This is a genomic window from Leptospira bandrabouensis (assembly GCF_004770905.1).
GTDB classification, from domain to species: Bacteria; Spirochaetota; Leptospiria; order Leptospirales; family Leptospiraceae; genus Leptospira_A; species Leptospira_A bandrabouensis.
Genome location: NZ_RQHT01000014.1, coordinates 115,344 through 346,029, shown reverse-complemented (window position 1 = coordinate 346,029; position 230,686 = coordinate 115,344). Strand labels below are relative to the sequence as shown.

Annotated in this window: 213 protein-coding genes and 2 tRNA genes (2 of these 215 only partly in view); 112 read left to right on the top strand and 103 right to left on the bottom strand. The window is 37.9% G+C overall.

Annotated features, from left to right (window positions below):
* The 3 genes from EHR07_RS08770 to ppk1 all read right to left on the bottom strand — a co-directional run.
* On the bottom strand, positions 1-61 hold the start of the coding sequence (locus EHR07_RS08770) for a hypothetical protein (RefSeq protein ID WP_135744743.1). The gene continues 269 nt to the left of window position 1, outside the view; 61 of the gene's 330 nt are visible here — the first part of the coding sequence; its start codon is at positions 59-61; its stop codon lies off the left edge, out of view.
* A gap of 120 nt (positions 62-181) precedes the next feature.
* Positions 182-1,594, bottom strand: a complete 1,413-nt coding sequence (locus EHR07_RS08765; protein WP_135744742.1) for an FAD-binding oxidoreductase — start codon at positions 1,592-1,594, stop codon at positions 182-184.
* 10 nt (positions 1,595-1,604) lie between these two features.
* The gene (ppk1, locus tag EHR07_RS08760; protein WP_135744741.1) at positions 1,605-3,749 is read right to left on the bottom strand and encodes a polyphosphate kinase 1; all 2,145 of its coding nucleotides are present in this window, start codon (positions 3,747-3,749) and stop codon (positions 1,605-1,607) included.
* Between the two features lie 25 nt (positions 3,750-3,774).
* On the opposite strand from ppk1, the gene fliD reads away from it, so the two are divergent.
* Positions 3,775-5,697, top strand: a complete 1,923-nt coding sequence (gene fliD, locus EHR07_RS08755; RefSeq protein ID WP_135744740.1) for a flagellar filament capping protein FliD — start codon at positions 3,775-3,777, stop codon at positions 5,695-5,697.
* Entirely contained in the window at positions 5,694-6,656 is a 963-nt protein-coding gene (locus tag EHR07_RS08750; protein ID WP_135744739.1) for a hypothetical protein, read from the top strand. The genes fliD and EHR07_RS08750 overlap by 4 nt, the downstream gene beginning before the upstream one ends.
* On the opposite strand, the gene EHR07_RS08745 is transcribed toward EHR07_RS08750, so the two are convergent.
* Positions 6,653-6,868 carry a hypothetical protein gene (locus EHR07_RS08745; RefSeq protein WP_135744738.1) on the bottom strand — a complete coding sequence of 72 codons (216 nt, stop codon included), beginning with the start codon at positions 6,866-6,868 and terminating at the stop codon, positions 6,653-6,655. The genes EHR07_RS08750 and EHR07_RS08745 overlap by 4 nt on opposite strands.
* Positions 6,869-6,943: 75 nt before the next feature.
* Here EHR07_RS08745 and EHR07_RS08740 point away from each other — a divergent pair, with 75 nt between their 5' ends.
* Positions 6,944-7,765: an HAD family hydrolase gene (locus EHR07_RS08740; RefSeq protein ID WP_135746233.1), complete on the top strand. Its 822-nt coding sequence runs from the start codon at positions 6,944-6,946 to the stop codon at positions 7,763-7,765.
* Here EHR07_RS08740 and EHR07_RS08735 read toward each other — a convergent pair.
* The gene (locus EHR07_RS08735; RefSeq protein WP_135744737.1) at positions 7,739-8,590 is read right to left on the bottom strand and encodes a class I SAM-dependent methyltransferase; all 852 of its coding nucleotides are present in this window, start codon (positions 8,588-8,590) and stop codon (positions 7,739-7,741) included. The genes EHR07_RS08740 and EHR07_RS08735 overlap by 27 nt on opposite strands.
* 112 nt (positions 8,591-8,702) lie before the next feature.
* On the opposite strand from EHR07_RS08735, the gene dapF reads away from it, so the two are divergent.
* Complete coding sequence (dapF, locus tag EHR07_RS08730) at positions 8,703-9,545, top strand: diaminopimelate epimerase (RefSeq protein ID WP_135744736.1); 843 nt, start codon at positions 8,703-8,705, stop codon at positions 9,543-9,545.
* Between the two features lie 134 nt (positions 9,546-9,679).
* Here the strand turns inward: dapF and EHR07_RS08725 are convergent, their stop codons facing one another.
* On the bottom strand, positions 9,680-10,402 hold the full coding sequence (locus tag EHR07_RS08725) for a lysophospholipid acyltransferase family protein (protein ID WP_135744735.1): 723 nt from the start codon (positions 10,400-10,402) through the stop codon (positions 9,680-9,682).
* 1 nt (position 10,403) lies between these two features.
* Positions 10,404-10,697 carry a hypothetical protein gene (locus EHR07_RS08720; protein WP_135744734.1) on the bottom strand — a complete coding sequence of 98 codons (294 nt, stop codon included), beginning with the start codon at positions 10,695-10,697 and terminating at the stop codon, positions 10,404-10,406.
* 261 nt (positions 10,698-10,958) lie between these two features.
* Here EHR07_RS08720 and EHR07_RS08715 point away from each other — a divergent pair, with 261 nt between their 5' ends.
* Positions 10,959-11,444, top strand: a complete 486-nt coding sequence (locus tag EHR07_RS08715; protein WP_135744733.1) for a DUF4468 domain-containing protein — start codon at positions 10,959-10,961, stop codon at positions 11,442-11,444.
* Positions 11,445-11,468: 24 nt separating this feature from the next.
* Here the strand turns inward: EHR07_RS08715 and EHR07_RS08710 are convergent, their stop codons facing one another.
* From EHR07_RS08710 to EHR07_RS08695, 4 genes are all read right to left on the bottom strand, one after another.
* On the bottom strand, positions 11,469-11,786 hold the full coding sequence (locus tag EHR07_RS08710) for a hypothetical protein (protein WP_135744732.1): 318 nt from the start codon (positions 11,784-11,786) through the stop codon (positions 11,469-11,471).
* Between the two features lies 1 nt (position 11,787).
* A complete protein-coding gene (locus EHR07_RS08705) occupies positions 11,788-13,356 on the bottom strand; it encodes an adenylate/guanylate cyclase domain-containing protein (RefSeq protein ID WP_135744731.1) in 1,569 nt (522 codons plus the stop codon).
* A gap of 14 nt (positions 13,357-13,370) precedes the next feature.
* Positions 13,371-14,756 carry an MFS transporter gene (locus EHR07_RS08700; RefSeq protein ID WP_135744730.1) on the bottom strand — a complete coding sequence of 462 codons (1,386 nt, stop codon included), beginning with the start codon at positions 14,754-14,756 and terminating at the stop codon, positions 13,371-13,373.
* Positions 14,757-14,833: 77 nt separating this feature from the next.
* On the bottom strand, positions 14,834-16,636 hold the full coding sequence (locus EHR07_RS08695; RefSeq protein WP_135746232.1) for a SpoIIE family protein phosphatase: 1,803 nt from the start codon (positions 16,634-16,636) through the stop codon (positions 14,834-14,836).
* Positions 16,637-17,083: 447 nt separating this feature from the next.
* Between EHR07_RS08695 and EHR07_RS08690 the strand changes: the two genes are divergently transcribed.
* Both EHR07_RS08690 and EHR07_RS08685 read left to right on the top strand, forming a co-directional pair.
* Positions 17,084-18,775 carry a methyl-accepting chemotaxis protein gene (locus tag EHR07_RS08690; protein WP_135744729.1) on the top strand — a complete coding sequence of 564 codons (1,692 nt, stop codon included), beginning with the start codon at positions 17,084-17,086 and terminating at the stop codon, positions 18,773-18,775.
* 33 nt (positions 18,776-18,808) lie between these two features.
* Positions 18,809-19,240 carry an OsmC family protein gene (locus tag EHR07_RS08685; protein WP_135744728.1) on the top strand — a complete coding sequence of 144 codons (432 nt, stop codon included), beginning with the start codon at positions 18,809-18,811 and terminating at the stop codon, positions 19,238-19,240.
* 24 nt (positions 19,241-19,264) lie between these two features.
* On the opposite strand, the gene EHR07_RS08680 is transcribed toward EHR07_RS08685, so the two are convergent.
* The 4 genes from EHR07_RS08680 to EHR07_RS08665 all read right to left on the bottom strand — a co-directional run bounded on the left by EHR07_RS08680 (position 19,265) and on the right by EHR07_RS08665 (position 23,366).
* The gene (locus tag EHR07_RS08680) at positions 19,265-19,702 is read right to left on the bottom strand and encodes a hypothetical protein (RefSeq protein WP_135744727.1); all 438 of its coding nucleotides are present in this window, start codon (positions 19,700-19,702) and stop codon (positions 19,265-19,267) included.
* A gap of 4 nt (positions 19,703-19,706) precedes the next feature.
* Complete coding sequence (locus tag EHR07_RS08675) at positions 19,707-20,972, bottom strand: acetyl-CoA acetyltransferase (RefSeq protein ID WP_135744726.1); 1,266 nt, start codon at positions 20,970-20,972, stop codon at positions 19,707-19,709.
* 13 nt (positions 20,973-20,985) lie between these two features.
* The gene (locus EHR07_RS08670) at positions 20,986-22,296 is read right to left on the bottom strand and encodes a 3-hydroxyacyl-CoA dehydrogenase NAD-binding domain-containing protein (protein WP_135744725.1); all 1,311 of its coding nucleotides are present in this window, start codon (positions 22,294-22,296) and stop codon (positions 20,986-20,988) included.
* 581 nt (positions 22,297-22,877) lie between these two features.
* A complete protein-coding gene (locus tag EHR07_RS08665; RefSeq protein WP_135744724.1) occupies positions 22,878-23,366 on the bottom strand; it encodes a DUF2721 domain-containing protein in 489 nt (162 codons plus the stop codon).
* 125 nt (positions 23,367-23,491) lie between these two features.
* Between EHR07_RS08665 and EHR07_RS08660 the strand changes: the two genes are divergently transcribed.
* A complete protein-coding gene (locus EHR07_RS08660; protein ID WP_135744723.1) occupies positions 23,492-25,840 on the top strand; it encodes a sensor histidine kinase in 2,349 nt (782 codons plus the stop codon).
* 35 nt (positions 25,841-25,875) lie between these two features.
* Here EHR07_RS08660 and EHR07_RS08655 read toward each other — a convergent pair whose 3' ends face one another.
* The 5 genes from EHR07_RS08655 to EHR07_RS08635 all read right to left on the bottom strand — a co-directional run bounded on the left by EHR07_RS08655 (position 25,876) and on the right by EHR07_RS08635 (position 31,747).
* Positions 25,876-26,511: a hypothetical protein gene (locus EHR07_RS08655; RefSeq protein ID WP_135744722.1), complete on the bottom strand. Its 636-nt coding sequence runs from the start codon at positions 26,509-26,511 to the stop codon at positions 25,876-25,878.
* Between the two features lie 130 nt (positions 26,512-26,641).
* A complete protein-coding gene (locus EHR07_RS08650; RefSeq protein ID WP_135744721.1) occupies positions 26,642-27,295 on the bottom strand; it encodes a response regulator in 654 nt (217 codons plus the stop codon).
* A 69-nt stretch (positions 27,296-27,364) separates the two neighbouring features.
* The gene (locus EHR07_RS08645) at positions 27,365-28,297 is read right to left on the bottom strand and encodes a tRNA dihydrouridine synthase (protein ID WP_135744720.1); all 933 of its coding nucleotides are present in this window, start codon (positions 28,295-28,297) and stop codon (positions 27,365-27,367) included.
* A 14-nt stretch (positions 28,298-28,311) separates the two neighbouring features.
* Positions 28,312-30,075: a thiamine pyrophosphate-binding protein gene (locus EHR07_RS08640; protein ID WP_135744719.1), complete on the bottom strand. Its 1,764-nt coding sequence runs from the start codon at positions 30,073-30,075 to the stop codon at positions 28,312-28,314.
* 28 nt (positions 30,076-30,103) lie between these two features.
* A complete protein-coding gene (locus EHR07_RS08635; RefSeq protein WP_208739737.1) occupies positions 30,104-31,747 on the bottom strand; it encodes an FAD-binding dehydrogenase in 1,644 nt (547 codons plus the stop codon).
* Positions 31,748-32,297: 550 nt separating this feature from the next.
* Here EHR07_RS08635 and EHR07_RS08630 point away from each other — a divergent pair.
* From EHR07_RS08630 to EHR07_RS08580, 11 genes are all read left to right on the top strand, one after another.
* Positions 32,298-33,176: a hypothetical protein gene (locus tag EHR07_RS08630; protein ID WP_135744717.1), complete on the top strand. Its 879-nt coding sequence runs from the start codon at positions 32,298-32,300 to the stop codon at positions 33,174-33,176.
* Positions 33,177-33,237: 61 nt separating this feature from the next.
* Complete coding sequence (locus EHR07_RS08625; protein ID WP_135744716.1) at positions 33,238-35,658, top strand: LA_1737 family protein; 2,421 nt, start codon at positions 33,238-33,240, stop codon at positions 35,656-35,658.
* A 6-nt stretch (positions 35,659-35,664) separates the two neighbouring features.
* Entirely contained in the window at positions 35,665-36,216 is a 552-nt protein-coding gene (locus EHR07_RS08620) for an NADPH-dependent FMN reductase (protein WP_135744715.1), read from the top strand.
* Positions 36,217-36,222: 6 nt separating this feature from the next.
* Positions 36,223-36,999 carry a helix-turn-helix domain-containing protein gene (locus EHR07_RS08615; protein ID WP_135744714.1) on the top strand — a complete coding sequence of 259 codons (777 nt, stop codon included), beginning with the start codon at positions 36,223-36,225 and terminating at the stop codon, positions 36,997-36,999.
* 112 nt (positions 37,000-37,111) lie between these two features.
* A complete protein-coding gene (locus EHR07_RS08610) occupies positions 37,112-37,507 on the top strand; it encodes a DUF3703 domain-containing protein (protein ID WP_135744713.1) in 396 nt (131 codons plus the stop codon).
* Positions 37,508-37,683: 176 nt separating this feature from the next.
* The gene (locus EHR07_RS08605) at positions 37,684-38,676 is read left to right on the top strand and encodes a DUF1554 domain-containing protein (protein WP_135744712.1); all 993 of its coding nucleotides are present in this window, start codon (positions 37,684-37,686) and stop codon (positions 38,674-38,676) included.
* A 199-nt stretch (positions 38,677-38,875) separates the two neighbouring features.
* Entirely contained in the window at positions 38,876-39,874 is a 999-nt protein-coding gene (locus tag EHR07_RS08600) for a DUF1554 domain-containing protein (protein ID WP_135744711.1), read from the top strand.
* Between the two features lie 77 nt (positions 39,875-39,951).
* The gene (locus EHR07_RS08595; protein WP_135744710.1) at positions 39,952-40,548 is read left to right on the top strand and encodes an NAD(P)H-dependent oxidoreductase; all 597 of its coding nucleotides are present in this window, start codon (positions 39,952-39,954) and stop codon (positions 40,546-40,548) included.
* Position 40,549: 1 nt separating this feature from the next.
* Complete coding sequence (locus EHR07_RS08590) at positions 40,550-41,455, top strand: alpha/beta fold hydrolase (RefSeq protein WP_135744709.1); 906 nt, start codon at positions 40,550-40,552, stop codon at positions 41,453-41,455.
* The gene (locus EHR07_RS08585) at positions 41,439-41,981 is read left to right on the top strand and encodes a PadR family transcriptional regulator (RefSeq protein ID WP_135744708.1); all 543 of its coding nucleotides are present in this window, start codon (positions 41,439-41,441) and stop codon (positions 41,979-41,981) included. Before EHR07_RS08590 ends, EHR07_RS08585 begins: the two co-directional genes overlap by 17 nt.
* Positions 41,982-42,107: 126 nt before the next feature.
* Positions 42,108-44,243 (top strand): ABC transporter substrate-binding protein, encoded by a 2,136-nt coding sequence (locus tag EHR07_RS08580; protein ID WP_135744707.1) that lies wholly within the window; start codon positions 42,108-42,110, stop codon positions 44,241-44,243.
* A 74-nt stretch (positions 44,244-44,317) separates the two neighbouring features.
* Here the strand turns inward: EHR07_RS08580 and EHR07_RS08575 are convergent, their stop codons facing one another.
* A complete protein-coding gene (locus EHR07_RS08575; RefSeq protein WP_238734245.1) occupies positions 44,318-44,803 on the bottom strand; it encodes a MarR family winged helix-turn-helix transcriptional regulator in 486 nt (161 codons plus the stop codon).
* Positions 44,804-44,895: 92 nt separating this feature from the next.
* On the opposite strand from EHR07_RS08575, the gene EHR07_RS08570 reads away from it, so the two are divergent.
* The 6 genes from EHR07_RS08570 to EHR07_RS08545 all read left to right on the top strand — a co-directional run bounded on the left by EHR07_RS08570 (position 44,896) and on the right by EHR07_RS08545 (position 49,949).
* Positions 44,896-45,840 carry an N-acyl homoserine lactonase family protein gene (locus EHR07_RS08570; RefSeq protein WP_135744705.1) on the top strand — a complete coding sequence of 315 codons (945 nt, stop codon included), beginning with the start codon at positions 44,896-44,898 and terminating at the stop codon, positions 45,838-45,840.
* A gap of 238 nt (positions 45,841-46,078) precedes the next feature.
* Complete coding sequence (locus tag EHR07_RS08565; protein WP_135744704.1) at positions 46,079-47,185, top strand: DNA alkylation repair protein; 1,107 nt, start codon at positions 46,079-46,081, stop codon at positions 47,183-47,185.
* 5 nt (positions 47,186-47,190) lie between these two features.
* Entirely contained in the window at positions 47,191-47,808 is a 618-nt protein-coding gene (locus tag EHR07_RS08560) for a hypothetical protein (protein ID WP_135744703.1), read from the top strand.
* Positions 47,798-48,331: a hypothetical protein gene (locus EHR07_RS08555; protein WP_135744702.1), complete on the top strand. Its 534-nt coding sequence runs from the start codon at positions 47,798-47,800 to the stop codon at positions 48,329-48,331. Before EHR07_RS08560 ends, EHR07_RS08555 begins: the two co-directional genes overlap by 11 nt.
* On the top strand, positions 48,328-49,242 hold the full coding sequence (locus EHR07_RS08550; protein WP_135744701.1) for a CE1 family esterase: 915 nt from the start codon (positions 48,328-48,330) through the stop codon (positions 49,240-49,242). The genes EHR07_RS08555 and EHR07_RS08550 overlap by 4 nt, the downstream gene beginning before the upstream one ends.
* Entirely contained in the window at positions 49,239-49,949 is a 711-nt protein-coding gene (locus EHR07_RS08545) for an SDR family oxidoreductase (protein WP_135744700.1), read from the top strand. The genes EHR07_RS08550 and EHR07_RS08545 overlap by 4 nt, the downstream gene beginning before the upstream one ends.
* Before the next feature lie 4 nt (positions 49,950-49,953).
* On the opposite strand, the gene EHR07_RS08540 is transcribed toward EHR07_RS08545, so the two are convergent.
* The 9 genes from EHR07_RS08540 to EHR07_RS08495 all read right to left on the bottom strand — a co-directional run bounded on the left by EHR07_RS08540 (position 49,954) and on the right by EHR07_RS08495 (position 63,159).
* Positions 49,954-50,463 carry a Crp/Fnr family transcriptional regulator gene (locus tag EHR07_RS08540; protein ID WP_135744699.1) on the bottom strand — a complete coding sequence of 170 codons (510 nt, stop codon included), beginning with the start codon at positions 50,461-50,463 and terminating at the stop codon, positions 49,954-49,956.
* Positions 50,453-50,887 carry a Crp/Fnr family transcriptional regulator gene (locus tag EHR07_RS08535; RefSeq protein WP_135744698.1) on the bottom strand — a complete coding sequence of 145 codons (435 nt, stop codon included), beginning with the start codon at positions 50,885-50,887 and terminating at the stop codon, positions 50,453-50,455. Before EHR07_RS08535 ends, EHR07_RS08540 begins: the two co-directional genes overlap by 11 nt.
* On the bottom strand, positions 50,887-52,824 hold the full coding sequence (locus EHR07_RS08530; protein ID WP_135744697.1) for an ankyrin repeat domain-containing protein: 1,938 nt from the start codon (positions 52,822-52,824) through the stop codon (positions 50,887-50,889). Before EHR07_RS08530 ends, EHR07_RS08535 begins: the two co-directional genes overlap by 1 nt.
* Positions 52,821-54,383 (bottom strand): peptidoglycan DD-metalloendopeptidase family protein, encoded by a 1,563-nt coding sequence (locus EHR07_RS08525; RefSeq protein ID WP_135744696.1) that lies wholly within the window; start codon positions 54,381-54,383, stop codon positions 52,821-52,823. The genes EHR07_RS08530 and EHR07_RS08525 overlap by 4 nt, the downstream gene beginning before the upstream one ends.
* 50 nt (positions 54,384-54,433) lie before the next feature.
* Positions 54,434-54,952, bottom strand: coding sequence for a helix-turn-helix transcriptional regulator (locus EHR07_RS08520; RefSeq protein WP_135744695.1), 519 nt, complete (start codon positions 54,950-54,952; stop codon positions 54,434-54,436).
* A gap of 478 nt (positions 54,953-55,430) precedes the next feature.
* Positions 55,431-57,518 carry an adenylate/guanylate cyclase domain-containing protein gene (locus tag EHR07_RS08510; protein WP_135744693.1) on the bottom strand — a complete coding sequence of 696 codons (2,088 nt, stop codon included), beginning with the start codon at positions 57,516-57,518 and terminating at the stop codon, positions 55,431-55,433.
* Positions 57,515-61,237 (bottom strand): adenylate/guanylate cyclase domain-containing protein, encoded by a 3,723-nt coding sequence (locus tag EHR07_RS08505; RefSeq protein ID WP_238777286.1) that lies wholly within the window; start codon positions 61,235-61,237, stop codon positions 57,515-57,517. The genes EHR07_RS08510 and EHR07_RS08505 overlap by 4 nt, the downstream gene beginning before the upstream one ends.
* Before the next feature lie 64 nt (positions 61,238-61,301).
* On the bottom strand, positions 61,302-62,300 hold the full coding sequence (locus tag EHR07_RS08500; protein WP_135744691.1) for an SPL family radical SAM protein: 999 nt from the start codon (positions 62,298-62,300) through the stop codon (positions 61,302-61,304).
* Positions 62,293-63,159 carry a nucleoside phosphorylase-I family protein gene (locus tag EHR07_RS08495; RefSeq protein WP_135744690.1) on the bottom strand — a complete coding sequence of 289 codons (867 nt, stop codon included), beginning with the start codon at positions 63,157-63,159 and terminating at the stop codon, positions 62,293-62,295. The genes EHR07_RS08500 and EHR07_RS08495 overlap by 8 nt, the downstream gene beginning before the upstream one ends.
* A 9-nt stretch (positions 63,160-63,168) precedes the next feature.
* Here EHR07_RS08495 and EHR07_RS08490 point away from each other — a divergent pair, with 9 nt between their 5' ends.
* The 11 genes from EHR07_RS08490 (at position 63,169) to EHR07_RS08440 (ending at position 71,300) form a co-directional block, all read left to right on the top strand.
* Positions 63,169-63,729, top strand: coding sequence for a glutathione peroxidase (locus tag EHR07_RS08490; RefSeq protein WP_420871222.1), 561 nt, complete (start codon positions 63,169-63,171; stop codon positions 63,727-63,729).
* Between the two features lies 1 nt (position 63,730).
* Entirely contained in the window at positions 63,731-64,579 is an 849-nt protein-coding gene (locus EHR07_RS08485; RefSeq protein WP_238777288.1) for a ChaN family lipoprotein, read from the top strand.
* A gap of 15 nt (positions 64,580-64,594) precedes the next feature.
* Positions 64,595-67,183, top strand: a complete 2,589-nt coding sequence (locus EHR07_RS08480; protein ID WP_135744687.1) for a transglycosylase domain-containing protein — start codon at positions 64,595-64,597, stop codon at positions 67,181-67,183.
* Positions 67,184-68,152, top strand: coding sequence for a hypothetical protein (locus EHR07_RS08475; RefSeq protein ID WP_135744686.1), 969 nt, complete (start codon positions 67,184-67,186; stop codon positions 68,150-68,152).
* Entirely contained in the window at positions 68,152-68,610 is a 459-nt protein-coding gene (locus EHR07_RS08470) for a hypothetical protein (RefSeq protein WP_135744685.1), read from the top strand. Before EHR07_RS08475 ends, EHR07_RS08470 begins: the two co-directional genes overlap by 1 nt.
* 364 nt (positions 68,611-68,974) lie before the next feature.
* Positions 68,975-69,199: a hypothetical protein gene (locus tag EHR07_RS08465; RefSeq protein WP_135744684.1), complete on the top strand. Its 225-nt coding sequence runs from the start codon at positions 68,975-68,977 to the stop codon at positions 69,197-69,199.
* 40 nt (positions 69,200-69,239) lie between these two features.
* Complete coding sequence (locus EHR07_RS08460; protein WP_238777290.1) at positions 69,240-69,539, top strand: hypothetical protein; 300 nt, start codon at positions 69,240-69,242, stop codon at positions 69,537-69,539.
* A gap of 172 nt (positions 69,540-69,711) precedes the next feature.
* A complete protein-coding gene (locus EHR07_RS08455) occupies positions 69,712-70,023 on the top strand; it encodes a hypothetical protein (RefSeq protein ID WP_135744682.1) in 312 nt (103 codons plus the stop codon).
* 65 nt (positions 70,024-70,088) lie between these two features.
* The gene (locus EHR07_RS08450) at positions 70,089-70,373 is read left to right on the top strand and encodes a hypothetical protein (protein WP_135744681.1); all 285 of its coding nucleotides are present in this window, start codon (positions 70,089-70,091) and stop codon (positions 70,371-70,373) included.
* Positions 70,374-70,612: 239 nt separating this feature from the next.
* Entirely contained in the window at positions 70,613-70,921 is a 309-nt protein-coding gene (locus EHR07_RS08445) for a nucleotidyltransferase domain-containing protein (protein ID WP_208739735.1), read from the top strand.
* A complete protein-coding gene (locus tag EHR07_RS08440) occupies positions 70,911-71,300 on the top strand; it encodes a HEPN domain-containing protein (protein ID WP_135744679.1) in 390 nt (129 codons plus the stop codon). Before EHR07_RS08445 ends, EHR07_RS08440 begins: the two co-directional genes overlap by 11 nt.
* A gap of 308 nt (positions 71,301-71,608) precedes the next feature.
* Here the strand turns inward: EHR07_RS08440 and EHR07_RS08435 are convergent.
* Together EHR07_RS08435 and EHR07_RS08430 are read right to left on the bottom strand one after the other, a co-directional pair.
* A tRNA-Tyr gene (locus EHR07_RS08435) sits at positions 71,609-71,690 on the bottom strand.
* Between the two features lie 12 nt (positions 71,691-71,702).
* Positions 71,703-71,777 (bottom strand) — tRNA-Thr (locus EHR07_RS08430).
* A gap of 84 nt (positions 71,778-71,861) precedes the next feature.
* Between EHR07_RS08430 and EHR07_RS08425 the strand changes: the two genes are divergently transcribed.
* The 4 genes from EHR07_RS08425 to EHR07_RS08410 are packed head-to-tail and all read left to right on the top strand — an operon-like array spanning position 71,862 to position 74,972.
* The gene (locus EHR07_RS08425; protein WP_135744678.1) at positions 71,862-72,251 is read left to right on the top strand and encodes a hypothetical protein; all 390 of its coding nucleotides are present in this window, start codon (positions 71,862-71,864) and stop codon (positions 72,249-72,251) included.
* A 9-nt stretch (positions 72,252-72,260) separates the two neighbouring features.
* A complete protein-coding gene (locus EHR07_RS08420) occupies positions 72,261-73,073 on the top strand; it encodes a transketolase (protein ID WP_135571635.1) in 813 nt (270 codons plus the stop codon).
* 48 nt (positions 73,074-73,121) lie between these two features.
* Entirely contained in the window at positions 73,122-74,015 is an 894-nt protein-coding gene (locus tag EHR07_RS08415) for a transglutaminase-like domain-containing protein (RefSeq protein ID WP_135744677.1), read from the top strand.
* Between the two features lie 3 nt (positions 74,016-74,018).
* Complete coding sequence (locus EHR07_RS08410; RefSeq protein WP_135744676.1) at positions 74,019-74,972, top strand: polyprenyl synthetase family protein; 954 nt, start codon at positions 74,019-74,021, stop codon at positions 74,970-74,972.
* Positions 74,973-74,979: 7 nt separating this feature from the next.
* On the opposite strand, the gene EHR07_RS08405 is transcribed toward EHR07_RS08410, so the two are convergent.
* A complete protein-coding gene (locus EHR07_RS08405; protein WP_420871228.1) occupies positions 74,980-77,139 on the bottom strand; it encodes an ATP-binding protein in 2,160 nt (719 codons plus the stop codon).
* Positions 77,140-77,208: 69 nt separating this feature from the next.
* Positions 77,209-77,919, bottom strand: a complete 711-nt coding sequence (locus EHR07_RS08400) for an LIC10920 family plasminogen-binding lipoprotein (RefSeq protein WP_135744674.1) — start codon at positions 77,917-77,919, stop codon at positions 77,209-77,211.
* Positions 77,920-78,007: 88 nt separating this feature from the next.
* Between EHR07_RS08400 and EHR07_RS08395 the strand changes: the two genes are divergently transcribed.
* From EHR07_RS08395 to EHR07_RS08380, 4 genes are read left to right on the top strand one after another with little or no spacing between them, the layout of a single operon-like run.
* Positions 78,008-79,816, top strand: a complete 1,809-nt coding sequence (locus EHR07_RS08395; protein ID WP_238777292.1) for a chloride channel protein — start codon at positions 78,008-78,010, stop codon at positions 79,814-79,816.
* A gap of 38 nt (positions 79,817-79,854) precedes the next feature.
* On the top strand, positions 79,855-80,403 hold the full coding sequence (locus tag EHR07_RS08390) for an ATP-dependent zinc protease family protein (RefSeq protein ID WP_135746230.1): 549 nt from the start codon (positions 79,855-79,857) through the stop codon (positions 80,401-80,403).
* 1 nt (position 80,404) lies between these two features.
* A complete protein-coding gene (locus tag EHR07_RS08385; protein ID WP_135744673.1) occupies positions 80,405-81,991 on the top strand; it encodes a 7TM domain-containing protein in 1,587 nt (528 codons plus the stop codon).
* The gene (locus EHR07_RS08380) at positions 81,988-82,938 is read left to right on the top strand and encodes an alpha-L-glutamate ligase-like protein (protein ID WP_135744672.1); all 951 of its coding nucleotides are present in this window, start codon (positions 81,988-81,990) and stop codon (positions 82,936-82,938) included. Before EHR07_RS08385 ends, EHR07_RS08380 begins: the two co-directional genes overlap by 4 nt.
* A 6-nt stretch (positions 82,939-82,944) precedes the next feature.
* Here EHR07_RS08380 and EHR07_RS08375 read toward each other — a convergent pair whose 3' ends face one another.
* Positions 82,945-83,457, bottom strand: coding sequence for a DUF6580 family putative transport protein (locus tag EHR07_RS08375; RefSeq protein ID WP_135744671.1), 513 nt, complete (start codon positions 83,455-83,457; stop codon positions 82,945-82,947).
* Positions 83,458-83,540: 83 nt separating this feature from the next.
* Here EHR07_RS08375 and mazG point away from each other — a divergent pair, with 83 nt between their 5' ends.
* Both mazG and EHR07_RS08365 read left to right on the top strand, forming a co-directional pair.
* On the top strand, positions 83,541-84,401 hold the full coding sequence (mazG, locus tag EHR07_RS08370) for a nucleoside triphosphate pyrophosphohydrolase (RefSeq protein ID WP_135744670.1): 861 nt from the start codon (positions 83,541-83,543) through the stop codon (positions 84,399-84,401).
* Between the two features lie 56 nt (positions 84,402-84,457).
* Positions 84,458-84,913 carry an LIC_13241 domain-containing protein gene (locus EHR07_RS08365; RefSeq protein ID WP_135744669.1) on the top strand — a complete coding sequence of 152 codons (456 nt, stop codon included), beginning with the start codon at positions 84,458-84,460 and terminating at the stop codon, positions 84,911-84,913.
* Positions 84,914-84,983: 70 nt separating this feature from the next.
* On the opposite strand, the gene lpxD is transcribed toward EHR07_RS08365, so the two are convergent.
* The 4 genes from lpxD to EHR07_RS08345 form a co-directional block, all read right to left on the bottom strand.
* A complete protein-coding gene (lpxD, locus tag EHR07_RS08360; RefSeq protein ID WP_135744668.1) occupies positions 84,984-86,042 on the bottom strand; it encodes a UDP-3-O-(3-hydroxymyristoyl)glucosamine N-acyltransferase in 1,059 nt (352 codons plus the stop codon).
* A gap of 91 nt (positions 86,043-86,133) precedes the next feature.
* On the bottom strand, positions 86,134-86,571 hold the full coding sequence (locus EHR07_RS08355; protein ID WP_135744667.1) for a DoxX family protein: 438 nt from the start codon (positions 86,569-86,571) through the stop codon (positions 86,134-86,136).
* 82 nt (positions 86,572-86,653) lie between these two features.
* Positions 86,654-87,295, bottom strand: a complete 642-nt coding sequence (locus EHR07_RS08350) for a RibD family protein (RefSeq protein ID WP_135744666.1) — start codon at positions 87,293-87,295, stop codon at positions 86,654-86,656.
* On the bottom strand, positions 87,292-87,489 hold the full coding sequence (locus EHR07_RS08345) for a (2Fe-2S)-binding protein (RefSeq protein WP_275067091.1): 198 nt from the start codon (positions 87,487-87,489) through the stop codon (positions 87,292-87,294). Before EHR07_RS08345 ends, EHR07_RS08350 begins: the two co-directional genes overlap by 4 nt.
* A 111-nt stretch (positions 87,490-87,600) precedes the next feature.
* Here EHR07_RS08345 and EHR07_RS08340 point away from each other — a divergent pair, with 111 nt between their 5' ends.
* Both EHR07_RS08340 and EHR07_RS08335 read left to right on the top strand, forming a co-directional pair.
* The gene (locus EHR07_RS08340; RefSeq protein WP_167483366.1) at positions 87,601-88,956 is read left to right on the top strand and encodes an MFS transporter; all 1,356 of its coding nucleotides are present in this window, start codon (positions 87,601-87,603) and stop codon (positions 88,954-88,956) included.
* Entirely contained in the window at positions 88,953-89,180 is a 228-nt protein-coding gene (locus EHR07_RS08335) for a hypothetical protein (RefSeq protein ID WP_004787397.1), read from the top strand. The genes EHR07_RS08340 and EHR07_RS08335 overlap by 4 nt, the downstream gene beginning before the upstream one ends.
* A 24-nt stretch (positions 89,181-89,204) precedes the next feature.
* Here the strand turns inward: EHR07_RS08335 and EHR07_RS08330 are convergent, their stop codons facing one another.
* From EHR07_RS08330 to EHR07_RS08315, 4 genes are all read right to left on the bottom strand, one after another.
* Entirely contained in the window at positions 89,205-90,014 is an 810-nt protein-coding gene (locus EHR07_RS08330; RefSeq protein ID WP_135744663.1) for an LIC13212 family protein, read from the bottom strand.
* 69 nt (positions 90,015-90,083) lie between these two features.
* The gene (locus tag EHR07_RS08325; protein ID WP_135744662.1) at positions 90,084-91,130 is read right to left on the bottom strand and encodes an alpha/beta hydrolase; all 1,047 of its coding nucleotides are present in this window, start codon (positions 91,128-91,130) and stop codon (positions 90,084-90,086) included.
* Entirely contained in the window at positions 91,130-92,635 is a 1,506-nt protein-coding gene (locus EHR07_RS08320) for a DUF2779 domain-containing protein (protein WP_135744661.1), read from the bottom strand. Before EHR07_RS08320 ends, EHR07_RS08325 begins: the two co-directional genes overlap by 1 nt.
* Complete coding sequence (locus tag EHR07_RS08315) at positions 92,628-93,620, bottom strand: helix-turn-helix transcriptional regulator (RefSeq protein WP_135744660.1); 993 nt, start codon at positions 93,618-93,620, stop codon at positions 92,628-92,630. The genes EHR07_RS08320 and EHR07_RS08315 overlap by 8 nt, the downstream gene beginning before the upstream one ends.
* Positions 93,621-93,683: 63 nt before the next feature.
* Here EHR07_RS08315 and EHR07_RS08310 point away from each other — a divergent pair, with 63 nt between their 5' ends.
* On the top strand, positions 93,684-94,448 hold the full coding sequence (locus EHR07_RS08310) for an LIC13411 family adhesin (RefSeq protein WP_135744659.1): 765 nt from the start codon (positions 93,684-93,686) through the stop codon (positions 94,446-94,448).
* A 2-nt stretch (positions 94,449-94,450) separates the two neighbouring features.
* Here the strand turns inward: EHR07_RS08310 and EHR07_RS08305 are convergent, their stop codons facing one another.
* The 11 genes from EHR07_RS08305 to EHR07_RS19085 form a co-directional block, all read right to left on the bottom strand.
* Complete coding sequence (locus EHR07_RS08305) at positions 94,451-94,813, bottom strand: LIC13410 family lipoprotein (protein WP_135744658.1); 363 nt, start codon at positions 94,811-94,813, stop codon at positions 94,451-94,453.
* Between the two features lie 33 nt (positions 94,814-94,846).
* Positions 94,847-96,100 carry an MFS transporter gene (locus EHR07_RS08300; RefSeq protein ID WP_135744657.1) on the bottom strand — a complete coding sequence of 418 codons (1,254 nt, stop codon included), beginning with the start codon at positions 96,098-96,100 and terminating at the stop codon, positions 94,847-94,849.
* A 3-nt stretch (positions 96,101-96,103) separates the two neighbouring features.
* A complete protein-coding gene (locus tag EHR07_RS08295; protein ID WP_135744656.1) occupies positions 96,104-96,784 on the bottom strand; it encodes a biliverdin-producing heme oxygenase in 681 nt (226 codons plus the stop codon).
* Between the two features lie 80 nt (positions 96,785-96,864).
* Positions 96,865-97,995, bottom strand: coding sequence for a hypothetical protein (locus EHR07_RS08290; RefSeq protein ID WP_135744655.1), 1,131 nt, complete (start codon positions 97,993-97,995; stop codon positions 96,865-96,867).
* On the bottom strand, positions 97,992-98,768 hold the full coding sequence (locus EHR07_RS08285) for a GNAT family N-acetyltransferase (protein WP_135744654.1): 777 nt from the start codon (positions 98,766-98,768) through the stop codon (positions 97,992-97,994). The genes EHR07_RS08290 and EHR07_RS08285 overlap by 4 nt, the downstream gene beginning before the upstream one ends.
* A 156-nt stretch (positions 98,769-98,924) precedes the next feature.
* Positions 98,925-99,554 carry an SOS response-associated peptidase family protein gene (locus EHR07_RS08280; RefSeq protein WP_238734179.1) on the bottom strand — a complete coding sequence of 210 codons (630 nt, stop codon included), beginning with the start codon at positions 99,552-99,554 and terminating at the stop codon, positions 98,925-98,927.
* 56 nt (positions 99,555-99,610) lie between these two features.
* Positions 99,611-102,424, bottom strand: a complete 2,814-nt coding sequence (gene polA / locus EHR07_RS08275; RefSeq protein ID WP_135744652.1) for a DNA polymerase I — start codon at positions 102,422-102,424, stop codon at positions 99,611-99,613.
* Positions 102,421-103,527, bottom strand: coding sequence for a glycosyltransferase (locus tag EHR07_RS08270; protein ID WP_135744651.1), 1,107 nt, complete (start codon positions 103,525-103,527; stop codon positions 102,421-102,423). The genes polA and EHR07_RS08270 overlap by 4 nt, the downstream gene beginning before the upstream one ends.
* 1 nt (position 103,528) lies before the next feature.
* Positions 103,529-104,071, bottom strand: a complete 543-nt coding sequence (locus EHR07_RS08265) for an ATP-binding protein (RefSeq protein WP_135746229.1) — start codon at positions 104,069-104,071, stop codon at positions 103,529-103,531.
* Between the two features lie 156 nt (positions 104,072-104,227).
* A complete protein-coding gene (gltX, locus tag EHR07_RS08260) occupies positions 104,228-105,778 on the bottom strand; it encodes a glutamate--tRNA ligase (RefSeq protein WP_135744650.1) in 1,551 nt (516 codons plus the stop codon).
* Entirely contained in the window at positions 105,775-106,488 is a 714-nt protein-coding gene (locus EHR07_RS19085) for a hypothetical protein (RefSeq protein ID WP_167483362.1), read from the bottom strand. Before EHR07_RS19085 ends, gltX begins: the two co-directional genes overlap by 4 nt.
* Positions 106,489-106,727: 239 nt before the next feature.
* Here EHR07_RS19085 and EHR07_RS08255 point away from each other — a divergent pair, with 239 nt between their 5' ends.
* The 7 genes from EHR07_RS08255 to EHR07_RS08225 all read left to right on the top strand — a co-directional run bounded on the left by EHR07_RS08255 (position 106,728) and on the right by EHR07_RS08225 (position 116,363).
* Positions 106,728-108,098: a DNA gyrase subunit A gene (locus EHR07_RS08255; protein WP_135744649.1), complete on the top strand. Its 1,371-nt coding sequence runs from the start codon at positions 106,728-106,730 to the stop codon at positions 108,096-108,098.
* A 6-nt stretch (positions 108,099-108,104) separates the two neighbouring features.
* Entirely contained in the window at positions 108,105-110,231 is a 2,127-nt protein-coding gene (locus tag EHR07_RS08250) for a toprim domain-containing protein (protein WP_135744648.1), read from the top strand.
* Positions 110,232-110,399: 168 nt separating this feature from the next.
* Complete coding sequence (locus EHR07_RS08245) at positions 110,400-112,301, top strand: serine hydrolase domain-containing protein (protein ID WP_135744647.1); 1,902 nt, start codon at positions 110,400-110,402, stop codon at positions 112,299-112,301.
* 223 nt (positions 112,302-112,524) lie between these two features.
* Positions 112,525-113,028, top strand: coding sequence for a DUF3015 domain-containing protein (locus EHR07_RS08240; RefSeq protein ID WP_135744646.1), 504 nt, complete (start codon positions 112,525-112,527; stop codon positions 113,026-113,028).
* A gap of 16 nt (positions 113,029-113,044) precedes the next feature.
* The gene (locus EHR07_RS08235) at positions 113,045-113,530 is read left to right on the top strand and encodes a DUF3015 family protein (protein ID WP_135744645.1); all 486 of its coding nucleotides are present in this window, start codon (positions 113,045-113,047) and stop codon (positions 113,528-113,530) included.
* 42 nt (positions 113,531-113,572) lie between these two features.
* Entirely contained in the window at positions 113,573-115,558 is a 1,986-nt protein-coding gene (locus EHR07_RS08230; RefSeq protein WP_135744644.1) for an Lnb N-terminal periplasmic domain-containing protein, read from the top strand.
* A complete protein-coding gene (locus EHR07_RS08225) occupies positions 115,521-116,363 on the top strand; it encodes an alpha/beta hydrolase (RefSeq protein WP_238734160.1) in 843 nt (280 codons plus the stop codon). The genes EHR07_RS08230 and EHR07_RS08225 overlap by 38 nt, the downstream gene beginning before the upstream one ends.
* On the opposite strand, the gene EHR07_RS08220 is transcribed toward EHR07_RS08225, so the two are convergent.
* Genes EHR07_RS08220 through EHR07_RS08205 form a run of 4 tightly spaced genes read right to left on the bottom strand, consistent with a single transcriptional unit; the run spans position 116,340 to position 119,404 of the window.
* Positions 116,340-116,864, bottom strand: a complete 525-nt coding sequence (locus EHR07_RS08220; RefSeq protein ID WP_135744643.1) for a hypothetical protein — start codon at positions 116,862-116,864, stop codon at positions 116,340-116,342. The two genes, EHR07_RS08225 and EHR07_RS08220, sit on opposite strands and share 24 nt — an antisense overlap.
* Entirely contained in the window at positions 116,861-118,204 is a 1,344-nt protein-coding gene (locus EHR07_RS08215) for a DUF445 family protein (protein WP_135744642.1), read from the bottom strand. The genes EHR07_RS08220 and EHR07_RS08215 overlap by 4 nt, the downstream gene beginning before the upstream one ends.
* A 1-nt stretch (position 118,205) precedes the next feature.
* Positions 118,206-118,979: an SDR family NAD(P)-dependent oxidoreductase gene (locus EHR07_RS08210; RefSeq protein ID WP_135744641.1), complete on the bottom strand. Its 774-nt coding sequence runs from the start codon at positions 118,977-118,979 to the stop codon at positions 118,206-118,208.
* Positions 118,976-119,404: a GNAT family N-acetyltransferase gene (locus tag EHR07_RS08205; protein ID WP_135744640.1), complete on the bottom strand. Its 429-nt coding sequence runs from the start codon at positions 119,402-119,404 to the stop codon at positions 118,976-118,978. The genes EHR07_RS08210 and EHR07_RS08205 overlap by 4 nt, the downstream gene beginning before the upstream one ends.
* Positions 119,405-119,454: 50 nt before the next feature.
* On the opposite strand from EHR07_RS08205, the gene EHR07_RS08200 reads away from it, so the two are divergent.
* Together EHR07_RS08200 and dprA are read left to right on the top strand one after the other, a co-directional pair.
* A complete protein-coding gene (locus tag EHR07_RS08200) occupies positions 119,455-120,372 on the top strand; it encodes a tetratricopeptide repeat protein (protein WP_135744639.1) in 918 nt (305 codons plus the stop codon).
* An 11-nt stretch (positions 120,373-120,383) separates the two neighbouring features.
* Positions 120,384-121,310, top strand: a complete 927-nt coding sequence (dprA, locus tag EHR07_RS08195) for a DNA-processing protein DprA (protein WP_135744638.1) — start codon at positions 120,384-120,386, stop codon at positions 121,308-121,310.
* On the opposite strand, the gene EHR07_RS08190 is transcribed toward dprA, so the two are convergent.
* Positions 121,300-122,334, bottom strand: a complete 1,035-nt coding sequence (locus tag EHR07_RS08190) for a sodium:calcium antiporter (RefSeq protein ID WP_135744637.1) — start codon at positions 122,332-122,334, stop codon at positions 121,300-121,302. The two genes, dprA and EHR07_RS08190, sit on opposite strands and share 11 nt — an antisense overlap.
* Here EHR07_RS08190 and EHR07_RS08185 point away from each other — a divergent pair.
* Positions 122,333-122,974: a hypothetical protein gene (locus EHR07_RS08185; protein WP_135744636.1), complete on the top strand. Its 642-nt coding sequence runs from the start codon at positions 122,333-122,335 to the stop codon at positions 122,972-122,974. The two genes, EHR07_RS08190 and EHR07_RS08185, sit on opposite strands and share 2 nt — an antisense overlap.
* 128 nt (positions 122,975-123,102) lie before the next feature.
* Here the strand turns inward: EHR07_RS08185 and EHR07_RS08180 are convergent, their stop codons facing one another.
* From EHR07_RS08180 to EHR07_RS08170, 3 genes are read right to left on the bottom strand one after another with little or no spacing between them, the layout of a single operon-like run.
* Positions 123,103-125,367, bottom strand: a complete 2,265-nt coding sequence (locus tag EHR07_RS08180) for an arginine/lysine/ornithine decarboxylase (protein WP_135744635.1) — start codon at positions 125,365-125,367, stop codon at positions 123,103-123,105.
* Positions 125,368-125,416: 49 nt separating this feature from the next.
* A complete protein-coding gene (locus EHR07_RS08175) occupies positions 125,417-127,735 on the bottom strand; it encodes a hypothetical protein (protein WP_135744634.1) in 2,319 nt (772 codons plus the stop codon).
* Positions 127,732-129,006, bottom strand: a complete 1,275-nt coding sequence (locus tag EHR07_RS08170) for a valine--pyruvate transaminase (RefSeq protein WP_135746227.1) — start codon at positions 129,004-129,006, stop codon at positions 127,732-127,734. Before EHR07_RS08170 ends, EHR07_RS08175 begins: the two co-directional genes overlap by 4 nt.
* Positions 129,007-129,139: 133 nt before the next feature.
* Between EHR07_RS08170 and EHR07_RS08165 the strand changes: the two genes are divergently transcribed.
* Together EHR07_RS08165 and EHR07_RS08160 are read left to right on the top strand one after the other, a co-directional pair.
* Positions 129,140-130,234 (top strand): DegT/DnrJ/EryC1/StrS family aminotransferase, encoded by a 1,095-nt coding sequence (locus EHR07_RS08165; RefSeq protein ID WP_135744633.1) that lies wholly within the window; start codon positions 129,140-129,142, stop codon positions 130,232-130,234.
* A 108-nt stretch (positions 130,235-130,342) separates the two neighbouring features.
* The gene (locus EHR07_RS08160) at positions 130,343-131,386 is read left to right on the top strand and encodes a hypothetical protein (protein ID WP_135744632.1); all 1,044 of its coding nucleotides are present in this window, start codon (positions 130,343-130,345) and stop codon (positions 131,384-131,386) included.
* Positions 131,387-131,407: 21 nt separating this feature from the next.
* Here EHR07_RS08160 and EHR07_RS08155 read toward each other — a convergent pair whose 3' ends face one another.
* Entirely contained in the window at positions 131,408-132,196 is a 789-nt protein-coding gene (locus EHR07_RS08155) for an NADase-type glycan-binding domain-containing protein (protein ID WP_135744631.1), read from the bottom strand.
* 50 nt (positions 132,197-132,246) lie between these two features.
* On the opposite strand from EHR07_RS08155, the gene cutA reads away from it, so the two are divergent.
* On the top strand, positions 132,247-132,570 hold the full coding sequence (gene cutA, locus EHR07_RS08150; RefSeq protein ID WP_135744630.1) for a divalent-cation tolerance protein CutA: 324 nt from the start codon (positions 132,247-132,249) through the stop codon (positions 132,568-132,570).
* Here the strand turns inward: cutA and EHR07_RS08145 are convergent.
* The gene (locus EHR07_RS08145) at positions 132,540-133,277 is read right to left on the bottom strand and encodes a glutathione S-transferase N-terminal domain-containing protein (protein WP_135744629.1); all 738 of its coding nucleotides are present in this window, start codon (positions 133,275-133,277) and stop codon (positions 132,540-132,542) included. The genes cutA and EHR07_RS08145 overlap by 31 nt on opposite strands.
* Before the next feature lie 102 nt (positions 133,278-133,379).
* On the opposite strand from EHR07_RS08145, the gene EHR07_RS08140 reads away from it, so the two are divergent.
* The 3 genes from EHR07_RS08140 to EHR07_RS08130 all read left to right on the top strand — a co-directional run bounded on the left by EHR07_RS08140 (position 133,380) and on the right by EHR07_RS08130 (position 136,319).
* Complete coding sequence (locus EHR07_RS08140; RefSeq protein WP_135744628.1) at positions 133,380-134,585, top strand: M23 family metallopeptidase; 1,206 nt, start codon at positions 133,380-133,382, stop codon at positions 134,583-134,585.
* Positions 134,582-135,784 carry a M23 family metallopeptidase gene (locus EHR07_RS08135; protein ID WP_135744627.1) on the top strand — a complete coding sequence of 401 codons (1,203 nt, stop codon included), beginning with the start codon at positions 134,582-134,584 and terminating at the stop codon, positions 135,782-135,784. Before EHR07_RS08140 ends, EHR07_RS08135 begins: the two co-directional genes overlap by 4 nt.
* 154 nt (positions 135,785-135,938) lie before the next feature.
* Entirely contained in the window at positions 135,939-136,319 is a 381-nt protein-coding gene (locus tag EHR07_RS08130; RefSeq protein WP_135744626.1) for a DUF2237 family protein, read from the top strand.
* Here EHR07_RS08130 and EHR07_RS08125 read toward each other — a convergent pair.
* Together EHR07_RS08125 and EHR07_RS08120 are read right to left on the bottom strand one after the other, a co-directional pair.
* Positions 136,316-137,569 (bottom strand): phospholipase C/P1 nuclease family protein, encoded by a 1,254-nt coding sequence (locus EHR07_RS08125; protein ID WP_135744625.1) that lies wholly within the window; start codon positions 137,567-137,569, stop codon positions 136,316-136,318. The two genes, EHR07_RS08130 and EHR07_RS08125, sit on opposite strands and share 4 nt — an antisense overlap.
* A gap of 8 nt (positions 137,570-137,577) precedes the next feature.
* Entirely contained in the window at positions 137,578-138,384 is an 807-nt protein-coding gene (locus EHR07_RS08120; RefSeq protein WP_244288925.1) for an SH3 domain-containing protein, read from the bottom strand.
* Positions 138,385-138,537: 153 nt separating this feature from the next.
* On the opposite strand from EHR07_RS08120, the gene EHR07_RS08115 reads away from it, so the two are divergent.
* On the top strand, positions 138,538-139,410 hold the full coding sequence (locus EHR07_RS08115) for a hypothetical protein (RefSeq protein WP_135744623.1): 873 nt from the start codon (positions 138,538-138,540) through the stop codon (positions 139,408-139,410).
* 244 nt (positions 139,411-139,654) lie between these two features.
* Here the strand turns inward: EHR07_RS08115 and EHR07_RS08110 are convergent, their stop codons facing one another.
* Both EHR07_RS08110 and ilvC read right to left on the bottom strand, forming a co-directional pair.
* Entirely contained in the window at positions 139,655-140,974 is a 1,320-nt protein-coding gene (locus EHR07_RS08110) for a thiolase family protein (RefSeq protein WP_135744622.1), read from the bottom strand.
* 52 nt (positions 140,975-141,026) lie between these two features.
* Positions 141,027-142,028: a ketol-acid reductoisomerase gene (gene ilvC, locus EHR07_RS08105; protein WP_135744621.1), complete on the bottom strand. Its 1,002-nt coding sequence runs from the start codon at positions 142,026-142,028 to the stop codon at positions 141,027-141,029.
* A 240-nt stretch (positions 142,029-142,268) separates the two neighbouring features.
* On the opposite strand from ilvC, the gene EHR07_RS08100 reads away from it, so the two are divergent.
* On the top strand, positions 142,269-142,676 hold the full coding sequence (locus tag EHR07_RS08100) for a hypothetical protein (protein ID WP_135744620.1): 408 nt from the start codon (positions 142,269-142,271) through the stop codon (positions 142,674-142,676).
* 241 nt (positions 142,677-142,917) lie between these two features.
* On the opposite strand, the gene EHR07_RS08095 is transcribed toward EHR07_RS08100, so the two are convergent.
* Positions 142,918-144,678: a PP2C family protein-serine/threonine phosphatase gene (locus tag EHR07_RS08095; protein WP_135744619.1), complete on the bottom strand. Its 1,761-nt coding sequence runs from the start codon at positions 144,676-144,678 to the stop codon at positions 142,918-142,920.
* The gene (locus EHR07_RS08090) at positions 144,675-146,552 is read right to left on the bottom strand and encodes an ABC-F family ATP-binding cassette domain-containing protein (RefSeq protein WP_135744618.1); all 1,878 of its coding nucleotides are present in this window, start codon (positions 146,550-146,552) and stop codon (positions 144,675-144,677) included. Before EHR07_RS08090 ends, EHR07_RS08095 begins: the two co-directional genes overlap by 4 nt.
* 143 nt (positions 146,553-146,695) lie before the next feature.
* Between EHR07_RS08090 and epsC the strand changes: the two genes are divergently transcribed.
* On the top strand, positions 146,696-147,562 hold the full coding sequence (gene epsC / locus EHR07_RS08085) for a serine O-acetyltransferase EpsC (RefSeq protein ID WP_135744617.1): 867 nt from the start codon (positions 146,696-146,698) through the stop codon (positions 147,560-147,562).
* 1 nt (position 147,563) lies between these two features.
* Here the strand turns inward: epsC and EHR07_RS08080 are convergent, their stop codons facing one another.
* From EHR07_RS08080 to EHR07_RS08070, 3 genes are all read right to left on the bottom strand, one after another.
* Positions 147,564-149,087, bottom strand: coding sequence for a cysteine desulfurase (locus EHR07_RS08080; RefSeq protein WP_135744616.1), 1,524 nt, complete (start codon positions 149,085-149,087; stop codon positions 147,564-147,566).
* Entirely contained in the window at positions 149,074-150,009 is a 936-nt protein-coding gene (locus tag EHR07_RS08075; protein WP_135744615.1) for a family 2A encapsulin nanocompartment shell protein, read from the bottom strand. The genes EHR07_RS08080 and EHR07_RS08075 overlap by 14 nt, the downstream gene beginning before the upstream one ends.
* Before the next feature lie 139 nt (positions 150,010-150,148).
* Positions 150,149-153,643: a PAS domain-containing protein gene (locus tag EHR07_RS08070; RefSeq protein ID WP_135744614.1), complete on the bottom strand. Its 3,495-nt coding sequence runs from the start codon at positions 153,641-153,643 to the stop codon at positions 150,149-150,151.
* 56 nt (positions 153,644-153,699) lie between these two features.
* Here EHR07_RS08070 and EHR07_RS08065 point away from each other — a divergent pair, with 56 nt between their 5' ends.
* The 4 genes from EHR07_RS08065 to EHR07_RS08050 all read left to right on the top strand — a co-directional run bounded on the left by EHR07_RS08065 (position 153,700) and on the right by EHR07_RS08050 (position 159,057).
* The gene (locus EHR07_RS08065) at positions 153,700-156,309 is read left to right on the top strand and encodes a hypothetical protein (RefSeq protein WP_135746226.1); all 2,610 of its coding nucleotides are present in this window, start codon (positions 153,700-153,702) and stop codon (positions 156,307-156,309) included.
* Between the two features lie 172 nt (positions 156,310-156,481).
* Entirely contained in the window at positions 156,482-157,852 is a 1,371-nt protein-coding gene (locus tag EHR07_RS08060; RefSeq protein ID WP_100728484.1) for a hemolysin family protein, read from the top strand.
* Entirely contained in the window at positions 157,853-158,383 is a 531-nt protein-coding gene (locus EHR07_RS08055) for a phosphopantothenoylcysteine decarboxylase (protein ID WP_135744613.1), read from the top strand.
* Complete coding sequence (locus EHR07_RS08050) at positions 158,380-159,057, top strand: phosphopantothenoylcysteine decarboxylase domain-containing protein (RefSeq protein WP_135744612.1); 678 nt, start codon at positions 158,380-158,382, stop codon at positions 159,055-159,057. Before EHR07_RS08055 ends, EHR07_RS08050 begins: the two co-directional genes overlap by 4 nt.
* Here the strand turns inward: EHR07_RS08050 and EHR07_RS08045 are convergent.
* Together EHR07_RS08045 and EHR07_RS08040 are read right to left on the bottom strand one after the other, a co-directional pair.
* Positions 159,043-159,399, bottom strand: coding sequence for a DMT family protein (locus tag EHR07_RS08045; protein ID WP_100728481.1), 357 nt, complete (start codon positions 159,397-159,399; stop codon positions 159,043-159,045). The two genes, EHR07_RS08050 and EHR07_RS08045, sit on opposite strands and share 15 nt — an antisense overlap.
* 89 nt (positions 159,400-159,488) lie before the next feature.
* Positions 159,489-160,244: an SIR2 family NAD-dependent protein deacylase gene (locus EHR07_RS08040; protein ID WP_135744611.1), complete on the bottom strand. Its 756-nt coding sequence runs from the start codon at positions 160,242-160,244 to the stop codon at positions 159,489-159,491.
* 74 nt (positions 160,245-160,318) lie between these two features.
* On the opposite strand from EHR07_RS08040, the gene EHR07_RS08035 reads away from it, so the two are divergent.
* Complete coding sequence (locus EHR07_RS08035) at positions 160,319-161,476, top strand: aminotransferase class I/II-fold pyridoxal phosphate-dependent enzyme (protein ID WP_135744610.1); 1,158 nt, start codon at positions 160,319-160,321, stop codon at positions 161,474-161,476.
* A 30-nt stretch (positions 161,477-161,506) separates the two neighbouring features.
* Here EHR07_RS08035 and EHR07_RS08030 read toward each other — a convergent pair whose 3' ends face one another.
* From EHR07_RS08030 to EHR07_RS08010, 5 genes are all read right to left on the bottom strand, one after another.
* A complete protein-coding gene (locus tag EHR07_RS08030; RefSeq protein ID WP_135744609.1) occupies positions 161,507-162,160 on the bottom strand; it encodes a cytochrome c-type biogenesis protein CcmH in 654 nt (217 codons plus the stop codon).
* A gap of 1 nt (position 162,161) precedes the next feature.
* Complete coding sequence (locus EHR07_RS08025) at positions 162,162-164,360, bottom strand: heme lyase CcmF/NrfE family subunit (RefSeq protein WP_135744608.1); 2,199 nt, start codon at positions 164,358-164,360, stop codon at positions 162,162-162,164.
* Positions 164,357-164,749 (bottom strand): cytochrome c maturation protein CcmE domain-containing protein, encoded by a 393-nt coding sequence (locus EHR07_RS08020; RefSeq protein WP_100728477.1) that lies wholly within the window; start codon positions 164,747-164,749, stop codon positions 164,357-164,359. The genes EHR07_RS08025 and EHR07_RS08020 overlap by 4 nt, the downstream gene beginning before the upstream one ends.
* 101 nt (positions 164,750-164,850) lie before the next feature.
* The gene (locus EHR07_RS08015) at positions 164,851-165,627 is read right to left on the bottom strand and encodes a YdcF family protein (protein WP_135744607.1); all 777 of its coding nucleotides are present in this window, start codon (positions 165,625-165,627) and stop codon (positions 164,851-164,853) included.
* A 30-nt stretch (positions 165,628-165,657) separates the two neighbouring features.
* On the bottom strand, positions 165,658-166,059 hold the full coding sequence (locus tag EHR07_RS08010; RefSeq protein ID WP_100728475.1) for a hypothetical protein: 402 nt from the start codon (positions 166,057-166,059) through the stop codon (positions 165,658-165,660).
* 82 nt (positions 166,060-166,141) lie between these two features.
* Here EHR07_RS08010 and EHR07_RS08005 point away from each other — a divergent pair, with 82 nt between their 5' ends.
* The 3 genes from EHR07_RS08005 to EHR07_RS07995 are packed head-to-tail and all read left to right on the top strand — an operon-like array spanning position 166,142 to position 170,246.
* Complete coding sequence (locus EHR07_RS08005; RefSeq protein WP_100728486.1) at positions 166,142-167,173, top strand: MBL fold metallo-hydrolase; 1,032 nt, start codon at positions 166,142-166,144, stop codon at positions 167,171-167,173.
* Between the two features lie 54 nt (positions 167,174-167,227).
* Positions 167,228-168,697, top strand: coding sequence for a sodium:proton antiporter (locus EHR07_RS08000; protein ID WP_135744606.1), 1,470 nt, complete (start codon positions 167,228-167,230; stop codon positions 168,695-168,697).
* Positions 168,698-168,740: 43 nt separating this feature from the next.
* Entirely contained in the window at positions 168,741-170,246 is a 1,506-nt protein-coding gene (locus EHR07_RS07995) for an aromatic amino acid ammonia-lyase (RefSeq protein WP_135744605.1), read from the top strand.
* Here the strand turns inward: EHR07_RS07995 and EHR07_RS07990 are convergent.
* Positions 170,212-171,195: a DUF368 domain-containing protein gene (locus tag EHR07_RS07990; RefSeq protein WP_100728472.1), complete on the bottom strand. Its 984-nt coding sequence runs from the start codon at positions 171,193-171,195 to the stop codon at positions 170,212-170,214. The genes EHR07_RS07995 and EHR07_RS07990 overlap by 35 nt on opposite strands.
* A 27-nt stretch (positions 171,196-171,222) precedes the next feature.
* Positions 171,223-172,290: an MraY family glycosyltransferase gene (locus tag EHR07_RS07985; RefSeq protein WP_135744604.1), complete on the bottom strand. Its 1,068-nt coding sequence runs from the start codon at positions 172,288-172,290 to the stop codon at positions 171,223-171,225.
* Between the two features lie 77 nt (positions 172,291-172,367).
* Between EHR07_RS07985 and dapA the strand changes: the two genes are divergently transcribed.
* From dapA to EHR07_RS07965, 4 genes are read left to right on the top strand one after another with little or no spacing between them, the layout of a single operon-like run.
* The gene (gene dapA / locus EHR07_RS07980; protein ID WP_100728470.1) at positions 172,368-173,252 is read left to right on the top strand and encodes a 4-hydroxy-tetrahydrodipicolinate synthase; all 885 of its coding nucleotides are present in this window, start codon (positions 172,368-172,370) and stop codon (positions 173,250-173,252) included.
* Entirely contained in the window at positions 173,245-174,048 is an 804-nt protein-coding gene (gene dapB / locus EHR07_RS07975) for a 4-hydroxy-tetrahydrodipicolinate reductase (RefSeq protein ID WP_135744603.1), read from the top strand. Before dapA ends, dapB begins: the two co-directional genes overlap by 8 nt.
* Position 174,049: 1 nt before the next feature.
* A complete protein-coding gene (cdaA, locus tag EHR07_RS07970; RefSeq protein ID WP_100728468.1) occupies positions 174,050-174,880 on the top strand; it encodes a diadenylate cyclase CdaA in 831 nt (276 codons plus the stop codon).
* Positions 174,877-175,926 (top strand): CdaR family protein, encoded by a 1,050-nt coding sequence (locus tag EHR07_RS07965; protein ID WP_135744602.1) that lies wholly within the window; start codon positions 174,877-174,879, stop codon positions 175,924-175,926. The genes cdaA and EHR07_RS07965 overlap by 4 nt, the downstream gene beginning before the upstream one ends.
* A gap of 100 nt (positions 175,927-176,026) precedes the next feature.
* Here EHR07_RS07965 and EHR07_RS07960 read toward each other — a convergent pair whose 3' ends face one another.
* The gene (locus tag EHR07_RS07960; protein WP_135744601.1) at positions 176,027-176,923 is read right to left on the bottom strand and encodes an alpha/beta fold hydrolase; all 897 of its coding nucleotides are present in this window, start codon (positions 176,921-176,923) and stop codon (positions 176,027-176,029) included.
* 77 nt (positions 176,924-177,000) lie between these two features.
* On the opposite strand from EHR07_RS07960, the gene EHR07_RS07955 reads away from it, so the two are divergent.
* Positions 177,001-179,571, top strand: coding sequence for an adenylate/guanylate cyclase domain-containing protein (locus EHR07_RS07955; RefSeq protein WP_135744600.1), 2,571 nt, complete (start codon positions 177,001-177,003; stop codon positions 179,569-179,571).
* Here EHR07_RS07955 and fliF read toward each other — a convergent pair.
* Positions 179,568-181,268 carry a flagellar basal-body MS-ring/collar protein FliF gene (gene fliF / locus EHR07_RS07950; RefSeq protein ID WP_135744599.1) on the bottom strand — a complete coding sequence of 567 codons (1,701 nt, stop codon included), beginning with the start codon at positions 181,266-181,268 and terminating at the stop codon, positions 179,568-179,570. The two genes, EHR07_RS07955 and fliF, sit on opposite strands and share 4 nt — an antisense overlap.
* 145 nt (positions 181,269-181,413) lie before the next feature.
* Between fliF and EHR07_RS07945 the strand changes: the two genes are divergently transcribed.
* Together EHR07_RS07945 and EHR07_RS07940 are read left to right on the top strand one after the other, a co-directional pair.
* Positions 181,414-181,662, top strand: a complete 249-nt coding sequence (locus EHR07_RS07945) for an AbrB/MazE/SpoVT family DNA-binding domain-containing protein (RefSeq protein WP_135746225.1) — start codon at positions 181,414-181,416, stop codon at positions 181,660-181,662.
* Entirely contained in the window at positions 181,656-181,979 is a 324-nt protein-coding gene (locus tag EHR07_RS07940; protein WP_135744598.1) for a type II toxin-antitoxin system PemK/MazF family toxin, read from the top strand. The genes EHR07_RS07945 and EHR07_RS07940 overlap by 7 nt, the downstream gene beginning before the upstream one ends.
* A 37-nt stretch (positions 181,980-182,016) precedes the next feature.
* Here the strand turns inward: EHR07_RS07940 and EHR07_RS07935 are convergent, their stop codons facing one another.
* A complete protein-coding gene (locus tag EHR07_RS07935) occupies positions 182,017-183,486 on the bottom strand; it encodes an aspartate aminotransferase family protein (protein WP_135744597.1) in 1,470 nt (489 codons plus the stop codon).
* A gap of 165 nt (positions 183,487-183,651) precedes the next feature.
* Between EHR07_RS07935 and EHR07_RS07930 the strand changes: the two genes are divergently transcribed.
* The 5 genes from EHR07_RS07930 (at position 183,652) to mazF (ending at position 186,719) form a co-directional block, all read left to right on the top strand.
* Positions 183,652-184,305: a TetR/AcrR family transcriptional regulator gene (locus EHR07_RS07930; RefSeq protein WP_135744596.1), complete on the top strand. Its 654-nt coding sequence runs from the start codon at positions 183,652-183,654 to the stop codon at positions 184,303-184,305.
* A 720-nt stretch (positions 184,306-185,025) separates the two neighbouring features.
* Positions 185,026-185,499, top strand: coding sequence for a hypothetical protein (locus tag EHR07_RS07925; RefSeq protein ID WP_135744595.1), 474 nt, complete (start codon positions 185,026-185,028; stop codon positions 185,497-185,499).
* A gap of 67 nt (positions 185,500-185,566) precedes the next feature.
* Positions 185,567-186,082, top strand: coding sequence for a hypothetical protein (locus tag EHR07_RS07920; protein WP_135744594.1), 516 nt, complete (start codon positions 185,567-185,569; stop codon positions 186,080-186,082).
* Between the two features lie 62 nt (positions 186,083-186,144).
* Positions 186,145-186,381: an AbrB/MazE/SpoVT family DNA-binding domain-containing protein gene (locus tag EHR07_RS07915; protein ID WP_135744593.1), complete on the top strand. Its 237-nt coding sequence runs from the start codon at positions 186,145-186,147 to the stop codon at positions 186,379-186,381.
* Positions 186,375-186,719, top strand: a complete 345-nt coding sequence (gene mazF, locus EHR07_RS07910) for an endoribonuclease MazF (RefSeq protein WP_135744592.1) — start codon at positions 186,375-186,377, stop codon at positions 186,717-186,719. Before EHR07_RS07915 ends, mazF begins: the two co-directional genes overlap by 7 nt.
* A gap of 43 nt (positions 186,720-186,762) precedes the next feature.
* Here the strand turns inward: mazF and EHR07_RS07905 are convergent, their stop codons facing one another.
* Complete coding sequence (locus tag EHR07_RS07905) at positions 186,763-187,968, bottom strand: MFS transporter (protein ID WP_135744591.1); 1,206 nt, start codon at positions 187,966-187,968, stop codon at positions 186,763-186,765.
* Between the two features lie 241 nt (positions 187,969-188,209).
* On the opposite strand from EHR07_RS07905, the gene EHR07_RS07895 reads away from it, so the two are divergent.
* The 5 genes from EHR07_RS07895 (at position 188,210) to EHR07_RS19165 (ending at position 193,773) form a co-directional block, all read left to right on the top strand.
* Positions 188,210-189,808, top strand: coding sequence for a xylulokinase (locus EHR07_RS07895; RefSeq protein ID WP_135744589.1), 1,599 nt, complete (start codon positions 188,210-188,212; stop codon positions 189,806-189,808).
* Between the two features lie 15 nt (positions 189,809-189,823).
* Positions 189,824-190,675: an aminoglycoside phosphotransferase family protein gene (locus EHR07_RS07890; protein WP_135744588.1), complete on the top strand. Its 852-nt coding sequence runs from the start codon at positions 189,824-189,826 to the stop codon at positions 190,673-190,675.
* Entirely contained in the window at positions 190,672-192,276 is a 1,605-nt protein-coding gene (locus tag EHR07_RS07885; RefSeq protein WP_135744587.1) for a glycerol-3-phosphate dehydrogenase/oxidase, read from the top strand. Before EHR07_RS07890 ends, EHR07_RS07885 begins: the two co-directional genes overlap by 4 nt.
* Before the next feature lie 61 nt (positions 192,277-192,337).
* Positions 192,338-193,270: an MBL fold metallo-hydrolase gene (locus tag EHR07_RS07880; RefSeq protein WP_135744586.1), complete on the top strand. Its 933-nt coding sequence runs from the start codon at positions 192,338-192,340 to the stop codon at positions 193,268-193,270.
* A gap of 29 nt (positions 193,271-193,299) precedes the next feature.
* Positions 193,300-193,773: a hypothetical protein gene (locus EHR07_RS19165; protein WP_135744585.1), complete on the top strand. Its 474-nt coding sequence runs from the start codon at positions 193,300-193,302 to the stop codon at positions 193,771-193,773.
* Between the two features lie 71 nt (positions 193,774-193,844).
* Here the strand turns inward: EHR07_RS19165 and fliE are convergent, their stop codons facing one another.
* The 8 genes from fliE to EHR07_RS07835 form a co-directional block, all read right to left on the bottom strand.
* Positions 193,845-194,228 (bottom strand): flagellar hook-basal body complex protein FliE, encoded by a 384-nt coding sequence (gene fliE, locus EHR07_RS07870; RefSeq protein ID WP_409035741.1) that lies wholly within the window; start codon positions 194,226-194,228, stop codon positions 193,845-193,847.
* Between the two features lie 84 nt (positions 194,229-194,312).
* On the bottom strand, positions 194,313-194,774 hold the full coding sequence (gene flgC, locus EHR07_RS07865) for a flagellar basal body rod protein FlgC (protein ID WP_002975027.1): 462 nt from the start codon (positions 194,772-194,774) through the stop codon (positions 194,313-194,315).
* Between the two features lie 10 nt (positions 194,775-194,784).
* Positions 194,785-195,216 (bottom strand): flagellar basal body rod protein FlgB, encoded by a 432-nt coding sequence (flgB, locus tag EHR07_RS07860; RefSeq protein ID WP_135744583.1) that lies wholly within the window; start codon positions 195,214-195,216, stop codon positions 194,785-194,787.
* A 292-nt stretch (positions 195,217-195,508) separates the two neighbouring features.
* Positions 195,509-196,366: an SDR family NAD(P)-dependent oxidoreductase gene (locus EHR07_RS07855; RefSeq protein WP_135744582.1), complete on the bottom strand. Its 858-nt coding sequence runs from the start codon at positions 196,364-196,366 to the stop codon at positions 195,509-195,511.
* A 160-nt stretch (positions 196,367-196,526) separates the two neighbouring features.
* Positions 196,527-197,777: an RNA polymerase sigma factor gene (locus tag EHR07_RS07850; RefSeq protein WP_135744581.1), complete on the bottom strand. Its 1,251-nt coding sequence runs from the start codon at positions 197,775-197,777 to the stop codon at positions 196,527-196,529.
* Entirely contained in the window at positions 197,764-198,120 is a 357-nt protein-coding gene (locus EHR07_RS07845; RefSeq protein WP_135744580.1) for a YciI family protein, read from the bottom strand. The genes EHR07_RS07850 and EHR07_RS07845 overlap by 14 nt, the downstream gene beginning before the upstream one ends.
* A 161-nt stretch (positions 198,121-198,281) precedes the next feature.
* Positions 198,282-199,145: a sterol desaturase family protein gene (locus EHR07_RS07840; protein ID WP_135744579.1), complete on the bottom strand. Its 864-nt coding sequence runs from the start codon at positions 199,143-199,145 to the stop codon at positions 198,282-198,284.
* Between the two features lie 113 nt (positions 199,146-199,258).
* Entirely contained in the window at positions 199,259-200,347 is a 1,089-nt protein-coding gene (locus tag EHR07_RS07835) for a helix-turn-helix domain-containing protein (RefSeq protein ID WP_135744578.1), read from the bottom strand.
* Positions 200,348-200,434: 87 nt separating this feature from the next.
* Between EHR07_RS07835 and EHR07_RS07830 the strand changes: the two genes are divergently transcribed.
* From EHR07_RS07830 to EHR07_RS07800, 7 genes are all read left to right on the top strand, one after another.
* Positions 200,435-201,559 (top strand): MlaE family ABC transporter permease, encoded by a 1,125-nt coding sequence (locus tag EHR07_RS07830; RefSeq protein ID WP_135744577.1) that lies wholly within the window; start codon positions 200,435-200,437, stop codon positions 201,557-201,559.
* Positions 201,556-202,323: an ABC transporter ATP-binding protein gene (locus tag EHR07_RS07825; RefSeq protein WP_135744576.1), complete on the top strand. Its 768-nt coding sequence runs from the start codon at positions 201,556-201,558 to the stop codon at positions 202,321-202,323. Before EHR07_RS07830 ends, EHR07_RS07825 begins: the two co-directional genes overlap by 4 nt.
* Positions 202,320-203,267, top strand: a complete 948-nt coding sequence (locus EHR07_RS07820) for an MlaD family protein (RefSeq protein ID WP_135744575.1) — start codon at positions 202,320-202,322, stop codon at positions 203,265-203,267. The genes EHR07_RS07825 and EHR07_RS07820 overlap by 4 nt, the downstream gene beginning before the upstream one ends.
* Positions 203,268-203,272: 5 nt before the next feature.
* A complete protein-coding gene (locus EHR07_RS07815; RefSeq protein ID WP_135744574.1) occupies positions 203,273-203,884 on the top strand; it encodes an ABC-type transport auxiliary lipoprotein, LBF_0736 family in 612 nt (203 codons plus the stop codon).
* A 139-nt stretch (positions 203,885-204,023) separates the two neighbouring features.
* Entirely contained in the window at positions 204,024-205,208 is a 1,185-nt protein-coding gene (locus EHR07_RS07810) for a sterol desaturase family protein (RefSeq protein WP_135744573.1), read from the top strand.
* Between the two features lie 9 nt (positions 205,209-205,217).
* Positions 205,218-205,640: a VOC family protein gene (locus EHR07_RS07805; RefSeq protein ID WP_135744572.1), complete on the top strand. Its 423-nt coding sequence runs from the start codon at positions 205,218-205,220 to the stop codon at positions 205,638-205,640.
* A 3-nt stretch (positions 205,641-205,643) separates the two neighbouring features.
* Complete coding sequence (locus tag EHR07_RS07800; RefSeq protein WP_135744571.1) at positions 205,644-206,906, top strand: aminoacetone oxidase family FAD-binding enzyme; 1,263 nt, start codon at positions 205,644-205,646, stop codon at positions 206,904-206,906.
* Here the strand turns inward: EHR07_RS07800 and pyk are convergent.
* Entirely contained in the window at positions 206,899-208,335 is a 1,437-nt protein-coding gene (gene pyk, locus EHR07_RS07795; protein ID WP_135744570.1) for a pyruvate kinase, read from the bottom strand. The two genes, EHR07_RS07800 and pyk, sit on opposite strands and share 8 nt — an antisense overlap.
* A gap of 91 nt (positions 208,336-208,426) precedes the next feature.
* Here pyk and EHR07_RS07790 point away from each other — a divergent pair, with 91 nt between their 5' ends.
* Genes EHR07_RS07790 through EHR07_RS07780 form a run of 3 tightly spaced genes read left to right on the top strand, consistent with a single transcriptional unit; the run spans position 208,427 to position 211,281 of the window.
* Positions 208,427-209,326 (top strand): histone deacetylase family protein, encoded by a 900-nt coding sequence (locus tag EHR07_RS07790; protein WP_135746224.1) that lies wholly within the window; start codon positions 208,427-208,429, stop codon positions 209,324-209,326.
* A complete protein-coding gene (locus tag EHR07_RS07785; protein WP_135744569.1) occupies positions 209,326-210,141 on the top strand; it encodes a hypothetical protein in 816 nt (271 codons plus the stop codon). The genes EHR07_RS07790 and EHR07_RS07785 overlap by 1 nt, the downstream gene beginning before the upstream one ends.
* A gap of 27 nt (positions 210,142-210,168) precedes the next feature.
* On the top strand, positions 210,169-211,281 hold the full coding sequence (locus EHR07_RS07780) for a SpoIIE family protein phosphatase (RefSeq protein ID WP_135744568.1): 1,113 nt from the start codon (positions 210,169-210,171) through the stop codon (positions 211,279-211,281).
* Here EHR07_RS07780 and EHR07_RS07775 read toward each other — a convergent pair.
* The 4 genes from EHR07_RS07775 to EHR07_RS07760 form a co-directional block, all read right to left on the bottom strand.
* Positions 211,238-212,860, bottom strand: a complete 1,623-nt coding sequence (locus tag EHR07_RS07775; RefSeq protein WP_135744567.1) for a glycosyltransferase family 39 protein — start codon at positions 212,858-212,860, stop codon at positions 211,238-211,240. The genes EHR07_RS07780 and EHR07_RS07775 overlap by 44 nt on opposite strands.
* The gene (locus tag EHR07_RS07770) at positions 212,857-214,518 is read right to left on the bottom strand and encodes a hypothetical protein (protein WP_238777361.1); all 1,662 of its coding nucleotides are present in this window, start codon (positions 214,516-214,518) and stop codon (positions 212,857-212,859) included. The genes EHR07_RS07775 and EHR07_RS07770 overlap by 4 nt, the downstream gene beginning before the upstream one ends.
* Before the next feature lie 176 nt (positions 214,519-214,694).
* Positions 214,695-215,159: a putative lipoprotein gene (locus EHR07_RS07765; RefSeq protein ID WP_238777362.1), complete on the bottom strand. Its 465-nt coding sequence runs from the start codon at positions 215,157-215,159 to the stop codon at positions 214,695-214,697.
* A gap of 69 nt (positions 215,160-215,228) precedes the next feature.
* Positions 215,229-217,115, bottom strand: a complete 1,887-nt coding sequence (locus EHR07_RS07760; protein ID WP_135744565.1) for a glycoside hydrolase family 36 protein — start codon at positions 217,113-217,115, stop codon at positions 215,229-215,231.
* Between the two features lie 54 nt (positions 217,116-217,169).
* On the opposite strand from EHR07_RS07760, the gene EHR07_RS07755 reads away from it, so the two are divergent.
* The 4 genes from EHR07_RS07755 to EHR07_RS07740 all read left to right on the top strand — a co-directional run bounded on the left by EHR07_RS07755 (position 217,170) and on the right by EHR07_RS07740 (position 221,397).
* Positions 217,170-217,808 carry a ribonuclease D gene (locus tag EHR07_RS07755; protein ID WP_135744564.1) on the top strand — a complete coding sequence of 213 codons (639 nt, stop codon included), beginning with the start codon at positions 217,170-217,172 and terminating at the stop codon, positions 217,806-217,808.
* A complete protein-coding gene (gene radA, locus EHR07_RS07750; protein ID WP_135744563.1) occupies positions 217,808-219,175 on the top strand; it encodes a DNA repair protein RadA in 1,368 nt (455 codons plus the stop codon). The genes EHR07_RS07755 and radA overlap by 1 nt, the downstream gene beginning before the upstream one ends.
* Positions 219,176-219,374: 199 nt before the next feature.
* Positions 219,375-220,286 (top strand): esterase/lipase family protein, encoded by a 912-nt coding sequence (locus EHR07_RS07745; RefSeq protein WP_135744562.1) that lies wholly within the window; start codon positions 219,375-219,377, stop codon positions 220,284-220,286.
* Positions 220,287-220,374: 88 nt separating this feature from the next.
* Positions 220,375-221,397 carry a lipase secretion chaperone gene (locus EHR07_RS07740; protein WP_135744561.1) on the top strand — a complete coding sequence of 341 codons (1,023 nt, stop codon included), beginning with the start codon at positions 220,375-220,377 and terminating at the stop codon, positions 221,395-221,397.
* Positions 221,398-221,436: 39 nt separating this feature from the next.
* Here the strand turns inward: EHR07_RS07740 and EHR07_RS07735 are convergent, their stop codons facing one another.
* Positions 221,437-222,393, bottom strand: coding sequence for a putative glycoside hydrolase (locus EHR07_RS07735; protein WP_135744560.1), 957 nt, complete (start codon positions 222,391-222,393; stop codon positions 221,437-221,439).
* An 86-nt stretch (positions 222,394-222,479) separates the two neighbouring features.
* Here EHR07_RS07735 and EHR07_RS07730 point away from each other — a divergent pair, with 86 nt between their 5' ends.
* Positions 222,480-223,043 carry a hypothetical protein gene (locus EHR07_RS07730; protein WP_135744559.1) on the top strand — a complete coding sequence of 188 codons (564 nt, stop codon included), beginning with the start codon at positions 222,480-222,482 and terminating at the stop codon, positions 223,041-223,043.
* Between the two features lie 96 nt (positions 223,044-223,139).
* Positions 223,140-224,081, top strand: a complete 942-nt coding sequence (locus tag EHR07_RS07725) for a histone deacetylase family protein (RefSeq protein WP_135744558.1) — start codon at positions 223,140-223,142, stop codon at positions 224,079-224,081.
* 10 nt (positions 224,082-224,091) lie between these two features.
* On the opposite strand, the gene EHR07_RS07720 is transcribed toward EHR07_RS07725, so the two are convergent.
* The 3 genes from EHR07_RS07720 to EHR07_RS07710 all read right to left on the bottom strand — a co-directional run bounded on the left by EHR07_RS07720 (position 224,092) and on the right by EHR07_RS07710 (position 228,455).
* On the bottom strand, positions 224,092-225,369 hold the full coding sequence (locus tag EHR07_RS07720; protein WP_135746222.1) for an esterase/lipase family protein: 1,278 nt from the start codon (positions 225,367-225,369) through the stop codon (positions 224,092-224,094).
* 124 nt (positions 225,370-225,493) lie between these two features.
* Positions 225,494-226,699, bottom strand: coding sequence for a DUF1554 domain-containing protein (locus tag EHR07_RS07715; RefSeq protein WP_338092087.1), 1,206 nt, complete (start codon positions 226,697-226,699; stop codon positions 225,494-225,496).
* Between the two features lie 151 nt (positions 226,700-226,850).
* Positions 226,851-228,455 carry an NADP-dependent glyceraldehyde-3-phosphate dehydrogenase gene (locus EHR07_RS07710; RefSeq protein ID WP_135744556.1) on the bottom strand — a complete coding sequence of 535 codons (1,605 nt, stop codon included), beginning with the start codon at positions 228,453-228,455 and terminating at the stop codon, positions 226,851-226,853.
* Between the two features lie 84 nt (positions 228,456-228,539).
* Here EHR07_RS07710 and EHR07_RS07705 point away from each other — a divergent pair, with 84 nt between their 5' ends.
* From EHR07_RS07705 to EHR07_RS07695, 3 genes are all read left to right on the top strand, one after another.
* Positions 228,540-228,722, top strand: coding sequence for a hypothetical protein (locus EHR07_RS07705; RefSeq protein ID WP_100720202.1), 183 nt, complete (start codon positions 228,540-228,542; stop codon positions 228,720-228,722).
* 71 nt (positions 228,723-228,793) lie between these two features.
* Positions 228,794-229,972: a MaoC family dehydratase gene (locus EHR07_RS07700; RefSeq protein ID WP_135744555.1), complete on the top strand. Its 1,179-nt coding sequence runs from the start codon at positions 228,794-228,796 to the stop codon at positions 229,970-229,972.
* 9 nt (positions 229,973-229,981) lie between these two features.
* Positions 229,982-230,686: the 5' portion of an MBL fold metallo-hydrolase gene (locus EHR07_RS07695; protein ID WP_135744554.1), read on the top strand. It continues 318 nt past the right edge of the window; the window shows 705 of its 1,023 coding nt (coding positions 1-705); its start codon is at positions 229,982-229,984; its stop codon lies beyond the right edge, outside the window.

Below are 230,686 nucleotides of genomic sequence, written 5' to 3'. Positions count from 1 at the left end.
CCGAAAGAAAGGCGCTGCCCAGGGAGACGGTGAGTAGGGAAATCCCAAATATTTTAATCACGTTCCTGAACATAGTTACAGTATAGACCGAGTCTGATTAAAATCTAGCTTTTTTTTGGAGTCTGCCTACAAAATAAGCAGATCGACCAGATTTTTCTGGAAGATCTGCCTTTGTTCGCAATTACAGCACTTTTCCCGGGTTTAAGATTCCTTTGGGGTCAAATGCCAATTTGATGGCCCTCATGGTCTCAATTTCCGACTCAGACCTGGAAAAATTCAAATAATCCCTTTTTAGTAACCCAATTCCGTGTTCGGCAGAAATGGAACCTTTGAATTTTTGGATGAGAGTGAACATTTCTGGATCTACTTGTTTGCATTGGGCAAAAAATTCAGCATCAGAAAGATCTTTCGGTTTAACAATATTTAGGTGGAGATTCCCATCGCCAATATGTCCAAATAAAGCAATATGAAATCCCTGGTATTTTTTTGAAAGGAGTGCGGACATCTCGTCTAGGAAGGCTTCCATATTACGAAGCGGTAGAGAGATATCATTTTTATGAACCGTATAAGCTAGGGACAAAGATTCCGAAATCCCTTCCCTATATTTCCAAAATGTTTCGTTTTGGCGTGAGTTCTGCGCAATCGAACCATCGGTGATAAATTCTTTTTCAGTGATGGACTCTAAGATGGAATAAAGTTTTTCTTCGTCCGTTTCTCCATCCACTTCGAATTCCATAAGTACATAATACTTGCTAGGTGTTTGGAATGGATCGGGAACTCCTAAATGTTCTTTTACTTTGTCCAAACAATAATCAGTTAAAAACTCAAAAGCAAGAAGTGGTAAATCGAAGTTATGTGTTTCCCGAAAGATTTCTAAAATGTTTTTGTATTCTGGAACTGCAAGAAAAATCACTCGAATGTCTTTAGGTGGTTTGGTGAGTTTGACTACCGCCTCAGTGATGATTCCAAGTGTCCCTTCCGAACCAATAAACAAGTGTTTGAGGTCATATCCTGTATTGTTTTTTAAAATCTCTCCATTGAATCTGTAGATTTCGCCTTTTCCATTGACAACTGTTAGTCCAAGAATCCAATCTCGAATCAAACCGTAGTGTACGACACGCACTCCTCCGGCATTGGTAGCAATGTTTCCTCCAATATGACTGGATCCAGTGGCTGCAAAATCGACAGGAAAATAAAATCCACGTTCTTCCGCTTCTTTGTGTAGATTTTTTGTGATCATACCAGCTTGTACGTGTAAGGTGCCAAGGAAAGGATCAAAATCAACCATTTGGTTCATTTTGGATAAAGAGATGACAATTTCTCCATTTTTGGCAACAGCACCACCAGCATAACCGGTTCGTCCTCCAGAAGGAACGACGGCAATTGCGTTTTTGTATGCATAAGTTACTATGGCTGCGACATCTTCAGTAGTTTCAGGAAAAACGAGAACTTGGTAGTTTGGTGGATAAACTTTGGTTCTATCGGTTCCATAGGAATTGAATAAAGCTTCGTCCATTGTTCCGTCATTTTTTTGAATCACTTTTTTATCGCCAATCAGTTGGCTCAAATCAGTTTTTGTTTTCGTAAAATCCATTTTTTATCCTTTAGATATCAACCATATCAATTTGAGAGTTAACCGCTGGATCATCATCGCCAGGTGCCAAACGTGTGTATGTACCGTCGGATTCTAAAACTCTAGCTTGTGTATTATCTCGAAGTAGAAGTTCTAGAATTTTTGCGATTCGTTTTTTATGTTTATCCTGTAAAATAGGAAACATAACTTCGATTCGGCGAAGGAAGTTTCTTGGCATACAATCGGCAGATGCCAAATAAACATCCGGTTTCCCACCGTTTTCGAAACTATAAATCCTCGAATGTTCAAGATATCTTCCTACAATCGAACGAACGTTAATGCGGTCGGAAACACCAGGTATTCCGGGCCTTAAACAGCAGATCCCGCGAATGATTAAATCAATTTTAACTCCAGCTTGAGAGGCTTCATAGAGTTTTAAAATTACATCGGGATCCACAAGAGAGTTCATTTTGAAAATCACACGAGCTTGTTTCCCGTTTTTTGCATTGTCCGTTTCTCTTTGGATGAGGTGAAGGAATTCCTCTTTGAGAAAGGTGGGAGCTGCATAGATTTTAGAAAGTCTAGGCATTTTGCCTGAACTTGTGATGGTATTAAAAAGAATGGCTACATCTTCTGTGATTTCAGGATTTGCTGTGAATAAACTTAAGTCTGTATAAAATCTCGCAGTGGTAGAGTTATAGTTTCCTGTACCTAAATGCACATATCGATTGAGTTTGTCCTCTTCTCTGCGTACAATCAGTAACATCTTACAGTGGATTTTAAGTCCAACCACACCATAAACAACATGAACACCACTATCTTCTAATTTTTTGGCCCAACGAATGTTTCTTTCTTCATCAAACCTAGCTTTGAGTTCCACAAGAACGGTTACCTGTTTCCCGTTTTCAGCAGCCTCTCCCAAATACTGGATGATGGGAGAATCTCCGGAAGTTCTGTATAAAGTCATCTTGATGGCAAGGACCTTCGGGTCTTGGCTTGCAATTTTTAACATGTCTTCGATCGATTTAAAACTCTCGTAAGGGTGATGTAGCAGGTGATCGTTTTTACGAATTTCAGAAAAGATGGATTCACTTTTTTTTGCTGCAAATCCAGATTTGGGAACGGGATACGAATATTTTAAGTGACTAGTTTTTTCTAAACTTTGAAAAAACATCATGTCATTTAAGCTAAGTAAGGTGGGGATTTCCATCACTTGGTATTCTTCCAATTCCAAAAGCCCACGTAACAATTCTTTGATATGGCCTGCTCCTGAATGAACATCTAAACGAACGGCATCTCCCCACATCCGGTTTTTTAATTCGTTTTTCATTGTTGTCAGAAGATCACCAATGTTTTGTTCTTCGTTAATGGAGATATCAGCATCACGAACAATTTTAAAGGTATGAATTTGTTTTACATTCATTCCGTAGAAAAGGTCACCTAAGTGAAGTTTTATGATCTCTTCTAGAGGAAAATATCTTCTTACGTCAGTTTCTTTATTCGGAGGTAATTGTAAAAATCGTGGAAGTACGCTTGGTACTTGAACAATGGCAAAAAGTTCTTTGGCTTTGTTTTTATCATCATCTGAATACAAAGTGATTCCTAAATTCAATGTCCTGTTGAGGATATGAGGGAAAGGATGCGAAGGATCGATGGCAAGTGGAGTGAGGATGGAGGACACTTCTCGTTTGTAATAGTTTTTTACAAATTGAATGTCATCCCCAGCAAGCTCACTTGGGTCCTGCACAACTACGATTTTGTTTGTTTTTAGTTCAATCAGGATTTCATCTAAGGACTCGTATTGTTTTTTTACAAATTGTCCTACTTTGGAATAAAGTTCAGCGACGGTTTCAGAAGTTCTTTTACCGTTGAGGCTTCGTTCTTCGATTCCTGCATTTTTTAAGTTGAGAAGACCCGCAACACGAACCATAAAAAACTCATCCAAATTGGATTCTGTGATACATAGAAATTTAAGGCGTTCGAGAAGAGGGTTTTCTTTGTCAAAGGACTCTTCCAATACACGGTGGTTGAAGTCGACCCAAGAAAGTTCGCGGTCGAAGAAGATATTTGGGTTCCCCAGTTCTATTTTTTCTGTAGGGCTAGCGGTCATAATTCTAGGATTTGGGAAGGAAAAAATTCTGTAAATTCCTAATCCTTTTGTAGAATTCGACGACATTAGATTCAGAGGAATTGGGGACGATATGCCAGCATACACCATGCCGGGTCTGATGACTGGGCAAAATACAAACGATATCGTTAAAAAACTGGTCGAACTCGAACGCCGGCCCATCAAACGATGGGAAACTGAGAACGAATACGCCAAAGCACAGATGCAAATCTGGGGGGAAGTGAAAAATCTTTCCACAAACCTGCAAACCAAAACCCGAGCCCTTGTCTCTTTTACGGCTCCTTTTGCTACTAAATCGGTTTCTTCATCGGAAGAAGGTGTGATCACTGGTGAGGCATCTCGTGCCGCAAAATCTGGCGATAGAGCCTTAGAAATTATCGAAATGGCAAGCAAACATCAGTTATCTGGTGTTGCCATTGATACCGACATTCGTTTGCCAGAAGGTAGTTTTACAATCTACTCTGGAAAATCCAAAGAAACTGTTACTTTTCCTGGTGGGTCACTGAGTGAACTCACAAGCGCAATTAAGAATATGGCCGGAGGACTTGCAGAAACTTCCATTATCAAAATTGATAAGGATTCCTCCATCCTCACTGTCACCTCTGTGAAAACCGGAAAAAAAAATGAACTCCAATTTTCCGATCCCAATGGAATTTTAAAACTAGCGGGGCTTGTTGGTGAAAACAAAGCGAGTTTAGAAAACACAAATCAATTATTGTCTTTAGATGTAATCAATTCCAAAGCCTGGGACCAAACCAAATTTAAAAAATCGGAAGTAGAAACAGAGAAACTGATTCAGACCGAAGAAGGAATCAGTATCAAACCTGATACTGCCTTTTCGATTCCTCTGGCTGTGACAGAAATCAAAGAAAGAGCTTTTGTCGAAGTAGAGGTTGTTGGTGAAGCTCCTGCTGTCATGGAGATGGGAATTGGATTTGAAAAGGAGGGAAGTGTTCGTAATAAATTCCTTCCCATCACCAAAACCGAATCCAAATATATTTTTCCTGCCGGAGATTATGCTTCGGATAAAAATCTAACCGCTATCATTCTTTCCAATGCGGCAACCACTCCGGTTCTGATTAAATCAGTAACTCTTGTCACTCCTCCGGCACCGGGTACGGCTGAACCATTAAAAGTATTACAAGAAGGGAAAGATCTTAAAATCAAAATTGATGGTGTGGAAATCACTCGTGAAACCAACGATTCCATCGCAGATGTTTTGGAAGGGATTTCTTTTAATGTTCACAAGGTAACAGAGAAACCGGTAACTCTAAAAATCCATGTGGATCATGCCAAAGGTTCTGCCCTCATCAAAGAATGGGTGGATGCTTACAATGAACTCATGAAGTTTTCCAAGGAAGTCACTTCTGTTGAAAAAAATGGAAAGATCTCTGATAAAAAAGAAAGTGATGATTCAAAATCGGCAGATATCTCTCGTGACTTTTGGGACAACAAGTCCAAATCAGGAATCCTTGCCGGTGAAAACGCCATCTTAAGACTCATTGCCTCTTTAAAAACAACAGCTAACTCCTATTACCCGGCAACCAAAGAGAATGGATTTAGAGTTCTAACTGACATTGGAATATCCACAGGTGCCGTTGGATCTAACTGGGAAAAAATCCAAGACGGACTTTTGCAAATTGATCAGGAAAAACTCATTGCTGTTCTTTCTGAAAATCCAGATGGGGTGCGGGACTTATTTGCCTCCGATCCAAATAACGATGCAAAGATGGAAGAAGGAGTGGGAATTCGACTGCTCGAAATTCTCAAACCCTATAACCAATATGCTTCTGGAATTGTCACAAGCAAAGTGAAACTTTTAGAAGAAAGTGTAGCAGGGAATAATAAAAAAATCAAAGAACATGAGTCTCATCTCATTAGTTTTGAAGCCAAACTGAAACAACGATTTCTCTACATGGAACAAGGTGTGGGGAAAAACAAATCGGTTGGGAATTATTTACAGAATAATATGTTTAGAGGGAACGGTGGGGAATGATGAATATTTATATCAACGAACAACAATTAGATACTAAATTAGATGGCGAAACAAACCTCGGCCAAGTGTTGGATGAAATTCAAAAATGGATTGAATCCAATGGTAAGTATCTTCGCCATTTCACAGTGAATGGGAAAGAATTAAATCGTTCCGATCTAAATGCCGTGGGTGTGGATGAAACAGAACGTCTGGATTTATTTGTAGGTGAAGAACTGGATGTGATTGAAGACAGCCTTTGGGAAGTCGATAACTACGTTGATAAAGTAGGATCAACTCTTGTGGGTCGTGATTCTCTGACGGAAAAAGAAACAGAGGATTTAAAAGAAGGAATTCCTTGGATCATTTCCATGATTCGCACCACTACGAAACTTTTGAACTTAAACTTAAACCTCATCCAACCAATGGGGAAAGGCAAAAACGTAGAAGAGATTTTGGAATCTTTGCAAAACGGATCTGAAGTATTAGATTCTACAAAAGCCATTGAAACTTTTTTAGAAGACCTTCGGGATGTAAAACTTTTCCTTATGGATCTTAGCACTCGTCTTGCAGTGATGCGTATGGATGAAAGTGAACTCATTGAAATTATTTCCCGTTTTGTCGAAGACAAAGATAAAGTCATCAAAGACTTTATGTTGGTAAATGAAAACTTCCAATCAGGGAAAGATCATTTGGCTTCTGAGATTTTGAATGACGCTGTGGGTCGTTTAACGGGTCTTATGTCGGCACTTGTGTCAATCCAAACTCGTCATGCGGAACTTGATTGGCAATCCCTTGCCATTGAAGATAAAAAACTTTCGGAAGTGATCACAAATTTGAATGAAACTCTTTCGAACATTGCTTCCGCTATGGAAAAAAATGATATCGTTTATGCTGGAGATATTTTGGAATACGAACTTCCTGAATTACTCAGTGACTTCATTCCTTTCCTTTCTCTTGTTTTAGAAAGAGTCGCAGCTTAAGGATTTGGTTCTTTGGGGAATCGGGCAAAAATCCGGTTCCCAATTCCAAACAAAACTCCCACAGAAAACACAACCCCTCCCCAAATCAAATTTAGATTCCAACCCAGAGATTTTTCATATATTGGATCGGACCAAGTCCAAACTCCATAAAGAGATAAAATAAGTCCGAGGATCAGAAATAGAACCGCCAGAATGGAAGATAAAGAAATCATGGCGAAATTCTAGCGGAAGTTCGAGTGGGATACAAGTAATTATTAAAAACCAAACCGTTGACAGAATGTTTGTCTGTGGTTTTCTTTTCGGATATGGCTTTGTTTTTGGACTTGGACAATACACTTCTTCCTTCGAAACCGGCATACGAATTTGCCATTGGAGAATGTGTTAAGGATTGGAAGGAGCGCGGGTTAGGTGGCGATTTTCTTTCTTTATACGAATCGGCTAGAAAAAAAGTAAAAAACCAACTAGAGGGTCATAGTTCCAATCGTTTGCGGTTACTTTGTTTTAAATTGATGTTGGATGTTGTTAAAAATAAATCCAACTCAAAATTAGAACCGGATGTAACCAATCTTAAGGCCCAAAGTGGATTCCAAACCAAAGACATAGTGGATGTTTTGTGGATGGAAGAAAGATACCATTTTCATTTTTTGTCTTATTTGAAAACGGAAGCCAAAAAAGAAATCTATCAAACCAAACTATTTCCAAAACTTGTGGCCTTATCTGAAAGGTTCCCAATTTTTTTAACCACCAACGAAACTTTAAGAACTCAATTATTAAAAGTATCTTCTTTTTTACCGGATTCTTTTCGGTTTACTTTAATCACTTCGGAAGAAGTGGGATTTGAAAAACCATCCACAAAATTTTTCTCTTATGTATTAGAAGCGACCAAAGAAAATCCAGCGGATTGTATTTTGCTTGGAGATAATTGGGAAGATGATGTTCTGGGAGCCAACCGACATGGGATCGCAAGCATTCACATTCCTACAATGTGGGGAGAGGGTGCGGGTGTGGTGGAGTATCCTTTTGAATCTTCGGCACCGATTTGGACAGCACCGAATACAGTTCTTGCTTTAGATTATGCAGAGTTATGGCTTCACAAGCGTCAAAAATAAAGTATTGTTCCAGTTGATGGTTTTAAAACTCAGAACAAAAATTAGTTTTGTAAAATAATAATAAGCTAACTTTAGATAAACGGCAAGTTTACTTTTGCTTCCTGATACAGAAAGGATGGGCATAAGCACTTTATATTTTGGTTCGTTGAATCCGCATTGTTTTCCTAGTTCTGCCAAGGTATGCATCTTATAATTGTTCACATGGTCTTTGGCTTCTAAGTAGTGAACACCTTCTTGCATCCCTTTTAGTTTTACCTTTAGATTTGCTTTTGCTAGTTGGATCGGAAAATTCGGCGTTTGTAAAAAAAGAATCCCACCGGGTTTCAGTAGTCCGTGTAGGTAAGTGAGTAGAGAATGTGGTTTGGGAATGTGTTCGATCACGTCCCATAAAGTGATGATATCAAAACTTTCTTTTGGTAGTTTAGAGTCCTGTACAAGACCTGCATAAACCGTTTTCATTCCATTTTGTTCGTTGGCAAATTTGACAGCTTGTTTAGAAATTTCATAACCAACGGCAGACCAACCTGGTTTTTTGGTAAGTACTGCCTTAACAAAAAATCCAAGCCCACAACCCACATCGAGTAGGTTTCCTTTCTCCTGTTTTAAGTAAGTCGAAATGAAATCGGAATACACAGCTCGGTGTGCATCATCCCACCATTTTAAATCATAGGTTTGTTCCGCTCCGTCCCAATAACCTTCGTAATGTTCTTCTTGTTCATAAGAGGAATACACATGACCACAGTTTTTACATTCTAAAATGGGGGTTCCATTTTCATTGAATACGGTTTTGGACTCGGAGGATTGGCAAAGGATACAAGATTTCATGGTCTATAGAGTCAGTCTAACTACTGAGAACAAGGGTCAAACTAAAAAACCTTGATCTGGCTTGCCAACATTCATAGTGAAAAAAACATGGGGTGAGATAAGAGAGGATCAAATGAAAATCAACTTCACCAAAATGGAAGGAATTGGAAATGACTATGTGTATATCGATGCCACGAAAAACGATATTCGTTTGAGTCCCGAACAAATCCAAAAGCTATCCGACCGCAATTTTGGAATTGGTGGAGACGGGGTGATTTTTATCCGTAACTCAAAAACTGGCGAGTTCCAAATGGATATGTACAACTCGGATGGAAGTTCTTCCGAGATGTGTGGGAATGGAGTTCGTTGTGTCGGAAAATTTGTTTTTGACCACGGCCTGACTAAAAACCAAAAACCAACCATTGAAACGGGAAAGGGAGTCCTCACCCTCGACCTAAAAACAGGAAACAATGGCAAAGTAGAAATGGTGACTGTGGATATGGGTGAACCCATCCTCAAACCATCCCTTGTTCCGATTCTTTGGACAGGTGACGAACCAGTCATCAACCAAGTATTGGAAGTCCAAGGTAAACAATATCATTTTACAGCTGTTAGTATGGGGAACCCTCATTGTGTGATTTATGTAGATGATGCCGATGCCTTCCCCGTGCGGGAGATTGGACCCCTCATTGAAAACCACCCACTTTTTCCAAGAAGGGTAAATGTGGAATTTGTATCGGTTCGGGGAAAGGACCATCTTTACCAAAGGACTTGGGAAAGAGGAGCAGGGGAAACCTTAGCTTGTGGGACCGGAGCCTGTGCTGTGACCGTTGCTTCTATCTTAAATGGTAAAACAGGACGATCTGTAAAAATTGATCTTCGTGGTGGAACTCTCAATATCGAATGGAAAGAAAATGGATCTGTGATGATGACAGGACCTGCTAAGGAAGTGTTTTCTGGAGAAGTAGAAGTTTAAAAAGATAGTTGGTGGGGAATCGGCGATTGTGCTGATTCTACTGCCGACTGGACATTTACAATTGAACTAAAGTTATGTGGTATCGAAGTAAATACTCAATGGGTTTTGAGTTAGTGTTCGATAATTATTTAAATTTACTTTTTTAAATAATCTACTTTTTGTAATTCACCCATTCTGCGTTTGGTTTCGTTCGATACTTCCACCATACCCTTGTCAAGCGGTAGGTGAGCATAATTATCGTATTTAATCACTTCGCCAAAGACAACATTGATTTTTTTATAAACCACGCGGCGTTTGATATCGCAAACTTCTTTGGGCATTCCCATGAAGGCACGTACTAGCGGAGGGATTGGATAATCGGTAACGGTTTCTTCATCGGGAATGATGACCGTGGGAAGGATGTCCACTTTGTTCCGAAGGCTAAAGGCAGCAAATCCCGAATGGAAATTGGCAAGGGGGGCAGAAAAATCATTTTGCACCATATAGTCATGGCCTTCAGGAAAGATTCCTAACACGTCCCCATTTTTAAAGACCTGTTGTACCTTTTTGATACTGGCCATAGAGATATTCCCATCGATGGCCATGGGAATGGTTCCTGTTTTTTCTACGAGATCTTTGAAGAGAGGAATGCGAGTGGTATACTCAGCTGCAATCCAAGAAATGAATCTGGGAAACACAGAACCAATGACAAACGGATCCATATCACTTCTATGATTGCAAGTGAGGATGAGTTTACCATTGGGTACAATGTTATGGTAACCGTAGACTGTTGTGTTAACTGCCAAATTGAAGAATGGAGTTACAAACTTTTTTATGTTCTCAACATTCTTTTTGACTTGGTCTACGGTGTTTTCCATTTCATTCTCCTAAAATCTTTTGCCACCAAGATTTGGTAGAGGCATTGGAGCCAGGGATTCTCGGTTCTTGGCCCACTCCATCACCACCATTGGACTCTCTTGGGTCTGTGGTAGGTAAGTTCTCTCTACGTTTTTTTCCCAGATGCGGGCTTGGAACGGTTCTTTTAATTTCTTCCAACTCTTTTTGAGCGGCAGTATTGGATTTTAAAAATGCACGGATTTCATCCCATTGGGGATCAAAATCATTTCCGTACATGGCATAATTCATAAGATCAATACGATCAAAATCGGGCATGTTCAAGATTGAAAGTGATGCCCTGACAAATTCAATCCAATTTTTATTTGGGCACTCTAGAATGGGGGAGGGCAGTTCCGAAAATAATAAGGTGAGAGATAGAATCGAGTCCAAGAGACATAAGATCAAAAAAACAAACCAGAACACATCCCTTTTGCCTCCCAATGTAGTTCCCTTCCCCGTACTTCCCAATAAGGAGAAAATTTTTCATCTTTGTGAAGATTTGTTTTGCGAACCGGGTGACGAAAAGAAAGCATAGAAATGATGTCAAAACGACTTGCCCTATTTGTTTTCTTTTTCCTGGTCTTCCAGAATTCTATGTGTTTGAAACTTTGGATTGTATCTTCCAAATACCGAACCACTGAAGATGGTAGAGACCATAAAACCTACCAGAAAACCCGTAGTTTCCTAAAGGCAAAACAATGGTTGGAATACAAATTGGATCCGGAACTTTCTAAAATTGAATCGGAAAACCCAGAGACAGGTGAACTAAGGGGGATAGGCCTCATTAAATGTTACGTTCCCTATGGAATTGGGGAAGTGGATGCTAATGAACATGAATTTGAGTATGTAATCAAAGTGCAAGATGGACACGCAGATTTTCAGGTGAATAAAATCTTTTCCTTCATCCGAGATCCGAATGATATCGTTTTAAATTATGGACCTAAAAATGAAAAGGTGGCCAAAATCACAATCCGGTCTTGTTTTCGGCCACTGATGGATGATTTTTTTGAATTTATTAAATAAAGAATAAAAAGAACAAGCAATTGTTTAATAACCTAGCGGGTTTCCTACAGTGGAACCCGTAGATCCATAAGAGTTGGTTCCTGTGGGTGAATCTGTAAGTCCGTAATGGTCTAAGCCATTCGCATTGCCATTGTTAGTGGATGATTTAGTAGAAGCATTGGACGATCCAGAGGATGAATATCCATTTTGTGTTCCGTCCCCTTCGAGAAGATCTAAAATATCTTGCCTGTTCACCAACTTAATTTCGTTACACGAAACAAATAAAAGACTGAACAAAATTATTCCCAGAACCACTTTCATTTCTTCTCCATTTTGAGAGTTTTTAGAAGGGAGTTCAATCATTTTATTCTTTGTCAGAATAAGAATAAATCCTTTCTTTGGATTCCCTACCTTTGAGCTCGTATTCCCCTTCTGGTTGGAGTTTTGAGCGAATACTATCCGGTAAAAGAGAGGTTGTGTTCTCTGTGAGGAGGAGGTTTTTCTTTAAACCCTTACAAAGACCTTCTACACGAGAAGCAGTATTGACAGTATCGCCGATGACTGTAAATTCCATTCGATTGGCAGAACCAATATTTCCGACAAGAAGACTACCCGTATGGATTCCAATTCCCATCTTTAATTCTGCGAGTCCTTCTTTTAAAAACTGTGAATTGAGTGCGTCTAAGTTTTTTTGCATTTGGAGGGCAGTTGCAAACGCACGTTCGGCGTGGTCCGACATTGGCATAGGGGTTCCAAAAACAGCAAGAATTGCATCGCCAATGAACTTATTGATAAATCCACCGTGGATTTCGATGGCGTTACTCATTTCTTGAAAGTAACGATTGAGGATGTACAATACTTCTTCCGGTTTTCGTTTTTCTGAAAGTTTGGTGAAGTCTCTCAGGTCAGAAAAAAGAATTGAGGCTTCTACGACTTTTCCACCTAAACTATGTTCATTGGAAAGTAAATAATCCCTGACTCTAGGGTCTACTATTCGACCAAAGGTATCTTTGATCCTTTCTCTTTCGGCAAGACCTTCTGCCATTTCGTTGACGGCATCACCAAGAAGACCCAATTCATCCGAACTAAAGATTTTAACTCGAGTATCAAATTTTTGTTCTTTGATAAGTGTTGTTGCTTTTTCGATTTGGTTGAGAGGATGTTGCAAACTGGATGCAAAAGACATCGCAAAGGCAAAAGAAAAAACAAGCATAATGGCAATGACTTCAAAGAGAACATCATTATGAACAAGTTCGTGAAGATTGAGAATGTTTTGGTTGGTTCTAAGCAATAATCCAAAGATAAGAAGAACGATCGGAAATAGTGTAGAAGCTGCCCAAAAAATAAATTGTTTGGTTACTATGGAAAATTGTTTTCCATGAGCATATTTTCCAAGCCCTCCTTCTGGGAATACACAAGGAATGATGAGGAGTTTGTTTAAATAAGTAGTTGTGGCATAAGAAAAAGCGAAAGCAAATAGGCCCCAAAATCCAAATAATATCGAAACCGTAATGATACTTTGTTGGGGTGCATCAGGAAAGAGTGTGTCGATCCTACAAATACTAAGAATGTTAGAAAGTTCCCAACCAATAAAACCTAAGATACTAATTGTTAATGGTGAGTGAACAATGCGGTGGCGAGCCCTTTCTTCTGAGATAAAGTTACATCCTTTTGTTGAAAAAAGAAATTTGGCAATGGGCAAACTATAAAAGAATAAAATAAGGGTGATGATCGGAAAGGGTGACCAAGTGAATAAGGATAACGTTAAATCGTTTTTGATTTGTGTGGCTTCGAACAATGCTAAGAACTTGTCAGGTAAAAAAGCGGAAGCTGTATAATTGGCAAATAACAAAGTAAACAAACAGGCACAAAAGGGGACGATAAAGTAAATTAACAAAAAGGCAATAAATTGTAAGGTGCGTCCAGGTTTCATATAGATATCTTTGTTTATACCTTGGTCCTTTTTTGATTACGTTTCAATAAGATTCTTTGTACTTGGATGTGTTTATCATCACTGAGTGGAAAAAATAAAAAAAGTAGGGAACCTAAAATAAAAAAGAACCCAACCCCAGGTCCAAAAATCATCGCAAGGCGAAATCCCACTTCTTGCGATTGGGTGCTAACGCCATTTTGAAAGCCAATGATATCGAGTAAAAATCCAGTGATGGCAATGCCAAAGGCTTGTGAAAATTTCACCCCCATCTTCCAAATCCCAAAATACAAACCTTCCCTTTTTTCTCCGGTTTTGAATTCATCATAATCCACAACATCAGTTAGGATAGAATCCATAATAAGAATGGATCCTGCACAAATTCCGCCAACAAAAGCAGCAATCAATGGAGGTCGTAGTTCTCCATAAGGAAACAATGGATATACGATGACGGTAAGTACACCAAGTCCAAAAACACCAAGGAAGGCTGGAATTTTTTTGCCGATTTTTTTTGCGATCCAAACCCAAAACCCAATGGAGAGGAGAAGGACTAAAAAAAATGGCAAAAGGATATTGATGACCACAAGAGATTCTTTGAGCCCTAATCTATATTCATAATAATAGAGTGCGATGGCTGAGTTGAATGTCCTTCCTATCGTTGCAATGATAAAGGCAAAAAGCAAAATTAAAAACATTTTGTTTTTTAAAACAGAAAGAAATGCCTTAAAAAATGGAATCGTTCGTTCCGGTTTTTCCTTTGTTCTGTCTTTTCCTTTTGTAACAAGAAAAGTAATGATGGAAGAAACCAAAATGACCAGAGATACAATTTCTCCTGCCGTCGTACGGGAAAGGATAATATTTTCTTTGGAGGATTCATCACCTAAAGATTGTAAAATGGCAGCAGGAACAATCATCCCAACAAGCATTCCTATATTACTAAAAAATAACCTCCAGCCAAAAACAGATGTTCTTTCATTTCTTTCAAAACTAAGTTCCCCTCCTAAGGCAATATGGGGAACTGAAATAATGGTCATGGCAGTGTTTACAAAAAGGTAAACAGATAAAAGGTAGGAAAACTTTCCAATTTGTGTAGTTAGGTGGGGTGGTGAAAAGAGCAGAAGCACTGCTAAAGAAAGTAAAATTCCACCTAAAAGAATATAAGGTCTTCTACGCCCCCATTTGGAATGAGTGTGGTCAGAAATCCTCCCCATTAATGGGTCACTCACCGCATCCCAAAGTACGGAAATGGAAAGGGCAATTCCGGCTAAACTGGAGTTTAAACCTACAATTTCTGTATAATATTTTAAGAGATAAATTTGCGTAAATAGTTGAACGGCTGTTATACCAGTTTCCGCGAGACCATATCCCATTTTTACGGGGAGTTTTAATTTTGTTTGGTTCATTTTAGAATCATGTATTGGACTATGGGAATTCGGAGCCTGGAGTCAGAAATTCTTTTCTTTTGTGAAATCGGATTTGGTTAGGGAGAGGTTTTGGGAAGGAGGGTGATTCGGATTAAGGAAATATCGTCAATTATTTGACCTAAGGATTCGATCTGTTTTATAATTGCTTGTAGATTCCCTTGAGTCGCCTCAACAATTCTTAGGTAAACCTGTTCGTCAGAATTGACTTCCCATTTTCCAGATGAATCTATACACAAAATATCGTCTTTTCCGTCAGAGCCGACGATCAGTACGTCTCCTGATTGCAGTTGCACTTCTTTTGTATTATGAATGGGCATTGCACCTAATGTTCCGAGTTTTCTGTATGATACATCGGCTTGTAAATACTCTGCTTTGCCATTTCTGTATAAAACGATAGAGGGATGTTCTGCATTTAAAAAATATAGTTTTCCCGTTTCCTCTTCCAATAAGCCCATTGTCAGTGAAACGAGCATGGTTCCATCAAAGGCTTCAAAGATCATGTGCATTTCTTGGAGATTGTATTTGAGCCAATCTTCCGGGCCAAATGCTTGGTAACCAGGATCTGTTTTAGTTCTTTGGACGATGGATTGAAAAACAGCACCAAATACCAAGGCTCCACCTGCACCTTGCATGGACTTGCCCATGGCATCTGCATTGGTAAATAACAAAAATTTACGATTTTGTAAGGTAATGGAATGAGAAATATTAATATCTCCTCCTATATCATACCTTTGGTTTTTGTATTCGAATACTTTTTTCTGCCGGACTAAATGATCCACTTCGAGGCGGTTACTGTCTACATCTTTGATGGCAAGAGGGTTTAATAGTTGATAGGTAAGAAAATAATCTCCATCTTGTTGGATTTTTAAATTGCTGATATCTTGTAAGGATTGTTTGAGTTCATTCGTTCTTAGTGTTACTTTTTCTTCCAAACCTTCATTCAAATTGATAATCTCTGCATACATATCTTTTAGTTTGCTGATGACCGAATTTAGATAAAATGCTTGTTTGGCGAAATCGTCACTAGATTTAGGGGTGACAACCACATCAAAATTTCCTTTCGCAAGTTCACCTAATGATCCACTCGTTTCATTTAGTCCTTCGTTGACAGATTTCGCTACCACGTAAGAACAAACAAGCAACGGAATCACAAATATAAAGGAAACAGTAACAATGGGAATCATAGGATCTTGGACTGCAATCTCTCCCATTGTTAGTGAGTAAAGAATATAAGAAAAAATGACAAAGGGAAGAGTTGCCAAACTAAAAAATGCAACAAGGATTCTTGTGAAATAATTAAACTTTGGAATGTCTTTTTCTTGAAGCTCAATATTTTTGATTTGTGGAAGGTCAAAGAGAACGCGAATTGAGCTTTCTGAGATAAAATAATAAGTTACAAAAGATATGGGTGCAATCATTACAAAGGTAAAAATAGCTGAGCGAAGTACAGAGGGCATATATGCCACTAAATAGAAAAATAAAAAACTAATGGGTATAACACCAGATAACCAACGTATTACGATGATGATTGCTTCGAGTAAAGGATATCGAAATAATAAGATTTTTACGGATTTCGCATATTCCATTTCTTCTTTGGTTAACGAAGAAATTCCTGCAGTTTGGATAGGAATCTTTTCTATTCTTGCGAATACATATTTGAGGAGGAGGTGGCGAACAAAAGTACCAAGGAGACCAATTCCTGTGGCAAAAACTACACAAAGTGCGATGAAGATTTTCCAGTGTTCTGGCTCCATTTTTTGTGTGATGATGGCATAATACACCGCAAATGGCACAGGGACCGTATGAGTAAACGCTTCTAGTTTTAGGGTAAGATCCCAAAATAAAGTTTCTCGTTTCACGTTGCCACCTGATTCGTTCGATACCGACAAAAAATAATCCTATTGCCCTTTGCTAGTTTGTAAAATTAGAAAATTTTAATTCTACAACATGATTCTATTTTTTTTATACATTCGTCTTCCGTAAAATAGAGGATCATTCCCTAAAAGTCAAGCCGAAGGGATGGGTTTCTCCATAAACTTTGAGTGTCTTCCTTTGCTTTTAGGAATATATCCAAGAGTTTAGAAGTATTTTAGTTAAAAATTAATTTCCACCTTTTGTGAATTTAAATTTGGGAATTCTTTCTGAACGTAAGATGAAGTTGTTTTCGGTATTGAATTGATTACAATAATTATGTTCTGCTTTCATGACCATTCTCTTATAAATCGATTGGAGCTAATTTGCTTGATTCTTATAGGGTTACCTAAATACTTTCAATTGAACTATAAGAAGTTGGTATTTACTAGTAAATGCGTCAAAATTTTCCCGTTACAAAGAATGAAGTAGAGTTTCAAGAAGGAACTAAGATTACTTCTAAAACAGATTTAAAAGGAATCATCACCTATGTGAATGAGGATTTTTTACGCATTAGTGGATATACCGAAAAAGAGGTAATGGGGCAACCTCATAACCTGATTCGTCACCCGGATATGCCTAAGGCGGCCTTTCAAGATTTATGGGATACCATCAAAACCCAACATTCTTGGATAGGGATTATCAAGAACCGCTGTAAAAACGGAGATTATTATTGGGTTGATGCAAACGTTTCCCCGATCTACCAAGATGGGCAACATATAGGTTATATGTCTGTCCGAACCAAGGCAACCAAAGAACAAATTCGTAAGGCAGAATTGCTTTATGCAAAGTTAAATCTTGAAAATGGAAAACTTGAAACAAGCAGTCGCAAAAATTTTAGTTTAACTTTGGCTTCCATGTTTTTCATGCAAACTATTGTTAGTGGACTTTTATTGGTTCTGTTTTTATTGAAAACGTATGTTGGCTTTGAATTTCTTTCTAACCCAGCAGTATCTATATTTGGATTTGTTTTCTTTTTTTTGGTTACCAGTTTTGGTTTTTTATCCATCCGTAATAATAAAATATCTTTCTCAAAAGTGAAAGAATATCTCGAGAATTTATACAACGGAAAGTTGAAATTTGATGTAGTTTTTGAAATTAAGGGAGATTATGCACCCCTATTTCCGATGATCAAAAAAACTCAGTTTGAGTTTAGAGGTATGATTTCTCAATTAATTGGAAATGCGGAAATTGTAAAAACGCAAATAAAAGCACTTACCTATGCTGTGGAACATATTCATGTTGCCTTTCAAGAGTTGTCAAAGGCTATGTTTTCCTTGGCTGATTCAAGTATTGTGACTCGTGAAAGTTCCGATAGTATCTTCCAAGAATTGGATTCCTTAAATCGCCTAATTTGCAATATACGAAATGAGTCAAATGTGGTTCAGTCGGAATCCAATGAATCATATCGTTTTTCCTTAGTGGGAAAAGATCGTTCTGATAAAGCAATGACCCAATTCCAAAAAGCAAGGAAACAAATTTTCAAAACATCAGAAGTCATCAAAGAACTTGGTGAAAAAACAAAGGCAATTCGAAAGATTACAGAGACGATCACAGCCATTTCCGAAAAAACAAACTTACTTTCTTTAAATGCTTCCATTGAATCTGCAAGAGCTGGGGACGCAGGAAGAGGATTTGCCGTTGTCGCAGGGGAAGTGGGAAAATTGGCGGAACAATCCAATCAATCAGCCAAAGAAATATCAACCTTCGTCAATGAATTAACTGCAAAAATTTTACAAACGGTCTCCGATATCCAAGAAGGACTTGGTGAAGTAGAGATGGGATCTTTAGAGTTTGAAACGGTTCAAATGGAAATGGACAAAATTTTAAAGAATGCTGAAGAAACAAAGCTCAGTGCAGAAAAGATCAATGGATCAACAGAAGGCACTGAATCGATGTCAGGAAATGTTTTAGGGAATATGGAAAAAATTCAAACTCAACTGATCAATACATCTGCCATTGTAGAAGAGTTGTCCGCAGCTGCTAACGAACAAAAACATACCATTGCCGCTATTGAAGAGTCTATAGCCAACTTAGGTTTAGTGGCAGACAGATTGGATTCCGTTGCATTCCGATTTCATTTTTAATGACTCGTAGTATAAACATGATCAGGTAAGGCAATGACAAATCCAGACCCAAATACAAAACCAAAAATGAACTTCCATGTGGAAACGGTCAGAGTGGATTCCCATTCGAGTTTATCTCGGTGTAAATCGGCAGAAATCGCATTAGATACAGATATGGCAGGAAACTCAAATGCGTTTAATCCTGCTGAATTATTACTATCTGCACTTTCGGCTTGCATCATTAAAGGAGTAGAAAGAGTGGCTCCCATCCTTCATTTTCAAATGAAAGGGATTCAAGTGATTGTAGATGGAATCAGGCAAGATGTTCCACCCAAAATGGAATCCATTCGTTATCAAGTCATTGTGGATACAGATGAATCAGAGGACCGCCTGCACCTGTTACACGAAAATATCAAAAAATATGGAACCGTCTTTAATACCGTGGCACCTGGCACTGATTTGGCGGGAGAAATTCTTAGAAAATAAAAAACCCAAAGTTTCCTTTGGGTTTTAGTCTTCTGCGTTCCAACCCACTGAATAAATGACAGCAGTAGATATAGTAAAGATTGAGTAGTAAGCCACCCAAACCCAAACAAGAACAGTTGGCGCAAAGTTTGTGAGGGACAATGTCCAAAGCATTGGCGATACAAATCCAATGATGGATACTAAGATTCCTACTAAAAATCCACCCACAAGTCCTTGTGGCAGAGATTCTTTCATTAAAGAATAAAGGAATCCAAAGGAAAGTGTGAATAACAAATCGCTGAATACAGGTCCAATCCAAAAAACATCCGTTATAGGAACAAACATTGTTTTGAAAGTTGGATCAAAGTAAAACTTTGAAAAAAACACCATCCGAACGGGGATCGACACTGCTTCCCAAAACGAAAAGGCAAGGAGGAACCGGACCAAAATCCGATTCCATTTTTCTGTATTCAGCGAATTCACAAGTTTACTTCCCTAAGATGAACACGAAGTTCGTCGTAGCCGATCCACCGATGTTAAGCATAAGGCCATTTTTAGCACCTTTTACTTGGTAATCACCAGCTGTGTTTGTGACTTGTTTGTAGAGGTCGAGCATCATACGAACACCGGACGCACCCACAGGATGACCCACACCGATGAGACCACCGGATGGATTGATTGGTTTTTTACCACCAAAGTCAATCGTTCCTTCTTCGATCGCAATGTGTTCTTTTCCTGGCTCTGAGATTCCAAAAGCAGAAATCGCAGCATACTCAGAAGAAGTAAAACAGTCATGTGTTTCAAACACATCTATGTGTTTCACATCAAGGTCAGCACGTTTGTAAGCATCTTTTACAGTTTGGCGAGTCCATGGAAGGATGTATTTGTCCCCAACGGATTCTTGTTTTTTTGCTTCAAATGTAATCGGTGCTACACGGTGACCCCAACCCTTCACACGAGGGATGTCATCTACTTTGCGGCCAGTTTTTTTAGCGTATTCTTTCGTGTAATCTTTGGAAGCAAGGATGGTTACAGCAGCACCGTCTGTTACTTGAGAACAGTCAGTGATACAAAGTCTTCCACCCACAGCCATATTATTATCACCACCACGAGCCATCGCATGTTCCTTGTTCATGAACCAAGTGCGAGTTTGTGCTTTTGGGTTCCGTTTTGCGTTTGCGTAGTTGATACGAGAAATTTCAGCAAGAGCATCCATAAAACGTTCTTCTTTGAGTTCATAACGTTCGAGGATAACATCTGCTAGTTTTCCGAAAAGTTTTGGGAAAGGAAATTGAACTCCCTTCGCTTCTTTTTCATAGTAAGCAGCTGTTCCAAGGAAGTCACCACCCACAGAAGAAGAAACAGTTTTCATCACTTCCACACCAAGAACAATTGCTAGATCGTAGTCTTCAGCACGGATATGTGTGATCGCTGCATCAAGAGCCACAGAACCAGAAGCACAAGCTGCTTCGTAACGAGCACCAGGAACACCATAAAGAGCAGGGTTTACTTCTGTAAGGAAAGCACCCAAATGTCCTTGGTTTGCATACTGTTCTGCATCAAAGTTTCCAACAAAAACAGCCACACGGTTTTCTTTGTTCAATCGTTTGATTTCATCATAACTAATGCCAACTTTTTCAAGAGCATCATCTAATACTTCACGCATCATGGACATGAAGGTTTTTCCTTCTTTGGTCCAGTTTCTTTGGAAGTCGGTTTGTTCTCCGCCTAGTACAAATACTTTTTCACTCATATGATACTCCTAATTAACCTTTGAAAAGAGACCTTGCGTCCAGTTTGTCGCCGAGTTCGTAGAACTTTTTGCCTTCTTTTGCATCTTTTAAAAGTTTTGGAACTGGAATTTTGGAAGCTTCCATCATCTTGATTGTTTCTTTTGGTCCACCAAGGAAATCAACAAATGCCGAGGCAGGAACCCAGTTAAAACCAAATCCCATTGCTCCATCAGTGTTTTCTTTTGTATCAACCACTTCTCCTACGAGAGAGAGCGAATAACTGATGTAACGTGAAATGAAGTAACGTGCGATTTCTGCTTCGAAACCAGAAGCATTTTTCACGATGTCCATAGCACCTTTGTAATCGGAGTCTTTGATTTTTTGGCGAGCTTCTTTGATAAAAGGAATATCAAATTTTGGGTACGGATCGTACTCACCAGTTTTGATATTGTAAACGAACTTCTCACGTTTTCCGTCAGCGTGTTTCACAACTTTAGTGAGGCCACCACCAGATTTCATACCAAGTTTACCAGCATCGATTAACTTTTGGAAGTAACCAGGAAGTTTGAATGTTTCGTGAGCTTCGTCTTTTGTGTTGTCGTAGATGTTGTCAACGATGGCTTTGTGAACATCAAGTCCAACGAAGTCAGCAGTTGCCAGTGGGCCCATCGCACGTCCAGTGTAACCAGACATGATTTCGTCCATAAGTGCGATTCCACCTTTGTCAGCATACTTTTCTGCAAAGTGTGCCACTTCGTTCATCAACTGAAATCCAATGCGGTTTCCAGCGAAAGCAGGAGTGTCGTTTGTATAAACCACAGCGCGACCTAAAACTTTGTCCAGGTATTCACCTAACGCTTGTGTGACTTTTTTATCATTTCCTGAGTGAGTGACGAGTTCACAAAGGATCATTTTATAAGGAGGGTTAAAAAAATGTGTTCCGTAGTAGTGTTTTTGACCATCTTCATCGTAAGCTTTTGCCAAACGACCGATGGAAAGTCCAGAAGACACAGTGGAAACAATGGTTCCCGGACGGCGCGCTTTTGCAATGCGAGCATTGATCGGTTCTTTGACTTCGTAACTTTCCGCCACGAGTTCGAATACCCAATCTGACTCTGCGACAGCTTTTTCCAGATCCGCATCGTAGGAACCAGGGATCATTCGTGCGCGAATTGTATCCGTTTTTACGGATGCGACAGCGGCTTCGATACCCTGTTTTGCTTTTTCAACATCTCTAGCGAGCATATGGACTTTAGCACCACCGAAGGCAGCAATGACGCCTGCACTTCCAGAACCCATGGCTCCGTTGGCACCTAAAATCGTGACAGTTTTGATTTCTCTCATGAAGGAATTTCCGAATCTAATTTTTACTTACCGTTCTAGAAAGCCAAGGTGACAGGAAAATCGTTTTTTTTTGTCAGATTTGTTACAAAATAGGGGCGGTGGGGGTTGGGGGTGGATTTAGTCTCCCCGCCCTGATCTGAGGGTGGGGAACTAGACCCGCCACCCAATGCGTTTCCTCTACCACGACCCGCCATTTTCCGCACGCCCATTCTGAAAATCGCAGATTTTCCTTTCAGAAAGTTCATAGTTCGGACACTGGGCACCCGGGCGGGCTCACTCCGGGGTGCGCGTTCGCTTCCGTCCTCGAAGGCTATCGCCTTCTAGGACCAAGCCCTACGGATCCCTGGTGCTTGGATTCAGAGTGAACCAAAATGCAATGGTAAACTTTCCTCGTTAACCATATTTGATGATTTAAAAATAAAATCCAAGCGCCAGCGGTAGTAGCGGAAATCCTTTCGCGAAGCGAAAGATTGGAGCGGATAACGCGGTCGGGTTAGGGATGGATATCTGTCGACTAACGGATTCGAGGCGCCCAAAAGGAAAATCAATAAATCCTTTTTGGGCAATGATTATTTGTGCCTTTATTTCTCTCTGACTTCCCTTTCCAAAAACTCAGTAAATTCAATTTGCCTGTTAATGAATGTTAAATTGTATCTACTTTCGTAAAAAAGCAGGGCACTGGCAAGAAACAAACAAATTCCTCCTGATAAGGCAACCACAGTAGGAATCCAATTTAGATTTTTTGCAAAGGCAAGAGTGAAGGCCAAAGTTAAACTGGAAATGATAAATAAAGATGTCGCCAAATATAAAAAAGCCATGGAACGTTGGATGAGAACTGCCCGTTTTTTCTGAATAGAAAGTTGGTGTCTCATATATACCATTCGTTCTTTATGAAAACCTCTTTTCCCTTCTAATAGAATTTCCACTTCCGATTTTAAAAGATTCACTCGGTCAAAGATTCTTCCAAGTCGATTGGCAGTGGAAAATATCAAACTGGCGCAGGCAGATACAAGAACAGCAGGGGTGATCATCCCAGAAAGGATTTCAGCGTTGGAAAATGATTCAAACATAAGGAATAACTTAGTGAAGTTTGTTCCTTTTGAAAGGAAAAAAGAGTTTTCGGTGATATAATACGAAAGTTTTTTCTATGAAAAAATATTGACTAGAGTGTTTTGGGAGTTACACCTAACATTGATTGAATAAGTATCATTACATTCGCCTATTGAAACTTGTTTTTTTGCTTTTTGTTTTTGTTCACTGCGAAAACGCAGGGCCGAATCATACAAAATTAAAGGCAATTGGTGGAATCCTAGATCTATCACAAGTTTCGATTGAGAAAGATACTGTGATTCCGCTTGTCGGAGAATGGAAATTCTATTGGAAAAATTTAGTCGAACCTAAGAACCACTATGAGAAAGAAAATTTTCCCTATATATTAAAATCTTCTCCTGCAGTTTGGAACGATACTTTATTTGATAACGAAAAAATAGAAGGATTTGGATTTGCAACTTATTCGTTAGAGATACCACTTAAAAATCCTAGATCAGACCTTGCCATATTTATACCTGACATTGGGACATCTTATCGACTCTATGTAAATGGTGATTTACTCACCTCTGTTGGACGAGTTGGGGTTAGCGAAAAAGATGTAACACCAAAATACAAACCTCAAATCATACTTTTACCAAAAAGTGAATCTTACGAACTTTTGTTTCATGTATCTAATTTTAGTAATCGATGGGGTGGTTATTGGTTCCCAATTCTTTTGGGAAAAGCAGAAACCATATATCAAAAAAAACAAGTTCAATCTGGATTTACAGTCGCTGTATGTATTGCTGCAGCCCTCATGGCGTGTTACAATATCATCTTTTTTTTATTTCGCAAAACAGACATTACACCTCTTTTGTTTTCCTTCCACTGTGTTTTGATTTTGCTGAGAGCTTTAACAACAGGGGAAAGGCTTGGTCACTTAATTTTTGATTCTCTTTCTTGGGAATTATTAAATAGAATTGAATACTTTTCCGCATTTTGTATGGCACCCGTTTTATATGCTTTTTTATACCGGTTTGTACCTAATCCTTTTTGGCGACGATTTGGTTATTTGCTCAATACACCACTATACATGATGTGTTTGCTGATCATTTTCACTCCAAATTCTATATACGCTTATTTTTTGAATTATCTCATTGTTTATATTTATTTCTCAGTTGTTCCTGGTTGGTTTATCATCTTACTAGTAGCGGTGGTTCAAAAACAAAAAGATGCCTTAGGACTTTTTGTGAGTTACTTAGCGATTATGTATGCAAACATCAATGATACATTGGTTACCTATGGTATTCTTGAAGGGGCATATTTAATTCCTTATAGTCAAATATTTTTGATTTTTTCTCACTCTATCATCATTTCAAAAAGATATTCAAATTCACTTTCGGAATCGGAACAACTTTCTGCTCAAATGAAACAATTGGTGGTTTCTTCCCAAAGGATTATGTCATCGACGAATTATGAAACGGCTGCAAAATCAGCTTTAGAAATTCTTTCTTCTAAAATTGGCGAAAACGAAAAATTACATATTTATGTTTCTAGTCAATCTACACAAAGTTGGATAGTTTATTCGATAGATGCTGATTTGAGTTTTAATTATGAAAACATTTCGCAAGAGATGGTTGAATCATTGATAGAAAATGATGTATCAAAATTTTTCGATCCAATTACCATCAATAAAAGGTATTTTATTCCAATAATACAAAATGAAACGATACAGTTGATATTAGATATTCCTGAGAATCGATTCTTGAAAGATGAATCGGACTTAGATTGGGCCAAGGCAATTTCTTATGCGTTAGTCCTTTCCATTCAGAATTTAGCGAGACATGATATTGAAAAATATGCAATCATTGGAGAATTTTCTTCAGAAATTGCTCACGATATTGGAAACCATGTAATACTAATACGTAAAAGTTTGGAATTATTGGAATTGGATCCGCTGAATAAAGTGGAGATATTCAGGCAAACGAAACAAGAAATAGATACATTATCAAACTTATCTATAGATATTTTAGAATTTTCTAAAAATAACATTATATTGGATTTAAAAATCACCAACGTAAATGTATTTTTTTCCAGTGTGAAAGAAGACCTTACAATTTTATTTCAAAAGAGTAATATAACATTTAAATATAAGAATTGGATAACTACTGAAACTTTTAAAATAGATCCCTTGCGAATTAGACGGTTATGTTTAAACATTGCAAAAAATTCATTAGATCTAAATTCTGAAGTCACAGAATTTTTATTATCGATACATTCTGAGAGTTCTACTCTCTACATTATTATGGAAGATGATGGACCAGGAATGAGCGAAGATATTAAACGAAATGTATTTGATTCTAAAATCGAGTCGAATAAACCTCATGGAACAGGTTTGGGATTATCCATCGTAAGAAAAATTGTTTTGGCGCATGGTGGCGAACTTTTAATGACAGATCGACCAACAGGAGGAATGAGGTTTACCATTTTACTTCCATTATGTGAATGGAAGTAAAACTTTTAGCAACTAGTTCGCAGTTCAAATGATTTTTATTGGCAAATTCCAAGAGAGCCGCTGTATTCCACAGTGGTTGGATTACCGAATCCAAAACTTACTTTTGTAGCCCAACCTCTATTATCATATGTATATGTGTTAGCAGCATCACTGACAGTGGTTGGTATTGTTCTAGATCCTTCATAAGTGTATGTAATTGTACTTCCAGAAGAATTGGAACGCGGAAATCCTCTGTCGTCATAATTGGAATAAGTCACTGTGGGTGAGGAAACTGATTGTAATTGATTTGATGCATTGTATACAAAATTTGTTTCTGTCGCACCTTCTGTCCTTTTCTCCAAACCTCGTTGAACATGTTGGTTTGATAAAGAAGGAGGATCAACCACACCTAATTTTGCAGCGGTAGCTGATGAATAGGTTCTTACTACTTTATTTCCTCCGCCCGTTGGTTCGCAAGTATACACCTTTCCACTTACAGTACAGTTGTATGTTACCGTTGTAGCTGCATTTCCATCTTTAACGATTGCTTGCGCTGGAACAGAAAAACAATTAGAGAGACTTGCGATGGCAAGTCCCGCAATTAAAGTATCATTGTTTTTTTTATCTGCTTCACAATTTTGAACAAAAATTACGAGCATAACCAAATAACTTATTTTTTTTAATATTTTCATTTTAACTCCCAAGTGACTCAAACAAAGAATCTGATTAGGAGTTTATCTAAAAATATTCTAAAATGGAACTTCGGTTTGTACGGATAATATAGGAATTTCTTACGAAATGGTACGTAGGTAATTGGATTTTTTAGACTAAATTTGAAGTTTGTAACCTAAGTAATAATTTCGCAAATCCGATTGTTGAATGAATTTCTAGTTTTTGCATGATCGATGACCGATGAGTTTCTACGGTTCGAATGCTGATTTGTAAATCTTCTGCAATTTCTCTGTTTAGTTTACCTGATTTTAAATGAACCAGGATTTCTTGTTCCCTTTTTGACAATGAATTTAACTTTTTTATTAATTCTTCGTTGGAATCTATTTCATTTTGTAAGCCAACTATCTCTTCTGGAAATATCTTTTTCCCATTAAATACATTTTTAATAATACTGATAATGTTTGTTGAAGTTTCAGTTTTTAAAATATATGCATCAGCTCCAAGATTTGCAGCTTTCTGTAAATAATCCCAATCTCGATGCATGGTAAAAAATATAACCTTCAGGAATGGAAATTTATTTTTAATAGTAGTTAGTTCTGAAATGCCATTTTCTTCTTTGAGAGAGATATCCATAATGAGAACGTCAACATTTTTGAATTTCATTAAATTCAAACCGTCTTTAATAGAATCAGAGGAACCTATAAATTTAAGACTTGTATCCGACTCTATTTCTGCCTGAAGACCTTTTCGTAGTATGGGATGGTCATCGATGACAAAGACGAAAATAGGGGATTTCGCAGACAATTTGATTACCTAATCTATTTTCCATTTCAAAAATGAATACAAAATCAAGCAGAAAATTTTGAAGAATTTTTAGTGTATATTCCAATAATTTCGGAAGTCTTCTATGTTTGTCAGCCGTTTCACAATTTCAAAGTCTCTTTCTGCTTCCGGATACTGACGGCACAAATAGTGTAACCATTGTTTAATTCTTCCGGCTCGGCTTTTTATCTCCATTTCTGTCTCTAGATTCAACCAATACTGGAATAAAATTTTTTTGATTTCTTCCCAAGAAAGTTTCTCTTTTCTTTTTTCTCGGATCATTAAGGCAAGACTTGGGTTGGCAACAGCACCACGACCGATCATAATGTCTTTGCAACCAGAAACTTCCTTACATCGTTTTGCATCTTCGGCAGTCCAAATTTCTCCATTGGCCACCACGGGAACTTTGACGGTAGATCCGATTTTATATATCCAATCCCAATAGGCCGGCGGTTTGTATCCGTCCGTTTTTGTCCGAGCATGGACAACAATTTCTTCTGCCCCCCCTTCTTCCAAGGCTTTAGCACAAACAAGCGCTTGTTCGGTGGAATCGTAACCTAATCTCATTTTTGCGGTAACTGGAATGGCGGAAGGAACAGCACTACGAACCGCCTTTACAATGGCAAACATTATGTCAGGTTCTTTGAGTAAAGCAGCTCCCCCTCGGTTTCTGTTTACAGTGGGGGCTGGACATCCAAAATTGATATCAATTCCATAAGCTCCAAGGGAAGCCACCTTACTTGCGTTTTCTGCCATACAGTTGATATCAGAACCTAATAATTGAACTTTAACTGGAACACCAGATTTGGTTCTACAATTCTCGTAAAGTTCTGGAACATATCGATAAAACCTATGAGAAGGAAGGAGCGTATCGTTGACTCGGATGAATTCACTGACACATTCGTCATACCCGCCTACGCGCGTTAGTAGGTTGCGCAGGCGAAAATCGAGAAGTCCTTCCATAGGTGCAAGTAAGATTCGCAAAAGAAAAAATAACCTTATCCCGTCACTTTCCTAACGAGGGCACGGCTAATCATTCTTAATTTAGTGGCAAACGGTAATCGCTTTAAATTCGTTCCGACTATCCCTTGGGTAAATCTAGTTTTTTTGCTGTAATCGATATGTACATCCAAAATCACCGGACGGCCTTCTTGGGTGAGATTCCATGCAGTTTTTAAATTTTCAAAAATATCGTCATTGGTTTCTATCCGTAAGTATTCAGCACCAGTCGCCAGGGCGATACCTTCAAACCTTGTGGTTCCAAGCACTGTGCAAGTTTTCCGATTGTAAGGGACTTGTTGTGCCTGGGCTATTTGGGATAACTCACCATCATTGAATACCGCAAAAATTGCACCTACCTGATTTCTTTTTGCAGTACTAATTTCCATACAAGTCATAAGAAAGGCTCCATCACCGATGATTCCAACAACGGGTTTATCGGGATTTGCCATTTTCGTTGCAATGGTTGCAGGAACGGCATAACCCATACAATTAAAATCTGTAGGTGAAATCATATGCCTAGGTTTGTGGATGGGCATAAGTTCTGCGGTTAAAAAAGTATGATTGCCATCGTCTACCACAACAAAGCCGTCATCAGGTAAGATGCTACGTAAGGCACTAAAAAACTTACCAGGGTTCACACGGTCTTTACTATCATGTTGGAACCATTCTTCAGTATAGGTTTGTTTATTTTTAGCAATTTCTGATTTGATTTTTTGTAATCGGTTTTCTCTATTTTGTTTTGTTTGTTCTAACTTTAATTTTAATCTTTTTACTAATTCAGGAAGAATTAATTTTGCATCACCGGTAATTCCAACCTTAGCGGGATAATTGGCACTGATAACGTCAGGGTTGATATCAATATGGATTAGGTTTTTAGGAACTGTGACTCCAAAACTGGCAGTGGCTATTTCTGCAAAACGGGTTCCCACTGCAAGTAAACAATCACATTCAGAAAAAGCTTTCGTTGCCACGGGGACAGCTGCAACACCAAAACTCATTCCACAATGTAAGGGATGGTTTCCTGGAAATGCACTTAATCCTTGTAAGGTGGTAGATACGGGTGCACCTAGTAATTCTGCAATTTCGATTGTGGATGCAGTAACATCGACCGCACCCCATCCTAAAAATAAACCTGGTGATTTTGCTTGCACTAGTAGTTCCACAGCCTCATCTAAACTGGCAAATGGAAATGGTACATGGTTTACGGTTTGTAATTTACAATATTCTTTATAGGTGGGAAGATCCTCCACCGAACCAGTGTAAAGTTGTATATTAACTGGAATTTCTACAAATACTGGCCCAGGTTCTCCCGTTATTGCAATTAGGTATGCTTTATAAATTGTTTCTATGATTTCGGCTTGTGCATTGACCTTAAAAGTTTGTTTGGTAATTGGTTTTAATAATGCATGTTGGTCCATATCATGTAATTGGTATTTAAATTGGGAATCACTCCGAACACCACCTGCAATGACTAACATGGGAATTCCATCTAAAAAAGCTTCGCCAATGCCACTTGCAGCATGTGTCACTCCTGCTGCGGGAACAATCAGTAATGTACCAATCGATTTACTAGTCCGACTAATGGCATCAGCCATAAACGCACCAGAACCTTCGTGAGTAACGAGTATTGGTTGTATAAATTCTGAACTATTGAGTTCATCATAAATTTCTGTATTATGAACACCAGGAATTCCAAAAGTATAACGAACTCCGATTTGTTCTAAAGCATATCTGACTAACCATGCGCCTGTTTTTTTCATCTGAAGATTCTCCCTGATTTTATTATGATTAATTTGAAATGTTGCCTTTGATAGATTTTGCGGCAGCCTTTGCTGTCAGTATACAACCAGACAAAAAAGTACCTTCTAATGATTTGAATCCACTGGTACCACCACCTCCAAATCCTGCGGCTTCGCCGATGGCATACAATCCTGGAATTGGGGAACCTAACGGATCTAATACGCGGCTGTCTAAATCTGTTTGAATTCCACCAAGGCTCTTTCGTGTAATCAATCTTAGTTTAATTGCAATAAGAGGTCCCGCACTTGGATGGAGAATGGGTTTGGGAGCACAAGTCCGCACACGATCAGACCTCCATGCTCTGGCATGTTGGATCCGTCTTAATTGGTCATCGTTCCAGAGCCCTTTCCCTCGCCTTATGACATCATCATACTGAGTGATTTCTTTTTTTAATGCTTCATAATCAATGGATTTATCGCCATTTAACGCATTCATTTTGTCGGTTAATTCCCGTAAGTTGTTGGCAACTATAAAATGATCACTTTCTTTTTCTAACTGTCTGACTAAACGGTGGTTTCCGAGTAATATTTCTTTTAGAAACATAAATAGTTTACGGTCACGAATCATCGGATTGTGTTCTGAACCGGAAACTGCAAGTTCCTTTGCTGCAATCCTCCAATTCAGAATTTGCCATGTATAAGGTTTTTCTAATCCAGAAATTCTTCGGCAAAGTTCATTGGTATCAAAACCTGTCACCATAGGTTCGGGCCCAATGCGACGCCCTGAATGGTCAAACCAGAGAGCTGATTTACAAGGAATCAAACTCAATCCGTGTGCTTCAAATTCTGGTTTGGGGTTGGGAATCCCTGCAGCATAGTTCCACATTTTATCTAAATGCGTTAGGTTTCCTCCATGTTTTTTTACAGCATCATGAACTATACCATCTGCAAAAGGATGAGATCCATTTAACATTTCCTTTGGAGCTTTCCCCCAAGGCTTATACCAATGTTCTCGTACCTTCTCTAAAGAACCGGTAATACCACCTGTCGCTACCATTACGTGATCGGCATAAAAACTTAAATTAGTTTTATCCGTTTTTTCCTGTTCGGTGATACATCCTACGATTCTACCGTTTTCTTTAATTAAATCAGTTACCTTGTGTTCAAAAATAATTTTCAAGTTTTTTGTTTGTTTGTGGTTCTTTAATAATGCAACAAATCGTTCCACCAAACGATAACCAGTTCCCCAAAGAACATGGTATCGAGGTACGGAATTCCCTCGTTTGTATAATCCTCTTTCAACCCAATTGACTACAGGGAAAAAATTTAATCCAAGACTTCCAAGCCAGTGGTAAACTTGACCAAGACTTTCGTTTACATATTGTTCTGCCCAAAGTTTTGGAAAATGATCGTTTGGGCCAAAGTCAGCAAAGGAAAACCAGTCATCCAATGCAATTTCGGGAGTATCCTTGATTCCTAATCGTTTTTGAATTGGTGTGCCAATAAGGGCCATACCACCAAATGATAGTTTAGCGAGTCCACCTAAATGTTCCTCTGTGTTTCTATCCAGAATTAAAACAGTTTTTCCTTGGTTTATACATTCATAAGCAGCCACAAGACCTGCGATTCCAGCTCCGATGATTATGACATCATGTTTTGCGTTCACTGAAGATCCTCCTTTATCCTTTTTCATTACTTAAGAAATGATCACTGGTAGTTATCGAATGAATCTTTTTATTGAAACATACTGACACATGGATAACGCAATCTACATACTATCATAAAAAAATATACTAATGCGACTCAAATTTTGGAAAAGTGATGAAATTCAAATACTTGAATGAATTCAACAACTAACAAGGAATGATGAAATTTAAAATTATTACTAGAATAGTTCTAGAATTTAGAACGAATTTAGCTTTTGGGGCCACATTGTTTTGTTAATCATTTGTTAGTTGTTATGTGGTTTATTCTTTTAAGTTAGAGTTGAAGTGTTTTTAAGGTTACATCAAAGAGTAAGGGTGTAATGTGAGTATTGCGGTACAACTTGGATGAATTTCAAACCATGGCTTCTGGTACAAAAGTTAATAGAAACAATTCATTAATTTTTTTTGAAGGGGGGAAAGGATATAGATTGCACCGGCGAACATTTGTAAACGGATGTTGAAACTTAGAAATATTAAAATTAAAGAATTGATTGTTTTTTAAGGTAAGATAATTCTTTGTATTATTTAAATTATTAAATGAAATCAATTTTATCAAATAGTTTTACATTTGTTCTGCTGTTATCGTTTTTCTCTTGTTCTACGCAGACGGTTTACATTCCCAAAGAGAATTTGAATGCGGCTTTGATGCCAGCAGAGTTTGTAGAAAAATTGGAATTTTCCGAGTTTCTTTTGCCTGTTGTTTCGGAGTCAATAGTAAGGTCAGATGATCGTGGCATAATTTATTACGGAATTCTAAAAGATAAGGAAAATAATCGTATGATTAGAAGTATTACCATCCTTGTAGATTCTAAAGAAATGGATTTGCAACCAGAAGAATATTTATACTATCCAGTATACTATGCAATCAATGTAACAAAAAATTTTTCCATTAGCCAGACCCTTAGGAGCGAATATGATATCCGAAGAGCTAATGAAAAATCTCCCGTTTATATGCCTGTTTATGCTACTTCCAGTGTGGTTGCTTTAGCTGCTCTTGGAATTGTTTACATCGCTTTTACTGGAACTGCATTTATCGTTGGAATGGGAAGAGGAACATATGAATTCACGGAAGATGTGATGGAAGGTATTGTTGTATCTAAGGAAGAAATTGTATTAGGTTTCAATGATTATCGATATGATCAAGAAGGACGTTTGATTAACGTATCTACCTATCTTCCCTACCGCTCTATTTCGAAATCAGTGATTCCATTATATGACCGTGAAGGAAAAAAACAAATTGGTCAAATGTATCCTTCTTCCAAACCCATTTTGTTATCTGAAATAAATTACAAATACTCTACTAATAAAGTCACTTCAAAAAATCCTAAAGTTGCGGAGACTATCGAATATTTTCCGAAGAAAACAAAAAAGTTAATTGATTTGCCCATCAAAGATCCTTCAAAAGTTATCAAGTAATTTCTTGCATAAAAGATAGAACAATTACAATTGCTTCATTGTTAAAGGTGTTCTTACTGGAATGGATTTTAAATTCTATCGTTATGTTTTAGTTTTACTTTTTATAACCATCCCACTAGGAATTTTCCCTAAAACATGGCCAGATCTTGAAGTGGAGAAAGAAATTAAAATTTATGGAAGCGAGAGAAGTGCTAAGTTTACTGCGAGTAATATTTTTTATGACGTAGAAAATTGGACAAACCATTACTCGGTTCGTGCTTTAGGATTCTATCGATACTTTGATTATCCAAAAGCAAAAACAAAATCTATCTTTCCTTTTTATTATCACATTCAAAGTAAATCAGATAATCGTGAGTACAAACGAATCTTAAATGTAAATGTAACAAAAGAAAAAGAATCTATTGACCAATCCTTTTATCCATTTGTTTTTTGGGGAAAGGACACTAATAAATCCTACTTAACAACAATTCCTTTTTTCTTTTTAAGTTCTAATGATACAAATAGTAAATTGGGATTCCCCGTCATTCCTTTGTTATACTATCATAACCTAGAAACATCAGGAGAAAATAAAAACTATTATTCTCGACTGATAACTTTCTTGCACTTTGAAATCAATGAGAAACAAGGATTTCAAGAGTTTTCTTTGTTTCCTTTGGTTTATTATTCCAAAAACAATTATTTATTTTTACCAGTTCTTCTTTATTACCAAAACCAAAGGTCAAATGAAAATGAATATTGGATGGGACCGATTTATTATGCCAATAACAAGGCCAAGGAAGAAAGCCTCTTTTTTGTTTTCCCGATTATTGGAAGGTATAGAAAACCTGGAATTGAATTTGATTTGATTTTTCCCTTTTATCTTAATTATGCGGATGTGGCAGGAGACTATCACATTAATCTATTGTGGTATACGAAAACAAATTCAGCCAATGTAAATATTGCATCTAACGATGGGAGTATGTACGTTGATTTTGACTTTGGAATCCTGTATAATTTAGTTGGGTATTCACAAAGAACCAAGGTTCTGAATGGAGGTGACCAATTTAAAAAAACAAATCCTGCTGGATTAAACGATCCAAAACTGATCAAAAAAAGAGAATTCAATCGTGACAGTAGTGAAAATTTTATCGGTTACCAATTATTCTTTGGAATTTTTTCGTATGAGAAAGCGGATTCTAAAAGACATATTCGTTTGTTGCCACTTGCTTGGTTTACATGGGACGAAGCTTCTAACGATAATGTAGTTTTGTTACCACCTTTTTTTCCTATTTGGTTTAGTTACCAAACGGAAGATTTAGAGTATAAAATACTTTTTCCCATCTATGGTAAACAGAAAGACAAAGATTCCGAATTTCGTGTTTATCTTTTGAATTTTTATCTTACTGAAGATAAGAAAGAGAATAATCATAAAGAACGATCCTATTTTTGGCCTTTTATAAATATATATGAATCAGATATTGGTTCTGGTCATCGGATTCTTCCTTTTTATATCCATAAGAAGGAAATAAATGATAAAAATAAAATTAACAATACTTATACCTTGTTTTCTATTTATCATCAAAAAATAGGTCTAGCTTCTAATCTGACTGAATTTTTGTTTTGGCCCTTATGGATTTCTTATGAGGATAAGCAATTTTCGCATTCAGAAAGAGAACATACTGTATGGATAACTCCATTTTTTTATCGAAATTCTCGAGAGAGTAGGGCAAGAACAAACTTGTTTTGGTTTATAGATTGGGAATGGTATAAAGAACAAGATTTAAATCTTAATTCAAAAACGAAACCAGCAATTCCGTTAGAATATGATAAAAAACTTTCTCACCTTCTGATTTTTCCTTTTTATAAAACAAACACAAGTTTTTCAGTAATCCCTTTGTCTTTTAATGATTGGAGTGGAGAAGAATTTACGACCTTTACCTTGTTAAATTATTATAAATGGGATCGAAAAGGCCATTATTATAATTTTTTATATTTAATTGAGTCAGAGAATTCAGAAGTTGATTATAGGTTCAGAAGTTTGGGTGGTTTATTATGGGGCTTTGAAAAAAGAAAATCGGAAATTGATAGAATGACATTTATGTGGTTAGGTTACGATAATCGATCTCATCAAACAACTTTTAATTTTTTTCCTATCGTAAGATTCGCAGATGCAGAGAAAGAAAAATCTCGAATGTATGGTCCATTTTTATATTATCTTTTTGATTCGGAAGAAGAAAAAACGGAGGTAATGTTAGCTGGAGTAGGTTACTACCATAATAAAACTAAAACAGACAATCAATATTCCACCTATGTACTGCTTGGTGTTTTGTATCAGGAAAAAACAGAGATTGAACGGGGTTATATAAAGAGAGGTAGTTTGTGGGGTTGGCTTTGGGAATACCAAACGGAAGACAACGGATATGAAAAGTTTTCTATTTTAAAATTATTTTCTTATAGCAAAGAGGTGGATGGAACTAAAAGAATTATGGGAATTTCTATTTAATCAATTATGTTACAATCAAAACCAAAAATTCTAGCTATATCAGGTGGAATTAGTTTTTCCTCTTACAATAAAAAGATCTTACAAACTTTAAAAGCTGAATACTCAAAAGATTGTGAAATAGTAATTTATGACCAAATATCCAATTTTCCTTTTTTTGCTTCTGGTATTTCAGATTCAGATATTCCGGAAATAGTAAAAAGTTTTTTAAAGGAAATCGAAAACGCTGATGGAATTTTACTATGTTCTCCCGAATATGTATTTAGCATGCCTGGAGTTTTGAAAAATGCATTGGAATGGGCCGTTTCGTCGGTTGTGTTTACAGATAAACCAGTGGCACTCATCACAGCAGCATCTGTTGGTGAGAAGGCACACGAATCTTTATTATTGGTCTTAAAAACCATTGGTGCTAAGTTATCGGAAAAAACAAGTTTGTTAATTTCAGGAGTGAAAGGAAAGGTTTCTGTTGATGGCGAAATTACTGATGAAGTTACAAAACAATCAGTAAAGGATCTAATGGTTCAATTTATTGATTCATTGAAAATGAATTCGTCAGATTGAACTTATATGGAGACTAAAGAGAAATCAAGTTTTTATATTTGGAAAGAAATGGCTGCCTATACTGGAATATCCTTTGCCACCAAACGTCATAGTCACTTTTTTCATCAGTTTTGTTTTTCTTTAGACAAACCATTTTTACTTAGAGGCAAAAACGGAAAAAACTTTTATTCACAGGCAGCTTTGGTTCCATCTGGAGTCAGCCATGAAACAAGTTTTGGAAACGAAAGATTTATTATTTTATTGATAGATCCGTTGTTATTTGCGGTGTCTTATAAAGTAGTTTTTAATCCACAAGAATGTGATCCTGCCTTTGATTTAAAGGATGTTATTTCTAATTCAGATATTTTGTTTTTTGAAAAAGAACTAAAATCTAATCAAATTGAGTCAAAAAACAAAATCATTCAATTACTAAAAGATAAGTTTATTTTAAAAGACCAACGTAATATCGACAATCGAATCAGAGATAGTTTATCGATCATTCAACAAGATGAATTGGACCAATTAACTTTAAACCAAATCTCTAAAATAACAAAACTGTCTCCTAGTAGATTTCGACATTTATTTCGTACTGAGACTGGAATTACATTTTCAAGTTATAAGTTATGGAAAAAAACACAGAAAGCAATTTTAGTTCTTATAGAACAAAAAGATTTAATGAATGCTGCTTATGAAGGAGGTTTTTTTGATCAGCCTCATTTTAATCGAGTGTTACGTAGATCATTTGGCCTGAGTCCCTCTGAACTAAAAAAAAATACTCATTTTGAATTAAAAATATTCTCGTAATAGCCCTTTTATACAAGAGATAAATTCTTAATTCAGGTAAGATTTAATTCATCTTAGAATCTTATGAATTATCGATTTCCAAGATAGATGATTGGTGAGTAGGTTAATCAAAATGAATTTTAAAATGCCTGAAGATTTTAAAAAAGCCTATCAGAAAGAATTGGAGAACTACCAAATCTCCTTGAAAGAAAAAAACTTGGTTCAAGCTTGGAAGTTTTTAGAAAGAGCCCATGTCATTGGTCAATACCATCCAATTCCTCATACGGGGATTCATTTTCGAATGTTAGTATTTGGGATTAGGACTTTCAATGGTAAAGAAATTTTTGGTCAATTGATAAGAGTTTTGTTCGGTTGGATCGGCAGTTTATTGAATCGAATTCCGGTGGGAAATACTGGCGGAGTCTCTGTGCCTATTTTTGCGTCTATGCCCATTCCTGATGATTTAAAAAGTTTATTGAAGGATGCTGATACGGATCGCATTGGCCTTTCTGGTTTGAAAACTAAGTAGGTCTTTTTTCTAAAAGAAAATTAAATGTAACGTTTTTCTCTATGTGTGATTAGCTGGTAACGGTTAGGCTAGGGAATACGATAACCCATTGGCAATAAATTATAGATTTTGAATATTGATTGCGAACATTACTCCTAGTGTTAATATTGTATTGTTTGAATCACAATCATAATTCTATGTTTCGTTTTCTGTTCATTTTATTATTCATTTTGTCCTGTCGTGAAAAATCATTAAACAATGCTTGCGATATCAATTCGGAGTCTTACAAAAATTCTGTTATTATTTATAACCTATTAGGTATGCAAATTAGCAATTGTTCTGCTGGCATAGTTGATTTCAATTCATCTGTTATTTTTGTGAATAGAAAAGAAGCAAAATTTTCCGAAGGTGGTGGAGATTTAACACTAGGTAGTCCACAAACTTTTACAGTTCAACTAAGAAGAAAACCTATATCGAATGTTGAAATTCAATTGGTGTTTTCGGACTTAACTTATATTACAGTATCGCAATTAAATCTTTCATTCGATTCTCAGTCGTGGTCGATTCCACAGACATTTTATATTACGGCTAAAAATGATAATCTGTTGAATGGCAGTCGAAACATTAGTCTACAACTCATAGCAAAATCGGATGATAAAGATCTAGACCTAACACCTATAGTTATACCTATTGAAGTTTTGGACAATGAAAAACGATTGTTTGTTTCAACAAATGCATATATGGGAGGATCGTTTGGTGGTATTTCTGGGGCTGATACTATATGTTCTTCTGATATTAAATGTCCTTTAGGTTCCACATGTAAGGCGATGATTTTAGGTTCAACAAGAATCGCCTCTCAATCGGCAAATTTAGGTGACGGCCAAGTTAATTGGGTTCTACATCCTAATGCACACTATTATCTCACTGATAATGCAACTTTGATCGCAAATACAAATTCCTCTTCACTTTTACAAATTCCATTTTTCAGTGTTATGGATGCCACTGCTCCCGGAACATGGCTTGGTAGTAACTCTGGTTGGGTATTGGGCGCAAATAGTTGTAGTGATTGGACGGATAATACTAATACTGTTACGGGCTATATGTTTCGAACTCAATTTACGAATAGCACACTTTTTGGTGGAAATTTTAATTGTAATAATCCTGTGAATTTATTTTGCGTAGAGTATTAATATTTAATCTAGTTTCCAACAAAAAAAATGAAAATATCTCGAGGTACTTTCTACACGCTCCAAATAAGTTGGGTTTTAAAATCATTCTCTTCATATGTTCTTGACTAGCATTTAATTATCGTTTGGTGAATATGGCTCATATTTTCATTGATTGGAATTATTTATTTCAAGATTTGGTAGAAATAAGAGATGATATTCCATGTTTTTTAGAACTCTTTTAATCGGCGTTCTTTTTCTATCTTGTAGTAAAAATTCCTATAATAATCCTTGTGACCCAGAATCAAAATCTTTTGCCATGACTTTTTTGGTTATGGAAGTTTCAGGTGAAGAGAAAAACTCCTGTTTTCTCGGGCTAACAATTAAAGATAATTTCGGCCTCTTACTTAGTACAACAACAGGTCGTATTTCTGAACATGGCGGGAATGCCACAGTTGGTTCCTCACTCGCAATTAAACTAAACCTTGGGTCCGAGCCAAAACAAGATGTGAATGTCAACATTGTTGTTTCCAACCCTTCTTATGCAACAGTCATTCCAACGTCAATTGTATGGACATCCAATGATTGGAATACCGAAAGGGTAATTACAGTAACTGCTGTAAACGATACCTTATTAAATGGGACTAGAGATTTTTTAATTCGCCTGGTGCCGACTTCTGCAGATAATACTTTGCGACTTCAAGAGAGATTGATCTCAATGCAGATTATTGATAACGATAAAAGGTTATTTGTGAATTCAACTCTCACCAAAGGAAACTTAGGTGGGATTGCCGGAGCAGATGCCACATGTTCTTCCGATCCAAAATGCCCTGTTGGATCTCAATGTAAGGCAATGCTTAGCACTGATTCAGGAATTCGAAGGGCAACTATTACGGGAGATGTTGGCGATGGTCAGGTGGACTGGGTTTTAAAACCATTCGCATCGTATTTCCAAAGCGACAATACAACGCCGATCGGGACTACGAATGCAGTCTCATTGTTTACCCTACCAATTGTGAATGGAATTGAATCTCCGGGAGTGACCACTTGGACTGGATTAGGAACTTCATGGCAAACAGACCCGAACGATTGTTCGAATTGGACAAATTCAATTTCTGGCAACGGAATTGTAGGGAGTTCTAGTAGCAATAATGTCGCGTTAATCAATAATTTGAATGTAGCTTGTACCAGTGATTTGAAGTTTTACTGCGCAGAACAATAAAAAAATTCAAATAACCTGTTGACAATTCATATCTAATAGATATAGCTTAAAAATATATCTATTAGATATGGGGACCAATGCAAACCAACCAACGGAATATACTTGTGATTCTTGGCCATCCGAATCCAAATTCACTTTGTGCTCATTTCGCAGAATCTTATGTAAATTCAGCAAAACAAGCAGGCCATATAGTTAATTATCTGAAATTGATTGATTTAAAATTCGATTATAACTTACACTTGGGTCATAAAAAAGATTCTCATCAGATACTTGAACCTGATTTGATGCAAAGTCAAAAACTGATAATGGAGGCAGATCATTTGGTTTTTGTATTTCCAAGTTGGTGGGCCAGTATGCCTGCTCTTTTAAAGGCTTGGATTGACCGCGTTTTTTTGCCGGGATTTTCATTTAAATATCGAAAAAATTCTCCCCTTCCCGAAAAACTTTTGTTAGGTAAATCTGCGCGTATCATTGTAACCATGGATGCTCCTAGTTGGTATTATAAATGGTTCAATAAATCTCCAGGTGTTCATTTGTTGAAGTTTGGTACTTTGGAATTTTGTGGAGTCTCGCCAGTCAAAGTAACTATCTTTGGTCAGGTTAGAACTCGTAAACAACCTGATTTTTTGAGATGGACTAAGCAAGTTGAATCTATTGGGACTCAAGGTAAATAACATGAAGTTTTCTAGTTCAGAATTAAATGAATTTGAAAGTAAGGGACAATATATAAATTTTCGAGGTCATTCGATTTTTTATAGAGTGATTGGGACTGGAGATAATGTTTTTCTTCTGCATGGATATCCATTCAATAGTTATGATTGGAGTTTGGTCATTCCAACATTAGCGAAAGAAAAAAGGGTAGTCATCTTGGATTTTTTGGGAATGGGATTTTCTGATAAACCACAAAATTACCGTTATACGTTTGAAGAATATGCATATATTGTCAACGAAGTTGCTAAACACTTAGGAATAGTGGAAGCCGATATATTGGCCCATGATTTAGCGGTGAGTGTTGTTCAAGAAATGTTGGCTTCACCAGAAAAAAATAAGTTTAAAATTCGTTCGATTGCATTTATGAATGGTGGTTTATTTTCAGATGTTTATAAACCTAGATTGATTCAAAAGTTATTATCTCAAACCCCCAATTTTATTGGTAAATTTCTTAGCAAAAAGATGAGTCGAAAGTCAGTAGAGAAATCGTTACTTAGTTTATTTGGAGCAAATACACAACCAAACTTAAGTTTACTAAATATTTTTTGGGAAGTTTTAAATTATAAAAATGGGAAATCGATAGCATATCTGATTGGTAGAATGGTCTTTGAAAAAGTTCACTATCAAAAACGGTGGATTGATGCTATGTTAAATACAAATATACCTTTTTGTTACATTTGTGGATCTGCTGATCCAAATTCTGGAAGGCATATGGCAAATCGTTTTATAAAAATTTTCCCCAAAAACCCTGTTTATTTTTTATCCGAAATGGTAGGTCATTGGCCACAATTAGAGTCGCCGCATGAAGTGATTTCAATGTATTATCAATTTCAAATCTATCTTAAAGGTTTAAATGAAACGAGAAAGTAAAACACCTTATGCTCTCTTAGGAATTTTATCTCAATGTGAAATGAATGGATATGAAATCCGTAAATACATTGAATCCACTATTAGTTTTTTCTGGAGTGAAAGTTTTGGTCAGATTTATCCCACACTTGCAAAATTAGAAGAAGATGGTTTAATCCGAGAATGGGAAAAAACGGACAGTAACGGCAAAAAGAAAAAAGTTTATAAAATCACTCGACCAGGATTAGAAGCATTCCGTCGTTGGATGGACGAATCACCTATTCAATCGAATAAAAGAAATGAATTATTGTTTAAGGTATTTTTTGGAAGGCATATGAATTCTAAACTATTAACTCAGCAATTGGAGGAAGAAATAAAAAAACAAAAAGATGATTTAAAATCACTTAAAAATTTCCAAAAAGAATTAGACAGTGATTGGGAGAAACATCCGGATCAAGAGTATTGGTCTTTAACGCTTGAATATGCAGAAAAACAAACAAAACTAAACCTGGATTGGATTGAAAAGGTAAAGAAGAAAATTAATCCATAAGTTTTGGTTTTATTTTTTAGTGATAGCAAAAGATACTATTCGCTGTGTCTTAAACCTACCAAAATAAAATGGTTTCAGTTTGATTAATTTCATTGATTTGCTGATTGTAATCGTTATAAAAAGCCTATGGTTGGGAGAGTATCTACAAAGATTTTTTACATTTTTGTCTGTCTTCTTTTTTTATTTCAGTCATCGGTCCATGCATCTGAAAAAGTTACTCTTCATTTAAAATGGTTTCACCAATTCCAATTCGCAGGATATTATGCAGCACTAGAAAAGGGTTTCTATCGAGATGTCGGTCTAGATGTAGAAATTTTGGAAAGTACAATTGGTATCAAAGGAATTCATGAAAAGGTAATACGAACTACTGGTCAATATGGTGTTGGAAGTAATGAGTTAATTCAAGAACGTTTCGCAGGAAAACCAGTTGTGGTTCTTGCTGTCATTTTTCAACATTCACCTTCTGTTTTATATTTTAAAAAGTCATCAAATATTCAAAGTATTCACGACCTCGCAGGAAAACGAGTGATGTTAACTCCGAGAATGGATGAAATCGTCGCATATTTGAAAAAAGAAGGTATTGAACCTGGCGATTTACAACTGTTAGAGCATAGATTCAATCCAAATGATTTAATACAAGGAAAAGTTGATGCATATTCTGGTTATGCCACCACACAAGCATACGATTTTAAAAAAGCTGGTTTTCCCTACATTGCCTATTCGCCAAGAGTAGCTGGCATTGATTTTTATGGTGACAATTTATTTACCAGTGAAGCCGAGGTTAAAAAACATCCGGAGAGGGTAAAAGCATTTAGAGAGGCGAGCCTTCGTGGTTGGCAATATGCGATGTCTCACCAATCGGAAATTGTTGATTTGATTTATGAAAAATATTCAAAAAGGAATCCGAAAGAGAGATTACTTTTTGAAGCAGAACAAATGACTCCATTAATTCAGCCTGTTCTTGTTGAAATGGGGTATATGAATCCAGGCCGATGGAAACATATCAATGAAGTTTATTCCGAATTAGGAATGTTACCTAAAAATTTAGATTTAAAAGGATTTATCTACGATCCAAATCCAAAAGTTAACTATGATTGGATTTATTATGCATTTGGAATTGTAGTTTTTTCTTTTGTGATTATATGGTTGGTCCAATGGCGAAGATTGAATAAACAATATTCAGAAAATCTAAAGAAGCAAGTTGAAGTTAGAACTGAAGAGTTAAAACATTCAAATGAATATTTACAGGTATTAAATCAGAGTTTATTAAATACTTTGAAAGAGCTGACTGAAGCACAAGATAGGCTCTTGGCATCTGAAAAGTTGGCAGTCCTTGGTCAACTTTCTGCAGGAATGGCCCATGAATTAAATACTCCATTAGGAGCTATTGTTTCTTCCAACCAATCCATCGCCGATTTCTTAAGTAAAATAAAAAACTTAATCGAGACAATCATTAGTTTTAATAAAGAAGATTCATTGCGGTTTCATAAGTTGTTAAACCAGAGTTTGGGGAACAAAACTTTTCTTGAGGGAAAGGAAGAAAGATCCTTAAAAAAAGAACTAGCGATCCAATATTCGTATTCGAATAAGATGGATTTGTATGGAAAACATATGCAGTTAGTGATTGAAACAGGGGCTTTTCGTTTGGGTGATGAATTAAACCAGATTTTAGAGAGCGAAAATTCTCTTCAACTTTTCGAGACGGTTGCTAATATCTCATCTGCATTTCGATCTAATCAAATCATATCAGTTGCAGCAGAAAAAGCAACCCATGTAATCAAAGCTCTAAAGAGTTATTTAATTTCGGAAAAAGATATTTTAAATGGGGACAGTGAGGTTGATTTAATATTCGAAATTGAAACTATACTTTCTTTATATCATCATAAATTAATGAAAGTTAATGTGTTACGAGAGTATTTAACAGATAAAAAACCTAAATGTAGTAAGGATAAACTCAATCAAGTTTGGATTAATCTTTTGAATAATGCATTACAGGCAATGAGTTATGTTGGAACATTAGAAATCAAAATTCAATTCATTGAACCATGGATCAAAGTGTCTATTACTGATTCAGGTACTGGAATATCAGATTCAATAAAGAGCAAAATTTTTGATCCATTTTTTACGACAAAACCAGGTGGGGAAGGTATGGGCCTTGGTCTTGACATTTGCAAAAAAATAATTTTACAAATGGGAGGAAAAATTGAGTTAGAGGATGTACCTAAAGGTGCATGTTTTTCTGTTTGGTTACACGCGGCGTAAACTCGGTTTTTTAAACACCTAACCAACAAATTTTTATATAGAATCAATCTCTGAAATTTACAGGCAATCGTTTGTTACTTCTTTGTTTTTTCTATCGAATGTTTTAGTTTTGATAGAAGAGAATTTAAGGAAGTGATTTCTTCTACTGTAAAATCCTGAATGCACTCATCTTCATTTTGTGTGTGCAAAACAACTGCTTCGTTAATCAGTTTTAAACCTTTTTCTGTTAATGAAACTAAGGTGGCTCTCCTATCGTTCGGATCGGGAAATCTCTCGATATAACCTGCTATTTCAAGACGGTCCAAGCGGTTAGTCATAGCACCAGAGGAGAGTAACATTCCTTGCCAAAGCTGAGTAGGATTTAATTGGAAGGGAGGTCCTGATCTACGCAGTGAAGCTAAAACATCAAATTCTCCCATTTTTAATCCTAATTTGCTTAAACTAGATTCCACAACATCACTTGCCAGAATGGCTGCTTGTCCCAAACGTCCGAATACTTCCATTCCGCGGAGGGAAAGGGTAGGGATTTCTTTTCGCCATTGTTCGATAATCTCTTCCATTGCGTCCATAATCGGAAGGTTTTGAAATTTATCTTGACGTCAAAATAAAAACAAATTATCTTTATATCAAGATTCTTTATGGAGAGATAATTGTGAAATCCCTAACTCCGGTCTTTGTTTTGGTAGTTCTTTTTTCTTTTTTTGGCTGTTTTAGCAGAGCGGCGATTCCCTATACGAAAGAAGTATCTCCGGTCCAACTGGAGAAACCGATCCCAGGTCTCAAACTGGAAGTTTTCCAAACGGGGCGAATGGTCATTGATGGCTGGGCTGCTTACACTGGTGGCAAAGGGAAAATCAGTATGGACCAACCTGCCTATTTAATATCCCATCCTAACTACGGTTTGGTTGCATTTGAAGCAGGACACCATTCCGAGATTGCAACAAATCCCTCTGAACATTTAGGTTGGATACATCGTGTGGGACTCATGCCGATGGAACAAGACCGAGGTCAGGACTTTCGCAACCAATTGAAAACAACTGGAAAAAATCCAGATTCTTTACGAGATATTTTAGTTTCTCATTTTCATCCAGAACATGTTGGGGCAGTAGAGGAATTTCCAAATGCGAGAATTGTCGCAGACCGGCGAGAAATAAAACATGGAACTGAATCACCAAACTATAATTATGTGAATGCTGAGTATGATGGTATCTCAAACTGGTTTCAAATCGATTTTTCTTCTAAGAAACAATTTGGATCCTTTGAGGGATCGTATGATTTAGTGGGAGACGGATCTATTTTGGTTCTTTCCACACCAGGGCATACACCAGGACATATTTCTCTTTTGGTAAATTTAGGATCTGGACCAGTTTTGTTAACTGGTGATATGGCCTGGACAGAACATAACATCCGCTCTGCTTCGATTGGTCTTCCTTTTATTTCATCCGATGGAGAAGCTGCAAGGATTTCACTAGGTCAATTATTGGCATTCCAATCTAAAAATCCTGGTGTCCTGATTGTCCCAGGGCATGACCTAAATCCATTACGAAAAAACCCAAGAAAAGATATCCATATCCATCCTTGGGCAGTTAATAAATAACCGATCCCAATCATTATATACGAAATACATAAATCTAGCGGTTCAGCCACATCTATCCCATTTGAAGTGGGTTAGTTTGTGGTATGTAAATTCGTTTCATAACTAATTTTCATTGATAAATCTATTACGACTTCGAGAAACCGACAAATTGGGGGTTTATTTGTAATTCGTATATTAAAGCTGGTTTACTTTTTCGGTTCCAATTAACGAAGGGAAATGTAAATTCGTTTTAGTTTGTATGGAACCTTTGAAAGAAATGTATTCTCGGGAGTGGGTTCTCGGGTTAGGAAACCAAATCGCTAAGGTTGATTCCAAAATCAATCCTCTCACGTTTCAAAAACAAGTATTGGCCTCACCTTGGAAAGAAATGGAATTAAAGGAAAGGATCAACCGTCTGTCTGAAGTATTGGTAGAAAATTGGCATGGCCCACTTTCCAAAATCTATCCTAAATTATTTCAACTAATCGAAACTTTGCGCTGTTATGGAGTTTCTGATTTTAATTTTCCCTATATCTTTTTAAACGATGTTGTCACCAAATCGGGATTAGATGATTTCGACACATCAATGAAAGTGTTGGAAAAACTTACCGTTTTTTCTAGTGCTGAATTTGCGATTCGGTTCTTCTATAGAGAGCATTTTGATAAAACGTTAAAACAAATGCATGATTGGTCAAAACATAAGGAGCCAATGGTTAGGCGACTGGCAAGTGAAGGTAGTCGCCCAATGTTACCGTGGGGAATCGGTATTCCTGAAATTAAAAAGAATCCAGAAATTCATATGTCTATTATCGAAACTCTTTGGGATGATAAAAACGAAATTGTTCGAAGAAGTGCAGCAAATCATTTAAATGATATTTCCAAACTAAATCCTGAATTAGTATTGGAGTTTTGTAAATCTAAGTTTGGTAAGTCCAAAGAATTGGATAAAAATTTAAAACATTCTTTGCGAACACTTTTAAAAAAAGGAAATACCAAGGCACTATCTTTCTTTTCTTATGATACAAAATGGAAACCAAAACGAATCAAATTTGAAGTATTAAATAAAATAGTCAAAATGGGAAGTTCACTTGAGTTTACTGTATCAATCAAACAAACACCTAAGGATAAAACTAAGGTTAGAATAGAATACAAAATTGGGTTTATGTTAGCAAATGGCTCTTATGGATATAAAGTTTTCCAGTTAGGTGAAAGAAATTTATTGCCAAATGAAGAAGTAGCGATTTCTAAAAAACATTCATTTGTACCTATCACTACAAGGGTTTACTATCCCGGATTACATACTATATCGATTTTGTTAAATGGCAATGAATACAAATCACAAAAATTTGAATTGAAAAGAGGATAGGAAAAATGCGGCAAAGATTTTTAATTATTTGGTTGAGTATATTCTTAACATTTTCTCTTATTTCTTGTTCAGTATTTTATTCCTCAGAAAGACCTAAGGTTGATTTTTCTAAAAATATAAAAAACAAATCCTTAAGTTATGAATTAATCGGTTGGGATGATGAAGCGGATCGTAGAAGGATATCTTTTATTCTCTCAGCTTTACAGTCTTCTGGGAAGTTTACGAATGTTCGTTATATGGACCCTGCAAAAACAGATGCCCATGTCCAAATCATATTGGAATCAAGTCCGAAATTCAAATTCTTTTTAGGAGAAGCAGCAGAACCTGTTTCTTATTTACCGGATAGGGATCCTGTCAGATTTGGAGTTTATTTGGTGAACCGTTTCCTTGCGATTAGTACCTTTTTTGTCATACCTGATATTGATCGAGATGATGACTATTTGGTTTTTAGATTAAGTAAAAAAGGTAAATTTGAAAGGGAATATAGGTATCCAATGGAATCCTATCGCGTGTTTGGTTGGGTTTCTCTTCTTTTGATGTGGGGAGATGATCGCAAGGAATGGAAGCCGATTCTTACTGAAAAAGTTTCTGAATTTTTAGGAGATACAAAAAATGAACTATAAAATTAGTATAAAGTTTTTAATTCCTTTGATTCTGATTTCCTCCCTTTTTAATTGTGCTGCTTTTCCTGATAAAGTTATATCAAAAGAACGTAAAACCTTATCAATGGGAAAAGAAAAGGTAAGAATTGTTTTTACTGGGTTTTATCGTTATGATGATGAAAAAAATGCGATCTTGGAAGTTTTATTAAAAGAAGGATTCATTCTCGATCCAAATTCCAATTTAGAATTAGAAGTAATTCTTCAAAAGAGAGAGCCTGCTTATCGGTATTTGTGGATACATCGATTAAACTTTCTTTTGACATTTTTGTCGGGAGGTTTTGTTCCATCTCATATCAGAACAGAATCTACGCTTACATTTCGATATTCTAATTTAGGTGAGGTGGAAAAGGAATTTGTTTATGATATGGGTATGGACCAGTGGCGGGGAATTCCAGTTGTAATTTTTATGATCACACATTGGCCAAATAAAATTTATAAAGAACAATTGATAGAAGCCACTAAATTGGAAATTAAAGAAATATGAGACTATACTTTGTATTAACAATTGTTTTTTTTATTTTTTCATGTATGGGACTTTCTCGAAAGTTATCTCCAAATGAAAAATTAGATTTTTTAGAAATTCAAAACAATAAAAGAACATATATTGTTCATTATCCCAAAAAATGGGATGGATCACCAATTCCTATGTTAGTTGCATTGCATGGGCGATTTGGTTCAGGTTTTTCCATGATCAAACAAACCAAGTTGGATATTCTATCTGATACCAAAGGTTTTGTAGTAGTGTTTCCTGATGGTTTTAAAAGGAGTTGGGCTGACGGAAGGGGAAATACCCCGGCAGATCAAAATAAAATCAATGATGTAGTTTTCATTGAGTCCATTGTAAAACGTTTAGTTGCCGAAGGATCTGTAAATCCAAAAGAAATTTATTTAGTTGGTCATTCCAATGGTGGTTTTATGGCGCAACGATTGGCTGTTGAAAAACCAGAATTGTGGAAAGGAGTTGTGAGTGTAGCTGCTCAACTATCCGTATTTACTTTAAAGAGGAAATTAAATTTAAAAACAAAACCTGTTTCTGTTGGCATCATTGCAGGAACTGATGACCCATTGGTTCCGTATAGTGGTGGTTATGTGCGGGATGGAGGGGAGATTCTTTCTGTTGATGATTCTATAAATCGATGGAAAGAGTGGAATTCTTGTAATGATAACCTAACAAAAAAATCTGAAAATTTTAAGGAAGAAAATTCTGATATTAAAATAGATTTTTTACGTTTTGAGTTTTGTGCCGAAAATTCCAAAGTTGGTTTGATTCAATTAAATGGACTTGGTCATAGTTGGCCAGGTGAAACACCAATGATTCCTTTTATCAATCAGGGGAAAACTACGAAAGTAATTGATGGATCTAAACTTGTTTGGGATTTTATGGAGGCATTGTGACTGTTCCAAAAGTTGCATTTGTTACGGGCGCATCTAGAGGAATAGGACTATCCATTTCTAAGATGTTAGTTGGTTTAGGTTACAAGGTTTATGGAGTTTCTAGAAACCCGGAAAATTGTATTTATGCGGACAAAATGTTTCATTTAATCGAATGTGATCTTACCAATGCGAAACAATTGGATTCGTTGTTAGATTCTATCCCTGATAAAAAAGATATAAGTTTAGTGGTTCATAATGCAGGTCTTGCTTATTTTTCTCCAGTAGAAGAATTATCTTCTGATAAAATTCGTGAGATGGTGAGTCTCCACATAACTGCACCAATGTTGTTAACAACTAAGGTTACTAGGTATTTAAAACAAAACCAAGGGCGGATTGTATTTATTGGTTCTGTCTCTGGAAAAGAAATTTCTCCCTGGGGTAATGTATATGCTTCTCTCAAAGCAGGAATCCATCATTATGCTAGAGAATTATTTGCCGAATTACGAAAGTTTGGTGTGAAAGTGCATTTAATCATACCTGATATCACTAAAACCGATTTTTATAATCATTTAAACTTTGAACCAGACGAAGATCCAAAATCTTTTTTATTACCTGATCAAATTGCTGATGTCATTAGAGATTTAGTTGTGGAAGATAGGGGATGGGTGGTTCCTGAAATACAAATTTCCCCAGAAATTTTTAAATTAAAACGTAAAAAACAAAGTTAGAGAATCATTCTCCGATTGGTGTTGTATTTTCAGAAAATGGATCTTGTGTGACTATTGATTCATTACTTTCACTAGAGGTTGCACTTGGTGTAGGAATCATTTTGGCAATCACAGAGTCTTCGTCTTGTTTTCGTTTGATGGCTCGAATTTTTCCATCTGTTTCATAAAGTCTTTCGATTACTTTTTTTAGTAATAAAAATAGAAACTCGGGACTTTCTTGGCTCATCTGAACAAAAGTAGTTCTGTTGATAATTCCTAATTTTGCTGATTCCGAAACTACAACAATAGAAGCTGCTCTTGGGCTATTGTTGATAATTGCCATTTCCCCAAAAAATTCACCAGGTAAAATACTTCTGAGCTTAACGTGTTTGTTTTCGATTTGTTTATAAATATCTAATTGTCCTTCAAACAAAAAAAACATGGCGCCATTAGAAGGCACTCCTTCCTTAAAGAGTACTTCCCCTCGTTTGATATTGATCATACTAAGTTTTGCGAGTGATTCTTTAAGTCCCATCACTAGTCTCCGTAAGATCTTTTAATTTTTGTTCGGCTTCTATCAAACGTTCTACATAAGTTTGTAATAATGCGTAGACAAACATAGGATTGGAGTTAGCGATACGTATTAAGTTTTGTTTGTCTAAAATTCCAAGTTGAGCTCGGTCTGAATCTATAAAAACGGTCATAGCTCGTGGGTGACTGGAAATCAGTGCAATTTCTCCAAAGAATTCACCCGTCGAGAGTTTTCGTACTTCATGAAAATTTCCTTGGTCAGGAGCACCCATACCTACGGATAGTGTTCCACTTAAAATGAAATACATTCTTTCGTTAGACGGTTCTCCTTCTCTAACGATGATTTCTCCTCGTTTGAAGGTCTTCGTAGGGACTGTGTTTACGAAGTCGAAAATGTTGATTCGATTATCTTTTTTAGGAATGGACATTAAAGGCCGTGGTAAATCTCAATGAGTTCAGGAATTCTTTTTTCCTCAGCATAATCTAGAGGAGACTTTCCCATTTTGTCTTTCACTTTAGAATCTCCGCCGTTTAGAACGAACACCCTAGCTAATTCCAAAATAGAATCGCTTTTACCAGGATCAAACTGGATTGCTAGTTCGGAAAGTATAGTTTTCCCTAATTTATCCTGTTGGTTGATATTGGCTCTTCTCTCCACTAGGAATAGTACTAATTTCTTGTAACTTTCTGACTGGGATGTATCTCGTGAAGTCAAAAACTTTTGGATTGCCTTGTGTAAAACAGTAAGACCGTTATTGTCTGTTAGGTTAGGGTCTGCACCTAACGTGATCAGTTGGGACATAGTATCAATACGGTTTCGATTCAGTGTAATATGAAGTGCACTTAATCCGCGTTTGTTTTTTGTATTTGGGTTTAAACCTTTGGTAACCAACAACTTGATGGTTTCGTCAGCAAACTTTTGTTCTTTTTTTTCAGTATCCAATTTACAAACTACTGTGATGAGGTTTTCTCCTTCTTCATTTAATGGTTGAAGGTCGGCACCTGCTGATACCAAAAGTTTAAATGCATCTGCATCTTTTCTTTCGATAGTTGAAAAAATTAAACTAACCCCGTCTTTTTGTTTGTGATTGGGATCTGCCTTTTTTGATAAAAGAAACTTTGCTATCGCTATTTGTTTATTTTCTAAGGCTAAAGAAAGAGAAGTTTCATTGGTTTTAAGATTTAAAGCATCCACTGGGACATTCTTTTTTAGCAAAGCTTCTACAATTCTGAGTCCGGATTTTCGGGATGCCAAATGAATAGGAAGATACCCAGAAGGATTCGGCGTCAATAGATCGGCGTTTTTTTGTATTAAGATATCGGCAAGCGCCCACTTTGAAGATTCGATAGTGTCTTCCAGTGGATTTTTGTTTGTGGAAAGTATTTGGTTAGGATTTGCTCCAGCATCCAAAACAAGTTTTAGTAAGTTAGAATCGTTTTTTTGTAAGGCGAGTTCAAACAAAGTTTTTCCACTAAGATTTTTTGAATCAACATTGAGGCCTTTTTTTAAAAGTAGATTAATCGCTGTTAGATTTTTCTTCTCGAGTGCATAAAATAGTAAAGACTCTCCTTCTGGAGTTTTGGCATTTACGTCTGCACCTCGGTTCAATAAAACTTCCAAACCTTGGGTAAATCCTTTTTCTATGGCAAATACAACTGGTCGAATGGATTTTGTATCTTCTGTATTTGGATTTCCATTGGAATCTAAACTTAGAGTCAATAGTTTTAAATTCTTTTGGTCGATGGAAACAAATACTGTAGTTCTTCCCGTTAAATCTGGAAGGTTAATATCAGCTCCGTTTTGGAGTAGGTAGTTGATAGAGTCTGTCTTTGACTTTTCGAATGCTAAATACAGCGGAGACTTTCGTGGATTGTTTCTTAAATTTACATCGGCTTTACTTTCAACAAGTAACTTCTGTACGGCGAGATTCGATTTTAAAACAGCTACATGAAGGGCAGTATTTCCATCAGCATCGTAAGCATTGAGGTCTGCTCCTTTTTCCACAATGGTTTTAATTTGGTTTGTAAAACGAGAAGTGACCACATAATGTAACAGTGTTTTGCCGGACAAATCCCTTTTGTTCAGGTCGGCACCTTGGCTAAGTAGGATTTCAAAATGTTTTGGTTTGTTTTTTTCGACTGCAAGTACAAGAAGTGATTTTCCTGATTCATCACTGGCATTGATATCTCCACCGTTGGCAATGGCAGTTTCAAATTCTTTTAAATTCCCTTTGATAAGAATCTGCACCATATCGGGGGCAGTTTGTATGACCGAAGTCGTTTCTATTGGGTTGTCTTGTGCAAAACTTGTTCCGAAAGAAACGAGTTGAAGGAATAAACTAAAGGTAATCAGATTATGTTTCATTTGGGTAAATAGGCGTCAGGATCCAATGCTTGTTGGTCAGGGCCTTTCCTAACTTCAAAATGTAAATGTGGGCCGGTAGATTTACCGGTATTGCCAACCTGACCAATGATGTCGCCTGATCGGACAGTGTCACCTTCTTTTACTTGGCGTTCGTTTTGGTGTGCATAGTATGTAAAAATATTGTTTTTATGACTTAAAATAGTTAGCATCCCATAACCACCGCTAGTTGTTGTGGTTCTCCAAACTTTTCCGTCGCTCACGGCTTTTATTGGAGTACCAATGGATGCTGGTAAATCAATACCTGAGTGAAATGCACCAACTTTACCGGTCACTGGATCTACTCGCGTTCCAAAATTGGATGACACGTAACGGTCGTTATCTACAGGGATTTGAAAGTATTTGGAAATATCGTCACTGTCAACAAGAGGGCCTAGTTCTTTGGATACAAATCCTCCAAAGATCCAACCTTCCCATTCATCATTCCAAGAAACGTATAACCACTTGGACCTCACTCCTCCGATGGTTTCTATTTCTTTTTTAGAATCAATGATTTTGATTTTTTCATCACCTGGAATTGTTGTCACAACAGAACCATAATCGTTTGGTTCATCTCGCATTCTTAAACTTGTGGAACGAACAAATCGTTTTTCCCCATTTTTTAATTCATCAGGATTTTCTTGGGGATAGTTAATTTCTCCAGGTTGGACATCATAAGATACAACTTCGGAAGAACTCAAATATCCACCAAAGACCCATCCATTTCCGTATGCAGACGAAATTTGAAACCAATACGAAGTGATTCCATCTATGGTATCTTCTGTGGTTGTTGAAGATTCGATTTTGACTTTTAGGCCTTTGGGGAGTCTTGCCACCACATAAGCATTGACATCAGGTTCTCCTCGCATATTGAGAGAACTTGCCTCGACCCACATTTCTTTTCCTTTTTTACTTTCTGAATAATTGTTGTTAGCTGGTTCAGAGATTCGTCCTGAAAGAGAAGACAAATCTAAAGAGAGTCCCTCTGTGTTTCTGGATTTAACGGCAGGTTTGGTTTGCGATAGCAAATCTTGAGTCACATAACCTTCTTGTTTGGATTTGGTTCGAACCAAAACCCAATGTGGTCCTTCCTTTTTTTCTGTTACGTCTTGTTTTAGGACCATAACAACTTCTAATGAATCTCCCTTTTTGACCTTTACCTGGGAACGATTAGCGATTGTATTCGAAGGTTCGAGTTGGAGAAAAAAACTTTCGGCAGCAATGGCAGAAAGAGATTTAAATTTTTTATCTTTGGAACCGGGGGCTGCATTATGATCTGCAATCCCTTCCGCTTGTTTTAAATCAATGGGAGAGGATGAAATTTTGAATCCAGGAAATTTAGTTTGCACTCGATTTACGAAGTCATTGTATTTTTGTAAAATTTCTTCCTGTTTCTTTTGGTTTGCTGTGATGAGACCTGATTGTCGTTGTTTGTCCCTTTCCTCCAATGTGGTTTGAGAAAGGATAGGGAAAGTGCAGATCAAAAGAAAAATCGGCGTAATTAGGATTCTCTTATTTTTCATAAAACAATCTATAAAAAACAAAGAAAATGGGAATGGTCAAGGTTTTTTGTTTAGTCTTCTTCGGGCAGGAGGGGAGTTAAAAAGTAAGAAATAAATTCCAATTTTCCCCTCATGGACGATTTTTCATATATGGAGGCGGTTTGGTTTTCTATGGTTCGTAGGCTTTTTTTGCGGACAGCGGCAATTTGTTTTTGGGAGAATCCACGGAGTAAAAGAATGGCAATTTCCGTTTCTGCTTCCGAAAGATTCCATTCTTCCATTTGGGCTTTGGCCTCTGCCCAAAATCCAAGTTCTGGATTTTTTAAAATTCGGTTCGTACGTTTTAAGTCATGAATCTGTGACTTTGCATGTATGTTTTCTACAGCTTCTGCTTTTAATTCTTTGTATAGAATAAAGACAACCAAAAAGGAAGAAATGGCAATGAAGGACTCAACGGTTGCAATGATAATTCGGAATCGGTCAAAATATTCCGATGGATTGGTCAGTGTGAAAATTTCTTCAGCAATCCAAACAAGGAGAGATAAAACATAAAATGCTAAAAATAGAATCCTAACTTTGCGAGTCTCCATAGTTCTTTTTTATTTTTGTAACTAGTCCCTAAGTAGGCAAGTCAGTTTCTTAGGTAGTACCCACATTTGCGGGTTTCATCCATGGAAAGATTGGTATGTATATGTGATCCTATTGGTATGAACCGAACGACTTTTTCACTATTGTTCCTTTGTGTAGGTTTCTTATTGGTATTTACTGGTTGTACCAATTCTAAAAATTATGAGACTAAATCGCAGTGTATGGACCGCTGCGTTAGAGAACAATATATATGTGCTTTAGCATTGGCACCACAATTGGACAATGTTTCATCGACTACTGTAGCATGCGTTAGTTTGTATGTGATATGTTATGAAAAATGTCCAACTTCCTCCTCCAGTCGATCTACATCTTCTTCCAGATCAAGTAGTACATCCCGTTCTGGTTCAGGTAGTAAAGGTGGTAGTAGTTCTAAATCGGGATCAGGGAGTGGATCTAGTTCCTCGGGGAGCGGAAACTAATTTAAGAACCGGTTTGTCTATATATGATTTTAGCACCAATTTGTAAGTTTTTATATAAATCTAGGAAAATCTGGTTGGGCACCATACCATCCAAATCTCTGGAAAATTCGGGGCGAAGTCTTTTTAAAAAATACATCCCCAATTCTCCCTTGTTTTTTGCTTTTATCTTTCCTCTATATTCGCATTCAAAAAAACGTTTCACTTTATCATAAGTGGTTTCTGAAAGATTGATTTCTCCTGCATCACCAGAACTTTCCATTCGGCTTGCAGTATTCACCGTGTCTCCCCAAACATCATAGGCAAATTTTGTTTTTCCAACCACACCTGCCACGACAGGACCCGTGTGAATGCCAATTCGGATTTCCCAAAAATCCTGGCCTAACATTTGTTTTACTGATTTGATTTGAGTCATAAACGATTTAATTTCCATCGCAAAAAGACAAGCATCAACGGGATGTGTGAAGTTTCCTTGTGGAATCCCTCCAGCCGCCATATAGGAATCACCAATGGTTTTTAGTTTTTCAAAATTGTAACGCACCGCAATGTCATCAAACTGAGAAAAACATCCATCTAGTTGTTCTATAAGATCTTCGGGAGAAAGAGATTCTGCGGCTGCTGTAAAGTTTTTGAAGTCAGTGAATAATATACTCACTGATTCGTATTCCATGGGAGCTACTTCTCCACGTTCGATTAATTCGTCAGCAAGATCGCCAGGCAAAATGTTTCGAATAAAATGGAGAGTTTTTTCTCTTTCTTTTTCTAAGTCTCGCCTAAGGTTCGCATTGTGAATGGCACCGGCTATTTGTTCACAGAAGGATATGATTTCTGCAAATTCATCTTTGGTCCAATCTTGTTCTCTGGTGAGACGAGTGACACAGATGATTCCTATGGTTTGTCCTTGGACCACAAGTGGAATTTGCCCAAATAACTCCAATTTAAAACTATCTGCAATGGAGTTATCTATGGCTGAAAGTTGTTTCCATTTTAAAGATTTTTTTAAGTATACTGGTTTTTGTTTTAAATAGGTTCTAAATAGAGATCCTATGTTCGGTGCAATCGGAGGACGAAAGGTCCTAAGAAAATTGGTAACTAAAAGTCCTTTGTTAAAAACTTCTGCTCCTTCCATAAGAGGAACGAGTGAATTCGTTTTTGGATCTACAAGAAGGATAAATCCAAGTTCTACTCGATGGTTATTCTTTAGATAAGTGAATACCTCTCTTGTGATATCTTCGATTTGCGAAAACGAATTGATCTTTCGATTGAATTTATGTAGATTTTCTAATTTCAGCCGATTGATTTCGATATTTTCCTTTTCTTTTTGAATTGCAATGTTTCCCTGTTTAAGTTCATTTAATAGATATCCGGTTTCTATCGTTCCGGCAATGTAATCTGCAATAATTTTGATCTGATTTAATTGTTGTTCGGTGACTTCGAAAATTCCAGAATAATCTAATAAATCCAAGGTTCCTATAAATTTATTTCTTAGATATAGAGGCACAATCAATAGGGATTTTAAATTTGCAGAATGTTTGTTTGCAAGTTCGACTCCCTCTGTTTTATATGATTCAAAATCCTTGATGTAAAAACTTCGTTTACGTTTGCGAACATAAGCATGCGCATACATAGTTGCATACGAATCAGAAACTGGGATTTGTCTTCCCATGATTTCTTCTTTCACTTTTTCCGATAATTCCTCGGGAAAGTTACTGTGAAAAAAATCTAGAACTTCAGATTCTTCTTTGTAAACATATAATAAATAGTGTGGGACTTTGAATTTTTCCCGAATATAATAACCAAGGATATTAAGAATATCTTTTAGATCGGAAGCCGAATTGATTTCTCTCAATAAGCCATCCAAATCAGAAAGTTGTGTGTAGGAATCAACGAGTTTGTCTGAGAACTCTTCTGAAACCAATTTTGTGTTTAATAATTCTTTTTCTCTGTTTTCTAAATCTTCTTTTAACAAACTGAGATCGGCATTGTATGTTAAAATTAAATTTTCTTTCTCTTTATTTTGTTTGTATAAATAAAACATCAAGTATAAGATACATACAAATAGGATTGTAATGGCGAGAAGTCCGTATATCATTTGATTAGAATTTTAGCTCCGCGTTTCTGTTGGGTATACAATCTCCCAAACTTCTCATTAGGAACAAATCCTGAATCATCAGATAAATCTTGTTTTAAAGATAACAATTCATAAATTGGGAATTGGTCTCCTTCGTATGTATTAATTTGTCTTTGGTTATCGATTTGGAAAAGTCGTTTTACTTTTTCCATTGTTTCTTGTGAGATGTTGATAGGAACACCTACACCACCTCGTCGTATAGCTTGTGTTTGTGTTACTGTTTTTCCCCAGACATCATAGTTAAACTTTGATTTACCAATAACTCCCGCAACCACTGGTCCCGAATGGATGGCAATGGTAATTCCATTGGGTCGAAATGGAATGTCCCTGAAGTCATCCATCATTCTTAAAACTTCATTTTTGATTTGTAGGGCGGCAAGACAAGCATCCACTGCATGCGTAAAGTTACCAACTGGTAATCCTCCCGCTGCTAAATACATATCTCCTGTCATACGAAGTTTTTCCATTCCTTGTGCTTTGATGATTTCATCAAAACGGGAAAAATATAAATCGAGTCCTTCAATGAGTTCCTCAGGAGTGAGTTGGCCGGTAATTTGTGAAAAACCAGGGAAACTGGTCATAAGAAGAGTTACGTTTTCAAATTCAACCGGATTCACTCTTCCTTTTTTTTGTAATTCTTCTGCCACGTTTTTAGGAAGGATATTGAGTAATAGAGAATCTGATCTTTGTTTTTCTTCTGCAATTTTTTTAAGTAAAAAATGATTGTTTATGGCACTGGCAATATGTTCGGATACACCTACGATTGAGTTTACTTCATCTGTTGTTAGTTGGATGTTTTCGTCGCTGATCCCATAAACTGCCATAGCCACAACCTCATCATTGTTGACAAGAGGTGAGATGAGAAATCCCGTCATACCTGATTTTTCAGTAATTTGTTTGTCTATATCAAATGGCATGGTTTTGGGAACGTGTTTCATATAAAAATGTCGTTTTCTTTGGTAACATTTGTATACAAATCCACTTTCCTCTCGCAATGGAAAACGAAGTGATTTAAAGTAATTGATGTTTTCATCAATTAACAGATCAAAGCCGGAGTGGTTTAAATATCGAAATTCATTATATTCTTTGTCTAAAAAATATAAAACACAATGTTCTATTTTGTAGTTTTTGCGAATGAATCCAAAAATTTCAGCTAAAATATTTTCTAAATTGTCTTGTGAGTTTACGTTTTTTGCAAACTCGTTCATCTTCTGAATTTCTGCTTTTGCACGTTCGGATTTTTTTCGTTCTTCTTCTGTGATTTGTAATAACAAAGAGTTTTGAATGGCACCTGCAATTTGATCACAAAATCCAGAAATTCTTTGGAGTACTTCTCTTGTGACTTCCATTGGTTTTTGGTAAGAAGTGAAGTAAGCCATGCCAATGACTTCGTTTTGGACTACAAGAGGGACAGCCACAAAGGAGGTGAGACTCAAACGAGAAAAAATTTCTTTATCTAATTCTGATTCATAACGTTTGGGAGGTTTGGAAACAAACAGAGCTTTTTTTCTGAGAAAGGTTTTGTAAATAATTCCTCCTCTTTCGTTTAGAGGTACACGAATTGATTTAGCAAAGGTTAACTGATCCTCTGTCGCATAAGTCGGAATGGTTGTATTGTAAGTATAGAGTTCTTTTTTCTTTGGATCAATCAGTTGTAGGAGGGTAGCTTCTATTTCAAATGTTTTTAGAATGTAGTTAAACATCTCTTCGATGATTTGTGAAAGGCTAGATTCTGAATTGATTTTTTTTGTAAATTCGTTTAGTTTGACCACTTCGTTTTTGGCGTTTTCCATTTGCATTCTTGCATTTTCTGCAATGAACTTCTCTCGATTCATTTCTTCTACGAGGATCGAATTGGTTACGGCTGTGGCGATGTTTTCAGCAGTGTTTTCGACTAACTGGAGTTGTGATCTAGAAAAACTTGTGCCTTTTTGTTCGGTAAATAAAGCCAACATAGCGATGACTTTTCCTTGCGAACTGAGAGGTATAATCATACCTGGATGTTTCCCTATCAATTGGACAAACTTTTTGTTTGATTCAGTAAGCCTTGATTCCCATACTTTTGCAAATCGGAAGGGGCGATTCCTTTTGTATACATGGTAAAAAATGCCCGCACTTGGATCCAAAGGAAATCCCATCCCCTGTAATTTTGATGCAAGCGCCAATCCAGAGTTAGGTGAAACAACCGATTTATGGTATACTATCTTCGAATTTTCTACATCCACTAAAAGTAGGATCATGGAATCGCAATAAACTTCTTCATTTAAATAATCAAATGCTTTTGCGAGAATACTATCTAATTCGAGAGAGGAGTTTAGTGTTTTGGCAAATTCATTCAGCCTTTCGATATTTGCTTTGGAATTTTCTAGTTCTTGCGTTCTTTCAACAACGATGTCTTCTAGACCTTCTTTTAAAATGTTTAGTTCTTTATTCGAAACCTCTAATCTTTCTTTTAGTTTTTCAATGGAAAGGTAAGCTCTTGTAAATCCATAAGAAAGAATATATCCTTGAAACAGAATAAAACCCAAAAATCCAAACGGAGTTAGGTTCATAGTATTGATTACATTGTTTTGATAAAGGATATCATGGACTACTGTTCCGAATACAAAACTAAATCCAATGAGCGACAATCCAGCTCCCACTGTGTCTGTACGGTATGCCATGATGATCGCAACCGTAATTCTTACACATACTAATATCAAAAAAATCTGGAAATAGTGGATTTGGGCACTAAAAACCGCAACTGGTAAAAATATAGAAATAAGGAATGGAGCGATGAGGATATTTAATACCCAAATTGTTTTTTGGCCTACAGTGTTTGGAAATACCAATCGATAAAAATAGGCAAACACAATGGTTGCGATATAGATGGTTGAAAATTCCAATCGGATGAGAAAATCCATTGGCATATTGGGGAAGATATTAAGAATATTTCTTTCCCCAATGGTAAGAAGGCGCATAACAATCAGTAAACTAAATAAGGATATAAAAAGACTGGCCTTGTCTTGTCTACGCATGACAAAAAGACCCAAATGGTAAAGTGCCCACAGGAAAATACTTCCCGCAAGAAATGATGTTACTTGGTAACTGCGATTGACTTTGTCGTATAATGTTCGTCTTTCGCCAAGTTCCATACTTTCCCAAAAACCGCCTTTTGAATAATGAAAATTGGAAATTTCATAAACGATTTCTGTTTCACCGGATATTGGTTCAAGGTCCATAAGGACTGATTTATAAGATGGTTCAAAGTAATTTGGGTTAATGCCGAAACTACCTCTTTCTAAAATTAATTTTCCGTTTATGTACAATCTGTACGAAGAGGAGAGGTCTAAGTTGTGAAAGGCAAGATTCGGTGTATTTTCTGGGAAGATAACTTTTAGTTTATATGTCGCATAACCAAAGCCACCAAGAGTTTCTCCAAACCAATCGACACCTTTCCAATTGGAAGGCACAGTTTGGTAAATGTACTTAGATTCTCTTCCAAGGTCTTCATCGATTTGGATTCCCTTTGCCGTTTGTTTCCAATAAAATTCCCATTCTCCATCAAGAGAGATGTTTCCGTCTTTTACAAAGTCCCATGAGGATAAATCTAATTTCCCTTCTTTGGCAATCGGTTTGTTGCGATTGACTTCCGCACATCCGAATATCGCAAAAAATATTCCCCAAAGGGATAGGATCATTAGTCTTTTCTTCATAGGTAGGCACTAAGGTTAGGTACTAGTTACAGAAAAGAAAAGGAAAAATTCAAAAATAACTTACTTTTATTTGAGAAGGAGAAAAATTTTTATTTAGAGAGGAGGACATGAGTTCTAAAATTTCTTCTGTTTCAAATTTCGAATAGGAAACTATTTTATCTTTTTTTTCAAAAGCATGAAATAAAATGGAAGAGTCTTTTCTCACTTCCATGATTCGTTTCAGAAAATCAATATTCATTCTAAAACCGCCAAAACTAATGTCTGTAAGGCCATCAATGTTTAGTTCTTTCCCTAGTATGTCGGCTAACGATTGGTAATGGGTTTTCCAATCAGGCACTCGTAAAATAGGATCAATACAAATCCGGACCTTCCAGCCGTCTGAGATCGCTTGGTTGATTGATTTTAAACGTGCTTGTAACGATGGGGTTCCGTGTTCCACCTTTTCTATGATGGCTTGTGGGCTGACAGTCCATGCTAAAATGACATTGGGATTTGGTTTCATTTTGGCAATTTGACTGTAGTTAGTTGATTTTGTGCGGATCTCCAAACTTAAATTTGGATGTAATTCTGCAAACTTTAGCCATGCTTTGGTCGCAGGAAAAAAGGATTCTAGTGCTAAAAGATCTGTGTCATAGGATAGGGCCAGATAGAGGGATTTGTTTTTTTCTATAAATTCCTTTGTAGCAGAAAAAAAATCTTCCCAATTCACAAATAACACGAGATTTGCAGAAGGAAACATCCCCTGCAAATAACAATATTCGCAATCGTAAATACAGTTAAGTGCTAATGTATTGTAATAGAAGTGTGGATGTGAGAAGTTAGGAGAAAAATCGCTTCCCGGATAAAGAAAGTTTTCTTTTTTTTCTGCTAAAATCAATTTCGGACTTTCTTTTTGGATTCGAAAGTTTTGGGAATTTCGATTGAAACTATCTTTGTAATGTCGAATCAAAATAGGAATCACATTGGGAAACCGAGCCAAAATTTCTTTTGTGCGGGAATGATCTTTTATATTTTCTTCAATATAAATATGAGAAAAGGTTTTAAACATGGAGGGATTTTCTCCAGTCATCCAAAAACTGTTTGAGATCTGTTTTTGATTTTAGATTATTTTTTAAAGTATGATCGGGTAAAGGTAATAAAGAATCAAGGTTTCGTAATCGAAAAAAACGTACCGATTTTTTTAGATCATGTTTCATGGTTTCTGTTAGGCGAATATCTTTGATAAAGGACTCTATGATTGGCCAGTCATTGGTTTCGAACGGATCTACTCGGTCCCAAGGTAAAGGGGAAATCCATTCTTCATATAATGGATTTGCGATTTTTTCCATCATCGTTTCTACATCACTTGATTGACAGAATTTTCCTTCCAGATGGTCGGATACCACTTTCCCAACTGCTATGTTTTCCAAAGGAAAGTAAAGTGAAGCTGCTTCAAAAAAACCAGAACCTTCCATGTCAATTAAACTTACACCATCTAACTCTTCTTCTGTGAGAGATAAAAACTTATCTACTGTTTTTTCTTTAGTGATAGGTTTATCAAAGGTTTTGAGATTGGTTTCTTTTTTGAATTGGGAGTCGATGATTCGATCTGGATAAAAATCTCTCCCTGTTGCCGCATCAGTGATTTTATGAATCCAAAAAAAATCACCTAAAGAAAATTCTTTATGGTTTGCCCCAGCAATTCCCAAGTTCCAAACTTTCATTTGGTTTCTTTCTTCTTTGGACAATATATGTGCAAATTCAGAAACTGCCAATGCCATGGAAAGTTTTCCCGTTCCTGAGATTATGATAAAATGAGATTCATTTTTAAAAATTCTAAATTTTCCAGAGTGAGAAACGGGTTTCGCCTGTGATCGTTCCAGCCAAGATTTGGCCTCAGAAAATACAGCGAAAAACAATGCAGACATAGTCTAAACTTGGAACAGGGGGGTTCCATGCAAAGAAAAGTTTTGTTTGCCATTTTTCTCTTAATCAGTTCTTATATCTATGCCGGAGGAAAAAAGATGTCATTTTTTGATTTTAAGTCTGTATCCATCCAAGGAAAGGAAGTTTCTCTTTCCGATTACAAAGGTCATCCCGTCCTTGTTGTCAATGTTGCATCTAAATGTGGTTATACGCCACAATACGAAGGTTTAGAAAAAATCCATCAAACTTATAAAGACAAAGGTTTAAAAGTGATAGGTTTTCCTTCCAATGATTTTGGTGGACAAGAACCAGGTACGGAAACTCAAATTGCCGAGTTTTGCAAACTAAACTTTGGAGTCAGTTTTGATCTGATGAAAAAAACAAAAGTTCTAGGAAATGATAAAGATCCTGTTTATCAATTTTTGATAGAGAATGCAAAGGAAAAAGGCGATGTGAAGTGGAACTTTGAAAAATTCCTCATCGATAAAAATGGAAGTGTAGTATTTAGGTTTCCTTCTGGAACGAAACCCGAAAGTGCCGAGTTAAAACAAGCGATTGAAAGCCTTCTTTAATTTGTTTCGATATTGTGTTTTTTTATTTGTAGTTTTGGGAATTTCCGCTGAGGAATTACCTTTACCTGTTCAAATTATAAGAACATCCACGGCAGAAATAGTTTCTATTTCAGAAATCATTAAAGAATCATCCAAATACAATGTAATTGTTCTTGGAGAAGAACATGACAATGAAGACATACATCGTTTTTACGAAACTTTGTTTGGACGGATTTCTGATTTAGAGCCGGTCTCCTTGTCTTTAGAAATGTTGGAACAGGACGGGCAATACATAGTAAATGAATTTTTGGAAGGCACTATATCTGAGGCAAATTTTCTTTCTTCCATCACTCAATGGAAAAATTTTAAATCCGATTACCTACCTTTAGTTTCCATAGCCAAAGAAAAAAAATGTAATGTTCTCGCAGCCAATCCTCCTAGACGATATGTAAATTTGATTTCCAGAAAAGGTTTGTCTGCGTATCGGGAATTCACAGACAAGGCCATCCAATATTTACCACCTGCTTATAGTTTAGAAAAGTATCTGACTGAGGAATACAAACAAAGGTTATCTGCACTATTTGGACAAGGACATGGAACAGGTCATGGGGGAAGTAAATACCTAATTTTGGGGCAAGCAACTTGGGACCAAGGGATGGCCGAGGTTATTTCTCGCGAATTCTATAAAACAGGGAAAAAGGTGGTCCACTTAAATGGTAGGTTTCACTCGGACAGGTTGGGTGGTGTCGTCCATAGACTACAAGAAATGGGGTTATCGGTCCTAGTTCTCTCTGGATTTGTCAAAGATAGGGAAGAGAGTCGAGATTTTGCGAAAATCGCTGATTTTGTAATTTTAACAAACGGCCGATAAGAATAGGGAGAACCTATGTCGGCACTTTCTCCAAAATATCTTTGTCCTCACTGCCAAAAGGCATCTCGTTTACCGGAGCCAATCCCTAAAGAAGGAAAGTTCCAACTAACATGCGCTCATTGTAAAGAAAAGGTAATTTTAAATTTCATAGACTATCGTTTTGAAATTTTGCAAGTAGTTCCCAAAGAACCAGAAGTTTTGGATGAAGCGCAGTCTTTCCAACCCTTTAAAATTCCGACAACACCTTTACCAAAACCAAGTTCCATTAAGGACCAAACCCAATCCAAATCAAAACCAATTTGGGAACGTAAGGTTGTTTTCGAACGTGAACCTGAGGAACGTAGATTTAAACCAAAACCTCTTAAACAAAGACTGACTAGTGGAAATAGAAAACCTCTTTCGTTTTCTTATTGGAAATTGCTATTTACAGTCACTTCTGTATGTCTCTTTTTATTGATACTTGGATTTTCCTACTTTGTGGCGGGAGTGCTTTCCACTAAAAAAGAAGTTCCTTTGTATCTGGAGTCCCTTTCCAAAAACATTCCAACTAAAATTTTGGATCGGAATGGACAGATGGTGAGTGAAATTTTTCAGAAGAGAACCTCCACCTTACGTTTGCAAGATTATCCAGAGGATATGATTTCTATCCTTTTGAATATAGAAGACCAAAAGTTTTTCTTTCATGGTGGGATCGATTACTCGGCAATTCTTAGAGCATTTTTTAAAAATATTATTAATTTAAGTTATAAACAAGGTGCTTCGACCATTACGCAACAATTAGCAAGAATCATTCTGGATGATCGTCGTAAAAGTTTGAACCGTAAATGGAGAGAAGCACAACTGGCTTTTGCTTTGGAATCTGTACTTACTAAAGAACAGATTTTAGAAACCTATATGAATCATGTTTATTTAGGTCATGGAGCATTTGGATTTGGTGAAGGGATAAAGTTTTATTTTCAAAAGAATCCAATGGAGTTAAGTAAAGAAGAAATGGTGTTACTCGCATCACTTCCTTCTGCACCTAACAAATACTCACCACTTAAAAATCCAGAAGATTCTTACACTCGTGTTCGTGCCATATTACAAATGTTTCGGAATCGAGGTATTTATCCGAATTTGGATCGTGAAAAGTTTGTTAGTTTTTATCATAATCTTTCTACTCGTTCCCCCAATGAAACCGTTTTTGGTTCAAGACAAGATATGGCACCTTATGTAACGGAACATGTTCGAGGGATACTTTCTTCCTTAGAAGGGGACAAAAATATTTATGAAAGTGGTGGTTACACAGTAGAAACTACTTTGGATCGGGGTGCACAAGAACTGATTGGTCCGATGGTGCGTGAATATTTGGCCAAAACAAGGAAGTCTGGGAAAATCCAAAAAAAGAGAATTCGCTTAAAACCTGAATCTCCGCTCGATTTAGCATTTCGTCAAAAAATGGAAGAAGTGACTATCTTAAATGAACTAGTTTGGAATACAGACAGTTTAGATTCTGAGAAAGATACAAGTGTAGTGCAAGCTGCGATTGTGGGAATACAACCAAACACGGGGCAGGTGCTATTTTTACACGGCGGTGAGGAGTTTAATTCACAGAACCAATTTAACCGTGCCACTCAAATGCGTAGACAAACTGGTAGCTCCATCAAGGCCGTGTTATATGCCTCTGCCATTGATGCAGGAGTCATTCAATCGGGGACAAGAATTTTAGATGCACCTTTGTATTACCGTGGTGGTGGTGGAAAGGAATGGGCACCTGAAAATTTGGGAGGAAGTTTTGATGGAGAAATTTCTCTACGTACAGCTCTTGTGAAATCAAAAAACACAGCTGCCGTCCAAGTCGCAGAACGATTGGGAAGTGCTGGCATTGAACGTTATTTTACAAAGTATTTTTTCCCGAGCGATGCAGAGAAAAAAGCACGTTATCGAGGAGACTTGTCTTTGGCTCTTGGCACTTTAGAAATTTCTCCTTTGGAGATGGCATCTGCCTTTACGGGTTTTGTCAACCAAGGCACTGTCAAACGTCCTTATCTTATCCAAAGGATTAAAAATGCGAAGGGTGTTGTATTGTATGAAGCCGGCGGTTCTGATGAATTTAAATTAAAATTACCACCAGAGCGCCAAGTCATTCGCCCCGATACGGCAGAAGTGATGATATCTCTCCTTCGAGATAGTGGAAGGGCCAGTGGTGTCAGAAACGGTGGTTATGCGGGAGATTTAATCGGCAAAACAGGAACTACTAATGATTATAAAGATGCTTGGTTTGTGGGAGCAAGGCCTGATTTAGCTTTGGCAGTGTGGATTGGATATGACAATCCAAAATTTGGAATGGGCCCAAGTGGGCTGGGTGGGGCAGTGGCCGCTCCTCTTTGGGGAGAGATTGTTTCTTCTATAGATAAAAAAAATATAATTCCGAAAATTCAATTCAGCCAACCAGTATATGCAAAACCATATAGAATATGTGCTTTAACGGGGAAACAAGCAGGTCCCAATTGTCCGGCAGCGAATGAGTTGTATCTTTCCGATTATCCTCCAGAAGGAATTTGTACAGAAGATCATAAAGCAACTCACACAGAGAACAAAGATTTGATGAAGGGATTGTATTAAATGAAAAGAAGTTATCTATCATTCCTTCGTTTGGTATACTTATTGTTTTTAATTGGGTTTTCTCCATCGATATTCGCAAATTCTTATTATGAAGCAGGGTATGAGATGGAACAATTGAATACTCTATTTGCTATCCCTCTATATGAAAAAGCATTAACAGAAAAACCATCTGGAAAATTACAAAAGGCTGTCGTATCTAGACTTTTCTTTTTATATAAAAAACATGGAAAGTTGTTAGATGCTTTATTTTTAGGAAGTAAGTATCCATCTCTCATCCCTTCCAAAGAGAGAGGATGGATCTGGACAAACTTAGCGGAAATTTATAAACCCATTGGTGTTTCCGAACTTTCTGCAACTTATGTGTTTGCGAGTAAGTCATCTCCTGAAAAATTTTCTGAATTGTCGGAACATCTGAAACTTGCCAACTCACAAAAGTTATATGAATTTGCATCCATCATTCTTTTGAAACGTAAACAATATAAAGTGATTTTATCAATTTATGCAGAAAATCCTAGTATGGCAAAAACTCCGCTTTTTATTGGGATTTCGGAATTTAAAATTGGTGCGGACTCAGGTAAAGAATTTTTAAAAACAATTTTAGGTGATACGGAGAGGGAACGCACTGACCAAGAAAAATCTGATATATTGTATTTGATGGGTGTTTATTACCGTCAATCTGCTGATTATGATTTATCTGCCAGATACTTTCGAATGAGTGGAAGTTTTGGATCCAAACCAAGAGGGGATTTAGAGACAACGAAATCACTTGTTTTAAAGGGAAATTCCAAAGAAATGTGTTCTATTTTTAAATTTGCAACGTCCTCCACAGATGAAATTGAAACTCTCTTAAATCTTTATTGTTCTCCCAACCCAAACATTTCTTGGAAAACTTATGAACCTAGTATTCGTATTTTAGCTGAGAGAGAAGGGAATGAATTTTTAACCATTCTTTTTCCAGGGACAAACTAATGAAAGGTCACTCACCACTCTTCCAAATTATTTTTTGTTTTATATGGTTCGTATATCCCGTGTTAGGTAATTTTTTAGTCACACCGGAACTAACTTTCAGATTAGAACTTGTTGGATTTTCCAGAGAGCAAATTCGTTTTTGTAAACAAAAACCAATCCAAGTATTTGGGCGTAATCCGATTGCTCCTTCGATGAGCTGTCATTTTTTACCAGAAGTAGAAGTGGGTTTGGATCAATTCTTTACCGAAGAGTCAGCAGAAACTGAAGAAACCCAATGGGCTTTCTATGATGGAGCTGGCAAACAATTGTTCCCTATTGTATCTTGGGAAGGGCAAGAACCAATGAATTTGATATCTGTCGTGCGCTCCAAACGCGGACAATTTGGAGTGCAATTACAGAGAAAAAAGGACGGGGCCTATTTTTTCTATAGAACTAAGATCCAGAACTGGGTGATTTAGGGATCTGATTCCTTCGGTTTGTTGTTAGCTGGAGATTTGGTTTGAATGCTTCAAACTTTTAATTCAAATTTTCATTTGAACAAATGATCAGATAAAAAAGTTTCCAAAAACCGTTCTTTCTGTTTTAAAAACATTTGAATTCCGTCCAAAACGGTTTGAAGCGAAGTTTCCATAGAAAAGTGAGTCGATTTATATGCTAATTTTCGAATGTTTGTTCGGAAGTATGAAAATGCAAAAGATTGAGTCCAAAATTAGTCATAATAAAAATAGAAAATTCTCTCCTCTGTTGCCACCAAAGTTTTTTGCCATAATTATATGGATTTTGTTTTTAATCCTAAATTGCACTGATCAAAAAGATTATTGTATGGAAAGCGTAAGAACAGGAGGAGTACTCGAAGGTGATGCAGAATCCCTTTGCTTAGGATACGTGGTTTTAGACAATTCGGTAAAAACCAGTGGAGAACGTGGAAGACCTTCTTCGGCTACTCGTTTATTGGCAGATCAAAATCTATTGGGTTGTCTCTATAAAACCATCGAAGAACGGAAATGTGAAAACAAATCGAAATTCATTCCGCATTTTGGATATTAGGTGAATCCATATTAAGCAAATTCTAAAGGAATTTTGTCCGATGTTAATTGTAATCCTAACAAACTGTTCCGTTGGTAAAAAGGAAGAGGCATGTAAATACTATCTGGATAGAGATTATAAATTTTATTGTAAAGCGCTAGCTTTCTCGGTTACAACATATAAAGAAGATCGAAATTTAGGACAAGTGATCGGCTCCAATATTGTCTTAGTCGGTTGTGCCACGTATCTCAAAAAGAAAAAGGAATGTGAAAGCGAAGAAAATCAATACCTCCCAGGCTTTTATGGAATGAATTTGTTTTTTGAAACTTCTAACTTTTTGGATAGAATCGTTAAAAGTTGAATTTGGAATCGAACTCTTTGTGTTTTAACGTGAAGATTGAATTTAATTTTGATAAGTATAGTCAATGGATCAAGGTATTGTTTCGTATTGCTAACGCTGTATCCGGGATAAAGGTTTATCTTGAAAAGCAAGGAAAGAATTCGAACATAGTAAAGGAATGGAGATTGTAATTATGGCGGAAATATTTAAGAAACTATTAATTTTAGTTTTCGTGACATTCTTAGTTTTAGATTGCTCTAATCAAAAAGATCAATGCCTAAAAGGGGTAGAAACTAAAGGCGGAGAGACATATCAAGATTCAAGTTCAGCATGTGCAACATACGTTGTTTTAGAAGGTATGGCTAAGACAAATGAAGAGAAAGGAAGATCTCCTTTTATTGAAAGACTAGTAGCAAGTGAAGCATTGGCAATATGTATCGTAAAGGCAGCTGAAGAACGTAAATGTAAAAGTAAATCTGAATATATCCCACATTTTGGAGATTAGGATAGATGTTATTTTTTATGAAAAAGCATTAACGATGTTATACGGATGATGATAAAACTAGGATTATGAAAAAAATAGCAATCATATTGATTCTAATCAATTTTCAGTGTGCAGATAGCGAAAGGCAGAATTGTAGAGAAAATTTGGATTCGCTTGAATTTCAAAAAATTATGGCTCTAAGTTTACTTGTGCCAATTCCAAACAATACAGATCAGGAAAACGAGAGTCAAAAAAACTATGCTATCGTTAACTTTGCATACGCCCAAAACAAAGCAGAAGAGAGAAAAAAAATCTGCGATAATTCTTTTATGTTAAAAATTTTTGATCCTGAAGCAAACGATTTTGATTGATTTTGACATATTGCCTGATTATATACCAAGATAAAAAATTCAAAAATACTACCTACTGCTTGGCTAAAACCAAAAGCACTCGATGGTTGATTGAGGCATACCCATTGTTCGTATTCTCGAATTTGACCTAATCTATGTCACTTGATATAGCAAACATTTTGGTTTTCCTGAATCAATTAAGATGAAAAGAATCACTGATTCCTACTTGATTTTTTATTAAATCGTTTTATCCTTTGGTTATGGAAAACGAGTTAGAAATTCTAAAAAGCCAAATTATCTCACTCGTAAATCCATTAAAGATTATCCTTTTTGGATCAAGGGCAAATAGTACAGCCGGAAAAAATAGTGATTATGATCTTTTAATCATTATGCCTGATGGAACAAATAAACGGGGAATCGCACAGTATATTTATAAGAAAGTAGATCATATCAAAATCTCATTTGATATAGTGGTAGCAACTCCAGAAACTCTCAAAAAATATTCAAATAATCGTCATTTAATTTATTTTCATGCTCTTCAAGATGGTTTAGAACTTTATGCAGCATGATGACCCAGGTTCTCCAGAGGCTTGGTTAGCTCATGCAAAAAGCGACTTACTTCTGGCAAAACTTGGCGATAAAAAAGATATTTTACTGAACCAACTTTGCTTTCATGCTCAACAAACTGCTGAAAAATCTTTAAAAGCTGTCTTGATTAAAGAGAATGCCGAATTTCTATTTACGCACAATATTAAAACTCTAATCCTTTCTTTACCGGATCGAATTGAAAAACCTAGTTTCTTCGAAGAGCTCGCAATTTTAACTGACTACGCCGTCTCTACTCGATATCCGGGTGATTATGAGGACATTCTTGAAGCTGAATATGCAAAGGCAATTGAATTAGCTGAACTTGTTTTTAAATGGGCGAATCATTTAATCAAAAATTGATTTCTATAAATGAACGACCACGCATAACAGATACTTGTTTGGGCAGGGAACGGACAAGTATGGAAGCGTCCTGATTCGCCCACCACAACACTTCCGCCATCCTGGCTTCGTTCGCTCAGGCCCGTCACCGCTCGCTTTTCCGCATCCATGCGGAAACTTCTCCTTCCCCCCTTGTTTGTCTGACGACAAACAACTTCGCCTCAGCTTTTTACGAAAGCTTCGCGGGGTCTTAGTCGATCTATTCTATTCGAATCATTCCGTTTGTTGTTAGATGGGGATTTGGTTTCTGGTAAAGAGTCTTCTTCGTTTGGGCAGGGAAGGATTCGAACCTTCGAAGGTAAAACCAGCAGATTTACAGTCTGCCCTCGTTGGCCACTTGAGTACCTACCCGAAGAAGTTGCATGGAGCCGCCTGAGGGATTTGAACCTCCGACCGGCTGTTTACAAAACAGCTGCTCTACCACTGAGCTAAGGCGGCATGCATATCCAATTTTTGTGAAAAGCTGTTAAGGTCAAATAAAAATTCTTTGAGCGGAGGCGGATTCTTTCAGAATGACAGGAGATGGCACTGTTTTTGGTCAATTCTCTTATGACGATTTCCATAATTGGATTCTATTTGGGTTATTTCTTTCGCAAGAGTGACCAAAAACGACATAGATTCTTCAATACAATCGGGATTTTGGCAAATCTCACCGCCGCTGTTTATCTTTTGGGCATGAAATATTTGTTAGGTGGGATAGCGGTTCATCAAATTTATCCCGCAGCACCTGAAAACATCATCCATATCCATCGTTTTTTTGCGGCCATTGCCCTCGTTCTAATGTTGTGTATGGGTTATTTAGGATGGAAAAGAAAACGCAACTTACATGTAAAATTGCATTACATCTTTTTGCCTTTGTACACGATTGTTTATATCTCCGGTCTGTTTTTATTTCAATCAAAACCGCTTTAAGGAATGTTCATGGAAAAAATTGAAGTCGCAAAGAAGTTTGCAAAAGATATCCGAATCCAAGTAATCAAAATGGTCACTGCTGCCAACTCTGGTCATCCAGGTGGTCCTCTTGGACTTGCTGATATTTATGCGGCCTTATATACTTCTGTTTTAAACCATGATCCGAAAAATCCTGATTGGGCAGAAAGAGACAGACTCATTCTTTCCAACGGTCACGTATGTGCAGTTCGTTATGCTTCGATGGGACTCTCCGGATATTTCCCTGTAGAAGATCTCCTTACGTTTCGAAATATAAATTCTTATCTCCAAGGCCATCCTTCCACTCGTTATATGAAAGGGTTAGAATCTAGTTCGGGTTCCCTTGGACAAGGTTTATCTGTTTCTGTTGGTTTGGCTCTCGGTGCAAAATTAAAAAAAGAGACATATAAAATTTATACATGTATTTCTGACGGTGAATGTGGTGAAGGAATGACTTGGGAAGCAGCACAGTCGGCGGTTCATTTTAAAACTGACAATCTCATTGCTTTTATGGATCGTAATTATATTCAAATCGATGGTAACACTGAAGAAGTAATGAAGTTGGAACCATTAGATAAAAAGTTCGAAATGTTCGGTTGGAATGTGATCAATGCAGACGGACATAATATGGAAGAAATTTTTGCAGCCTTTGCAAAAGCAAAACAACATACTGGTGGACCTACACTCATTGTCTTTAGAACTATTTTAGGAAAAGGTGTTTCTTATATGGAAAACAATCCTAAATGGCATGGAACTCCTCCGAATAAAGAACAAGAAGCACAAGCACTAGCAGAATTGGTTTAATCTTCTAGATTCGATTGACATTTTTGTTTTTATCAAGATAGTTTTTGCATGGGACAAACTTCCTTTCCTGACTTTTATCCGGATGATATCACTCGTTTATTGTATGATTGGGAAGTTGCCCCACCCGAAAAAAAACGTTTTTTATTAAAACTCATTGCATCTCGAATTCCTTGGCAGATCCAATTGGAATCTGCCTTGGATGAAGTAAAAGATCCATACCTGAGAGTACAAGCTCGGAATTTAAAATCAGAAATCACTCGTCACAGGTTACGTCATTCTTTCTTTAAACTCACGTTACGTGGGAATACAAACCATTATAAAGATTTAGAAGAGATGACAGTCCAACTTTCTAGTATTGGTTTTCCTGATCAAAATTATGCAGAAATCAAACACGAATTGGATCGAATTGCACTTCGAGTTTCTGAGTTATACGATGATCATTCTGGATATTTGACTGATGAGTTAAAAGTTCAAATCCTTTGCCAAGTTTTATTCCAAGAAGAAGGATTTGTTGGAAATATCCAGAACTACAACGATCCAGGAAATTCTTACCTTTATCAAGTGATCAAAAGTAGGTTAGGGATTCCAATTACACTTTCCGTAGTTTACTTGTTAGTTGGACAAAGATTGGGTCTTCCACTTTATGGAACCAATTTACCACTTCATTTTCTTTTGCAATACGAATCGGAAGGATATTTTACTTATATTGATCCATTTCATGGTGGTGTTTTGTTAGATAAATTCACTTGTGAAAAATTTTTAGAGGCAAATGGTTATACCAATTCACCAAAATATTTCACAAAAGCATCCACTCTTTCCATGATCAAACGTATGTGTAGGAACCTAATCCATATTTATCGGGATAACCAGACAAAAGAAATGGAATATATCATAAAGGATCATCTTCAGATTCTCGAAAGCAGATCCACGCATGTGGAATAATCAATGAATTCGAAGTTTCGCATCCAATCCATTTTAACCAAGTTTGATAAAAACTTAGATGGAATTATAAAGGAAGATATTCCTGTTCTCAAAAAAATCAAAAAACATGTAATCACCTCTGGTGGAAAACGGATTCGACCCTTTTCTCATTATTTGTTTTGCCAATTTCTAAATGTAAAAGATGTTAGTTGGCTCGATGTAGGTAGTGTTGCAGAACTCATTCACGCAGCAAGTTTACTACATGATGATGTAGTGGACAACGCTCCCATCCGACGTGGCAAACCAACCATTGGATCCTTGTTTGGAAATAAAACCGCCATTCTTGCCGGCGATTATCTGTTAGCTTGTGGCATCAGTCGACTGAATTCACTGGGGAATCCTGAGCTTATGGAAATTTTTTCCCAAGTTTTAAAAGATCTTTCTGTGAGTGAACTTTTGCAGATGGAATGGGAAAAAAATCCTAAAATTTCCTTAAAGGTTTATGATTCTATCATTTATGGAAAAACTGCTTCCCTTTTTGGTGTTTGTACAGAATCGGCGGCCATTCTTGCTGGGAAATCCAAAAAAGAAAGATTGTCCGTTCGTGATTTTGGTGTTAGGTTAGGAAAACTTTTTCAAAAGAAAGATGATTGTTTGGATTATTTTGTAGATTCAAGTGCTAGCGGTAAGGAATTTTTAAAAGATTTTAAAAATGGATTATTTACCTATCCGGTTCTTATTTTGCGCAACCAACTTGGTTTGATAGAAAAAAGAAAGTTAGAATCTGTTTTTAAAAAGGAAGAAAGAAGTTCTTCCGATGAATCTTATATTCTGAATTTGATGGAATCTAAAAAAGTTTCAGAACTTTTACATAAAGAGTTAAATTCAGAAAAAAACTACCTATTAGGTTACCTAAATCAATTTCCAAAAAGTGCCGAAAGGGAATTATTCGTAGAACAATTGGATCGTCTGACGTAAGTTAGCTTTAAGATTCTTCAACAAAAGGTTCGTTTGGGTCTATGAATTCGATGACTGGCAATTGAATCGAGAAACAAGTCCTTCCAGGTTCTGATTCTATATAGATATTTCCTTTGTGTTTTTCTATAATTGATTTTGTGATTCCTAAACCCATTCCTGTTCCATCTCCATGATTTTTGGTGGTGAAAAAAGGTTCAAAGATTTTGTTTTGAATCTCTAGCGGAATACCTGGACCATTATCAATCACTTTGACTTCAACCAAACTTCCTTGTTTTTCGGTAGTGATCATAAGGTTTCCCTTTTGATTCATGGCCTCTAATCCGTTTAAAATTAAATTGGTCCATACACGAATTAAATCTTCTGGCCAACCGAGAATGGTTGCATCTGTTAAAAAGGTTTTTTTTAGGGAAACTTTTCCCCGCATTTTATATTGATAAATTGTAAGAACGGTTTCGATATTTTCAAGTAGAGTGAAAATTCTTCTTTCCTCGACTTTTGTGACCCGAGAAAAGTTTTTTAGCGCGAGTATGATTTTCGAAGATCGGTCGACTGCAATTTGTATGATAGATAGATGGAGTTTGAAATTTTTTTCCTCTAAAATTAAGTTAGATAGTTTTTCTTGTCCAATTTTTAGTAGAGCAATTTCTTCATCATATAATTTCGTTATCCCTACATCTAAAAATCTTTCTAATATGGCATCTTCGAATTCTAAATCATTGTCTTTGCAGTTTTTTTTAAGAATCGCTTTTTTTTCCTTTCGTTCTGTGTAACTTGCGACTAATCCAAAATCGGATTGGTAGGTGAGCATTTTTCGAAGGGTTTTTAGTTCAGTTGGCTTCAGCGAAGAATAGATATTTTCTTTGGATCCTAAATTCTTAATTTCATTGTCTTTAGATTCAATTAACGTTTCAATAGATGCTTTGATCGCACTAAGAGGATTGTTGATCTCATGGGCAACACCCGCGACTAATTTCCCCAACTCAGACATCTTTTCAGAAAATACCAATTGGTTTTCTGTATGACTGATTTGTAATAATGCCTTTTCTAATTTTTCTTTTTGTGTTTGTATCTCTTTGGTTCTCTCCAAAACCATAGTTTCTAATTCTTCGTTTTCTTTAGTTACAGTTTGTTCTTTTTTGATACGGTTTTGGATTTGAAATTTAGAAATCGCAATTGTAAAAATTGTCATCTGAACGGCTGCACCAATTTCATTTGCAGAACTTAAGAATGGAAAAGAAGGTAAATAACCGAGGTTTGCAAAAATTAATAAAGTGGTACTGATCTGTCTCACAAGGAATGCATAAAACAAAACATTTGCGTTTTCTTTTCTTTTGATCATGCAGTAAATGGCATAACCAAAATTGAAGGTTGAAAACATTAGACTATTCGCATATATAAATCGAAAGTAAAGTTGAAGATCAATAAATACGATGAAAATAGACAGAATTAAAAAGTAGGCATAAGAAACTATATATTTGTCTGCATTCGGATATTTCTGTTTTGTTTGTAAGAACTCTCTAAGAAAAAGAACCAAACCAAAAGGGCTTAATGAAACGAGTCCAGGTACATATCTATAAAACCATTCACAATCACTAAACCCGTATTCGTAAAATAGTCCCGATCTCAAAACATTTGTAAAGAGAATGGACATGGTAGCAAAAGTTAGTAAAAGATAAACTCGCTCTCTTAAAATGATATACTGTGTTGCGGAGAGTAGGCAAACCAAAATACATAACCCAAAGTAGAACCCTTGCCAGAGAGAAATGGATTTTGTAAATTTAAGTAAACTGAATTCATCTTGGATGCGAAAATTGATTCGGTGTGTGTCTTCGGATTGGATTCGAATTAAGTAAGTTCCTTTTTCTTTTGCGGGAAAAACAAAGCCGCCTGTAAAGGATACTTCAGGAAGTTTTTTCCTAACAAGACCTGTTTTGATTTCAGAGACTTTTTTCCCGTCTTTGTATAACTCACAATCCAGTTCGGATATCATTCCATTTTCGAAATGAAAGTATCGGGAGGAACTTTCTTCAAAGTTGATTAAATAGTAGTGACTTTCTTTGGTGAATCCAAAATAAAAATGAGAACTGTTGTCTTTGGGGTTAAGCTCTGTTAGTTTTGTTTTTGGATTTGTTCCTAAATGCCAAAGCCCTTCATTTCCTTCCGCCATAAGGGAAAGGGGAAGTAATAAAAGGCAAAGTATTATCTGATACAATCTTATCGATCGTTCTTTGGATTTTTATTGTGGTACAATATTTGGCGCGTTACATTTTAATGTACCGCGAATGATCACAGACTTTGCATCCGTATTTGTATTTTGGACTAAACAAGTTCTGTTATCAGATGTAAAACATTGTGTTGAGGAAGTACCTGATGTGCAGTTAACACTATCTAGAGTATTACAAGAATTCAATATAGATGTAGTGGATGTAGTAGTAGTGCTGTAAGTTCCATTCAAAGTAATTTCTAAATTAAAAAAAGAAATCTGTTGTGCACTTTGGATTGCTGTATCAATATTGATCCCCTGGTTAAACCACTCGACAGTTCCTTGTGTTCCTTGAACTGTCCTTCCAAAAAGACCACCGGCAAGAACAAACCCTTGTTGTGGATCAATTTTACCTTGGATTTGTGTGCTGTCGTAAGTGAAACGTAGGTTCAGTGTTTCTTTTGTTTTGAAAATTAATTGAGAAATGACAGTAAAACGCGTGTTATTGGAATTTCCGGTAGTGGTTCCAGTGGTTCCCGTTGTTGTTCCAGTACCGGTAGTTGTCGTAGTTGCTGGAGTGGCTTGGCCGCAACTGGTTGTCACATCATTATCGACCTCCCCCAAAAAGTAAAGGGAAGGTTCGCCTTCTGGTAAAATCGTGATTTCCGCTTTGTTTTCATTTTTTAGGCCACATGTAACAAAAATGGAGGAAAATGCGAAAAAAATAACGATGGTTCGGAACATACCATCCAATCGTCACAGGAATTCATTCCCTGGTCAAGAGGATTCAGAATTTCCTTGGGAAATTTAGAGGAAAATACAACCTTGCCCTATGGGTACAAAAATCGGTCTAAAGGGAGTGTTTTCGATCCAGGGACCGCGTTCGATTTATGTCTATTCTCTATTGATTGGCCTTCTTTCGGGATTCGGTGCTTACGGATTTAACTGGGCTCTCACTTGGACAGAATCGTTTACTTTTGGGAACCTTATGGGGTATGATCCAGGAATCCCCACAGGAGATTCCAATTTTCATTCCACGGGTTACGTAAGTTCTCTCTCCCCACTTTGGATTTTGTTTTTACCTGCGTTTGGTGGACTTCTTGTCGGTATCGTTACTAGTTTTTTCTGCGCAGAAGCACAAGGTGGTGGAACCGATTCTTTAATTTATGCATTTCATTTTAATGAAGGAAAGATCCAAACAAAAGTTCCGTTTTTTAAAGTTATTGCCACCATACTCACGTTAGGTTCCGGTGGGTCTGGGGGAAAAGAGGGGCCAACGGCTCAAATAGGTGCAGGTTTCGGTTCCAGTTTGGCTGGATTTTTAGGTGCTGGTGCCAGAGCAAGAAGGACCTTGATGCTTGCGGGAACAGCGGGAGGGCTTGGTGCCATTTTTCGCGCACCACTCGGTGGAGCCATCACAGCTGTAGAAATGGTTTACCAAGAAGATATAGAAAGTGATTCTCTTGTTCCTTGTATTTTATCTTCTGTTACCGCTTATCTAACTTATATAAGTATTGCGGGAAGTGGGTCTCTGTTTTCTGTACAAGAATATAGCCTGAATGACTATCGGCACATTCCATTATACATTATACTTGGACTTCTTTGTTATGTGGTGGGATACTTTTTTGTAAAAGTATATCATAATATCCAGGATGTTTTTTCCAAACTTCCATTGCCAAATTTTTTGAAACCAGCGTTTGGTGGACTTCTAGTAGGTTGTATTGCCTTTCTTTTTCCTGAAGTTTTGGGTACTGGATTTGGGCTCATCCAAAGAATGATCAACGGTGAAGTTTTAGAATCTACAAGTTTTGGTTTTTCAGGACCATTTTTCCTTCTGGCAGTGGCACTATTTAAAGTGTTTTCTACTTCACTAACAGTTGGTTCAGGAGGTTCTGGAGGTTTACTTGGACCATCTTTTGCCATTGGAGGTATGTTAGGTGCATTTGTGGGATCAATGGCACAAGTATTATTCCCTGAACTTGGAATCATCATTTTTCCCTTTTTGTTAGTGGGGATGGGGTCTTTTTTTGCAGGTGTGGCAAGGGCTCCGATTGCTGGTATGATTATGGTTTGTGATATGATTGGAAGTTATGAACTTTTACCGCCGCTTATGATTGTCTCAGTCATTGCTGTTGTTTTGTCCCACAAAACATCTATTTATCGAAACCAAATCAAAAATAGGTTTTTATCTCCATCTCACCATTGGGATATGAACCAAGACATTATGGATCGAATACGGATCCGAGATCATTTTTCGGAATTTAGAAAATATGCGATGGTTTCTGAAAACCTTTCCTTAACGGAATTACAATCGAATGCTCCTGGAATTCAGGCCAGTGATTTTATTCTGATTGGGGCAGGGGAAGAATACAAAGGTATTGTATCACTTAGGAAAAATAGAATCCTTCCAGAATTTGAAGACGATTTAAAAAACTTGATCACGTGCGGAGAAATTGTGCAAGATGTTCCTTCTGTTTGCACAAATGATACATTAGGCAAGGCACTTCAAATTCTATTAGAATATGATGTCGACAAACTCGCAATTGTTGAAGATGGTAAATGTCTGGGTTATTTGAGGTATATTGATTTATTCAATGCCTATCAAAATGAAGTGAAAAATAAACAGCGAAAATCAGTATGAAATTCTTTGGTCAATTGGTAAAACAAAAGCAAACTCTAATGTTACATTTATTTCGATTTTTATTATCCTTTTTTATTTTGGGACATTTATTATTATTTATAAACTGTTTTGGATCCAAACAAATTATCGAGAAAAAACCTGACTCACATATCAAGCCGATTGTCATTCCTCCTCAATATTTAAAACCAATCATTGGTCGGGTGGAATGGGTAGAATTTCCCAATTGGAAACTCAAACTACGAGCAAGAGTTGATACGGGAGCAAAATCATGTTCCATCCACGCAGTCAATATTGAAAAGGTCACTGAAAATGGAGAGGTATTTGTTTTGTTTGATACCTTTGTCGATGAAAAACCTGTTCGATTAAAAAGTAAATTTGTCAAAGAAGCAAAAGTAACAAGTACGTCTGGTGTTTCCGAAAATCGGATTATCATTAGCGAAATGATGAAAATGGGTAAATACAAAGAAGAGGTAATTATCAATTTAAATGATAGAACCAATCTTACTTATCCTATCCTCATTGGCAGAAATTATCTTATGGGTAAGTTTCTTGTAGATGTATCTCTGTCACATGCGTTAGGGGATTAGTTTGGATCGAAAAACTTTAATTACAGTCTCGATCCTTTTCATCTTGCCAATTGTATCGATACTCTATAAACTAAATGTTGCTGAACTTTCCTTACTTCCTGTCGAAGTCGATGACACAGTCAATTTACAGGTGGTGATTCTTCCTAAAGAAAACGTTGCTGTTTCTGAAGTGACTTTTCCGATACCTAAACAATTTATCCAATCCAGAGTTCTTAAATCCAATACGAAGGTGGAAGATTTAGATTTTCGTCTGCAAAAAAAACAATATGGCCACTTAGGTATTTGGGAAGGAGAAGATTGGAATTCATCGATTGGATATTATGCAAAGATCAAAATTTTACCTTATACACATACAAACCCAGAACCAGAAATTCAGCAGACAAATGAAAAACAATTGGGAAAAGAGCCTTATTACCTTTCTTTAAAAAACTTTTCTTCAGAAGAAATTCGATTAGGGAAAAAACTCTTTGAACAAATCCATCCTTATGATAGAGATAACGTCGCTGCAGCCAAACAGATTTATTATTTTATTTCAGAAGAAGTTTTAAATACATCCAAAGATATCACACTTGCCGATACGATACGATTAAATAATGGAAGTGCTTATACACAAGCGATGTTGTTCTCACTACTTTGTCGTATGAAAGGAATACAAGCCAGAACCGTTGCCGGATTTGATTTATCAAAACAGAATTCCAAAGACAATAAAGTAAAACTTAGTTTTTGGAATGAAATTCGAATTCATGGTAAATGGTATTTTGTTTCTACATATAAAAATATATTTGCCCGACATGTAGATGGTTACCTCCCGTTATGGAAATCGGTAGAAGAAAAAAGATCTCTTGGGGAAGATCCAGCTACGTTCCGTTATACGGCTTATATAACAAAATCAAACGTAAATCGTTATAATTTTAAGGAATATAGTGAGGAAGTAGCCTCAAGTAATAGTTTCCTCAGGTATTATTCTTTGTATAGTTTGCCTACGCCATTACAAAATTTATTCCGTTTGGTCATTTTGATTCCGATAGGTGCTTTGGTGTTATCTGTAGCAAGGAATATGATTGGGATTCCTACTTTTGGAATTTTTACACCGATATTACTTGCTATGTTTTTTTATGAAACCAATCTCCTTTTTGGGATTTGTTTTTTTCTTTTGATGATTGGTCTTGGGTTTTTCGAAAGATATGCTTTGGATAAATATTATTTATTAGCTGTTCCAAGACTCTCGATTCTCCTGACTATTACCGTAATTACATTAATCTTATTTTCCATTTTGAATGAAGAAATTTCTTTTTTTAATCAAATGAGTGTGACTTTATTCCCGATTGTCATCACAACGATTTTTGTGGAACGATTTTCAATTATGATCATCGAAGAAGGAATTTTTCATACCTTTGTGACACTTGCAGGAACTTTGCTCATCGCACTGATCAGTTATATGATTTTCTTTTTTGGATCATTACAAATTCTCTTTTTCACTCATCCAGAACTTTTGTTCATTGTAATTGCCATTCAAATTCTCCTTGGGCAATACAAAGGGTATCGAATTTCTGAACTTTTTAGGTTTAAGGAAATTTTTAAATCATGATTTCCCTTTTTAAGAAGTTTGAAGAAGAGGGAATTCTTGGAATCAATCGAAGAATCGGCGAATACATTTTACCTTACAATGCAAGAGAATATTATCCTTTAGTGGATGATAAATGGAAAACGGCAGAACTTGCCAGGCAGTTTCATGTGCCCATGCCATACCATTATGGACTTGTAGATACTTTTGGTGGTATTCGAGGTACTGGGGAACTGATCCAAGGAAAGCCTGGATTTGTTGTCAAACCAGCTAACGGTGGTATGGGGAATGGAATTCTTGTCATTACTGGTGAATCGAAAGCTGAGAACGGATCTGTTCTTTTTCATAAGGCAGACGAAAAGAAAATAACCGAAAAAGAATTATACCACCATATCTCCGGAATTTTATCCGGACTATATTCTTTGGATGGCAACTCCGATTCTTGTGTATTACAAGAAAGATTAGAATGCCATTCCTTCTTTCGTGAGATTTCCTTTCGTGGAATTCCTGACATCCGAGTGATTGTCTTTTTAGGATATCCTGTGATGGCTATGTTACGTTTGCCAACAAAAGAATCGGGTGGAAGAGCCAATCTCCACCAAGGGGCACTCGGTGTTGGTGTTGACCTTCATACCGGAACTCTCACCCATTCTGTTTGTAATGATAAAATGGTTTACCAACATCCGGACACAAAACAAACATTAAGTGGAAGGGTGATTCCTCATTGGGAAACTATTTTGGAAATGGCTTCTCGTTGTTACGATATGTCCGGTCTTGGATATTTAGGTGTGGATATTGTTCTCGATGAATTGCGCGGGCCACTGCTACTTGAAATGAATGCAAGACCAGGTCTTGGAATTCAGATTGCGAATCGAATGGGTCTATTGGATCGTTTGCGTTTGGTGGAGAGAATCAAAAATTCGGCGGATGGTCCAAAGACACGTGTCCACCGAATGTTTCAAGAATTGTAAAAGAAACTATGCGTTTTGTTTTGCAGTAACAAATACTGTGCGATTGAGAAACGCCATGGATCCAAATAGGATTCCAGAATATACTAAATCACCTGCCATTGAGTTTTGGAAAAAAGGAATGGCGAGTGTAAAACAAGTCACAAGTCCCGAAACGTCTAAAGTATACATTCCGCTCGTTGCCCAAACCGCAAAGTTGGTAAGAACAAAAAAAGCTACCGATCCAACTACTGTGAACCCAAAGGATTTTTGTAAAGAGGATCCAATTTGTTTTCCGAATAGGACGGCAAGAATCATAAATCCGTAAATCACAGGCATTAAGTCGTGAAACCCGATGAAATAATCGGAAACGAACATCGCTAAGATGGGAACAAAAAGAGCAATTCGTCTGTCTGCCAAATAGGCACCCGAAAACAAAGAAACGGCCAAAATGGGCGTAAAATTCGGTGGGTGAGGTAGGATACGGCTGATGACAGTAGCGATCACCATAAGGATGGCAACGAAGACACGAGATTGGAACATAGGGATAGACTCGTAAAGGGGGGGGCCTTTCGCAAGATAAAATTTCCGTTTGCTTCCCGCAAGGTTCGGGAAAAATACAATCAGTGAACCCTCCTAATTTTGATTCACCCTTGGAAAACCTACTGGCATTGACGGCTGATTTGCGAAGCCCGGAAGGTTGTCCTTGGGACAAAGAACAGACCCATCTTTCCGTCATCCCCCATTTACTCGAAGAAACCTATGAAGTTGTAGATACAATTGAAAGGGGAGACGACAACCACTTAAAAGAAGAGTTGGGTGATCTACTTTTTCAGATCACCTTCCACAGCCAACTGGCCAAAGAGAGGGGAGCCTTCGAGTTCCAAGATGTGGCCAACGATGTATTTCAAAAATTAGTGTTTCGCCATCCCCATGTTTACGGGACCAAAGAAGGAATCAATTCTGGGGAACAGGTGCTGACTCAGTGGGATCAGTTAAAACAAAAAGAAAAAGAAAAAAAGGGAAACACTGATTCCGATAAAAGTATTCTTGCCGGGATTCCAAAAGCCCTGCCCGCCATCCAACGATCTGAAAAAATTCAAAGTAAGGTCACAAAACAGGGGTTTGATTGGCCTACTGTTTCGGGCGTGTTTGAAAAGTTCCAAGAAGAAATCAAAGAACTAGATACAGAACTCCAAACGAAAGGATCCCTTAGTTCTAAAAAATTACCTTATGATGAACGTGTCGAAGACGAGTTAGGTGATCTTTTCTTTTTACTCGTCAATTTATCTCGCAAACTTTCGATTGATCCAGAAACTTGCCTTCGTCGTGCCAATGAAAAATTTGAAACTCGATTTCGTATTGTAGAATCATTCGTGGAAGAAACGGGAAAAACTTTGAAAGATTATTCCCTGGCAGAACTAGACCAGTTTTGGGACAAAGCGAAGTTACAGTTAAAAGAAGAAACAAAAAAAGAATCCCGATGACGGTTTCACAAATATCTTTTAGTATAAAACAATATCGAAAATAGAAAAAACAAACCATGAACTCAATTGACTTAAACGATTTACCATTTTTAAGAGAAGAATCCCTTCGTGTATTTCATTGGTTGGTTTCACAATTTCCAAAAATAGAAATACCTAATCCTTCAAACCAAGTGCCAAATGACAATCCACTAATAGATAAAGATAACCTGGATGTAATGGAACAATGGGAAAACAACGAATCCATGGAATTTCCCATTCGTTGGAAGACAGAACAGATGGGACAGATCTTTGAATGGGTGGTTTCGGATATGGGTTCCGTAACACTGAGGTTAGGTGGATCAGAAGGAAACCGAAGGAATCCGGCTCCCATTTTTTATTTAAGTCTTCGGAAAAAAGAAGGAGGTGGGTTTCACTGGACAGACCCAGAAGGAAATCCAATTCCCTTTCCCGATCCATCCATTCTTGTGGAGATCCAAAATCGAATCCAATTGTATTTGGATTCGATTTCTTAAATATAAGATTGGAAATCTGTAAGATTGAGGAAAGTATAAGTTTCTAAAAATCTTTCCTTGGGGAATTTAATTAAGATTCCTTCGATTCAATTCCTACTTTTTTTTCAATGTTTTCAATGCGTTTTAACCATTTGTTTAAATTCACAATGTTTTTGATATTCACACGATACTTTTGAAATTCAGGGAAGGTAAGACCTAAGTCCCAACCTACATATACATCCTTTGTTTTCGGTGAAGTTCGTAAACTTGTTCCTCCAGCAATGATGGTTCCTTCAATGAGTGTTATATGGTCACTGATGGCACAGGCACCGCCGATAATTACATGATTTCCGAGTGTTACACTTCCCGCAAGACCGGATTGACCCGCAATAATCACATGGTCTCCTACCTTACAGTTGTGAGCAATATGGACCATATTATCAAATTTACAACCGTTACCAATGGTTGTGTCAGTGAGTGCTCCTCGATCGATGGTGCAGTTACTTCCAACTTCCACATCATCGCCAATCACTACGCGACCTACTTGTGGGATTTTGTTATGTCTGCCTTCAGCAAAAACAAATCCAAATCCATCCCCACCAAAACTTGAATTACCAAATACGATAAAACGTTTTCCGATGATTGTATCGTCAAAGAACACACAGTTTTTTCCAATCCTTGCACCATCACCTATGCGAACATTGTCACCGATTTTGACTCCATCTTCGATGATGCAGTCATTACCAATGACAGAGTTTTTTCCAATGGTTACAAAATGTCCGATATCCGTGTTCGATCCAATTTTGGCGGTAGGATCGATGAAAACATGTGTGCTATGTTTTCCTGAAGGTTGTTTTTCTGGAAAAAATTGGCGGATGATTTTTGCCGTGCTTAGTTCTACTTTAGGAACAATGATAAGAGCTTTGTCCGGGATTGCATCAGCTATATCAGAAGATACAATGAGTACGGGAGCTTTTGAGGTTTTCGCTTCGTTCACAAATGTCTTTGAGGCAACAAAGGAAATGTCAGTTGTACTGGCTAAAGAAAGAGAAGTGAGTCCGGTAAAAGAAAGAGAAACGATACTTTCTGTATTTTGAAACTTTGCTTCTGGGAGTAATGATTGGAGAGTAGATAGGTTGAGTGTTTGCATCTCCGATTCCTTATCGATGGTTTAAGACAAGGAATCAGAGAGGTGAAAGTTTGGCTAACACTATTAGATAGTCTTAGTCATGATTTTTCTATTATCCTTCGATTTTATGTGCAAGGAAATCATCTAAAGAGAACGAACCAGCGCCTTTGATGATTAATGGAAGTGCAATGCCTACAGCTAGGATGTGGTATTCATAACCATAACCGTTATTGTTAACAAAGAAACCATTTGGCAAGTGTACAAGCACTGCTGCCACGATCATAGTTACAGCAATTCCAAACGCTGCAAGACGAGTGAAGAGTCCAAGGATAAGACCAATCGCTCCAAAAAATTCCGCAATGATAGCAAGAAGACCAAAGAAGTAAGGGATCCCTAAACTAGAGAAAAATCCCATTGTTCCTTCGAATCCGTATCCACCGAAAGCACCTAAAACTTTTTGTGCTCCGTGTGGGAAAATGGCAAGACCAAGTACGACACGAAGGATCGTGAGTGTAATGTCTTTGTTTGTTGCGAGTAGTTTATAAAACATTGAGAACCTCTTATTGCTAAATAGTTTAATATCAAACTATTTAATGATGGAGAAACTGGTCAATCCAAAATTTAGAATTTTTTTAAGATTTTTCGTAAACGAGAAAGATTTCGTTTCTTTTGGTAAAATGGTCTTTTAGAACCCAACCATTTTTATCAAAGTTGGGAAGTTCAGAATTGCGGTCAGCGATCCCAGGAAGGCCAGTTTTTCCAATGATATAAGGAACGATGGTAAGAAAAATGCGGTCCACAAGGTCAGCTTCCAAAAAGGAAAAATTGAGTTTGGGCCCACCTTCCAAAAGGACATTTTTGTAACCTTTTCGTTTGAGGATCCCTGTGACTTTTTTGGGATCAATGTCGTCGGAATCCAAAGCAAAAATCTCAGCTTTGTTTTCTAGGCTTGTTTTGATTTCTTTTAAGTTTGATTTGGTGCAGATAACTAGGGGGATATGATCGGATTCTTCAAAGACATGTTTGTCTGGGGGAAGAGTGCCCTTTCTGACAAGGATGACTGGCCTCGGATTGAGTGCATTCGGAACTGCTCGGATTTTTACAATGGGATTGTCATTGATGATGGAGTTTTTTCCAATAAGGACGGCATCAGATTGGGACCGGTAGACGTCCATCTGGGTTTTGTCTTCACTAGAAGTAAGGCCATACCAACGGCCATCCGGGCGAACTACCTTCCCATCCAAGGTCATCGCCATATTGATCGATAATTTCATGAAATTTTCCTCCGAGAGAGATTCTGCAATTCGCGCTGGAGGATGTGGTAGACCTGCATCGAACAGGTCCCGCAGCCAGTAGTGGCTCTTGTTTTTTCTCTGATTTGTTCCATGGTTACGGCGCCCGCATGGATGGCACGGACTAAATCTTCTTCCGTCACCATTCGACATAAACAGACCCGTTTGGGTCTCATTAGGGAATTTAAATCGAAAGGATCCATACCTGAACTAATCATTTGACAGATTTAGGAAAGGGAGGGAAACTCTTTAATTACTTTCAACCAAGGAAAATTCAATCAACCTCTATGTCCAAAGACAAAAACCCGGAAGCCAAAAAGAAAAAAAACCGTGAAATTTTTGGATGGTGTATGTTCGATTTTGCGAACTCTTCTTACACCACCGTCATCATCAGCGTCGTTTATTGTGAAATTTTTACAAGACTCGTTGTTCCTGCCGATATGACTTCGGACAGTCCGTACCGCATGGGAAATTCCCTTTGGGCTTGGGCACTCGCTGCGTCCTATTTATTTGTGGTAGCCACTGGACCCATCTTTGGGGCGATCACTGATTATAGTTCCAAGAAAAAACTATTTCTTTTCTTAAGTTACATTGGTTGTGTGGCAGCCACTTTTTTACTCTATTATGTGGAACCTGGTATGATTTGGCTTGGAATGGTGCTTGTTGCCTTTTCTAACTTTTTCTTTGCTTCTGGTGAAAACTTTGCCTCTAGCTTTTTGCCCTTCCTCGGATCCAAAGAGGACCTAGGAAAAATTTCAGGTTATGCCTGGGGGATTGGGTACTTCGGCGGGATTGGATCTGTGGCTCTTGCGACAACTCTTGGCGATTATACTTTGGACAATTTTCAAAATTTAAAGTTAGTGGGACCTTACACAGCGATTTTCTTTTTAGTTGCTGCGATTCCTACATTCCTTTTCTTAAGGGAACCACATTTGCCTTTAGGTGTTTCTCATCATGTCAATTACTTCAAAATTGGAAAGGATCGTGTAGTTCAAACACTGAAAGATGCAAGCCACTTCAAAGATTTGATGATTTATCTTGTGTCTTTGTTTTTTACAATGGCAGCCCTTGCAATTGTGATTTCCTTTGCCTTTATTTATGGATCACAAGAAATCCATATCCAAGCAGAACATAAACAAGCTATGTTTATCTTTATTCAAATTTTTGCTGCTATTGGTGCTCTTGCGTTCGGTGTGATCCAAGATAGTATTGGTGCCAAAAAAACGTTTAACCTAACTCTTGTTCTTTGGCTTGTAACTTGTGGATTGATTTATTTTGTGTATGACATTACTAATTTTGCCAATGTAACTCTTGGAAAAACTTGGACAGTGCAGTGGGTTTTTGTTTTTATCTCTTCTCTTGCGGGAATGGGACTTGGTTCTACGCAGTCAGCATCACGAGCCCTCGTTGGTATCTTCAGTCCAGAATCCAAGTCAGGAGAATTTTTTGGGATGTGGGGACTTTCGGGTAAAATTGCAGCAGCAGCGGGACTTTTTCTTTTTGGTTATATCCAAACACTAGTAACCCTTAGAAATGCCTTCCTTGTAGTTGCTTTCTTTTATTTTTTATCACTGCTAATTAACTTGTTTGTGAATGAAGAAAGAGGAGTCGAGGCGGCCAACCGTTTCCAAGAAAAAACATGATAATCGAAGACGAGGATGATTTTGAATTACATCAGAGCCAAAGAAATTTGGCTCTGGCAACCATCGATGAATTAATGTTAACTAAGATGGATTTGTTAGATGCAGAAAAAAAAGTGCCTCGTTTTATCAACAACGCACTTTCTTATTTGAAGAGGAAATATGTGACAGAGGAACAAACGATTTCCCAACTTCTCATTAGTCGAAGAGAAAAACAACAAACCTGAATTTTGGTTTGTTGTTTTAAATTTTTAGTTCGTATTATAATCCAAAATTTTAGTAATCATTTGTTTTTGATCTAACTCGATGTTTCTGAGTTTGAATGCAGTTTGTTTGGATATTTTTCGTAACATCTTTTTGTAAGATCTCATGATATGTTTTTGTTTATCGTAAGGAAGGGGATCTTTTTCATCATTGAGAACCATTGCAATGTCAGGTTCTGATGGTTGCACAGGATCATTCGGCCAAATGGTATCAGAAGTGAGTGATCTATAATATTCCAAACGAATGTCTGAGTTTGTATCTAACTTTGCTTCTCCCTTTTCATCTTTTTCAGTTCCTTCTGATTTAGGAGTTGGGTTTACAAGTCGTCTCATCTCTTTTACATGGATGGTTCCATCTGCGTTCACCCTGCGAAATGTTAAAATGATTTTGTCTAAATCGCTGAAATCCTCTTTTGGGTAAATATATGCGATTCCGTCGTATAAAAATACTGTCGGATAATCAATGTAAGACTGCCCTTGTGGAAGTTTAATTTCCAAATAAGGTTTACCATCTTTATCTTTTTTATATAATTCTTTATGTTCTTCTGGCGTATGTGCTAGGTACTGTGCTGCTGTTTTATCCACTCCTAAGTCTTGGAGTTTTTTCATTTTGCGTAAGTTTCCAATGATGTTTGCATGTAAGGTATCAATTTCGTTATCACCAAACCCGTTTTTTCTTTGAAGATCGATTTGTTTTTGGGTCTCGCGTTCCTTCAAAGTAGCAGAAGCAGGTTTTTCAGCATATACAGCCGAAATCCCAAGTAGGAAAAAGAGAGCGATGGAGAATCGTAGAATCATGACGTACCTCAGAGATTTCTGTCTTTTATAGTATCGAATCCTTCCTTGTCGATTCTTGAATGGACTTAGTCAGATTTTTCTCGTAGAAAAAAAACGATTGAGAGATTGGAAAAGATCCATTTCTGCTTCTTTGGCCTTGGGGATGAGTCCTGTGAGTTGGATGTACCCGTGGATGAGAGAGGAAAAGAACCTTTCTTCGACTTTGACACCGGCTGATTGCAGGAGTTTGGCATATGTTTCTCCCTCTTCGCGTAAAGGATCATAACCCGCAATTCCTATATATGTAGGAGGAAGGCCTTTCAATTCTTTGGAATCTGCTAAAACTGGGGAATTATAAGGCAGTAACCTATCTTTTTTGTTAGGAAGGTAGTTTTGGATGAACCAACGCATCAGAGAACGTGTGAGGACATAACGTTCCGCAAAAAGTTCATAAGTTTCAGATTCTTTCGAAGTATCAAGCATTGGGTATAATAGTGCTTGGAAAACAGGAACAGGAACTTTGTCTTTTTTGGCTCGGAGGCAAAGGGAGGTTGCCAGTAACGCTCCCGCACTGTCCCCACAAACAGCTATCGCATTGGGTGAGCCACCAAAAAGGTACACAGTGTTTCTTACATATTGGTATGCCAACCAAACATCATCATGGGCTGCAGGGTAGGGATGTTCGGGTGCCAAACGGTAATCCACAGCAATGACTATGCTCTTTGTATAATGAGACATTTTGCGACAAAAATTATCATGGGTTTCTAGATTCCCAATGGTGAGTCCACCGCCGTGAAAGAAGAGTATGGTGGGAAGATTTCTTTTTTGTGGGTTGGCGTTGTAGACTCGGATAGGAATGAAAGAGGCGCTAGGAGTAGGAATGAGTTTGTCTTCGATATGAGGAATGGGAATTTCCGGTTCCTCGAAGATCCGCATCTGATCGCGGTAATGCCGGCGTGCCTTCTCTGGGTTCATTTGTTCCATTTTAGGTAGGAACCTTGCAATGTTACATGCTAAAGCACAGTGCGGATCCAATTCATTTGTTTCCGGTTGGTTGTTCTTTCTTACCAAAGTGGAAATCCAATGTTCTGGTAACGAAAAGACAAGTTGTGCGACTGATTTTTTGATACCTAACATTAAATAACCGATAATCTTTCTTGTAACATTCTATAGATTAAAAACAAACCGTAACTGTCTAATTTGCAGTAAGCTTTCAAATCCTCCAGAACACGTTTTTTTTCTTCGGCTGTCACCTGCTTTTTTATTAATCTTAAATATTGGTAGTTAGCATCTTGGCCTTCACGAATGGAAAGGCCTCCGTGACTTTCTGTACTAAAGCAGGGAAGGATTTCCTTTAAGGATGCTTTTCCGTTTTGGCCGGGATGGTAGATCCAAAGTTTTTTAAATGGCAATGCCAGGTCGATAAACATCGATTTGACTCTCTCCCAAAACTCTAAAAACTCTGGAAAAACTTCGGCAGACTCCTGGATGATCAGTTTTTCAAAGAAATCGTTAAACGAAAATATGGTGATCCCTGGTGGTAAATCCTTTTGTAATTGGGACATAACAGGAACACGGGGGTCAGAGCCTATATCTTCGTGTAAATAGGTTTTATGTGTTAAAGTATTCTTTTCAGAATCCCAAATATGTAAGGAATACAAATACGGAATGTGTTGGAAGGGTCTTGTTTGTGGATAGAGAGGAATGTAAGGGTTTATGGATTCAAAATCTAAAAAAGCAACGGATTTTGTCGCATTCACTAAGTAAGCTTCAAAAGATTTTCGATCAAAGTGAATATTTCCCGTGATATGAGCTTCTTTTTGTATTTTTTGGATGGGAGAAAGTTCGGAATCGGGAACAGAATCGTACGAATTGTACCCAGAGGCAAACCATTGTTTGGCTAGTTCGGAACTGTCACGAAAATCAAAGATTTCTTTGGCAGTTTCTTTTCCTTTTGCGCAGTGACTTGGAGATAGACAGGTTTTTAAGGAACGACAACTTGGTTTTGCCTCTAAAAAAGAATACCGTACAGATTGTTCTTTTGTGTTTTTTAGTTCCTCTTGGAATGACCTCCATTCTTCTTCTCTAGTCCCCATCTCCGATTCCATTCGTGGAGTGATATCTTCTACGAGTAGGTAATCTTCTGGATTGATGGGACCACCTGGATAAACAAATTTTGTTTGGATGCGAATGAGTTTGTATCCAAGGATCCGAAGTGACATTCCTTCTGCCACTTGTTTGTAAAAATAAAAAGAACGAAGGATGTCCTGTTTGATAGAACCAATCGGTCGAAAATCCCAGAGAAACCAACCTTCCTGTTCGTTGTCGTATTCTAAATATTCTACTGTGGAAACAAATTCTTTAAACCGAAGATGGGCGTGAAAGATAGATTTCTTTTTTAGGATTAGTGTTTCCGTTTTTTGGAAACTTTCTTCTTTCTCTAGTGTTTTGTCGATGGTGGTCACATCATGAAACTGGTTTCTACAAAGTTGGAGAAAATCTCCCCATTCCAGATAACCACCAAAAGACGCTGAGGAAGGTTTCTGTACCAATCCCTCTCTGATTAAATGAAATGCATTATTACATCTTAAGTATTGTAAATACTGAGATTTGGTAACTGGAGTGACTTCTGAATCAAACAAATTGATACAATGTTTCCCAATTTTGTGTATAGGTTTGGAATGATTCTTTCCAAACTTCTGAAGTGGAGACAAGAGCCTCTGGAGATAAAATCAAAAATTGAAAAAGTGCATTTTGATTGGTTGTTTTGACTTTGTATTCGTTCCCTGTTTTTTCGAAATTGGCACCTTCTAAAAATAATCTCCAACGATCTTCATAATCAGGATTTATTTGAAAAGAGATTTCCATCTCCGGGTGTTTGGTGATCTGTAAAGGGTGAAAGTTCAAATCTTCTTTTGTGATTTTTAAATTAGATAAAAATTCTTCTTTGGATTCTTTTTTAACTGTGATTCTCGGTAAAATGAATCTTCGTAAAGATTTTTTTCCTCTATCATAGGCTAATAAATAGAAGTCGGTGGTGTTTTTGCGAACCAATCGATAAGGTTCGATGATTCTTTCATTGGATTCAAATCCATATTGGATGGTGAGTGCTCTTTTGTCTTTGATGGCCTGTAGGATTTTTTCAGTATGGGACGAGTCCGGTTCTTCTTCCGATTTCGAATCCTGTTTTGGTTGTTTGGCAAATTTCGGAAGGAGATCCAGATGGTTTGAAAAAAGTTTCTGGGAAAGACTAAATCCTTCGGCCGAAGGTTCTTGGCTATATAATACTTTTGAGAGATATTCTAACTCTTCTTTGGTGAACTGCAGAGACTTACTGATTGATTCTTTTTCTAAATAATAAGGAAAATAGTCTTCTGATTGGTATCCAAACTGAGCCACTTTGATATTGAATCCAAGGCTCTTGAGTTGGTTTAAGTCGCGGTAGAGTTTTTTGCGATCGGATTCTATATCTTCATTTTTGTAGAACCGAGGCATAATATTACGAAATTTTTGGAAACTGATTCCTTTGGGTTCGCGGAGCAGATTAAAAAGTAAGGCAAAGAGGCGGACTTCCGTCTCATTCATTTTTTTCACTTCAATCATCGGAAAGTCTTCAAAAGAAGTCATATCTTCCCAAATTGTTTGTTTTTTTGATTCCGAAAAGTAGAAAATGAAAAAAACTGGAAAAGAATGCGAATCATTGGTCTTATTCTAAGCCTTTCCTTTTTTCTACAATGTGCAACGTATTGGAAAAATCGTAAAAATGATTTCCAAGATATAGTAACCGTTGGTGCAGAAACACCAATGTATGGAGCTGCCCTGAAAGTTGGTCCACTTCCCATCGGTGTTCTATTCCAAGGTGGTGAGTCCGAATTAGGAAAAAAGGATTTGGGCCGAGGGGTAGGTCTTCGGGGTGGAGAATTCGGCACTTACCATTCCCAACAACTCGTCTTTGGTATATTAGGTGGTGAAAGTTTCCATTCGGGCCTTCCCATTTTGGATGCCAAAGGGAATTGGCTTGTCGATAAAAAAGGAATCCCTCTTACCAAAGACGAAAGAGCCAATGTAAAAAGTTATAAGATGCGATATTATTCTTATCTTTATGATCCTGTTAAAGATCGAAAGAGGAGAAAAAAAGAACACTTCCGTCGGGAGCTCACAAATGACTTGGTAGCTGCGACTGGTCAAAAAGAATTTTTGGTGTATCTTCCCGCAGAAGACTTAAAACCGTTTGGTTATCCCCCAGGATATTCTTGGAATGTAGAGTTTGTAGCAGGAGTTTATGGTGGGGCAAGACTTGGATTTAATGTTGCCGAAGCTTTTGACTTTTTACTTGGATTTACCACCATCGATCTGTTAGATGATGACGTAGAAGGAAAAGTAAAACCAAGTTTCCCTGGGTTTCCTTTCCCAGCTCCCACCGATGCGGAATTGGAATCCACATCGGAAGAATGATTTTATAGTTTGAAGTCTTTTGCTGTAACTTTGTTTTTAGCGTCAAAAGTAAGTTTCACAAACTTTTCGATTGTATCTGGTTTTTCTTTCAAAGTGTAGTATTGTTCTGGAACATCGCGGTCTTCTGCAAAATACCAAACCATGACTGTTCCACTTGGGTCAGATGATTTTTCTGTCGATTTGCCAAGAACAGCTTCTACTTTTACCAAACCATCTCCCACTTTGATCATATCGATTTCTAATTTGCGAAGTGCCGTGTGCGGATGAACTTTAGTGCTCCCTGCTTGTACTTTGTTTCCAGAGGAACAGGAAACAAGGAAAAGAACGGACGCAAGTGTACTGAGTATCAAAAGTTTTTTGAACATAAACCCTTACCTTAAGATGGATTAACCAAGATTCTACAGGATAGGATCGGTGTTGGCAAGTGTTATCTTTTCCCTTTCTTCATCGATTCTGCCCATTTTTTCCAAAATCTTTTTGAAAAAGGGAATGGTTAAAAACACGAGTCCAATCTCTAAGAATCCAAAAAAGAAAGAGAGTGCAGAAAAACTATAAGTCGGAGGTAATAACGATTCAAAAACCGTTTGCATTTGGACAGAAACAATCGGTCCTAACATAAAGCCAAGCGAACCTACTCCAGTGAAAGCGGACATAGTGGTGGCGGTAAGACCGGGTTTTGACATTTTACTGGCAAGCATCATGGAAGGTACAAACATCACTCCAGCCCCAATTCCACAGATCAGTAAAAAAGTAAAAAGATACCAATAATCGTTAGTTGTCCCAGAAAGACCAAGGAAAATTCCGTAGATTGTGGAACCTACAAGCACCAAGGGCAAAACACCTGTTTTGCGAGAAAGAAGTGCCGAAGGATAAGAAAGTAAACTCATTGGAAAAAGAACAAGTCCTAAAAACACACCGAGCATTCCAGGATGGAAAGCCAGTGTTTCACGTAAGTGGATATTAAATGAAGAAATAATAAAACCGACGGTAAAGCGGTCGATGAAGTTAAATAAAAAGGGAACAAATAAAAATGGGTTTTCGAAAATGGCTACTTTTAAGTCGTTTAACTTAAAATCTTTTACTTTATGAATCCCTTTGTCCTTTAACATCAGTAAACTCATTAAACCTACAAAGATAAGAATTCCTGAACCTACATAAAATGGTAAAAGGGGATTTTGTCTTCCAAGAATGCCTAGGGGCATTCCAAAGGCACCACCTAACGATAAAAACATTCCCGTGATACCCATAAGAATGCCTTTGCCATAATAACGTTTATTTTCTGGATCGTTTTCACGATCGGCAGCAGAACTAAGTAAAAGTCCAATGATAAAAATATGAGCGGCCCCTTCCAAAAATCTTAAAAAAAGAAAGAGTCCCATATCAGTGACGATGGTGAGTAAATAAAAAAGGCCTGCATCCAAAAAACAGAAAAAACTAATGAAATACTTTCTGTTTTTAAAACGGTCAGAGATGATTCCCGCAACTGGTGCAAAAAGAAAGGAACCTAGCATGGGAATACTTGTGAAATAAGCAACTTCCCAGTTGGAACCGAGTAACCGATCTTTTACTACATCCTTGACTACCGGCACAATCATTGTCACCGGTAACATGGATAAAAAAACTAAAGTGACTAATGTATACGGGAATCCCAAAAATTAACCTGCTGGTAAAAGAGTTTGGTAACGGTCCATTCCGATATTTTCTTTTAGATCGGAATCGAGTTCAATAAACAAAAACTTGTTTAAATCAAACGTAACCTTCGCTTCTTCTAATAGTTCTGCTTTTTGTGATTCGTCCAAAGGGAGAGTGTCCAAATTTTGACGATAAATTCCTTTGAAAGCCATTAGGTCTTCAATTTCTGGAAATTCATAAAAAGCAGTTCCTTCATTTCCTTCTAGTTCAAAAGTTTTAGCTACTACTTTTTTGATTGCTTGGCCACCAGATAAATCTCCCAAGTAACGGACGTAAGCCTGTGCGACTAGGAGTTCTGGTTTAGTTTTTGCGGTATTTTTGATATGATCGATGTAACCTTGTGTCGCTTTGGAGACAGAACCTCGAAGTTTGGTTCCAAATTTCTTTTGGAAACTGGCGATATCTTCTTTGAGTGCCTTTTCGCGAAAGAGAGTCGGAAAGTAAAGTTTGGCAAGAATGGGGTTGTCTTTGTTTTGGCGGTAGAGATCTTCCATTACCGTATAAACTGCGAGTAAACTTTCTAATTGGTAAGTATAGGTTTGGGCATCGAGACCCCCGCGAAAAATGGCACGGAGATAGGGAACCTTTTCGGTTTCCTGGTGTTTTTCTGCGGTTCCTTCTCGTAACATCATTGCAATAGACATAATGACTCCTCGTTTTCTTTCATGAGAATCAATCTCATATATGACACTACCCTGACAATTGCGGTTCGTGTCAAAGAAAATTATAAGGAATCTTCCTGGGTGGGGGATTTCCAAAATTCCAGCGGGGTGTTTGCCCTCTGTTCGGGGTAAAGAAAGTAGGAGAGAAAGAAAACCAAAATGGATACAAGGATTCCGATGGTGGCAAGAACTACATCCTTTCCCACTTTCCGAAAAGTATCTAGGTAAGGAAGGTCTTTGTATGTGATGACGTTTAGAATGATTTCCCGGCCCGCAAGGAGTCCAAGGAATGCCCAAGTGGTAGACATAGGGACATTACTGATGTATTGGAAAAAGAATAAGAGACTTCCATAAACTAAATCGACAATGGTGGCGGCTTTGGCCCATTGGATGTCTGATTTTTCGGATACCACACGTTGGATGGTACCACCGTTGGTGCGTATGATGACAAGTAAGGCAGCGATAAGTATAAACACTGCGGTTAAAAATTCAATAATCCCCAATTGCCGAGGTAAAAAAACTGCAATGTTCGCAGTATCTTGAAATAACCAAGCTACCCATAAATACATTGTGGAAAGCCATTGTAACTGAGACCATCTTCGCTCCGTTACAGGATCAGGAGTATGAACCTCATGGTATTCATGTGGATCCACTTTGACAAGGATCGCCCATACAACAATCGCTACAAGGAATGCCAGACCATACCCGAAAAAGGATTTGGTTAACATTTGGTCTATGCTTTTGCCACCAAACAAACCTAAGACGAGAAAGGTAGTAGAAACAGGAGCTCGAAGTCTTGTAATGACAACAAGTAATACAGGGGCTAAAAGTTGGAGAAGATTGAAGTCTTTGGTTTCAGGAATGGAATCAAGTCGATGGAAATGAATTTCACCACCATGTAAAAACCATGCAATTAAATGAACGAAAAATAAAAGACCACCGAAAACGAGAATCTTTTGGAGCCAATGAACTGATTTTTTACTCTCGATAAAGGTTCCGATGGTTTGGACTGCATCGTTTCCGGCCACAGAGAACGATGCAATCGCAAAGGAAAACCATCCGAGATAATACCGAGGAAGGCCCAGGAAATAACCGGCACAGATCGTAAGAACTAAAAAAAGGGTAAAACCGAAAAATCGAACTTGGTCCTTTTTTGTAGGGTGCTGGTAGTCTATTTCCTGGTTAGGGCTCATGCATTCATATAGTGTTTCGCATATCTCTCCGTAATTTCCTTGCGGTCGAAAAGAATAAACACATCTGTAGTACCAAAAACAGAATCCAGTGCAGGAATTCCACAGATTTTAGCACCCACTCGGAGGTATCCTTTCAAAAGTGGAGGGATATTTTTGGAGATGGATTTAGGATCTTCTACATGAAAATTGGCATCAAAACCGGGAAGGACATAGTCAGGGTTTGGATACACCCGAAATTCTTCTGGGGCGAGGGCATCTTTGGCTTTCAAAAATCCATAAGATTGGGAAGCAACTCCTGCATCTGTGGAGTGAATTGATCCGCAACCCATCAGGTAACGAACGTTATGTTTATTCATGAACTCAGCAAGACCTTGCCAGAGTAAAGAGATCACTGAACCATCACGGTAGTCAGGGTGAACACAAGAACGACCCACTTCTGCAATTTCATCAGGAAGGTTGTAAATAGAAGTAATATCAAATTCGTTTTCACTATAAAAACCAATACCGTTTTTTGCATTTTGGCGTGTTAAAATGCGGTAGGTTCCTACAATTTTTTTGTCATCAGTAGACTTATCGATCACAATTAAGTGGTGGCAGTACAAATCGTACTCATCACGATCTTTTCTTGTGGCAGAAGATTGTGGCAGACCTTCTCCCATTTCTAAGTTGAACACTTCATATCGTAGTGCGAGTGCTCTTTCAATTTCTAGTTGGTTTTCCGCTAAACGAACTTCTAAAATTCGTTCTGTTTTATTGATAGTATTTGGTTTCATCGGAATGTATCCTCTTGTTTATCTACTGATAAGGTAAAATGGATCGGTTACGACAATGTGACAATAAGGTGAAAATCAATTGTTAAGATCAATTGTTGCATTATTACAAATTGATGACACTAAGTAATTTTTCCGAATCAGTAAATCATTTAATGTTTATGATTCGTCGAATAGCGTTGGTTCTTTGTTCAAATCCTCTTCTGTTGTTTCGTCTGGAGTAAACTGAGATAATAGATCTGTAATGTCTTTTGGATTTTTGACAGAAGGGTTAAGCCAATGATTTTGATTTTGTAATGGCATTACAATTGGTTGACGATGTTTATTTTCCCCGCTGTTATGTATGGTTTTTATTTTTTCGTTTGCTTCACCAGTGAGAATGGTAATCCACTTGGTTCCGTTTTCTTCTCCCCATAAACCTGCAAAATAAGAATGAGGATTTTTGAATGTGATTTCGTATTTATGTTTTTTGCCTGTCCTTTGTATTTGCCATTCAAAAAAAGAACGAACAGGAACAAGAATACGGTTCTGCATATACTGACTCCAATAAGGAGATGAAATTAATTTTTCCGATTTTGTATTGGTAAGAAAGTCAGGACACCAGGAAGGTTTTGTACCCCAGGCATTCGTTTCAGATAAAACCGATTCACCAACTAGTTGAAAGGATTGCACCAAACTTTTGGGATGTTTGATTTCAAATAGCGGTGAATTGAATTTTAGAAATTGGTTGATTGTTTCTTTTGGTAACCTGTAAAACCAATCGGCTTTTTTTTCTTCTTCTAAGATCAATCTCCAAGAAAGCAAGTTACACATGGTGATAAAACTTGTGAACGAAAAAAAACAACCTAATGGGCTTCATCCCAATTACCACCAAACTTTCCTTGTGCGACAATGGGAACTTTTAACTTCATAGCAGTTTCCATTTCTTCTTTTGCCATTTGGTAAAATTCTTTTTTTTCCTTAGGATCCACTTCAAACACTAGTTCGTCATGTACTTGTAAAAGTAATTTGGAACGAAAAGATTCTTTTTTGATTTTTTTATCAATTTGAATCATGGCAAGTTTGATCATGTCCGCAGAAGTTCCTTGGATTGGTGAATTGATGGCGACTCGTTTAGCTGCTTCGCTTGCCATTTTGTGTTTGGAATGAATGTCGGGAAGGTAACGTCTGCGTCCCAGTAATGTTTCCACGTACCCGTGTTCTTTGCAGAACTCTACAATTTCCTCCATATAAGTGCCCACACCAGTATATGTGGCAAAATATTTTTCTATAAATTCTTTGGCTTCTTTTCGGCTGATTCGTAAGTTATTGGAAAGGCCGAAAGATGTAACTCCGTAAATCACAGAAAAGTTTACCACTTTTGCTTTGTTTCGCATATCGGGCGTTACTTGGTCTTCGGGAACTCCAAAAATTCCGGCGGCCGTACGTTTGTGGATATCCGCCCCTGATTTGTAAGCGTTAATCATTTGCGGATCATTGGAAAAATGGGCCATAATGCGAAGTTCGATTTGGCTATAGTCAAGGGAAAGAATTTCGAATCCTTTTTTGGCAACAAAACCCTTTCGCAGTAATCTACCTTCTTCATCTTTAATAGGGATGTTTTGTAAGTTTGGATTCGTTGAGGATAACCTACCTGTGGCGGCAATCGTTTGATTATAACTTGTATGGATACGTCCCGTTTTGGGATTGATGAGTGTAGGTAATGTATCTGTATAAGTGGATTTGAGTTTTGAAAATTTTCGAATCTCTAACAAATGATCAATGATGGGATGAGTGCCTTGTAAAGATTCCAAAACAGAGTGGTCTGTAGAATAACCAGTTTGTGTTTTTTTCTCTGCGGGCAGTCGTAAATCTTCGAATAAAACGGTTTGCAATTCTTTGGTTGAATTGATGTTGAATGGTCTTCCCGCAAAAAAATGAATGTTTTTTTCGTGTTCCTTGATTTTTGTTTCGAAAATTTTTGAAAGTGATTCAAAGTATCCAGGTTCTACAGCGATTCCTTCAAATTCCATATCAGCAAGCGCCTGTAATACGGGCATTTCAATATCAAAAAAAAGTTTTTTGTGAATTCCTTCCTCCATTTTGGGTGAAAGCACATTGAAGAGTTGTAAGGTAATGTCTGCATCTTCACAGGCATATTCGGAAACACGTTCCGGATCAATATCGTATAAGTTTTGTTTTTTCTTTCCTGTTCCAACTAACTCTTCATAAGTGATGGTTTTATAATTCAAATAGTCAACGGCCATATCATCCATATTATGGCGGCGTTCCCCAGGGTTTAAGAGATAAGAGGCAAGCATGGTATCAAAATGAATTCCTGATAGTTCCACTCCATAATTACGTAACACTAAAAGATCATATTTAATGTTTTGTCCCACTTTTTTCCATTTGGGTTCGGATAACATTGGTTTTAAGACTGCGAGTCCTTCTTCGGGTGTTGGGAGAATGTGGCTATAAATGGACTCAGGATGAGAGAAGGCGATATAATAGGCAGTTCCTGGTTCCTGAGAAAAAGAAACTCCAAGTAACTCCGCAAGCATTGGATCTTGAGAGGTAGTTTCTGTATCTACGGAAATCGGTTTTTTGGGATCGAGTTTTGCGATAATTTTTTTCAAATCCTCTAAGGTTTGGATTCGCTTGTAATTTTTTTTTGTTACCGCAGAACCTTTGTTTGGTTTTGGTTCTGAATCTGAATTTGAAGTTTCTTTTGATGGCTTTTTACTCTTTTTGTCTGGTACTGATTCTTTTTCTTTTGTATCTCCGTCGCTGGCAATGGAAATTCCTGCTTGTTTGGCAAGATCGCGGTGGAGGACATTGTATCCTTCGTCTTTGAAATACTGAACCTTGGCTGGTTCATGATAGTTCGGAAGTTTGAGATCATTTTTTTTGATATCGAGTTTGAGGTTAGTAACAATGGTTGCTAGTTTTCTCGATAAAAATGCGTTTTCTTTGTCTGCCGCTAGTTTATCAATCAGTGATTTGTTTTTTACCTGGTCTAGTTTTTTATAAATAGTTTCTAAGTTTCCAAATTCTTGGATGAGTTTTGCGGCCCCTTTTTCTCCCACACCTTTGACACCAGGAATGTTATCAGATGCATCACCAAGTAATCCCATATAGTCGGGAACTTGTTCTTTGGTGATTCCGATATTGGTTTCTACCCATTTAGGATCGATTTTTTCAAATTCGGAAACTCCACGTTTTCCACGTAACATGTGTATGTTTTTGTCAAGGACTTGGTATAAATCTTTATCACTGGAAAGGATGACTATTTCTTCAAAATCTTTTGCAAATTTTTTGCATAAAGAACCAATGATATCGTCGGCTTCGATTCCATCTATTTTATACATAGGAAATTCCAAAGCCTTTAACATTTCGTAAATTGTCTGAAGTTGAGGTTTTAAATCCTCTGGCATTGGTTTTCTATGTGCTTTGTAATCTTCGTAAATATCGTTTCGTTCCAGTCTTGTACCTGGATCAAAGGTAAATGCAATATGTGTGACTTTTTCATCTTGAAGGAGTTTGAATAACATCCTCCAAAAACCAAAGACGGCACCACTAGGAAGACCTGTTTTAGAATTGGTGAGGTTAGAGGCAGCAAAAGCAAAATAAGCTCGGAAGGCCAGAGCATGACCATCAATAATTAAAAGTCTTCCGCTCATATTGCTTCTCCGTACAAAGTATCTCCTAAAAAGGAATAATAGATGAGTTTTGTTTTTTCAACTGTTTTGGTAACAGAAAATCGTTTTACTGAAGATTTGTTGAAGGTTCCGAACTTGGTTCTTAATTCCTCAGATCCAACTAATTTGTCCAAACCTTGGGCAATACTATCCGAATCTCCCACCGAACAAACGTAAGCTCCTTCGTTATGATCTAACATTTCACCGATTCCACCGCCATTTGTGGCAACAATGGGAAGGGCAGATGCCATTGCATCCAAAACAGAAGTTCCAAGGCCTTCTTCTTTTGATGTGAGTGTAAAAATATCGAATAGAGAAAGGAGGGCAGGGATGTCTTTTCTGTATCCCGTAAATATCACTTTGTCCTTAATTCCTAATTGTTCGGCTTGTGATTTTAATTTGTTTTCTAGTTTCCCATCGCCAACGATCATTAGGCGAAAGTCGGTACTTGTTCTCATTTTTGAGACTGCATTCAGGAGTGTTTCTTGGTCTTTGTGATCAACTAGGGCTGCCACATTTCCTATGATGATACATTTTTTGGGAATATGAAATTCTTCTTTTAGATATTCGTGTGGAGCCGATTTCGAAAATCGTTTTAAATCAATTCCTGAATATACTGTGATAATTCTTTCAGGAGCAATTTTACTTGAAATCATCACTTCTTTGATTTTTTGAGAAACGGGCAGATAATAATCGTTAGCTGGGTGTTGGTATTTCCATCTTGAGAAAAAGCTCGTTTTTGGTTTAAAGTCTACTCTTCTTGAAACGATTAATGGAATGTTTAAATGGTTTCGCTTTGCGAGTAAGGCGAGTGTATGGGCGTGAGCCGTGTGAGTGTGAATCAATTTAACATTTTTCGAAATACAGAGAGATCGAATATTCTTATATGCTTTTCTATCCCATTCACCGCGCATTTCGATGGGAACAAATTCGTAACCGTTTTCTTTGCATTTTGTTTCTAAGGGAGAACCAGGTTGGCCTACAACAATTTGAGGGATTTTGAAATGGGAAAGTCCTTGGACTAAATAAAAAAGCTGCTGTTCTCCGCCGCGCCATTCGCGGGAAGTATTTACATGAAGGATCAAATTATAAGTGTTTGGAACGGTCGTATTCGAGAGCGATGATGGAACCCATTACTTTGAATCCCGCCGGTGCTTCGTCTACCATTCCTTCTCCGTGAAACATTACTTTAACGGAGTCCATCATGGCATTGATAATTTTCAATCCTTTTCCCATGTTCTTATGTTTTTGGCCAGAGCCATTATAAGGTAGGGTATCCGGTTTTCTGCTTTGGTGATTTTTGATATGGTCGAGGAAGGTACTAAAACATTGGTTTTGATTGGATCTAAGAAGTTCTTTGTCGTTATCAGGAAGTGAACCATCTTCCGAAAGTCCCGATCCATAATCTAAAATGTATAGAGTGAATTTGGCAGAATCAATTCGCCAACGGCAGATAATGGTTTCATCACAGTGGCAAGATACGTTTGCAGCCACGGCATTGGTTAGAGCTTCGTCTGCCGCCAGTTCAATCTGCATGATATTTTCAGCACTAAACCCGTTGTCTTCTAAGGTACGTTTGAGCTCTGTTCGGAAATGTCTGACAGAAGACATATCTGGTGGTAGGAACATGGCGTATGATCCTACAGAGGGGGTTAATAAATAAGGCAAAACTTCAGATGCAGTCAAAGGCCGTTTCTCCCTCCCCTCTCTATTCATATTACACGAAGGAGAAGGAGAAAAAAAGTCAAAAATGCCCTAAAAACAAACAGCGAGCGAAAAAATTTCTTAAATGCTGAGGCCAAGAGCCTCGGCCAAGTGTTCCATCCGTTTGATCAGTTTCTCTTGGCCAAGAAGGCTAAAGAGGATGGGAAGTTCTAATCCGTGGGATTTGCCCGTAGTGACAGCTCGAATTGGCATAAAAAGAGTCCTTCCTTTTTCCCCGGTGGTTTCCCCGGCCTTTGCCATCGCCTCTTTGTAATCATCAGGAGTTACCAAACTATGTGACTTCACATATTGGTAAAACGCAGAAACCACAGCCTTTCCATTTCCTTCCAAAATCAGTTGTTTTGCTTCTTCGTTTTCAAATTGGAGATTCTCCAAAAAGAATTCTTCGATGTAAGGTGGAGCTTGGATGAGTCTGTCCAAATACACACGAACGGAATCCAAAATAGAGAGAAGTTGAGGATTGGTTCCTTTTTTGTATTCTTCTGGAATTTGGCAATCTTTGAGAAATGGTTCGAGTTCCTTTCCTAAGGTTTCAATCTTTACATCACGAATGTATTTATTCGACATCCAATTGAGTTTTGATTTTGGGTTTAGATATTCTGCAAGTCCGAGAAGGGATAACTTATTAAAATCAACAGTTTCCTTTTCTTCTTCTTTTAGTTTTTTGAATACATCAAAGGTAGCAGGTGATTTAGAGCAGCGTTCCACATCAAAAACAGCACAGAGCTCTTCGTCACTCATATATTCTTTTCCATCAGGAGAAGTCCATCCAAGGAGAGCCATATAGTTTCTCATGGTATCACTTGAGTAACCTAAGTCGCGGAAGGCAAGAACAGAGGTAGCTCCCGCACGTTTGGAAAGTTTTTTTCCATCGGTTCCCACAATTTCACTGGCATGAGCAAATCTCGGAAGGGGAAATCCAAAAGCTTCAAAAATTAAAATTTGGCGTGGTGTGTTGGAAAGATGTCCCACTCCGCGAATCACGTGCGTGATTTTCATAAGTGCATCATCAATCACCACAGCATAGTTATACGAAGGAAATCCATCGGACTTCACGATAATAAAGTCACCAATGAGTTTGGATTCAAACTTTACTTTTCCTTGGATCATATCGTCTACGATCACAATTTTATGTGGAGTTTTGAATCTTACAGTGAAAGGGATTTTTTTCTCCATTTGGGATTGGATTTCTGCATCAGTAAGGTCAGAACATTTACCATCGTAGATGTATGGAATTCCCATGGCATCGGCTTGTTTTTTTTTGCCCTCGAGTTCCTCTGCAGAACAAAAACAACGGTACGCTTTTTTTTCAGAGATTAGTTTGTCTGTGTATTCTTTATAAATATGAATTCTTTCAGACTGAGTGTATGGGCCGTTTGGACCACCCACTCCCGGACCTTCGTCCCATTCCATTCCCAGCCATTTTAAAGATTCTAAAATAATTTTAAAAGAGGCTTCTGTAGAACGGTCTTGGTCCGTGTCTTCAATACGAAGTAAGAACTTTCCTTTTTTGGCTTTCGCGTATAAATAATTAAATAAAGCAGTTCTTGCTCCTCCAACGTGGAGAAATCCGGAAGGGGACGGGGCAAAACGGGTGCGAACTTCTGTCATTTGATTTCCTCTTTGAGTAAAAAATCTCCGATCCGTTTGTAACCAAATGGTTCTTTTGTTTTAGTAGTGAGTCCATTTGTATACGGCGGAACAAAGTATAGTTGTGTATTATTTTCTTTATAAATAAGTTTGGAATATAATTTGTCGGTTTCTGTTTCGTTTAATTCATAACGAAGTTGAAGGTAGTCGTAATGATTGGAAACATGTTCCGATTTGATGGTTCCTGCTTCTTGTTTGGTAAAAACGGTGGAGTTGGAAAAAAACTCCATAGTTCCCAAACTATGAGACCAACGATTTTCTCCACTTAAAGCAGAGTGAATTCCTTCTTCTATTAGTAATCCTGTATCACCACCTAATTCAAATAAATCGAACTCTTCGATGGAAGATTTTATTTCATTAGTATTGAATTTTTTTTCTAAAAGAGCTGTAAGTGTAGAACCTTTGGTTTCTGAAGCATAGGATTCGGTATAAACAAAAAGAATTCGTTTTTCAGATTCATCTTTTTTGAATTTTCCAATCTTTTTGTTCCAAATGATTTTATAGGATTCAAATGGTTCGTTACCAAATTCTGATTTCACTTTTGATAAAAAATTACTGTCATAAGCAAGGAAACTGAGTTCGATTTTCTCTGCATATCCTGTAGTTTTCCCAGGTTCCCATTCGATAAATCGGAAGTGAGAGGAACCTTCTTTGAAGAAGGATTGAGACATTTTTCTAGGAGATTTAATGTATAAAACAGAAGCGGGAATTTCTGAAATTGGATCTCTGGTGATGAGTGATTTCAGGTTCTGGCAGTTAGATCCAGAAAAAAAAATCAAGGTACATAAAAGCCAATAGAATCGGGAGTATACTTGAGTTTCTGGGGACATAGACCGGTGCGTATCGCCAGTCTAAAAAGGGAAAACCGCTTGACAAGTCAATTCACCCCATCCCTGTGTCATTTGGAACCATGAAGAACGAAGAACAGTATCCGAAACGCCCCTTTGAAGACCAAGTGAATGATGACCAAAGGAAATACTCTCGCTATGTATGCGATTCGAGAGCCATTCCGCAAGAAATTGATGGTCTAAAGCCTGTTCAACGAAGGATTTTATGGGCGATGTGGAACTCTGACGCTCGTAACCGCCATACCAAAACTGTAAAAGTGGCAGGGCTTGCGATGGGATACCATCCGCACGGAGATCGTTCCATTCAAGATGCCCTTTCTCAAATGGCACAAGACTTTGCTTTTGCCAATAACTATCCGCTTGTACACGGCGAAGGAACTTTTGGGGATGTTTTAGATCCCAATGCAATTGCGTCCCCTCGATATACAGAAGTCAAACTTTCCGACTTCGCGAAAGATTTAGGATTCTTTGAAAGTTTGCCTGATATTGATTATGTCAAAAATTATGATGAAACCGAAGATGAACCCATTCATTTTGTGGGAAAGGTTCCCGTTGTCCTCTTAAATAACATCCAAGGGATTGCAACGGGTTTCCGTTGTTTTATTCCTGCACACAAACTCAGTGATGTCATTGAATCACAAGTTACCTATTTAAAAACGGGGAAACCAAAAAAGATCACACCTTGGTACAAAGGGTACGGTGGAGAAGTGAAGTTGTCCAAAAACGACAACGGTAGCACAGTGATGTCCACTACGTTTGGTTTCAAAAAAGAAGATGGGAAATTGTTTCTAGTTGATGCACCAATGAACTGGAACCGAGAAAAGGTTGTTGGTTATTTGGATGACCTGATCGAAAAGAAGGACAATTGGTTGAAGGACTATGTAGATCATTCCAGTCAAACCTTCAAAATTGAACTCGTTGCCAAAAAAGGCGAAGAACCTTCGGAAAAAGAAATCAAAGAACTTTTTTCCAAAGAGAACAATGAAGTTTTAACCATCAACGTCATCACTCACGAAGGAAAACTTCGTAACTTTAATCCAGAAGAAATCATCAAACGATTCTGTGATTTTAGAAAAACCCATCTCATTCGTCGTTTCAAACGACTCGCTGGACTCGAAAAAGAAAAGATTGATCGTAACTCAGAACTCATTCGATTCATCAAAGAAAAGTGGAACGAAAAAGTAACAGGCATTAAGTCCAAAAAAGAATTCGAAGATAAATTAAAAGCAGCTAAGTTTGTTTATTTTGAATGGTTGAGTTCCATTCCAGTCTATCGAATGACTTTGGAAGAAGTTCGTAAATGTGAAGATGCCATTGTAGAAGCAAAAACAAAATACACTGAGTATACGACATTACAAAAAGATGATAAAAAACTCACCGGTTTTATGACCGATGAACTTGATGAACTGAAGAAAAAATGGGATCCGAAATAAATCATTATGGCTCAAAAAACTGAAAAAACCTCAGGAAATTCGCGAAATTTTAAGAAATTATCGAATGTAGAACACGTTCGTATGCGTACAGGAATGTGGCTTGGGCAAAACTCCCTTTCCACTTTTGAACAACATTTTTTTACCAAAGATAACGCTGGTAAGTATGATATCGTACACGAAGAACTTTCCGACATTCCAGCCAAACTAAAGTGTTTGGATGAAGCATGTATGAACTGTGTGGATGAGTACAGAAAGAACTTAAACGACAAATCCATTCCAGAAAAAGACAAGATGAATAAACTCATCATCCAATTGTCAACCGATCGTAAACGTGTTACCATCCAAGATAACGGTCGTGGGATTCCTGCAGACAATGCCGAAGGAGTTTACCTCCATTTGATGTATGGAGAAAACTTTGATGATAAAGTCAAAGAAGACCATGTTGCCGGACAGAACGGAGTGGGGATTTCTCTTGTACGTATGGTCTCTTCCTTTTTTAGAGTGAAAACCATCAACGGTGGAAAAGCTTACAAAAAAATGTTTAGCATTCATGATGATGTGAAAAAAACTATCCGTGGTTTTAAACTTTCGAAAGAAGATACAGAACGAGTTCATTTATACTATGATGAACATGGGACCTTTGTAGATTGTCCGTTATTATCCGCTGACCAAATCAAACAACTAAAAGCACCTTGTGATAAAACAGGGATGACTGCCGTGATTGAAACTGCTAAAAAGGAAGACCACGGAACAACAGTGGAGTTTGAACTCAATCCAGCTTATTTTAACAATTTAGACACATCTTTTAACATCAATTTGGTGAAACAATACCTTCAAGATATTGCTATGTCTAACCCTGGTTTAGAAGTAGTATTCATTCACAAAACTGGAAAAGAAAAGTATAAATTCAAAAAAGGTTTTGATGAGATTTTTAGTAACTCCGAGATGGTTTACTATAAGTTAGATTATGCGGATAAAACTTCCTCCTCTCAAATCCATATGGATACTTATGTAGTTGTGGGACAAAACAAAACTCTGACTTGGGTAAACTCGATTTTTTGCCCGCAAGGTGGATCTGCGATTGAGTATTTAGAAAATAGACTTTGTGATGAGATTCGTAAAAAATCACAAATTGTCAGTTTAGAAAAAAAACTAAACACTCAATGTACAAGAAACGATGTAAGAAGTTGTTTTCATATGTATGTAAACCTTCGTATCCTCAATCCTCGGTTTAAGTCACAAGATAAATCTTATCTCATCAATGATTTGAATGAAGACATTCGAAAGTCTGTGGACAAACACCTCGACAAACTTTTGAAAAAAACGGGCCTCATCGAAGAAATTAAGATGGTGATGGAACGCAGAACCCAGATGAAACAGCTCGAGGATGCGCAGAAAGGCCTCCGTAAGGCGTCTCGGAACAATATCCCTAAGCTTATGCCTCCGACGGGCAAACCAAACGATCCAGGCCGAATTCTTTTTGTGGCGGAAGGGGACTCAGCGATTGCGGGTCTACGTCCTGCAAGAAATCCCAAGTTACATGGGCTTTTTCCACTCCGGGGAAAACCACTCAACTGTAAGGGGATGTCTCTTGCGAAAGCCATGCAAAACGAAGAGATGAAAAATATCGTAGCCATTGTGGGCCTTCCACTCGACCAAAAAGTGAAGTCCATTGATGAACTTCATTACGATCGCATCAGTATCATCACGGATGCGGATTTTGATGGCTATGCCATCAGGTCTTTAATGTTGTCTTTTTTCTATGAGTATTGGCCTGAACTTTTTGATTTAGGTTTTATCAATATTTCTGCGGCACCACTTTATGAGGTGGATGTGAAGTGGAAAGATGCAAAAAAAGAAACTGTATTTTGTATCGATGATTCCGACTACGACAAGTTAGTTGCGAAAGTGAACAAACAAGGTGGTGAAATCACTCGCAAAAAACGAAACAAGGGACTTGGGGAAACTGGAAAAGAAGCAATGAAATATGCAGTCGATCATTGTATGACCACAATCACTGTGGGAAATAAAAAAACTGCCAAAAATACCCAAGACTTATGGTTTCACAAAGACTATGCAGAAAAACGTCGTGAGGCAATTTCTGAATACTCTATGAGTGTGATTGAAGACTAAGGTTTATCCACTCACAGGCAAAATTTTTACCAACAAACAAAGCCCAAACGAAAGGAACAATTGTAGTTCTTTCCGTTTGGCATAGCGATCACTCCCCATTCCATAGGTTTGGGGAGTTTTGTTTTTTATGGGCTTGCCGCAAATGATAGATTTTCATTTTTTAGGGGAATGAAACCTCGTTCTTCAAAAAACACTGAGTCTTCGGTTCAGTCTTCTGCTAAATTCCAAACTAAGGAAAAAGAAGAATCTCTTCTTCCGTTTCATCCACTCCCATTATTTTTTCCTCTTCCTGTTTCCTTAAATCGTAAATCAAAATCCTTTTTTCTGATATTAAACATTTTTATTTTTTTACAATGTTCCTCCCTACAAGAAAAACCCAAGGAAGTTTACCATAAGGATATCGCAACTACAGAGAAAGTGGTTTTATCCAAAATAGAAGAAGTTAGAGACTCAGGAATCAAATCCTTGTCTTACATGTATTTGTTAGGTGATGGCATTGTACATTCTGGATCACTTGGTGTAGACAACAAAGAGCAAATCAAACGGTTTAAAATTGGAAGTATCACCAAACTATTGACTGGGATTTCTCTTTTGCAATTACAAGATAATGGCAAACTACAGTTAGATGATCCGGTATCGAAATATTTACCGGAAGTAAATGTAATGCCTTCTCGAGAAAAAAAATACCGCGAAGTTACCATTCGAGATATTTTGACCCACCAATCGGGATTTCCTTCTGACAGGGCCTCTGGTTTTTTCCTATCTCCTGAAGCTAAGGATCCTGAGATATTGGACACCTTTCGTTCTCTTCCCCAAACACTTTCGCAGATGGAAAAAAACGAACCAGGGAAAGCCCATTCCTATTCCAATTTTGGGTTTGGGCTTTTGGGAATTGTCATCGAACGAGTATCAGGTGTTGGGATTGAAGAGTATTTTCAAAAGAATATTTTTTCAAAGGCGGGAATGAAACATTCCACCTTGTTAGAGTTAAATGAAGGATCGGAGTTGGTTTCTGGATATTCTGGATTGTTTTGGAAAACAAAAACCGTGAGGCCTGTGATCCGTGATTTAACGGCTGGTTCTCTTTCGACCACCGGAGAAGATATGGGTCTTTTTATGAAGGCATTCTTCCAAAGCAAAAGAGGGAGTGGTCTTCTTTCTCCATCCAGTTTTTTCGAATTCCATCGCATCCAAAAAGGACCGAGTTCCAATTTTCAAATGAAATTGGGCCTTCCCGTTTTAATGGAAGAAAGGAAAAGTGGTGATAAAAGTATTTGGATTTCGGGTCACTCGGGATCCCTTCCTCCCTTTTTTGCAGATTTGATTTATGATCCTGAATCAGAAACAGCAAGTTTCCTTGTGGGAAACACTTTGAGTTTTGCGACGGCTTCGATTCGACCAGCTAACAAAGAGATTCTGGATATAATATACGAATACAAAACAGGATTGAAATTAGAATCACCTCCATTACCAGAACGAAAAAATCAAAACCAGTTAGATGGATTTTATGGGCTTTATGTTTCTCCTTTGGGTGTTCATGAAGTAAAACAAGGTAATCCACCTAAAATCGAAATGATGGGTTTTGACTTTGATTTAGTAGAAAAAGACAATCGATTTGGAACCAACTTACGTCTGTTTTTTGGTTTAATCCCAGTGAAAGAAAAAACATTAGAATCGATGCGGATCGAATTTGAAACTTGGGAAGAAATTCCCATCTTTACTATGTATTCATTAAATGCAGCCAAAGGAAGTTGGGGTTTTGGAGTTTTGGTTCGACCTGACTTTAGGTTGCCAGAAAAATCTTTTTTAACCACTTATAAAACTAAGGATCCGTATTCACTCATTTCCAGAGTAGAACTAAAAGAAGATAAACGTGGGTTTATCAATGCAAAAGTTTTTTATTCGTTAGGTGGAATGGAGAATTTTAACCAATTTCCTTGTCAGTTAGAATCAGAATCTACACTTCGGATTCTGGGTTTTGGTCGCAATTTAGGGGAAAGGATGGAATTAAAAAGAATCGATGGAAAACCTGTTCTATTGTATTCGGGAATCCAGTTTTTGGGGGAATAGGGGTCAATCCTTGAATCAAATTCAGTCGGCATTGCATCACTCGTATGACGAAATTCGCGTTATACGCTCCTTTTCTGCAACTTAATTTGATTCTAAATTTTTGTTTTATCGAAGACCCTAGGAAAGAAATTATATTGCCTTTCGAAAAAGTTTTTGACGAATTAAAAAGATCGATTAGATTTCGTCCGAATTTGATTCGAAAGTTTCAAAAGGAGAATTCGAAATGGGAAAAAGAATTACCTCAATCCTATTTTTGTCTGCTGCCGTTGTAGCTGTCACAATGACATCTACTGCTGTAGAAGCAAAAAAATATGGTATGGCTGGTTGCGGACTTGGGACATACGTGTTTCAAAAGAATAATGCTGAGCAAATTTTTGTTGCAACAACTAATGGAATCTATGGTAACCAAACTTTTGGTATTACCTCTGGAACTTCCAACTGTACAGCTGACGGTGTTGTAAAACAAGACAAAGTTCAGGAATTATTCGTAACAATGAACTACGATTCTCTAGGCCAAGAAATGGCATCAGGGAAAGGGGAAAAATTAGAGTCTCTTGGAAGCCTACTCGGTTGTTCTAATGATTCTTTATCCAGATTTGGCCAAGTAACAAAAGAAAACTATGCTAAACTCATCACTGAGGATTCAACTCCTGCAAGTTTACTTTCAGCAGTTAAATCAGAAGTTAAAAGCGATAAAGTTCTCGCTAAGTCTTGTTCACAAATCTAAGGAGATATGAAATAAAATGAAAAAGTTAACACTCATCTCCACAATCGGAATCTCTATGATTCTACTTGCTTCACAAATGTCAGCTGCTCCTAAATACGGAATGGCAGGATGCGGACTAGGAACTCTCGTAATGCCTGGTGGGAATCAAATTTTTGTTGCTACAACCAACGGAACTGCGGGAAGCCAAACTTTTGGTATTACATCAGGAACCTCTAACTGTACAGCAGATGGCGTTGCTCAAAAAGAACATGCACGTGAGATTTATGTGCATATGAATTTTGATAGTTTGGAACAAGAAATGGCAGCAGGAAAAGGGGAAAAACTTTCCAACCTAGCTACACTTTTTGAATGCAAATCAGGTGTTCGATTCAATGAAGTAGTAAAAGAAAACTACTCTAAAATTTTCACAGAAGATTCAAAAGCAAACCCAAGTTTGATGTTGTCCAATCTTCACGAAACTTTGGAAAAAGACCAAACAGTAAAAAATTACTGCAAAATCTAAACCTTTATAAAAATTCAGAGTATCCACCAATTGGATACTCTGGTGTTTCCTCTGTACCTACTTACTTTTCTTTTTATACTTTTTACCACTTCGCTTGGGGCCATAGAGCCAACCAGTGAACCAAATATACTTGAATTAGACTTTCTAACGGCAAGAAAACAAGGGAAAGAAATTCCCAAGTCACCCAAAAGCCAACAATACTTACAAGAACTGATAAACGAAGCGAAGGAAAATCACCTAGCAGAAGAGAGTCATTGGTATCGGTTATTACGACTTAAAAAAACTAGATGGGGGTTTTGGGAAAGTGAAGTCGATAACAAACGTTATTTTTTGTCGGAAGAAGGAAAATACAATCCAGAAAAAGAATTAATCGCAACCCTTCATAGTTTTTTTACAGAAGAACCAATCCCGGAAGGACTCCAACACCCACAATGTTCTTATCCAGAAAGATACCATTGGCTAAAGGGAAAACTCAAATTTGATTTAAATCGAATCACTGAGATACAATGCCCACGTTTTGAAAGTTGGAAAGAATCTTTAAATCCCGATTCTGTTTCAGTTGTGTTTTCATCTTATTATATGCAAGCACCAGCTTCTATGTTTGGGCATACACTCATCAAACTCAATAATAAAGTAAATGAAAACTCAGAATTATTAGATTATGGAGTCAATTATGCTGCCAATCCTGGGGAAATGAATGGTTTTGCTTATGCTTATAAAGGATTAACGGGAGGTTATCCTGGCACCTTTGCAATTTTTCCTTATTATTTAAAAGTAAATGAATACAATGATATGGAAAGCCGAGATCTTTGGGAATATAAACTAAAGTTAAAACCAGAAGAAAGAGAGAGATTGATTCGTCATCTTTGGGAAATGGGCAGAGCAGACTTTGATTATTTTTTTATTAATGAAAATTGTTCTTATCATTTAATGGAATTTTTAGAAGTATCGATTCCTGAATTAGATATTAGTAATAAAACTGGTTGGATTGTGGCACCTGGTGACACCATTAAACTCTACTTAGCTGAAGATGGATTTGTCATTTCTAAAAAATATCGCCCGTCTCTGTATTCCAAAATTAAATATAAAATTTATGATATGACAGAGGAGGAAAAAACCACCTACTTTGATATGATTCGTTTTGAAAATGCCTTCCTTCCTGAACCAAAAGAAAATTTTCGAACGTCTTTAGTGACAGATGCCGTACTTGATACATATCGTTACCGGTATTCAAATAAATCAGATATCCCAAAACAACACAAAGAATACTACGATAAGTTACTTATTTTTCGAAGTAAACAGAATGATGAATATATTCCAATGGAACAAATACCTTTGTCTACACCGCCTGAGGCCTCACACCCATTAAGTCGCGTTGCTACTTCCTTCGGTGTTTCTTCTTTGGGGAATTTCGCTGAATTTAAATACAGAATTGCCTATCACGATCTTTTGAATGTAAGTAAAGGTCATGCACCCAATTCGGAATTGGCTTTTTTTGATACAACGATCCGTGCCTATGAAAATCATAAACCTGAACTTACTTCTGTAAGTGCCGTTAAGGTAACATCTTTGAATCCCTATAATGCAATTTCAAAAGATTTTTCTTATTTATTAGATACAGGGATTCAAACAGCAGTTTATCAAAATAATAACGAAACTCTTCGGAAACAAGTTGGTAATTTTGATTTTCGCATGGGTTATTCTTTTTCCAATGAATTTGGAAAAACTCCTATGAGTCTCGGGGTCTTAAGTGTCCTTGCGGGACTCAAGGCACAAAATGGTAGAATGTTTGAAAATGGTATCCGTTATGGTGGAAACTTGAGTTTATTCTATCAGAATGAATGGGGTGCTTGGAAAATTTATACAGGAGCCACAGCGCAAAATTACCAACTGAGCCATAATTTAAATTCTTATTATGTTACTGCCAAAGTTCGATATGCATTTTCAAATACACATGAATTACGAGTCGAGGTAAATGGAGAAAGGTTTTATGAAGAAGCACTTATATCTTATCATTATTTGTTTTAGTTTTTTTTTGGTAAACTGTTCCTCGTTGTATTACCATCCAACTAAGGAAACTTATTTTACTCCGAAACAAATGGGTTTTTCATACACACCTACGTTTTTAACAACAAAAGATGGAGTGAAGTTAAACGTATGGCGAATTTATTCCAAACAACAAGAGACACCTAAGGCAGTTATTTTGCAATTTCATGGGAATGGCCAAAATATGAGTGCCCATTTTTTATCTTTGGTCTGGCTTGTGAATCATGGTTATGAACTCATCGTATTTGACTATCGAGGTTATGGTGAATCAGAAGGGGAACCTGATCCTGAAGATATAGTCGAAGATAGTAAGTTAGTTTTGGATTATGTATTGCAAGAAACTAGGATAAGAGGTTCCAAGTTAATTGTCTATGGGCAAAGTTTGGGTGGTGCTATTGCCATGCGCTCTGTCGCTGATTGGAAAGATAAAAATGAAATTGTTTTACTATGTATTGATGGTTCTTTTCCCTCTTATCGGGAAGTTGCCAAACAAACAATGAATCATGTGATTTTTCCTCCGATGGGAAATTTATTCTCTTGGGTTTTTCATGACCAAACAAGTCCACGCGATGTAATTGCAAACCTTTCACCCATTCCACTTTTAATCATTCATGGAACCGAAGATACGGTTGTGTTTTTTGAAAATGGAAAACAGATTTTTGGTTTAGCGAAAGAACCTAAGGTGTTTTGGGAAATTCGTGGTGGGGGACATGTGGATTGGATGAACCTTGGACGTTCACAATTTGCAAAAGATTTTTTAGTTTTACTCAACCGGCATTTGTACTGATACAAACTGGGATTCTAAGAAAGTAGGGGTTGAAAGTATTTCAGATAGAGCAGATTCTTTATCAAATTCTTTGAAGGTTAATTCACTTCTGCTCCATTTTGTTTCACTGAATATTTTGAGTTCGAAGTATTTTTCTTCTCCTCTTTTGATTTGAAAAACTTTTGTGGCATCATTTTTTCCAATGACATTCAATCGGTAAGTTCCTTCTGGTAATCGAAGATAACCTAAAGAGGCATTCGCAAGTTCAATTTTAAACAGAGGGGTTGGTTCGATTCGGGAAGAAAATTTATCCGGGTAACGAGATAATAAACATTCATAGTTCCAAAAAGCAAGAGCTGTATGATCTGGACGAACTAAATACAAAAGTCCTGTTTCATTTTCTTTTGAAACTAATTTTACAAAACTTTTTTTAGCACTGCACTGTGTTGCCATTCCTAAAAAAAATGTTAAAACAAAGAGGACAGGTAGATTACAAAAAAAAGTTTTAAATTTTTTATTCATACTGATTGTTCTGGATTTGCGAGAATCCGTTTTTGGTTTCTGTAATGGGCAATGTAGGTGATAAGAACAAGGGCACCCACAGGAACCGCAAAATAGATATGAACTTGGATGAGGCCCGCAATCATTCCTAAGATTCCACCTAAGAATTGTATAACGACAAGATTTCCTCCGGTATTATCCAAAATCATTTTTTCTAAATCATCAGTATCAAGGGCCATCACACGTTCTTCCACTAGGGCTGTGACATTGATATTGTGGACAAATTTTTCTATATTGGTTTTAAGATAAACCTTTCCTTCATCGCTATTCATAAACTCAAGGAGGCGTTTTTTAACCCAATCCACAGCACGAAAGAAATTCTTTTCAATTTCTTCCCAGTTGTTCGGGTCATCTAAGTAGGCTTGTAATCTTTCAATTCCCGATGGGAGAAGGTTTTGTCTGGCGTAGTCACCACTGGCTTCCAACCAATTGGAAATTTTTCCCGTAATGAATTCTTGAGTTTCTTTGGAGTTCAATCGTTCTTGAAGGCCAGCCATCATTTCATCCATCATCTTCATAAACTGGTCAGAAGTTTCAGGATCTTTCACAAAGCGTTCTAAAAGTTCGCGAATGGCATCTTCGTTGAAAGAAAAAATCTTTTTCACTCCAATTCCGATTTTACCAAGGGTACTTCTTGTTTTTAAATACTCTTCCAAACCTTCGTTCAGTAAGTTCGCAAGCTTTGGCATTTCTTCTAAAAGGATAACTCGGAGTTGTTTTCCTAATTCCTCACGATTGGTTTCTTCAGTAAGATAATAGGTTAGGCGTCCTTTTGTATAATCCCATAGTTTTTGCACTTCTTCGGGACGTTCGGCCATCTTTTTCATTGTCTCTTCTGAAAAATCGAAGATAACTTCTAAAATCTCTGGCCCTCTTTCCTTTAACATCGAAATGATTTTTGTCACAAGCATGGTTCGAATTTCTTCGTTATGAATAGCCTCATCAATTTCTTTGACTATTTTTTGAATGCCTGTTTCTACTAAGTTCCGTTCGTAGATATAAGTTAAAATGATATCTGGGTGAAGGAGATTACTTTGGATACTTTCTCCGAGTGATTTTGCAATTTTGGATTTGTTTTTGGGGACAAGACCTGACCAACCAAGCACCTTACCATGTTTAGGTTGGAATAACATTTTGATTGCTAGGAAATTGGTGAAATATCCCACCATCCCTGCCATAAGAACTACAAAGATCGCATTGACCCAAACATTTCCTTCATAATATAGTTGGAAACCTCCACCAATGACAGAGAAAATAACAAGGAGTCTGCGATACCAAGTATCTAATTTTGCAACATCCATCCTATTCCTCTTCTAACTTTAAATATTTTCCGCTCAACCTACGAAGGAAACCTCGTGGGATAAGTTCAGATACAGTGATGGCGCCTTGATTGAAGGAACCAGTAATACAAACTGCTTGGTTATAACGAAGTGCATTTAACGATTCTTCCACAACTACATCTGCATTTTGCCACATAAAAGATGGGTATTTGGATTTGCTGATTCCTGCTCTTTGGTGAAAGTCAGAATGAGTGAGTCCTGGACAAAGTGCTTGGACATAAATCCCATGAAGTTTTGCTTCTTCATGAATGGACTCTGTAAAAGATTTAACGAAAGCTTTGGTGGCTGCATATATCGCACTACCTGGTGCAGGCAAGTAACCTGCGATAGATGCCACATTAATCAAATATCCCTTTTTATTTTTTTTGAATCGGTTTAGTGCCACATGACTTAAATGAACTAAGGTTTTTACGTTTAGATTGACTTCGTCTAACTCTTTATCGAGTGGCAATGAGGCAAATTCACCCACAGTTCCAAATCCTGCATTGTTCACAACAAGTTCAGCATCTTTGTCTTTTGAAATGATTTCAGCGAGTTCTTCTACATCTTTTTTTTTGGTAAGGTCCAAAGCGAAGTATTTTAAAATCCCTCTGGATTTAGGCTCTAATTCTAAAATTACTTTTTTTAAATCGGATTCAGTACGGGAAATTAGAAAGACATTATAATCTTTCGCAAGAGCACGAACAAATTCTTTTCCTATTCCTTGGGATGCGCCAGTGACATATGCATTTTTCATTCAGTTGGATTCCTCTTCATCAGGACAGCTGTAGATCCATCCGGATAGTATTTTTTACGTCTCTCTAACTCTGTAAAACCGACGGATTGGTAAAGACCAATGGCGGCAAGGTTTGATTCCTTCACTTCCAAAAAGAATTCTTTTTTCGGAAATTCAAGGAATAGATTATACAACAGTTCTTTAGCCAAACCTAACTTTCGATAGTTGGGAAGTGTTGCGATCCGAAAGATTTCAATCTCCCAAGGAGTTTCGCAAACAAGAGCATAACTCTTAGTTTCCGGATCTCCTAAACCAAAAGCCACATGGAATTCGAGATGGGTTTGGATCATTTTTTCTGTCCATTCCTCGCCGGGAAAACATAAAGATTCCCATTGGAGGAGTGAGGAAAGATCGGATTCACCCAGCTTTCGAAAACTATGAGACATAATCACATTTTTTTCTTTTCATCTAAAAGAAAGAAACTAAAATCGAACCGATGGGCACAAAAAACAGCAGGTTTTCTTTGGTTTCCTTGCCACTGGTGATTCTTCTTTCCCTGCTTGGCTTTAGCTTGGTTGGTTGTGACTATCTCAAATCACTCACAGAATCCAAATACCGCAAACGGATTGGTGGGGAATTACCTTCCGAAAAAGACATCGTGAATTGGAAAGAAAAGTTGGCTTTGGAAGAAGCCGAAATCGAAGAAATGGACAAACGGATTCGTAAAATGGTCCAAAAGTCCAACCAATCGGCAGCCCTTTCCTGGAAAATTGCCAGGGCTTATATGCGAGCCGGCTCTGCTGACCTAGGTGCACGTTATTACGAAGAGGCAATGGGCGAAACTCTGCCCAACTCCAAACAAGGTGGATTTGAAATTCATTCTTATGAGTCAGCTTTACCATTTTTCGAAAAAGCGATCCAATCTGGAAAGTTAGACAAGCAGCTGTTATATGAAACGGCAGTGGCTTATGCCAATGCTTCTAAAGATATGGGTTGGGAGCCTGTTAGACGAAATCGTGCCATTGGGCTTTTTAAACAACTTTCCAAATTAGATAAAGAAGATTCTCGGTTCCCCTTTCAATTGGCTCTTATTTATTTTGATTCTTCTTTGAAGGATGAAGCTTGGAATGGAAAACTTTCGAATGGGTATGATGAAGTGGAAACTGCATTTTCCCTTCTCGACCAAATTTTACGCAAAGAACCATATAATGTTCCTACTAGGTTTGCAAAGGCTAATTTTTTATACCAAATAGGAAAATCAAATTTAGCTTATGATGAATACACTCGGATTAAGTCCATATTGGAAGAGATGAAAGAAAAAGGATCGATCCGCGAACCTTTAGATGAAAATTCATCTTACCGCAATGTTATAAAAAACTTAAACCAATTGGGGGCCCAAAACAAATCAAACTGACCTCTTAGATTGTGGTCGTTTCCATTTTGGGACATCCTAAGGTATCATCGTTTCTTCGTAAAACAAAAGTTTGGTGTAGGTGCGGCCATTTTTCTGAGTTATACCAGGTTTTATCCAATCTCATTGAAGAGGAACTTTGGAACCAATATGTGGCGGAATGTATTCAGTGGGAAAAATCAAAAAATCCCAATTGGAAACTAGTTAGTTTTTTTGAACCTGAGTATCCCCCAAATTTAAAGGAAATTTATGACCCACCACTGGTTTTGGCCTGTTTGGGTAACCTTACTTTATTACAATCTCCAATGGTCGCAATCGTCGGAACAAGAAAGTCCTCTCCGGTTTCGCTTTTTGCCACAAAAAAGTTGGTGGAACTTATTTCAGCAAACAAAGATTTGGTGGTAGTTTCGGGTATGGCTCTTGGAATTGACCGGCAAGCCTTTTTATCTGCATTGGAATTGCAAATTCCTGTGGTGGGAGTTCTTGGAACCACTTTAGGGATGGAATACCCACCTGGGAACCGGGATCTTTACAAACGAATCAAAGAAGATCCAAACCAACTTCTCATCACAGAATTTTTACTCAAAACAGAACCAGCCAAATGGACCTTTCCCAAACGAAATCGTGTCATCTCCGGTCTTGCGGACAAAGTGTACATCATGGAGTCGGGTCGAAAATCAGGAACTATTTCTACAGCCTATAGTGCGATGGAACAAAATCGTGAGATATTTGTATTCGACCATCCCAAACAATTTGATAACGAAGGAGGAAGGTTACTTCTTCGGCAAGGGGCACAAAGATTATTTGGGGAAACAAAGTTTCAAATAGAGGAAGTGGAATTGGAAAGTAAGGAGATGAGTTATGAAGAATGGAGGAAAAGTCGAACCATCCCTTCTGGTATTGGAAGAGATGGTGAATGGAAAATAGACTTTACCCTTTAAATACAAATCCTGCTACAGTGGCTAGGACATAAATAAAAAGTAAAAATACACCAAACGGTCGTTTGATTTTGTCTTTAGAGAAAACAATCCCTAAACGAAAGAGTACAAGAACGATGAGCATAGAAGGAAAGTAGAAGGTAAAAAAACTAACGGGAGCTTCGAGTCCGTTTTTTGTCACAGCAGCAGCGGCCCCGGAAACAAAAAGAACATTTAAAATATCAGCTCCAATGATATTTCCCACTGCAAGTTCGGAATGGCCACGACGAGAGGCTTGGATGGCCGTGACAAGTTCTGGAAGGGAAGTTCCAAAGGCAACAAGTGTGGCTCCAATGATAGAATCAGGAATGGACAGGCGAATGGCTGTTTCTTGGACAGAAGGGATAAGAACCTTAGAAGATAAAATCACAAGAGTGATGGCCACTACTAGTTTTATTAATACAATCCAGAAAGGGGATTCATCATATTCTGTTGTGACATCAATCCCTGCTTCGACTTCCCCCGGTTTGGAACGAGACCAACGAATGCTTAAATAAATATAAACAGCAAGAAGGATTAAAAATACAAAACCGGTTCCTTGGTCAATTCTTCCCCCTGTGGAAAATACGGATGTTAGGTTTGTCCAAGGAAGGGCTGCAAACACTAACAAAAATCCAGCTAGGACTTGGATCCATCCTTGTCGATTGACAAGTCGTTTGTCAATGTCAGGTGGGGAAATCAGGATGGCGATTCCTAAAATTAGTCCCGTATCACAAATGATGGAACCAACGGCATTCCCTAGTGCGATTCCTGGATTTCCCTCCAAAGCAGATAACACAGATACCGAAACTTCGGGGAGAGTTGTCCCTAAACTCACGATGGTGGCACCAATGATCATTTTGGGCACACCCCAACGTGTCGAAAGGGAGACCGCTTCGTCTACAAGCACGTCTGCGGCTTTGCCCAGAACAAGGATAGAGCCGATGATGATGAGTAAAAGAACTGGTAAGGGAAGGGTTTGAAAAGTTGCAGTAAGAAATGCATCCATAGATAAAGGTCAGAATATGGAAAACTTCCTCCGACTGCGACTCTTTCTTTGGGTAGGGACCCTCGGATTTTTTTCTCCCGTACTCGGAGAACCACGATTGCCCAAGGAACCAAACCTACCTTCTCTCCCTCAGGAAGAATCGAAAGAACCAAGAAATGCTCGAGGAGACAAAGACTCTTCTGAACCAAAAGTTTTAAACCTTACCCTTTGTGACGGAAGAACCGTTCGTGGTGAATCATCTAGCGGTAGTCAGTCGATGTCATTTGAACATTCAAAAGATGGAATCCTTTACAAAAAGAAATTGAATGTAAACGAACTAGACTCATTACGAATTGATTCCTGGGAACTAAAACAAAAACGAGAAGAAAAAAAAGGGATCACCTACGAAGTGGTTCCCAAAAAAATTCGAATCCGCACAAGGAATGGAGAAGTGTTTTATAAAGAAACGGGTGTTTCCGATTTAAAACTTTTAAACATCGAAATTAAAAATAACAACGGGGAAACCACACTTTTTACTTTTTGGGTGGATTTAAAATATCCTGATGGGAAATGGTATTCTGGATTGCCGACTTTGAAACCTAACCAAGAATATAGAGAAGATTGTTTGAAAGATGTGGTGAAGATGATTGAATGGGAGTAAACATTTGGAACAAAAGTGATTCTTTTAGCTTAGAATCCGTTTACACTGTTGTTACCGTTGACGTTATTGTTACTAAAATCCAATCCCAGACTCAGATTCGTTTGTCTGGAATTGGCTCGTAATCTTTGTTATTCGGATACACAATCCACATAATAAGTTAATATACCAGATTCTGATTTTTCTTCCACAAGACCGTGGATATCGGTTTCAAAACCTGGGAACTTAGAGTTGAACTCCCTTGCAAATTGTAAGTAGCGAATGATGGTCATGTTGAACTTTTCTCCAGGAATGAGAAGTGGAATTCCTGGAGGATACGGTGTTAATAACACAGAAGTGATTCGTCCTTCCAATTCATCAATCGGAACTCTTTCAATGTCACGGTGTGCCATTTTTGAAAATGCTTCCGAAGGTTTCATTGCAGGGATCATGGGGCTAAGATACATCTCCGTTGTTAGGTGGGAAATGTTGTTTGCCCTATAGACTTCATGCATCGATTGGCAAAGATCACGTAGTCCAATGCGGTCGTATTTAGGATAAGCAGCCGTAAATTTTGGCATCACACGCCAAAGTGGTTGGTTGGAATCATAATCATCTTTGAACTGTTGTAATTCGGTGACCATTGTATTCCATCGACCTTTTGTGATTCCAATGGTGAACATGATAAAGAAACTATAGAGTCCTGTTTTTTCTACAATGATTCCGTGTTCTGCTAAGTACTTCGTGAGAATGAGAGCAGGGATTCCCCAATCAGCAAATTCTCCTTCCACACTCATACCTGGTGTGATGACAGTTGCTTTGATAGGATCGAGCATATTAAAGCCTTCCGCAATGTCACCAAACCCATGCCAACGGTCATTGGCTTTGAGAATCCATTCGTCTCTTTCTCCAGCACCTTCGTCTGCAAGTGCCTCTGGTCCCCAAACACTAAACCACCAATCTTCTTCTAGTTCCAAACCCACTTTCCGCATGGCTCTACGGAAATCGAGGGCTTCTTCAATAGATTCTTCCACGAGGGCATTTCCACCAGGAGCTTCCATCATGGCCGCTGCCACATCACAAGAAGCGATGATGGCATACTGTGGACTAGTGCTTGTATGCATTAAAAATGCTTCATTAAAAAGGTTTCTATCCAGAGTTTCTTTTTCACTGTTTTGCACTAGGATCTGGCTTGCTTGAGAAAGGCCTGCCAGAAGTTTATGTGTGGACTGGGTAGAAAAGATCATACTTTCTTTCGGACGTGGTCTGTCTGACCCAATGGCATGCATTCCAGTATAAAAACGGTGGAAGGATGCATGTGGAAGCCATGCTTCATCAAAGTGTAAGGTTGAAATTTTTCCATCTAACTCAGATTTGATGTCTTCGACATTGTATAAAATTCCGTCGTAAGTACTTTGTGTAATGGTTAGAATTCTTGGGTTCCCTTTTACTTCTTTTGCAAAAGGATGTTCCGCGATTTTTTTCTGAATGTTTTCCCATTTGAATTCGGATTTGGGAATTGGGCCGATGATCCCAAAATGGTTTCTTGTAGGCATTAAAAAAACAGGAATGGCTCCTGTCATTGTAATAGCATGTAATATACTTTTATGACAGTTGCGATCAACAATCACAACGTCGCCAGGGGCAACCGTACTATGCCAAACAATTTTATTAGAAGTGGAAGTTCCATTGGTTACAAAATACAAACTATCACATTGGAAAATCCGTGCAGCGTTTCTTTCACTGGCAGAAATGGGGCCAGTATGGTCTAGAAGTTGACCTAGTTCATCCACCGCATTACAAACGTCAGCTCTTAACATGTTCTCTCCAAAAAATTGGTGGAACATTTGCCCTACAGGGCTTTTTAAAAAAGCAACTCCGCCAGAGTGACCAGGGCAATGCCAACTATAACTTCCATCATGCGCATATTGGGTTAAGGCACGAAAGAAAGGAGGAGGCAAACTGTCTAAGTAAGTTTTAACTTCTCTATGAATGGCACGCGCCATAAATTCAGGTGTGTCTTCAAACATATGAATGAAGCCATGTAATTCTTTTAAAATGCTATTGGGAATGTGACGACTGGTTCTTGTTTCTCCGTAAAGGAACAGAGGTATATCGGCGTTTCTATGACGCACTTGTGTCACAAAATCTTTCAGTTGGCGAAGAGCATCGGGAACCTCGCCTTCTGTTTCTGGAGTGAACTCTTCATCGTCGATGGAGAGAATGAATCCACAGGCCCGACTCTGTTGTTGCACAAAACTCGTCAAATCTCCGTAGCTGGTCACACCCAGAACTTCGATTCCTTCGCCTTCTAAGGCCTTTGCAATAGCTCGAATGCCAAGACCGCTGGCATTTTCAGAACGAAAATCTTCATCGATAATGATGATAGGAAATTGTACGATACCGTTTTGATACATCACACTCCATAGGAAGAGTGACCACTTAAGAATCAAATAATTTTAGTATTTAAACGCGTTTTTTCGGTAAGTATTTATAATACTCCATCTCAATCGTGTTAATAAGGTAGGTGTAGTACTTAACCAATTTTTTATCGAACTTCTTTTTGTTCATTTCCTCTCTGTAGTGATCGGCAAGTTGACCACGAAAGAGTGCTGACTTCATATCATTTCGGTTGATGAGAATGGTGTTCGGCAGATCCCGAATCGCAACATCGTCTGGGATGACTATAGTAGAAACAGATTGTAATACCGCATATTCTACAGTCGAAGCAACTTTGTCGTTATCTTTCTCTTTTCCCAAGGTCATGTTGTTTCGTTTGATATTGTCTAAGTTTTCGTAAATTCGAGATCGTAAAGATTTAGGATCCAAAACTTTGTCGGTGATTTTATTGAACCGTTTGGGAAATACGAAGTTATCGGCGGCTTTATAGATATTAGAAAGTTTTTCGTCTTTTTTGTTAGTTTCCGCTTCCTCCTCGTAGGAAGAAGAGGAGCTAGATTGATAAGTAGGTTTACCCCAATCTCCAATCCCAGAAAATTTTCCTGAGTTTTTGATATCTTCTCGGATCTCTTCTGTAGATTTTTCTCTGAAATAAATGGCAGCCATAAATCCGAGAACAACAGAGAAAGGAACCCCAAAGAAAATTGGCATCGCAGAACGAAGGTAGTAAGCTCCTGTGATAAAAATAAGTGTGCTAACTACAAAAGTTAAAATTCCAGGAACTACATTGAAACGAGAGCGAATTTCATTGGACCTTTCTTTTTCCAATTCTTCCACTTCCATATTTTTGACATCGGCATTGAGTTTGGCAATTAACTCAGGTTTTAGTTTGTTATTGAGTTCTGGATGTTTAGGATTTAAAAGTTTATGGTTGATGATTTTTGCATAACTCAATTGTTTTTTGAATTCGGGATTGGTCCTTCCTTCAAAGGCAAGTTTGTGGATGACAGCAGCCATATAACCATGGTCCACAACATAATAAACAGATCTTCCATCGGGAAGTTTTTCTTCATAATAAGAATGATCGGAAAATACATCGTCTTTCAAACGTTTGATGTATTCGTTTGCTTTTTCTTCGGAAGTGATTCCCGCTTTTGCGACTTCTTCTTCAAAATCAATTCTTAGTAGTGTATTATGATTTTTTGTATGTTCAGGAATTTTTGCGATGACTGCATTTTTAACTGTACCATAAATGTTATCATCTTTCCGAGTGAGAACCGATCCTTTTTCTTCCGAGAGTCTTTTTAAAATTTTCACACTCAGTTCAATAGTTTCTTTTACTGATAAAGATCTGTTTCCTTTTTCCATAGGATAAGGAAAGTTTTCAATGATGGATAAAAACTTTTTTACTTCTTCCTCTGGATTCATTTTTGATTCCAAAGAAGAAAATTTTGGTTTAGATAAATAATCGCTAAAAGTAGCCAGGAAAGATTCGTATTTTGCGTCTTTCGCAAGTTTGGTGAGTTGGTCTTTTGTAAAATGCTCCAATCCATTCATATGAGCAAGGATTTGGTTCACCACTTCTGGCAAACGTTTGAAACTTCCATCAGGTAAAATATTTAGCTCATCAATCACAATATGGTAATCGGCTAAAATAGGAAGTGCTAAGTTTTGTTCTCTTGCAAATTCAGTGAAGTCTTGGAGAAAATCCGGCATGGGAATATAAGGTAAATTTCCAAAACCTTTTCGAACCAGAGAGGAAATTTCTGCTTCCAGAGATCCAAGTTTTGGATAAAGCCAAGTATTGCCTTCTTTGTTCTTTTGCAAAAGTAAGGAACCTGGATTTTCTTCATCCCAATTCCTTCCTTTTTTAGCTCGGTTATCTAAAAGTACTTTGATTAGGTCTTGAGAAAATCGAAAACAAGCTTGCCTGTAAGGTTGAGTATCCGTTTTATTTTCGTTTTGTGGTGCAACGAGAGCAATTTTAGAAGCGATTTTGCTACCATTTCGAATGAGATATGGGTAGGCATAAGCGGCTCTGTTTTGGCCTCTGTGGTCAATGTCCAAAATTTGACGCAGTGCATGGTAAATGGAATTTTCTGTACGACCTTGGGTTCCTAGGTTTGTATACTTTCCAAGAGCTTCGGGAAGTTTGTCTACAGTCAGCAAATAGGATGCGTGTTTTTCTTTGGATCCGTGTTTTTCTAAACGTTTGTGCCAGTCTTTGAGTTCATCCAGGATACAACGTGCTGTAGGTGTTAGACTGCCTACGGAATCAGACAAAAAGATATAGGATTGTGCGGATGGTCTATCGGAAGTTGTTTCCTCTTTGGCAGACGGATTCTCTACGACTGTGTCTGATAGATCAAAGTTGTCTTCACTCATTTGGATTTTGCCTGGTGTGAAGCCACAATTTTTGCAAGGATATGGGCTCCCCTGGCTAATTCTTCTTCCTTACGGCAATATGTCAAACGTATGCATTCTTTGGTGTGGGAAAAATCTGAGTTTAATCCCGGAAAGAAATAATGACCAGAAACTATAAAGAGCCGTTTATCTTTACAAAGGTGGTAAAGTTTGTGATTTGATATGGAAAGATTCGGAAAACGAATCCAAAGAAAAAATCCACCCAAAGGATCGTGAATTTCATACTCCACTCCCGACTTTTTAAATTCTGATTCAAAGATCGAAATAGCAAGTTCCAACTTTTTTTCATAGAACGGACGTAAGACGTTTTTTGCAAGATCGGGAAGGATATTTTTTCGAAAAAGGATCTCCATCATATATACACCGAGGTTTCCCACAGCTAAGTTTCCAACGGCCGCATAAGAGGAAAGAGTTTCAATGGTATCCGGATTGGAGATGATGATACCCAAACGAACTCCAGGCAGACCAATTTTGGAGAAACTTAAAGACAGAGTTCTTCCTTCGGCGTAATGGATAGGTTCTTCGGTTGCAATGAGGTTGGGGAATGGATTTCCATAAGCTAGGTCAATAAGAAGTGGGATTGATTTTTTTTGGGTTCTTTCTTCAATCCATTGAATGTCTTCAATTGGAAAAATATTTCCCGTTGGGTTTGTGGGCCTTGACATAACCACACAACCAATGTTTGAGAGATCAAAGTTTTCTTTGTTAAATCCATAACGAAATCTATGGTTTCCTGTTGGGATCACATCGGGTGCGTTTGCCAAAAAAGTATCGGCTTCGATGGTTTGGTCCGCATAACCAATATATTCTGGGACTATGGGAAAAAGGATTTTTTTGAAACTGCCATCAGCCATTTTTCCCGAATGAATGTTGAGTAGATAGGAGTAGGCATTTTGGCTGCCGTTAAAAAAAGCAATATTATCTTTTGTAAGTTTGGCACCTAAATGCGGAGAAAGATACTCTGCCGCTAGCGAACGGAAACGGTCATTTCCAATCGGAGCTTGGTAGTCTCCTAGAAGTGCAGTAAGGTTCGGGTCATTGGCTAAGGTTTGAAAACAGGTAGCAAAAATTTCTTCGGCTTCGGGAATATGAGCGGGATTTCCACCCCCGAGTAGGATTTCGTCAGGGTGTCCCGTGACTTGGCCTAAATCTTCCATGAGAGAACGAATTCCCTGGTTTTGGCGGAGGCGGCTGGCCCAAAGAGAAGCAAAAGAATCCGTCATGGGCGTCATATTCACCAGACTTTCTCGATTCAGAACCATTTTTCTAAAGGAATCTTAAAATTATGTTCGCATTTCGAAAAATGAAGTGACATAATTCAGAAATCGGTTATTTAAGTGACATAATATAGAGGAGTGCTGTTGGATGAGCACCGAAACAATACAAAGACCTATTCGAAAAGAAAAAGATATCGAATTTTTTAAACCGACTCTATCTCGGGAAGACCTGAAAGGGGTTTTGGAATGTCTCGTAGAAGAACATCTTTCTACCGGTGAAATCGTAGAACGTTTTGAAAAAACGTTTTGCCATACATTTAAAATCAAATACGCAGTTTCTTCCAATTCCCTTACCTCCGCGTATCATTTGGCCTTACTTGCGTTAGGTGTAAAAGCAGGGGACTCCGTTTTACTTTCTAGTTATGCCCCCATTTCGGCTTTGGATGCCATTTTTCTTTTGCAAGCAAAACCTGTGCTTGTGGATTTAAAACGAAATTCTTTCCACCCATGTCCGGAAGAATTCCTTCGCAAAAAAAATGAGTCAGGTGCGAAATTTGCTTTATTCGATCATAGTTTTGGATCTCTCATTCGTCTCTCCGATTATTCTATCGAAGGATTGGAAGTCGTAGAAGATTTTACAGAAGCCATTGGTGCCACTTCTGAAACCATTACTGTCGGCAAACAATCTAAAATTGCGATTTGTGGCCTTAGTGCTGAAAATATCATCACCACTGGGAACGGTGCGATGATTATTACTTCGGAACTTTCTCTTTCGAATGCAGTGAAATCCTATAAGTCTGGATCATCCGCCAAACGTAACTTTGGTGAACCAAAGTATGATTATAATTTGGTGGATTACCAAGCTGCACTTGGAATCGAACAACTTTCTAAACTCGGTGTGATTTTAGAACGTAAGAAAAAAATTGCTTCTGCTTACTTACAAGCAGTTCAAAATTCTAGATTAGAAACTTATTTTCAAAATCCAACAGAAGATACGTTCCAAAGATTTCCTATCATTGTTTCGGGCCAAAACTACGAAGAGATCCAAAGATATTTTAAGTCGATTCATATTGGAACTCAAAGAACTGTAGATGAACCAATCCATCGAGTGTTGGAAGAAAATCCTTTGGAATTTCCCAATGCGGAACGTCTTTACCAAAGAGGGCATTGTATTCCTATTTATCCTAACCTAACAAAAGATAATGTACAACGGATTGCCACTGCCATCCGACGCATCTATTGATTGGATAAAACTCTCTATTATCTAGACTCACTTTTTGAGTATAGATTACCTTCGAATCCTCCAAATTTAGATTCCTCTCTGAAAAGGAGGAATCGTTGTTTGGAGAAGATGTTTTTTCCGATCTCAAGGCCAGAAGACTTTGTCCTCGTGGAAGAATTGCCTAGCGCAGAACTTTCCAAACATTGGAAGGACTCCGGACTCACTCCGGGGACTCCGTTTTTAGAAGGGGGACTCCTTGGCGATGTGACTCTTGTCGAATGGGGGTGCCGGAACGAATGGTATGAAGGTAGGCTTCAAGAAGATCCGATTCGTATCGAAACTTCAAGGTATCTCAATTCCAAAATTACTCAATTAGATTTTCGAAAACACCACTCACCTTTGCCAGCTAAGGTAATTACTTCCGAAGAACATTTGTTTGCTGAACTAGAAGAGGCAAAACTTCCCATCGTCCTTAAAAGTGAATTTGGTTTAGCTGGTCGAAATCATATCATTTTTAAATCCCCATCAGACTCCTGGAAGATGTCCCAAGTGAACAAAAAACTTTTTGGTTTTCCCATCGTTGCCGAGTCTTGGGTGGGAGAAGAAAGATTCTTTGATTTTTCAACTTTGTGGGATGTATTAGATGGAGAGTTCTTTTATTTAACTTCTACCGCGATGCTCATCGATAAAGAAGGAGTGTTTCGAGGGATTCGTATCAGTGGAACAGACCTTCCTTATTCGGCTCACTTTTTACCACCTGTCATGGATCTTGTACGTGATACCAAGGGACTAGTTCCAAAAGAATATTCAGGTCCCTGTGCGATTGATGGATTTTTGTATAGGGAAGAAGGAAGGACTCAAATTCAACCTGTCTCTGAATTTAACTTTCGTTACTCGATTGGAAGAATTTTGTGGGAAGTTAGAAAAAAACGAAATGCAGGTAAAGATACTGTCAGTGGAATTTTAATATTGCCTTACCCGAAACAAGGTTCTTTAGAGGAATGGTCTACATTAAATCGATTGGAAAAAGAATTAGGTGTTAGTTTGATTCTCTTAACACCTGTAAGAGATTTATCTGGAAAACCATACCAAAATACGGTTTTGTATTTTGAAACCACGGAGGAAAAAGAACCTTCCGTGGTAGAATCCATTTGGCTATCCTGGATGGATTGATTTTAACAAAAAATCCCTTTTTTAAACACCATCTCTGTTAGAAATAAATTCATGTTTTCCATTGATCTCAAGGATTGGATCAGTTGGATTTCCTCTGCGTTTGATTTCTAAAATATCTGTATTTGTGAGAGGAAGTGTTGCCTCTAAACTAACAATGACTTTGTCCCCTTTTTCTGTCCAAGTGCATAACATCTTTGCAGTTTCGTATCCCATTTCACAAGTTCCATCATTATGGAGTTGGATCCTTGCAATATTGGATTTTGTTTTCCATTTTCCAATGGCCCAAGTATTTTTGGGAGGGATAAGAGCAGAACCTGCTTGTTCTGAATTGAATAAAACTTCTGCAATGGCAGTATTTTCCGTATTGGTTCCTTTATATACTTCTTGGATTGTTAGAGAGATTTCTTTTGCCCGAAGTTCGGATTTGAATTCGATCATTTGAAGAGATAAACTATCTTTCAAAGTTACAATTTCTTCGTTTCCATCTTCGGTAGAAATTTTTAATTTTTTGATTCGGTTGTTGGCGGCCCATAGTTTGGGATCACCAAATCCATTGTAGATGGAAAGAGAACGAAAACTAATCGGTGATTTGTATTTGATTTGCAAAGATTCTCCAATCCCTTCACCAGCTGCACCTTCAACCCAACTGGTTTTGAGTTTCCCGTCCATAGCTAATAGAGGAGTGTATTTTTTTGACTTTGGTAACAATTGACTCGTGGAAGTAATGTTGGGAGGATTGAGTGGTACTGCTAAGATAGGAAAACAAAAAGCCGCAATGATTAGGGAAGTTTTTGAAATATAAAACTGCATACACAAAATCATAAGTATCTAAAAATTAGAGCAAGTAGGAAAAAAAATAAATGAAGGAAGCTTGGGATTTCAGCACAATCTATGTCACTTTTTCTTCGGAAGAGGAAGCCAAAAAAATAGCCAAAGTTGTGGTGTCAGAACGATTGGCTGCTTGTGCCAACATTATAAAATCAATGGATTCGATTTACATTTGGAATGATGTTTTGGAAGAAACAACGGAAATGGTCTGTTTGTTCAAAACCACAAAGGATAAGGTTGGGTCCTTAATGCAGAGGATCAAAGAATTACATTCTTATGAAACTCCCTGCATTGTGGAGTGGCCAATTGTATCTGGTAATCCAAACTATTTGGATTGGATTCGAAAATCTCTATAGAATTCTTTGATTTTATCGAATAATAAATCGAACCCTAATTCTTTTCGCCAAGTGAGAAAGGATTCAGGCATTTGTACAGAGGCAAACCAAGGATAGGCGGGAGATTCCTTGGGTTCCGAAAGCATACCCATAAGACTTGCCAAGGTCAAATCAACTCGTCCAAAGGAAGTTCCATTAAAAAATTTTCTGCTTTTATAAATTTCTATTAGTTCTTTGGAACATTCGTCTAGTGATTGTTTTACGACTTCAAGGTTTTTGGGAGTAATTTTATATCTTCTTTTGAGAGATAATGCAATCAAATCAAAATGTTCAGGAGCCCCAACGGTATCATTAGGCGAAGCAGGTTTTAATAAAAATAATTTCCCTACAATTTCAGGATAATCTAAAATAAAGTGATACAATAGTGTTTGTAAACTTTTTCCAATTTGAGTATCGATTTTTTCTTCCATCTGTTTTTCTTCTGGAGAAGCTTTGTGACCAAATGCTTTTTCTTCCACAAAATCTAGTATATCGCCAGAACCTTGAATGATCCCTGTTTCTGTCTCCAATACTGGCACATAGAGATCATTCACTAGGGGTTTTAAAGTTTGGATGTGTTGTCCGGGAACGAGAGGGTTAAGTTTGTAATCGTAATTTGCAAGATCAAGTGCCCATCTAGCTTTTTCAGAAAAATGTGAAATCGGGAAGGTATATAAAGTTGCAGTCATTTGTCGAAGTTAGTAGATAAGAAATCATTCTGCAATCAAGTTTTTACTGTGGAAAATGGATTGTCTTTTAAGAGTTCACATCGTAAATATGATTCCTGTTTTATGAGATTTGTTTTTTTTATCCTATTCCTAGTTTGTCCCATTGGATTTCTAGTTGCCAAAGAACATTCGGAATTCTGTTCGATGGAAAGATTGTGTGTCATTTACATTCAGGATAAAACAGGAGTCGATATTTACTTTCAAAACAAAATCGCCATTGATGAAACTTATACAACTGTCTCCGTTAATGCAACGTCTACCAATATGAGAAGCTCTCGTAAACTTCCCTTAGTGACTGTTCTAAAAGGTCCAAAACGTAAAAAACTGTTCCGTCTAAATGTAAATAAACCTAACAAACGCTGGGTGTATCAAATTAAATACAAATGGATTTTAGGAAACTATTCCGCCTTCCACGATCCTAAAGTTGTTTATGAACTTCCATTTGAAAAAGGCTTAAAAGTTCGTGTATACCAAGGTTATAAAGGAACCAAAAGCCATCAAGGTGACAATCGTTATTCGATCGATTTTGGATTGAAAGAAGGGGATTTGATTACAGCAGCAAGGGATGGAGTTGTGATTGATACGGAACAAAAAAATAATGAAGGTGGTTTCGAAATCAAATACATCCATTCAGCCAACTATATAAAGATTCTTCATGACGATGGAACCATCGGTCAATATGCTCACCTTCGTTATATGGGTGTCCTTGTCAAACGAGGCCAACGGGTTACAGCAGGAACTCCTATTGGATATGCTGGTAGCACTGGGTTCAGTGATGGACCTCATTTGCACTTTGAAGTATATAAACCCACTCGCAGTTTGCGCAAACAAACAATTCCCACTCAATTTCGAACGGAGTTTACCGATGCAGAGGTAGTTACGGAAGGAGAACTTCTTTGGCGAAGAGATTCAAATTCTCCCGTTGTAAAACTTCAGTCGGATATAGATGAAATTCAGATTTGTGAATCCGTTCAAAATTTGGAAAGATTAGGATGTAATGGAACCTCTTTTGCCACGGGTTCCCCTATTTATTTTTATATTCCTCTTTTGAAGCCATCTCGTTATAAAATTCAAATTTCCGTTCGTAAAAATGGAACCTCTATTTTGAAATTGTATAATTGGGAGACAAATCCTGACTGGTGGGATACTTATTTAGATGTCCAGCTGGAAGATCCTTCTGAACCTTTGGAAGGAGATTGGACGGCCACAGTATCTATCGATGGGGTAGTTCAAAAGGAAGTTGAATTTCAATTAACGAGTGTCAAGTGAATCAGTTTTTATTAATCATTTTATTTTTTGGTTTTTCTTTTGGATTGTATGCGGAATCGAAGGTCACTGAAGAATGTAATCAGGAATGGATTTGTCTTATCCAATCAAAAGATGAGGATGGAATTGAATTATCTATCCGAAACTACAATTCGAATGCAAAAATTACAAATTCGGTTCTTCTCAATGCTACTTTAGTCAATTTTAAAACCGATATAGTGTTTCCTTACTTCGTTGTGGTAAAGGGTCCCTCTCCTGTTTTTATAACCAAGTTCCTGTTAGATGATAAAACTAAAAATGCATTCCACTCGTTTTCCTTTCGAGTTAGACCTGGAGATTGGGACAGCATTCATGATGATTCGGTGAGTTATTTATTACCCTTTGGTCCGGAAATTCATGCAAAAGTCGTTCAAGGATACAATGGAAGTGTAACTCATTTTGGCAATTTTGCCCATTCGATTGATTTTGGAATTCCAGTAGGAACTCCTGTACATGCTGCACGTAAGGGTTATGTGATGGCAACTGAGTCACGTTATTCGGAAGGTGGATTTCGCAAAGATTTATTATCCAAAGCAAATTTTATCATCATCCAACATGAGGATGGGACTTTAGGAAATTATGCACACCTTATGAAAAATGGTGTGGTTGTGAAAGTAGGTGAAACGGTTGAAGCTGGACAATTGATTGGATACTCGGGTAATACTGGTTATACGCAAGGGCCTCACCTTCACTTTGAAGTCCACAAACCGAATCGCCAACTAGAGGTAACCACCATTCCCACTGTGTTTACAACACAATATTCCGACAGAGATACTTTGAATGAATTTTATACGTATTGGCATCCTAAGCCAGGGATTGATCCACCTAAAACAGATATTTTACCAGAAGACATTCAAATTTGTAAATTAAATGCAAAACGAGAGAAAATACAATGTGGAGATAATACTTTCCAACTGGGGGAAAACTTCCTTGTATCTTTAGAATTCATTCGGCCGGGAAATCAACGAATTGAGGTGGATATATCCATTGATGGTAAAAGTTTTGAACCTATAAAACTGGATTGGGTGGCACAAAAAAATTTAGCTTTCGAAGGTAGGTATCTTTCTATTGCGAACAATCCTAAATTCATAGGTCGTTGGAAGGTGAAAGTGCGGATCAACGGAGAGGAAAAAAAGATACTTTTTTTTGATGTGAGACAGTAACTATTTGACAAGTAAATATATGTATAGTAGATTGACTATGGGCTTTCCAAGACCTTTTGGTCGTTCTAGTGGGGGTGCAAACCCCCATCTTTTTTCTCACTTGAGTGCGGATTCGTCTTCCCAGAATTGATTCCTTTCCTAGTTTGAGATTCCTATGGAAATGGATGAATCAGTCAATGTTCTCGGTGGGCCTTTGGTGCCATGTTCCACACAACCGCTTACAGGTTTTTTTAGAGATGGCTGTTGTAATACTTCTGACGAAGATGCCGGTTCTCATACGGTTTGTGTATTGGCAACAGTGGAATTTTTGGAATCCCAAAAACAAAGTGGTAATGATTTAATCACACCTTGGCCACAATATGCTTTTCCCGGTGTCAAACCAGGAGAACGTTGGTGCCTTTGTGCTTCTAGGTGGTTGGAGGCTTATCGTCATGGGGTAGCTCCCAAAGTTTTTCTGGAGTCTACCCACAAACGTGCGTTAGAAATCATTCCCTTGGAATTATTGGAAAGATTTGCCGCCGATGATTTCGATTAGTTCCTTTTCAGAGCATCCAAATACGCTCTCGTATGTTTGGATGTATTGTGGAGGAGGGAACCGAGAATCTTATGGATCGGATGATCGGCATCATATAAAGTTTCGTATTTCGGAATTTCTAAATTTTCCAACTGTTCATCCATAGGTTCCCCAGCATCATAGGCTTCTTTACAAACATTTTCCCGCAGTCCATCCATACCTGACCAAATTGGTTTTTCTTTTTTGGAAAAGTCAGTGATGGAAGTGGCGACAGTATGATTCCAGTTTTTGGTTTCGATTAAGTTCCGAATCAAATAATACTGGTACTCTTCGATTAATGTATGTCTTCCCGAAACAAAACGAATCATATTTTCTTTAGGAGTTTGGTATCCTACAATAGAGACAAGTTGTACGCCAATTTGTTTGGCAGCACTGACCCTCGGTAATACGGAAGAATGGTAAGGTTGTGTTAGGTCTTGAATGTAATGAAGTGCCCAACCTGCAAAACGGTATCCCCAATAAGGATGGCCTGTTCGAAATGCCAAGTTGGATAACTCGGTAAATTGATGAATGCGGTATTCGGGATAAGTTCGTTTTAAAAATCCAGCAAGAGCAAAAATAATGCCAGGTTCATAATAGAAACCCATATGGAAGGGTGCTTGTGAAGAAAATTCAACAGCAGGATTTCCAAATGGTTGGTTTCCGAATCCATAAATTTTACCTACTTCGCTACCGCTATCTTCAAATAGATATAAATCCAAATCATAATCAGGTTCATCTGTGGCCGAAATCAAAACATCATCAGCACCAATCATTTGACCTTCTTGTAAGGATAAAAAGGTTTCGTTGATAAGTTTTCCTTTATCGTTTAAAGTGGTAAGTTTGTCCAAAGGTAGTTTTGTCCCACCACGTTTGGCAACAGATTGTATATAAAGCGAAGCCTTGTGGTTTGGGTTCACACGAAGTGCTTTATAAAAACTAACAATAAGATCTGTATCCTTTGTTGTTTTAGAAAACTTTAAACTTTCGTTAGTAGGAGTTAGGTGAGGAAGACGATTTTTTGCCCATTCTTCCGAAATAGACAAACTTTCTTGGATGGACGATTTTTCTTTTGATAAAAATGTCTTTAAAGATTCTACTTTGACTAAAGGGGTAGGTTGGCCTTTCCAATGGTCTTTTAAAATTAAATAGGTAATTCCTGCGTGGTTATTCCATGCAAAGACAGGGATAGTAAAAACAAAAATGGTGACGAAGCTGATTATTTTATTCATTGGTTACGTTATTTTCCTTTTTTTTGAAAGATCGTTCCATCCCAGTTGTATTCGGATTGGAAGTATTCATGGGAACTTTCATCATCGACATCAAAACTATGAGTTAATTCGATGATTGTATTTGGTTTTCCTTTGGTAAGTTTACGGTTGATTCTTTTGTCGGCAGGTAAATTTTCATTGGGAAAAATAAGCCAAGTTTCTGCACAAGAAGGAGGATCACAAGCACCAGGATTCCAAGAAAACTGTGGAACAAATTTTAGATCTTTATCTATTGTGAAAATTTGTTCGTTTGTATATCCGTATTCAATTTCTGAAAATATAAGATACCTTATTCCAAAAACGGCAACGGGGGCTGGTGCAAAGGATGTAGGTTGATAAATTGTATGGTTCCATCCTTCATTGCTCATGGGTCCAACGTCCCAACTGCCATTAGATATTATTTGATTGTTTTGGATTAGTTTTAGTTCCAGTTTCCCTAAACGTATACCTAGGTTTCGTGCTAATATGGTTTTGTCATTCCATTCGAATGAATAATCAGAGATTAATCCACCCCATACATATCCGATGTCTTTTTCAGATTGGATTTTATACCAATATTCTTTTACTGAATTCTGTTCTAAAATTTGGTTCGTTTTTGAGAGAATTTTGACAGAATCGCCTATAGAAAGTTTCTTTAAAACTTTAGAATTTATATTATTTGATTCTCTTAGATTGACATTATCACCAAATATTAGATAGGTGGAACCTTCGTTTTTTTCGTGTATGTAGTTGTCCCAGTGATTTTGAGCAAATATGGGAAAAACGAATAGAAACATTAAAATGCTGAGTAAAGATTTGTAACCCGACATAGTGCAAAAAATAGGGAACGTACTGTCAAGAGTCGATCTCTTTTCGAAAGGAGTGGTATTTTTCTCTAAACAGTGGGTCGACAATGAAAGTATAGGTTTTTCAATGAGGATGTTGGCTGGATGATATTTGCACAAGTAATGAAAGCGTATTCTGTAGAAGAAATACGATTGTTAGAAGAAAAAATGAATACCTATGAACATTGGGTATTCTTGTTAATATTACTTGTTGCCGTACTTGTCCTAGTGTCTGTCCTGCAAAGACTTACGATTGCAAAGTTAAAAAGCTTTGAATCATCAAAAACAAAATTAATTGCCAAAGGTTTTATCGCTAACGAAGATTTTGATCGTTTGCATTCAAGAGACGTGGCTATTGCCGACATTCATACAATTACCCAAACTCCAATTCACTCAGAGATGACGATAGGTGGTAAGGACTTGTTGTATCCTGGTTTAGTATTTAAGTACATCGTGAACATAGATACAAACAAAGTGATTACAATAGGGCAAAGGGAAGGAAACATTGTCACACGTTCAACGGATGTTTTAGACAATCACCTAACTATAGTTATAAGTGCAGATGATGTATCAAACTTGGAAATTTTATCTTATACTTTGGAGTTTAGAAGAGAAGGAAAGGTTTTATTGCAACTTCCTGGCGCGCGAAGTTTTCGAGAGATGGGTATGAAGGAAAAAATTCATGTATCTAAAACTCTTTCTTTTGATGGTGAATCTTGTTTTGAGTCTTTAAGTTCCAAATTTCCCATAAGATTTCGAATTGGAAGTCGAGTTAGTGCTGATGGCAAGTTTAAGTCGGGATATTTTGAATTTCATTTGTTCAGTAAAGATGTGTTTGAAAAAACAACCAACGGGACAAAACGAATCGAAAAACATTTTTATTTGAAGTTAGTTAAGATTTTTCCTGGATATGACACAGCGGGTCAGACTAAAGAAGGGCTTGTTCCTATGCTTGGGCGGTTTGGGGGTGGATTGTGAATCTTATATCCCCGCCCTGATTTGGGTGGGGAACTAGACCCGCCTCCCAATACCTACCTCTTACCACATCTTTTCCTTTCTTACAAATCCCTTTCTCAAAACCAAAAATTCTTTTCCAATAAGTTCATACTTTCCCAACGCTCGCCTCTCAATCCATTTCCCTCCCCAAAACAAAAAAGCCAAGGTTACCCTTGGCTTTTCCATCGATCTTTCGAACGAAACGTATCCGAATTTTAAATTCGACTTAAGCTCTTTCTACGATCATTGATCCTGCGATCCCACCGTGTGCACATGCAGTCACAAGTACCTTTTTCACGTCTTTGTTTTCTTCAAAGTCCATGATGGCGTTGTGAAGGAGTCTCACACCGGTAGCACCAAACGGGTGTCCAATGGAGATCGATCCACCGTTCGGGTTGATTTTTTTCTCATCAAATTTCTTTTCCCAGTCAAGACCAGTTCTAGATTTGATTTCTTCAAGAGCTGCTACTGCTGTGGCAGCAAATGCTTCGTGGATTTCGATGATGTCGATGTTTTCGATTTTATCACCAGTTTCCCCAAGAAGAGCGATAGTTGCTTCTGCTTGGCCAAGACCCATAAGGTTTGGATCCACACCACGCATGTTAAAACCATTCACATAAGCTTTTGCAGTAAGACCTAATTTTTTAGCCGCATCTTCAGACGCTACAATGATACCAGCCGCTCCATCAGAACGTGGGCTTGCATTGAAGATAGAAAGAGTTGGTCCATGAGATTTTTTTAAGTATTTGCTGTATTTTTCTTTGAACTGGTCAAATTTCATTTGAGGGTTGTCAAAGAGTAACATCGCACGACCCATACGAGTAGGGTTTTTCACAAGACCTTCACGAAGTAGAACTGCTTCATCAGCTTGTAACATGTTCCCTTCATCGTCTTTCACTTCCATAATATATGGTTTGTAACGACCTTCTTGAGTGGCATCAAAGGCACGTTTGAAAGATTCGTAAGCTACCTTGTCTTGTGTTTCACGAGAAAGTGTATAGTTTTGTGCGAGAATTTCTGCCGTTACTTGCATACCGAAAGAAGTTTCCCCATCACCAAGTCCGTCCTCGAGTGTATCACGAAGTTCCACACCTTCAGGAAGGTCATTTGGAAGAAGTTTTACAAGAGAGTCTAAACTGTTTGTTTTTTTGTTAAGACGCGCATTTTTTACAACAAATGGCATAGAAGTTTGTGACTCTTCACCAATGACGAGGAAAACTTTTCCTTCCCCAAGCATAATGCGGCGAGTGGCTTCCGCAACTGCTTCCAAACCAGATACACAGTTGTTGGCAACTGTAAGGCATGGAATTTCCATAGGAAGTCCAAGCAAGTTTGCAATCACACGTGCCGAGTTAGGTGCGTTAGAAAAACCTTCTCCCACGATCACACCGTCAATATCAGTAGGTTTTAATCCACTGCGTTTCATAACTTCTTCACCAACGATTTTACCGAGGTGGTGACCAGAGTACTGCGAGAGTGCCTTTCCAATTTGAGCAAAAGGAGTTCGTGCAGGTGCTGCGAGTACTATCTTTTGTGTTACTTTCATAAAAAATCCTTCTTTCCTTTCTTTAGACTAAAACTTAAGTTACCTTAAAAAATTACTTCGCAAGCCACTTCATCATCGAACGTAGTTTTGCTCCTACTGCTTCGATCGGGTGGGCCGCATTTTTTTCTTTGAGTTTTTTATACTCAGGGTATCCCGCTTTTGTATCAGCCATCCAACGTTTTGCGAACGCTGCACCTTTATCTTTTTGGATATCAGTGAGAACGTCTTTCATACGAGCTTTCACACCAGCATCAATGATACGTGGTCCGCTGATATAATCACCATACTCTGCAGTATCAGAGATGGAATAACGCATACGAGCCAGTCCACCTTCGTAAATTAAATCAGTGATGAGTTTCACTTCATGTAAACATTCAAAATATGCGATTTCAGGATCGTATCCTGCTTCGGTTAATGTTTCAAATCCACTCATAATGAGGTTTGCCACACCACCACAAAGAACTGCTTGTTCTCCAAAGAGGTCGGTTTCTGTTTCTTCACGGAAAGATGTTTCTAAAATTCCAGCTCTTCCCCCGCCTACTCCACTTGCGTGTGCAAGGGCGCGTGCTTTTGCTTGGCCAGTCGCATCTTGGTAAATGGCAATTAAACAAGGAACTCCACCACCTTCTGTGTAAACACGGCGAACCAAATGGCCTGGACCTTTTGGAGCTACCATATACACGTCTACGTTTTTAGGAGGAGTGATGAGATCGTAATGGATGTTAAACCCATGAGAAAAAACAAGAGCCTTTCCTTCGCTAAGGTTCGGTTCAATGTCCGCCTTATACATGTCAGCTTGGATGGTATCAGGAGCAAGGATTTGGATGATGTCTGCTTTTTTTGCAGCTTCCGCAACATTGTACACTTCAAAGCCAGCTTCTTTGGCTTCCTTCACTGATTTAGATCCATCGCGAAGTCCAATAATGACTTTCAAACCAGAATCTTTCATGTTTTGAGCTTGGGCGTGACCTTGGCTTCCGTAGCCAATCACTGCAATGGTTTTACCTTTAAGGAGATTTAGATCGCAACTGTCGTCGTAATAGATATTTGCCATGGATGGGCACACTTCCTGCGGAAAATTTAACTTATTTTTCCATCATTTTTAACTATAAGGAGGGAAACAAGAACGAATTAGGGCGCCTTTCCTTGCTGTCTCCGGACTTCGCGTTCGCTTCGGTCCTTCGGACGGCTAACGCCTCCTTCGCATCAAGGGCGCTTAGTGACATAATATTTTTTTCCCTTGGCCAGAAATTCACTTACCAGTCCAAACGATCGGCATAGGTGATATCCGCAAATGCGGAAACCCTCCATTGGGGAACAAGTGTTTTCGCCCTATACTGAACTCATGATGAACCGAATCAATTTTGAATCCATTGAGAAGTCGCACCACAAACGTTTTGTTAGGTGTATCCTTTCTGTTTTGTTTTTGGGTAGTTTGGCAATGTTGGGAAGCGGTTGTATCTCTCCTGACCTCGTCCATGACTCATACTATACGAGACACCCCAGCCAAAATGGTCACAACTACCACCAATACCCTTATCCCTACCAAGGTTCTAGAGGCGGCTATGGTGTTCCGTATCCTTACCACGGCGGTGGAAACCAGTTCCAAATCCCAAGGTCTCACGGTGGTGGTCACAATCCCTTCCATGTTCCCGCAGGAAGATACCATAATATGGGAAACCCAGGGAAATGGAGATTATAGAACTTGGGAAATTTAAACTTGAATACGATTTCTTCGGATTAAATTGACAAATACCGTACATTCTGTCCGAAGAAAAGGAAGGTTTTTTGCCGAGCGATTATTTTATCCAGAATGTTTCTTTTGTTTTTCGTATTTCTTTTCGTAAGTTGTGCCAGTCTTCTGTCTACCTAGTAGCGACTGTATCTGAAAAATCCTGTCTCCTTACCGGAAGGAATGAACATCCACAAACCAAAGAATAAATCTACGATTCAATCTTATCTTTCTCCTCGGTAATCCCCGAGTAACGTATGAGTCCGAGAGTCAAATCATCTTGAATGGCAGCAATTCCTCCAGAAAGTTGGATGACCGATTGGAAAACTTGGTCTTGGATTTCAAAAAGAGGAAGGCTTCGTATATCGCGAATTAAGTGAAGAAGTCTCTCCTCACCAAACATCTGTAATGATTCAGGTTCTCTTGCTTCAGTGAGTCCGTCAGTGAGCATAATAATCAAATCTCCAGTTTCTAATTGGAATCTCTCTTCTTCCGCAAGGATTTCGAAAATGGGGGTGATGATCCTCCCCATTGGTTTTAAACTTACAAGAGCACCCGATTTACGAATGATAAAAAGTGGAAAATGTCCTGCCCGGGCAAATGTGAGAGAACCCGTACCTGTATGAAGGTGGAGAAGGCTTGCTGTGACAAAATGTTCCCGAAGGTTGGGAATGATTTGGTGGCGAATGGATTCTAAATTGTCTTTTAGACCAACAGGATCTTGTTTCCATTTTTCCAGTGATGTTTTGACAAGTGCACTTAATAGGGCTGCAGGAATTCCGTGTCCAGAAACATCACAAATAAAAACACCTAACTCTTGTCTTTCGGGTTTCCAAACAATGTCATACAAATCCCCACCCACTTTCATCATGGGAATATTTTTAAAAAGGATTTCCACACCTTGTGGTGTAATTTCCTTTTGAGGAAAAAGGGATTCTTGGATGCGTTTTGCCATATCCAATTGTTTTTCAATTTCTGTTCTTTGTTCTTCAATGACAGCTGTTCTTTCTAGAACTTTTAGTTCCAATTCTTCATTGGCCTTTTCTTTTAGTTCATTTAAAACCTGTAAGGACTTTAAGGAAGCAAGTTGAGCTCTTTCCCTTTCCCTTGTGGCGGTGACAAGGAAGTAGGCAATCCCGCTGATACAAAACAAAAATGCATCTAAAAAAATTAGGGAATCGTTAATGGAGAGACCACTTTCATCTCTTCTTGCAAATACTCCTTTTCCTTCGATGGTCAATGTCACAGCAGTAAACGCAAGGACGACTGTGGAGAGTGTGGCTCCAAATTGACGAAAACGAATGCTTGTGACAATGACAAAGGGAATGGGTAAAAAGAGTAAGGGCCATTCATCGCTAAAGGCAATCGACCCAGATATATAGACTAAAATGATCCAAAGTAAAAGTTCGATTTGTTTGCGAAGTTCTAACTTTAATTTTGCTTTGGGATGAAACCAAACGTAAAGTAAAGGTGCAACGATGAGAAAACCGAGCATTTCTCCCGAAAACCATGTAAAGAATACATTGAAATACAGTTCAGAAGATAAAAAATCCCAGTACCATAAACTTGTGACACCTAAGATGGTGCTTACAAAAGATCCAGGAAAGGTTCCGATGCTTAGGAAATAAATTAAATCCTTTGTAGAATAAATGGGATCACTTTTTTCTGTGACTCGTTTGATGATTCGATAGTTGATATAACTGCTAAGGGTGTTTCCAATCCCTATAATAAACGCTGTTTGCATGTGCGGGTTGTTAAAAAAATTAGCAAGGGTTGCTCCTATATAAATTCCAGGCAATGCAACAGGACCAAGTAACAGAAGGGAAGCAAGGCCAACACCTTCTGGGGGCCAAACAGGAGAAACTTGGCTATTTAAGAAGGCTATTTTAAAACCAATTTGTGCTGAGATGAAGTACCCAATGAAGATGATGGGTGTCCAAATAAAAATTCTTGTATATAGGACTGTCTTCATTCGGATTGAAGCATTTCCCATTCCTCCATTTTGTAAAGAATTTCCGTTTCTATCTTTTGGATTTCTTCAGATATTTTCTGAAGTTCTGTATGATCATTTGCGAATGTACTCAATTTCTTTTCTAATTCTAATTTTGATGATTCGAGTTTGGCAATCTCTGATTCTAACTTAGAAAGTTTCTTTTGGTCTTGCTTCGATTTTTGTGGTTTTTCCGTTGTCTGTGTGGCTTGCGGAACTACAGTCAGTTTTGGGGAACTTGGTTCGTTTTCTAATTCTAAAGTATCATTTTCTAAAAAGGAGGAAAATGTTCCAATGTAATGGTCCAGTTTTCCTTCTTTGCGAAAGATAAGTAGGCTTTCTGCTGTGCGGTCTAAAAAATAACGATCATGCGAAACAATCACAACGGTTCCTGGAAATTCATCTAAAAAAGATTCTAAAACAGAAAGTGTTTGGATGTCCAAATCGTTAGTTGGTTCATCTAAGATGAGAAAGTTTGGACCCGTCATCAGGATCTGAACGAGGAAAAGCCTCCTTCTTTCGCCTCCCGAAAGTTTGGCGATGGGAGTGTATTGTAATTTCCCATCAAATAGAAATCGTTCTAACATCTTTGAGGCGGAAATTTTTTCACCAGATTCGGTTTCAATCATTTCACCGGCTACATCTTTAATATAATCCAGTACATTTCGTTCCAGTGGAAGTTCAGAACTGGTTTGGTCAAAGTATCCCACCTTGGTATTGATCCCTGGTTTGATGTATCCACTATCAGGTGTAAGGCGGCCTGCCATAAGATTGAGAAGTGTAGACTTTCCAATTCCGTTTGGTCCAATGATTCCCAGTCGTTCTTTGGCTTTAAAAGTATAAGTGAAATCATTGATGAGTACTTTGTCGGCTATCCCCTTTTTTAGATTATGGATTTCTAAAATGGTTTTTCCTTGGCGTTTGGCGGCCACACTCAGTTCTAAGTCTTTTTGTATTTCTCGTTTTTCTCTGTTTTGGAGATCACTGGCACGATCAATCCTTGCTTTTTGTTTGGTGGAACGTGCTTTGGGTTGGCGTTTCAACCACTTCACTTCTTGTTTGAGGAATTGTTTGATTTTATCTTCTTGTTTTTGAAGGGTTTCTTCTCTTTCGACTTTTCGTTCTAAATAAATAGAATAGTTTCCTTCATAGAGAAAATGACTGCCACGATCCAGTTCCAAAATTTTAGTTACAATCCGATCCAAAAAATATCGGTCGTGTGTGATGAGTAAGATGGCTTTGTCGAGCCCAGCCAGATATTCTTCTAACCATAAAATAGATTTTACATCTAAGTGGTTTGTTGGTTCATCTAAGATCAGTAAATTACTTTCATCAATGAGGGATTTAGCAAGTTCTACTTTCTTTAACATCCCACCAGACAACTCAGACATTTTTCTTTCTAATTTTTCGACACCTAACTCTTTTAATATGGATTTAATCTGTTGTTCATAATCCCAAGCAGAAAGCCTGTCCATTTCTTGTGAGGCATTGGTAAACTCATCATCAAGTCCTTCTTCCCCTTCACTCATTCGTTCGCAGATATCTTCATATTTGCGGATGGTTTTGACTAATTTGTTATCACCTTTATAAATATGATCGAGGATGGTTTCCTTAGGATCAAAAATGGGGTTTTGATCGAGGATGGAAATTTTAAGGTTATTGTTTTTGATGATTTGTCCAGAATCGGTTTCTTCTTTTCCCAGAAGTGCACGAAGGAGGGTGGACTTACCCGATCCATTGATCCCCACAATGGCGAGTTTTTCTCCTTCACTGATTGAGAAGTCGAGATTTGAAAAAAGTTTTTTTTCGCCGATGGTTTTGGAAAGTTTGGATACGGAGACTAGCACAATGTCCATGAGATGGAATGAGGCCCATTCGGACAATCGTATTCAATATTTTGTTATGAATGTACATCTGATTTATCGACTTTGGCTTGGATTTTAAGACCTAAGATTTTTTCGCATTCTCCCTCTCTCCTACCGAGAACTTACTAGCATATATGTTATCGAATGGACAAGATGAATTTTATACTTCGATCCTCGGTCGGCAATCCATCCCCGAAACTGTGGTTGGTGGCAAACAAGTGGCCAGTCGGTTTTTGGAAGAATTGTTTTCGATTCTTTTTTCTGGATACCATTCCGAACGTAACTTTACTTCTAAAGACCAAATCATCGACCAGTTGGAACTCTTTCGTATCCGTTGGAAAAACTTACTAGAACCTTACTCTTCTTATGCGGATAGGGAATTTGGAAGGATCATTCCTTTGGATGATATTTTACATAACTTCATTGCCAAACTTCCTGGATTGTATCAACGGATGTGGGAGGATGCGGAAGCTGCTTTTTTAGGAGATCCTGCTTCTGAAAGTATCCACGAAGTGATCCTCGCCTATTCAGGGTTTTATGCTGGTGCTGTCCACAGAGTGGCCAATTATTTTTTTAAGTCTGATTTGCCTATTTTTCCAAAACTTTTATCTCGTGTGGCACATGAAGCAACAGGGATTGACATCCATCCTGGTGCCGAAATTGGTAGGGCATTTTTTATGGATCATGGAACAGGAATCGTGATCGGAGAAACCACACGTATTGCCGACAATGTAAAAATTTACCAAGGAGTGACTCTTGGAGCACTTTCGGTAAACAAGTCTTTGGCGAAACAAAAGCGCCATCCTAGCATTGAAGAAGGAGTTGTGATTTATGCAGGAGCCACCATCCTCGGTGGGGAAACTGTTATTGGAAAACAGTCGATCATCGGAGGGAATGCTTGGATCACCCAAAGTATCCCTCCTTATTCGGTTGTGTATCAAAAATCAGAAGTGAGAGTCCGAAGTGCAAATGAAATCCAAGGATTGGATTTCACCATTTGAACTAAAGGCCAATCCTATTCCGACTTCCTAACCCGTACAACACTCGGATGAGTGCATCAATGTCCTCACAAGAATTGTAAAAGGCAAGTGATGGCCTGACTGTTGATTCCAATCCAAACCTTCTTAAGATCGGTTGGGCACAGTGGTGGCCTGCACGTACGGCAATTCCTTCTTCGGCGAGTTTTTTTCCGATCTCTTCTGTTTTGAATCCACCTACCACAAAGGACAACACTCCCGCTTTCTCCTTAGCAGTCCCGATCAAACGCAAACCTGGAACCTTTAACAATTCTTTGGTGCCGTATTCCAATAGATCATGTTCAAAGGCTGAAATTTGTTTCATCCCAAATTGGTTCAGATATTCAATCGCTGCTCCAAGTCCTACCGCATCAGCGATGTTACCTGTTCCTGCTTCAAATCGAAACGGTGCCTCTTGGAACGTTGTGTGATCAAAGTTGACATCTTTAATCATATTCCCACCACCTTGCCAAGGAGGTAAACTGTCGAGGATGGATTTTTTTCCGTAAACCACACCAATCCCGGTGGGTGCAAAGAGTTTGTGGCCACTAAACACAAAGAAGTCACAATCGATTTCTTGTACATTCACTGGCATATGAGATACGGACTGAGCTCCATCCACAATCACAAGAGCACCTACTTTATGAGCCGACCTTGTCATCTCCTCCACAGGAACCACGGTTCCCAAAGCATTGGAAACTTGCGTGATGGAAACAATTTTTGTTTTGGAGTTTAACAGACGTTCGTATTCGCTTAGGATGATTTGTCCAGAGTCGTCCACGGGTGCCACTTTCAACTTCGCACCTTTTTTGGCACAGACCATTTGCCAAGGAACAATATTGGCATGGTGTTCTAAGTGGGTGATTAAAATTTCGTCACCAGCTTGGATCTGTTTGTCGGAGAGTATATTCGATAGGAGATTGATTCCTTCCGTGGCTCCCCTCACAAAAACAATTTCCTCTACACTCCCTGCGTTAATAAATCCTTGGACCAGTGACCTTGCTTTTTCATAGGCATCCGTAGATCTTGCTGCCAAAGTATGGGCTGCACGATGGATATTCGAATTTTCATGGAGATAAAACTGAGATAACCTTTCGATCACCGAAGTTGGTTTTTGTGTTGTCGCTGCATTATCAAGCCATACCAAAGGTTTTCCGTTCACAGTTTCCGTAAGGATAGGAAAATCTCTTCTGGCTCCCACCAAATTACCACCACCTGGCTGTGGTATGTCGAAAGTGGGAAAGGACTGAAAATCAGAATAGGAAAAACCTGTGTCTGTTAATTTTAAATCTTCTAAATAAGGTAAGGACTCTTTTTGTAAATTTTGCGAAGGTAAGTCATTTGATAAAAAACCCGCTGTGGGAACGTTACTACCACCAAACGATTGTAAAACTCCAAACATTTCCTTCGCCATTTTTTCTAGTGTTTTTTCATCAGGAAATGGAAAAGAGGATACATTCCCAATTGAGTCCGGCTTTAGTTTTAAAAAACTCGGATCATTGGTATTCATAATAATTTCCCACATCGACATTGTCTAGGGCCGCAATGGCATCGTCAGTGAGTATCGCTGCCGAGCAGTAAAGAGAAATCAAATAAGAACCAATGGCAGATCGGTTGATCCCCATAAATCGAACGGAAAGTCCAGGAGTTTGTTCACCAGGTAAATTAGATTGGTATAAACCCACAACCCCTTGCTTTTTTTCACCCACTCTTAGAAGTAAAATGCTGGAGGTTCCGGATGCGACCTTCGGATTTGTTTCTCCATTCACAAGAAGTTTGTCTGTAGGAATGAGTGGTAGTCCTCTCCATGTGAGAAATTGTGCACCAAACAATGTGACGGTGGCCGGTGGAACTCCTCTTCTTGTGCATTCACGGCCAAAGGCAGCAATCGCAAGTGGATGTGCTAAAAAGAATGATGGTTCTTTCCAAACCTTAGTAATTAAATCATCCAAATCATCAGGAGTCGGAGGTCCTTTGCGAGTGCTGATTCTTTGGTGAGCCGGAACATTTTTTAATAATCCATAGTCTTCATTATTAATAAGTTCTAATTCTTGTTTTTCTTTTACACTTTCAATCGCCAAACGAAGTTGTTCATTGATTTGTTCGTGGGGAGAACTGTACAAATCGGAAACTCTGGTTTGTACATCAAGGATAGTCGAAATTAAACTAAGAGTGTATTCACGTGGTTTTTCTTCGTAGTTAACAAATGTTTCAGGAAGTTCTTGTTCTCCTTTTTGCCCACAAAGTACATCCACTTGTGTATTGGATTTTACTCGGTTGACACGAAGGACTCCGGCTTCTAAAGGTTTCCAGTCGAGTAACCTAACTAAAAAACGTGGGGTGATGGAACCGTACTGTGCGTTTGTTTTTACCGTATTTGCCAGTTGGCGGGCGGCTAAATCTCCCAAAGCATGTTGTGTTTGTTCTGCCATAAATGACCTCTTTTTTGGAAATGGATCATTAACGGTTGATTCCTTTCGATACCCCGAAAACGAGAATCGATAAGAACAATGAAAATTGGGTTAAGTTTTGTGTGGTATATTGTGGAAGTTGATCAGTAGACTAAACAACCTAATCCAATCGGAGCCATTGTTTTATCTTTTCGGCAATCGTTTTTAAAACAACAGGTTTGGAAATGTAATCGTTCATTCCACTTTCGAGGCAACGTTCTTCCTCTCCTGATAAAGTCCCTGCGGTCAGTGCAATGATGGGAACCATTTTCCCATTAGCTAATTTTCTAATTTCTTTGGTCGCATCATAACCGTTCATTTCTGGCATCTGTACATCCATCAATACCAATTGTGGTTCTGTTTGAATGAAGTTTTCTACTGCTAACGCTCCGTTCTCAGCTTCGATGATGATGGTGCCGGGTAAAGATTTTTGAACAATAGCTTTTGTCAACATCATGTTTACGGGATTGTCTTCTACAATCATGATCTTAATTTTTTCATTGGTTAGGATGGGGGAAACAGGTTCATAATTGGCTGTTAAAACCTCTTGGTTTTTTCCCGAAACGAGTTTGTCTAAACTCTCATACAAAATATTGGTTTGAATGGGTTTCAAAAGAATCGATTGAATCCCAAGTTCCTTTCCACGTTTGTAAATACTTTCATCATTGGAGGATGTATGAAGGGATAAAAATGGTTTTCTTAAATTGTTTTTTTTGACAGTTTTTAAAAGGTTTTCTAGGAAATCTAATCCATTCATTTCTGGCATGTTAAAGTCTGAGATCACAACGTCGTATAAGGAACCAGCTGAAATTGCATTTAAGGCTTCTTTTGCAGTTCGAAATCCGTCCACTTGGATTCCTTTGTAATTTAACATCTCTCGGACAACCAGTAAGTTGGTTTCATTATCATCTAAAACCATTACTTTTTTAATTTGTTTTAACTCTGGTTCGGTGTTTCTTTCGTTGTCGGCAAGAGTTGTGATTTTGAAAAAGAAACGAGAACCTTTATCACGTTCCGATTCCAGTTCCATCTTAGAATCAAATAAGTTTAGCAATTTGCTGGAGATGGATAGGCCGAGGCCTGTCCCGCCAAATTGGCGTGTGGTGGAAGTGTCAGCTTGAGAAAATACTTCAAATATTTTTTCTCTATTTTCTGGGCTAATCCCAATTCCAGTATCAATCACTTCAAATAGAAATTCGTATTCGTTATCGTCCTTTGGTTCTGCAGAAATTTTAATTTGGATTTCCCCTTTTAGGGTGAACTTTAATGCATTTCCTATCAAATTCAAAAGAATCTGTCTTAACCTAAGTGAATCGACAAATATATTTCTTGGAACTTTGGGTGAAATATTGAGAATAAGTTCGAGTCCTTTTTCGTAAGCTTTGTGTTTTACGATCTCTGCAATTTGATGGAGAAGGTCATAAATATTCACACGTTCTTTGTAAAGTTCCATTTTTCCAGATTCAATTTTGGAAAAATCTAATATGTCATTGATTAGGTCGAGCAGGGAACTAGCAGAAAGATAGACAGTTTCCATGTATTTTTTTTGTACTTGGTTAAGTTCTGTTCGCATAAGAAGGTCTGAAAATCCTATCACTCCATTGAGAGGAGTGCGGATCTCGTGACTCATATTGGCAAGAAAGTCTGATTTTGCTTGTGAGGCTTTTTCTGCATTTTCCCGGGCCACAATAAGTGCTTTTTCCAATAACTTCCGTTCGGTGATATCTGTGTGGGTTCCAATCATGCGGAGGGGTTTGCCATCTTCTGTCCACTCAATGACTTTACCACGATCCAAAATCCATTTATAGGATCCGTCTTTACATAACATTCGATGTTCATTTACGTAAACCGCAGTTTCTCCATTAAAATGTTTGTCTAAGTCGGCAAAATAATTTCCTTTATCTTCTGGGTGAACTCTGGATTCCCATTCCGATATATCGGAGCCAATTTCATCTTCCGAATAACCTAACATATTTTTCCATTGGTTGGAAAAGAAAACTTTGTTTGTGATGGCATTCCAATCCCAGATTCCATCTCCTGAACCTTCCAAGGCAAATTGCCAACGGCTTTCACTGGCACGTAATGCTTCTTCTGTAGCCTTATGAGCGGAAATATCAATTCCTATTCCCAGATAACCAGTGATTTCTCCATTATTGTTTTTGGTAGAAGTGACAACAAGTTGGACAGGAAACTCAGTTTTATCTTTACGAACATAAGTCCATTCTCGAGAATCATACTCACCTAACTTTGCTTTGTGGATAAAAGTATCAAATCCTGAAATGGGAATTCCAAATTCACTTGTCAATGCAGCGGAACGGGCTTCGATTTCTTCCTTTTTATGAAAAATCGCAGGTGTCGTTTTGCCAATAATCTCTTCGGCACCATATCTTAAATGGTATTCGGCACCTTTGTTAAAATGAGTAATGATTCCATTCGTGTCAGAACCTATAATGGTAACATGAGTAGTTGCATCCAAAATGGTTTCTAGTTTTGAAAGTGCATCTTCTCTTTGTTTGTCTAAGTTTACGTTTTTTGTGATATCTTGAAAACTACCAAATATGCGAACACATTTTCCATCTTTAAAGGTAGAGTGTCCGATAGCTCTCGCCCATTTAATTTTCCCTAATTTGGTTTTGATTTGTAAAACTAAATCGTAGGATGTGCCTTCAGTAACTGCTTTATTGAAAGCATCTATTAACATTTGTTTGTGTTCTTCTAGAGGATAAAAATCAAAAGCAGTTTTTAGGTCTGGGATATAATCATCGGGTACCTCATGAATTCTTTTGGTTTCTTTGGCCCAAAATAGAGTGTTGTTGATTAAGTCAACATCCCAGGCACCGACATTGGCCGCTGCATTCGTTTCTTCGAATAAAAGTTTGATACTAGCAAGTTCATCTCTTTGTTTGATGACTTCCAATTCCTTATCTTTTCTTTCAGTAATATCGATCAGGTAAGAAATTTTTTCCGTAGGAATGGAGTTGAAATAACTTACAACACTATAAACAGAAACATAAATGTATTTTCCGTCTTGTTTTCGAAATTGAAATTCCCTTTGGTAAGTGTTGGCTTTGTTTTTTAAATGTTCTTTTTCTTCTTCCTTAGCTCTTTCTTTATCGTCCGGGTGAATGAGATCATCCGGTTTTAACATCCCTTTTTTAAAGTCACCGGTTTGGTAACCGAAGTTTAAAGAAACGTTGGGAGAAACATAAGTTGTTACAAACTCCGTATCATACTTATAACGAAAGATGACATAAGGTCCACTGTCTAAAATTACATTTTCAATGTTAAAGTTAGGTTCTCCGCGGAGGATGACTCCAGGTTTATTTTTGAATTCTAAGTAACGCCCGGAAACGCGAAATGGATTTCCCAGTAAACTTGTTGTAAACTGAAAAGGCGTTCTTTTGCCCAAAGTTTCTTGGCATAAATTTACAAGGATCATTGCATCCCTTGGAGAGATGTGGAGGTCGTTGATATGTTTTCCGACAGAAATGGAATCCGGTGGCAGATAAAGATTGGGTGAGGTGCGGGAAAATTGAATTTCTAAAAATGGATCCAGGTAGATTAGGAATTCGTCAAAACTCTCCACAATGGATTGGTAGTTGAAACTTTCTGCCATGAATTGTTATGTCACTTGACCAAAACGATTGGTCCTAAAGAATAATGGATACGATGATGAATCGCCTGTCACTTTCTATTTTTCTTCTGTGTATTTCCACCATTCCCGTTGGAAACTTGATGAGCCAAACCCAAAGAAATCATGGTTGGGTGGTTTCGGGAAATTCCTCCAAACTCCTCATCCAAGGAAAAGAAATTTTAAATTCCAAAGATGATTTTCGATTCAAAGCACCTGAAGGGATGAATCAAATCCAGGAAATCGATTATTATCTGATGTTAGGGGAGTATTACCTTCGCAAAAAAGATAAAGTGGGGATAGCTAATATTCTCTATGATTTGCGTACCAAAAAAGGTGAGTATGCATTTGCCGATTCATTACTCACTTCTTTATGGAAACAATCACAAGGGGAAGAAGTTCAAGCAATTAAAATCCTTGATACTTACGTTCAAAAAGAACCCAATACTTACTACCGTAATCTAGCCAAAAATATGCGGACCAATCTTTTTCAGACAGGAGAAGATGAAAAAAAATCTATGGTTCGTATGGATTGTCAAAAGACCAAACCATATTATTCGTTATGTCGAGTTTTTCGATTACAATACTACATTGATCTTCCTTCCGGTAAAGAGAAGGATATGCATAAACATTTTGTGAATATTATGCGGGTTAGTTCTCCTTTTTTTGAAGATCCAAATTTAGAATGGATTCCACTTCTTGACCGAATCGATGAGGATCTTCCCGCCAAACTAACATTTCTCGGATTTGTGAAAGAAGGAATTCATTTACAAAAAATGATTATGGATTTGGAAAAAATCACTGACGGGTTTATCAGTGAAAATTCAAACGAACGAATGGCTTTTTTCCAAATTCTCTCTGGAGATTATTCGGGAGCCGAAGAGTCTCTACTCAATTTTCTGAGATTGGCAAAAGGTAAAAAGGCATCAATTCTCAATAGGATTTATGTGAAGTTAGGTGCACTTGCCTATATACAAAAAGATTATAAAAAATCTTTAGATTATTATTTAAAGTTAGATTTAACGAACTGGTCAGCTGATATCCATCATCCCTATTTAAACGAACCAATGTCGATCAGTGGAGTTAAAGATTTAATTTCAGTAACCTTATACAAAGTTAGTGGGGCTGAAGTCGCTCTTAAAGCATTACAAAAAATCAAAGATCCTGAGAAACTAACAGAGGCAGATATTTGGCCAAAACTTAGGATTTCCCAAATGTTAATGGACCAAAATCCTGAGTTATCCTCTCGAATGACCGATGAAATCATTTATATGGCTCAGGAAAAAAAATGGAGAAGGTTGGAGTATGCCGCCACCATTTTGCAAGGATACAACCAAATATATAGAAAGGAATTTCGTAAGTCTACAATTGAACTCACAAAGAGTAGGGGAATTTTGGATGAAGAAAATGCATTTTATGCGGCCGAGTTTCTTCGTAATTTTGGATTTGTATTTGCTCATACTGCTTCCGGCAAAAAAGGCCCAGTGAATGGAAATATCCGTGATGGAGTTTCTGATTATCTGCAAAACAATCTTTATGAAGATTTGTATTATATTCGTAATTATAGGCCCTTAGCTTTTTCTACCGATTTGTTTTTCGAATATGCACTTAGTCACTTACGAGATGATAACGATGTATGGGGACTTTTGGATTCTATTTACAAATACAATTCAGTAAAGTGGTCCCGTAGTTTAAAGGGAAGTCCCCATTCTCTATTTCAAATTCAGTTTGTTGATAAACAATTTCAATATCTCTCTGGTTTTTCTACAACAAGAGAATCCAAGTTTTTTGATTCTACTTATGCGGATAGTCGCGAAACGGAGAGCCAAATCCAAAGGAAAAATGAAGAAGAGTCTGTTCGCAATTTAGAATCTGCCAAACATCCCTCAGTTCTTTTATTACCTTACAAAGAGGAGTTTTATCTTTTCACTTTTAATCCAAAAGAATCCAAACGAAACCAACTGACTTGGAAAGTCATTCGTTCCCAAAGGCCAGACACATCGGAGGTCATTGATTCCGTAAGGGAGCTTGTAAGTTCTAACAAAGAAAATGAAACGGTACAGATTTATTTAAACGAATCTGGTGCTTCTCTCATGCGAACGCTCAAAAAAGAAATGAAGGATACAGGATTTGTATTTTTCTTTTCGCTCCAACCAGGTTCGGATCCGCAAAAACCTTTAAACGTGTTTTCTTGGAAATGTCCTCAAAATATGCGTTCATTGGAAGGGAAAGGTATGAATTTAGTGGATACCGCATATTTCGAAGGTTCCCGTATTTTAAAGGAAAAAGAAAGATTACACCTTTGGGATTTCCCGACAAACACGGGTTCTCTGAACTCTGTGGCCAATCTTACTTGGTCTTGTAAGTCTGAAACTGGTTCTTTTGAAGAAATACCTTTTCTAAAATTATTCCGTCGGATTGATTATCGAACTGTACCAAGGATGGTCGTTTACACCGAACGTGTGGTTGCGAAATCCTTTTCCGATTACACTTGGCATTACCAATGGCTGCATTTTTGGTTTCGTTCGGGGACAAAAAAAATCGGATACCTGCCGACTCTCCCTGTTTTGGATGCAAATACAGTTTCCAGCCTTGCCGATCCTTCCCGTTATCGCGAAGAAGGGGTTTGGATCTACGCCACTCCACAATAAAAGTGACATAATCATCGTTAAATCCTTGGATGGAAATCCCTAGAACTTCATCATTTCCGGTAAAAATCTGCCAAAATTATAGGCGACACTGGGAGATCGGTCCAAAATACTTAATTCTATTCCTCATACCAATGGACCCTGATCATAATACTTTAGCGGTGTTCGAGTTTCTATGGAAATAATCGGCATCTTTCTTATCTTCCTCCTTGTCTTTGTGAATGGTTTCTTCGTAGCTTCCGAGTTTGCTATGGTCTCGATTCGGCCTTCTCGCCTCGAAGAGCTTGTCAAAGAAAACCGGGCAATGGCTCTTTTGACAAAAAAAGCCGTCTCAAAAATCGATGATATGTTGTCGGTTTGCCAAGTGGGTATCACTGTCGCAAGCCTACTTCTTGGATGGATTGGCGAAGCTTTGTTTGCCAGTGTTGTCTCTGGATTCCTTCACATGTTTCAAATTGAACTGGATCTTGTGACCATCCATAGCATTTCGATAGGAGTTTCATTCACACTCATTACATTACTACATGTGATTTTGGGAGAACTAGTCCCGAAAACTCTTGCCATCCAAAACACAGAGTCGATTGCTCTTGGTGTTTCGGGCCCCATGTGGTTGTTTTATTATTTGTTTTTTCCAGTCACTTTTGTGATGAATCGGTTGGCGGGTGGCGTTCTTACTCTGTTTCGTCTGCAAAGGACTGGTGATAAGTATGTTCACTCGGCAGAAGAACTTATGATCATCATTGAGGAACAAAGGAAACAAGGTCGGATTGATAATGCAGAAATGCAACTCATCCAAAAGACTTTTGATTTTTCAGAACATACAGCAAAAGATGTAATGACACATCGACTTTCTATCATTGGGATTTCGCAAGAGTCTACGATAGATAAAATGCTTCCACTGATTGCCGAACATAGTTTTTCGAGATACCCTGTGTATGATCAGACTTTGGATCGGATCGTGGGAATTGTCCATGTCCAAAAATTTTTAAAATGGCAAGCGGCACACCTTTCCGCGAAAGGTAAAAAAGAAAAAATCACTGTGATTATGGAAAAGGATTTTGTGAAAGTCCCAGAATCTATGTCCATAGAACGTGTGATGACAAAACTTCGTGAGAAAAAACAACACATGGCCATTGTGATTGATGAATACGGAGGTGTTTCCGGCTTACTTACGTTAGAAGATATTATAGAAGAGTTTTTTGGTGAAATTCGAGATGAAACAGATACCGATGAAGTGGATGTAACCTCTAAAAATAAGAAAACCAAAACTATCACTTTAGATGGTGAAACAGAACTTTCAAGTTTATCTGATATTTTGGAAGGGGAAGAACCTTCTGATATGGAAGAAGTAAGAACCATTGCTGGTTATTTTATGGAAAAGAACGAAGATATGCCAAAAGAAGGCAGTGTCGTTCAAATCAAAAAAGGAAGTTTGAAGGTTAAAAAAATGGAGGGGAATAAAATCATCTCTATCCAATTCACCCCCAAACTAGAAGAAGATACCGACTCAGAAATGGAAAGGGAACTCTCTTACGAGGACAGATAAATGAAGGAAATTATAATCGCTGTATCTGGATCCATTGCTTCTTACAAGGCTTGTGATTTGGTAAGAGGTCTTACCAAACAAGGTTATCCAGTTCGTGTGATTATGACTTCCAATGCCACCAAATTTGTGGGAAAAATTACCTTCGAAGCCCTCACGGGAAAACCAGTGAGAGTGGATGAATTTGATACGGGTATGGCTCATATTGAAATCAAAAATCTTGCTTCTGTTTTTGCCGTGGTTCCAGCTTCTGCAAATATCATAGGCAAAATGGCTAACGGAATTGCTGATGATTTGGTAACATCTACTTATTTGGCATGCACCTCTCCTGTGTTAGTCGCCCCTTCTATGAATCCTGGAATGTATTTACACCCTGCTGTCCAAAGAAATTTAAAAACATTGGAATCAGATGGAGTAAACATTGTTTCTCCTGACAAAGGGATTGTGGTTTGTGGGGATGAGGGATACGGAAAACTAGCTACGGTTGAATCCATCATGGAACAAATCATAAAACTTCATACTGCTAATTCATGAATCTAAAATTCAAACGAGTCATTGTTACCTCCGGACCCACACGGGAATGGATTGATCCTGTGCGTTATATTTCCAATGCTTCTTCGGGAAAGATGGGTTACGAAATTGCCACTTCCTTTTTGAAATACCCAGTGGAGGTAGTTTATATCCACGGAAATACACTAGAGCGATATTCCCATGTTCAGGGAGCGGTTCGAAACATTGAAGTTGAAACCACAATCCAATTAAGAGATGCCGTTTTATCAGAAATCACTAACGATAGTTTGCTTATCATGGCAGCGGCCCCTGCGGACTTTCGTCCGATTATGACAGCAGAACATAAAATCAAAAAAGAAAAAACTTCTGAAGGAACCAAAGGACTTCTTCTTGAATTAGAAGAAAATCCTGATGTATTACAACAAGTAACAGAATTTGTCAAAGAACATAAAATTCAGAATTCCCTTCGAGTTGGGTTTGCTGCCGAAACTAGAGAATTGGAACGCCATGCCAAAGACAAACTCGTTCGAAAAGGACTTTCCTATATCGTTGGAAACTATGTGGGTTCTGGAAAAGGTTTTGGCGAAGTGGATTCTAGTGTTCGTATTTTTGGTGTTAGTGGGCTAGAAAAAGAAATTGGCCCACTTCCTAAAGAAAAAATTGCAGAAGAACTAGTATCCTTTTTAGTGTCCGTTTGATTTTGATCCAAAACCAAACGCAAAGTAACCAGCAAGAAGAATCAGTCCAAAACTTACGATATAATTCCATTTGATTTTTTCGCCAAGAAAAACTGTAGCAAAGACTATAAATACAAAAATGGTAACCACTTCTTGGATGATCTTGAGTTGAAAACCTTCAAATTTATAAACTGTGAATCCAATGCGGTTGGCTGGAACCATTAATACATATTCGAAAAAAGCAATACCCCAAGAAAACAAAATGATATAAAACATATTGTTTGATTTGGCAAATTTTAAATGTCCATACCAAGCAAAGGTCATAAAGATATTGGAAAGTACTAGAAGAAAGATGGTTAACATAAAGTTCTCTTATTTGTTATTTCTAAATGGCAAATGTATAAATGGTTGATTGATATTGTATTTTGCTGCCTTCAAACATAAACAAAATTTTAGTTTCGTTTTGTATCGGGAAACACTTCTTTAAAAATTTCTGGAAGGACCTCTCCCGATTTACCGCCAAAATGAACTTGCATGGATGGTGTAAGAGTAGTGGTTTCAGGATTGATTTCAATTCCCAAAGCCCCATTACGGATCGCAGTCAATGCTAAATTTGCAGGTACAGATACATTGGCACTAGTTCCAATCACAAAAACAATATGGGCGACTTTACTTAGTTCCCAAGCTTTGGTTAGGAGTTTGTTGTCATAACCTTCGCCAAACCAAACGATATCGGGTCGTAAAAGGGATTCACATACGGGACAAAACTTTAAACCTGGTTGGTTGATTCCGTCTTCCCCTAAGGAAAACTTTTCCCTACAACTTGTACATCTTGCACGAAAGATATTACCGTGGATTTCTAATAGGTTTTTGCTACCTGCTCTGGAGTGAAGTCCATCTACATTTTGTGTGATTAAGTTGATCGAAGGCGATAGAGATTGCCATTTTGCAATCGTTAGGTGTCCTTCATTCGGTTTTGCATCCAAACAGATTCCACGCCGCCAGTCATACCATTCCCAAACTACATCAGGATGATTTTCAAATGCTTCCGGTGTCGCTAGTTCCTCCGCTTTAAATGTTTTCCAATACCCGCCCTCTCCCCGAAAGGTGGGAATTCCACTTTCGCTAGAAATTCCTGCTCCTGTGAGAAATAGGATATTCTTAGCAGAACGAATTCTCTGGATGACATCGGGTGAAAGGGTGCTCATCTATGGGATCATTCTAACAAATTATGTAAAAAATTAAATCGGAAAAAATAAAGGAAAAAGAAAACTGGTAGCCAATGGCAAATCATTGGGAAGAAGTCCAAAAAAAACTGGATTCCATACGTGAAAAACAATTGTTTCGGGAGACTAAGGTCTATCAGGGAATTGACTTTTGTTCCAATGACTATATGGGATTAACATCTAATCCTCGTATGTTGGAGTTTTTCCAATCGAGAAAAAATTTATATCCTTTTGGGTCGACGGCATCGCGGTTGGTAAGGGGGAATACAAGTTCCATGGACCGGTTCGAATCGGAGTTTGTCCATTTTGTAGAAGGGGAGGCCGCACTTTTGGTTTCTACCGGATTTACTGCAAATTTCGGACTTTTGGATTCCATTGCGGCTCCCGACTGTTTCGTGTTCACCGATCGATTGAATCACGCATCCATTTTAGATGGGATTCGCATTTCGGGAGCTAAAAAAAAATACTATAATCATTTGGATTTAAACCACTTACGTACTTTATTAGAAAAAGCTGATTTGGAAGATCCAAATCGCAAACATAAACGTATCGTTGTGACGGAAACTTTATTTAGTATGGATGGAGATTCACCTGATTTAAAAACCTTACTGAGTTTAAAAAAAGAATTTGGATTTGTTTTGGTTTTAGACGAAGCCCATACTTTGGGAATTTATGGCCCAAGTGGGAAGGGACTAGTCTTTCGTGATTTAACTCTTTCTGAAATCCAGTCCATTGATTACAGAGTTTACACTTTGGGAAAATCTTTAGGACTTGAAGGTGGGATCATTGTTACTAAAAAAATAGGTAGGGATCACTTAGTGAATGTAATGCGGCCCTTTATATTTTCCACAGCACCTCTCCCAATGGTTTCAGAACTTGCTTCTTTTGCTCTTTCTTTACTTAGTTCTATGGATAAAGAGAGAGAAACTTTATTGACATTGGCAAAAGAACTAAAGAATTCTTTGGAAGAAAATGGATTTGTTTTAACCAATTCTACTTCGCATATAATCCCAGTTTTACTGACAACAGAGAAAGAGGCTTTATTTTTTGCGAACAGTTTGCAAGAGAGAGGTTTGGATGTTCGAGCCATCCGTCCTCCCACAGTGTCGACTCCGAGGTTACGCATTAGTTTAAATGCAAAACTAGGCTTAAGTGATATTCAAACATTAGTGAAGGAATTAATTTTAATTAGAGAGAAATGGAATTCTCTCTAATTGGTTTCCTTTTTTTGTTTCAAATTCGCTTTAGGATTCTTCTTCGAATTTGCGGATTTTGTTTTTAATTTGTTCTGTAGTCGATTTTAAGTCATCAAGAGATTGTTTAGTGTTAGTTGAGATAGACTCTTTCTTTTTTCTTGTTCCGAATTTGTAAATTCCAAACAATCCCAAAATTCCGAGTGCCAGGAGAGTGAAATTTATCCAGGTATCATCCGGTTTAGCCAAAATTTTAGGTCCAAACCCGTAGACAATCGAATCGACCATTCCTTGGTTTCCGTTTTCTTGAAACATAACTACGATTGGATCTTGTAAAACAGAAGTTCCGAATCCATTTTCCATTTTCGATATGATTTCTTCTTCTTTCATCCCGTCTTTGATTCGGTTTTCGATAAATGTTTTTATGTAACTCGACGCCGCACACATGTTAAATGAACACGATTGAATGGGAAGACTTGGTAAACAAATACAACGAATGTTTTCCGTAACCTTTAAGAAAGTTTGGATTTGTGCTTCTTCTTTCAGATTGGTGGTTGTTTTTTGTGCTAAAAGTAGGCTTGGAAATAGGAAACAAAATCCAATCACCAATAAATTTGATTTCGAAAGGGAACGAAACCAAACATTTGTAGGATAGGAAGAAGTTTCCTTTTTGGACTGGGTTTTGTATTGATCACCTAACTTCATTCTATCCTACCGTTTTCTTTTTGGTTTCGCCGACTGGTAGCAGTAAAAATATCCCTGATAAGAAATAGAGAAGTGATCCGATCCATATCAGTTTTACCAGTGGGTTCACCCATACTTCCAAGTTTGCTACAATCTGTTTTGGGAAATTTAGAAATAGTTTTAGTTTATCCATCTCCGTACCAGGAGTGAAATAATACTGCATAAACATCAATGGAAGGTCAGGGTTTTCCGATTTTAAATCAGAGGTTTCAATGGCACCCAATTGGATATAAAAATCTTCCTTAGCCATGGAAAGGATTGCAGGTTCACTAGTAGGGATATGAGTTTCAAAATCTCCTGTTAGGTGAGAGATCTGTGGATAAAACCTACGTTCTGTGGTAAGATCACTTAGTTTTTCTGTACCCCTAAAAATTCCATAAGTTCCTTCTTGGGAAACAATGACATTCTGAATGTTGGGTTCACCACCAAGGCCAGAAATCAATACAGGTTTTAGTTTGAGAGTGGAGGCTTCAATTTGGTAACCACCGATCATCGCTTTATCAATGGATTGATAAACAATCTCTTCCGAAGTCGGTGGTTGGAGCTCATAAAAGAAACGAACGGAAGTATTGATTTTAAAGGCATTTCCTGCATAACCTATAAAAATTAATACCAGGGCGAAGTGCACTAAGTATCCACCATACCGCCGTTTGTTTTTGAGTAACATTCGGTAACCGGCTACCAAGATATTTTCGTTTTTGAATTCTTCTCTTCGTGCTCGAATTCCTCTGTAATATTCTTGGATGATTCCAGAAACTGTAAACACTCCGATTGTCACAGTCAGCACAGAATACACTTCTGCCAAAACATCTCCATATTTGCTATCTGGTTTGGTAAAGTTTTGCGAATAAAAAAGAATGTAGAGCCCACCACCGACAAGACCTGCGATGAAAGGTTTGAGTAAGGTCGAAAAAAATACAGCCCCAGCACCTTTTCTCCAGGCAAGAAGTGGGGCAGCTCCCATAAGAAGTAAAAGAAAAATCCCGGCAGGGACACCCCAGGAGTTAAACCAAGGAGCCTTAAATTCTTTTCCATACAAAAGAGGAGAAAATACACCGAGCAAAATAGCGGCAGTAGAGAGAACGAGTAGAAAGTTGTTTAGTAAAAAACTACCTTCTTTTGAAGTAATGGCTTCTAAATTTCTTTCAGGAGTAAGTTGTTTTCTTCGATAAACCACAAATCCTGTGAAAAATAAAAAACTAACGATGATATAAATGATAAAAGGAGTTCCAATTGTCGATTTGGAAAAACTATGTGGGCCTTCCAAAACTCCGGAACGAGTGATCCAAGTTCCCAGTAAACTAAAGTGGAAAGCAAGGATGACAAGTAACATATTCCAAAACTTTAACATCCCTCTACGTTCTTGGATCACCACAGAATGAACAAAGGCACTGGTGAGTAACCAAGGCATAAGGGATGCGTTTTCTACTGGATCCCAAGCCCAATAACCACCCCAACCTAACTCTTCATAGGCCCACTTGGAACCGAGTAAAATCCCTGTTCCCAAAAAGAACCAAGAAAACAAAGTCCACTTGCGAATGAACTTCATCCAATCTTCTGAAAGTTGGCCCGACACAAGTGCCGACATTGCAATGGCAAAAGGAATGGAAATACTTACATAACCAATATAAAGAATAGGGGGATGGATGATCATCGCCCAATGTTGGAGTAGGGGATTTAAACCCCTTCCTGCAGCGGCTTCAGGAACAAATTCACGGAATGGTTGAGCATCTCCATAAAATACGGCAAGAAAAGAAAAAAATCCAGATAAAACAGCAAGGATGAGATTCATCATTGGAATTCGATCTTCGATGGATTTCCTAGTTTGCCATAACACGATAAAGGTGAAAACACTAAGAATCAAATTCCAAAACAACAAACTTCCGGAGGAACCAGACCAAATTGATGTCATTTTGTAAAATAGTGGTAAGTGTTCACTGGAATGCATGACCACATAATAGTTGCTATAGTCAGATCGGACCAGTTGTGTTAATAGAACTGTAAAAGTAAGTATGATGACAAATGGATTTGTCATGAGGGCAAGACGGCCAAGTTCTATGGCTTTTCTGTCTTGTTTATAAATTCCGTATATTGTTTGTAAGGCGGAAAAAATTAATACGGCGAGTGATGCAGATAAAAGGATGGTTCCTAAATTGTTCATTTTTCCTCAGCGTATCCTGCTTCATATTTCGAAGCACACTTGGCTTCTACGTGAGAGGCAACTAGAACCCCGTGGTCTAACTTTCCATCGACTCGGGCCCTGGCTCCTTCTTTAAAAGCATCAGGCAAAAGTGTTTCCCCGGTAAAAAAAACAGGGATGATTTGGTCATTTAGTTCTAAATCAAATTTGGCTTTTTTTCCTTCGCGGACAAGACTCCCCACCCGCACAAATCCACGTACACGCAGGTTTTGGTCTGAGTATTTAGTTTGGTTTGCTGCCAGTTCGGAAGCATCTAAAAGGAGGTAGGAGGTTTCTTGTGAAGAGAAATAAGCAATCCCTCCGAGAGAAAGTCCAATGAGAAACAAAAGAGTTAAAAACTTACGATTCATAATCTATTCTTTAGACGGATTCCCGTCTTTCCTCTAACCTCTCTGATTGCAGGTTGCGGTCAAACAAAAAGGTCTTAAAAAATACCAGAGAAAATCGACTGTTATAAATAGGATTTGGCACGATACACAAAATATCCCACCCATTCTTTGATAGAAAGAGTCGTTTGGTCCAAAAATCCTGCAGAAGGAATGTAGAGTTCAAAGGCTCCCGATTGTAAATTTGTCGAACGGTAATCTGTCGGAAAGGCAATAAAAGAGATGTTTTGTTTCTGAAAGCAACCTGCCGCCCGTTTCATATGGAAAGCAGAGGTAATGAGAATCGCTGAATTTATTTTTTTTTCAATGAGTAACTTCTTTGTTTCGATCGCGTTTTCGTAGGTATTTCTGGAATTGTTTTCCCAAATTAAATCTTTTTCTGGAACACCAAGACCTAAAAACAATTCCTTTGCTAAGTCTGCTTCTCGATAAACATCCGTAAAAAGAAGTCCCGATCCACCTGTAAAAAGAATCTTTTTTACTTTCCCTGCTTTATAAAGTCGGATTGCATCTGTCAACCTGTCGACTGAGTCCGTAAGTTCAGGCCTTCCTGGATGCACTGAAATGGTTTGGACCATCCCACCGAGAACAATGGCTACTTCTGATTGCGGAACCTCATTGATGGTTATGGGAGGATAATCTTTTTCAAGAGACCTTAGTAAAAAATTCGCCACATGCGCGTTAGATGCTAGATACAAAAATAATACGATGCAAAAAAGACGTAATTTCCCTTGTTTTGACTTTGTTGTTAAAATGAGAAAGAAAGATAAGATAAAAAAAATAGGAAGGGGGAAAAGTAAAACTGTACCTAGTTTGGAAATTGTAAAAAATATTGAATCCATGGGTCATAGGATTCTGAATCCTAGGGAATCTTACCAGTCGAAATCGGGACCTAAAACCCCAATCCCACTCCCCCAATATTGGGAAGGATGCGGGTAACGAACGGAAATGCCAAGTGGTGACCGGGAATATTTCCAATCCCTTGCAATTTGTTTGCGTTGTTGGATTTGTTCTTCGGGAGTGGTAGATTCGATTTTCTGTAAATAGGCTTTGGTCGTATCCACCCATTCTTTAATGGCAGAAGGATTTTGTTTTTTTAAATCTTGGATCAAAATTCTAAGTTCAAATTCTGCGTCTTCTCTTAGGTCACGAGCAATTTCTGAAACTTCTGCATTGGCTCCAAAAATGGTTTCACTTCCTTCCGTTCGGTCGACTGTGTCTCTCCATTTTGCATAGGCAATCATCAAATCCTTTGTTTCGTTATACCTAAACATAATAACAAAACGATTGTTCCTGTTTCTAAAAAACGCAATCGAAAATTACAATCATGGGAAGTTTGTTTTTCGTCTAATCCACGTGAAGTCCCTAAGCTTATATTCCATACTTGTACTTTTTGTTCTTTCTTGTTTCGCTGACGCTAGTGTTCGTACATCGCACCATACACCTACTGGGTTCAAAAACCCAAATCCTAATTTCGAAACAAAAGGTTTTTGGAATGTAATCACTTGGCAAATCCAAAGATTCCGATTGCCCCATAGTGTAGATCCGGTTGATTATCCGAACTTTCCTGTTGTAGAGAATGATGGAAGTCAGCTAAAAACAAATTTATCCCAACTTTCTGTGACTTGGGTGGGACATGCAACAACTCTCATCCAAATTGATGGAGTGAACATCCTAACAGATCCTATTTGGAGCGAAAGGTGTTCTCCTGTAAGTTTTATTGGCCCTAAAAGGTATACCCCGCCGGGAATCAAAATCGATGACTTACCAAAAATAGACTTAATCATTTTATCTCACAATCATTATGATCATACGGACTTACCCACACTGAAACAATTAGAAGAAAAATTTCATCCTCTGGTTCTCACTGGCCTTGGGAACAGAAAACTTCTGTTAGATGAAGGAATACGGAATGTTCAAGAGATGGATTGGTGGGAAAAAACTACGATGAAAGATCTACAAATCACTTTCACACCCACTCAACATTTTAGTGGTCGTGGATTGTTTGACCGAGATAAAACTCTTTGGGGAAGTTATTTGATTTCTGGAAAAAAAGAGAAAGTTTACTTTGGGGGAGACACTGGATATTACACTCATTTCCAAGAGGTCACGAATCAATTGGGACCAGTAGACATTGCTATCTTACCGATTGGGGCTACCGAACCTCGTTGGCTTATGGAACCTGTGCATATCGATCCAAAACAAGCCGTTCAGGCTTTTGGCGACCTTAAGGCAAAGTACTTAGTTCCCATGCATTATATGACTTTTGTACTTTCCGATGAGCCACTGGATTCTCCTGTGCCCCGCACTATAGAAGAGTTAAAACGAGCCGGATTCAAAGAAGGGCAGTTGGTTTCTTTAAAAATTGGAGAATCGCGGTTTTTTTAGTTCCACGAGGTTTGGATTTCGGATAAGCTGTCCTAAAAAAATAGGATGGTGAGCATGTTGAAGAAGCTTCTCACAATGATAGTATTCCTGGTTTGTTTGTCTGTGACAACAGCAGGTTTATTTGCCGAAGATCCGACTCCGGTTCAGACGCAAACAACCACTCAGGAAGAAACAGGACATTCGTCTCACGGCGAGTCAGTACACGAGGAACTACCATATTGGACGGTTTTACCTTTTGTTGCCATATTACTTTCCATCGCAATCTTACCGGTTGCCTCTCACAAAACTTCTCATTGGTGGGAAGACAATAATAACAAATTGATCCTTGCTGTGGGACTCGGAGCCATTTCATTTGTGGTTCTGCTGGTTTATGGTTACAGCCATAATATTGTTCACACAGTATTTTTTGATTATATTCCTTTTATCATTTTACTCGGGTCTTTGTTTTATATTTCCGGGGGAATTGTGATCAAGGGAGACATTCATGCAACTCCTCTTAATAACACATTATACTTGTTAATTGGTGCTGGCCTTGCTTCCTTTATTGGAACTACAGGGGCTTCTATGTTACTCATTCGTCCTTTGTTAAAAACAAATAGCGAAAGAAAACATGTAGTTCACACAGTTGTGTTTTTTATCTTCCTTGTTTCCAATATCGGTGGATCTTTAACACCACTCGGTGACCCTCCACTTTTTCTTGGATATTTGAAAGGAGTTCCATTCACTTGGACATTCAAACTTTTGCCTGAGATGCTTTTGGCAGTTTCTATATTACTCGTTGTGTATTTTGTTTGGGATACAATTGCTTATAAAAAAGAAGCTAAAAAAGATTTAAAAAAAGACGATAAACTTGCGACTCCTTTTTCCATTGGTGGTCAAGTGAACTTCATTTGGTTACTTGGTGTGATTTTGGCAGTTGCTTTTTTGAACAGTAACTACATTCCTGAAATCAATCAAACACCATCTCTTGGATTTATTCGCGAGGCAGTATTAATTGTACTCATTGGTCTTTCTAAGTTAACTTCTAAAGAAGCCGATCGTAAGTTTAACAACTTTACTCTCCATCCGATCCAAGAAGTGGCTTATCTCTTTATTGGGATTTTCATCACGATGATTCCTGCTCTTGTTTTACTTGAGGCACATGGGAAAGAACTTGGGATCACAGAGAACTGGCAGTTTTTCTGGGCCACAGGAGCATTCTCCTCTGTTTTAGACAATGCGCCGACTTACCTCACCTTTGGTTCGTTAGCTTCTGGTCTCCTCACTCCAGCGGGTGCTGCGGCTCCTCTGACACTAGGTCAGTTCATTGGAAATGTCCAAGCGGAAGAGATTTTGAAAGCCATTTCGGTGGGTGCAGTGTTTATGGGTGCAAATACCTATATCGGTAACGCTCCAAACTTTATGGTGAAATCTGTTGCCGAAGAAAACAAAGTAAAGATGCCATCTTTCGGTGGATACTTAGCATATTCGATGGGAATTTTAGTTCCTGTTTTTATCCTCATTACTTTCGTGTTCTTCGTCTAAACTTTTGGACAAACCGGGGACTTTTCCCCGGTTTTAAATCATTTTGAACTTATCTAAACTCCAATCCTTATCAAAAACTGGTTCATTTCCTCATTTAACTGACGTTCGCTTATCTTTAGAGAAAGAACGAAACCAATTGGAAACTATTTTAGAGTTTTCAAAAGAAAAACTAATTTATGGAATTCATACCGGATTTGGGCCCCATGCCTTCGCATCCAATGAGGATACCGAAAAAATCCAAAAATCATTAATCTATCATTTAACTGTAGAACCTGTATTTTCTTTCGATGGGATTCCCCATTCTCATTTGAGTCATAACGAAGCGAGGGCAGTTCTTGCAGCAAGGATTCATTGTTTATCGCTTGGTGGATCGGGAATTGATTTTAAAACATTAGAACTATTGAATACACTTCTGGAATTGGATTGTATTCCCGTTTTGCCAGAAAAAGGTTCTCTTTCTGCTTCCGGAGATTTGATTCCTCTTAGTTATATTCCTTTGGCACTTCTTGGTGAATCTGGGTTTACAGGTAAAGGAAAGGATTTAGGACCGAGTCGCTGGAATGGTGGAACTTCCCAAATTCCAGGTTTACCTTGGACCCCAAAAGCCAAAGAAGCCATTTCTCTTACTAATGGAACAAGTTTTACCACGGCTCTCCTTGGGCTCCAAGTCCTTGAATTTCGAAACATACTTTCTTATAGTTTGGAACTACTCGAGTATTTATTTAGTTTTCATTCTGTATTTTCTGATGCCTTCCATCCGGCTTACCATAACCACAAACAGTTTCAGGGCCCAAAGGAAATTGTTCGAATTCTTTATCCCGTGGTTTCCAAACATTCCAAAGAGAAAAAAGAAGGAAGTCGAATCCAAGATATCTATTCGATTCGTTGTATCCCTCAAATTTTAGGTTCCATTTTAGATGAAATAATTTCTGTAGGTATGATCGTAGAACAGGAGTTAAATTCTCTTTCGGACAATCCTGTTTTAATTCCTACAGAAGACGGAGTTCGGTTTGCCGAAGGTGGTGGGTTTTATGCCGCCCAAGTCAGTTTTGCTTCTGACCGATTGCAGAATGCGATGGCTGTTTGGTTTACTTGGGTCGATCGTTTTTTGAATTACCTTTATGAACCTAAAGAAAACGGGGAGTTTCCGCTGATGTTGTCAGATAAACCTGGTACTTATGCTGGTTTATCTGGGTTAGGACTTATGTCGACCCACCTAACGGCAGAAGTGCGAAGAGACAGTATGCCAGGTTCTGTGCAGTCTGTACCCACCAATGGCAATAACCAAGACATCGTTCCTATGGGTGCGATTTCTGTTTTGAGAAATCGCAGAACGGTTGTCAGTGGGTATAAATTGTTATCTATTTTGGCATTTTCGGTTTTTCAGAGTTCTCGGTTTGCCAAAAGAAAGGATTTGGTTCCAAGTAGGGATTTGTTTGCCGGCCTAAAGACAATGGCGGAGGATCGAAGTCTGGACTTTGAAATCCAGACTCTGATGGAAAGGTTTAAAAATTCTACTTCTTCTCTTGTAAAGATTCCAATCGGTTGAGACCAAACCCAAGTATTAGACCAAAAACTAAGGCAGCGAGAGGGATTTGTGTTTCCGCAAAATCATTCGGTAGAACGTTCTTTGCTGTAGCAATTTGGATGTCTCGTTTGACTTCTCCCGATCTTCCCACGATAGCCTGACCATGTGCATAATCCTTAAAAGGCCAAAGGATAAAAAACGATCCAAGGATGAGTCCAAGGAGGAAAGTCATAGTATGGGATTTATATTTTACAAATAACCATTTTACAAAATGGGTAAAAATAAGAAGTCCGAGCAAACATCCAATCCCAAAGGCTCCTAGAAAAATAATCGAACTTGGTTCGAGGATGGTAGAAAGTTTCCCTATCACTATTTGGTATTCACCTAACACAAGCATGATGTAAGATCCAGAAATCCCAGGTAAAATCATTGCGGAGATGGCAATGGCTCCTGTGAGAAATGCAATCAAAGGATTTTCGGAACCAGTTGTATCACCCATAAAGAAACTAGGGACTATGGTAAGTAGGATTCCTGGAATTAAAAATAACCATACAAAGAAACTATGTTTTTCGATCAGTTTGTAAGGAACAACTAGGGAAGGAAAAATAAGTCCGATGAAAAGGGCAAGTGTAGCTTGTGGGTGGTTTTGGAGTAAAAACTGGATGAGTTTGGCACCAGAAATCACAGATAATAAAAGTCCAATTCCTAAGAATACAAGGAACCAAAAATCGATACGTTTCATTTCTAAAGCAAAACGTTCTCTTACATCTTCTTTCCAAAATCCAAATACAAGTGCTAACGAAACTTTGATGGTATCTAAGTTAAGGGAAGTGATGGCAGTGATTAATCTGTCATAAAGTCCAAGGATGAGTGCAAAAGTCCCTCCGGAAACACCGGGAATGAGGTTGGCGATCCCGATGAGAAAACCATTGAGAAGGCAGAATAGAATTTCTTTTTTCGATAGAGGCATAAAGGAAAGGATGGGAGTCCGAAGACTTTATGCAAGGTTTTTTCTAGGCACAAAAAGCCAAAGGATTCCATAACTGATTGTTGCAAAAAGAGATAAGATAAAAAATAGAAACTGATTGGAAATGCCTTTAGTTTTTAAGATAAAATGGATACAAACAATGAGAAGATTTAAGAGGGAAAAAATACAAAGTGATCCAACTTTTCCGAGTTTGGTTTCTGTGATCCTTTGGAATAGGTGTTCTCTATGAGCGGTAAATAGATGTTTTTTTTGGAAGAATCGTTTGGTTAAGGTAAAAACCCCATCCAACCAAAAGTAAGGAAACAGATAAAAGTAATAGGTGATATCCCAAATTTCCGATTTTTCTGTTCCCCACTTCCCAACAAACAACGGTAATGCCATCACAAAAAAACCTAATGCTAAAGACCCACTATCTCCCATAAAAAGTTTAGCTCTTGGAAAATTATAAAATATAAATCCGAACATAGAAAGAAACAAGATTCCATACAAACTGTATCCACTATTTCCAATAGAGTAAAAATCGGGAGCCGTCAGGACTAAAGAAAAATACGAAATGAATAGGGTAGCGACTAAATACCAATCCATACCATCCATAAAGTTTACGAGGTTTACTGCAAAAACAAGGAAGATGGTGAGAACAACAACTTGGATTGAATTGGGGAGAAAAACGGTTCCAAAATAGGAAACCACGGGACTAATCCAAATTAAAAACACAGCCACAGTTGTGAGTTCTAAAAACAATCGAAGTTTAGGGCTAAGGTGATACAAATCATCAATGAAGCCAATGATAGAAAAAACAAAAACTCCAGCTAACAAAAGATAAATGTCTTTTTTCTGGACCCAATCTTCGGGTAATGGAAATCTTTCTCCCATTTGGGGGTAAAAAAGGAGAAAAAGGACAGAGAGAAGAAACAGAGGGATAAAAAACATTCCTCCAGATTTTTTTGTGATTACGTTGTGCAAACTCCGTTCATTTGGCACATCTTTGACCCCAAATCGGGAATATACATAAAATGAATGCAAAATCAGGCTAAGAATCGCAAGAATGCTGATCGTAAGCGGTAAAAAAGGGACCATTTTCGCAAAGTTTATCGGTATGGGGTCTTTTGGCAGTTTTTTATTGCAAAATTCCGTCCCTCCTCGATGTTTAATTTATGTTTCAGGGCGTTTATACCGCGGTCATCACCCCCTTCCGCCAGGGGAAAATCGATTATGATAGTTATTTTAAAATCCTAGAAAACCAGATCCGCTCCGGCGTGGCGGGTGTGGTTCCTTGTGGGACAACAGGGGAATCTCCCACCCTTTCTTACGAAGAACACAAGGAGCTCATCCAAAAGACTGTCAAAGTTGTGGCTGGAAAAATCCAAGTCATTGCAGGCACTGGTTCTAACTCTACCAAAGAGGCCATTGAGCTCACTGAGTCGGCTTGTGCTGATGGAGTGGACGGAATTCTTACTGTCAATCCATACTACAACAAACCCACACAAGAGGGAATGTATCGTCATTTTACAGAGATAGCCAATGTATCTTCTAAACCGGTGATGTTGTATAACATTCCTGGAAGAACCAATGTCAATTTACTCCCGGAAACGGTAGCAAGGCTTGCAGCCCATCCAAAAATTGCAGCCATCAAAGAGGCAACAGGTGATTTAGGACAAATGGCAAAGGTGATTGCTGCCACACCACCTGACTTCGAATTGTTGTCAGGTGACGATAACCTAACCTTGCCGGTGTTATCGATCGGTGGAAAGGGAGTTGTTTCTGTTGTTTCTAATCTATTTCCTCGTGCATGTGTAGATATGGTTTCCTTATATTTACGTGGAGACTTAGAAGCTTCCAAAAAGATTTATTACAAACTTCTACCGGTATTCATCAATGCATTTATTGAAACCAATCCTATTCCTATCAAAGCAGCTATGAGTTGGTTTGGGTATTGTGAAAATGAACTTCGTCTTCCTATGACTTCTTTATCTGAAGGATCGGCGGCTGATGCCTTTAAAAAAATTGTATTCCAATTAAAAGAGGAAGGCATTGTCTAAAATCAAAGTAGGTGTCATCGGCGCTGGAGGAAGGATGGGAAAGGCCATCATCCAAGTCCTTTCTCTTTCCAAAAAATCAGAGTTAAGTGCTGCCGTTGTTAGAGAAGGTGCTGTGTATGCAGGTTTTGATTCGGGAATCCATTCAGGAATCAAAGAAACAGGAATTTTACTTTCTACAGACTTACAAAAAGCATGTGAGACATCGGATGTCCTGATCGATTTTAGTACTCATACAGGTTTCGAATCTATTTTGAATACGGCCTTAACTAGTAAAAAACCCCTAGTGATCGGAACCACTGGATTAACTGATGCAGATAAGGCACTCATTCAATCAGCATCAACTTCGATTCCTATTGTATTTTCACCTAACATGTCAGTAGGTGTGAATCTTTTGTTTAAATTAACGGAGATCGCAGCAAAAGTGTTAGATGAAGATTTTGATGTAGAAGTTCTCGATATTCACCATAGACATAAAAAGGATGCTCCTTCAGGAACTGCCATGTATTTAAAAGAGGTGCTTTTAAATGCTACAAAACGTTCGGAAGAAAATGTCATTTATGGTCGTCATGGAATGTATTCCGAAAGAGACCAAAAAGAAATTGCCATGCATACGATGCGAGCTGGTGAAGTGGTAGGGGAACATACTGTCTATTTTTTAAGTTCTGAAGAACGAATAGAAATTACTCATAAAGCCCAAGATCGTAAAACCTTTGCTACGGGTGCTGTAAAGGCCGCCGAATTTTTACACGGCAAATCCAAAGGTCTTTATAATATGTTTGATGTGTTAGGAATCTAAATTGGATTTTTTCCGAGGATTATACATCATTCCGTGGAGTAAAAATTATATCTCCATTTCGTTAGATGTATTAATCGTCGCATTTTTAATTTATAAAACCTACACAACACTCCGAAGAACTCGTGGAATCCAACTGTTACTCGGTGTAGGAATCATTTGGATTTCTGGAAGTCTTGCTGAATATTTAGGATTCGAACTTTTGGAATGGATTCTTACCAATATCAGACCAGCCCTTGTGTTTGCTATCATTGTACTCTTGCAACCAGAACTGCGAAGACTAACCGGTGATTTGGCAAGGATAAGACTCCTTCGATTGTTTTTTCTCAAACCAACCTTTGATTTAGATCCGATTGTGGAAGCAGTGAGGATCATGGCTCAGGAAAAAACAGGATCTATCATCGTTCTCGTCAAAGACATTAGTTTAAAAGATATATCTGAAAACGCAGTGCCTTTGGATGCACAAGTCACCTCTGAAGTTTTACAAACTATTTTCTTTAAGAATTCTCCCTTGCATGATGGTGCAGTTATCATTGAACAAAATAGAATTGTTTGTGCGGCCTCCTATTTGCCTATGAGTAGCTCTGTGGAAATTTCCACATTAGGAGCAAGGCATCGCTCCGCCTTGGGACTTTCAGAAGAAACCGATGCAATCATTATCGTTACCTCAGAAGAAACAGGTGATATTACTATCTGTTACGAAGGAGAAATGTTACATCCTGTTAAACCACTCGAACTCAAGGCTTTAGTCAGTAGTTTGATGACTGGAACTAGAAGGACAAAGGATGATTCTCTTCGTAAATCAAAAGAAAAAGATACTGGAGTGAGTATATGATCTCCAAAGTATATGGAAAATTGGTAAGAAACTGGAAGGCAAAACTTGTTTCGTTAATCATAGCCAGTATTTTTTATGTAAATCTTCAAAATTCAAAAGTATTAATTAAAACAATCAATGTCCCTGTCGACTATCCAAAGTTATCTGGCAATTTGAACTATTCCAAAAATCCTGAAAAAACCATTCCAGTACGTGTGGAAGGATTGAAAGATGTTGTAAATTATTATTCACAATTTATGAAAGCTGTCATTGATCCAGAGGATGTCCAACTCGGTGTTACAGAAGTTCCCATCAAAAAAATTGTTGGTGTTCCCAGCGGTGTAAAAGTCACCAAACTGAAAAAAACGGTACCTGTGGAAATTGAATCCCGTGGGTTAAAAGTGGTTCCATTGGAAGTGGTTTTCGAAGGAGCTCCACCGGCTAACTTTGAAAAGTTGACACAAATTGTGAGTCCTCAAAAAATTACACTCAGTGGAAAACCACAAGATTTAGAAAAAATCACTAAGGTTCTATTGCCAGAAATTTCTCTATTGGATAAAAAGGAACCATTTGCAAAAACAGTAAGGATCCCAGACCTTCCAAAAGGAATCACTGTCCTTGGATCACGTGATGTCACCGTGAATGTTAATATCATTCCGCTTTCTTATAAAACGGGAGAACAGACGGCAGCAGGAATTCCTATTGTTTGTTCTGGACAAGATGTTCGGTTGGATGCAGAACTTTCAGAAGAACAAGTTGCAATTCGTTATTTTTCTTTAAAACCTATTCGTTCCGCACAAATCCTAACTGGAATTACAGCACAGGTGCCTTGTAATTATATTTTTGATCCTATTAAAAATAAAATTATCCCCGAATTACAGCCGCAAGTTGCTAAAGTTCGAATCATTAAAAATAAAGATTTAAAAGGGATTGAAATTTTACAAATCAGTCCTGAAAAAATTGAAATTCGTTATAAAGTAAAAGAACAACAAAATCCAGATTCGGATCCCACCGATGATGGAACCGGGATGGAAGGTCCTGGTACAGTCCCTTCCGATAGGTCTTGATTTTTAATTTCTTTTGATAACAAATGAATTCGATGCTATATTGGCATGTTTCATTACATTCTCATTAAAACCAAATTCAAATATTAAAGGACTAAAATCCTTACTTTAAAAATTCATAAATTTCTTTAAAACAATCTTCAGAATTTTCCCATTGTGGGTAATGTCCAATGGATTCCCAGCGAATTAGCTTTTTGTTTTTAATAGGAAGTTTTTCTATTTCATCGGCTAGATGGCTTCCACTCACTGGGTCCTCTCCTCCATTGATAAAAAGTAATGGAACTTCTGTTTGGAGGAGGGCATTTTTCCAACGTTCCCCGTGAATCCTTCTTTCCTTAATATATTTTAGAAGTTTGTGTGGGATCAAAACGTTGTTTGGATACGTAATGAGTTTCCAAAGAACAGAAATTTCTTTGTCACTTGGTTTTGTATTTTTACCAAACACTTGGGCAAAAGCCACCCCAAATTTTTTTTCATTATAAAATCGCGATAGAAAAGCACCTAAGATCGGTGTGGCGAGAAGTTTTTGTTTGAAAGTTGGTCTATGCAGATGAGGGAAAAGTCCTCCATTTAAAAATACAGCTCCATCTATTTCATACTTACGATCACTTCTTTCCAAGTGCCTTGCCAAAATTTCTTGGCCAACGCTGACTGCATAATCATGAAAAACAAACTTTACCCTTTTTAATGCATTTTTTTCAATAAAGTTCTCTATAATATCCGTTTGTTCGATGAGTGTGTATTTATGTTTTTTGGGTTTAGAGGAATATCCGAAACCTAGAAAATCAATAGCGATCGTATTAAAATAACGTGAAAGTCCGTTAAAGATTTTGGAATAGTCCCAGGAAGAAGTCGGGAATCCATGAAGAAGAATTAAGTTTTGTCCTCTTCCTTCTTGGATAAAGAAAATTTGAAATTTTTTATATTCGAAAAATTTACCAGCAGCTAACCATTCAGTAGCGTTCTTTTTTGGAAAGTTTAGATCAACCATATCCGACATAGAACAACAAAAGAGGAAGTGAGTCAAATAGAAGAATTTGCTACTTTCTCTTTTCTCGAAAGCCGATCTTTAAAGGGATGGAATCATACCCACTTATTTATTTTATAAAACCAGAAGGAATTATTTCGGATTGGGAATATTTTTGGTATCAGATTCCTTATGGAGCTCCGGGGATTCTTACTTTTTTTGTAGGAGTTTTTTTAAGTTATTTTGCCTTTCAAAAGTTTCGTAAATCAGATGTTGATAATAAAATTTTCCATTTAAACTTAACCATTTCTTTTATTAGTTTTGGATCGGTGGGACTTGTTCTCACAACAAGGGCATGGATTCAAGATGTAAATACCTTGGTTTTTTGGAATGATTTGTTGTACTTTCTAGTCGCTCCTTTGGCCCCAACAGCTTTTTATTTGGCCTATCATATGACTGGAAAACAAAGCAAACTGTTGTTATATTATTCCTATCTTTGTTGGTTGGCTAGTTTCGTATTGTATTTTGGAGTTTTGATTGGGAAAGGATTTGAAACTACCGTTTTTGAATTCCCATTCGGTAAGTATCCGAGGGGAAGTTCATTTGTTAGGCCTTGGGGGATTTTAGCACCTCTTGGGTATTTTATATTAATTTTACCGTCTTTTATAAAACATTATCAATACATTCGTAAACATTATCACCTAACGCTTTTTCACGGAGTCAATTTACTTTTTTTACTCACAACTTTAAATGCTCCAAGTATCCTTGGGTTCAAAGTGTATCCAGGTGGATTTTTTTTATTCATCCCAATGTTACTTGTGGCGTATGGAGTCTTTCGTTCAGACTTTTTTGATGTAAATGAACTTTTGTTCCAAAAAAATGGAATGTTTTATTTCTTATTTGCACTTTTATCTTTTGTATTGATTTTTATTTCTTTTGGTGTTTCCTTCGGGCTTTCCCCAGATGCTTATGAATCTGCAAAATGGTATCCTTGGGGGATCCCACCCGTAGTATCCGTGTTTGGTGCTGTATTTCTTTCCATCATAGTTGCGGGTGCCAATCCTTCAGCAAGAATCAACCAACTATGTGCTTTTGCTCTCATTCTAACCGGATTTTATGTCATCCAATCCGTTCCTTTAAAGTTAAACATTTCTTATGTAGTACAACTTCGTATTTCGCAGATGACCTTTGTGGCCTTTGCTTTTGCGCCGAGTATTATGGTGCGTTTGGTATTTGAAGCCATCGGACAAAAGTCACCATTTTGGATCCAGGGTATCGACTTACTCTGTGTCACTGCAGCGATCCTTGCTCCTTCTCCTTACCTTTTTGTTGGTTATTTTGATTACCCTTGGTCAAGAGTGCATCATGGTGGCCCAGCGGAATTGCTTGTTGGTGCTAACGGTGCCATTGCGATTCTTTTAGTGCTTTTTACATTCATTCGCAACAAAGGTTATATTAACTTTGCATCCAAATGGATCATAGGTTCGTTTTTTTTGTCTGCTATTTTATTATTGGCCGCCCTTTTTCCTAGTCATGGTTTTCCTATTTATCCTTTGGCAGATTTCCAATTTATACCAGCGTTTTTACTTGGTTATGCGGTGTTACGACATGGCGCTTTGTCTTTGGAAGGTAGGACCATCCAACTCAGCCAAAGGCTTGCTAACTTAGGCCTCATTACTATGGGAATTGCTGCAATCCTATATTTCCCATTGATTCGCGAACAGTATGGAGTAGGGGAATCTGCCTTTCATTTAACTATGATTGTGCTTCCGCTTGTATTGTTTAACTACCTTGTTGTTTACATCATGTCTCGTCCTTTAGCAGAGGAGCTAGATATCAGTTACTTTTTGTTAGATTTAGAAAAACAAAAAGCTGATGAAGAAAGAGAAAAAGCCCTCATTGCTCAGGACAAAGCAGAAGAAGCAAGGGAAGAGTCTGAAAAGTTATTACTCAATATTTTGCCTTATAAAGTCGCACAGGAATTAAAACAAAAGGGAAGTGTCACACCCTCTCGGATTGAAAATGTTACGGTTTTATTCACAGACTTCAAAGGATTTACACGAGTAGCTGAAGGGATGGATGAACAAAGTTTAATTGAAGAATTAGATGCTTGTTTCACTCAGTTTGATGAAATCATTCTTCGTAACAATTTGGAAAAACTAAAAACCATCGGTGATAGTTATATGTGTGCCGGTGGAGTTCCGGTCGAAACTAGAACTAGCGCCATTGACGCTTGTTTGGCGGCCTTAGAGATCCAAAGTTTTATGAACCAACTAAAGGAAATTAAATCTACTTTAGGTTTGCCTTTTTGGGAATTAAGACTAGGTATTCATACAGGGCCTGTAGTGGCAGGCGTTGTGGGAAGGTTTAAGTTTGCTTATGATATTTGGGGAGATACAGTCAATACTGCCTCAAGGATGGAGTCTGGCGGGGAAACTGGAAAAATTAATGTTTCCAAAGAAACTTATGAATTAGTAAAATATTTTTTTGTTACGGAATACAGAGGGAAAATCCACGGAAAAAACAAAGGTGATTTGGATATGTATTTTGTCCACCGCCTAAGACCTCGTTATTCGCAAGATCCCGATGGAAAAGCACCTAACCAGTATTTCCGGGAAGTATATTCCCGGATCACTAATGGCGCCAATATTCGTTGGAAAAAAGAAACTGAAAGTTCCTAACTTTGTTCTTCCTCGGCAAGCCAAGTGCGTAGTAGCTGTGCCACATCTTCTGGTTTTTCTTTTGCCAGGTTGATTGCGTTTTCTAAAAGTTCGCGTCTGAGTTTTTCGTCGAGGGAGAGTTCGACTTCCGCTCCTCCTTCGTCCATCACTCGAAGTGCTGCTTCCCGCATCATTTGTTGTTGAGCAGCAAGTTCTTCTTCTCTGAGTCTTCTTCTTCTTGCGATTTCTTTTTTGATCGCACGGTAAACTAAGATAGCAAGTATTAAGAGAATTAAAATAACAAGCGAAGCAATCACCATATTTCGGATGGCACGTTGTCTTTGAAACTCTTCGTCTTCAGCTCGGAATTGTTCTGTTCTATCTTTTGGAATTGTAATGACACTGATTTGGTCACCACGGGATCTTGTGTATCCAATGGCTGCTTCTAAGTTTTTACGAATGAGTTTTAAATCACCTTCGGCAACAGGAATGTATTTTCTGTCATAACCCATTCCATCTTCGCGTTCTTTTCTTTCCCAAACACCATCCACAACGACAGATAAACCAATTTTTTCAATTTTCCAAGGTTGGCGTTTGATATCTTTCACACGTTTGTTGAATTCGTAGTTATTGATATTTTCATCTTTGGAATATTCTGCTTTTTGATAATCTGTATCTTTATAACCAGGAGGAAGGTTTGGTTCTGTACCAGCAGGACCATCGGGAGTGAACCCACGACCCTTAAACGATTCTTTTGTTTCTTTGGATGAAACTTTTAAGGAATATCCATCAACCAACTTTCTTTCGTTATATGGTGTATCAGGGTTATCTTCTTCAGCAACCACAGGTAAAACTTCATTTTCTGTTAAGGATTCTTGGTCCCAATTGAAAGAATATTCAAAACGTGTGATGTCCACACGGTCCTCTCCACCCAAATACCAGCGTAAGGTGTTACGAATGTCGATGAGTCGTTTGACTCGTTCTTCTTCTTCGATTCTAAGTTTTTCTTGGACGATACGAAGTTCTAATCTTTCTTTTTCTAAATCTTCTTCGAAGTCAGAAATGATTTTGCCATCGGGATCGGCCACACTTACGTTTTCTGGTTTTAACTTAGGAACGGCACGTGCGACTAAGTTCACAATCCCTTTGATTTCTTTTTTACTCATTCCTTCTACACCAGGTTTAAAGTGTAAAATGACACTGGCTTTCACAGGATAGGAATTGGATTCAAAAAGATCACCTTCCGGGATGGCGATGTTGACATCGGATCTTTCGATCGGTCTTAATGTATTGAGTGATTTTTCTATCGCACCTTTTAGAGCTCTGTACTTTTTAATGTCTTTGTCGAATTGGGTCTCTGTAAATTTTTCAATGTCAAAAAGTTCCCAACCTGTCACACCGGCAGGAATTAAATTTTCTTGTGCGAGTTTTGTGACGATCTCTTGTCTTTGTTCGGGATCAACAGTAATGAGGTTTGTATCACTCGATCCATAGGAATAACCAAGGGCATCTAGTTTTTTGGTTACCTCAGAAAAGTCTTTGGAATCCAAATCCTTAAAGAGAACCACACGGTTGCGTTGAGACGAGACATTGAATAAGATGATGACTGCCACCACCACAACGGCAAGCACACCACCCAAAATCATTTTTTTGGTTTTATCGAGTTTGTTTAACAACTCTTTGAGATTATCGATGATTTTTTGCAGTGGTTCAGGCATAGTTCGGGCCTCGTCGAGATTTGAGACATAATCTCTCGGCAAATTCGAAATGTACAAGTACTTTTCGGGGAAGGCATGAAATTAAGGGGAATTTTGGCTGAAATTGGCATTGACATCTTTTTCTTGTAATTACATTGTAATTACATTGAAAGCGGCAGTCATACAAATTGGAAATTCAAAAGGAATCCGAATTCCCAAAACAGTTTTAGCGGAATGTCAGATAGAAGGTGAAGTCGACCTACTGGTAGAGGACAATAAAATCATCATCACGCCGGTAAAAAGCAAACCGCGAATGGGTTGGGAAGACCAATTCAAAGCGATGGCAAAAGAAAAAGAGGATGAGTTACTCATTCCAGATTCTATTGATTTGAATTCACAGGATTGGGAATGGTAATCAATCAATACGAAATTTATTTGATAAATTTAGATCCAACCGTTGGGTTTGAAACTCAAAAATCTAGACCTTGTATTGTGATTTCGCCTAATGAAATAAATCAGTTCATTGGAACTGTGATGATTGCACCGATGACAACCGCTTCAAAAAACTATCCAACAAGAGTGGAACTAACCTTTCAGGGGAAAAAAGGCTCTATCGTTTTAGACCAAATCAGAACCGTTGATAAATCTAGACTAGTTCAAAAACTAGGCTCAGCGGATTCTAAAACCATTCAGAAAATTAAAAAAGTCATAAAAGAAATGTTAGTCGATTAGACTGAAACTTTCTTTTACGACTCTTAAACCAAATTCCTTAAGCCACACCTTCCACTTTTTGGAACACTCGATCAAATCGTTTGAGGGCATCGTCAATCACAGCATCTGTATCGGAAGCACTGGTATAAAGTCTACTTCCTGCAAGAGTCACAAGACCTTCGGACATATAAGCTGCTCCCATTTCTTCCATAGCATGTTTTCTTTTATGAGCTTCCGCAATGGTTTTTTTGATGGTCCAGAACTTCTTAATATTGATGTCGAGTAACATGGTACCAACAGTTTCTAAGTGGCAAATGGAACCTTGGTTGAAAGCAACAAAAGGAAGGTCATATTTTTTGATCAGTTTTTGTAATCCTTTTGTTAGGCGGTCTCCTGCTCTGCCTGATTTTTCAAGAGCCCCTGTTTTTTCCATTTCACAAAGTGTAAAATAACCTGCTGCGGAACTAAGTGGGTTTGCGGCCATCGTTCCACCGATTAATGCCTTTTTGGTGCCCGTCTGAAGACCTGCCGATACATACTTCATATATTCTTTTTTACCGCCAAGTCCACCGGCTGATGGATATCCACCTGCTACTACTTTTCCAAAGATAGTAAGATCAGGTGTCACACCGAAATACCCTTGGGCACCACTGAGTCCAATGCGGAAGGCCGTGACCACTTCATCAAAAATTAGAAGGGCTCCATACTTGTCACAAAGTTCACGGACACCTTTATTGAAGCCAAAGTCAAGAGGTCTTGTTCCACTTTCTGGCCCCACTGGTTCTATGAGAACGGCTGCTGTTCCACCACAAAAACGATTTCGTTTGAGAACTGACTCTAAAGCGTTCAAATCGTTCGGATAAAATTCTTGTGTGTATTTGAAAATGGATTTAGGAACTCCATTGGCTTCGAAATGTCTTGTTCCTGGGATACGAAGTCCATAAGCAAGTTGATCGCTCCAACCGTGATAAGCACCACCCATCTTCACGATGTTCTTTTTCTTAGTGGCAAGTCTTGCAACACGAATGGATGCCATACAAGCTTCTGTTCCCGAACCGAGCATTCGAAACATTTCGACGGAAGGAACTAACTCTACAATTTTTTCGGCTAACTTATATTCGTATTCATGAAAGAGGCCTGTGACAGGGCCTGTTGTATTGAGAAGTTCGATGACTTTTTTTCGGACAGAGGTTGGGTTACTACCAAGAACCGTCGGTCCACCTGCTTGTAAAAAATCGATGTATTTGTTTCCGTCTAGATCATAAAGATAAGCACCTGATGCTTCTGTGAATACAAGAGGGAAGGGATGATTGAAAGAAAGGTTGTGTTGTACACCGCCAGGAATGTATTCCGAAGCCTTAGTGATCATGGCTTTGGACTTACCGCATTTTTTATCAAAGTAATTATGGATGATGTCTTCCATTGCGTCTTTTCGAATGGAACGGATGGGAAGGGAAATGAGTTTCCTTAAGTCTTTGTAAACTTGGTCAACATCTGGGTATTCATTCATGGAAAAGCCTTGGGCCATAATATCTTTCCTCTTCCGGGTCTTTTTCCTTGACAATGAGTGAGTTATCACTCATTGTCAAGGAGGATTTCATAAAAATGAGCAAGAATGACGGATTCTTTGGAAAATAACATAAATTTTCTGGAGAAATCCAGCCTTTTTTCATTTATAGGACGGTAGATGGGTATGGCAGACACAAAGCATTTTAATGATAGTTTTGAACGGATTTCCGAAGAAAAAAGAAATCGGATTTTATCGACAGCCATTTCTGAATTTGCCAACCGTGGGTTTACAAGCGCCAATACGAATACTATCGCCCAAAAAGCTGGGATTAGTGTAGGTTCTCTCTATAAATACTTTGAAACCAAAGAGGATTTTTTTCTCACAGTGGTGGATCATGGGATCACCCAATTAGAAAAAACCTTAGAGTCCGTTCTCTCCATGGATTTGGATTTGTTTGGAAAAATTGAAAAGATCATTCGCATCATCCAAACCCACTCGCGGATCAACCAAGACATCATCCGCCTCTACAATGAAATGACAACGGAAAGTAATTATGAACTGATCACACGTCTTTCCGGTGAGTTGGAATCGTTATCTGCTAAATGTTATATCGAAATGATAAATCTAGCGAAAAAAGAAGGAACGATCCGTTCTGATGTGGATAGCAACCTTTCAGCCTTTTTACTTGATAATATTTTTATGACACTTCAGTTTTCTTATTCCACAGTGTATTATAAAGAACGTATGAAGATCTATTTGGGTGACGATATTTTTGATAAGGATGAAGATGTTGTGGCCGGGGTCATGCGAGTCATCCGCAGGGCACTGGGTGGGTAGAGGTAAAATTTAATTCGTTCGAAATTTTTTGGAATTGGAGAACTATTTAATCTCTGAAGCAAAAGCACAAAAAATTTGGTTTGATGAAGATATCAGTGTGGCAGGTCTCCTACTTGGAGCTGGCGACTTATCCTCTTCTAAGAAATAATTCAAAACGATCGATTCGTTCTAAGTTTTCATTCATTTAACCCGCATATCATTTTTTGCGTATCAAGTTCCATTTGACAAACATCAAGCCTTTGTCTTGGAATCCAACAGATGCACCTGAGATGGTTAGGGTTTCGATTTTCCGTTGACTCTAATTTATTTTGGATTTACAAATGGTGAAAGGGGCTGCAATCTATTCACCATTCCAATTAATCTGATTCCTTAACCCAGGTAAGATTTTAAAGTTCGGTTCGTCAGCAGTATGGGTGAAATTATTCTATGAAGAAAATTTTGATTCTTTGTTTTCTTGTCTTGTAAATTTGCAATTTAGATGCTAATGACCTTAAAGATATACAAGAGATTTCAAAATACATCAATGAAAAAGGTACAAAGTGTTCCTGTAGCATGCTTTATGCCAGTGCAAAAGATCAAAACGTCTATTCTGTCAATTATTATGCACAAGATGGTTTCTTTAAAAGACTGTTAAAAAGCCCTGATCGTGAAGAATCCATCCAAAAATGGGGCAATAAACGCAAGTGGCTTGTTACCGAAAACCAGGGTGTTGGTTAGTCCTTGTATCTGTTTCATGAGTTTAGAGAGGTAAATGAATTTTGGGAATACTCACCAAAGTTCAAAGTAAAGAACATCCAAAATGTGCATAATTTTGCTTTTAAAAATTACTGTGAGGTGGATGGGAATCTAAGTGAAGACTTTGCCCGGATTAAAAAACTAAAGATTACTTTTTTTGAGGCCAAATACAAACTTGTGAATCATATGATGAGTTATGCTCTAGCAACTCCATTCAAAAAGACAGAATCATTCGAAGTTACTTTCTCTAATGAAGCAAGTATTGTTTACCCAATGCCTGCATACAAACCAGTTGGTTCGAAGGAGAATTTCCTCGGGAATCTTTTTTTGATGCAGCTCACTGTGCTTGAAGTATATCCTGGGAAGGAAGGGCAACCCTTGTTTGCAGAGGATTTTTATCTAGGTGAAAAATGGCGCGGTGAATACACCGAGGTTTTGAAACAAATTGATAAGATTTAAACAGCACAACTTTGTTTTTTTTCTTATTGTATTTTTCATTTTCGGAGCTGAAACATTTGCCCATGAAATGATACCTGATTCGGACCTTCCAGGAGGTTGGGAGTCTCAGTTCAATGCTCCATTTGGTCAAATTGACGATATCACTCCTATCCCTGGACCGTTTCAACCCTACCAGATGGATGCTTATTACTTTATCATTCAAACTGCCACTTTTGCGGATTTAGTCGGCACTCATAGTGATAACAGACAAATCACTCGGTATGCATGTCTTGCTCTTGACACCAAGAAAGGTGAGGCTGTTTTGAAATTTTTATTCGACCGCACCTTCTATATGTTAGATGTAAAGAAAACCTCTTCCCAAGTCTTTGAACTCAGTTATAAAGGCGACAGAAGGAAGATAAAACTTTTTAAAATTAGTCCAGAACGAAAAGATCGTTCTGATTATCGCCTAAGATTTGCCGATGGATTTGCGGGAGGAGATAATTTTTATCCGAAAGGTGCTTATGCAGCTACCAGTGATACTTATCTTTTCCCAACGATGAGCGCTTGTATTAACAAAGCCGTCAAGATGTCCTTGAAGTGATCGGTCTATTCTAGTAGAAAAAACATTGACGTTTATTTTTATGTATATACAATGTATAATCTATGGAATCAACAGTCCAAAAATGGGGAAATAGTCTTGGGATTCGAATCCCAAAGTTATTTGCTAAACAATTAGACCTAAATGATGGAAGTCAGGTGGAAGTGATCCAAGAAGGAAATCGAATTATCATTTATCCTTATACTAAGGAAACTTTGGAGCAAAAATTAAAAAAAATCAATTCGAAGAACCTTCATAACGAGGTAGATAGCGGTAACTCTGTAGGAAGTGAATTTTGGTAAGTAAAAACAAATATGTTCCGAAAAGGGGAGAAATTGTTTGGCTCAATTTTAATCCTCAGGCTGGACATGAACAAATGGGGAGAAGGCCAGCACTTGTTCTTTCGCCAGCTGAATATAATATGAAAACGAGTTTAGCAATTTTTTGTCCAATCACAAGCAAAGAAAAAGGTTATCCTTTCGAAGTAAAAATCAATGGCAAAAAAATTAGTGGAGCAGTACTTTCCGATCAAATCAAGAGTTTAGACTGGACAATTCGCCAAGCTGAATTCATAGAAGAAATCGAAAAAACTGCTTTGAAAGAAGTTGTAGACAACATTAAACTTTTAATCATTCCCTAAATCTTTCCAACAAACACCAGTAAGATTTGTCTCAATTTTTTCCTTAACTTTCCATAAACGGTGATTCTTTTAACCAAAACACCATCACAAAATTAATCAGTGATAAAATGAGAAGGATATAGAGAAACGATATCATCCCTAAAAAGTTCAGGCCTAAGATAAATAGAATTCCTGACACTTGTCCCACAAGGAGTAACAAACCTTGGGAAGTGGATTCTGGTGCAGGGGATGTGATTTCTGCGCAGTATTGAAATCCGATGGGTGCCCCGATACCTAAGAGAAAAAATCCAATGATCACAGAACCTGTGAGTAGAAAAATAAAACCTTGGAATAAGGTAAATAAACTAAGGCCCAAGAGAAATCCTGCCATGGCAATGATAAGAAATAATTTTCTTTTTTGCCATTTGTCGGATAACGGAGGTATGATGATCCCACCAATGATTCCAGATATAAGCATCACTCCACCAACAAGACCTGATTCGTCGATATTCAGTCCTTTGATTTCACAGATTTGATCAATACAAGTGCTCACCGCATTGAAGACTCCAAGTCCAATAAGAAACAAAAATAGGATTTTTCTCATGTCTTTTTGTTTCCATAAAAAACGAAGTCCTTCCAAAAAGGGGAGTTCATGGTCTTCTCCGTGAGTGCTCGGCGAAGTTGGCGGTTTTTCTTTGATAAGTAAAAGAAAAAGAATGGCGGAAGTCACAGAAACAAATCCATAAATCATCATAACCTGTGGAATGGAATTTCCTGATTGGAGTAAGATGGGTGTGAGGATCATCACAAGTATGATTCCTAGAAATTGGGCGAGAGTTCCCAGAGCAACCGCTGTGGCTCGTTCTTGGATAGGAAACCACAATACACTAATCTTTGTAACAGCATTCAGTAAAAAAGGTTGTGCTACGGCCAAACCAATTTGGCAGATTAAAACGATTGAATAGTCGGCAGCATAAATTCCTTTGAGTAACCCACAAACTCCCGTTAGTATGGCACCAAACCCAACTCCTTTTTTGATTCCGTAAGTATCAATTACATACGATGCAGGGATCGCTATGAAGACAAAAACCCCGAGAAATACGAGCGAGAGTAAATCGATTTGTAAAGGGCTTACTTGATAAAACTCTTTGGCATCTCGTGCGATGGGAGCAAAGGTCAACCATTGTAAACAAATGGTGGCAGTGATGACGATATAGGCAAATAACACGACCCAGCGGTACGGATATATTTTTGGAGTGTTTTGGCTCATGAGGACTCCCTTTTTTGCAGTCGATGGAACTTACTTTCAAACATTTGTTCGGAATAAATTCTCCAGAAAAGAAATCCCGACGGAAAATGATTTGCCATCCGAGCCGATGATTCTGAATCTTTGTGAGTCATCACTCACTTTTTTCCAGTTTCAGGAGAAAAACGAAAATGCCGTCGGACTTGTCCAGATATCTGGGCGGTAACTGGCAGAGGGTATGAAGAGCCGAACCTAAGGAGTTATTATGGAATCTGGATATATACTGACTTATGATATTGGCACAACGGGGGTCAAAACCTGTATTTTCCGGATTTCAGAGGCTCTGGAGCTTGTTCAATCAGCCTCAAAGGAGTATTCGATCCAACTTCTAGACAATGGGGGAGCCGAACAAAATCCAGACGATTGGTGGTCCTCGATGAAGGATACCACGGCACAAATTTTGACCCAAACCAAAATCCAACCGGAGTCCATCCAAGGAATTTCCTTTTGTTCGCAAATGCAAGGTTTGGTGCTCACCGATGCAAAGTTTCAATCCGTACGCCCGGCGATGAGTTATATGGACCAAAGGGCCACAAAGGAAATGAAACGAGGCATTGTTCACGGTTTCAAAATTGAAGGGATCAACGCCGTTAAACTTTTGTTATCTCTTTGGATCACGGGGGCAGTTGCTGCCAGTGTCAAAGATCCGATTTGGAAATACAAATGGGTCGAAAAAAATGAACCAGAAGTATTTTCTAAAGTGAAGTGGTGGTTTGACGTAAAAGAATATTTAATCGCACGCTCTACAAACGAAGCTGTGATGACAAGAGACTCTGCCTTTGCTACTTTTTTATATAACTCAAGGGTAGGAAAAGGAAATTGGAGTCCACTTCTATGTAAGTTATTTGGTGTTCGTTTGGATCATTTACCAAAGATTGTGAATTCTTCTGAAAGGGTGGGTGGACTTACAAAAGAAGCGGCGGAGTACCTCGGTTTAATCGAAAACATATCCGTGTTTGGTGGTGGAGGAGATGCCTCACTCATTGGTGTGGGAGCCGGAGCCGTAAGTGAAGGTGATACTCATATCTATGCAGGAACTTCTGGTTGGATCGGGACTGTTACCAAAAAAAGAACTGTGGATATAGGAGCAAGGATTGCATCCATCGTTGGAGCACGAGAAGGATATTATAATTATTTTGGGGAACAAGAAACATCAGGGAAATGTTTGCAATGGGTGAGAGACCACTTGGCCTTAGATGAAATTGATTTATATTTAGAAAAAAAGAAAATTACCGATGGCCCTGATGCCGTATATGAAAGTTTGTTCGAGTTTATGTTTGATTCGATTAAAGATACAGAACCTGGCTCGCAGGGAGTGATTTTTACACCTTGGCTTCATGGCAACCGATGTCCTTTTGAAGACCCAAAAGCAAGAGGGATATTTTTTAACATTAGCTTACATACAGGAAAAAGAACTCTCATTCGAGCGGTAGTAGAAGGAATCCTTTTTCATAAACGTTGGATTTTAGAACTTTCTGATACAAAGATTCCTACATCAGATACCATCCGATTTGTGGGTGGTGTGGCAAGGTCTGCTTTTATCTGTCAGTTGTTAGCTGATATCACGGGAAAAACCATTGAAAGGGTAGTTCATCCGGAAAACGTTGGCGCGATGGGAGCTGCTGCCGTGGTTGCTTTTGGAATTGGAAAAATTAAAAGATTTGAAGAGATCAAATCAATGATTCCTATCCAAGACAGATGGACTCCTAATTTGAAACATAAAGAAATTTATGATAAAAACTTTAAGGTCTTTAAGAATCTTTATAAAGCCAATCAAAACAATTTTGCAATTTTAAATACATAAGTTCGGGAAAAGAAAATGGATCAACAAATCAAAGAATACAATATAACAAGTTTAGGGAAACCTTTTGCAATTGGAAGGTCGGCCGATCTATTTGTTTTGCCAGAGAATCGAATTCTGAAACTTTTTTTTCCTGAGGCAAAGGAATCAGAAATTGATTTAGAAGTAACAAACACCATCGAAGCCAATCAGAAAGGTGCTTCAATGATGCGTTGTTATGGAAAGGCCAAGGTTGGGAATCGGTTGGGAATTATTTTTGACAGGTTGGATGGGATTTCACTCACTAAACTTCCAGACAAAAATCCGTTGGAACTCTTTCGGATCGCCGGAAAACTTGCGAAGTTACACTACGGCATCCACCAGTTAAAATCAGATAAATTTCAAGACATAAAAGAAATCTTAAACCATTGTTTGGAATCTGCACCACTTTCATTTTTGAATGCGTCGGAAAAAGAAAAAGTCAAATCGTATATCGCAACTCTTCCCAATGGAAATTCCATTTTGCATTTGGATTTTCATCCTGAAAATGTAATTGTGGAAGGAAAAAACGAAATCATTATTGATTGGATGACTGCGGCCAAAGGAAGCCCCGCAGCCGATGTTGCCTTCACCTATCTTTTGTTTACTGATGCCGAACTTTGGCCAGGAACCCCAAAATTGAAAATTATCTTTTATACGATCATTCGAAAATTCATTCTTAGCGGATATTTGAAAGAATACAAAAGTCTGAGTGGAATCACAGATTCACAAATTGCTGCTTGGAGACTTCCTGCACTTGTCCTTCGTTTGGGTTTATGGAATATAGAAAGTGAGAGAGAGCGGCTAAAAGCACAAATCACCCATTTGGTGGAAAAAGGTGGGAAAGTATGAATTTAAAGTTAGATCGTTTTATTGAAACCTATAAAGGTGAAGAGTTTGATGTCACGATCATTGGTGGTGGAATCACCGGGGCAACTTTGGCTTACGAAGTGGCTAGTCGTGGTTATACGGTCGCTTTGGTGGAAAAAAAAGATTTTGGTGGGGCTACTTCTGCGGCCACAGGAAAATTAATTCATGGTGGGCTTCGTTATTTAAAACAGTTTGAAATCGGACTTGTGAGAGAGGCATTAAAAGAAAGAAGGATTCTTTCTAACATCGCACCTAATTTAGTATATCCCTATCCCATGGTACTTCCAAAACCCGGACTCATTGCAAGGATTGGGCTTTTTGTTTATGATCTGCTCTCTTTTGACAGTAAGTGGACTTGGGATGAATCCAAACAAATTCCCAATCATAAGTATCTCAAAAGAAAAGAACTCCTCCAAAAGAACTTGGGTGATTTTGAAGATGCCGCTTATTTTTATGATGCGATTTGTTTGAGTCCAGAAAGGTTAACTCTTGGTTTTTTAAAATCGGCTGTTTCTTATGGTGCCAAAATTGCCAACTACACAGTGGTTGAAAATTTAATTTGGAAAGAGAATTCCGTTGTTGGAGTTTTAGTCCATGATGTTTTGACGAATCAAAAACACCAAATTCGTTCTAAGGTAACGATCAATGCGTCTGGGCCTTGGACACATAACATTCTATCTAAATCTCCTAAAACAGAACAACCTATGCCGAAAAAACGTTCGGAAGGGATCTATATCATTACCAAAAAATTAACAAACTTAATGACTTTGTATGTGGGTGATAAAGGCCATTTCAGCTTTGCTCCTTGGCGTGGACACTCTATGATTGGGCCCACGGAAAAATCCTATTTTGGAAATGTGGAAGATTGGAAACTCACTAAAGAAAGTATCACTGAGTTTATCGATTATATCAATGAAACATCTCATATCAAAGAGAAGTTAACGGTAGATGATGTTATTTTTGCTTACGGGGGTTTACGTCCTTTGGTGGAAAGTTCCGATGATACTTATTCTGCATCCAGAAGGTCAGAACTTTACGATCATGTTCGTGATGGTGTCCAAGGATTGATTACCGCTGCCGGAGGCAAGTATACGACAAGTAGGCATTTTGCAGAGACCATATTCAAACGAATCCAAAAGAAATTAGATAAAAAATCGGGTGAAGCTATTTCCGCAAAACAATACTTATACGCATCGCAGATTCCGAATGTGGAGATATTCATCCAAGGAGCAAAGAAACAAAACTCTGATTTTTCCGAAAATACTGTTGATTATTTAATTCGTCACTACGGTTTACAATATGAAATCATTTTGGAACTGGCTAGAAAAACAAAAAATCTGGCAGCAGTTCTCAATGCCGATGGTGAAATTTTAGCAGAAGTAGTGTACGTGATTCGTTATGAAATGGCAAAATCCCTTTCTGATATTTTTTTAAGAAGAACAGGTCTTGGTACACTTGGAATTCTTTCTGATGAAATTATGAAGGTAATCATTGATACGGCGGCTGCGGAATGGAACTGGTCAGAAGAAATAAAAAAGAAAGAAACAGAGATCATTTACAAAACTTTAAAATTACCAGTTTGATCCTTTTTCCTTCTTAATTTTTCAGCTGACAAAGATCACTTTACCCTTTTACAATTCTGTTATGGGCAAAGTGATCACCATTGATACTGAGTATGCAAACATGCCACAAGTGGCATCGGCTTATCTTTTAGAAGAAGAAGGGCATGGAGTGGTAGTGGAAACCAATACAACCCATGCCATCCCCAAAATTTTAAAGGTGATGGAGTCTGAGGGAATCAAAAGAGAGAACCTCGACTATGTCATTGTGACTCATGTGCACTTAGACCATGCGGGTGGTGCCTGGGCACTTCTGGAAGCTTGTCCAAATGCGATTCTTCTCGCACATCCCAAAACCGCCAAACACTTGATAGATCCTAGTTTACTCATTAAAAGTGCCACATCCGTGTATGGAAAAGAAAACTTTGATTCTTTGTATGGTGAAATCAAACCAGTTCCAAAAGATAGAGTTCGTGTGATGGAAGATGGAGAATGGTTTTCTTGGAAAGACCATTCTTTTCAGTTTATCTACACAAAGGGACATGCCAACCATCACTTCTGCGTTTATGACAAAAAAACGAATGGAATTTATACGGGGGATTCCTTTGGAATTTCCTATCCACATTTAGAGAATAGAAAACGATTTATTTTCCCGACAACCACTCCCACTGACTTTGATTTTGCGGAAGCGGTTCAATCACTGGGTCGAATTTTAGAAACTGGGGCAGAGGTAGCTTACCTCACACATTTTGGTGCGATCGGTGAGTTACAAAAAAATGCCGAGGATTTGAAATTAGGCCTTACTCTATGTAATGAAGCGATTTTGATCTTAGAGACGATCCAAAAGGAAGATCGTCTCTCTTTTATGGAATCCAAAGTAAAAGCCATGATTCAAACTTTGGCAGACAAACATTCTATTACACTTACCGAATCGGATTGGAAATTATTAAATCTAGATGTGAATTTGAATGCACAAGGGTTAGTTTATGCTTTTGAAAAAAAACAGCCAAAAGTATAAATGGCCAAGATAAATTGAAATAGAATCAAATGAATGAGAATCACTATAAACCTAGGAATCGATGGAGAAACTTTTATTTCTCACGATTCGTTTTATCAATCTTAGTATTCCTCCAAATTTTTTTAGGAGTCCAATGTTTACTGCCTACAAAATCCCAAACTTCAAAAGAACCCCAAATCCAAATTCATTTTATATCGGATGAGTATGAGGAAACTAAGTCGCTTCCTTCTTCTTTATTGGAATCAAAAGATTTACTTCTCATCTTGGCAGAAATATCCAAAAAAGAAGATCCTTCCATGCGTTTTATTTCTACCAACCGAACCGAAGAGATTATGGAAGTGAATGGAAAACGGAACAGTTGGACAGAAGGTTGGGTGGTTTATGTAAATGAAGAAAGAATTGATGGAATCCAAATGAAACGTGGGGTTCGAGTTTCTCCCAGTGACCAAATTGAAATTCGTTATGAGGCCGTAGAGCGCGTGTTTGGTCGCCCTACGCCATAATCCATTGAATGAACCTGTCTGTTGCAAAGAGAACGGACCTGTTTGGTTATACAGGTTTAGTGATTTAAGTTTTATCTAAGAGTTGTGAGTTCTCTATAAGCTCTAACAAATCCATCAGACATTGTTTTTGCAAATGTCAAAGAGATCCTTGCTTTTTCTGCCGCAATCATCACATCATGAAGTTCCACAGAGTTTGGATCAAAAACAATTTTTTGAGTGAGTTCATCCGCTTCGACTTGTTGGTCATTCACTTGTTCGAATGCTTTTTTTAAGGCATCTCCAAAAGTTCCAGCCACTTCATCAGGAGATTTGGCTTCATTGGTTTTACCATAGTGACGTTCGTTGGAACGAAGGATTCCTACCTTGTCACCTTGTGGGAGTAGGGAATGTGGTTTGTATGTTTGGGAACTGATGTTTGCAATGCGATCAATGGACATGGTCTTTCCTCCTTCTATTCATCGGCGAAATTCAGAAAACCTAAAGAAAAAAATTATGTCACATTAAAAAAAGGGAAAAACGGACGGATGGGGTCAGGGCCTTTACGCCCGACCGATCTCCATGGCCTTATTCATCATGGCTTTGGAGCCGTTGATGAGTTGGACATTGGCCTCATAGGACCGAGAAGCAGAAATCATATCAGTCATCTCAGTGACGATATTGATGTTCGGAAGTTCCACGTAACCTTTTTTTGGGCCAGTTTGGATGGCGTCGGGGTGGGTTGGGTCATAAGTGAGTCGTAAAGGGCTCATGTCCTTTTCGATTTTCATTACCTTGACCCCTTTGCCTTCACCAGGAGCCACTCCAAAAGGATACACAGGGCTTTTCCAATTGGTTCTGAGGTTAATTGGTGTTAGGATCACGCGGTCACGTCTAAAAGGCCCGTCTCCATTGGTATTTCTCGTTGTGGTCGAGTTTGCAATGTTATTGGAAATGACATCCATTCGGAGTCTTTGGGCAGAAAGGCCAGTGGCAGATATATTAATCGAATCAAACATTCCCATCATTTACTCCTTAGTTGGTTCTCATCACTATATTGAGAAGGCGGTTGTTTTGGTTTAAGCGATCAATCATAAGGCTATAACTCATTTGGTTTTGGTTGGCATCTACGACTTCTTTTTCAATGTCTACGTTGTTTCCATCGGGTCGCATCGTAGTTAAATAGTCCAAATTGGTTTTGGGTTTCGCATCACGGTAATCAAGAGGTTTAAAAAATTCAATATGACGGTCGTTTGTGATTTTAGTAGGAACTGCTTTGTCTTTTTCAATTTTTTCTGATTCGATGGCGCGTTTGAGCATCGATTCAAAAACCACTTCCGAACGTTTGAAGTTGGGAACATCGGCATTGGCGATATTGTCTGTGATGACTTTTCGTCTTTGGGTAGCAGCACTAAGACCACGTTCCAAAAGGTCTTGAGTTTTCATGAAATGTGTTGCTTCAAACATATATCTCTTCCTCTCTACATTCCCATTCGGTCGGTTTTTCTTCCTCCTAAAGTATTTTATGTCGCCTACATTGATTTTTTTGGGGCGGCCCCAATCAATTCTAAAACCAAACTGAGAAGCAGGAAGGGTCGGGCTCTCCCTCCAATCCTCCCCTAGGGTTTTATTCTACGAATATAACCGTAATGATGGAAGGGGGAGGGATTTCCGCTCGATCCCTGCCGCAGGTGATGGAACTAAAATCCCAATGTTTGGAGGGACCGGGTCAGTCGCTTAGTTTTTTGAATCAATTTCTCTAGTTTAATTTCTTAGTTCTATTTTCTAACTCGAGAAGCATGGATTGGATGCGGGAATGGTTTGAGAGATACCAATCCGATAAAATTCCAACCATTCCTCGGAAGAGTTGGATGGGGATCCAACGAGCCGGAACGATGATTCTTGGTTTCCGCTGTTTCAAACCATTTACCAATGCTTTTGCCACTTTTTCCGGTGGAATTGCTTTTCTTAAAACCATAGGAAATCCCAGTTCTCGCATGTTTGTGGTTAGACGATCACCTCCGAATACTCCTTCTGTCAGGGGAGTGGCAACCCAACCAGGATAAAGGACACTCACGTTTGTACCTTTACCGGCAAGCTCTGCCCTAAGCGACCGAGACAACATTTCAATCCCTGCTTTGGAAGTAGCATAAGGTGCATTACACATTCCATTGGTGAAAGCGTAAATGGAAGAAGTAACAACCACTTGGCCTTGATTTTTTACCAATTCTGACAAAGTCGACTTGATTGTGCGCCAAACACCGAGTAAATCTACTTCTATAATCTTTTCAAATTCTGATTCATCACAATTAAAAACCGTATAAGCCGATTCTTTCCAGGAAATTCCAGCATTGGCAAATACGATATCTAGTTTTCCAAACTTGGAAATCGTAAGTCTTGTCACTTGTTTGATGGATTCCCAATCGGTGACATCCATTGTTTTTGTCAAAATTCGTTCTTTTGCAAACTCAGCCGCCAATGTATCAAGTGATTTTTGAGATATATCTGTTAATACTAGTTTGGCGCCTTCTTTGTAAAGTTCTCTAGCACAAGAAACACCAATGCCTCCAGAAGCACCAGTGATGAGAACTACTTTGTCTTTGAGATGATATGCCATATGACACCTTCCGTCCTGTTAGGGTAATGGTTTAGATCAATAGTCAACTTCTTATTCAAAAAGAACCAAAAGGCGAGTTTGTTTCTTTATAGGTCTTAAAAAGAAAAGGAAAAATGATTACAATGGATACAAGAAGAACTCGAGGTATATAAATTGGTTTCTACTCTCGAAAAGCATTTGAATTTAATTCTTTGATCTTTTGTTCTAATACAGCGATCTCTTTTTTGGATTTTGTTTTTTGAATTGCCTTCTGGTAATGTAGAGAGGCCAATTCGCTATTAGAATTAGAATATAAATATCCAAGTAATGAATGATAATCACGATTCTTATAATCTTGATAATTTTCCATCTCATTCAATGCTTTTTGTTTTCCATAAACTTTTGAATAAGCGAAAACTCGATTTAAAAAAACAGACGGAGATTGGTAGATTTCCAAAAAGTTATCGTATAGATTCAAGATGTATTTCCATTTTTCTAAGGACTCTTCTTGTGTATGCCAATAGGCAATGGCAGCTTCATAATGGTATCTTGATCTTGAGGTTGTACTGAATGCCTCTAAAAAATATTCGTTTCCCTTCTGAATCAAGTTTTGGTCCCATTTGGATTTATCTTGGTCAGTAAATATGACAACAGACCCTTGCGTATTTGTGCGTGAGTCGAGTCGAGATGCTTGAAAACAAAAGAGAGACATGAGTGCAAACAATTCAGGAGTTTTTGTTGATTCTGTCTGAGTCAGAGAGAGTCCTAAATTCATTGCTTGTTTGATTAAATCAATACGAATCACGGAATCTTTTGTTTTTGACGAATAACCTTCATTAAAAAGTAGATAAATTGTTAAAAGAACTGAGTCCATCCTCAATTTGATTTCATCAATTGTAAGATCTTTAATTTCAAATTTTGATTGTCGTAATTGTTCGCGTGCGCGGAATAAAATTTTTTTTACAGCTTCTTTGTTTGAATGAAGAGCAAATCCTATTTCTTCAACACTAAAGCCACATAAAATTTGTAGACTTAGACAAACTCTGCTTTTTGGAGAAATTGTATTTTCACAAACTGCAAAGATCATTGCAAGGTGACTGTCGGAAATTAAACTTTCTTCAAAACTAATGTCTTTTGGTTCTTCAATATTTGTGTTTAGAACATTATTTATTTTTTTTGTTTCGGATGTTTTTTTTCTAAAACCATCTTTTGCGATATTTTTGGCAACAGTGTAAAGCCAAGCAGAAGGATTTTCTGGGATTCCATTTTGTGGCCAAACTTCCGTGGCTCGTAAAAATGTTTCAGCAATAATGTCCTCAACTAAATCAATGTCTTTCAAACTAAAATGACGGCATAAAACTGCCGTCATTTTTACTTGTTCTCTACGAAACAAATCCGAAAGGATTTTGTTTTCTTGATTAGCTATGGTCATCAGGAGTTACGACTTTTCTAACTTCGACATTTCCTCCGATTTTTAGAATGGGACAACCTTTTGCAATTTCAACCGCACCAGTGAGTGATTCTGATCTAACAACGATATAGCCATTGATGAATTCTTTGATTTCTGTGTAAGGTCCATCTGTCACCAAATTGCCCGGACGAACTGTTTTTGCATCTGAAATCGCCAAACGGTTTCCTTTGTCGGCCAATTGTTCCTTAGCCGACAAATTGGTCATCCAGGCCATCCATTCTTGTAACAGTTTTTGCATTTGGTCAGGGGATGGTCTTTCTCCCTCTTGGTTGCTATTTCGAAAAATTAATGTGAACTCTTTCATTTTTTACCTCAAATGAATAACGTTTCCATTTTGGAAATGGGGACATGGACTGGAAAAAAAATCCCATCCATACCAGTTTCCATTGAGGTTATTGTAAAAAAAAGTTCAAAAAAGATGGGTCGAGTTTATCTCTTAGACAAGCAGACAACCCCAGGTTTGTTTTAAGAAATGAAAACTTCGACTCCCGCTTCTTTCTTCGGTTTTTGTTCTTTACGTTTTCTATCCCTTTCTTCTGTCACTTGTTCATAATAAGTTTCATAGTAAGGGAAGTTGGTTCCCATAAGTCGGTCCCAAACATTGAAATAGAGAGAATAGTTTCCTTGAAACTTTTGGTGATGAAGGTTATGGTGAGTGGATGTGTTGATCCACTTTGTAATCGGATGGGAAGCCCAACCTTTAGGAAAAAATTCATAACCTAGATGCCACCAAATGTTAAGAATCATGGCGTAAAAAGTGTGGAATAAAACTACATAAAAATGGACAGGAACAAACATCACAAAAGGAACAATGTAGATAGCTTCTAAAAAAGCTTCTGTTGCTTGGAACCGGTAGGCTGCGAGGGGAGAAGGATTAACGGATTGGTGGTGTTCCGAATGAACATGCGGGTATACTTTTTTGATATGAGCAAATCGATGCATCCAATAAAACCAAGTCTCATGCCAAATCGTAAAAAGTAGGAAACTTAAAAAAATATATCCGATCCCCGCTAAACTCGACACAGGCCCAAAGTAAACGGCACTTGGAACAATTTTTGCTTTCATCAAAGTGATGTTAGTCATAGCAACTAAAGTGAAAACAATTAGCGTCACTGCAGATTGGCGAAACTCTTTCCAAACCTTTTCTGCTTTAGGATATACTTTTTGGATGCGGTAGGTTTCGAAAAAATCCTTTCGCCAAACATAGAATAATAGAAATGCTAAACCTGCAATTGGGTAATAACGAAGGAAGTTTAAAACTCCTTGTGTAAAACCAATTTTGGTAACACAATCTAATACTAAATCACACTGAACCGGTCCACCAAACATAAACTCTCCTAAAGACTAAAAAAGAATGAATCCATTCTAACAAAAATCCAAACCCAAATCGACCGGATTGGTAAAGGCGGAATAAAAAAAGATTCCGATCGGGTCCATCCGGATCAGCTTTTGAGTGACTTCCGGAATTCGCTAGGACTTGTACCTACCTCTCGTTTGAAGGCATCGTAGAAGGTGGATTTAGAAGGGAAACCTACATCGTAAGCGATCGTTAAGATGTTTCGTTCTGGATGGGAAGCGAATAACTCTTTGGCCTCTTTGATTCGGTAAAAATTGATTAAATTAAAAAAATTTTTCTTTTGGTGGAGGTTTAAATATTCGGAGAGTTGGTGTTCCGAGAGTTTCATTTCTATGGCCAACTTTTCTAAATTGATACTTTCGTCCCGGTAAATCCTCTCTACATCCATCAGGTATTTCAATTGATTGTGCAAAGATTCTAAATTGATCCCACCCAATTGAGAGGTTTGGTATTTTTTTTCTTCGATTACAATCTTTTGGACTTCGCCCCATAATTCAGGACTTTTTTGTCGTAAAAGATAAATTCCTATGAGAAGGAAGGCGATGAGTGTAGAAACAAGTTCTAATCCATGCCTTTGGTGGAAAAATAAAGTATAAACTCCCACAAGGCTCGAAAAGGCTCCAATCCCTACAACGATTCCCACCAAACGAATGTGAGCTGAATTTTTGAATCTTTCCACACGTATGTATTTTACCATATTTGAAAAAACGTAAAAAGCCGCATAAAATATGGGTGAAACAGCGATGAGAATGGTAATTTGAAATTTTAGTGGAACTCCCTCTATTTGGTATTTTGAGTGAAGCGCAATTTTCTCTTCTCCGGAAGATAGATAAAACGGAAGAAGGAAAACCATCACGACTGCGGCAGGGGCCAATTCCCAATAAGAAAATTGATTTCTATTGGGACTTTCGTCCCAGAGTTCCGAAAAATAACGTTTGAGTAGGGCACCAATACAAGCGGTGAAAGGTAAGTGAATCAAATACAGGTGTGGAAAAAACTGGTAAAGCCCCGTGGCAGTTAGAAAGGTATGAGCTTGGAATAGGGAGGCAAAGAGAAATAATAAACCTTGGATTTGAGTTTGGCCTTTCGTATTTTTTCTAATGAATTCTCCCCATGCAAAGAGGAGAGAAAGGCCGGCAGAAAATCCAATCAAACCAGTTGTGAGATTCCACATTCTTGTTCATCTTTTATTCGATCGATTGGATTGTAAAATAAAATCACTTGCCTAAGGTTCCTTCCCATTTAGAATTACGTTTGAAACGTGGACACCATTCATCGACAATCCTCTTTTTTGTGGGAAGGTAGCACCTTAGAAATCCACCTCCCAACAGTTCTTACCGCTGTGGAAACTGGTAAAGATTGGACTGCCTTCATTAGTATCCTAAAAACAAATCCACCTAGGTCAATAGTGGTGCAGGCAAACGATTTGGTGGAATCGGATACTTCAGGAATTTCTTTTATCAAACTCATACGTTTAGAGTGCGAAGAAAGGAAAATACCTTTCGTATTGCGTGGGTTAGATGACCGGTTTAAATACCGGTTAAGTATAACCGACGACGATAGCAAAAAAAATAAAGAGACACTTTTAAGTGACCTTCGTCGGTCTGAAAAAATTGGAAAACTGACTATTGATTCGTTGTTAGAGTTTAAATATTTAGTTACCTTTACAGGGGAACTTACTATTTCGTTTTGGCGTTCTTTTTTACATCCTTCTAAAATTCGTTGGAAGGATACATTTCGAGTTGCCGAATCGATGGGAGTGAATGCGTTTCCTATCATTGCGATGATTGGATTTTTACTTGGCCTTATCATGTCTTTTCAATCTGCCATTCCTATGCGCAGGTTTGGTGCCGAGATTTTTGTAGCAAACCTTGTCGGACTTTCCTTGTTTCGTGAACTTGGACCTCTGATGACTGCCTTTATTTTATCAGGAAGGTCTGGTTCGGCCTTCGCAGCGGAACTCGGAACCATGAAAGTGTCGGAAGAAATCGATGCATTGACAACTATGGGTCTACCTCCCGTACAATTTTTAATCATTCCAAGGCTTGTGGCATCACTCGTAATGACCCCACTACTGACCATTGTGTTTAATCTGTTTGGATTGATCGGTGGTGCTGTTGTTCTCATTAGTTTTGGTTTTCCACTCGTAACTTTTATCAACCAAGTGAATTTAGCAGTGGGACTTTCAGATATCCTTGGTGGACTTTTGAAATCTTATTTTTTTGGGATGATCATCGCCTCCATCGGTTGTTACCGAGGTCTAAAAACGGCATCCGGAGCAGGAGCTGTTGGTGAGTCGACTACTTCGGCAGTAGTAGGATCTATCATACTTGTCTCTATCCTAGATGGAATTTTTTCCGTCTTATACTTTTATCTAAAGATATGAAAGAAAAACCTATCATTCGAGTAGAACACCTAACAACGGGTTATGGTAATACCGTTATTATGGAAGATATTTCTTTTGAAGTAAACCGAGGAGAAATTTTTGGAATCCTTGGTGGATCCGGTTGTGGTAAATCAACCGTATTAAAAAATATGATTGGTTTAACCTCACCATTTAGCGGGCGTATATGGATTGATGAAGATGATATCGTTCTCGCAGAAGGAAAGAAAAAAATCGAAATCTGGAATCGTATTGGAGTTATGTACCAACAAAGTGCTTTGTTTGGTTCCATGTCTCTTTTGGAAAACATTCGGTTACCATTGGAAGAGTTTACACAACTACCAGTAACCATCATGAACGAAATTGCCATGACCAAGTTAAAAATGGTAGGGTTATTTCCTTTTGCCCATCTTTATCCTTCCGAACTTTCTGGTGGTATGAAAAAACGTGCGGCCATTGCGCGTGCGATGGCAATGGATCCAGAAATTCTCTTTTTAGATGAACCAAGTGCTGGTTTAGATCCGATCACTAGTGTGGAATTGGACCACCTAATCATTCGTTTGTCGAGAACACTTGGTGTTACCTTTGTGATTGTGACACATGAGTTACCATCTGTATTTACAATGGCCGATCGTGTTATCGTATTAGATAAATCCAAAAAAGGTATTATTGCGGAAGGAAAACCTAAAGATTTAAAAGAAAAATCGAAAGACCCTTTTGTAAAACAATTCTTTAATCGTATTCCTCAGGAGAGTTCCCAGTTATGAACCAATCAAATAAAACTTATTTCAAAGTTGGGATTTTTGTCCTAGTTAGTTTTTTTACACTCATTTTATTTTTGATCATTTTTACAGCAGGGAATATCTTTCAAAGATCGGTGAGTTTGGAAACCTATTTCGACGAATCCGTGCAAGGATTGGATATCGGATCACCTGTCAAACATCGCGGTGTTAAGGTCGGAACAGTCCAAGAAATTACCTTTGTGCAAAATGTATATTCCGAGAAACTAAACCAAGATACTGAACTTCGGTATGGAAGATATGTTTTGATTAAGATGTCTGTTCCTGACTTTGTGAAAGGAGTTTACGGTGACGACTTAAAGAAAACTGTACAAAGAATGATTCAAAGTGGGTTACGTGTTCGACTCGCCTCACAAGGGTTAACCGGGACTGCTTATTTAGAAGTAGATTATCTAAACCCTGAAAAAAATCCTCCTTTGTCTATCGAATGGGAACCAAAAACTATTTATATTCCTTCGGCCCCAAGTACCATCTCTCGATTCACTGCTTCTGTGGATAAGTTTTTTGATAAAGTGGAAAAGGCAGATGTAGATAAAATACTTTTAGGTGTTGGGGAGCTCATTAAGAATCTTAACCAAACCATTCTTGATGCAAAACTTGGTGACTTAGCACGGGAATCGACAGGTTTACTTGTGGACCTTCGTAAAACAAATGCAGAGGTTAAGGCTCTCATTGCCAGTCCCGAGACACAAGGTTTTCCAAAAAAATTGGATACATCCATGACACAATTACAAACTACCCTAAAACGTTTGGACACTCTTCTTGCTTCCAACCAAGGTGATATATCCACTTCGATTGAAAATTTGAGAATTGCTTCGGAAGACTTAAAAGAAGTCACTGCCAATGCAAAAAAATACCCATCTCAGTTTCTCTTCGGAGAGGCACCAAATAAGTCTAAACTTTGGAAATAAATACAATGAAAGTTATAATCCGTTTTTTTCTTTTGGTTGGAATTGTTTTTTCACTCACTCATTGTTTTGGCGTTAGTAAAACGTTTCCTGAAAAAAGATTTTATTTAATCGAAACTTCAGAAACCAAACCAATGTTTGTTGTTCCGAAACCTAGAACTTTTGTTGTGCGGAAGGTATTTATTTCTCCCAAATTTGAGGGAAAGGAATTTGTATATCGCAAGGAAAATGCAGTTTATGAATCCGATTTTTACAATGGTTTTTTTATTCCACCAGCGCATAATTTCAAAGAAGAGTTTGTTCGTTCTCTTTTGAAATCTGGAAATTTTGAATGGGACGCAAGTGTTCATACTCGGGTGACAGTCACCCATTTCATTGAATTAAACTTAACTCAGTTGTATGGCGACTTTCGAACTAAGGAACCAAAAGCGGTCATTGAATTTGAAGTTGTAGTTTATGAAGATAAAGATTTTATATCTTCACCAGTATTTAGAAAAACCTATAAACAAATTCAACCCATTGACAAAAAAGAACCAGAAGCTTTAGTACTTGGTTGGAATTTAGGCCTTACCAAGTCCTTTGAAGAATTGAATTTGGATTTAAGTAAACAATTGAAATAATCATTGGATTCGAACTTTCTAATAAATAACAGTTCCGCTTCGTTGTTTCTTTTTGAATACTCTCAAGGTAGGAATATAAGAAACTAGGTTGCTTTTTCAATATGATCAGTATAGAAAATAGGAACGAAAAGGACACCCTATGAGACTAATAGAAACTATTGCTCCTATCTATATTTTACTGATGTTGGCCGAGGTGCTTTATACTCGTTATAAAAAGCAGGATTACTATTTTTATGAAGATTCTTTAGCGGATCTTAGTTTAGGAGTTCTTAGTCGTATTTTTGATGGTCTTATTCTTTTAGGAATAGTTTATGTTTATCAACATCTATACCAAATCTCTTGGGGAGTTGAATTTCTTTCAAAAATATATTTATCTCCAACTTCACCCATTCATTGGATTGTATTGTTCATTCTTTTGGATTTTTTATTTTATTGGGCCCATCGTTATAGCCATGAAATCAAAGTTTTGTGGGCCTCACACGTAGTGCATCATTCAAGTGAAGAATTTAATTTATCAGTGGCTCTTAGGCAATCCTTTGTTCGTAACATTGGTATCGGTCTTTTTTATTTGCCTCTATCATTATTAGGTTTCCCTGTTGAATCGTATTTAATCATTGATGCACTCAATCGAACTTACCAATTTTGGGTTCATACCCGTGCAATCAAAAAGTTACCGGCTTGGTTTGAATTTATATTTGTGACTCCTTCGCATCATAGAGTACACCATGCGATGAATCCTGAATACATTGATAGAAATTACGGTGGCGTATTTATTTTTTGGGATCGAATGTTCGGAACTTTTTGTGAAGAAACCAAAGAACCTCGGTATGGACTTGTTTCTCAATTACATACTTATGATCCAGTCACTGCGGAACTACATGTCTTCCGTGATTTATTTTCTGATTTGTGGAAAACTAAATACAAATGGCAAGGGATTCGATCTTTTTTTTCTTATCCATCAGTAAGACCGGATGACCTTCAAAGTACAGTCGACCGAGGAGTGACAGACCCTAAAGTCTGGTTAAGTCATAATAAATGGGAGATTGACAGAAAGGCAAAAATGCCACAATACAGGCGCAAGGCGGGGAATACTTTTTACAGGTTTTATCTTTTGGTTTCTTTTGTGGTTCCAACAGTTTTGACTTTATATTTTTTGAAACGAATGCATCAGTTTTCTTTCGGAGAAATTAGTTCTGTTTTTTTTCTTTTGGTTTTTTCCTTTGTGTCTTTAGGAAGACTATTGGAAGGGAAAAAAGAATGGGCCCGTTTTGAGATTCCTAAATATATTTCTTGGTTTGTGCTTTTGGTGTATTTTTTCCTATAGTAAAAAAAGATGAAATATTTACATACGATGATTCGGGTTTTGGATTTGGATAGAGCCCTCTATTTTTTTGTTGAGATCCTTGGGCTGAAAGTGACGAGAAGGAATGAACATCCAGAAGGAAAATTCACACTCGTATTTTTGTCTACAGGTGAAGAGGGTGCACCAGAGGTAGAACTTACTTATAACTGGGGACAAACAGATCCTTATTCCTCTGGTAGAAATTTTGGTCACTTGGCTTATGAAGTAGATAATATTTACGAAACTTGTGAACGAATTCAAAAGATGGGTGTTACCATCAATCGTCCTCCCAGGGATGGTCGTATGGCTTTCGTTAGGTCACCAGACCAAATTTCTATAGAACTTCTTCAAAAAGGAAAAGCTCTCCCGCCTTTGGAACCTTGGGTTTCAATGCCTAATACAGGTGAGTGGTAGGAATTGCAAAAGAATCCAAAAATTGCCATCATTGGAGCCGGTGCTTCCGGCTGTTTTGCCGCCCTACAAATTTACGAAGAATTACGAGGGTTATGCGATATCAAAATTTTCGAAAAATCAAAAGAACCTCTTGCTAAACTAAAGATATCTGGTGGAGGAAGGTGCAATGTCACTCATAATCTTTTTGATCCAGAACTCCTTTCTTTGCGGTATCCAAGGGGAAACAAAGAACTACGATGGGCTTTCGAAAGTTTTGGTCCCAATGACACTATCAATTGGTTTAAAAAAAGAGGAGTGGCACTAAAAGCGGAAGCAGATGGAAGGATATTTCCAACAACTGACAGTTCTGAAACCATAATCCAATGTTTTTTGGAGGAATTAAAATTGAAAAAAATTCCGATTCATTTCGAACAAGGATTAGTTGGTATTTATGCAAATCATACACCTAACCAGGATTCAAACCAAAAAACCGGATTCAGAGTTTTATGGGAAGGTGGAATTGAGGAAAACTTTGATATTGTAGTGGTTGCAACAGGTTCCAACCGAAAAGTTTGGAGTATACTAGAAAAGTTAGGTCATACAATTATAACTCCTGTTCCTTCCCTTTTTACGTTAACTCTTGAAAATACAGATCTTATGGAATTGACTGGCCTTGTCATTCCCAACTCTGAAATTAAAATTTTACCAAAAGGCAAACCTCAGAAAGGACCAATGTTAATCACACATTGGGGACTCAGTGGTCCTTGTGCCTTAAGGCTTTCCGCTTGGGAAGCCCGCACTTTGTTTGAAGCAGATTATAAAGTGGATTTATCTGTCAATTGGATCGGTGGAGAAAAGTCTCAAACCATTGAAGAAATATATTTAAACAAAAAAGAAAAAACACCAGGAGACAAGTTGATACCAGATCCTGAGTGGAAACTTCCAGTTAGGTTCTGGGATTGGATTTTAAAGGAATCAAAAATCCAACCAAACAAACGTTATTCTGATATTTCTAAATCTGAAATTAGGAATTTAAGCCTAACACTTACGCAGACCAAACTACGAATGGTTGCTAAAGGAGTCTTTAAAGAGGAATTTGTAACAGCTGGTGGAGTTTCAAGAAAAGACATCCAATTCCAAACTATGGAAAGTAAACAAATTCCCGGTCTTTTTTTTACTGGCGAAGTAATTGATGTGGATGGAATTACTGGGGGATTTAATTTCCAAAACGCCTGGACTACCGCAACACTGGCAGCCCGAGGTATTCGTAAAACAATGGTTACTTGATTTTATGGATTTGTATAAAGTCAACAGTCTGAGCTACAGATCCAGGTGCTCCCGATAGAATTACCACAGTATCTCCCGACTTTAACTTCCCTTCTGACTTTAGAGTTTTACTCATAAAGGCAATCATATCTGGAAATTTATCCATCATTGGCATGACGTATGCATCAACACCCCAATACAATTGCATTTTCCTTGCTGTACCAAGAAACGGGGTGAAAGAGTAAATTGGTTTCAGAGGACGAAACTCTGAAGAGAGAAGGGACGAATATCCTGATCTTGTAAAGTTGATGATGGCCTTTGCATTGATGGATCTAGAAATAGATTCCGCGGCACTACCGAGAGCCGTTCGTTCTACTTCAAATTCTGAACGATCCATGTATCTTAAATGAGATAAATAAATTTCTGATTCTTCGGCCGCTTGGATGATACTTGTCATGGTTTTCACGGTTTCGATAGGAAATTTTCCAGAAGCAGTTTCTCCTGATAACATAACTGCATCAGTTCCATCCATCACAGCATTGGCAACATCACTTGCCTCGGCTCTGGTTGGACGAGGGTTATCTATCATTGTCTCTAACATTTGTGTGGCAGTGATGACTGGTTTTCCCTTTTGGTTAAGTTTTGTTATCATTTCTTTTTGGATGATAGGAACATACTGTGTGTCTAACTCGACTCCCAAATCACCGCGTGCAATCATGATTCCGTCACAATTATCTATAATCTCTTCGATATTTTGAATGGCTTCAGGTCGTTCAATTTTTGCAATAAGACCTGCATAACTATCTTTCATAAATTGACGGGCCATCTCTAAATCGCTTGCTCGTCTAACAAATGATAACGCAATATAGTCAACTCCGAGTGACAAGGCAAATTGTAAGTCTTCGATGTCTTTTTCTGAGAGGGCTGGTGCCGATATAGGTGTACCAGGAAGGTTAATCCCTTTGTTATCTTTTAAGGTACCTCCGATGATTGTTTCCAAAATTGCTTTTTCTTTTGTTTTAGATTTTACAACAAAAGAAAGTTTTCCATCGTCAATGAGGATTTTGTGTCCAACATCAATGTCGTTTAGGATGTACTGATAGGTACAACCGATTTCCTCTTTTGTCCCAAGGAAATCTGATTTATTATTAATGGCGATTTGGTCACCTGTTTTGAGTTCTAAGGGACCAGTTCCTAATTTACCGGTTCTTATTTTAGGGCCTTGTAAATCGGCAAGAATGCCAATGGATTTGCCGGATTCCTGTTCACATTCACGTAATAATTCAAATATTTCCTTGTGGTAATCATGAGTGGAATGGGAGAAGTTCATCCTTGCCAAATCCATTCCTGAATAAATCAATCTTAAGATAGTTTCTCGGTTTGCGGAGGCAGGACCAATGGTACAGATAATTTTAGTGCGTTTGTTTGGGATTTTTTCGTCTACCGGCATAGTCTCTATTTTTGTCTTTTTTGATTTTTCCTGCAAGTAAATTGTACGGTTTGAATTGACTTGTGTCTTTTTTCACAAAAATATCAATTTAATGGCATCCAATGCACTCGCTCTTATCTACCATTCTTCGTACAATCTCGAATTACCGGGTCATGTATTTCCAGCTCATAAGTATTCTCATCTTTACAACCGAGTCAAAAGAGATCCGGTTTACGCATCCTGGGACATTTTGTTACCAAAAAAAGCAGAAGAAGCTGATTTGGAGTTGGTACATACCAAAGAATATTTAGACGATTTGTTTAGTTTTGAGCATACATCCCGAACCATGTATTCAGAACTTCCACTTAATCGAAGTATTGTGGAAAGTTTTATGTATGGTGTTGGTGGAACGATGATGGCGGCGGAGCTTTCAAAGAAATTTCAATTTGCCTTTAATATGGGCGGTGGTTACCACCATAGTTTCCCAGACAAAGCAGAAGGATTTTGTTATCTAAATGATGTAGCGATTGCTATACGGAAACAAAAAGAAACAAATCCTAATTTAAATGCTCTCATCATTGACTTAGATTTGCACCAAGGGAACGGGAATTCCTATATTTTTCAATATGATGACAAAGTTTTCACATTTTCGATGCACCAAGGAAATCTTTATCCAAAGAAAGAAGTATCTAACTTGGATATTAACTTAGAACCTAACACAAAAGATGATGAATATCTATCTACCTTAGAAACAGCACTAAATCAAATTCGCAAAGATTTTGATTCCAATATAATTTATTATGTTGCAGGTGCTGATCCTTATGAAGATGATTCTCTTGGAGAATTGAAAGTTTCCATGAAAGGTTTAAAGGAACGTGATTTGATAGTTCGTAAATTTGCTGAGTCTTTAAATGTGCCTTGTGTTGTCACTCTCGCTGGTGGTTATGCACGTGACTTTCGTGACACAGTGGAAATTCATTTTAACACTATCACTGCATTTGGTGAAAAATAATGGGAATTTTTTCATCTACAGACAAAAAGAAAAACCAGTCTGATTGGTTAGATTTAGATGATTTGTCTTTAGTAGATGTATCTAAAGAACTAAATACTTCATTAAATATGGAACCAAAATTATTCAATCGGTTCACTCATTATGAAGTAGAACAGATGTTAGTAAATTCTGGACTCATCAAAGCTGTTGAAAAACGTGGTTTCCATAACTCTATCATTGAATTAGAAATTCTCAATGATTACGATAATCGAATTTATATCAAATCAGAGAATAAAAAAATCTTAGTTCACACTCGTTTGAAAGTTTCGCAATTCCAACTAAAAGGTGATGATGAACAGTTCCCAATGATTTATATCGATTGGTTACTCACTCAAAATATTAATTTTGAACCAGGTGATATTAAAAAAGAATTATACTTCGGACAAGAATATCCTGGTTTAAATGTTCTAAATGAATTTACTGATTTTATTCGTGATTTATCCAAAAAATTAGGTACATCAGGTGCTTTCAATGTTCCCGAATATTTTCACGATGCAGTTTTGTTCTCACGAAAATTTCGATTCATTGATCCTGAAAAAGAAGGAACCTTTCGTGCTCTTGTAAAAAATTTTCGAGGTACAAACCTCCGTAATTTATCTTCTCAAATCCATCAGAACAGAGTTCGTTATGAAAGTGGCGAACCATACGAATGGAAATACGGAGAAATGATATCCTGCACCGATATCTATTTGGAGAAAAAAGTATTTCATGAGGCGTATTTTAGAAAAGTGGAGGAAGTGAAAGAAAAACTAAAATTCACATTGGTCTCAAAATAACCATTCACCATGCCGATAATCTAGTAGATGTCCGAATATTCTTTTAAACCTGAGATTCTAATCATAGATGATGATACAGAAATTTGTGAAACCCTTGAACTCATCATCAATGGGTTGGGATATTTTGTACGGTATTTTACGAATCCACTCCAAGGTCTGGAATACTTCGAAGGGGAACGAAATCCAATTGTATTTTTAGATGTCAATATGCCGCAATCTTCCGGTTTGGATCTCTTACAAAAAATCAAAGCCTATGATTCTAAAACCCAAGTCCTTATGATGACAGGGGAGCATGACATTCAAACTGTGGTTTCTTCTCTTTACCATAGAGCCTCAGATTTTATTTTAAAACCTTTCCATACTAAATCTATTGAGGCAGCCATTTCACGTGCATTCGAATATTACAATTTTCTAAAAGAAAAAGAATCGATGGATGAATCCATCAAACGTGATCTTAGACTCGCAGCAAAAATTCAAACCAAAACAATGAACTTGCCACTTTTAGATCACAAAATATTTGCTGATATTAAACCTGTAAGCTTTGTTTCAGGAGATTTTTTTCAAGTTTTGCCTTTGGATGGGGAGAGGACTTTGATTTTAATGGGTGATATCGAAGGTCACGGTGTAACTTCAGGACTCATCGCCATTCTTATGACAACGATCCATAGGGAATTGGTTCGAACTACAACAATCGCTCCTTCTGAATTACTTTCTCGTTTAAACCGAGAACTTTGTAATGAAATTGGAACGCATAGTATGACAGCCATTAGTATCATTGTGGACCATAAAAATAAAAAAATTATTTATGCCAGGGGTGGTTTTCCTTTCCCGTTAGTATTTCAAAAAGAATCTCGTGCACCGTTAATTTTACACGACCAATCAGGGCAAATTTTAGGGATATTAAAAGATATGGAATTTGCAGAAAATGAAATTCAGGTAGAGAACGGAGATGTTTTATTTTTATATTCTGATGGGTTACTTGCTTCCAGCACCCATCCTTTGGTCCAATCTCTCGTCCAACTACCTGCAGGTGCCAGTCGCGTTGATAGTATGAAAACTGAGATTACAAACTATATCCAATATTTAGAAACATCATCTAAATCTTCGGATGACATATCTTATTTACTTCTAGAGATTTAATATATTCAATGTTTGTTTTTGTGGCTTCGGTCAAAAATTGACCGAGCTTTTCTTTCGATAAAAAACTTCCAGTCTCAAATCCTTGTTTCCAATCTTTTCTATGTGATTCCATTTTTCTGATGATTTCGTTTTTGGTTGGGAAATCACATAACTTCTTTGTAATTGTTACACCTTTATAAAATAAAAAATCTCCTTTGGCAAAGAACTTCTTATCTTCTTTAGGTAAACTATCTATGTATTTTTTATTTTCAGCCAAATAACTTTGAATTGTTGTTTTAGTTACATCCCAAAGAATTTCTTTGTCTGGATTGGTTCTATTTAATGTGATCGCAGATATCATAACAATCGTTGTTCCAAATAAAAAAGGAGGAACCCATTCTATTTTGTTTTCCTTGGATTGGATCCAGAATTGGTGGGCCAAAAATACAATAGGTAACCAATAGAATCCCATGAGGTCCCAGTCAGCCGGAAAACCAAGTTGTGGATTATGGAAAAAACCGTGAAGAAAAAAAGCAAAGATGGAAACTGCAATGACTTTTGATTCGGGTCTTTTGATAAAATTTTTCCATTCAGATTGGTAAAAGATAATTTGATGCAGTAAAAATAATGTGGCAACCGAAGCATTCCAATACAAAACCGATAAAATTTCTTTGATATGGTTGAGTGATACCAATCTATTTTTGGGATAAAAAGGAGGATGGATTAAATGAGTGCTATTTCTGTCGATTGCCGGGTCGTGAAAGAAAAGAAAATAAACAAACCAAGGAATTAGAATGCTGAAACCAATTAGACCACAAAGTAATAAGTGTTTTATTTTTTTTTCTTTGGGAGAGTGTTCATACCATAAGTAAGCTAGAAGTAAAACTAAATATCCTGAAACCAAATGAAATAACATGGAAATGGCGACAAGAGTGGTAGCACCATATAACAATAATTTATTGTCTTTTGGGTTTTTTACATATTCTGAAATAAAAATGTATAAAAGCAAATGGGATGCTGTCACTAGAGTATAATTTTCAGCATAACCAAAGGTAAGTAAAATTCCACCTGATGAAAGTAAAATGAGTATCGATAACGAATTTGATTTTAAATTTTCTTTGGCAGTCCATAAAAATCCAAAGATAACTCCGATCCCTGCCACTTGAGATAAAAAGGTATAAGAAATTCTCGGATCATCCGAGAAACCAAGTTTAGAAAGAACGTTGGAAACTTGGCTATGAAGTACAGTTTCAATAATTTCATCTAAGGTAAATTGAAATCCAAATAATTTTGTTTCTAATAGATTGGTTTCTAATAGAAGAAGGCCATCACCCCAATCCATATTTCGAACAGGAAAGATGATTAAACCAACAAAAAAAAGGATAGCAATGATCCAATTCGGTGGAGTGTAGGATTTCCAATTTATAACAAAACGATTGTTATTTGATTTTAAATAAAGTATTATGAATTGTAAAAAAAGAAACAAGATGGATGTGGTTATATAAACATTTCGATCACCTGGAAAAAACCAAGGTTTTGTTTGTAAAAATTGAGACAAAAAAACGAAAAGATAGGGGATGTAAAAAAAAGCAGTTTTCATAAGGATTCTTTAATGTAATATTCTTTTGGGATTTCTTCAGCGGAGATGAATGGAAAATGTCCTTTACGGATATTAAAAAACACAAGTTCTGGAAGGCTATAAAATACGGTTTCTGTTCCTTTAGAAAACCGATATCCTTTATCAAAAGGTGAGGTGAATACTCCTATACTTGTGTATCCAATTCCAAAAACTGTATTTGCCAAACCTAAGATTGGGCGGTTCCAAACAGCCTCTTCGGTGAAAAATAAAAACGGATGGTCGATTGGATTTGTTTTATAGATTTTAGAACTGGGAACAAATCTTTCTTTAAAATGTTTTTCGGTAAATCCTTCAATTTTCATTCTTTTCAGATTTCGGTAAGATAAATATCTTTTCCTTTGTTTTGTTCCTAAATTAGATTCTAATTTCCAGGCTGCTACAGATGGAATAAAGTTAAAACTTACCACCCGACTTGATAAAGGATCCCAAAAAGTTTCATTTCCTATTTGCCCATCGGGAAACATTTCGTTCAAATAACGAAACAGTTCCGTTGTACAATTTTGGTGAGTTAGGTGATACGAATATAGATTTTGGATTCCTTCTGTGTAAGTTATTAAATTGTTTTGTTTGGTTATGGGTTCGAATTCATCTGAGTCATCGAATTCCTTTAGGTTCTGTTGATAAGGGTTGTATCCAACTAAATTGAATTCAATTCCATCTGGAGCCACACCCGATTCTAAAAAACTTTGGTAACGAACCAAAAAAGATTCCCAGTTAAAAAAATGGGTTGGACCATAATCTGAGACAAACTTTTTTTTCTGTAGAGTAAATAACTGCGCATATTCTTTTTGTTTGGTGGCAAGTACTGAATCTGGTAATGGGACGATGGGTAGGTATTGAAATCCGTTTAACTGTTTTTTAGGAAAGACTATCGTTTTTTTTTCTATGGATTTTTGTATATAGAGGATTCGTATGAGAATTGTCATTTCTTCCCAATCGTTACATTCGGAGTTAATTAAACAAAATCGTAAATCCTTCACTAATCGGACTAAGTGACTTTTCCAAATTTTTATTTCTTCTTCACCTAAGTGAAATTCGGGTCCATCCAATGACAAAAAAGAATCCTCATAGATAAGAACTGGATCTAAAAGAAAGTTACGGATAAAACTTTTTTTCTCAGTGTTAATGATTTGATTTCTTTTAGTTTGAATTAAATGGATGAGACGATACGGTGAATCTGTATTTGGTAAAGAAATGTCTTTTGGCGTTAGTTGGTTTTTATTTGTAAGCTCTGCCAAAGAAAGTATAGATTTTTTTAAAATATCTTTTTCTTTCTGAGAAAAGGAAAACAACTTAGGGATGGGGGAATCGGGATCCGAAATATTTGTGAAATACCCAAACCCACTAATAGGAACTGATGTTAGGTTCTTTTTTTTTCTGTTTTCTGAAGCGATCCATTCGTCTTCCAAATTTTTCTGATTTTGAATATGAGTTTCTTGGATCAAATAGAGTTCGTTCCATTTTTGACGTAAAATCTGTTTTGCTTTTTCGGAAAGTTCCCACTCGTACAATTCAATATTACGGTTTTGGACAACTCCATATTGAAAACGGAAATCATGCCAAGATTCTCTAACGATATGGAAGATTTTGTCCTCAAAGGAATATTGTAAATGGTACACTCGATCCCCAAAACGTAGGGCAGAGTGGCCTCCACTGGATTGTCCCGAATTCGAATCTATATATAAAAACCCATAGGAGTTCGGGTTCGAATGTAAATGTTGGGGGAAAAATAGAAAGAGGTGAATTAGTAAAAATAAATAATGGGCGGTGTAATTCCGCCCAAAGCTGGTCCGAATTATAGATTGTACCCGTTTAGTATTAGTTTTGCGACCGTAACATTTTGTTTTGCAACATCAGCTGCCACCACTTTCATTTCAGAAGGAGAGAGGTTTGCTTGTTTCAAACCTTGGCCAATGGCAATGTAAGTGGCGCTGTTTGATCTCCATGCGACGATTCCATGTGATTTTGCAATCAAAGATAGTTGGTTTTCTAACTCTGGTTTTTGGCTTTCGTAACGAATTTGTAAAGCAACTGTTGCGATTACATCTTCTTTGTAATCTTTCATAGCTTTTTCATCGCCACTATCAGAAATGGAAGAAATACTATTCGAAACTGATTTTACAAGAGCAGAAGTTGAATCAGAGATTGACATAGTCAAACGGCTAATGCTACCAGAAGCTGAATCTAAGAAAGAACAATTGTTAAGTGAAAATAGGGCCGCAATTACGGAAACCACAGCCAAATGTTTAGTCAAACGCATAAAAAACCTCTTACGACGAATTGCAAAGATTCTAAGTCCAAATTAGAAACCGTCAATTAATTTTCTCAATTAAACGGCTACTACAACTGAACCAAACGCAGGAAGAGTGGTTTCAAAATGTCCATCCACAATTCGAAGATCCACCATGGTTCCGGTCCAAAAATCTAAAAATGGAGCTTTTGATTTTAAACCTTGTGGGATGACAAAACGCACTGTTTGTTCTTCTTCCGTTGGATTCCAAATTCCCAAATAACCAGCTGGATTGTACATTGCCGTAGGGAATTCTTCTTCAAAAATTCCGATGGGAACCGGTGTATAAGCTTGGCATTCCCGGTTCAATTGGAAGGCTTTTTTCAAAAGATCCAACCTGTCCATCTCCAACTTAGTGAGGTCATCAGAAACTAGTAACATCCCACCTGACACTGCCATGACGGAAGCCATCAGTTTTGTTTGGGCTTCGTTCATTTTGTTTCTTTTTTTGCGAACTAACAAACAATCTGGATCATTCAGCCAAAGATGTCTATGCATGGAGGAACGTGTGATGTCGTTGATGAGAGCCGTTCTTGTACAGAGTGCGTCTCTGTCTTTTAAGAATACACGTAGTTTTTCGGGATACCAAAATGGTGCCACATCACAAGAGATGCGCATCCCATCAAAAATTCCCACCGATGGTAACATTGGAGCACCACATCCAAGTAAAAACGTGTTTTTCCCAACGACTTTACGGATGAGTTCCAATGCATTCCTATAACGAGCTTGAGGCGACAAACTTTTGTTATATACATCGCCAGGTAGAAGGCCAGCATAAAGAAAGTCCAATTTCAAATAAGGGTATCCCCAATCTTTGACAAGAGTTGAAAAAACTTTTTCGATATAAGCTAAAGCTGTAGGATGAGTGATGTCGAGAGCATAAGTATACCCTCTTCCCCAAAGTGGTTGGTAAATAGCAGGAACTGGTTTTCCATTTTGGTCTTTGAGGATAGCCTCTGGATACTTACGAAAGAATTCTGATTTTTTTCGAACAAGGAAAGGGGCAAGCCAGATCCCCGGTTTTAATCCCACACGTTTGATTTCATCAGCAAGGATTCTCATCCCTCCTGGGAACTTTTCGTTGGGTATAAGCCAGTCTCCAATTTCTCTTTGGTATCCATCATCAATTTGAAAAAATTCAAAAGGAAGATTTAATTCTCTAACTTTTGCTAGGTTGTCCAAAATTGTTTTTTGATCAATTTTTGTGTAATAATAATACCAAGAACACCAGCCTGTAGGAACTTTTTTTGGTAAATTTCCTGGACCTTCTTTATTTCCTAACTCTTCGAAGTATTTGGCAAGTTTTCCTTCTGGGTTTCCTTTGAAAGGTAGAACTTTGATTTTAGCAATACTTAGTTTTGCATTTGGGCGAAGGTCAGGCAAACAGTGGATATCATAAATGGCTTTAACGGATGTTATGTTGGCTGATTCTCCAAAAACCACTTCAAACTTGGTTCCAAATTCCCCTTGTTCGATCGGAGCATATAAAACTCCGTTTCCATTTTCTTTGTTAAAAACAAGAGTGAGGTATTCCGAAATGAACTTCCCAACTTTTGATTCATGTTTTGAATAAATATTTTCTTGGGAGTATTGCAGAAAGGATAAAAAAGGCGGCCTGTCTACCGATGTATTTTCGACTTTCCTTGAAATCGACCAGGATTGGTATCCATGTTGGAATAATGAATATCCTCCGCCTTCTGGCAGGATTGATAATTCTAACTCTAAGTAATCTACAGAAAATCCCACTTCGGGTCTTGTCGACTCTCGCCAAATGAGTTTGGGACTGAGGATGGTACCCGTTTTGGTGTCTGTTGTGGACGTAAGTAAAAGTTCGAATTTTTTACATTCGGATTGGTAAACCCCTGCCTTAACGGGAAGGAAGTTCGAAATAGTGACGGAATTGTGAACTCTGTATTGAATTTTCATCTTGGAAAAATCTATTTGATGATTTTGATAGGGTGGTTTCCATAGTAAGCCATTATGACCCAAAAACGTTCAACTATAAAACCAGTCGTCCTCCAGGGAGATCTGAACGAAGATTTCTTTGATGCCTTCAAAAAGGATGACAGGTTGGCTGTGGATTGTGAAATGATGGGGCTCAATCCCAGACGGGACAGACTCTGTGTCGTACAAATTTCCGATTCTAAAAATAAAGTCGCACTCGTTCAAATTCTCCCTGGGCAAACCGAAGCTCCCCACATCCAAAAACTATTTGAATCCAAAGATATCACAAAGATTTTTCATTTTGCAAGAATGGATATGACCTTTCTTCGTGCTAGGCTCGGTATTAAGGTTCAAAATGTTTTTTGTACCAAAATTGGTAGTAAACTAGCAAGAACTTATACCGACAAACATGGGTTAAAAGAACTAATCCGTGAGTTTTTTGAAGAAAACATCGATAAAAAAAATCAGAGTTCTGATTGGGGGAAAAAAATTCTCACCAAAGACCAAGTGGATTATGCTTCCACTGATGTTCGATTTTTAATCGCACTTGAGTCTATCCTCACTGAGATGATGATTCGTGAAAATAGGTTTGCCCTTGCCGAACGTTGTTTTGCTTTTTTAGAAACACAAGTAGAGTTGGATCTTTTAGAAGTACCCAATCTTTTTGAACACTGATGGCCAAAAAACAACTTCCCCAATACCAATGTAAGTCCTGCGGGGATAGTTTTGTGCGTTGGGCTGGGAAATGTCCAACTTGCGGGGAATGGAACCAAATTGAAGAAGTGACCAATACTTCTTCGGGAAGATTTGATTCTCCCGTTTCAGGGAAACCAAAAGACAGAAAATATACCGATCCTAAATCAATAGGTTCTGTGGTAAGTGATGTCCATACCCGCACGTACACTGGTTTTAGCGAACTGGATTTAGTGTTAGGTGGTGGAATTGTTCCCGGCAGTTTGGTGTTAGTTGGCGGGGAACCAGGAGTGGGTAAATCCACCCTCGTTCTAGAAATAGCCAAAAACATTGCAGAGGAAGGAAAGGTTTTATATATTTCTGGTGAAGAGTCTGCTTCACAAATTGGTTTACGTGCCAAACGAATGGGAGTTACCTCAGAAAATATTCTCTTATCTTCGGAAGTGTATGCGGAAAATATTTCTCAAATGATTTCGGATCTACATCCTAAAGTGGTTTTTATTGATTCCATCCAAACCATTCTCAAAGAAAGTTTGGTGAACCAAGCCGGAACCATCACTCAACTGAGAGAGTCTTCACAAATCTTTTTAGAGACCGCCAAACGTACGTCAGTTCCTATTTTTCTCATTGGTCATATTACCAAAGAAGGTCAAATTGCAGGCCCCAAAGTTTTAGAACATTTGGTAGATACAGTTTTGTATTTTGAAGGGGATAGGTTTAACTATTACCGCATCCTTCGTGCTGTGAAAAACAGGTTTGGTGCGGTAGGGGATACTGCCATTTTTGAAATGGTATCGGGTGGACTCAAACAAGTACTGGACCGTCATCGTTTGTTCATTTCCCCTGAGTCAGAAGAAAGGTCGGGTAGCGTTTTATCTTCTGTGATGGAAGGATCTCGTGCGATTAGTGTCGAAGTACAGGCGTTAGTTACCAAATCATCCTATGGGCAAGCCAGACGAATGGCAGAGGGCCTTGACAACCGTCGTGTGATCTTACTTTCAGCGGTTCTTGAAAAGTATTTGGGATTTCCATTATCCGAGTCGGATATTTTTAGTAATCTCGCAGGTGGACTTAGCATTGATGAACCAAGTCTTGACTTAGCCATTGCCGCATCCATTGCATCTTCTTTTAAAGACAAACCAGTTTCCAGAGAAATGGGATTTCTTGGGGAAGTGGGGCTTTCTGGAGAAGTGAGAAGTGTAGGCCAGATTAGTTTGCGACTCAAAGAACTTGCTGGTATTGGAATTTCTAAGGTCTATATCCCACAAGGAAATTTTAAAGAAGTGGATGGTCTTTTTCCTTCTTTAGAACTTACCCCTGTTAAACACTTACAGGAGTTAGGTTTTTAGCCTTATGGTTTGCATTCGACTAAAATCAGAAATACAAACGCTCAGGAAACCGACCTATTAGCAGTCCGTGGAGGGCTATCTTACAGCGTTAGCTAGGAACATCGTTCTGAAACATTTGACCTAAATTTGCCATAAGTTATTGACTAGTGTCACTGATCTGAGCTTATATTGTAAAAAACATAGAAAGTTCAGGTGAAATATGAAAAAGAAAATCGCAATCGGGTTTTTAGCAACCCTCCTCTCCGTTCCTACCTCCGGTTTGTTTGCCGGACCATTAGATGGTCAGTGCATCGCACTGGTTCATGGAATCCTTGGTTTTGACGATACCCAAGGTCTTGCAGGTGGACTCGTAAAGTATTGGGGAGGACTCGACGGTTATCTTCGTAGCCAAGGTGCAAAAGTCACCACTCCAGGAAGTTCTGCTACCAATTCCATTCCCACTCGTGCAAGCCAAATCCAATCAGCAGTATCCACATGGATGACAGCAAACGGTTGTTCTAAGGTGCATTTGATGGGCCATAGCCAAGGGGGACTTGTCATTCGTTATATGGTTTCCAATTTAGGTTTTTCTGGAAAAACACAAACGGTTACTACCATTAACTCCCTCCACCAAGGGGCTCCAATGGCAGATATCGTTCTTGCTGCCATTCCAAGTTGGTTACAACCTTTTGCAAATTCTGCACTTAGTTTACTGGCAAAACTAGTTTACCGTGATGGTCGCCCACAAGATGTAATTGCTATGGGAAAATCGCTTACTGTAAGTTATGTGAAGACTTTTAATACAAATTCCCCTAACAAATCGGGAATCAAATACTACTCTTATGGAAGTGAAATGGCTTGGGCTGATCTCATCCAACACCCTATTATGGCACTCACTCACCCAATTACTTGGGCAGGTGGATTGTATTATGGTTTAGGTGGTGGTAATGATGGTGTGGTTCCTTTGAATTCCCAAAAATGGGGAGCTTGGAAAGGAACACCTTCTTCTTATTGGTTTGCCACTGGAATTGACCACTTACAAGCAACCAATTTAGCTTGGAGCGGACAAAACTATTATGATGTGCAAGGTTGGTACTTAAACATCGCAAAAAACGCAAAAGCTGGTTTATAAAAAACCATTATCAAAAGCCGGATGCCCATCCGGCTTTTTTATTTCGAAGCAATTTCAAAACTCCTCATTAGGTTCTAATACATTCAGAATGGATTTTAAAAAAATTATTATCATAGTAGTTATATTTATTATATTTTTCTTGGGTTTGCTATATTTTCTAAAAAAAGACGGAAACACAAACTCTTCCAAACAATCATTCACTCCAGAAGAACAAATGGCTATGGATCGAATTTCGCCTCTGGGAACTGGAGAGGGATTTTGGGACGAGGCAATCTCTCCTTTTCGAGAAGATCGAACCAAACCTTATTTAGAGTTATTGGAAGATTTGAGAACGGGTAAGGTTAATTTTGTTTGGGAAGTTTGGGCCTTACGTCGTAAATGTAAACCTGAATATACTCCAGACCAATGTAATGCGACCATCCTTGCCTATATCGATTCTGAATATGAATCACCTGATAAAGAAAAAGTAAAAGACCTCTTTACTTCTTATTTTCGTTATGAAGAAGAATATCGAAGGTGGGAACAACCAACGGATTTATCTTTTGTGGAACTGTATGAAAAAATCAAAACAAAAAGAAGAGAGGTTCTTGGTGATAAAGCAGACTTAGTATTTGGAATGGAAGAATCTCAAGTTTCATTTTTAGAAGGAACTCAAAACTTTATCAAACAAACGACAAATCTTCCCGCAGAACAACGAGTAAAACAATATGAAGATCTAAAAAGAAAAACCTACGGTGCATATTACGATGCCTTAGTTTCTAGAGAAGATAAATATGATCATTACCAGTTGGAAATGAGTCTTCGAGATAAAGAGCTCAGTGCCATTACCGATCCCAAAGAAAAAGAAAAATATCTGAACAAAATTGAAACTAAATACTTTGGAAAGGAACGTGCTGCGAGTTTGTCGGAAGAGCGAGCTAAAGAAACTAAAGTTTTTGAATCCATCGCCAAGTATGAATCCAAAGAAAAAGAATTTTTGAAAGAGAATCCAAACCTTTCTGTAAGTGAAAAAGAAAAGAAACTAAAAGACTTAAGGATTCAGTTTCTTGGTTCGGAAGAAGAAGCAGATGCTTATATTCGGCGTAAAAATATAGAAGAAGCGGGAAAATAAATTCCCGCTTTCCTTTCTACCAATCACCAATAGTTAACTTTAGTTTTTGGTGATTTCCTGGTTGTTAGGAGTTGGCTCCGATTTGTATTTTTCGTAAGCTTTCATAGTTTCAAAATATTCGTTTCCTGCATTCCAAACAATGAACCCATGACCTAACGAATCTTTTGCACCTTGCATTTGCACTTTGATATAGTCGGTATAACTTAATTTACTTGGACCCACCATCATATTGAATCCTTGTACCCAAGCGATGGCTTTGGTTCCTTGTTTGGCACGTTTGACTGTGAAATCAAGTCCGTCTTTGATGGTTCCGTAAGGGTCTGCGACTCTTTTGGTTAAACCATAAAAATGGGATGGGTATAACATAGGATAAAGCCCATTCAGTTCTTCACTAAAGGGTTCTACCTTTTGACCAATCACATCATTTTCAATAAAAGGAACTCTGCCAAATACATCTGCAGTCCAAAGAGTATCTTTGGAACAACTGTCTTTGGTTTTTTCTTTATGTTCTTTTATGATTCCAAGGATCGATTCGTAACGTTTTTCATAACTCATACTAAAGTTAGTGCCACCGTCTGCATATCGAATATAATCTAACTGGATTTCTGGAAAACCCAATTCACATGCTTTGCGAATTGATTTTTGAATTGAAACCATTAAATTAGTGTTAGGCGTTTTTTCTGTAAGACCACCTTCAAAGTTTACTACTCTTGCCACCATATAAAAGCCGAGTGCTTTGGCTTCCGCTACTTGTTCTGGTGTTGGTGGATATGGTTGCATATCCACAACAGCAGTGTTCATACCTGCTTCTTTCATTCCTTGGAAAATTAGGCTCCACCGTTTTTTATCGCGAATGGTTTTGGTGTTGATGTAGAGTCCTTCAATAAAATCAGGAGTGATTCCCGAAGAATCTGCGTTTTGCCGTCTTTCGGTTTTGGATGCTGACTGGCAGGATAGGAAAAATAAAAGTAGGAGGAAAAAAGTTGCCTGTTTCATGGTAGTAATGACAAGAATTTGGTTTGGTTCTGAAAATTCAAATCGAATCGATTGACGAAAATGGCTAGCTTTCAGAAAATTTGGGCATGTTAGAAATTTCCAACGACTTCAATTTAAAATCTTACGGAAGGTTTCCTGAAGAATTATCAGATCCAAAAAATTTTAAAGACCGTATGGTGGAAGTTTCTCGTCTTTTCCAAGGAATGGGGGAATCTTATTTACAACATCTTGGTGATGATTCTAAAATCAGTGGTTCGGAAAAAAAGAACCTCATCGAGTATTTAGAAAATATTTTACTAGTCCTTGTGATGTTGCGTAAAATCGATTTTTCGCCTGTCGACGAAGAAACGTATATCCGAAAGGATCGAGGTTTGTTTGAACTTAGACTTAGGTTCACCGAAGGATCTGTATGGGAACTTACTGGATCCATCAAACCCGAATACAAAATGAAACAAAGAACCTTTAAAGAATGGTTTAATTCCTCTTTTTCTGCTGATATCAAAACATTTTATGCCATTTATGGGAATGCAGGAATGGACAAAGTCATTTCTCCAGAAGAAAAAATTCAAATCACAAAACAAATCGATCGTATCATTGCTGAAATTGTGGAGATGATTGTGTTTATTGAAAGGTTTATGTTGTTTCAATAAACTTTTTAGATATAAGAACCAAAGGATTGTTTATAACTCATAATTGGTCTTTAAAGAAATAAAACGGAATCGAATTTAGGAATCATTGAGGGATAAGTGGAATCATTAAAAACCGGAATTACCTTCCATGAAACATTTTTAAAACACAATACAGGCCCAGGACATCCCGAAACTCACGGAAGGTTGGAATCTATTTTGGACCATCTTTCTGATTTACCTTCTAAAAATTTTCTTTGGAAAAAAGATTTTAAGGAAGCACCACTATCGATCATTTCCTCGATTCATGATCCAAATTACATTCGTTTGGTGGGAAGGACTTGTGAAGAAAAGGGTTCTGGGTATTTGGATGGAGATACCGTTTTTTCTTCGCATTCTTTTACGGCGGCAAGTCTTGCCGTTGGTGCTGGACTTTATTTAGCGGATGAAGTCCTTCTGGGAAACTTAAAAAATGGAATGGCCCTCGTTCGCCCTCCCGGGCATCATGCTGAGTCTGACCATGCTATGGGTTTTTGTATTTTTAATAATATTGCCATCACTGCAAAATATCTACAATCCAAAGGGATCAAACGCATTTTGATTTTAGACTGGGATGTCCATCATGGAAATGGCACACAACACCAGTTTTACGAAGATGATACTGTTTATTTTATTTCGCTTCATCAGTATCCGTTTTATCCGGGAACAGGAGCTATGTCCGAACGAGGTAGAGGGAAAGGGCTTGGGACCACTCTGAATCTACCTTTGGCTCGTGGGGCAGGGGAATTCGAATATTTATCTAGTTTTCCTTCTATCCAAAGAGAAATGGAAAAATTCCAACCAGAATTTGTTTTGGTATCAGCTGGCTTTGATGCCCATAAAAAAGATCCACTTGGTGGAATGAATTTGTCTACGTCCTCATTTGAAATCCTTACTCAGGAAACACTAAAAATAGCTAATACATACGCCAATGGTAGAATGATTTCCTTTTTAGAAGGAGGATATGATTTGAATGCTCTTGCCGAATCGGTCAAATTGCATTTGGAATCATTAGCATTCTAACATCTTAAAATCAAATCTTCGGTGCCACACCAAAAACTTCCTTTACCCAATGGATTAAGGGCCTTGCGCTAATGATAGAAAAATGATTTTGTTTGTTTAACTCAAGTGTTCGTAAGGCGGGGTTTGATTTTCTGGTGAATACCTTATCTGTTAAGTAGGTAAGACTTTTTTTCTCTACAATCCCATCCCCAAGAAAGTTTTGTAACGGGTTTTCTACTCCTTCCATAAGTGCATAAGCTTGGTAAACATCCATCTCGTCCAATTCACCAAAATAAGTTTCGCCGAAGTAACCAGAGATGGTTTCCATCCACCCTTTTTCTTCTTTGCGTATGAGTCCGAAGGATAAGTCTTTGATGGCATCACTGCGAAGGTTGCCTATCATTCCGATAATTTTGAGTGCTACGTTGGGACTTTTTTCAAATAAAAATCCAAGCCAAAAACCTATTTTTTCTAAATACGAACCTTTGTTTGGTGCAGCGATTAGTATGATTTTCCCAAATCGAGGAACCCATTCTTTGTTCTCTAGTTTTGCATGATATAAACAAGAGCGAAAGATCAAACAACCTAAACTATAACAAATGATATCTGGTTTTATGTTTTGGTCTTCATTAAAAAAAATATCTAAAAGATGCATTAGCTTTTTCCCATTTTCATGGATGGGAAGACCGTGGTTGTATCTCAAATAAAATGGATAGTATCCTTGTTCTTGTAATTCCGTGGCAAGCCCAGGAGAGGTAATTTTTCTATCTTTGTATTCGACCGTTTGTTCCTGCCAAACAGTTTCATCTGTAAATAATCCAGGAAGGAAAAGAACAGATTTAGTTTTTTTGGATTCTTTATATTCTGCTATGGTTTCCTTTGCGGTGATGTCTTTCCCAATCGTTCTAAAACTCATATCTATCTTTGTGAGTTTGAATTTTTGATCATGAGAACTACCGAGGATACTAGATACCATTCTATTATCAAAAACCATATCGTCACTTTTTTGTGCGGTAAGTTCTACCTTAAAAAGTGCTTTGTCAAAGGCTTGGTTCGTTTGTTCAATAGTCTTTTGTAAACTATCATTTGATTTTTGCCCGGTCTCTTTGACTTGGACACCGGCTTTTTGTAATGCCTCTCGCCATTCTGGTTTATAAAAAAAAGCATTGGAAAGTAGATCTAATCCTCCGCCTGTACTCGTTAGGCTTCCTTTGACTAAAACTTGGATTCCTTTTAGAAGGGAATCTGTGGTTTTTTGGGTGAGGGCTACGGTTTTTCCTGCAAGGGAATTGATGAGGATTTGGATCACGGGGAAAGATTGTAACTCAAATATTTCGGAAAGCGAGTGAAAAAACAATGAAACTTTCTTTTTGGTAAAAGAATTGAATTGAAGAAACTAGAAACAGAATCGATCGAAATAGAGATAAGGTCGGTTATTGTTCTACACAGAGAAGATGGTATAAGAGGTCACAACTTCTACCTGAACCATTTCGAATCGATGAATAATTTGTACTATCAGATGTACCTACTCTTCCTCCATCCGCCACTGGCGCATTCGAAGTCCAATCTGAACAAGTAAATGACAGCGTTGGCGAGGCTTTTTGCCAATAGCTTGTTTGCGCAAATCCCGTCCAATATTCCTTGGCAGGGGTTCCTGAATCAAACGAATGGTTTAACATATTTGCTGCTGGTGCAAGGATAATTCCAGAAGCATTCGCTGTAAAAAGAGAGGCAGAATCAGTCGATCTTACATAAATCTCTCCCGGTTGGAAAACCCAATAATAGTTTTCCCCAGCTCCGCCACCGCAGTTATCTGTAGTACAAGCCCTTCGGTTGGTTCCATCGGTAAGCATTGCTTTATAAGTTCCCGTCGACGGTTTGTTTGCATCCGCATTGCATTTTAGATCAGCCCCGGCTGGACCATCCGCAGCGGCTCCTTTTAAGTCGCCATTGAATGTGGCAGCTGTAACAAATACTTTATATACTGCTGTTTCTATTTGGATACTAATGTTATGGGTATCTGAGTCGGTTCCGTTTGTCGCTGTTACGGCATAAGTAGTAGCAGGTAGTGTACCGCCAGTTGGTGTTCCTGAAATCACACAGTTACTTGCATTCAAACTTAAGCCAGTGGGAAGAGCCGGAGTTACCGTACAATTGGTGATCACAAAACTGAGAGTCGGAGTGAGTGATGGTATTGCTACATTCTCTTTAAAGATAAATGAATTTCCCGTATATGCCAAATAGATCCGTTGGTGGCTTATGGAAACCGTGCCACTTGTATTATAATAAGGGTCTGCACTTGTCGCTGTGATCGTGAGCGAGGAGGAATCTAAAACTTGGGTGGTTGAATTTAAACTGATTGTTTGAACCACATTATAATTTGCGGGAGTAAAGGTAAGTGGCGTAGGAGTGGGAGAAGTCCCAGAACCATTTATAGTTAATTTAGTATTGGTAAATGTAAAAGTGATATCCACATTAGCCGTTGGTTGTTTGACCAGTGAAATTCCAAAGTTTTGAGGGGTTCCATATTTCAATAGAACACTTGTACTCGATACGTTTATTTTTGCAGAAGAAGAAACGGAAACAGAAGTGGTTGCGGGACTAACGGGATTTAGGCCACTAATGAGCGTAAAAAGCAACTCATCTCTTGGGTTCACCTGGTTACAGGAAAGGAACCAAACGAAAAAAAGGAAAGAAACGAACCAATTCCGACGCAAGTTGTTACCCTCCCTTATCCTCTAAAACAATTTAGGGATTTACCTTTCTCAAGTATCGGAAAAGAAAAGAGTGTTACAAGTGAAATTCTTGGCTTAGGTAATTCGACGACCTTTCTTTCAGTACATCTCCTAGAAGATTACGTCCCATCTCATTGTCTTTGAAACTCACAACCGTACGGATGGAAAAAACACGCAGGGCATCGGAAACAGAAAGTGTTCCATCAGCAGAATCTTTACGTCCGGAAAATGGAAAGGAATCTGGCCCCCTTTGGCATTGCGCATTCCAATTGACCCTTGCCACTTGGTTCACAAGGATGTCGATGAGTTTGCCGATAGTTTTTGGATCTTTTCCGAAGATACTGGCCTGTTGGCCCAAATTGGATGCATAGATATAGTTTAACGGTTCTTCTACGGAAGAAAAAGGAACTATCGGTACGAGTGGCCCAAATTGTTCTTCCTGATACAAACGTGCGTTTGGTGGAATGGGGGAAAGGACTGCTGGAAACATAAAGGACTCATTGATTTCTCCACCACCAGGATTCAAAATTTTTGCACCTTTTGTCAAAGCATCATCTAAGAGTTCTTTTAACCATTTGGTTTTTCCTTCTTCAGGGAGTGGAGTAAAATTGACTTCCGTTTCCCAAGGCATTCCCGCTTTCCATTTGGCTAACTCTTCTAAGTAAAGTTTAGTAAACTCATCTAAAATGTCTTTGTGAACAAAAAGAATTTTGAGCGCCGTACATCTTTGTCCATTATAAGCAAGGGATCCCGATAGAATTTCCGGGACCATTGTTTTTAAGTCGGTGTCAGGTAAAACAATTGCTGGGTTTTTTGCATTCAGTCCCAAAACGGATCTTAGGCGATTGAGTTTAGGATGTTTTTTTGTGATGAGGTTAGCCGTATGACTCGAACCAATAAATGCAAAAACATCAATTTTGCCTGACTCCATAATCGGAGAAATGACTTTGGAACCATCACCATACACGGTGTTGATGACACCCGGAGGAAAAGCTTCCTTGAAACATTCAAGGAGTGGTTGTAGTAATAATACTCCATATTTTGCCGGTTTAAAAACGACAGTATTTCCCATAAGAATGGCTGGAATCAGTGTACAAAATGTTTCATTCAAAGGATAATTGAACGGACCCATACAAAGGACCACTCCATAAGGAGAACGTTTGATTTGTGCAATGAGACCTCCTTCTTTGATATAATTGGAGGAAGTTGTTTCCAGTTCTTGTAAAGATTCGATAGTGTCTTCTAAGTATTCGATCGTTCTTTCGAATTCTTTTGTAGCATCTTTTTCTGTTTTACCAATCTCCCACATAAGAAGTAAGATGATTTGGTCTCTTTTCCCTTTCATGAGTGTAATGAATTTTCGAACGGCATCGATTCGTTCTTTTGTTGTGGCAATAGGCCAAACGCCTGTTCCGTGGTTGAAAGCCTTCACTGCGGCATCTAGTGCGAGTAAACTCTGTTTTTCATCAAAATTAGGATAGGATCCTAAAACCACCTGTTCCAATTTCCCATTTTTGTTTAAAAAGATCGGAGATTTGACAATTTGTGATTCTCCTTCCCAGATTCGAATTTCCCCATCTAGGAGGTATTCTTTTTGGTGGATCGGTTGGATCCTGTATTTTTCTGGAATGGAATCTTCGGAAGGAAAAACAAAGCTCATGATCCATGAATCGAATGGGGAGGTGACTAAAAAAGCAACATTTTACAGAAAAGAACGGCCGATATAAAATTTATGGAACCATGGATGGACCAAAACAAAGAAGAGTGGGAGGCTTTGACCTTACGACTATTCCGCCGTGTCGAAGAATTAGAATCACTTATGTTAGAAGTTCGAAGTGATTTGGTTCGTTATCGTGCTGTGCGTGAAGAATGGTACCATTGGCATAGCGCCTGGAAGGAGGAATACGCAAAACGAGCGACCGGATGAGCCTGAAAAATCGTTTTCGGTAAGACCTCTCTTGGAAAATTAGTCCTATCCCATTCGAAAAAGGAATTCCCATGGCCGAAAAACCTATGTCCCCCTTTGGTGAGTTAGCTCCCAGCACACCTGCTTCTCTTTCTGATGTCAAAAAGAACATTTATGGTCGATACCTCGAAGAATTCAATGTAGGTGATATCTATGTTCACCCTCGTCAATTCACTGTGGACAGAAGTTTTGCCCAAGAATTTGCCACTGTGTTTATGGATGCAAACCCACTTTACCTATCTGCAGAATATGCAAAGGCACATGGATTTGCTGATTTACTCGTTCATCCACTGATGGTGTTTAACTTAGCACTTTCGATTGGAGTTCAAAATAACAGTGAGAAGGCGCTTGCCAACCTCGGTTATTACAACGCACAATTTTTATTACCTGTTTATCCAGGTGACACTCTTTCTTCTCGTACAAAAATTTTAGCAGTTGATGACAAAGGTCCAGACAAACCAGGAATCGTAAGTGTAAGAACCCTTTGCCTCAACCAAAAAAACGAAGTGGTTTTACAATACGAACGTAAAATCATGATCTACCAGTCCAATGGAAAACCGAAAGGCAATCCAAAACCTGGTGACGCTTCTGCATTCTTCCCAGAGTCAAAAACTCCGACACTCAAACTTCCTAACCTCAAATTTCCAACAGAGATGAAAGATGTGACTTGGGGCCATACTTACTTTGAAAACTTCAAACCAGGTCAGATTTATGTTCACCAAAATGGAAGAACCATCACTGACGAACATTACCAATGGACTTTCCGCGTAGGAAATACTCATCCACTTCATTATGATAAATTGTATTCTGCAGGAATCTCTGGCCCAATGGGTGGAGAACCAGTAGTATACGGTGGACTCGTATTTGGTTGGTTAGCTGGTATGGCTTCCCGTGATATTTCTGAAAACGCAATTTGGGAACTTGGATTCACAGAAGGATACCATACACAACCAGCATTTTCTGGTGACACTGTGACTTGTATTTCTCGAATTCTGACAACAGAAGACAAAGGAACGGAATATGGAATCCCTGCTGGGGAAGTACAAATCCAGTTCATTGGTTTGAAAAATATCAAAGCAAACGATGCACTCGATAAATTTGGTGCAGATCTTTTCCTCAAAGAAAACGATAAAAAGAAACTAGGGAAAGAAAAAATCCCAGAGAAAATCTTCGAAATCGAAAGAAGATTGATCATCAAAAAACAACCATAAGGTGAAAAAATGAAAGTTACCATCCCCAAACGAATTCCTGAGATGGAAGATATCGGGGATGGTGTCTTTAAAATCATTCTTCCTCAGCCTTTTTACGCACCTAACAATATTTATTTATACCAAGGTGATGATGGATTAACCCTCATTGATTCTGGTTATATTGAATCTATCCCGATGTTACAAGCATCGTTAAAAACTAAGGGATTTTCGTTTAAAGATATTCGCCATATTATTTATACACACAATCATTTGGATCATATTTCCTCTTCTTTGGTTCTTAAGTCTTATGCAAAAAACGTAACCTATTATGGGTATCGTGCTATGGCCGACGGGGTGGGAAATTATTTAGAATCGATGGTGCTTTTTGAAGAAGCAACAGAAGACTTATTTCATAAAGCATTTGGGGATAAGGAAGAACTGGATCGGATTTTGGAAGAATCACGCCAAGGTTGGAGACAGTTTTATAGTAAATTTAGTGAAACCAAAAAAGGGGATCCTGTTTTACGAATTGATGTCAAAATTGATCATAACGACAGTTTAGAGTTTGGTGGAAGACTTCTAAGGTTTTTACATACACCTGGTCATAATTTGTATCATATCACACCTGTAGATCCTTCCACGGGAATTTATTTTTCGGGAGATTTGATCATTGCCAATCTTACTGCCATTTATTCTGAAATGGATGGGAATTTAAGTGATTATTATTTTACACTC

What these genes read in the sequence shown, in the direction of transcription:
- EHR07_RS08765 (WP_135744742.1), bottom strand. Translation starts at nt 1,594, where the DNA reads ATGGATTTTACGAAAACAAAAACTGATTTGAGCCAACTGATTGGCGAT.
- ppk1 (WP_135744741.1), bottom strand. Translation starts at nt 3,749, where the DNA reads ATGTCGTCGAATTCTACAAAAGGATTAGGAATTTACAGAATTTTTTCC.
- fliD (WP_135744740.1), top strand. Translation starts at nt 3,775, where the DNA reads ATGCCAGCATACACCATGCCGGGTCTGATGACTGGGCAAAATACAAAC.
- EHR07_RS08750 (WP_135744739.1), top strand. Translation starts at nt 5,694, where the DNA reads ATGATGAATATTTATATCAACGAACAACAATTAGATACTAAATTAGAT.
- EHR07_RS08745 (WP_135744738.1), bottom strand. Translation starts at nt 6,868, where the DNA reads ATGATTTCTTTATCTTCCATTCTGGCGGTTCTATTTCTGATCCTCGGA.
- EHR07_RS08735 (WP_135744737.1), bottom strand. Translation starts at nt 8,590, where the DNA reads ATGAAATCTTGTATCCTTTGCCAATCCTCCGAGTCCAAAACCGTATTC.
- dapF (WP_135744736.1), top strand. Translation starts at nt 8,703, where the DNA reads ATGAAAATCAACTTCACCAAAATGGAAGGAATTGGAAATGACTATGTG.
- EHR07_RS08725 (WP_135744735.1), bottom strand. Translation starts at nt 10,402, where the DNA reads ATGGAAAACACCGTAGACCAAGTCAAAAAGAATGTTGAGAACATAAAA.
- EHR07_RS08720 (WP_135744734.1), bottom strand. Translation starts at nt 10,697, where the DNA reads ATGCCCGATTTTGATCGTATTGATCTTATGAATTATGCCATGTACGGA.
- EHR07_RS08715 (WP_135744733.1), top strand. Translation starts at nt 10,959, where the DNA reads ATGATGTCAAAACGACTTGCCCTATTTGTTTTCTTTTTCCTGGTCTTC.
- EHR07_RS08710 (WP_135744732.1), bottom strand. Translation starts at nt 11,786, where the DNA reads ATGATTGAACTCCCTTCTAAAAACTCTCAAAATGGAGAAGAAATGAAA.
- EHR07_RS08705 (WP_135744731.1), bottom strand. Translation starts at nt 13,356, where the DNA reads ATGAAACCTGGACGCACCTTACAATTTATTGCCTTTTTGTTAATTTAC.
- EHR07_RS08700 (WP_135744730.1), bottom strand. Translation starts at nt 14,756, where the DNA reads ATGAACCAAACAAAATTAAAACTCCCCGTAAAAATGGGATATGGTCTC.
- EHR07_RS08690 (WP_135744729.1), top strand. Translation starts at nt 17,084, where the DNA reads ATGCGTCAAAATTTTCCCGTTACAAAGAATGAAGTAGAGTTTCAAGAA.
- EHR07_RS08685 (WP_135744728.1), top strand. Translation starts at nt 18,809, where the DNA reads ATGACAAATCCAGACCCAAATACAAAACCAAAAATGAACTTCCATGTG.
- EHR07_RS08675 (WP_135744726.1), bottom strand. Translation starts at nt 20,972, where the DNA reads ATGAGTGAAAAAGTATTTGTACTAGGCGGAGAACAAACCGACTTCCAA.
- EHR07_RS08670 (WP_135744725.1), bottom strand. Translation starts at nt 22,296, where the DNA reads ATGAGAGAAATCAAAACTGTCACGATTTTAGGTGCCAACGGAGCCATG.
- EHR07_RS08665 (WP_135744724.1), bottom strand. Translation starts at nt 23,366, where the DNA reads ATGTTTGAATCATTTTCCAACGCTGAAATCCTTTCTGGGATGATCACC.
- EHR07_RS08655 (WP_135744722.1), bottom strand. Translation starts at nt 26,511, where the DNA reads ATGAAAATATTAAAAAAAATAAGTTATTTGGTTATGCTCGTAATTTTT.
- EHR07_RS08640 (WP_135744719.1), bottom strand. Translation starts at nt 30,075, where the DNA reads ATGAAAAAAACAGGCGCATGGTTAGTCAGATATGCTTTAGAACAAATC.
- EHR07_RS08635 (WP_208739737.1), bottom strand. Translation starts at nt 31,747, where the DNA reads ATGAAAAAGGATAAAGGAGGATCTTCAGTGAACGCAAAACATGATGTC.
- EHR07_RS08630 (WP_135744717.1), top strand. Translation starts at nt 32,298, where the DNA reads ATGAAATCAATTTTATCAAATAGTTTTACATTTGTTCTGCTGTTATCG.
- EHR07_RS08625 (WP_135744716.1), top strand. Translation starts at nt 33,238, where the DNA reads ATGGATTTTAAATTCTATCGTTATGTTTTAGTTTTACTTTTTATAACC.
- EHR07_RS08620 (WP_135744715.1), top strand. Translation starts at nt 35,665, where the DNA reads ATGTTACAATCAAAACCAAAAATTCTAGCTATATCAGGTGGAATTAGT.
- EHR07_RS08615 (WP_135744714.1), top strand. Translation starts at nt 36,223, where the DNA reads ATGGAGACTAAAGAGAAATCAAGTTTTTATATTTGGAAAGAAATGGCT.
- EHR07_RS08610 (WP_135744713.1), top strand. Translation starts at nt 37,112, where the DNA reads ATGAATTTTAAAATGCCTGAAGATTTTAAAAAAGCCTATCAGAAAGAA.
- EHR07_RS08605 (WP_135744712.1), top strand. Translation starts at nt 37,684, where the DNA reads ATGTTTCGTTTTCTGTTCATTTTATTATTCATTTTGTCCTGTCGTGAA.
- EHR07_RS08600 (WP_135744711.1), top strand. Translation starts at nt 38,876, where the DNA reads ATGTTTTTTAGAACTCTTTTAATCGGCGTTCTTTTTCTATCTTGTAGT.
- EHR07_RS08595 (WP_135744710.1), top strand. Translation starts at nt 39,952, where the DNA reads ATGCAAACCAACCAACGGAATATACTTGTGATTCTTGGCCATCCGAAT.
- EHR07_RS08590 (WP_135744709.1), top strand. Translation starts at nt 40,550, where the DNA reads ATGAAGTTTTCTAGTTCAGAATTAAATGAATTTGAAAGTAAGGGACAA.
- EHR07_RS08585 (WP_135744708.1), top strand. Translation starts at nt 41,439, where the DNA reads ATGAAACGAGAAAGTAAAACACCTTATGCTCTCTTAGGAATTTTATCT.
- EHR07_RS08580 (WP_135744707.1), top strand. Translation starts at nt 42,108, where the DNA reads ATGGTTGGGAGAGTATCTACAAAGATTTTTTACATTTTTGTCTGTCTT.
- EHR07_RS08575 (WP_238734245.1), bottom strand. Translation starts at nt 44,803, where the DNA reads ATGGAAGAGATTATCGAACAATGGCGAAAAGAAATCCCTACCCTTTCC.
- EHR07_RS08565 (WP_135744704.1), top strand. Translation starts at nt 46,079, where the DNA reads ATGGAACCTTTGAAAGAAATGTATTCTCGGGAGTGGGTTCTCGGGTTA.
- EHR07_RS08560 (WP_135744703.1), top strand. Translation starts at nt 47,191, where the DNA reads ATGCGGCAAAGATTTTTAATTATTTGGTTGAGTATATTCTTAACATTT.
- EHR07_RS08555 (WP_135744702.1), top strand. Translation starts at nt 47,798, where the DNA reads ATGAACTATAAAATTAGTATAAAGTTTTTAATTCCTTTGATTCTGATT.
- EHR07_RS08550 (WP_135744701.1), top strand. Translation starts at nt 48,328, where the DNA reads ATGAGACTATACTTTGTATTAACAATTGTTTTTTTTATTTTTTCATGT.
- EHR07_RS08540 (WP_135744699.1), bottom strand. Translation starts at nt 50,463, where the DNA reads ATGGGACTTAAAGAATCACTCGCAAAACTTAGTATGATCAATATCAAA.
- EHR07_RS08535 (WP_135744698.1), bottom strand. Translation starts at nt 50,887, where the DNA reads ATGTCCATTCCTAAAAAAGATAATCGAATCAACATTTTCGACTTCGTA.
- EHR07_RS08530 (WP_135744697.1), bottom strand. Translation starts at nt 52,824, where the DNA reads ATGAAACATAATCTGATTACCTTTAGTTTATTCCTTCAACTCGTTTCT.
- EHR07_RS08525 (WP_135744696.1), bottom strand. Translation starts at nt 54,383, where the DNA reads ATGAAAAATAAGAGAATCCTAATTACGCCGATTTTTCTTTTGATCTGC.
- EHR07_RS08520 (WP_135744695.1), bottom strand. Translation starts at nt 54,952, where the DNA reads ATGGAGACTCGCAAAGTTAGGATTCTATTTTTAGCATTTTATGTTTTA.
- EHR07_RS08510 (WP_135744693.1), bottom strand. Translation starts at nt 57,518, where the DNA reads ATGATATACGGACTTCTCGCCATTACAATCCTATTTGTATGTATCTTA.
- EHR07_RS08505 (WP_238777286.1), bottom strand. Translation starts at nt 61,237, where the DNA reads ATGATCCTATCCCTTTGGGGAATATTTTTTGCGATATTCGGATGTGCG.
- EHR07_RS08500 (WP_135744691.1), bottom strand. Translation starts at nt 62,300, where the DNA reads ATGTTTAAAACCTTTTCTCATATTTATATTGAAGAAAATATAAAAGAT.
- EHR07_RS08495 (WP_135744690.1), bottom strand. Translation starts at nt 63,159, where the DNA reads ATGTCTGCATTGTTTTTCGCTGTATTTTCTGAGGCCAAATCTTGGCTG.
- EHR07_RS08480 (WP_135744687.1), top strand. Translation starts at nt 64,595, where the DNA reads ATGTCGGCACTTTCTCCAAAATATCTTTGTCCTCACTGCCAAAAGGCA.
- EHR07_RS08475 (WP_135744686.1), top strand. Translation starts at nt 67,184, where the DNA reads ATGAAAAGAAGTTATCTATCATTCCTTCGTTTGGTATACTTATTGTTT.
- EHR07_RS08470 (WP_135744685.1), top strand. Translation starts at nt 68,152, where the DNA reads ATGAAAGGTCACTCACCACTCTTCCAAATTATTTTTTGTTTTATATGG.
- EHR07_RS08465 (WP_135744684.1), top strand. Translation starts at nt 68,975, where the DNA reads ATGGAAAGCGTAAGAACAGGAGGAGTACTCGAAGGTGATGCAGAATCC.
- EHR07_RS08460 (WP_238777290.1), top strand. Translation starts at nt 69,240, where the DNA reads ATGTTAATTGTAATCCTAACAAACTGTTCCGTTGGTAAAAAGGAAGAG.
- EHR07_RS08455 (WP_135744682.1), top strand. Translation starts at nt 69,712, where the DNA reads ATGGCGGAAATATTTAAGAAACTATTAATTTTAGTTTTCGTGACATTC.
- EHR07_RS08450 (WP_135744681.1), top strand. Translation starts at nt 70,089, where the DNA reads ATGAAAAAAATAGCAATCATATTGATTCTAATCAATTTTCAGTGTGCA.
- EHR07_RS08445 (WP_208739735.1), top strand. Translation starts at nt 70,613, where the DNA reads ATGGAAAACGAGTTAGAAATTCTAAAAAGCCAAATTATCTCACTCGTA.
- EHR07_RS08440 (WP_135744679.1), top strand. Translation starts at nt 70,911, where the DNA reads ATGCAGCATGATGACCCAGGTTCTCCAGAGGCTTGGTTAGCTCATGCA.
- EHR07_RS08425 (WP_135744678.1), top strand. Translation starts at nt 71,862, where the DNA reads ATGGCACTGTTTTTGGTCAATTCTCTTATGACGATTTCCATAATTGGA.
- EHR07_RS08420 (WP_135571635.1), top strand. Translation starts at nt 72,261, where the DNA reads ATGGAAAAAATTGAAGTCGCAAAGAAGTTTGCAAAAGATATCCGAATC.
- EHR07_RS08415 (WP_135744677.1), top strand. Translation starts at nt 73,122, where the DNA reads ATGGGACAAACTTCCTTTCCTGACTTTTATCCGGATGATATCACTCGT.
- EHR07_RS08410 (WP_135744676.1), top strand. Translation starts at nt 74,019, where the DNA reads ATGAATTCGAAGTTTCGCATCCAATCCATTTTAACCAAGTTTGATAAA.
- EHR07_RS08405 (WP_420871228.1), bottom strand. Translation starts at nt 77,139, where the DNA reads ATGGCGGAAGGAAATGAAGGGCTTTGGCATTTAGGAACAAATCCAAAA.
- EHR07_RS08400 (WP_135744674.1), bottom strand. Translation starts at nt 77,919, where the DNA reads ATGTTCCGAACCATCGTTATTTTTTTCGCATTTTCCTCCATTTTTGTT.
- EHR07_RS08395 (WP_238777292.1), top strand. Translation starts at nt 78,008, where the DNA reads ATGGGTACAAAAATCGGTCTAAAGGGAGTGTTTTCGATCCAGGGACCG.
- EHR07_RS08390 (WP_135746230.1), top strand. Translation starts at nt 79,855, where the DNA reads ATGTTACATTTATTTCGATTTTTATTATCCTTTTTTATTTTGGGACAT.
- EHR07_RS08380 (WP_135744672.1), top strand. Translation starts at nt 81,988, where the DNA reads ATGATTTCCCTTTTTAAGAAGTTTGAAGAAGAGGGAATTCTTGGAATC.
- EHR07_RS08375 (WP_135744671.1), bottom strand. Translation starts at nt 83,457, where the DNA reads ATGTTCCAATCTCGTGTCTTCGTTGCCATCCTTATGGTGATCGCTACT.
- EHR07_RS08365 (WP_135744669.1), top strand. Translation starts at nt 84,458, where the DNA reads ATGAACTCAATTGACTTAAACGATTTACCATTTTTAAGAGAAGAATCC.
- lpxD (WP_135744668.1), bottom strand. Translation starts at nt 86,042, where the DNA reads ATGCAAACACTCAACCTATCTACTCTCCAATCATTACTCCCAGAAGCA.
- EHR07_RS08355 (WP_135744667.1), bottom strand. Translation starts at nt 86,571, where the DNA reads ATGTTTTATAAACTACTCGCAACAAACAAAGACATTACACTCACGATC.
- EHR07_RS08350 (WP_135744666.1), bottom strand. Translation starts at nt 87,295, where the DNA reads ATGAAATTATCGATCAATATGGCGATGACCTTGGATGGGAAGGTAGTT.
- EHR07_RS08345 (WP_275067091.1), bottom strand. Translation starts at nt 87,489, where the DNA reads ATGAGACCCAAACGGGTCTGTTTATGTCGAATGGTGACGGAAGAAGAT.
- EHR07_RS08340 (WP_167483366.1), top strand. Translation starts at nt 87,601, where the DNA reads ATGTCCAAAGACAAAAACCCGGAAGCCAAAAAGAAAAAAAACCGTGAA.
- EHR07_RS08335 (WP_004787397.1), top strand. Translation starts at nt 88,953, where the DNA reads ATGATAATCGAAGACGAGGATGATTTTGAATTACATCAGAGCCAAAGA.
- EHR07_RS08330 (WP_135744663.1), bottom strand. Translation starts at nt 90,014, where the DNA reads ATGATTCTACGATTCTCCATCGCTCTCTTTTTCCTACTTGGGATTTCG.
- EHR07_RS08325 (WP_135744662.1), bottom strand. Translation starts at nt 91,130, where the DNA reads ATGTTAGGTATCAAAAAATCAGTCGCACAACTTGTCTTTTCGTTACCA.
- EHR07_RS08315 (WP_135744660.1), bottom strand. Translation starts at nt 93,620, where the DNA reads ATGACTTCTTTTGAAGACTTTCCGATGATTGAAGTGAAAAAAATGAAT.
- EHR07_RS08310 (WP_135744659.1), top strand. Translation starts at nt 93,684, where the DNA reads ATGCGAATCATTGGTCTTATTCTAAGCCTTTCCTTTTTTCTACAATGT.
- EHR07_RS08305 (WP_135744658.1), bottom strand. Translation starts at nt 94,813, where the DNA reads ATGTTCAAAAAACTTTTGATACTCAGTACACTTGCGTCCGTTCTTTTC.
- EHR07_RS08295 (WP_135744656.1), bottom strand. Translation starts at nt 96,784, where the DNA reads ATGTCTATTGCAATGATGTTACGAGAAGGAACCGCAGAAAAACACCAG.
- EHR07_RS08290 (WP_135744655.1), bottom strand. Translation starts at nt 97,995, where the DNA reads ATGAGCCCTAACCAGGAAATAGACTACCAGCACCCTACAAAAAAGGAC.
- EHR07_RS08285 (WP_135744654.1), bottom strand. Translation starts at nt 98,768, where the DNA reads ATGAAACCAAATACTATCAATAAAACAGAACGAATTTTAGAAGTTCGT.
- polA (WP_135744652.1), bottom strand. Translation starts at nt 102,424, where the DNA reads ATGAGCGGAAGACTTTTAATTATTGATGGTCATGCTCTGGCCTTCCGA.
- EHR07_RS08265 (WP_135746229.1), bottom strand. Translation starts at nt 104,071, where the DNA reads ATGTTCCTACCACCAGATATGTCTTCTGTCAGACATTTCCGAACAGAG.
- gltX (WP_135744650.1), bottom strand. Translation starts at nt 105,778, where the DNA reads ATGACAGAAGTTCGCACCCGTTTTGCCCCGTCCCCTTCCGGATTTCTC.
- EHR07_RS19085 (WP_167483362.1), bottom strand. Translation starts at nt 106,488, where the DNA reads ATGTCTCAATCCTTCTTCAAAGAAGGTTCCTCTCACTTCCGATTTATC.
- EHR07_RS08255 (WP_135744649.1), top strand. Translation starts at nt 106,728, where the DNA reads ATGAAGAACGAAGAACAGTATCCGAAACGCCCCTTTGAAGACCAAGTG.
- EHR07_RS08250 (WP_135744648.1), top strand. Translation starts at nt 108,105, where the DNA reads ATGGCTCAAAAAACTGAAAAAACCTCAGGAAATTCGCGAAATTTTAAG.
- EHR07_RS08245 (WP_135744647.1), top strand. Translation starts at nt 110,400, where the DNA reads ATGAAACCTCGTTCTTCAAAAAACACTGAGTCTTCGGTTCAGTCTTCT.
- EHR07_RS08240 (WP_135744646.1), top strand. Translation starts at nt 112,525, where the DNA reads ATGGGAAAAAGAATTACCTCAATCCTATTTTTGTCTGCTGCCGTTGTA.
- EHR07_RS08235 (WP_135744645.1), top strand. Translation starts at nt 113,045, where the DNA reads ATGAAAAAGTTAACACTCATCTCCACAATCGGAATCTCTATGATTCTA.
- EHR07_RS08225 (WP_238734160.1), top strand. Translation starts at nt 115,521, where the DNA reads ATGAAGAAGCACTTATATCTTATCATTATTTGTTTTAGTTTTTTTTTG.
- EHR07_RS08220 (WP_135744643.1), bottom strand. Translation starts at nt 116,864, where the DNA reads ATGAATAAAAAATTTAAAACTTTTTTTTGTAATCTACCTGTCCTCTTT.
- EHR07_RS08215 (WP_135744642.1), bottom strand. Translation starts at nt 118,204, where the DNA reads ATGGATGTTGCAAAATTAGATACTTGGTATCGCAGACTCCTTGTTATT.
- EHR07_RS08210 (WP_135744641.1), bottom strand. Translation starts at nt 118,979, where the DNA reads ATGAAAAATGCATATGTCACTGGCGCATCCCAAGGAATAGGAAAAGAA.
- EHR07_RS08205 (WP_135744640.1), bottom strand. Translation starts at nt 119,404, where the DNA reads ATGTCTCATAGTTTTCGAAAGCTGGGTGAATCCGATCTTTCCTCACTC.
- EHR07_RS08200 (WP_135744639.1), top strand. Translation starts at nt 119,455, where the DNA reads ATGGGCACAAAAAACAGCAGGTTTTCTTTGGTTTCCTTGCCACTGGTG.
- EHR07_RS08190 (WP_135744637.1), bottom strand. Translation starts at nt 122,334, where the DNA reads ATGGATGCATTTCTTACTGCAACTTTTCAAACCCTTCCCTTACCAGTT.
- EHR07_RS08180 (WP_135744635.1), bottom strand. Translation starts at nt 125,367, where the DNA reads ATGTATCAAAACGGTATCGTACAATTTCCTATCATCATTATCGATGAA.
- EHR07_RS08175 (WP_135744634.1), bottom strand. Translation starts at nt 127,735, where the DNA reads ATGAGTGAAGACAACTTTGATCTATCAGACACAGTCGTAGAGAATCCG.
- EHR07_RS08170 (WP_135746227.1), bottom strand. Translation starts at nt 129,006, where the DNA reads ATGACGCCCATGACGGATTCTTTTGCTTCTCTTTGGGCCAGCCGCCTC.
- EHR07_RS08165 (WP_135744633.1), top strand. Translation starts at nt 129,140, where the DNA reads ATGAGCACCGAAACAATACAAAGACCTATTCGAAAAGAAAAAGATATC.
- EHR07_RS08160 (WP_135744632.1), top strand. Translation starts at nt 130,343, where the DNA reads ATGTTTTTTCCGATCTCAAGGCCAGAAGACTTTGTCCTCGTGGAAGAA.
- EHR07_RS08155 (WP_135744631.1), bottom strand. Translation starts at nt 132,196, where the DNA reads ATGCAGTTTTATATTTCAAAAACTTCCCTAATCATTGCGGCTTTTTGT.
- cutA (WP_135744630.1), top strand. Translation starts at nt 132,247, where the DNA reads ATGAAGGAAGCTTGGGATTTCAGCACAATCTATGTCACTTTTTCTTCG.
- EHR07_RS08145 (WP_135744629.1), bottom strand. Translation starts at nt 133,277, where the DNA reads ATGACTGCAACTTTATATACCTTCCCGATTTCACATTTTTCTGAAAAA.
- EHR07_RS08140 (WP_135744628.1), top strand. Translation starts at nt 133,380, where the DNA reads ATGAGATTTGTTTTTTTTATCCTATTCCTAGTTTGTCCCATTGGATTT.
- EHR07_RS08130 (WP_135744626.1), top strand. Translation starts at nt 135,939, where the DNA reads ATGGAAATGGATGAATCAGTCAATGTTCTCGGTGGGCCTTTGGTGCCA.
- EHR07_RS08125 (WP_135744625.1), bottom strand. Translation starts at nt 137,569, where the DNA reads ATGAATAAAATAATCAGCTTCGTCACCATTTTTGTTTTTACTATCCCT.
- EHR07_RS08120 (WP_244288925.1), bottom strand. Translation starts at nt 138,384, where the DNA reads ATGTTTCTATTCGTTTTTCCCATATTTGCTCAAAATCACTGGGACAAC.
- EHR07_RS08115 (WP_135744623.1), top strand. Translation starts at nt 138,538, where the DNA reads ATGATATTTGCACAAGTAATGAAAGCGTATTCTGTAGAAGAAATACGA.
- EHR07_RS08110 (WP_135744622.1), bottom strand. Translation starts at nt 140,974, where the DNA reads ATGAAAGTAACACAAAAGATAGTACTCGCAGCACCTGCACGAACTCCT.
- ilvC (WP_135744621.1), bottom strand. Translation starts at nt 142,028, where the DNA reads ATGGCAAATATCTATTACGACGACAGTTGCGATCTAAATCTCCTTAAA.
- EHR07_RS08100 (WP_135744620.1), top strand. Translation starts at nt 142,269, where the DNA reads ATGCGGAAACCCTCCATTGGGGAACAAGTGTTTTCGCCCTATACTGAA.
- EHR07_RS08095 (WP_135744619.1), bottom strand. Translation starts at nt 144,678, where the DNA reads ATGAAGACAGTCCTATATACAAGAATTTTTATTTGGACACCCATCATC.
- EHR07_RS08090 (WP_135744618.1), bottom strand. Translation starts at nt 146,552, where the DNA reads ATGGACATTGTGCTAGTCTCCGTATCCAAACTTTCCAAAACCATCGGC.
- epsC (WP_135744617.1), top strand. Translation starts at nt 146,696, where the DNA reads ATGTTATCGAATGGACAAGATGAATTTTATACTTCGATCCTCGGTCGG.
- EHR07_RS08080 (WP_135744616.1), bottom strand. Translation starts at nt 149,087, where the DNA reads ATGAATACCAATGATCCGAGTTTTTTAAAACTAAAGCCGGACTCAATT.
- EHR07_RS08075 (WP_135744615.1), bottom strand. Translation starts at nt 150,009, where the DNA reads ATGGCAGAACAAACACAACATGCTTTGGGAGATTTAGCCGCCCGCCAA.
- EHR07_RS08070 (WP_135744614.1), bottom strand. Translation starts at nt 153,643, where the DNA reads ATGGCAGAAAGTTTCAACTACCAATCCATTGTGGAGAGTTTTGACGAA.
- EHR07_RS08065 (WP_135746226.1), top strand. Translation starts at nt 153,700, where the DNA reads ATGAATCGCCTGTCACTTTCTATTTTTCTTCTGTGTATTTCCACCATT.
- EHR07_RS08060 (WP_100728484.1), top strand. Translation starts at nt 156,482, where the DNA reads ATGGAAATAATCGGCATCTTTCTTATCTTCCTCCTTGTCTTTGTGAAT.
- EHR07_RS08055 (WP_135744613.1), top strand. Translation starts at nt 157,853, where the DNA reads ATGAAGGAAATTATAATCGCTGTATCTGGATCCATTGCTTCTTACAAG.
- EHR07_RS08050 (WP_135744612.1), top strand. Translation starts at nt 158,380, where the DNA reads ATGAATCTAAAATTCAAACGAGTCATTGTTACCTCCGGACCCACACGG.
- EHR07_RS08045 (WP_100728481.1), bottom strand. Translation starts at nt 159,399, where the DNA reads ATGTTAACCATCTTTCTTCTAGTACTTTCCAATATCTTTATGACCTTT.
- EHR07_RS08040 (WP_135744611.1), bottom strand. Translation starts at nt 160,244, where the DNA reads ATGAGCACCCTTTCACCCGATGTCATCCAGAGAATTCGTTCTGCTAAG.
- EHR07_RS08035 (WP_135744610.1), top strand. Translation starts at nt 160,319, where the DNA reads ATGGCAAATCATTGGGAAGAAGTCCAAAAAAAACTGGATTCCATACGT.
- EHR07_RS08030 (WP_135744609.1), bottom strand. Translation starts at nt 162,160, where the DNA reads ATGAAGTTAGGTGATCAATACAAAACCCAGTCCAAAAAGGAAACTTCT.
- EHR07_RS08025 (WP_135744608.1), bottom strand. Translation starts at nt 164,360, where the DNA reads ATGAACAATTTAGGAACCATCCTTTTATCTGCATCACTCGCCGTATTA.
- EHR07_RS08020 (WP_100728477.1), bottom strand. Translation starts at nt 164,749, where the DNA reads ATGAATCGTAAGTTTTTAACTCTTTTGTTTCTCATTGGACTTTCTCTC.
- EHR07_RS08015 (WP_135744607.1), bottom strand. Translation starts at nt 165,627, where the DNA reads ATGGATTCAATATTTTTTACAATTTCCAAACTAGGTACAGTTTTACTT.
- EHR07_RS08010 (WP_100728475.1), bottom strand. Translation starts at nt 166,059, where the DNA reads ATGTTTAGGTATAACGAAACAAAGGATTTGATGATTGCCTATGCAAAA.
- EHR07_RS08000 (WP_135744606.1), top strand. Translation starts at nt 167,228, where the DNA reads ATGTTGAAGAAGCTTCTCACAATGATAGTATTCCTGGTTTGTTTGTCT.
- EHR07_RS07990 (WP_100728472.1), bottom strand. Translation starts at nt 171,195, where the DNA reads ATGCCTCTATCGAAAAAAGAAATTCTATTCTGCCTTCTCAATGGTTTT.
- EHR07_RS07985 (WP_135744604.1), bottom strand. Translation starts at nt 172,290, where the DNA reads ATGGTCCCTTTTTTACCGCTTACGATCAGCATTCTTGCGATTCTTAGC.
- dapA (WP_100728470.1), top strand. Translation starts at nt 172,368, where the DNA reads ATGTTTCAGGGCGTTTATACCGCGGTCATCACCCCCTTCCGCCAGGGG.
- EHR07_RS07965 (WP_135744602.1), top strand. Translation starts at nt 174,877, where the DNA reads ATGATCTCCAAAGTATATGGAAAATTGGTAAGAAACTGGAAGGCAAAA.
- EHR07_RS07960 (WP_135744601.1), bottom strand. Translation starts at nt 176,923, where the DNA reads ATGTCGGATATGGTTGATCTAAACTTTCCAAAAAAGAACGCTACTGAA.
- EHR07_RS07955 (WP_135744600.1), top strand. Translation starts at nt 177,001, where the DNA reads ATGGAATCATACCCACTTATTTATTTTATAAAACCAGAAGGAATTATT.
- fliF (WP_135744599.1), bottom strand. Translation starts at nt 181,268, where the DNA reads ATGCCTGAACCACTGCAAAAAATCATCGATAATCTCAAAGAGTTGTTA.
- EHR07_RS07940 (WP_135744598.1), top strand. Translation starts at nt 181,656, where the DNA reads ATGGTAATCAATCAATACGAAATTTATTTGATAAATTTAGATCCAACC.
- EHR07_RS07935 (WP_135744597.1), bottom strand. Translation starts at nt 183,486, where the DNA reads ATGGCCCAAGGCTTTTCCATGAATGAATACCCAGATGTTGACCAAGTT.
- EHR07_RS07930 (WP_135744596.1), top strand. Translation starts at nt 183,652, where the DNA reads ATGGCAGACACAAAGCATTTTAATGATAGTTTTGAACGGATTTCCGAA.
- EHR07_RS07920 (WP_135744594.1), top strand. Translation starts at nt 185,567, where the DNA reads ATGATACCTGATTCGGACCTTCCAGGAGGTTGGGAGTCTCAGTTCAAT.
- EHR07_RS07915 (WP_135744593.1), top strand. Translation starts at nt 186,145, where the DNA reads ATGGAATCAACAGTCCAAAAATGGGGAAATAGTCTTGGGATTCGAATC.
- EHR07_RS07905 (WP_135744591.1), bottom strand. Translation starts at nt 187,968, where the DNA reads ATGAGCCAAAACACTCCAAAAATATATCCGTACCGCTGGGTCGTGTTA.
- EHR07_RS07895 (WP_135744589.1), top strand. Translation starts at nt 188,210, where the DNA reads ATGGAATCTGGATATATACTGACTTATGATATTGGCACAACGGGGGTC.
- EHR07_RS07890 (WP_135744588.1), top strand. Translation starts at nt 189,824, where the DNA reads ATGGATCAACAAATCAAAGAATACAATATAACAAGTTTAGGGAAACCT.
- EHR07_RS07885 (WP_135744587.1), top strand. Translation starts at nt 190,672, where the DNA reads ATGAATTTAAAGTTAGATCGTTTTATTGAAACCTATAAAGGTGAAGAG.
- EHR07_RS07880 (WP_135744586.1), top strand. Translation starts at nt 192,338, where the DNA reads ATGGGCAAAGTGATCACCATTGATACTGAGTATGCAAACATGCCACAA.
- EHR07_RS19165 (WP_135744585.1), top strand. Translation starts at nt 193,300, where the DNA reads ATGAATGAGAATCACTATAAACCTAGGAATCGATGGAGAAACTTTTAT.
- flgC (WP_002975027.1), bottom strand. Translation starts at nt 194,774, where the DNA reads ATGGGAATGTTTGATTCGATTAATATATCTGCCACTGGCCTTTCTGCC.
- flgB (WP_135744583.1), bottom strand. Translation starts at nt 195,216, where the DNA reads ATGTTTGAAGCAACACATTTCATGAAAACTCAAGACCTTTTGGAACGT.
- EHR07_RS07855 (WP_135744582.1), bottom strand. Translation starts at nt 196,366, where the DNA reads ATGGCATATCATCTCAAAGACAAAGTAGTTCTCATCACTGGTGCTTCT.
- EHR07_RS07850 (WP_135744581.1), bottom strand. Translation starts at nt 197,777, where the DNA reads ATGACCATAGCTAATCAAGAAAACAAAATCCTTTCGGATTTGTTTCGT.
- EHR07_RS07845 (WP_135744580.1), bottom strand. Translation starts at nt 198,120, where the DNA reads ATGAAAGAGTTCACATTAATTTTTCGAAATAGCAACCAAGAGGGAGAA.
- EHR07_RS07840 (WP_135744579.1), bottom strand. Translation starts at nt 199,145, where the DNA reads ATGTTTGGTGGACCGGTTCAGTGTGATTTAGTATTAGATTGTGTTACC.
- EHR07_RS07835 (WP_135744578.1), bottom strand. Translation starts at nt 200,347, where the DNA reads ATGTGGAATCTCACAACTGGTTTGATTGGATTTTCTGCCGGCCTTTCT.
- EHR07_RS07825 (WP_135744576.1), top strand. Translation starts at nt 201,556, where the DNA reads ATGAAAGAAAAACCTATCATTCGAGTAGAACACCTAACAACGGGTTAT.
- EHR07_RS07820 (WP_135744575.1), top strand. Translation starts at nt 202,320, where the DNA reads ATGAACCAATCAAATAAAACTTATTTCAAAGTTGGGATTTTTGTCCTA.
- EHR07_RS07815 (WP_135744574.1), top strand. Translation starts at nt 203,273, where the DNA reads ATGAAAGTTATAATCCGTTTTTTTCTTTTGGTTGGAATTGTTTTTTCA.
- EHR07_RS07810 (WP_135744573.1), top strand. Translation starts at nt 204,024, where the DNA reads ATGAGACTAATAGAAACTATTGCTCCTATCTATATTTTACTGATGTTG.
- EHR07_RS07805 (WP_135744572.1), top strand. Translation starts at nt 205,218, where the DNA reads ATGAAATATTTACATACGATGATTCGGGTTTTGGATTTGGATAGAGCC.
- pyk (WP_135744570.1), bottom strand. Translation starts at nt 208,335, where the DNA reads ATGCCGGTAGACGAAAAAATCCCAAACAAACGCACTAAAATTATCTGT.
- EHR07_RS07790 (WP_135746224.1), top strand. Translation starts at nt 208,427, where the DNA reads ATGGCATCCAATGCACTCGCTCTTATCTACCATTCTTCGTACAATCTC.
- EHR07_RS07785 (WP_135744569.1), top strand. Translation starts at nt 209,326, where the DNA reads ATGGGAATTTTTTCATCTACAGACAAAAAGAAAAACCAGTCTGATTGG.
- EHR07_RS07780 (WP_135744568.1), top strand. Translation starts at nt 210,169, where the DNA reads ATGTCCGAATATTCTTTTAAACCTGAGATTCTAATCATAGATGATGAT.
- EHR07_RS07775 (WP_135744567.1), bottom strand. Translation starts at nt 212,860, where the DNA reads ATGAAAACTGCTTTTTTTTACATCCCCTATCTTTTCGTTTTTTTGTCT.
- EHR07_RS07765 (WP_238777362.1), bottom strand. Translation starts at nt 215,159, where the DNA reads ATGCGTTTGACTAAACATTTGGCTGTGGTTTCCGTAATTGCGGCCCTA.
- EHR07_RS07760 (WP_135744565.1), bottom strand. Translation starts at nt 217,115, where the DNA reads ATGAAAATTCAATACAGAGTTCACAATTCCGTCACTATTTCGAACTTC.
- EHR07_RS07755 (WP_135744564.1), top strand. Translation starts at nt 217,170, where the DNA reads ATGACCCAAAAACGTTCAACTATAAAACCAGTCGTCCTCCAGGGAGAT.
- radA (WP_135744563.1), top strand. Translation starts at nt 217,808, where the DNA reads ATGGCCAAAAAACAACTTCCCCAATACCAATGTAAGTCCTGCGGGGAT.
- EHR07_RS07745 (WP_135744562.1), top strand. Translation starts at nt 219,375, where the DNA reads ATGAAAAAGAAAATCGCAATCGGGTTTTTAGCAACCCTCCTCTCCGTT.
- EHR07_RS07740 (WP_135744561.1), top strand. Translation starts at nt 220,375, where the DNA reads ATGGATTTTAAAAAAATTATTATCATAGTAGTTATATTTATTATATTT.
- EHR07_RS07735 (WP_135744560.1), bottom strand. Translation starts at nt 222,393, where the DNA reads ATGAAACAGGCAACTTTTTTCCTCCTACTTTTATTTTTCCTATCCTGC.
- EHR07_RS07730 (WP_135744559.1), top strand. Translation starts at nt 222,480, where the DNA reads ATGTTAGAAATTTCCAACGACTTCAATTTAAAATCTTACGGAAGGTTT.
- EHR07_RS07710 (WP_135744556.1), bottom strand. Translation starts at nt 228,455, where the DNA reads ATGAGCTTTGTTTTTCCTTCCGAAGATTCCATTCCAGAAAAATACAGG.
- EHR07_RS07705 (WP_100720202.1), top strand. Translation starts at nt 228,540, where the DNA reads ATGGACCAAAACAAAGAAGAGTGGGAGGCTTTGACCTTACGACTATTC.
- EHR07_RS07700 (WP_135744555.1), top strand. Translation starts at nt 228,794, where the DNA reads ATGGCCGAAAAACCTATGTCCCCCTTTGGTGAGTTAGCTCCCAGCACA.